Raw genomic sequence first — 226,957 nt, forward strand, 5'->3', positions numbered from 1 at the left:
CGTGGCCACCTGGGCAAGCAGCTCGGCCAGAGATTCAAGCTCGGCGAAGGCGCCGATCCGCAGCACTATGGTATCGGCATCAAGGAATTGTGGGAGATAGATCCGGCCAAGCACGAGCAGGGTCTGGTGATCCACACCTCCGGCTGGCCGCTGGACAAGGAAAATCCAGGCGGCTCCTTCCTCTATCATCTGGAAGACAACCAGGTGGTGGTCGGCCTCATCGTCGACCTGGCCTACAGCAATCCGCACCTGTCGCCCTATGACGAATTCCAGCGCTACAAGCACCACCCGGTGGTGGCCCAGTACCTGGAAGGCGGCAAGCGCGTCTCCTACGGCGCCCGCGCCCTGGTCAAGGGCGGCCTGAATTCCCTACCGAAGATGGTCTTCCCCGGTGGCGCCCTGATCGGTTGCGACTTGGGCACCCTGAACCCGGCCAAGATCAAGGGCAGCCACACCGCCATGAAGTCCGGCATGCTCGCCGCCGACGCCATCGTCACCGCCCTGGCCGCCGGCCGCGAAGGCGACGAACTCCAGGGCTACGTGGACGGCTTCAAGGGCAGTTGGCTGCAGGAAGAACTCCATGCCAGCCGCAACTTCGGCCCGGCCATGCACAAGTTCGGCCCGCTACTTGGCCCGGCCTTCGCCTTCGTCGAACACAACCTGCTGGGTGGCGCCCTGCCCTTCACCCTGCACGACCGGCGTATGGACCACACCTGCCTGAAGAAGGCCGACGAGGCCCCGCGCATCAGCTATCCCAAGCCGGACGGCAAGTTGAGTTTCGACAAGCTCTCCTCAGTGTTCCTCTCCAACACCAACCACGAAGAAGACCAGCCGGTTCACCTGAAGCTCAAGGACCCGTCGATTCCCATCGCGCAGAACCTGCCGCTGTACGACGAGCCGGCACAGCGCTATTGCCCGGCCGGGGTCTACGAGGTAGTCCGCGATGGCGGCGAGCCGCGCTTCCAGATCAATGCCCAGAACTGCGTCCACTGCAAGACCTGCGACATCAAGGACCCGGCGCAGAACATCACCTGGGTGGCGCCAGAAGGCAGCGGCGGCCCCAACTATCCCAACATGTAAGCGAATGAAGAAAGGGCCCCTCGGGGCCCTTTCTTCATTCGGCGGGAGCGACGGGAAAGAAGACGCCGCGACTCCAGACCCCGAGCCAATCCTGCCCTTCACGCTGCCCCTGCTCGACGCGCTCCATCAACTGGTAGAAGACCGCTCTATTGAGTCGGGCTTCCAGGCCACCACGCACCTGCACATAGGGCGCCGGCTGGCCATCCTGCTCGGCAAACCGCAGCGGATGCTCGGCACCTGCGGCAACCCGATCGCCCACGTTGGTCAGAAAATCCAGCTCCTGTTCTTGTCCGCTACCGCGCCACTCGACGTCCACCGCGAGAAAGGGCACGTCCTCCACCTGGATGCCCACGCACTCCACCGGCGTCACCAGCACGTAGCGTTCGGGGTCACGGCGCAGGATGGTAGAGAAGAGGCGCACCATGGCCGGACGGGTGATGGGCGTGCCCTGGTGATACCAGGTGCCGTCCCGGGCGATACGCATGTCGATGTCGCCGCAGAAGGGTGGATGCCAGAGGTGCACCGGCGGCAAGCTACCCTCCTGCACCGCCGGCAATTGCGCCAACAGATTGCGTGTCACGTCACCCTGGCTCACGTCCCGCTCCTCTACCTGGGGCCCAACCCGAGCAGACGTTGGGCGTATTGCTGCAGCGCCGGCGCCAAGAGGTTTTCCGGGCGTTCGTCGTAGAACGTCAAGAAGCCGCCGCGGCTACGAATGCGGGCGGTATCCACCAAGCGGAAGGTGGCGACCTCCACCAGCATCATCTGGACCACGCTACGATCGCGCCCGACGCGACCGATATCATCCTGATCCTCCATTTCCTCCCAGGTTCCGATGCGGTCATCCGCCGCGGCAAAGCGGGTATAGAGGAGGTAGTGGGCACCGAACTGGCGCGCCTCGGCCATGGCCTGGTCGAAGCCTTCCGGCTTGGGCGCCCGGCGCACCCGCGGGAAGTACTCGACGAAGCCATCGAAGGCCTCTTCCGCGACCACGTTGGGGCGGGCGTAGGGATAGCCCGGCGGGACGAAGGGCCCCTGGGCGATGTAGATGAAGGAATCGGCCTGCAAACGGAAGTTGTTCAGCCGCTGGGTATGGCTGTAATCCAGCAGCCCGGCGTCGCGCATCTGGTATTCCACACCCGATGCCATGTCGCTGACGCTCATGCAGCCGCCGAGGCCGAGCGCCAGCGCAGCCACTCCGAGAAAACGCAAACCCTGGATCATGAAAAGCCCCTGCCCGGCGCCAAGATGCCGTCGATGCAGAGGCTTTAGCAGCTTTCGCGCCAGCTCTGGACTCAACCGCCGATGATCTTCATCACCGTCACGCCACCGGAGAAGGCGAGGTCTTGCTTGTCGCCCAGGGCCTTGACCAGCAGTCGCTGCAAGGCGGGCAGCGCCAGGTGGCGGGGCTTGTCCAGCAGATCGCCGACATAGTGGCGATTGCTCGACGACAGGCAGCCGTGCAGCCAGCCGGTGGACGACAGCCGCAGGCGCGAGCAGGTCCGGCAGAAGGGTACGCTTTCGTTGGCGATGATGCCGAAGTGGCCGCCTCCTTCCACCCGGTAGCGCAAGGCGGTGGAATCCACCGGCGCATCGGCCTGCACATAGGCATGGCGCGAGCCGACGATCTCCAGCAACTCGGCCAAGGGCACCAACTGGTTGTTGAAGCTCACCGGGTCCTTGGCCAGATGGCCCATGCGCATGAGTTCGATGAACCTGAGTTCGAAGCCGCGCTCCAGGCAGTAGTCCAGTAGCGGCAGCACCTGGTCGAGATTCTGGCCGCGCAGGGGCACCATGTTGAGCTTGATCTTCAGCCCGGCCGCGCGCGCCTCTTCGAGACCGGCCAGCACCGTGGCCAGGTCACCACCGCGCGCCAGGCGCGGAAAGGCCTCGGCATCGAGGGTGTCGAGGGACACGTTCAGCCGACGGATGCCGTGATCGATGAGGAATTCGAGTTTGCGCGACAGCAGCTGGCCATTGGTGGTCAGGCTGATGTCCTTGAGGCCGAGCTGCGCCACGCGGGCGAGGAACGGCTCCAGCCGCGGCGTGACCAGGGGCTCGCCCCCGGTGATGCGCAGCCGCTCGATGCCGGCGGCATCGATCAGGTATTCCACCCCACGCGCCATGGTCTCGGCACTGAGTTCGTCCTGCGCAGCCACGAGTCGCTTGCCATTGGGCACACAATACGTACAGGCATAGTTGCAGGCCGCCGTGAGGCTGATCCGCAAGTTGCGAAACGCCCTACCCTGGCGGTCGACGATCATCTTGGGCACTCCACTAGAACAAGAGAAAAGGGATGGCACGGCATCCCTTGCCTCTATCGGACCCTAGGATCGGACAGGCGTTTCGACGTCCCGCTTGCGGCGATTGCCCATGCGGACGCCAATATCCATGAGGAACTGGAAGAAGCCCTCCTGATCCTCCAGCACGTCGCGCCAGAACGGCGAATGGTAAAGGGCCACGGCTCCATGCACCAGCGCCCAGGCCGCGCAGTAATGGAAATAGGGTGGCACGTCCTCGAGCTTGCCTTCGTCGATGCGGCCTTCGATCAGGCTGGTCAGCCGTTGGAAGTTGGAGGTGCGGATGCTGTGCAACTGCTCGACCAGTTCGGGCACCTGCCGCGTCTTGACCACCTTTTCCTCGAGCCGGTCGAACAGCCGGTAACGCTGCGGATCGCTCATGCGGAATTCGAAATAGGCGCGCGAGAGGGCTTCGCGGTCCCGGGCGACGTTGTCCGACTGGAACAGCTCGGCGAGATCCCTTTCGTAATCCAGCATCAGCCGCAGGTAGATCTCGGCCTTCGAATTGAAATGCTTGTAGATGGTGCCTTTGCCGATACCGACCGCCTCGGCGATCATCTCGACGGTGACGCTGTCTTCTCCTTCGGAGAGGAAGAGTTGCAGCGCGGTGTCGAGGATTTCCTGCTCACGGCGACGGAACTCGCGGACCTTGCGGGATTCTTTCTGCATGGCAGCCCACTTGTTGTTTTTGAAAAGGGATAGGGCCTCGAACTACCGGCCTCCCCTCGGCTTACCGGCACTTCGTCACACCTTGGGCGAGCTCGACCGACAGGATCGGTGAACCGCGCGGGCGCGCCCCTTATTATGCCCCATCACACCCAGATTGTACGGATCGAGTCAATGTCTTCCTGGAAGCACGAATTCCCTCAGGCCTACGCCATGCGCTATCTCAACCATGCGGCGGTAGCCCCCTGGCCCAAACGCGCCGCGCAGGCCGTCACCGAATTCGCCGCCGAGAACTGCCAGTACGGTGCGCGCAATTACCCGACCTGGCTGGGCCTGGAGCAGCGGCTGCGCGAGCGCCTGATGCGCCTGCTCAACGCCCCGGCGAGCAGCGACATCGCCCTGGTCAAGAACACCTCCGAGGCCCTGTCCTTCGTCGCCTTCGGCCTGGATTGGCAGAGCGGTGACCAGGTGGTGATCAGCGACGAGGAGTTCCCGTCCAATCGAGTGGTCTGGGAGGCACTGTCGCGTTTTGGCGTCGAGGTGGTGGAAGTGACCCTCGGGGAGACGCCCGAGGCCAATCTGCTGGCCGCCTGTGGTCCTCGTACCCGGCTGATGGCCATCAGCGCCGTGCAGTACGCCAGCGGCCTGCGTCTTGACCTGCCCACCCTAGGCCAGGGGTGCGAGAGCAAGGGCGTGCTGCTGTGCGTCGACGCCATCCAGCAACTGGGCGCCCTGCCCTTCGATGTGCAGGCCTGCAACTGCGCCTTCGCCATGGCCGACGGTCACAAGTGGCTACTCGGCCCGGAAGGCCTGGGGGTCTTCTACTGCCGCGCCGATCTGCGCGAGCAACTGAAGCTGCACGAGTACGGCTGGCATATGCTGGACAACGCCGGCGACTACAGCCAGCGTGAGTGGCAACCGGCGAAGACCGCCATGAGATTCGAATGCGGTAGCCCCAACATGCTCGGCGCCGTGGCCCTGGAGGCCAGCCTGTCGCTGCTGGAAGACGCTGGCATGACCCAGGTGGGCCAGGAGGTGTTGGCGCGGGTCGAACTGCTGGACAGCCAGATCCGCCAGCTGCCCGGTGCCGTCCTGCATTCGCCACTCGATCCGCAGCGCCGCTCCGGCATCCTCACCTTCTCCCTGGAAGGTTGGGACAACCGCCAACTGTTCGAGCGCCTCAAGACCGCCGATGTGGTCTGCGCCCAGCGCGGACCGGGCATTCGGTTGTCGCCGCACTTCTATACCAGCGAGCACGTGCTGGAACAGACCCTGGACCTGATCCGGGCGCTGGCGCGCTTCTAAGCCAAGAACCAGCCAGATAAGCCCAGTGCCAGAGCGGCGCTATTCCAAAACTGTTTAAAAAATGTCCAGCCCAGGCTGGACCTTTGCCCAGGCTGACCAATACTCAAGTGACTGGTCGCGCCGACCCCCGCGGCGAGATCCAGGCAGGCAGTCCGCCCATCCGGCGAACCGCTGGTCCGGCCCGGGTATCCGAGGATACCCGGGCCATTTTTTTGCGGGTCAAAGGACGGCGCGGGGAAACAGTCGGCGGAAGTTGGTCGTCGTCTGCTCGGCGAGGGTTTCCAGGCTGACACCACGGACATCGGCCAGGCACTGGGCGACCTCCACCACGAATTGCGGCAGGTTGGCCTTGCCTCTATGAGGCACGGGCGCGAGATAAGGCGAATCCGTTTCCACCAACAGGCGATCGGCCGGCACCTGGCGCGCCACCTCGCGCAGATCGGCGGCGTTACGGAAGGTCAGGATGCCGGAAAAGGAAATGTAGAAGCCCAGATCCAGGGCTGCCTTGGCCGTCGCCCAGTCCTCGGTGAAGCAGTGCAGCACTCCGGCGCCCGGCAGCTCGGCGGCGGCCAGCATGGCCAGGGTATCCGCCCGCGCCTCACGGGTATGGATCACCAGCGGCAACCCAGTACGCCGGGCAGCCTCCAGATGCAGGGCGAAGGAGCGCTGCTGGATCTCGGCGGTATCCGGCTGGTAGTGGTAATCCAGTCCGGTCTCGCCGATGGCCGCAACGCGGGGATGGGCCAGCCGTTCCAGCAGCCAGTCGAGATCGATGGCGCTGCCCTGGGCGGCATCCAGCGGATGGATGCCCACCGCGCAGTGAACGTCCGCATAGCGCTCGGCCAGGGCCTGCACCGTGGGCGCGTTGCCGGCATCGACGCCGATACAGAGGAACTGGCTGACGCCTCGCGCGCGCGCAGCGTCCAGCGCGGCGTCCAGGGAGCCGTCATGCAGGGAAAGATCGAGTCGATCCAGGTGACAGTGGGAGTCGACGAAATGCACGGAAAACCAGCCTTGAATCGGGAGACGCCCCGCCCCGAGCGGGACGGCGGCGCATCACATGGTATGGGTGGGACGGTCCGACTTCAGTGAGCCGGCCAGATAGGTTTCGATCTTGTTGCGGGCGGTATTGTCGCCATCGTTGAACTGCACGCCAACGCCCGCGGCACGATTGCCCTGGGCGCCCTTGGGCGTGATCCACACCACCTTGCCGGCGACCGGGATCTTGTCCGGTTCGTCCATCAGGTTCAGCAGCATGAAGACCTCGTCGCCCAGCTTGTAGGTCTTGCCCGTCGGGATGAACAGCCCGCCGTTGCGGATGAAGGGCATGTAGGCGGCGTAGAGCACCGACTTGTCCTTGATGGTGAGCGACAGGATGCCATTACGGGGGCCCAGGTTCTGCGGCAGACTCATGAGATTCTCTCGAAACAGGCGATGCGAGCGGATCGCTAGCGTCCAGGCACCAGGCCGGCCCAGCGGATCAACAGCGATTCCAGCAACAATACGCGGTTGAGGTTGGCTTTGCCCAGCACCTTCTGCCGCTCGGCATGCAGCCATTCCTGCAGGGCCAGTACCTCGTGTGGCGCGCTTTTCTCGGCCAGATAACCCAGCACCTTGGCCATGTCCGGCGCGGCTTCCCCGTCGGCGCCGCCCCACTGCTGGCGCAACACACCGTGGGTCCACTCGCAGAACCAGTCGAGCAACAGCGGCAAGGGCACGGCGTTCCAGCTCTCGGCCAGTTGGCTGGGCGCCGCCTGGCGCTTCAGCAGGCGTTTCACCCCCTCCACCACCTGGGCCCGCCGGGCGAGCACGTCTTCGCCGTGCAGGCGCAGCGCCGCCAAGGGCGAACCACCGGCCAGCACCAGCAATTGCGTACGGACCTCCTCGTCGAGCTCCGGCAGGCGCTCGCCCAGCCAGGTAAGGCTTTCCGCCCGCGTGGGCACCGGGCAGGCCTGCTGCACGCAACGACTGCGCACGGTCGGCAACAGGCGACTCGGTTGATGACTGACCAATAACAGCACGGTAGCACCCGAGGGCTCTTCCAGACTCTTGAGCAGGGCGTTGGCGGCGTTGAGGTTCATCGCCTCGACCGGCTCCAGCAGGATCAGCTTGCGCCCCCCCAATTGCGCGGTCTGGGTGACGAAGTCCACCAGCGCGCGGATCTGGTCGACGCGAATGGGCTTCTCGGCCTCTTCCGGCTGGACCACGCAGTAATCGGGATGGGTTCCCGCCTTCAGCAGCGCGCAGGCCTTGCACTGCCCACAGGCGGCTTCGCCCTGGGGCGCCTGGCACAGCAGCAGGCTGGCCAGCCGTTCGGCCAGATCGCGCTTGCCGATCCCGCGGGGACCGTGCAGCAGATAGGCATGCGGATGCTGTTGCCGGGGCCAGATCCGCGCCCAGAGCTCTGCCTGCCAAGGATAGACGTCAGCCACCGAGGCGCGACTCCAACCGGGCGACCAGCGCGCGCAGGTTCGCTTGCACCTCGGCCAGGGTGCGCGAGGCATCGATGATGCTGTAGCGCTCAGGCCTGGCCTGGGCGCGCTGCAGATAGGTCTGGCGCACCGCCTCGAAGAAGGCCCGCTGTTCCTGCTCGAAGCGGTCCAGGGCACCGCGTCGGGCGGCCCGGGCCAGGCCGATTTCCACCGGCAGATCGAACACCAGGGTCAGATCGGGTTGCAGATCGCCCAGCACGAAGGCTTCCAGGGTGGCGATGCGCTCGACCGGCACGCCGCGACCACCGCCCTGATAGGCGTAGGTGGCATCGACGAAGCGGTCGCAGAGCACCAGGGCGCCCCGCGCCAGGGCCGGCCGGACGACCTGGGCCAGGTGCTGGGCGCGCGCCGCGAACATCAACAGCAATTCGGTATCCACGGCCATGGGTTCAGCAGCCGGCGTCAGCAGGATCTCGCGGATCCGCTCCGCGAGGGGCGTGCCGCCCGGTTCACGGGTCAGCACCACCTCACGCCCGGCGCCACCCAGCAATTCGGCGAGATAGTCGCGGTTGGTGCTCTTGCCGGCGCCCTCGGGGCCTTCGAGGGTAATGAAGAGGCCGTTTCCGGTCATGGTGTGTCCTTGGTTTCGGGTGCCTGCGGCGCAGGACTCGAGCGATAGTCGGCGCGCCGCTTGAGTTGGAACTCCCGCACCGCCTGGTTGTGCGCCTCGAGATCCTTGGAGAAGACGTGGCTGCCGTCGCCGCGGGCGACGAAGTACAGGCTGTCGCCGTCCTTGGGGTGCAGGGCCGCGTGGATGGCTTCGCGTCCCGGCATGGCGATCGGCGTGGGCGGCAATCCCGGGTTGAGATAGGTGTTATAGGGCGAAGGCTCACGCAGATCCGCACGGGTAATGCGCCCGGTATAGCGCTCGCCCATGCCGTAGATCACCGTGGGATCGGTCTGCAACAGCATGCCAGCGGCCAGGCGGCGCACGAACACCCCGGCGATCTCATCACGCTCCTCGGGTACGCCGGTCTCCTTCTCCACCAGCGACGCCATGATCAGCGCCTGGTAGGGATCCTTGTAAGGGACGGTGGGATCGCGTTCCTGCCATTCCTGGTCGAGCACCGCCTGCAGGCGCTGGTTGGCCTGGCGCAGCAGCTCCGACTCGCGCTGGCCCTTCACATAGCGATAGGTATCGGGAAAGAAGCGACCCTCGGGGTACTCGCCATCCAAGCCCAGGCGCTTCATCAGGGCAGCATCGTCGAGACCTTCGGTGTCATGCTCCAGCTTGGGTTGCCGCGCCAGGGCGGCCCGGACCTGGCGGAAGTTCCAGCCTTCCACCAGGGTGAGGTTGTATTGCACCACCTCGCCCTTGCGCCAGAGCGCGAACAACTCCTGCACGGTCATCCCCGGCGTCAGGCGATATTCACCGCTGTGCAGGGTCTGCCCGGCGAGGTTGAAACGCCAATACAGCCGCAGCCAGAAGGCGCCATCCAGCACACCCTCGTCCTGCAGACGCAACAGACTGCCACCCGGAGTGGCACCCTTGTCGATCTCGAACAGTTGCTCGCCGTCGATCTTCAGCGGCTGAATCAGCGCTTGGTGCTGGCGCCAGCCAGCCAAGACCAGCAGCAGGCCGCCGGCTGCCAGCAGCGCCGTCAGCAGAGCTCTCGCCTTGCGCATCGGCTATTCCAGAATCTCGTTTATCGAACCTTGCAGTTTACGGGTCAGCGGCCCTACCGACCAGTTCGCGGCTGCGTACCGGCGCACGGGCCAGATACCGTATTGGCTATTGCAGAGGAAAACCTCATCGGCCCGCTGCAGGTCATCCAGTGTCAGCGACGACACCCGTACCCTTATGCCGTTCCGGGCGGCGATATCGAGGAGCAGACCGCGCATCACCCCCGCCACACCACAGTGATCGAGTGCCGGGGTCAGCAACTCGCCGGCGCGGATCAGAAACAGATTGCTGAATACCCCTTCGATTGGCCGACCGTCCTGGTCGAGCATCAGGCCTTCGGCGTACTCCGCAACGCTCCATTCAGCCCGGGCCAGCACCTGCTCCAGACGATTCAGGTGCTTGAGGCCGGCCAACAGGGGTTGCCGGGCCAGGCGCGTCGCGCAGGGATAGAGGGCGATACCCTCGACTCTATTGGCCTCGGGGTAGGCGGGCACTGGCGATCCCAGCAGCAGACGGCGTACCTCGGGTTCGGCCGGCGGCGCGTAACCGCGCAAGCCATCGCCGCGGGTGAGCAGCAGCTTGGCCACGCCCTCCCCCAGCAGCGCCGCATAGGCCTGGATCTCGTCACCTACCTGGGCAATATCGCAAGGGATATCCAGCCGCTGGCAACCCAGGGCCAGCCGTTGCAGATGGCGTTCCAGCAAGCACGGCTGGCCGCGGCGTACGGCGATGGTCTCGAACAGCCCATCGCCATAGGCCAGGCCCCGGTCACGTTGCAGCCCGGCGCCCAGCGGCTGGCCGTTGAGCCAGTCCTGGATCAAGCGTCGACGCGCCGGAACACCAGACTGCCGTTGGTGCCGCCGAAGCCGAACGAGTTGGACAAGGCCACCTCGATGGACCGCTGACGTGCCTCGTGGGGCACGAAATCCAGATCACAGCCGTCGCTGGGATTGTCCAGGTTGATGGTGGGCGGAGCCACCTGGTCACGCAGCGCCAACACCGTGAAGATGGCTTCCACCGCGCCGGCGGCACCCAACAGGTGACCGGTCATGGACTTGGTGGAACTGACGCTCAGGCGCTTGGCCTGATCACCGAACACCTGCTTGAGCGCGGCAACCTCAGCCAGATCGCCCGCTGGCGTGGAGGTGCCGTGGGCGTTGACATAATCCACCGCGTCGGGAGTGATGCCGGCATCCTTGAGGGTGGCGAGCATGCAACGGGCCGCGCCGGCGCCGTTTTCCGAGGGTGCGGTCATATGATAGGCATCCGCACTCATGCCAAAGCCGATCAACTCGGCATAGATGCGCGCGCCACGCGCCTTGGCGTGCTCGTACTCTTCGAGTACCAGGGCGCCAGCGCCATCGGACAGCACGAAGCCATCGCGATCGCGATCCCAGGGACGGCTGGCACGGGTCGGATCGTCATTGCGCGTCGACAGCGCACGGGCGGCACCGAAGCCGCCCAGGCCCAGACCCGAGGTCGCCATCTCCGAGCCACCGGCGACCATGACGTCGGCTTCACCGTAGGCGATGTTGCGCGCCGCCATGCCGATGCAATGCGTGGCCGTGGTGCAGGCGGTGGCGATGGCATAGTTGGGGCCCTGCAGACCCAGGTGGATCGACAGGAAACCGGACACCATGTTGATGATGGAACCCGGTACGAAAAAGGGGGAAATACGGCGCGGGCCCTGTTCGAGCAGCGATTGGCAATTCGCCTCGATATTGGTCAAGCCACCGATGCCCGACCCCATGGCGACACCAATGCGCTCACGGTTGTCATCGTTGACCTCGATACCGCTGTCGCGCATGGCCTGGAAGCTGGCAGCGAGACCGTATTGGATGAACAGATCCAGCTTGCGGGCTTCTTTCGCGGACAGATATTGCTCCACGTCGAATCCCTTGACCGATCCGCCGATCCGCGTGCTGAAGGCAGAGACGTCCATATGCTCGATCGGCGCAATGCCACTGCGGCCGGCAAGGATGCCTTCCCAGCTGCTGGCTACGTCCGCGCCAAGCGGCGATACCATGCCCATACCCGTGATCACGACACGTCTACGCGACACACCCAACTCCTCTTGTCCTTCCGGGGCGGCCACCCCACTTAAAAAAAGCCGATTTCAACGAGCTTAATACTGGACCTAAAGAAAAGCCGCACGCCCTGCAGGACGTGCGGCTTTCGATGTCCGAAACTGACGGCTACTTATTGCTGGTGGGCAACGATGTAGTCGATAGCTTCCTGGACGGTGGTGATCTTCTCAGCCTGCTCGTCCGGGATTTCGGTCTCGAATTCCTCTTCCAGAGCCATCACCAGTTCGACGGTGTCAAGGGAGTCGGCGCCCAGATCCTCGACGAAGGAAGCGCTGTTGGTAACTTCCTCTTCCTTCACGCCGAGCTGCTCAGCGACGATCTTCTTAACGCGTTCTTCGATGGTGCTCATACCGTGTTCTCACTCCTAAAGGAAAAATCCGCACAACGGATTGCGCGTAAGTGTATAGAAAGGGATTTCCGTATTTCAAGCTGACGCGACATCAAGACGTATGCGCGGCCATTGCTGGTGCGACAGTTTACCAGCTTAGCGCAATAGCCGCGCGGGGTAACGCCGGTCAGCTCATGTACATTCCGCCGTTCACGGGGATCGTGGCGCCGGTCACATAGGCCGCGCCCTCACCCGCCAGGAAGCCTACCACCTTGGCGATTTCATCGGCTTGCCCGAGGCGACCGGCCGGGATCTGGGTCAGCAGCGCTGCGCGCTGGGCTTCCGGCAGCTCACGGGTCATGTCGGTGTCGATGAAGCCGGGGGCTACCGCGTTGACGGTGATGTTGCGCGAACCCACCTCGCGGGCCAGGGCCCGGGTGAAGCCTTCGAGACCGGCCTTGGCGGCGGCGTAGTTGGCCTGCCCGGCGTTACCCATGGCGCCGACCACCGAGCCGATGCTGACGATGCGGCCCCAGCGGCCCTTGGTCATGCCCTTGAGCACGGCCTTGGACAGCCGGAACAGGCTGTTGAGGTTGGTATCGATCACGTCGAACCACTCATCGTCCTTCATCCGCAGCATCAGGTTGTCGCGGGTGATGCCGGCGTTGTTGACCAGGATCGACGGGGCGCCGAATTGCGCCTGGACCTGCTCGAGGGCGGCCGCGACGGAGGCGTTGTCGGAGACGTTGAGCACCAGGCCGGTGCCTTCGATGCCGTTGGCCTTGAGCGACTCGGCGATGCGCTGGGCGCCCGCCTCGCTGGTCGCGGTGCCGATCACGGTGGCGCCCAGCCGACCCAGTTCCAGGGCGATGGCTTGGCCAATACCACGCGTGGCGCCCGTGACCAGGGCGACCTTACCTTGCAGACTCATCTCGTGTTCCTCGATTCAAAAAGCCGCGCGGGCGGCGGCGAAGGCGTCGGGGGTGTCCAGGGACAGGGTTTCCACGCCCTTGACGCATCTCTTGTTCAGACCGGCCAGCACCTTGCCCGGGCCGCACTCCACCAAGTGGGTGACGCCCTGGGCCGCCAGGTACTGCACGGACTCGACCCAGCGTACCGGACTGTACAGCTGGGCCAGCAGATCCTGCTGCAGGCTGTCCAGATCGGTGTTCACGCCAGCATTGACGTTCTGTACCACTGGAATCGACGGCGCGCTCCAGGTGCAGCCACGGACGTCTTCGGCGAAGCGTTCGGCCGCCGGACGCATCAGCTCGCAGTGCGAAGGCACGCTCACCGGCAGGGCCACGGCGCGCTTGGCGCCCATGGCCTTGCAGGCCTCGATGGCGCGCTCCACGGCGGCGGCGGAACCGGCGATGACCACCTGGCCCGGGGCGTTGAAATTGACCGCACTCACGACGTCACCCTGGGCAGCTTCGGCGCAGGCCGCCAGCACCTGGGCATCTTCCAGACCGAGGATGGCGGCCATACCGCCCTGCCCGGCCGGTACGGCCTGCTGCATCAGCTCGCCACGGCGAGCCACCAAACGCACGGCTTCGGCGAACGGCAGGCTGCCGGCGGCCACCAGCGCCGAGTACTCGCCCAGGCTATGGCCGGCGACGTAGGCGGGCTTGGCGCCCCCTTCGGCGAGCCACAGACGCCACAGCGCGATGGACGCGGTCAGGATGGCGGGCTGAGTACGGTCGGTCTGGTTGAGCGACTCCTGCGGGCCCTGCTGGGTCAGCGCCCAGAGGTCGTAGCCGAGCACGGCGGAGGCTTCCGCGAAGGTTTCGCCGATCAGCGCATGGTGCGTGGCCAGCTCACCCAGCATGCCCAAGGCTTGGGAACCCTGGCCGGGAAAGACGAAAGCGAGAGAGGCAGACATAGGCAGGTCTCTTGTGGGTCCATTGCTGGCGAAAGCTCTGTTCCGCCACGGATAGACTGAGATGTCGGTGTCGACCGGTCGGTCACACCGCTTTCAGAGCCGCCAAGTTTAACCGGATACGCCCGGGGAGATCAGTCTCTACATCATGCAGGGCGCGCTCGATGGCCTGAACGAGACCGACTTCGCCTGCGGCGCCATGACTTTTCACCACCACCGCATTCAGGCCAAGAAAGCTCGCGCCATTGCGCAGCTCCGGGTCCCATTGGCGAAAACGCCGGGCCAGCCAGGGCTGCAACAGCCGACGTTCGAGCCAGGAGGTCGTGCCGCTGCGCTCGACCAGCAGGCGCAGCAGGGCTTCGCCAGACTTGAGCACCGCATTGCCGGTAAAGCCGTCACAGACCACTACATCCGCGACGGCGGCATAGAGATCGCTGCCCTCGACGAAGCCGGTGAAGTCGAAGGCCTGACTCTGGGCCAGGCGCCGCGCCGCCTCCTGGATCACCGGCGTCCCCTTGCCGGGCTCGCGACCGACGTTGAGCAAGGCCACCCGTGGCCGCTCCAGGCCGCGCGCCTGGGCCGCTCCCGCGCCCAGATAGGCGAATTGCACCAGCTGTTCGGCGGTGGTGTCGAGATTCGCGCCGAGATCGAGCAGCAGCGTCTGATGCTCTCCCAGCCCCGGCAGCGCCGACATCATGGCGGGTCTATCGATCTCCGGTAGCGTGCCGAGCAGCAGCCGCGCCAGTGCCATCCAGGCGCCGGTATTGCCGGCACTCAGGCACCCCTGGGCACGCCCTTGCTGGACGGCCTCCAAGGCGGCATGCATGGACGTGCGAGCGCGACTGCGCACGACGCTGGCGGGACGCTCATCGGGCCCAACGGCGGAATCGACGTAGTCGAAGTGCAGGCGAGTAGCGAGGGAAGCAGGTGGTGACCAGGCCGACAAGGCGTCGCGCTGACCACAGAGGAGAAGACTTAAGGCGGGAAAACGCTCGAGAGCGCTTATTGAAGCAGGAACAATGCAGCGGGGACCGAAGTCCCCGCCCATTGCATCGATCGCGATGACGGTTTCGATCGAGGATTACTCGTCGGAACCCTTGTCGATCACTTTGCGACCGCGGTAGAAACCGTCGGGCGACACGTGGTGGCGCAGGTGAACTTCACCGGTGCTCTTTTCCACGGACAGGGCGTTCGCTTCGAGGGCGTCGTGCGAACGACGCATGTCGCGAGCGGAACGGGACTTTTTGTTCTGCTGAACAGCCATGATTTAACTCCTAAACGTTTGGGTCACGCTTCAACTGCGCAAGTACACTGAACGGGTTGGGTCGCTTTTCCTCGTCCGCCGGCTCTTCGGGCGCCTCGAAACCTTCCGGATGCTGGCAAGCTCCTGCGGGATGCGCGGGAATGATCGGCAGCGCGAGCAACAGCTCGTCTTCGACCAGCCCATGCAGATCCAAAGGATCTTCGCCAACCTCCAGGGCATCGTAACCCTGTGGCAAGGCATCGGCCGACTGCCCTTCCCAGACCACGGCGAAATCGAATTCGCTGTGGATGGGAAGCACTGCCGGCTCCAGACAACGCTGGCAAATCATCTCGACCGCGGCATCGAGGACACCGTGGATGACGAACTGCCGCTGTTGATCACGCCCGAAGTCGAGGACGACGGCTACCGCGCCTTCGGACTTCACGAGCTGCTCGCCGACACGCCGCATGTTCGCGAGAGGCAGCTCACCCTTGAGGGTTACGCCGCGATCCGCCAATTTGCGAGGATCGACCTGAGGTGGAATTGGCCCATTCAACATAAGCGCGCCATTATAGGGACGGCCTTACGGCTGTCAAAGGAAATTAACCCCGAAGCGACTCCGACCGACCTCTGGTCGGCCTCGCCCGAGAACAAACTGATGCCCCGTATTCTACTCGCTTCCAGCTCGCCTTACCGCCGCCAATTGCTGGAAAGACTGCAGCTGCCCTTCGCCCACCAGTCGCCCGATATCGACGAAACGCCCCTGCCCGGCGAGCAGCCACGGGCGCTGGTGGAGCGCCTGGCCAGGGCCAAGGCCACAGCCCTCGGCGAGCAGCCGGAAGCCACCCTCATCATAGGTTCGGACCAGACCACCGCCATCGACGGCGAGATCATCGGCAAGCCCTTGAGTCACGAACGGGCTCATAGGCAACTGGCACGAGCCAGTGGCCGCACCCTGGTATTCCATACCGGACTGGCCGTGCTGGACAGCCGAACCGGGCAATGCCGAAGCGAGGTCGTGGATTTCCAGGTGCGCTTTCGCCAACTGGACGCTGCGACCATCGACCGCTACCTGTTGGTCGAAAGGCCCTACGATTGCGCTGGCAGCTTCAAGGCCGAGGGACTGGGCATTGCCCTGTTCGAAGCGATGCAAGGGGATGACCCGACCAGCCTGATCGGCCTCCCCCTCATCCGCCTGGCCGCACTGCTGCGCGAAACAGGCCTACAGGTGCCCTAGAGCCCTGCAGTAGTCAAACGTCAGCGCAGCGTCGGTCCCTGCCAGCCCATATAGAGAGCGAGGCGCTCGGCGACGCTGGCGCCCAGGCGCTTGGCGAAGCGATCGAAGGGCGAGTCTTGCTGGGTGTAGTCCACCATGTGCTCTTCCTTGATCACGTCCCGCGCCACGTAGCTGGCACTGCCAAAACCATCGATCAAGCCCAGCGGCAACGCCTGCTCACCAGACCAGACCAGGCCGGAGAACAGCTCGGGATGCCCCTCGACCTTGAGGCGATCGCCCCGCCCCTTCTTGACGCTGTCGATGAACTGCTGGTGAGTGACATCCAGCACCTGCTGCCAGAAGCGCGTCTCGTCGGGCTTTTGCGGCTGGAAGGGGTCGAGGAAGGTCTTGTGCTCGCCGGAGGTATAGACCCGGCGCTCCACACCCAGCTTCTCCATGGTACCGACGAAGCCGAAGGACGCCGCCGTGACGCCGATGGAGCCGACCAGGCTGGCCTTGTCGGCATAGATGGCATCGGCCGCGCTGGCCACGTAGTAGGCGCCCGAGGCCCCGAGGTCAGAGATGACCGCGTACAGCTTGATATCCGGATGCAGGCCACGCAGGCGCTTGATCTCATCATAGATATAGCCGGACTGCACCGGGCTGCCACCCGGACTGTTGATGCGCAGTATCAAACCGCGGGTATTGCTGTCGTCAAAGGCCTTGCGCAGCGCCGTCACCACGTTGTCGGCACTGGCCTTCTCGTCATCGGCGATCACGCCCTTGAGTTCGATGAGCGCGGTATGAGGCCCCGACTCGGTCACCCCACCCTTCTTGCCCAGCGATAGCAGGGGCGTGAACAGCACCAGCATGAGGATCAGGTAGGCGAAGGTCAGCAGCTTGAAAAAGATGCCCCAGCGCCGTGCCCGCCGCTGCTCCTGCACGCTGGCGAGCAGGGTCTTCTCGATCAGGGCCCAGGTCTTGTCGTCCGCCGGGCGCACACGCCCGCTGTCTTCCTTCCACTCGTCAGCCATGCCCGACCTCTCTCCTGACCACATCGTTGTCACCTAGCCATAGCGCCAGGTCCGTGAAGGCTTCGATCATCAAGCGCGGCGCGAAATCCCTGAGGACTTCCGCTGGCTGGGCACCATAGCTCGCGCCGACCGCATCGACCCCGGCGCGGCGCGCCATTTCCAGGTCGAACACCGCATCCCCCACCAGCAGCGCCCGCTCCGGCGCCACGCGGCAATGGGCGAGGATTTCCTGCACCATCTGCGGATCGGGCTTGCCGGCCGCCTCATCCGCACAGCGGGTGACATCGAAGAACTCGGTCAGACCATGCTGTTGCAGCGAACGCGCCAGCCCACGGCGACTCTTTCCGGTCGCCACGGCCAGTTGATAGCCCAGCGCGCGAAATCGCTGCAGCGCGCTCAGCACACCAGGAAACAGGGGCGAAGCCTCCTGCTCGCGACGCACGAACTCGGCACTGTAGGCGTCGCGGAAGCCTTCGATCTGCTCCTGGGTGACCAGGTGCGGATAGAGGGTCTGGATCGCGGCCACCAGCTCCAGCCCGATGATGCCCTTGATCGCCACGTCGCTGCGGGGCGGCAGACCCAGCGTCTCGGCAGCCACGTGCATCACCTCGACGATCCGGCCAATGGAGTCCGCCAGGGTGCCGTCCCAGTCGAAGATCAGCAGTTGGTAATCAGGCATCCAGCCGCTCCAGCGTCTGACTCCAGGTGCTGTCGACCGGTGCCTCGAGACGCAACTCGCCGCCTTCGGGCAGCGGAATCACCAGACTCGCCGAATGCAGGAACAGCCGCTTGCCACCCAGGTCGCGGATCTCCTGGGAGAAGTCTTCGTCGCCGTACTTGGGGTCGCCGGCGATGGCATGCCCGGCATGACGGGCATGGACGCGGATCTGATGGGTCCGCCCGGTCACCGGTCGCGCCTCGACCAGGGTGGCGAACTCGCCATAGCGACGCAGCACGCGAAACTCGGTGAGTGCTTCCTTGCCCTCATCGTTGACCTCGACCATCCGCTCACCGGACCTGAGGGTGTTCTTCAGCAGCGGCGCGCTGATCTTCTTCTTGGCCGCCGGCCAGTGGCCACGCACCAGGGCGTGATAGCGCTTGTCCACGCCGTCACCGCGCAGTGCCTCGTGCAGAAAACGCAGCATGCTGCGCTTCTTGGCGATCATCAGCAGCCCGGAGGTATCCCGATCCAGGCGATGGACCAGCTCGATATCGCGGGCTTCGGGGCGCAACTGGCGAAAGACCTCGATGACCCCGCCGGACAGGCCGCTGCCGCCGTGCACGGCGATGCCGGCCGGCTTGTTGATGACGATGAGGGCCTTGTCCTCATGGACGATGGAGGCCTCCAGGCGTTCGAGCAAGCCCTTGGCCAGGGGTGCCGGCTCGTCGGGCTCGGAGAGTCGCAGGGGCGGCACCCGCACCTGGTCACCGGCCTGCAAACGGTAGTCGGGCTTGATGCGCCCCTTGTTCACCCGCACTTCGCCCTTGCGCAGGATGCGATAGATGAGGGTCTTGGGTGCGCCCTTGAGTTGGGTACGCAGGAAGTTGTCGATGCGCTGGCCGGCATAGTCGGCTGGCACGTCGAACAGCTGAACGCCGGTGCTGGGAGAGGGAGGTTTAGTCATCGGCGAATGATACCAATTTTCCCTTATTTGAAGCACTTAAAGCTTGCTGCTATAGTCCGGAGGCGGTTATTCGTCCTGTCTGGATGGCGCCGCTCGCGAGGCCTGTCGGTTCGGTCCGCGAAACAAGAGCTGCAAACGCAATAGTTACTGGACGTCTGGCCGTCCAGCGGACCGCCGATTCGACCCAAGGGGGTGAGTGGCGATCCGCGATCCGCCTGGTAACCAAAGGCAGCGGCACCCAGGGTGTCAGCTGTAAAACGACAACCGCTCCGGACCTTGCGGGCGGCACCTGATTCCTGAAGATTGTGTGCAGGATGGAGATGCACAACCAGCGTATCGCGTAGCCTGACAGTACGCCTGCAGCCCGCTTCGCGCCAAGCTTCGGCCAAGGTGACGATCGCAGGTGGAAGCCTCATGGCCAACGGCCGATGCTCCAACCCAGCGACACCTGACACGAATCCCGCGACGACCCGGCTGCACGAGCCTTTCGGCTGTCACGCCCGCACCGTACCTGGTTGATTCCTCCTTCTGCGGAGCTGCAAAGGCAGTCGCTCAAGCGCCTGCAGGAGACGTAGTCGCGGCGTGGCTCTGACCTCGCTGCTGGACACGAAGGCCGGATCCATACCGGCTTCGATACGACCCCGTGCACCCTTCTCTTGAATCCTGTTGCCACCACGCGGGCCGAGAGCCCGGAACGTAGTGGTATTACATGAAAAGAATGCTCATCAATGCGACCCAGCCCGAGGAATTGCGGGTTGCCTTGGTCGACGGTCAACGTCTGTTCGACCTGGACATCGAGTCCGGCGCCCGCGAACAGAAGAAGGCCAACATCTATAAAGGCCGCATCACCCGCATCGAACCCAGCCTGGAAGCCGCCTTCGTCGACTTCGGCGCCGACCGCCACGGCTTCCTCCCGTTGAAGGAAATTTCCCGGGAGTACTTCAAGAAGAACCCGGAAGGTCGCGTCAACATCAAGGAAGTGCTCTCCGAAGGCCAGGAAGTAGTCGTCCAGGTCGAAAAGGAAGAGCGTGGCAACAAGGGCGCCGCCCTGACTACCTTCATCAGCCTCGCCGGCCGCTACCTGGTGCTGATGCCCAACAATCCCCGTGCCGGCGGTATCTCTCGCCGCATCGAGGGCGAAGAGCGCAACGAACTGCGTGAAGCCCTGAACGGCCTCGACGCTCCCGGCGACATGGGCCTGATCGTCCGCACCGCCGGCCTGGGTCGTAGCACCGAAGAACTGCAGTGGGACCTCGACTACCTGCTGCAACTCTGGTCCGCCATCACCGAAGCCTCGGGCGAGCGCAAGGGCCCCTTCCTGATCTATCAGGAAAGCAACGTCATCATCCGCGCCATCCGCGACTACCTGCGCCAGGACATCGGCGAGGTCTTGATCGACAGCGTCGAAGCCCAGGAAGAAGCCCTGAGCTTCATCCGCCAGGTGATGCCGCAGTACGCCAGCAAGATCAAGCTGTACCAGGACAGTGTCCCGCTGTTCAATCGCTTCCAGATCGAAAGCCAGATCGAGACCGCCTTCCAGCGCGAAGTGAAGCTGCCGTCGGGCGGCTCCATCGTCATCGACCCCACCGAAGCCCTGGTCTCCATCGACATCAACTCGGCGCGCGCCACCAAGGGCGGCGACATCGAGGAAACCGCCCTGCAGACCAACCTGGAAGCGGCCGAGGAAATCGCCCGCCAGCTGCGCCTGCGTGACATCGGCGGCCTGATCGTCATCGACTTCATCGACATGACCCCGGTGAAGAACCAGCGCGCCGTGGAAGACCGCGTCCGCGAGGCCCTGGAAGCCGACCGCGCCCGCGTGCAGATCGGCCGCATCTCGCGCTTCGGCCTGCTGGAAATGTCCCGCCAGCGCCTGCGCCCTTCCCTGCGCGAAACCAGCGGCATCGTCTGCCCGCGCTGCAACGGCCAGGGCATCATCCGCGACGTGGAATCCCTGTCGCTGGCCATCCTGCGCCTGATCGAAGAAGAAGCCCTGAAGGATCGCACCGCCGAGGTGCGTGCCCATGTGCCGATCCAGGTAGCGTCCTTCCTGCTCAACGAGAAGCGCAACAGCATCACCAAGATCGAGCTGCGCACCCGCGTCCGCATCATCATCCTGCCGGACGACCACATCGAGACCCCGCACTTCGAAGTGCAGCGCCTGCGCGATGACAACCCCGAGCTGCTCAACAGCCAGTCCAGCTACGAGATGGCCAACACCGAAGCCGAAGAGGTGCTGCCGGTCAGCTCCACCCGCACCCTGGTACGCCAGGAAGCGGCAGTGAAGGTAGCGCCCGAGCGTGCACCGGCTCCCGTGTCCACCACCGCCGAAGTCGTGACCCCGGCAGCGCCCGTGGCCGCCAAACCCGCAGCGGAACCCAACCTGTTCAAGGGCCTGGTCAAGTCCCTGGTCAGCCTGTTCGCCGGCAAGACCGAAGAGCAGCCCCTGGCCAACAAGACCGCGACCACGCCGGAAACCACCAAGAGCAGCGACGAGCAACGCCGTCAGGACGAGCGCCGTAACGGTCGCCAGCAGAATCGCCGCCGCGAAGGCCGTCGCGATGACGAGCGCAAGCCGCGCGAAGAGCGTCAGCCCCGCGCCGAACGTGGTGAGCGTAGCGAACGCCCGGCGCGTGAAGAGCGCAAGCCGCGTGAAGAGCGTCAGCCTCGCGAAGACCGTCAACCGCGTGAAGAGCGTGCCTCCCGCGAAGAGCGTCAACCTCGCGAGGAGCGCCAGCCCCGTGAAGAGCGCGCCAATCGCGAAGAACGCCAGCCGCGTGAGGAGCGTCAACCCCGCGAAGAGCGTGCTAGCCGTGAAGAGCGCCAGCCGCGCGAAGAGCGTCAACCCCGTGAGGAGCGCGCCGTTCGCGAAGAGCGTCAGCCCCGTGAAGAACGTCAACCCAGCGAAGAACGTCTGAGCGCCGAAGAGCGTCCGGCTCGCGAGGAGCGTCAGCCGCGTGAGGAGCGTAAGCCCCGCGAAGAGCGTCAGCCGCGTGAAGAGCGCAAGGCCCGCGAAGAGCGTCAGGCAGCGGCCAGCGCCGAAGAGCTGAACGAAGAAGAAGTACTGGAAGGTAACGACGAGCTGGAAGAAGGCGAAGAGCGTCCGCGTCGCCGTTCCCGCGGTCAGCGCCGTCGCAGCAACCGCCGTGAGCGTCAGCGTGATGCCAATGGCAACTTCATCGAAGGCGACGAGCAGAGCGAAGCGGGCACCGATTCCTCTGTTGCGCCAGCAGCCGTTGCCCTGGGCACCGCCGTGGTGGTCAGCGAGAGCGTGACTGCCATCGCCACCCAGGAAGAGGTACGTGAAACTCGCCACCAGGAACCGGCCCCCACTGCCGACACCCCTGCTGCCGAAGCCGCTCAGGAAACTGCCGCAGTGCAACCCGCTGGCGAAGCTCCTGCCCAACCGGAAATCCTCACGCCCAACGTGAGCCAGCTGCAGGATGAGCGCGCACCGCACCAGGAAGTCGAGATCGCCGCTCCAGCCGCCGAGCAGACCGCACCCGTTGCAGCGACTGCCGCCATCCCTGCAGCTCCGGTCGAAGCGGAAGCAGCAGAGCCGGCCGTAGGTCGTGCCTCCAACGACCCGCGCGAGCGTCGTCGTCGTGAGCGACTGGAACGTGAAGCCGAAGCCGCCCGCGCCAAGCAGGCCGAGCAGGCAGCTCAGGCACCCGCCCTGGGCGCCATCGCTGAAACCGAGGAAACCTTCGCGACCGCAGCGGTTGGCACCGTCGAGCCGCAGCCGGTAGTCGTCGAGTCCGAGCCCGCCCCGGTAGCAGAGGCAACGCCTGCGGTCGAAGCGGAATCGGCACCCATCGTGGTCGAGCAACCTGCCGAGCTCGCACAGAGCGTTGTGCAGGAAGAAGCAGCCCCTGCCGCTCCTGCCAGCACGGAGCTCGCAACCGACGAGACCCACAAGCCCGACGCAGTGAAAGAGGACGAGCTCGCTCAGTCCGAGTTCGACCGCAAGCGTGAAGAGTCGCGGGAAAACCATCCCCGCTGATTCCTGACGCGAATTAAAAAGGGCGCTTCGGCGCCCTTTTTCATACCCGGAATTCGCGGTGGCGTCTCGCCCTCAACGGCACTATCAAGCGGGCCCATGCCCTCCCCTGGCACCCCAAGCTCATTGACGCCAGGAGCCGGCGCTGAGCACAGCGAAGCAGCAGTCCCCAGTGCAGAGACTGCCCGTTGGGCTTCGGCGGTAGAGCTGCCTCAACCCAACCTACGTGACCTAGGTGCAATACCGTAGGTTGGCGCTGAGCAACGCGAAGCCCAACAGCCCCCAGTGTGGACTACCTGTTGGGCTTCGGCGGTGGAGCTGCCTCAACCCAACCTACGCGGCCCAGGTGAAACACCCTGGGTTGGTGCTGAGCGCAGCGAAGCCCAACAGCCCCAGGTGCGGACTGCCTGTTGGGCTTCGGCGGTGGAGCTGCCTCAACCCAACCTACGCGGCCCAGGTTAAACACCCTGGGTTGGCGCTGAGCGCAGCGAAGCCCAGCAGCCCCAGGCGTGAACTGCCTGTGACGATGGGGCCGCCTCGACCCAATCTATGCGGCTCGTGCTGAAAAATCACAGGCATAAAAAAACCCAGCCATTTGGCTGGGTTTTTCGAGCGTATCCCGAAGGATTAACGCTTGGAGTACTGCGGACGCTTACGCGCTTTGCGCAGACCGACTTTCTTACGCTCGACTTCACGGGCGTCACGAGTGACGTAACCGGCTTTGCGCAGGGAGCTGCGGTAGCCTTCGTCGTACTCGATCAGAGCGCGGGTGATGCCGTGACGGATGGCACCGGCCTGGCCGCTTACACCACCGCCAGCGACGGTAACGTAGACGTCGAACTTCTCCAGGGTCTCGGTCAGCTCGAGGGGCTGACGGACGACCATGCGCGCGGTTTCGCGGCCGAAGAAGGTATCCAGGGTGCGATCGTTGATGGAGATCTTGCCAGTGCCCGGACGGAGGAAGACACGAGCGGTGGCAGTCTTACGACGGCCGGTACCGTAATTTTGAGTTGCCGACATGTTCTACTATCCCGATTAAAACTTGAGTTCTTGGGGCTGCTGAGCGGTGTGCGGATGGTTCGCACCCTTGTACACCTTGAGCTTGCGATACATGTCGCGGCCCAGCGGGTTCTTCGGCAGCATACCCTTGACGGCGGTCTCGATGACGCGCTCGGGAGCACGGGCGATCAGCTTTTCGAAGTTGATCGACTTGATGCCACCCGGGAAACCGGAGTGATGGTAGTACATTTTGTCGGTAGTCTTGGCACCGGTCACCCGAACCTGCTCGGCGTTGATGACGACGATGTAGTCGCCGGTGTCAACGTGAGGGGTGTATTCGGGCTTGTGCTTGCCACGCAGGCGAGTGGCGATTTCAGTAGCCAGACGACCCAGAGTCTGGCCAGCAGCGTCGACGACGTACCAGTCGCGCTTAACGGTTTCCGGTTTTGCGGTGAAAGTTTTCATTCTCTATGGCCTCAGAGGCCGCCCTGGTAAAAAGACGGCAAATTCTACACAACAGTGCAACCCCAGACAAGTCAGGGGCAGCCGGAAACAGACGCTCTTCGGGGGCTCGGGTCGGCGTCCGCTACGGCGATCTCGGCAGGCTTAGGCATCCCCCGCCAAGAAAGCTGCGGCATGATACCCGCTCAGGACGAAAAAGCAACCGAAAACTAGAAAGAAAACAGCGCCTGGGTGGCCACCGAACCCTGGCGACGCGAGGCCAGGTGATCTGCCAGACGAGTCGGCTCAGGCAGGCGATGGCGCTTGACGCATGCCATGACCAGCCTGGGCGCGCTGACCAGGCTGACCCGGTGACCGGGCGAGACGATCAGTGGCTTCACCCTGTCCTTGCTGCGTAGCACCGTGCCGATCACCGAACCCTCACGATCCAGCAGGTCGACCTGGCTGCCACGGGTTTCGGCCAGATCGGCGTGATGACCGGTGAGTATTTTCTTGGCGACACCGATGGTCGGCAGACCGGTGACCACGCCCAGATGGGCGGCGATGCCCAGTCGCCGAGGGTGGGCGATGCCATGGCCATCGCAGAACACCAGATCGGGGGTTTCCGGCAATTCTTCCAGGGCTTGGAGCAGCGCCGGTAGTTCGCGAAAGGACAGCAGGCCCGGCACATAGGGCATCACGGTGGGGATGCGGGCGATGGCGTGGGCCAACGGCTGCAAGGTGTCGGCATCCAGCAAGACGGCCACCGCGCGGGTGATCGCGCCGCCCTCCTCGAAGCCTACGTCGACGCCGGCGTAGTGCCGTGGCGCGCCGAAGTCGTCGTCCAAGAGAACTTGCTTGGCCAGTTGCTTTTGCAGGATGCGCGCCTGGGCGGGCGAGCCGTCCCATTCGGCGAAGGGATCGGAATTCACACGTACCTCCCGAAAACCTGGGTCAAAGGATTGATCCTTCAACCCGGGCAGGGTTCAGGGCTTGTGCGGACGGGCCAGGTATTCGTGGGACTGCATTTCCAGCAGGCGGCTGAGGGTGCGCTGGAATTCGAACTCCAGGCGGCCACCGGAATAGAGATCCTTGAGCTCGACTTCGGCGGACAGGATCAGCTTGACCTGGCGATCGTAGAATTCGTCGACCAGGTTGATGAAACGTCGCGCCATGTCGTCCTTGAGCGCATCCATCCGCTCGACATTGGAAACCAGCACGGTCTGGAAGATCTTGCCCAGCTCGATGTAGTCGTTCTGGCTGCGCGGGCCGTCGCAGAGCGCGCGGAAGTCGAACCAGGCGACGTCCTCGCAGGTGCGGCGGGCGCGGATCTCGCGATTCTCGATCATCAGCGGTACGTCTTCGCACAGATCGGTGCACTCGACGGTGAGCGAGCGGAAGCTCTTGGCCATCGCCGCCTCGACTTCGTCGCTCAACGGATAGTGGTAGAGCTGCGCCTGTTCCAGGGCGCGCAGGCGATAGTCGACGCCGCTGTCGACGTTGACGATCTCGGTGTGCTCCTTGAGCAGGGCGATGGCCGGCAGGAAGCGCGCGCGCTGCAGACCGTCCTTGTAGAGGCCGTCGGGCACGATGTTGGAGGTAGCGACCAAGCTCACGCCGTTCTTGAACAGCTCTTCGAGCAGAGTCGCCAGGATCATGGCGTCGGTGATGTCGGAGACGAAGAATTCGTCGAAGCAGATCACCCGCGCCTCGTCGGCGAAGCGCCGGGCGATGATGGTCAGGGGATTCTTCTCGCCCTTGAGGGTCCGCAGCTCTTCGTGGACCCGCTTCATGAAGCGGTGGAAGTGGGTGCGCATCTTCTGCTTGAACGGCAGGGCGTCGTAGAAGGTATCGACCAGATAGGTCTTGCCACGCCCTACCCCGCCCCAGAAATACAGTCCCTTGATCGGCGTGACCGTCTTGCGCCCGAGCAGTTTGCCGAACAGGCCGCCCTTGGCGGCGGGCTCGGCGAGCAAGTCGTCATAGAGCCGCTGCAGATGGCGGACGGCCTCTTCCTGGGCGGCATCGTAGAAAAACTCCGGGCGCTTGAGGTCGGCCTGGTAACGCTCGAGGGGGGTCATGGCGGCTTCTGGTCGGGTGGAAAAAAGGGTGGTCACTGTAATGGCGGTCCCTGGCGTTGACAACGCCGGGGACCGCAGGTGCCGTCAGCCTTCGGCTAATTGCGCCAGAGCGATGCGAGTGCGCTCGATCAAGGCATCGCGCGCGGCGGGCGAGTCGCCAGGGACGCCCTCGGCGACGACCTGATCGTCCAGCAGCAGCTGGAAGCCATTGCCCTCTCCCGCCACGACACTGGCCGGCGTGGTGACCAACTGCTTGCTGGTGATACCGGCGGTCTTGGCCTCGGCGAAGGGGATCGAGAGCGCCAGTTCGGTGCCGTCGCCATCGAGCAGGCGGAAGCGGAAGCTGCCATCGTTCTCGCGGAAGCTGACGAATCGAGCGGTCTTGCTGGCCTTTTTCTTGGTGGCACCGGTAGCGACCTGGGTCTTGAGCGAGCGCAGGCCCACGGCTTCGCGCAGTTCGCCGAGGAAGGGCGTGGCGTAGCGGCGGGCCTTGGCGGCGCCGGCCAGCAGGATGTCTTCCAGGTCATCGGGACGGGCGATCAGCGCGGCATAGCGCTCGCGGGCTTCGCCCAGTTCGGCGTCGAGCAACTCGAAGAGCTGGCCCTTGGCCTCGCCCCAGGCCAGGCCGCCAAGCAGGGCTTCGCGGAAGGCCGCGCTCTGCTCGGGCGTGGCGAAGGCCTGGTAGAGGGTGAAGAGATGGGCGCTGTCCGGGTCCTTGGGCTCACCGGGCAGGCGCGAGTCGGTGACGATCCGGGCGATGGCGTCCTTGAGCTGCTTGGCACTGCCGAACAACGGGATGGTGTTGTCGTAGCTCTTGGACATCTTGCGGCCGTCGAGGCCGGGCAAGGTGGAGACGCTTTCCTCGATGACCGCCTCGGGCAGGGCGAAGTAGTCGCGGCCATTGCCGAACAGGTGGTTGAAGCGCTGGCCGATGTCGCGGGCCATTTCCACGTGCTGGATCTGGTCACGACCGACCGGCACGCGCAGGGCGTTGAACATGAGGATGTCCGCCGCCATCAGGACCGGGTAGCTGTAGAGACCCATGGTGACCCCGGCATCGGGATCCTCGCCCTGCTCGAGGTTGCGGTCGACCGCAGCCTTGTAGGCGTGGGCTCGGTTGAGCAGGCCCTTGCCGGCAACGCAGGTGAGCAGCCAGGTCAGCTCGGGAATCTCGGGGATGTCGGACTGGCGATAGAAGGTCACCCGCTCCGGATCCAGGCCGCTCGCCAGCCAGGTGGCGGCGATCTCCAGGCGCGAGCGCTGGATGCGCGCGGGGTCGTCGCACTTGATCAGGGCGTGGTAGTCGGCGAGGAAATAGAAGGAGTCGGCGTCAGGGGCCAGGCTGGCACGGATGGCGGGACGGATGGCCCCGGCGTAGTTGCCCAGGTGCGGGGTACCGGTGGTGGTGATGCCAGTGAGGATGCGAGTGGTCATGGAGGCGCTGGGAATCCGAGAGACTAACGAGGGTCAGGCCTGCAGGCGGGGCAGGACCAGATCTTTGAGTTCGACGAGTTTGCCATGAAAGAAATGGCTACACTCGGGAACGCGGAGTAGTTCGTGAGGCTGTTCGAGGGCGGCGGACCAGGCGTAGACCCGCTCGGGAGTCACCACCTCGTCGGCCTCGGGTTGGATGACAGTGAGACGCGCCTGGGTGGGCAGACGCCCATCGACCGAAAAGCGCTCCACCGGGGGCGCCAGCATGAACAGGCTCGCCACCGACACACCTTCGGCTTCGAGTCGACCACCCAGGCAGGCGGCCACGCAGGAGCCAAAGGAGAAGCCGCAGAGGATCAGCGGCAGGTCGGGATGGCGTTCGCGCAACCAGGCCACGGCCGCCGCGGCGTCGTCGATCTCGCCTTCGCCGCCGGCATGCGTACCGGTGCTGGCACCGACGCCGCGGAAGTTGAATCTGAGGGTGGCCTGACCCGCATCGCGGGCGATGCGCTGCAGGGTGGCGACCACCTTGTTCTGCATGGCGCCGCCGTGGAGCGGATGGGGATGGCAGAGCAGCACCGCGCCGGTGGGTTCGGCCGGGCTCTGGTACAGGGCTTCCAGAGTGCCCGCGGGGCCCTCCAGCAGCAGGGATTCTTCACGGGCTGACACGCTTGACTCCGTGACCCCGGACGAACAGTGCTCATCCAAGGAGTTGATTTTGATAGGGTCGATCCTGCGCGATGCCTGAGTGCGGGGTATGATGGCGTCAAGCGAATGGCAGATGACGCAACCCAGTGTACAGGCTCGCGGGTCTGCCGTTACCGTAAAGCAAAGCCGCTCATAGAGGAAGTTTCGTGGAACAGTCGCTCACTACCTGGTTGTTGCCCCTGGTCGCGCTGCTGATCGGGGTCGGGATAGGTTTTCTGCTGGCGCGCCTGGTGCCGGGTGCCGCGCCGAACAGGGTGCAGCGCCAGTTGGATGACCTACAGAAGAAGTTCGACGACTACCAGCACGAGGTCACCAGCCACTTCAGCACCACCGCCGGCCTGGTGCGCAAGCTCACCCAGACCTACCAGGACATGCAGACGCATCTGTCCGAAGGCGCCGAGCGCCTGGCCCAGGACGAGTTGACCCGCCAGCACCTGCTGGCTTCGCTGCACAGCGCCGAACAGCGCTATCCCACCAGCCGCGAGCGGATCGACGGTCCGACCGAAGCGCCGCGGGACTATGCGCCCAAGGGTGACGGCACCCCGGGCACCCTCGACGAAACCTACGGCGTGAAGAGCCGCGGTTGATCGCCAAGGCCGGGCACTGTCCCGGCCTTTTTCTTTCCTGCGTCGCCTTTCCACTCTGGGCGTGACGCCCGGCCCTTTTCCGGCCCGACATGGCATAATCCGCGGTTGTTAGAGCCTGTTCAAAGGCTCGCGAGCTAGAGCCAAACAAGGCAAGAATGGCTGAGGAAGCGGAGTTTACGAGTGGTAAATGAGCATTCCGAAGCCATTTTTAACACCGTTTGGCCGACGCGCAGCAGACTTTGAACAGGCTCCTAGTCTTTCGCAGGAGAACGCCATGCCCGCAGCGGCCAGTGGCCTGAGCCTCTACGGCATCAAGGCTTGTGACACCATGAAGAAGGCCCGCCTATGGCTCGACGAGCACGGCCAGGCCTATCACTTCCATGATTACAAGCAGAGCGGCATCGACCGCGAGCGGCTGGCCGCCTGGTGCGCGGAGCACGGCTGGGACAAGGTGCTCAATCGCGCCGGCACCACCTTCCGCAAGCTCGACGACGCCCAGAAGGCCGACCTCGATACCGCCAAGGCCATCGACCTGATGCTGGCGCAGCCTTCGATGATCAAGCGACCCGTACTCGATCTTGGCGACCGTACCCTGCTGGGCTTCAAGCCCGAGCTCTATGCCGCGGCCCTGAACTGAGCCCTGCGGCCACCGCCCTCACTACCGCACATCTTGCACCGACCGGATCGGTGCCTTTGCAAAGGAACAGTCTTATGTCGCATGCCCTCTTCAGTATCGCCTTCGGTGTCGGCACCCAGAATCGCCAGGACGCCTGGCTGGAAGTCTTCTATGCGCAGCCCCTGTTGAATCCGGCGCCCGAGCTGGTCGCGGCGGTCGCGCCCCTGCTTGGCTACGAGGGTGGCAACCAGGCCATCGCCTTCGCCCCGGCCCAGGCTCGCGGTCTGGCCGAGGCGCTCAAGGGCATCGACGCGGTGCAATCGGCGCTGCTGACCCGCCTGGCGGAAAGCACCAAGCCGCTGGTGGCGACCCTGCTGGCCGAAGATGCCGCCCCCGCCTCCACCCCCGAGGCCTACCTGAAGCTGCATCTGCTGTCCCACCGCCTGGTCAAGCCCCACGGTCTGAACCTGAGCGGCATCTTCGCCCTGCTGCCCAACGTGGCCTGGACCAACCAGGGCGCCGTGGACCTGGCCGAACTGCCGGCCGAGCAGCTGGAAGCGCGCCTGCGTGGCAAGCTGCTGGAAGTCTTCTCGGTGGACAAATTCCCCAAGATGACCGACTACGTGGTGCCGGCTGGCGTGCGCATCGCCGATACCGCCCGCGTGCGCCTAGGCGCCTACGTGGGTGAAGGCACCACGGTGATGCACGAAGGCTTCGTCAACTTCAACGCCGGCACCGCCGGCCCCGGCATGATCGAAGGCCGCGTGTCCGCGGGCGTCTTCGTCGGCAAGGGTTCGGACCTGGGCGGCGGTTGCTCCACCATGGGCACCCTGTCGGGCGGCGGCAACATCATCATCAGCGTCGGCGAAGGCTGCCTGATCGGTGCCAACGCCGGCATCGGCATCCCGCTGGGCGATCGCTGCACCGTGGAGTCCGGTCTCTATGTGACCGCCGGTAGCAAGGTCGCCGTGCTGGACGACCAGAATCAACTGGTGCGGGTGGTCAAGGCGCGCGAACTGGCCGGTCAGAGCGATCTGCTGCTGCGCCGCAATTCGGAAACCGGCGCGGTCGAATGCAAGACCAACAAGACCGCCATCGAACTCAACGAAGCGCTGCACGCGCACAACTGAGTCCACTACCGGGCAGCCCGCCACGCGCGGGCTACCCCGGAGCTGTCGCCATGTCGCTACCCTCTCCCTGGCGAGCCGAATTTCCGGCTTTCACCGCCTTCGCCGCCGACGGCATCACCTACCTCGACAGCGCCGCCACTGCGCAAAAGCCCCAGGTGGTGCTGGATGCGCTGCTGGCCAGTTATAGCCTGGGCGCGGCCAATGTGCACCGTGCCCAGCACTGGGCGGCCGAGCGCACCACCGCCGCCTACGAAGGCGCCCGGGGGCGGATCGCCGCCTGGCTGGGCGCTGCCTCGCCGCAAGAAGTGGTGCTGACCCGTGGGGCGACCGAGGCGCTCAACCTGCTGGCCTATGGCTTGGAAGAGGCCTTCAGCCCCGGCGACGAGATCCTGATCAGTGCCCTGGAGCACCATGCCAACCTGCTGCCCTGGCAGCAGCTGGCGCAACGGCGCGGTCTGCAGTTGCGGGTGATTCCCCTGACGCCCAGCGGCCATCTGGACCTGGACGCCGCCGAGGCGCTGCTGGGGCCCAGGACCCGGCTGGTCGCCGTCAGCCAGCTGTCCAACGTGCTCGGTACCTGGCAACCGCTGGCGGAGCTTGCGGCCCTCGTACGGGCCCGCTCGCCGGCCTGGCTGGTGGTGGACGGCGCCCAGGGCGCGGTCCATGGCCGGCATCGCCCGGCCGACTTCGATGCCGATTTCTATGTCTTCTCCGGTCACAAGCTCTATGCGCCCGAGGCCATCGGCGTGCTCTGGGGCAAGGCCGAGTGCCTGGCGCAGCTCAAGCCCTGGCAATTCGGTGGGGAGATGGTGCGGCACACCACCTTCGGCGAAGCCCAGTTCCATACCGCGCCCATGGGCTTCGAGGCGGGGACGCCACCCATCGGCGCCACCATCGCCCTGGGCGCGGCGGTCGACTGGCTGCAGGGACAGGACGAAAGTCTCATCCGTGGTCACGAACAGGCCCTGAGTCTCAAGCTCCTGGCCGGGCTTGCCGCCCGCGATGGCGTGCGGGTACTGGGCGAACCGCAGATCGCCCTGGCCAGTTTCCAGGTCGCCGGGGTGAATGTCGGCGATCTGTCCCATCTGCTGGGTGAACAGGGCATCGCCGTGCGCGCCGGTCAGCACTGCGCCATGCCGCTGTTCCAGACCTTGCAGCTGACCGGCGCGTTGCGGGTATCCCTGGGGCTGTACAACGACGCCGAGGATCTGCAGCGCTTCTTCACCGCGCTGGACAACGCCCTGGAGCTGCTCCGATGAATCTGCTTCCCGATGCGGCCGAAGCCCGCCGCGCCTTCGTCATCGCCAAGGGCTGGGAGGCGCGCTCGCGGCTCTTGCTGCAATGGGCCGAGCGCCTGCCCGCGGTGCTGGAGGAGCGCGACGAAGACCTGGTGCAAGGCTGCGAAAGCCGGGTACGCCTGACCCATGACGCCCAGGGCGACCGCCACTATTTCCGCGCCAGCAGCGAATCCCGGGTGCTCAAGGGGCTGCTCGCCGTGGTGCTGGTCCGCGCCAATGGGCTCACTCGCGAGGAACTGGGCCGGCTCGACATCCATGGCTGGCTCACCGAGCTTGGCCTGGAGCGGCAACTGTCGCAGTCGCGCAGCAATGGGCTGACTGCGGTGCTGGCCAGGATGCGCGAACTGGCCGGCTAGGTCTCGCCTGATGTCGGCTGGCGCCGGGCCCGGAAGAAATCGGTCAGGACCTGGCCGCAGGCGTCGGCCAGCACGCCCCCCTCCACCAGCACCCGGTGGTTGAGAAAGTCCTGCTCGAAGAAGCGTCCGCGACTCTGGGCCATGCCGGCACGGGGCTCGCTGGCGCCATAGACCAGCCGCTGGATACGACTGTGGACGATGAGACCAGCGCACATGCTGCAGGGCTCCAGGGTGACGTAGAGGGTCGCCCCCGGCAGCCGGTAGTTGGCCAGGCACGCAGACGCGGCGCGAATGGCCTCCATCTCGGCATGGGCGCTGGGATCGTGGGCACCGATGGGTCGATTGAAGCCCCGCCCGATGATCTCCCCTTCGAGTACCACCACGGCGCCGACGGGTACCTCACCCTGGGCGGCTCCTTGCTCCGCCAGCGCGAGGGCTTCGCGCATGAAGAGGTCATCCCGACTGCGGTCGATGATGGGCGGGGAACGAAAACGGGCCATGGCTGAACTCGGACAAAAGCCCATGATAACGCTGGAGAAGCGCAAGACGGGCCTGACACCGGCCAAAACATCGCTTCGTCAGAAAACGAATTGCACCAATGGTTATTGGAAAAACCAAATGAAAGAATGAGTGCGAGCGGGCGCTATAAAACGTGATCTTGATCACATTCACGGTTATTCGACGTCACAACTTCAACGGGCGAGACGGCCAGTGGTCCTATTCAAGAGTTCATCTGAGAGATTCGCATGATTGCTGCACCCTCCGGCCAGTCTCTGCAACGCTGCGAAAGCGAGCCGATCCGTATCCCCGGCTCGATCCAGGCCCATGGTTACCTGCTCGCCTTCGACGAGGCGGAGCGCCTGATCAAACACATCAGCCGCAATTTGCCGGAGCTACTGGGCCGGCCGGAGCCGGAGCTGCTGGACCGCCCGCTGGAACAGGTGCTGCCACCCGAGTTGCATGAACAGGTGCTGCAGGCACTCACTCTCGAACACCTGGAAGAAGCCAACCCTCTCGGTTGGATTCGCCCGACCCGGGACATGGACGTGATCCTGCATCGCAGCCATGGCCTGGTGTTCATGGAGTTCGAGCCGGATGACCATGGTGGCGTGGAGCCGGCCGGCCTGGCGCGGGCCCTGGCGCGTCTGCAGCAGGCCAGGAACCTGACCGAGTTGTGCGCAGGCGCGGTACGCGAGGTGCGCGCCTTGACCGGTTTCGACCGGGTAGTGGTCTATCGTTTCGACGATGGCGGCGACGGCCAGGTGGTCGCTGAAGACCGCGTCGAAGACATCGACAGCTATCTGGGCATGCATTTTCCGGCGAGCGACATTCCGGCCCAGGCGCGTGCCCTGTACCACGAGAACTGGATCCGCAGCATTCCGGATGCCGACTATGCGCCCGTGCCGCTGGTACCCGCCTACCTGCACGGTACCGCCTACGACCCCATAGATTTGACCCATGCGGTATTGCGCAGTGTCTCGCCCATCCATTGCCAGTACGTGCGCAACCAAGGCCTGCGGGCGTCCATGAGCGTGTCGCTGATCAGCGATGACAAGCTCTGGGGGCTGATCAGTTGCGGTCATCGCGAACCGCTGTTCCTGCCTTTCCGCACGCGGATGGCCTGTCGCTCGATAGGGGTGCTGGTCTCGCTGATGATCAGGGCGCTGGAAAATCGGCAAGTCCAACGCGAGATCGATGCCCGGGAAGCGCAACTCGCGGCGCTGATCCAGAGCATGTGCGATAGCCGCGGCGAGGTCTTGAGCGGTCTGTGCGAACGGGCGACGGACCTGCTGGAGCTGGTCGAGGCGCGCGGCGCGGCGGTGCTGGTGGAGGACGAGCTCTGCACCCTGGGCGAATGCCCGAGTCCGGAGGACATCCGTCTGCTCGCCGGCTGGGTCACCGCCGAGATGGATGCCTCGGGGCTGTATTCGACCCGCTGCCTGGCCGACGAGTTGCCCGATGCGCGCCGCTACAGCGACCGGGCCAGTGGCCTGCTGGCCTTGGCGCTGCCCAAGCCGGTACGCAACCTGGTGCTCTGGTTCCGCCCCGAGATCGTGACCACCGTGGTCTGGAGCGGCAATCCGACCAAGCTCGAACCCACCCCGGATTCGAATCTCAATTATCCCCATCCGCGGCGCTCTTTCGATGCCTGGAAGGAATTGGTCCGCTTGCGCTCGGAGCGCTGGCGGCATTCCGACTTGTTCGCCGCCAAGGATTTACGGCGCTCGGCCATCGAGATCGACCTGGCCCGGCAGGTGGAGCGCGAGCGCCAAGCGGTGCGACTGCGCGACGAGATCGTCGCGGCGGTGTCGCACGACCTGCGCAGTCCCATCAGCATCATCCTGCTGAAGGTGGGAATGCTGCAGCGCCTCCTGGAAAAACTGACGTTGGGCGATGAGCGGCTGACCAGTTCGCTCGAGGTGATAGAGACGGCAGCCCAGCGCATGAACGCCTTGATCAGCGATCTGCTGGATTTGTCGAAGATCGAATCCGAACGCCTGCTGCTGGATCTGAAACCCACGCGTCTGGCGGACGTCTGTGCCCAGCCCATCCTACTGTCGCGCCCGCTGGCAGAGAGCAAGGCAATAAGTCTGGAGTACGCCGCCGACCTGGATATCCAGGTGCAGGTGGAGGCCGAGCGTATCTTCCAGGTGCTGATGAACTTGCTGGGGAATGCCATCAAGTTCACCGCGCCAGGTGGTCTAGTACAGCTCAGCATGCGACGGAGCGGTGACATGGCCGAGATCAGCGTGACCGATAATGGCCGTGGCATGACCCTGGCGCAGCAGGCGCGGGTTTTCGAACGCTTCTGGCATGTGCAGGAAGACAATCCCACAGGGCATGGCCTGGGGTTGTATATCGCCAAGGGTATCGTCGAGGCCCATGGTGGCCAGTTGAGTGTCGTTAGCGGCTTGGGCCAGGGCAGTACCTTCACCTTTACCCTGCCGCTTGCGCTCAAGGGCGCGTAAAGGGGAAATCCCCGGTGGCCGACAGCGACGTTGAAACCACCGGGGGAGCGCTGGGCTCAGGGTAATGGACGCCAGCGCAGCGCTACGAATTCCCACCTTTCGTCGGCTATAAAAGGGTCATTTTCTTCAATACGCCCGGTGGGCGTCCTCGCTAGGGTGCGGGTCTCCTTCACTGACGAGACCTCGCGATGACGCTGATCCTGTCCATGGCCGCCTTTGCCCTGGTGGCCTCCCTCTCCCCCGGCCCGGTCAATCTGGTGGGCTTCAATACCGGCCTCACCCACGGCTGGCGCACGGCGCTACGGCATGTCGCCGGTGCGACCCTGGGCTTCGTCGCCCTGCTGCTGGCGGTCGGTCTCGGGCTGCACGAGGTGCTGGCGACCTGGCCGGTGCTGCTCGACGTCTTGCGGGTGGCCGGCGCCCTGTTCCTGCTCTATCTGGCGTGGAAACTGGCGCGGGCCTCGGGCGATCTGGGGACGGGCGACCTTCCGCAGTGCCCAGGCTTTCGCGACGGCGCCCTGTTGCAATGGCTCAATCCCAAGGCCTGGTTGGCCGCAGCAGCGGGCGTGGCCTTGTTCGTCGGCGAGGATCGCGGGCGTCTGGCGCTGTTCGCCGGACTCTACCTGGTGATCTGCTTCGCCTCCCTCGCCTGCTGGGCGGTGGCGGGCGAATTGTTGCGCGGGCGATCCCTTACGCCGGCGCGGCTGCGCCTGCTCAATCGCCTGCTCGCCCTGTTGCTGGTGCTCTGTGCCGTCTCATTGCTGTGGGAGAGCTGAGGCCGCCCGGTACTGGCCGGGCGTAGCCGCCACCAGGCGCTTGAAGGTGCGCTGCAGGTGGGCCTGGTCGGCGAAGCCGGTGGCTTGGGCGACCTCGGCCAGCTCTTCGCCCTGGCGCAGGCGCTGCCGCGCCAGGCGGATGCGGCAGTCGATCAGGTAGGCATGGGGGGTGAGTCCGTAGCGGCGCTTGAAGCTGCGGATCAGTTGGGTGGGCGACAGATCCGCGACCTCGCTCAGTTGGTCGAGGCTGACGCCCTCGCCACAATGGGCATCGAGAAAGTCGGCGGCGCGGCGCAGGCGGCGGTCTTCGCGGATCAGGATCGCCGCCTTAGGCGTGCGACCGAGACGCGCCAGCACCATCTCGAAATACAACAGCGTCTGGCTCTGGCGTTGCAACGTGGCACCGTCGGGATCGACCAGGCAGGCATGGAGCGCCTCCAGCCCTTGGTAGAGCTGGGCGTCCTGGGACAGTTGCACGGCCAGCGGCTGGAAGTCGTCCGCGCCCTCGCGTTGCAAACCGGCCAGCCAGCGGGCATCCACGTGCAGCATGCGATAGCGCCAGGCCTCTGCGCCCTGGGGGTTGCAGGCATGGACGTCACCGGGATTCATCAGCACCAGGGTGCCGGCTCCCACCAGTTCGCGGGTCGGGCCATTGTGATAGCGACTGCGGCCACCCAACACCGTGCCGATGGAAAAGGTCTCGTGGGAATGCGGGGCGTAGCAGAGCGCGCGGCCGTCCTGGATGGAGCGAGCTTCGAGAAAGGGCAGCGCGGGATCGCGCCAGAAATGAGGAGTGGTGCCGGTGGTGATCATACGGCAGGGACTTCCAGGACGACGGGCCAGATCAGTCTAGACGTCGTCCCGGATAGGGGGAAGCCGCGGCTCACCGGGTAGCAGCGTCCTCGGCCTCTTCCAGCAGCACATCGGCAGTGATGAGGTAGTCGGCGTCCGGATGCAGTTCGGCGCCCAGGGCCAGTTGCTGGGCGGCGGCGGCCAGGGTCGGGGCACCCTGGTAGGTGGCGTTGAGTTCGGCCAGCAAGAGGCCCATGTCCTTGTGCATCAGCGCCGCCGGGAATTGCGGGGCGAAGTCGCCGTCGCGCAGGGCCGCCAGCTTGCGCTGGTGATGGGGCGAGAGCACCGCCAGGTCGCCGAAGACCTCGAACAGCACCTCGGCATCCAAACCGGCACGGGTGGCATAGGCCAGGGCTTCGGCCAGGGCGGCGAGACCGGCGCCCATCAGGCCGTTAATGGCCAGCTTGATGGCGGCGCCCTGCCCGGTCGGGCCGACGTGGTGCACCGTCTTGCCCAGGGTTTCGAGGATCGGCCGCGCCCGCTCCACCGCCTCGGGTTCGCCACCGGCCAGCACCACTAGTTGCGCCTTTTCCGCCTCCGGCGTGCTGCCGGACACTGGCGCCTCGACCACGGCGATGCCGCGGGCACGACCGGCTTCCTCCAGACGCAGGGCCAGGGCCGGCGAGTTGGTGCTGGTGTTGATCAGCAGGCGACCGGCTTCCAGCCGGGCCAGCACGCCATCGGGCCCGAGCAAGACCTGTTCGAGGATGGCGTCGTTGGGCAGCGAGACGATCACTACCTCGGCCTGGGGCAACAGCGTCGCCAGCGGTTCCATGGGCGTGCCGTGGCGCTCGCCGTCCTGCTGATGCTCGGCATAGGCACGGACGGGATAACCAGCCTCGCGCAGATTGGCGCCCATGCGCTGGGCCATGGCACCGAAGCCGATGAAACCGATCGAGGGATGGGCGGACATGGCGAGACTCCTGGGTAAAGGATGGGTGGTATCTCGACTGTCCCCGAAGACGGGGGTTCCGCGGGCTAGATCCCGCTCAACGTCTCGCGAGCTAGAGACAGACAAGGCGCAACGACCAACGGGAGGAACAGCCAAAGGCTGTCCCGAAGGGTGAGCGCCAGCGAATCAAAGACCTGAGGAAGCGCAGTTTACGAGTGGTAAATGAGCATTCCGACCGGGCTGGCGACCCAGGGTCTTTTCAACGCAGTTTGGCCGACGCGCAGCAGACGTTGAGTGGGATCTAGATCCCGCTGAACCAGTTGTAGCCCTGGTCTTCCCAGTACCCACCGGGATAGTCGTTGGTCACGAACAGCGCCTGGATGTGCTTGGGATTCTTGAAGCCGAGCTTGGTCGGTACCCGCAGGCGCAGGGGATAGCCGTAGTCGGGCGGCAGGGCCACCTGGCCGAAGTCCAGCGCCAAGAGGGTCTGGGGATGCAGCGCCGAGGCCATGTCGATGCTGGAGTAGTAGCGGTCGGCGCACTTGAAGCCGACGTACTTGGCACTGGTGTCGGCGCCGATGCGTTCGAGGAAGGTGCGCAGCGGCACCCCACCCCATTGGCCGATGGCGCTCCAGCCTTCGATGCAGATGAAGCGGGTGATGTCGGCCCGTTGCGGCAGGCGGCGCAGGTCTTCGAGGGTCCAGGTCTGCTTGTTGGCGACCAGCCCGGAGACCTCCAGGCGATAGTCGCTGAGGTCGATTTCCGGAACGTTGTATTCGGGATAGAAGGCATTGAAGGGAAAGGGGTTGGTGATCTGGCTGGCGGCATAGGTCGGCGCCAGGCGCTCGCGGCCGAACAGCCAGGCCTGCACCCGGTCATTGAAGCGCGACATGGACCAGAGCACCTTGTCGACGCTGTCGCCGTCCTGCAGGTTGCAGCCGCTGAGCATGGCCAGGGCGCCCACGGTGAGGCCCTGCTTGAGCAGCAGGCGCCGCTGCAGGTTCTCTACCTGGCGCTGTTGCGCCGGCTCCAGGCGCAGTCGTTCACGCCGACTCATCGTTCACCTCCTCGTGCGCCCGGCCGGTGATCATCGGCGGCAGGGTGCGGGGGACCAGGATGACCAGGGCCAGGTGCACGACGACGAAGGCGCCGATGCCGGCCATGGCGAAGAAATGCACGTAGCGGGCGGTGTCGAAGCCGCCCAGCAGCGCGGCCAGCCCTTGCAGCTGTACCGGCTTCCAGATGGCCAGCCCCGAGAGCACCACCAGTACCCCGAGGGCCAGCACGCCCCAATAGAGCAGCCGCTGCACGGCGTTGTAGGTGCCCAGTTGGTGGCCAAGCCGTAGCCGTGCGGCGGCCATGAAATCCCGGCCGATGGCGCGCGGCGACAGCGGTAAAAAATCCCGCCGGAAATGCCCGCTGAACAGGCCATAGAGCAGATAGATCAGGCCATTCACCAGCAGCAGCCAGAACACCGCCAGGTGCCAGGCGATGGCGCCGCCCAGCCAACCGCCAAGGGTCGCCCAGGCGGGAAAGGTGAAGGGGAACAACGGCGAGGCGTTGTAAATCGCCCAGCCGCTCATGAACATGCAGGGCATCGCCAGGGCGTTGAGCCAGTGGGTGAGGCGCACCGGCCAGCGGTGCACCAGGCGCCGTCGCGAGGTGGTCATGGGGTTCCCCTCCATAGAAAGTTGGACGCGGTCGCCAGGCGACCGCGCAGCGGCTTACATGGGCGGCGTGAAACCGTCCTTACCGATGGCCACGCCCTTCACATGCTTGCCATCTTCGGCGGGGAACAGCACCACCTTGGCACCGGGCTTGAGCAGGCTGCGGTCGCCTTTCTCGACGTAGGCGATGGGTACGTCTTCCGGCACCACCAGCTGCTTCTCGCCGCCCTTGTATTGCACGGTCAGGGTGCGGCCGTTGGCTTTCTTGAGTTCGCCCACGGTGCCGTTGGTCATGGTGCCGGTGCTGCCGTCGGCGTTTTCCCAGCCATAGTGGCCTTCGCCGGAGCCGCGCAGGCTGGCTTCGAAGACCGTCACTTCCAGCGCCTTGAGGGTGCCGTCGGGCTGGGGCGTGGCGGCCGAACCGATGAAGCTGTTGGCCTCGATGCGGTCCAGGTTGGCCTTGGACACGGCGCGGTAGCTGGTCTTGTCGTCCAGCATCAGGGACTGATGGGCACCGCCGCGGGTGGTGACGTCCAGGGTGTCGCCCTGGACGCTGTCCACGGTGCCACGCAGCGGCTTGACGGTGGGCATGGGCGCGGCCTGGGCCAACAGGGCACTGCTGGCGAGCAGCAGGGCAAGGGAACCGCGAAGCAAGGTCTGGGTACGCATGGAGCCTCCTGGGATAGGTAATCGCCAGGCCACCTTGCGCCCCGGTGCGGGTCGCGAAGATGACCGCCGAATGACAAAAATGTCACCCCTATCCGACAACCAAAGCCCTACCATGACGCCATGCACATCCTCCTCATCGAAGACGACCAGAAGACCGGCGAGTACCTGAAGAAGGGCCTCGGCGAATCCGGCTACACGGTCGACTGGACCCAGCACGGTGCCGACGGCCTGCACCTGGCCCTCGACGGCCGCTACGACCTGGTCATCCTCGACGTCATGCTGCCCGGCATCGACGGCTGGCAGATCATGGAAGTGCTGCGCAAGAAGCTCGACGTGCCGGTGCTCTTCCTCACCGCCCGCGACGGCCTGCAGGATCGCATCCGCGGCCTGGAGCTGGGCGCCGACGACTACCTGGTCAAACCCTTCTCCTTCGTCGAGTTGCTGCTGCGCATCCGCACCCTGCTGCGCCGCGGCGTGGTGCGCGAACCCGAGCACTTCCACCTGGCCGATCTGCAACTGGACCTCCTGCGCCGGCGGGTGACCCGCGGCGACGAGCTCATCGTCCTGACCAACAAGGAATTCGCCCTGCTGCACCTGCTGCTGCGCCGCGAAGGCGAAGTGCTGTCGCGCACCCTGATCGCCGCCGAGGTCTGGGACATGAACTTCGACAGCGATACCAACGTGGTGGACGTGGCCATCAAGCGGCTGCGGGCCAAGGTCGACAACCCCTACCCGGTCAAGCTGATCCACACGGTGCGCGGTATCGGCTACGTCTGCGAGGTTCGGCCGTGAGCGCCAGGGCGCCCTCGCTGATCCTGCGCGCCACCCTGGGTTTCGCCCTGGTGGCGCTGCTGGCCGTGGGCGGTGCGGGCGCCTTTCTCTACCACAGTCTGGAACGTACCGTGCTGGAGCGCGCCGACTACGCCCTGCTCGGTCGCCTGGCGCATTTTCGCAGCCTGCTCAGTACCGATCTGTCGCTGGAGACGCTGGGCCACAGTCCGCAGCTGTTCGCCAACATGCTGGGCAACGAGCAGGACGTCTTTCTCATCGGCGCGCCGGGCGCCAAGCCGGTGATCGCCTCCAATCCGCTGCAGATCGCCCTTCCCGACCTCCCCGTCATTCCCCAGACTCGGCGGCCGACCCGCGCCGATCTGCGCGAAGGCCAACTGGCCGACGGCACCCGCTGGCGCGCCGCCCGGGTCGCGGTGAACACCCCCGAAGGCCCGGTGGAACTCACCGCCGCCCATGTGCTGCGCAACGAAGACACCACCCTGGCTGATTTCCGTCTGGGCTTGATCGGCGCCGTGACCCTGGCCTTCCTGGCTACCGCCGGGCTCGGCTATCTGCTGCTGCGTCGCGGGCTGGCACCGTTGCGGCGCATCGCCCGGCATGCCGGCGGCATCACCCCGACCCGCCTGGCCGCCCCCCTGGAGCTGGCCGATGCGCCGCGCGAGTTGCAGCCCCTGGTGGAGAACTACAACGCCATGCTGGCGCGACTGGCCGACGGCTATGGCCGGCTGGTGCAATTCTCCGCCGACCTCGCCCACGAGATTCGCACCCCGATCAATGCCCTCATGGGCCACACCGAGGTCGCCCTGCGTCAGGTGCGCGGCACCGAGGAATACCAGACGCTGCTGGAATCCAACCTGGAGGAGCTGGAACGCATCTCGCGGCTGGTGGAGAGCATCCTCTTCCTGGCCCGCGCCGACGACGCCCAGGCGGTACTCGCGCCCCAACCATTGGCGCTGGCCGAGGAACTGGCCCGCATCGCCGACTACTTCGAAGGCCCGGCCGACGAGCGCGGCCTGAGGATCGTCGTCGCCGGCAGCGGCCAGGTGGTCGCCGATCCGCTGCTCTTGCGCCGCGCCCTGAGCAACCTGGTGGCCAATGCCATCCGCTATGCCGAGCCGGACGGCGAGATCCGCCTGCAGGCGGACGGCGGGCGCATCCGCGTCAGCAATGCCGGTCCCAGCCTGGCACCGGAGCACCTGCAGCGGCTGTTCGACCGTTTCTACCGCGCCGATCCCTCGCGCCATCAGCCCCATGATTCCAACGGCCTGGGCCTGGCCATCGTCGCCGCCATCATGCGCCTGCACGGCGGCCGCGCCGAGGTCGAGCAGGACGCGCGGGGCATTCATTTCAGCCTGGTCTTCCCGACCGCGGTGGCCTGAACCGCGACCTATCGCTCAAACCACGCAACCACCCGTCACCAAAGGACTTTTTCCGCTTGCCCAGGCCGGCTATGGGCTGCATCGACAGGCCCACTACTGTACATTCATCTACCTTAGGCAATAAGCAAGGGTGGTAGGCGATGAGCGTGGATGTCGAACTGGTGCTGGCCGGCAAGATCGGTTTCGCGGCGCACCAGAACGCGGTGCCCGTGCTGCGTGAATTGCGCCTCACCCACAGTGGCGCCGACCCCCTGGCCGACCTCAGCCTGACGGTGACGGCGGAGCCCGCTTTCGTGGTGCCGCGTACCTGGCACCTGGAGCGCCTCGATCCCCAGGGCACCCTCTATCTCGATGATCGCGACCTCGAATTCGACGCCGCCCTGCTCGGCAGCCTGCAGGAAAGCCTGGTCGCCCAGCTGACCTTCACCGTGCGCCAGGGCGAGACGATCCTGCGGACGCGGCGCTATCCGGTCGAGTTGCTGGCGCGCAACCAGTGGGGCGGCGTGGACAGCATGCCGGAACTGGCGGCGGCCTTCGTCATGCCCAACGACCCGGCGGTGGATCGGCTGCTGGGCGCGGCGGCCGAGGTGCTGCGCCGCGCCGGCAAGCCCACGGCGCTGGATGGCTATGAAGGCGGTTCGCGGCGTCGCGTCTGGGAGCTGAGTTCGGCGCTCTGGTCGGCGCTGTGCGGCCTGCAGCTGACCTATGCGGTGCCGCCGGCCAGCTTCGAGCGCCAGGGCCAGAAGATCCGCACCCCCGGCGCCATTCTCGACGGCGGCCTGGCCACCTGTCTGGATCTCGCCCTGCTCGCCTGCGCGGCGCTGGAACAGGCGGGGCTCAATCCGCTGCTGGTCATCACCCGCGGCCATGCCTTCGCCGGCGTCTGGCTGCAGCCCCAGGAATTCGCCCAGCTGCTCACCGACGAGGCCGAACCGGTGCGCAAGCGGGTGGCGCTCAAGGACCTGCTGGTGTTCGAGACCACCCAGGCCACCGCCTCGCCGCCGCCCTCCTTCAGCCAGGCGGTGCAATTGGCCGAGCGCCAGTTGGACGACGAGACCTTCGTGCTGGCCCTGGACATCCGCCGCGCCCGGCTGCAACGCATCCGCCCACTGGCGGTGCCCGGCCAACTCGCTGCCACAGCGGACGGCCTGCTGCTGCCAGGCGAAGCCCTGGAAGAAGCCCCGCCGCTGCCGGCCTTCGACGTGGACGTCGAGGCGGCGCCCACCACTCCGGTCGGCCGCCTGGCGCTGTGGCAGCGCAAGCTGCTCGACCTCACCACCCGCAATCGCCTGCTGCACGTGCCGGACAATGCCCGCAGCGTGCCCCTGCTCTGCCCCGAGCCGGCCGCCTTGGAAGATCGCCTGGCCGAGGGCCGGGCGCTGCGCCTGGTGCCGCTGCCGGACCTGGCGGTGAGTGGACGCGACGCCGTACTGCACGAGGCCCGCGAACACGAGAATCTGCAGGACGAATACGCCCGCGGCGCCCTGGGCCGTGGCGAGGTGGTCGCCCCGCTGGACGCGACCAAGCTGGACGCGGCGCTGGTGGAACTCTATCGCCGCGCGCGCAGCGATCTCGACGAAGGCGGCGCCAATACCCTCTACCTGGCGCTGGGCTTCCTGCGCTGGAAGAAGGCGGCCGACGATCCCAAGCACTACCGGGCGCCGCTGATCCTGCTGCCGGTGCGTCTGGAACGCCAGAGCGCCGCCAGCGGCATCACCCTGCACCTGTTCGAGGACGAACCGCGCTTCAACCTGACCCTGCTGGAGCTCTTGCGTCACGACTTCGACCTGGACATCCCCGGACTCGACGGCCCACTGCCCGGCGATGGCAACGGCATCGACGTGAACGGGGTGTGGAATAAAGTGCGCCGTGCGGTGCGCGACTTGCCCGGTTTCGAGGTCAGCGGCGACTTGCTGCTCGGCCAGTTCTCCTTCGCCAAGTACCTGATGTGGAAGGACCTCACCGAGCGCAGCGACCAGCTCATGGAAAGCCCGCTGGTGCGCCACTTGCTGGAGCGCACCACGGAGTCCGGGGCCTATCTCAGTGGCGGCAGCTTTCCCCGCGAACGCGAGCTGGATCGCCAGGTCACCCCGGCCGAACTCTTCACCCCGCTACCGGCGGATTCCTCGCAGCTGGCCGCGGTACTAGCCTCGGCCGGTGGCCAGGACTTCGTGCTCGACGGCCCGCCCGGCACCGGCAAGTCCCAGACCATCGCCAACACGATCGCCCACAACCTGGCGCTCGGCCGCCGGGTGCTGTTCGTCGCCGAGAAGCGCGCGGCGCTGGACGTGGTCTATCGCCGCCTGGAAGCCCAGGGCCTGGGCGAATTCTGCCTGGAGCTGCATTCCAGCAAGGCGTCCAAGGCCGAGGTGCTCAAGCAACTGGAGCGCGCCTGGGACACCCGCGACGGTCTCGACGAAGAGGAATGGCTGGCCGAGGCCGCCGAGGTGGAGCGCCTGCGCGATCGCCTCAATGCCGTGGTCGAGCGCCTGCATCGCCGCTGGCCCAATGGCCTGACCCTGCAACAGAGCATCGGCCGCGTGCTGCGCGATGCCGCCCCCGACACCCCGCGCCTGGCCTGGCCCAATGCCGACGCCCATGACGCCGAAGCCCTGGCCGAGCTGCGCACTGCCGTGCGCCGCCTGGCGCTGCACGCCGAGACCGGACGCAGCCTGGCGGCGGATTTCGCCCTCTTGCCGGCGCACCCCTGGTCCAACGCCTGGCAGGATGGACTGGTCGGTACCGCCGAACGGCTGCGCGAGACCCAGCAAGCCCTGCAGCAGGCGCGACAGAACCTGCGTGACGTACTCGGCCTGCCGCTGGCCGACCAGGTGGCGCCCAGGCGCCTGCTGGATTTCGCCGAGTTGCTGCAGAGCGCCGCTGGCCAGGACCTGGGGTTCGCCTTCGGCCCCGGTGCCGGGGAGCGCCAGCGCCAGTTCGGCCGCGCCCTGGAGCTGCTGCGGGACTACCAGGCCCTGGAGCGCGAGCTGTCGGTGCCCTATGCCGCCGAAGCCTGTCGCCGCATCGCCCTCACCCAGTTGGAGGGCGCCTGGGACGCCGCCGGCCAGCGCTTCTGGATCTTCGCCACCCGCGCCCAGCGCCAGGTCACCCAGGACCTCGCCCGCCAGGGCGAAACCCAGGGCCAGCCCGACGTGGCCGCCGACCTGCCGCGGCTGCGTCGCCAGCGCACCCTGGTCACCGAACTGGACGACCTGGCGCCGACGCTCTCCGGCATCGCCGGCTGGCAGGGGGTGGGCAGCGAGCTCGACGCCCTGCTCGCCCGCCGTGCCCTGGCGGAAAAACTCAACGCGGCCCTGCCGACCCTGGCGGACACCCCGGAGCAGTTGCTGGCCCTGCGCCAGGCCGCGGCGCGCCGCTTGCAGCATCCCGAGGACCAGCCGGAAGACACCACCCTGGCCCCGGCCAGCCATGCCTTCGCCCAGGCCCTCGCGGCGGCCGAAGCCGCCCGCCAGGCCTTCGCCGAGCAGGCGGGATTGGCGGAGGACACCCCGGCTGCCGACCTGGTGCGCACCGCCGCGACCCTCTTGCGCCAGCCCGGCCGACTCAAGGCCTGGTGCGACTGGCAGCGCGTCCGCGAAGAGGCGGAGGCCCTGGGCCTCGTGCCGCTGATTTCCCGGCTCACGCTCGGCTCCACCGAGGACCTCGCGGCCGTCTTCGAGACTGCCTATGCGCGCTGGTTTGCCGCCACCGCCCTGGACGCCGAGCCCTTGCTGCGCGACTTCGTCCCCGCCGAGCATGAGAGTGACATCCAGGCCTATCGCCGACTCGACGACCGCCTGCAGCAGCTCGCCGTACGCCATATCCGCGCCCGTCTCTGCGGCGAGCTGCCGCCGAAGAACGATGCGGCCCGCCAGGGTGGCGGCTTCGCCGTGCTCAAGCACGAATTGCAGAAGCAGCGCCGGCACAAGCCACTGCGCCAGCTGGCCCTGGAAATGGGCGATGCCCTGGCGCGGTTGGCGCCCTGCATGCTGATGAGTCCGCTGTCCATCGCCCAGTACCTGCCGCCGGATGGCGGTCTGTTCGACCTGGTGATCTTCGACGAAGCCTCGCAGATCGCGCCCTGGGACGCGGTGGGCGCCATCGCCCGCGGCGTGCAGGTGGTGATCGCCGGCGACCCCCGGCAGATGCCGCCGACCCGTTTCTTCGACCGCGCCGCCGGCGAGGACGACACCGCCGAGGACCTGGAAAGCATCCTCGACGAATGCCTGGGCGCCGGCATCTACAGCCACAGCCTCAACTGGCACTACCGTAGTCGCCACGAGAGCCTGATCGCCTTCTCCAACCATCACTACTATGACGGCAAGCTGATCACCTTCCCCGCCCCGGAGATCCGTCCGAGCGCGGTGGAATGGCGGCGGGTGGAGGGCGTCTACGCCAAGGGCAAGGGGCGTCACAATGCCCTGGAGGCCCAGGCCATGGTCGCCGAGGCGGTCAAGCGCCTGCTCGATCCGGCCTTCGCCGGGCTCAGCCTGGGCATCATCACCCTCAACAGCGAACAGCAGCGGCTGGTCACCGACCTGCTCGACCGGGCGCGCCAGCAGCACCCGGAGATCGAGGCGCACTTCGCCGAGGACCTGCCCGAGCCAGTGGTGGTGAAGAACCTGGAAACGGTGCAGGGCGACGAGCGCGACCTGATCATGCTTGGCATCGGCTTCGGTCCCACCGAACCGGGTGCCAACAGCATGTCGATGAACTTCGGCCCGCTGAACAAGGACGGCGGCTGGCGCCGGCTAAACGTCGCCGTGACTCGCGCGCGGCGGGAGATGCTGGTGTTCTCCTCCTTCGATCCGGGGCTGATCGACCTCAACCGCACCAATGCCCGCGCGGTGCGCGATCTCAAGCTGTTCCTGGAATTTGCCCAGCGCGGCCCCCAGGCCCTGGCCGCCGCGGTCAAAGGCTCCCTGGGCGGCCACGATTCGCCCTTCGAGGAAGCCGTGGCCCAGGCGCTGCAGGCCAAGGGCTGGCAGGTGGTGCCGCAGATCGGCGTATCGCGTTTCCGCATCGACCTGGGCATCGTCCACCCCGACCGCCCAGGCGACTACCTGGTCGGCATCGAATGCGACGGCGCCACCTACCACAGCGCCGCCACCGCCCGCGACCGCGACAAGACCCGCAGCGCCATACTCCAGGGCCTCGGCTGGACACTGCTGCGCGTCTGGTCCACCGAGTGGTGGATTGATCGCGCGGGGGCGACCGAGCGGCTGCATGGGGAGATCGAGAAGCTGCTGGAGGCCTCGCGGGCGGAGGCCTGAGGTGAGGGGTGTTGGGCTTCGCTGCGCTCAACCCAACCTACACGGCGCCCGATCACACCGAACTGCCCCCTCTCCCCTTGGGAGAGGGTTGGGGTGAGGGCATTCCCGGATATGCCGATGGCCAATGGACTGTTGGGCTTCGCTAACGCTCAACCCAACCTACAAAGCCCAGTGGCGTAGGTTGGGTTGAGGCGGCTTTATCGCCGAAGCCCAACAAACCGGGCATGAGCTTGGCAACGTTGGGCTTCGCTACGCTCAGCCCAACCTGCCCAGCATCAGAGAATATTCAACGGATACTCGGTGATCAGCCGCGTCTCGGCCACGGTGCCGCCGGTGCTCTGGCTGCCGGAATGCCAGGCTTGGCGTAGGCGGAAGCTGAGGTTCTTGGCCGGGCCGTTCTGCAGGACGTACTTGGCTTCCAGATCAGTCTCGTGTTCCTTCTCGCCATCGCCATAGAGACCGGCGTAGGCCGAATCAGCGGGCAGATGGGTGCCGTCGATGCCGCTGCCGCGGGTATGGCGCACCATCAGGCTCAAACCCGGCACGCCGTAGCTTTCCAGGTCCAGGTCGTAGCGGGCCTGCCAGCTGCGTTCGCCCGGACCGTTGAAGTCGGAGAACTGCATGGAGTTGCCGAGCAGGATGGAATCACCGAAGGAACCCGGCACCGGCGCGCCGAAGACGGCGTAGTCGAAGGGTTCGTCGCCGTGCACGCGCTGGTGGATCAGGGTGAAGGTATGGGCACCGGTCTTGAAGGCGGCGGCCAGCGACCAGGCGGTGTTGTCGATGCTGCCGGCCTTGGCGCTGCCGGCATCCAGGGTGCGGTAGAGGTTGCCGTCGAAGGTCAGACTCTGCTCGGCGGCCAGCGGCAGCACGTAGTTGAGGTTGCCGTAGTACTGGTCCCAGACGTCTTCGAAGTGCCCGGCATAGAGCGAGGTACTGAAGTGATCGCTGAATTTGTAGACGCCCCCGGCATAGCTGGCGGAAGAGGTCTCGACCCCGGCATAGCCGGCGTAGATGCCGCCGTCCGAACCGGTCAGGCGGGGTGCCGTGCCGGCGGTGAAATGGCCGCCTTCCAGCAGCAGATGATCGACCTCCTGGCTCACCAGGCTCCAGCCGCGGGCGGTCTGGGGAAACAGCCAGTTGCCACCCGCTGCCAGCACCGGCGCGGTGGGTTGCTGGTCGCCGTACTTGAGTACGGTGTTGGAAACGCGCAGCTTGACCGCCGCTCCGCCCCGGCTGAATTCGTTACGCTGGCTGCCGTCGCTGTCCACCGGCAGGTTGGGCGTATTGGCGTGGCCATTGCCGCCGTCCAGCTTGAGCCCCAGATAGCCGAAGGCATCCACGCCGACGCCGACGGTGCCCTGGGTGAAGCCCGAGGTGTAGTTGAGCAGGAAGGCCTGGGTCCAGCTACGCGGATCACGGCTGTTGCGCGGTTCGGCACCGTGGCCGTCGCCCTCGTTCTGGCGCAGGTAATAGTAGTTGCGCAGCAGCAGGGTCAGGTCGCCGTCCTCGACGAAGCCCTTGGCGTCGGACTGCTGACTGGCCAGGGCAGCGCCGGTGAGGAGCAAACCAGGCATGGTCAGCAGCCAGGCCCGCGGGCGGGCGAACGGGGAAAACAGCGCTAGCGTCATGGGCATCTCACTCAAGGATTTTCAGGGCCAAAATCGTTAGGTAGCGAATGAGTTTGCCAGCTTTTATCCGCAACTTGAATGACGACTGTCATCATTTGGCAATGCCGCTATGCTGCGCTGAGACTTCAGGCTCACCTCCAGGGAGTGCTCATGTCCGCTCAGCCTTTCGTCGTCGATCTCGCCTATCGCCCCCGCCTCGCCGATCTGCGTCCGCTGGTGCACGACGCGGCCAGCGGACTGCGCGGCGGTCCAAGAATCACCCCCGCTGCCGACTTGGCGGATCGCCAGGGCTATGACGCCGACTTCCTTGGCGACTTCCAGGTGCCCTGGCCCACGCCAAGCGCTGCCCTCGCCAGCGACGTCTATCCCCTGCCCGGCTCCGCGGATCGCCTCGACTACACCCATTTTTCCGTGACCCTGTCGAGTAGCCGGCGGATGGCGCTCTGGGTGGGCGTCAACATCGACGGCGGCCAGGCGGTGGAGGTGCCGCGCAGCCGCGATGCCTGGGCCTACGATGGTCGGGTGCCGCTGGAGGCCCAGTTGGGCGAGGCGCTCTACGCCGACAACCTGCTCGATCGCGGCCACCTGGTGCGCCGCCAGGACCCCAACTGGGGCCCCGCCGCCGCCCAGGCCAACCGGGATACCTTCCACTTCACCAACTGTGCGCCGCAGATGGCCGCCTTCAACCAGAAGACCTGGCTGGAGCTGGAGGGCTACATCCTCGACAACACCCAGCGCTGGCAGGCGCGGGTGACCGTCTTCAGCGGACCGGTGCTGCGCGCCGACGACCTGGTCTATCGCGACGCCCGGATTCCCGAAGCCTTCTGGAAGGTGGTGGCCTTTCTCGGCGACGACGGCAAACCCTCCGCCAGCGCCTATCTGATCGATCAGCGCCGCGAGCTGGACGAGCTGTCCATCGCCTTCGGCCGCCTGCGCACCTACCAGTGCAGCGTGCTGAGCATCGAGCAACTGACCGGCATCGACTTCGGCACGCTAGCCGACTACGACGGTTTCTCCAACGAGGAACGCGCCACCGGCACGCCAGTCGAACGAGCCATTTTCGGCCCGGCCGATATCCGCCTTTAACCTGGCTGGACGCAGGCGCGGGGCTGGCTATTGCGCAGCCCCAGCAGCGCCAACAGGATCAACCCGGCCAGGTACAGCTGAGCGGCGCCCTTGAGTCCCAGCCAGGGCACCAGGGCGCTGACCGCCAGGGCCGGTACGCAAAACGCCAGGTAGCTCAGGACATAGAAGGCCGCCAGCAGGCCGGCGCGCTGATCCGGTTCGGCCAGGGGCAACAGGCTGCGGGTGGCACCTAGAAAGCCACTGCCAAAGCCGACGCCGGTCACCAGGGTGCCCAGGGCGAACAGCCCGAGTTGACCACTCACCACGGCCAGCCAGAGCAGCGCCGGGCCAAGGACCAGGGTGAACGCGCCGAGGCGCAGCAAGCGTGGCGCCGGCCAGAGCCGCAGGCCATGCAGACAGGCGGCGCCGGTCAGGGTCAGGCCGGCCACCACCCCGCCGCCGACCAGGATCGAGGAGCTGCCGGTGGCCGCCTTGATCAGTCCCGGCATCAGCGACAGATAGAAACCACCCACCGCCCAGACCGCCAGCTCCAGCGGCAACACCCGCCACAGCATGGCCCGCGCCTGGGGCGGGACCGCCAGTTGCGGACGCAAGGCGGCGAGCAATCCGGGCCGCCGCGCCAGGGTGTCGGGTAGCCGCAACAGCAACAGTCCCTGCACCACGAAGAACGCCAGGAACAACCGATAGACCAGTTGCAGTGGCGCGGGGGCGAATTCCACCAGCAGGCCACAACCCAGCGCACCGACGGCCATGCCCAGCAGTGGCGCCAAGCTGTTCAGCCAGGGCCCGCGCTCGCGATCCACGTCGAGCAAGGCGGCGCCCAAGGCACTGGTGGCGATCCCGGTCGCCAGCCCCTGTACGGCCCGGGCGACCACCAGATCCGCCAGGCCCTGCGCCTGGTGGAACAACAGCATCGACCCGGCTTCCAGCACCAAGGCCCCCAGGATCACCGGACGGCGGCCCAGGTGGTCGGACAGCCGCCCACCCACCAGCAGGGCGGCCAGTAGGGTGAAGGCATAGACCGCGAACACCCAGGTCAGCCAGAAGGTCGAGAAACCCCAGGCGTGCTGGTAGCTGGCATAGAGTGGCGTCGGCGCACTGGAGGCGGCCAGAAAGCTGAGGAGCAAGGCACCGAGCAGGGTCAGGCGTGCCCCGGAGGAGGCTGTCGCTAAAGTCATGGCCTTTACCTTAAAGCTAATTAATTGCTTTAAAGCCTGAGCCTTTCCAGCAGCAAAAGCAATGCGTTTGCGTTAACGGGCGGGTATCCTGTTGGCATGACCACCAAGCAAGCCCGTCCCGGCGGCCGTAGCGCCCGCGTCCAGCAAGCCATCCACGACGCCGTCCTGGCACTGTTGCAGGAACAGCCGCGTGACTCCCTGACCGTCCCCCTGATCGCCGCGCGCGCCGGGGTCACCCCCTCCACGCTCTACCGCCGCTGGGGCAACCTGCCCAGTCTGCTGGCCGACGTCGAGTTGCAGCGCCTGCTCCCGGACCAGCCGCCGGAGGATACCGGCAGCCTGAGAGGCGATCTCGAACGTTGGCTCGAACACTATGTCGACGACCTGGCCTCGACACCCGGCCAGGCCATGCTCAGGGACGCCCTGGCGGCCACCGATCCCGGTTGCGCGGTACGCTGCACCGAACCGACCCGGGAGCGCCTGGAACTCATGCTCGAACGCGCCCAGGCGCGCGGCGAGCCGGCGCCCAGCCTGGAGGTCTTGCTGGACGGCCTGGTCGCCCCCTTGGTCTATCGGACGCTGTTTCGCGCCCAGCGCCCCGATAGCCAACTGTGCCAGAGCCTGCTCGCGCGGGCATTGCGCCTGGACGACTAACCGGCTTCTCACAAACAACGAGGCCCGAACCTTCCGGTTCGGGCCTCGCGTCGATCTTTCAGCCTTGCTGAACAGCTCGGTTAGACGGCGACCACCTTGTTGGCCGGCTGGGTACGACGACCCAGGGCACCACCGATGGCACCGACCACACCGCCGACGATCAGGCTGATCAACAGTACCCAGCTAGCCTGGGAGACCTTGCGCGCGGCTACGTCAGCGGCTTCACGGGCCTTCTGCTCGGCCTGGGCCTTGAGCTCCTGGTACTTGGCATAGGCCTGCTGATAGGTCTGCTGAGCCTTGTCGACGATGGCATTGGCCTCGGCGTCGCTCTTGCCGGTACGGGCCTTGATCAGGTTGACCAGCGCCTGACGGTCGGCGGCGTTCCAGGCTTGGTCGCCACGCTGCTTGAGACGATCCAGCAGCGCGCTCAGCTGATCATCGGCCTGCTGCGGATTGTTGGCGCTGTTCTCGGCGGTGTTCTTGGCATCCTGCTCGGCGCCCTGGGCCTGCTGCTTCAGATTCTCCGGCTGCAGCGCGGGCTTGCCGGTCTGGCGCAGCGCGGTTTCCAGCTCGTTCTGCAGATCGCTCAGGTCGAACTGGATGCCCTGCTGACGCAGCTGGTCCTGGACCTGATTGGTCAGCGCCGGCGCGGCCTGGGAAATGCCGCTGCCGATCATCGACAGGCCACTGCCCGCCACGTTGAGACCGGTGCGCACTACGCTGCTCACGGCGCTGGATACCAGGTAAACGCTGACCAGGGTCACACTGGCCCAGACCAGGATGCCGTGCAGGGCGCCTTCGCGCTGCGCCAGGCGACCGGCGATCCAAGCACCGACGAACACCGAGATGACGGCGCTGACACCGACCCAGATACCGGTACCGGTGCCCAGACCGGACAGCGGATTGGCTTCCTGTTGCGGATCGATGGAGGCCGAGCCGATGGCGGTGCCGAGCAGGCTGAGCAGCAGCGACACGGTCAGGGCGATCACCACCCCGGCGATGATCGAACTCCAGGAAATGCGCTTGAGCAGCGGCGCGGTGGCGGTGCCAGGGGCAACGTAGGCGGCAGAGGTGTGGTTGTCGTAGGACATGGCAAGTGCTCCGTCAGGGGATTAGCGAGAACTTATTGTGGTAACGGATTGATTCCGTCTCGCTGCCCCAAGTTCCCGAATCACCATGCCAGAGCTTTGCGCCTGGTTTTTTTCAGTTACCCAGCAGGGTATCCATCAGCAGTTTCACGTTAAGCACCACGATCACTCCGGCCACGGCCCAGGCCAGGACTGCCGTGACTCGACCGATGACAAAAGAGCCCATCAGCTGGCGATCGGAGACGAAGCGCACCAGCGGAATCACCGCGAAGGGCAGTTGCATGGACAGCACCACCTGGCTCAGCACCAGCAACTTGGCCGTGCCGCTTTCGCCGTAGAAACCGGTCACCACCACCACCGGCACGACGGCGATGCCCCGGGTGATCAGTCGCCGCGCCCAGTCGGGAATGCGCAGCGACAGGAAGCCTTCCATGACGATCTGCCCGGCCAGGGTGGCGGTCACGGTGGAGTTGATGCCCGAGGCCAGCAGCGCCACGGCGAACAGCAAGGACGCGATACCCACCCCCAGCATCGGCGACAGCAGGTGGTAGGCATCCTGGATCTCGGCCACATCGGTACGCCCGGCGCTGTGGAACACCGCCGCCGCGGTGATGAGGATGGCGGCGTTGACGAACAGCGCCAGCATCAGCGCCAGGGTGCTGTCGGCCACCGCCCAGCGCAGCCCCATGCGCCGCCCTTCCTCGGTGCGGGGATAGGCGCGGGTCTGCACGATGGACGAATGCAGGTAGAGGTTATGCGGCATCACCGTGGCCCCGATGATGCCGATGGCCAGGTACAGCGCCGCCGGATTGGTGACGATCTCCGCCTTGGGCAGGAAGCCATCCAGCACGGCGGCGATGGGCGGCTGCGCCAGCACCATCTGTACCCCGAAGCAGACGAAGATCAGCGTCAACAGGGCGATGACGAAGGCTTCCAGCCAGCGGAACCCCCGATTCATCAGCAGCAGGATGAGAAAGACGTCCAGCGCGGTGAGGATGGCGCCCCACATCAAGGGGATACCGAACAGCAGGTTGAGGGCGATGGCGGTACCGATCACCTCGGCCAGATCGCAGGCGATGATCGCGATTTCGCAGGCGATCCACAGCAGAAAGCTCACCGGCCGCGAATAGCGCGCCCGGCACGCCTGGGCCAGGTCCAACCCGGTGGCGATGCCCAGCCGCGCGGCCAGTGCCTGCAGCAGGATGGCCATCAGATTCGACAGCAGGATCACCGACAACAGCAGATAGCCGAATTGCGAGCCGCCGGCCAGGTCCGTGGCCCAGTTGCCCGGGTCCATATAGCCCACCGAGATCATGTAGCCCGGCCCGAGGAAGGCCAGCAGGCGACGGAACCAGGAGCCATCCTTGGGCACCGGCACACTGGCATTCATCCGCCCCAGACTGGGCCGGACGGGGGCCGCGGGCTCCTGCCAGGCAGGCTCGACGTAGTGGGCGGATTCTTTCATGGCGGGCTCGTGCAGCTGGATAGGACTATCCTTTGGAGAATTTAGCCTAGGCTAAAATTCACACACCAGGCAATAAAAAATCTCTATCTCATCCGTCGATAACGCCCATTGGTAAAGGAAACTTTGGTATTCGCCCGTAACTCGGTCAAAATGGCGCCCGGGCGCTTCCCGTCGAAGCGCCACAGGTCTTGCGGAGAAGGTCATTCAGGTGGGCAACATGACTAAGGACGACGAACTGCTGAATCGGTTGGTCGATCCATCCATTCACATGGAAGGTTTTCAACAGGTCCGCGAGGCACATCGCCAGGAGCTGATCGAAGACTACGTCGAGCTCATCTCGGATCTCATCCGCGACGGTGGCGAAGCGCGCCAGGTCGACATCGCCGCACGCATCGGCGTGGCCCAGCCGACCGTGGCCAAGATGCTCAAGCGCCTGGCCACCGCCGGGCTGATCGTGCAACGGCCCTATCGCGGCGTCTTCCTCACGCCCGAGGGCGAGGCCCTGGCCGAAGCCAGCCGGGCGCGCCACCACGTGGTGGAAACCTTCCTGCTGTGCCTGGGCGTGGATGCCGATACCGCACGGCGCGACGCCGAAGGCATGGAGCACCACGTCAGCGAAGCCACCCTCGCCGCCTTCCGGCGTTTCATCGCCAGCCAGCAGGGCTGAATTTCCACCGAAGTCGCTGCGCTTCCCTTCAGAAAATCGCGGCACCGTCGAAGTAATGGAGGTCACACCTCTTACTTCCTGTCGGTGCCCTGCCATGTTCAATCGCCACCTGAAGACCGAACTCGCCCAGTTGCGCGCTGAGGTCGCCGAATTGCGTCAACTGCACGCCGGCTTCGAAAGCCAGGCACTCAGTCTCACCCTGGATGATCGGGGCAATGTCGCTCAGGTCAACGAGCGCTTCTGCCGAGAGATGGGCTATCGAGCGGAGTCCGTTACCGGCCGTCCACTGGATGACTTGATCCCCGACTACGTCAAACAGTTGCCCTGTTATCGGGAACTCAAGAGCGCCCTCGCCCAGGGCACCCAGACCAGTGGCATGTACCGGCTACTTCGAGCGAACGGCCAAGAAGCCTGGCTCTATGCCACCTGGCAACCGCTGCGCGATGCCCAGGGCGACATCCACAAGACCATCTGCTACGCCAACGACCGCACCGAACAGGTGGAGACCTCCACCGAGCATTCCGGCCTGATCCATGCCCTGTTGAGATCCACCGCCGTGATCGAATTCAACCTCAAGGGCGAGGTGCTCACCGCCAACGATCGCTTCCTGCAGGGCATGGGTTATTCCCTGGCGCAGATCCAGGGCAAGCACCACCGGCTGTTCTGCACCCCCGAGGAAGCCAGCTCCGCCGAGTACCAGGCGTTCTGGGCCCAGCTGAACCGTGGCGAATTCATCGCCAGCCGCTTCAAGCGCCTGGACAGCCATGGCCGCACGGTCTGGCTGGAAGCCTCCTACAACCCCGTACTCAACACCCGCGGCGAGCTGTACAAGGTGGTCAAGTTCGCCACCGTCATCACCGAGCAGGTCGAGCAGGAGCAGGCGGTGGCCGAGGCCGCCAAGGTGGCCTTCGACATCTCCCAGCAGACCGACGAGAGCGCCCGCCAGGGCGCGGCCGTGGTGCAGGACACCGTGGCGGTGATGCGCAAGATCGCCGAGGAACTGCAGGTGGCCTCCAATGGCATCGAGGCGCTGGGCGAGCAGTCGCTGGTGATCAGCACCATCGTCAAGACCATCAGCGGTATCGCCGAACAGACCAACCTGCTGGCGCTCAACGCCGCCATCGAGGCCGCGCGGGCCGGCGAGCAGGGTCGCGGCTTCGCCGTGGTGGCCGATGAGGTCCGCCAACTGGCCGGCCGCACCAGCAAGGCCACCGAGGAGATCGTCGGGGTGGTGCAGCAGAACCAGCAACTGGCGCAGACCGCCGTGGCCAACATGGCGGCGAGCAAGCACCAGGCGGAACAGGGCCTGGAACTGGCCAACGCCGCCGGCAACCGCATCACCGAGATCCAGGATGGCGCCCAACGGGTGGTCGGCGCGGTGGGTCAGTTCGCCCAACGCTTGAGCTGAGTTGCGCCCTGCAGAAGCGGTGGCGGATTCCTTGCCGTCGCCGCCTTCAGTTGTGAAATCTCTGAAGTAAGTTTTTGCCGCCGCCTATTCAATGGCGGTCCCGCCCCCCGCAAGATGGCTCTCGGCACCTGGCCAATAGAGCTGCGGCCTCCGCTTTTCCTTGCAACTGCCCTCATCCGAACCCACCCCTGGGAGGCCGTTGCCCGCATGAAACTCGAGCTCTTCCGCAGCCTCTGGGGCTACGCCGAACAGCGTGCCAACGCCTGTCGCGAGGCCCGCGGCGCCGGCTTCACCGGCATCGAGGCGCGGTTGCCGCAGACCCCGGCCGAGCGCCGCGAACTCGGCGCCCTGCTCGAAGGCGAAGGCCTGGCCTACATCGCCATCCTTTTCACCGGCGGCGCCGTGCTGCCCGACCAGGGCCTGACCCCGACCGAGCACCTGCGCGACCTGGAACGCCAGTTGGACGCCTCCGCGGAACTGGAACCGCGCTTCGTCAACGTGCTGGCCGGCAACGATCGCTGGTCCACCACGCAGCAACTGGATTTCCTCGGCCAGGCCCAGGAAATCGCCCGCCGTGGCGGCCATCTGTGCAGCTTCGAGACCCATCGCGCGCGCTGCCTGGCCACGCCCTGGGTCACCCTGGAGATCGCCCGCCAACTGCCGGAGCTGCTGTTCACCACCGATATCAGCCACTGGGTGGTGGGCTGTGAACGCCTGCTGGACGATCCCGCCGACGACCTCGGCGACTTCGTCAGCCGCGTCCATCACATCCAGGCCCGGGTGGGTTACGACCAGGGCCCCCAGGTGCCCCACCCCGCTGCCCCGGAATACGCCCGCGAACTGGCCTTCCACCAGCGCCACTGGGCCGCCGTCTGGCACAGCCAGCGCGAGCGCGGCTATCCGGTCACCACCCTCACCCCCGAATTCGGTCCCGACGGCTACACCTTCCGCCTGCCCTTCACCGGCATGCCCATCGCCGATCTCTGGGACCTCAATCGCTGGATGGCCGACACCCAGCGCGACCAGTTCCAACGCTTTCTCCAGGACCGCTAAGGAGCCCGCCATGCCAGACGTCCAAGACACCGCCTTTCAGTCCATCCCGGTGGTGGACATCGCCGGTCTGTTCAGCCCCGACCTGGCGGCGCGCCAGGCGGTGGCCGACGAGCTGGGACGTGCCGCCCGCGAGGTGGGCTTTCTCTACGTCCGCAACCATGGCCTGGACCCCGCGTTGATCGAGGGCCTGCGCCAGGCGGCGCGGGATTACTTCGCCCAGCCGCTGGCGGCCAAGATGGGCCACTACATCGGCAGCTCGGCCTCGCACAAGGGCTTCGTGCCCGAGGGCGAGGAGATCTACGGCAGCGGCAAGCCCGATCACAAGGAGGCCTTCGACGTCGGTTTCGAGGTGGCGGCGGACGATCCCCTGGTGCTCGCCGGCACCCCGCTGCTCGGCCCCAATGCCTGGCCGACCCTGCCCGGCTTTCGCGAGCGGGTGCAGGCCTATTACGCGGCGGCCTTCGCCCTCGGCCGCCAGCTGTTCCGCGGCTTCGCCCTGGCGCTGGAGCTGCCGGAAGACACCTTCGATCCCCTGGTCAGCCGGCCGCCGTCCAAGCTGCGGCTGATCCACTACCCCTTCGACGCCAGCGCCGAGGACGCCCCCGGCATCGGCGCCCACACCGACTACGAGTGCTTCACCATCCTGCTGGCCGACCAGCCGGGTCTGGAGGTGATGAACGAAGCCGGCCAGTGGATCGACGCCCCGCCGCTGGAGGGCGCCCTGGTGGTGAACATCGGCGACATGCTGGAGGTGATGACCGCCGGTGCCTTCGTCGCCACCGCCCACCGGGTGCGCAAGGTCAAGGCCGAGCGCTATTCCTTCCCTCTGTTCTACGCCTGCGACTACCACACCCTCATCGAGCCGCTGCCGCAGTTCGCCGCGGGCGCCGAAGGCTACGAGGCCCTGGCCATCGGTGAGCACATGTGGAGCCAGGCGCTGCAGACCTATCGCTATCTACGCGCCAAGGTCGCCGCCGGCGAGCTGGCGCTGCCGGAGCGGGCGCGCAAGACGTCCAGCTTCGGCCATCTGAAAAATCACGTCTGACCATAACGACAACCCCGGAGCATCCCCATGAACATCCTGCGCAAATCCCTGAGCGTCATCCTGCTGGGCAGCCTGGCCTGCGCGGCCCAGGCCGAGGTCAAGACCATCACCCCCGGCGTGCTGAAGGTCGGCATGGACATCACCTATCCGCCCTTCGAATCCTTCGACGGCGACAAGGTGGTGGGCTCCGATCCGGACTTCGCCAGCGACCTGGCCAAGCAACTGGGACTCAAGGCCGACTTCGTCAATACCGAGTTCGCCGGGCTGATCCTGGGGCTCAAATCCAACCACTTCGATACCGTGATCTCCGGCATGTACATCACCCCGGAGCGCACCGCCCAGGCCCTGGCCATCCCCTACGCCCGCACTGGCGCGGCGATCATGACCAAGGCCGGCGCGGCCAAAGAACCCAAGGTGCCGGAGGATCTCTGCGGCCTGAAGGTCGGTCTGCAGCGCGGCACCACCTGGGTCGCCAAGTTGCAGAAGCTCTCCGCCGACTACTGCGTGGCCCAGGGCAAGGGCGCCATTGCCGTCAGCGAATTCCCCTCCGCGCCCGAGGCGACCCAGGCCATGCTGGCCGGCAACGTGGATGCCCAGATGGAGATCGGCGGCGCGGCCAGCCAGATCGTCGAGCGTTCCCGCGGCCGGGTGCGCATCACCTCGCCGGAGCTGGTGTACAAGGAGACCCTCGGCATCTACCTGCGCAAGGACAACGAGGCCCTGAAGCAGGCCCTCGAAGAAGCCTTCGCCAAGGTCCGGGCCTCCGGCGACTACGCCGCCCTGCTGAAGAAGTACAACCTGGAAGACGTCCCGGCGAACTGAGCGAGGAGCCGAACCGCCGCGGCTCCGGCCGTGGCGGCGACGCCTGGTGATCCCCATGCAATTCGATTGGCCCTATTTCTTCTCGCTGTTCTCCCTGCCGGCGTTCTGGAAGGCCTGCGTCACCGTGGTCGAGCTCAGCGGCCTGGCCTGGCTGATCGGCCTGGCGCTGGGCTTCCTGGTGGCCTCGGCGCGGCTGCACGGACCGGCCTGGCTGCGCTGGCCGCTGGGCGGCTACATCTGGTTCTTTCGCAGCGTGCCCCTGCTGGTGCTGGTGGTGTTCGTCTACAACCTGCCGCAACTGCTGCCGATGAGTGGCCCGCTGCTGTCGAATCCCTTCATTTCCGGGTTGTTCGCCCTGGTGCTCACCGAAACCGCCTACATGGCCGAGATCCATCGCGGCGGCCTGCTGGCGGTGGCCAAGGGGCAGCGTGAAGCCGGGCGCGCCCTGGCCCTGGGCACCCTGAGCATCCAGCGGCTGATCGTCATTCCCCAGGCCCTGCGCATCGCCCTGCCCACCCTGATCAACGAATACATCACCGTGGTCAAGCTGACTTCCCTGATCTCGGTGATCTCCCTGACCGAGATCCTCAAGGTCGGCCAGCAACTCTATGCCGCCAACTTCCTGGTGCTGGAGACCCTGGCCGCGGTGGCCGTCTACTACGTGCTCATCGTCACCCTGTTCGGCTGGCTGCTGCAGGCGCTGGAGCGTCGACTCGACCTGAGCAGACGCCGGCCGGGCACCCTCGACGGCCCCGCCGAGGCCGCCCTCAGAGCGGACCTGCCCAAGGACGCCGGCCCGCGCTTTCCCACCCCGCGCGCGGGCGATCCGCCGGCACTGGAGCTGCGCGGCGTGCGCAAGCGCTATGGCGCCCAGGAAGTGCTCAAGGGCATCGACCTCAAGGTCGACCGGGGTGAAGTCCTGGCGCTGATCGGCCCCTCGGGCTCCGGCAAGACCTCGCTGATCCGCACCCTCAACGGCCTGGAAAGCCTGGACGCCGGCGAGATCCTGCTGTTCGGCGAGGGCTTCATCCGCGCTGGCGAGCGCACGCCACGGCGCCGGCTGCGCGAAGGACTGCGGCACCTGGGCATGGTGTTCCAGGGCTTCAACCTCTTTCCGCACCTGACCCTGCTGGGCAACGTCACCCTGGCGCCGCGCCAGCAGCGTGACGCCCAGGCCGGCGAGCTGCGCCAGCGCGCCCTGGCGCTGCTGGACAAGGTCGGCCTGCTGGCCCACGCCCACAAATATCCGCACCAGCTCTCCGGCGGTCAGCAGCAGCGGGTCGCCATCGCCCGCGCCCTGGCCATGGCGCCGGACATCATGCTGTTCGACGAACCCACCTCGGCGCTGGACCCCGAACTGGTGGGCGAGGTGCTCAAGGTGATCCGCACCCTGGCCGACGAAGGCATGACCCTGCTGATCGTCACCCACGAGATGGACTTCGCCCTGTCCATCGCCGACCGAGTGATCTTCATGGAGAACGGCGTGATCCATACCGACGCCGCACCCCAGGCGATCCGCCAGGGTCACTGCGATCCGCGCATCCGCCAGTTCATGGGTCTGACCGCCCCCGCCGCCACCCCTGTCGCCGAGGAGATCACCCCATGAGCACCGCCGATCTGCGTCCCGGTGAATGGCAGGCGCGCTGCGAGCTGGCCGCGCTGTACCGGCTGATCGCCCACTACCGCATGACCGACCTGATCGATACCCATATCACCCTGCGCCTGCCGGGCACGAGCGGGTTGTTCCTGATCAATGAGTACGGCGTGCCCTTCGAGCGCATGACCGCCAGCACCCTGGTGCTGATCGACCTGGACGGCCAACCCCAGCCCGGTCCCTTTGGCGAACAGCGGGTGAATGCCGCCGGCTTCGTCATCCACTCGGCGATCCACGCCGCCCGCCCCGACCTGCACTGTGTGATCCACACCCATACCGCCGCCGGCATGGCGGTGGCCGCCCAGCGCGACGGCCTGCTGCCCCTGACCCAGCACGCCCTGAAGTTCCATGGTCACCTGGCCTACCACACCTACGAAGGCATCGCCCTGTCGCTGGACGAGCGCGCCCGGCTGGTGGCCGACCTCGGGCCGCACAAGGCCATGATCCTGCGCAATCATGGCCTGCTGGTGGGCGGCGCCACCCCGGCGGAAGCCTTCCACGAGATCTACTTCCTGGAGCGCGCCTGCCAGGCGCAGGTCCAGGCCCTGGCGGGCGGCGTGGCGCTGCACTATCCCAGCGAAGCCGTCTGCCAGCACACCGCGGCGCAATTCCAGGCCGACGGTGCCGAGGGCCTGATCGACCTGGCCTGGCAAGCGGCCCTGTCGCTGATCGAGGCGCAGCGTCAGGACTGGTGTCGCTAGCTCGCCACCCTCGCGTGCCGCTGCCCCAACAGGCCCACCGCCGCCAGGGTTACCCCCAGGCTGACCAGCAGGCACAGGCCGAGCAGGCCGCGGTCTCCCCAGTGCTCCCGCGCCAGGGCATAGCACCAGGGCGCCGCCGCCGAGAGCAGGAAGCTCGGCGCCAGCAGCTTGCCGGTCAGCCGGGCATAGAGGGCACGGTCGAACAGCTCCAGCGGCAGGCTGGCGCGCAGCACCGCCACCAGGCCGTTGAGCGCGCCATAGAGAAAGACGAAGCCGGCGGTGAGCAGCAGATGACCTTCGCTCGCCAACGCCAGGGCGAAACTCAGGGGCAACCCCAGGCCGAGCAGCAGATTGAGCTGGCGCGCCGACAGCCGCTGTCCGGAGGCCAGCTCCGCCAGGCGCGCGCAGACCTGGCCGATGCCCCAGAGCGCGGCCACCTCCACCGGCACCCCCCGCTCGGCCAGCAGCGCCGGCAGATGCGCCGACAATCCCGCCGACAGAAAGCCGATCAACGCCATGCCGGTGGCGAACAGCACACCCGCCAGGCGCGGCGAGGCGCCGCCCGTCAGCGTCGGCAACTCGCTACTGGGCAGCCGACCCCGCACATTGGGCAACGGCAGCAGGAGCAGCAATCCAACCAGGGCGATGGCGGCATAGACCACCAGCCCCAGCCGCCAGCCGAGGAGCTCCAGCAACCAATGCCCCAGCGGCCAGAACACCGCCGAGGCCAGGCCACCGAGCAGGGTGATGCGCACCATCACCGCCCGCGATCTGTCGCCGGCCAGCCTTGCCAGGGTGGCGAAGGCGGCGTCGTACAGCGATAGGCGCATGCCCACGCCCAGGATCACCCAGGCCAGATAGAAGAAAGGCGCCGAGTGCGCGGCGGCCAGCCCCAGGCAACCCAGGGCATCCAGCACCAGGCCGAGTTGCAGGGTCCGGCACCCCCCCAGGCGCTCGATCACCGCGCCACTGAAGGGCGACACCAACCCCATGGTCAGCATCGCCAGGGAGAAACCGCCGTAGACCCAGCGCGCATCCCAGCCCAGCCCCGCGGCCATCGCCGGGCCATAGACCCCGGGCAGATAGAAGGCCAGGCCCCAGGCCAGCAACTGCATCAGGCCCAGTTGCCAGATGGCACGGTCGCTCGGCAGCGGCGTCATCAACGGCTACCGGGCGTACGGTCGCCTTCGCCGAGGCTGCGTTGCATCAATACCGAGTCCAGCCAGCGCCCATGCTTGAAACCGACCGCCTCCAGGGTGCCCACCGCGCGAAAACCCAGGCGCCCATGGAGCGCGATGGACCCGGCATTGGCGCTGTCACCGATCACCGCCACCAGTTGGCGAAAGCCCGCCGCCGTGCAGCCCTCGATCACATCCTCCAGCAGCCGCCGACCGATGCCCCGGCCACCCAGGCCGTCACGCACGTACACCGAATCTTCCGCGGTATGGCGATAGGCCGGTCGCGGCCGGTAGAGCACCGCATAGGCATAGCCCACCACCTCGCCCTCCAGCTCGGCCACTCGGTAAGGCAGCCCCGCCTGGCGCACGGCGGCGAGGCGACGCCCCAACTCAGCCACATCGGGCGGCTCCACTTCGAAGCTGGCGGAGCCGTGCAGCACATGCTGGGCATAGATGGCCTGGATGGCCGGCAGATCCTCAGGGGTGGCGTCACGCAACTGCAGGGTGGTGTTCACGGGTTCTATCCAGCCTAGGGTTCGATGGCGAGATCATGCCGGGACGGCCAGGCAAAGATAAAGCTATGCTCGGTTATCCCAGGTATAAGCGAAACCTTGGCATGGCCGACCTCAACCTCACGCAACTCCAGACCTTCGTTCAGGTGGTCGCCACCGGCAGCTTTTCCGCCGCGGCCGATCGCCTGGGGCTGAGCCAGCCGGCGGTGAGCTTGCAGATCCGCCAACTGGAACGGCGCCTGGGCCTCAAGCTGCTGGAGCGCCTCGGCCGCAGCCTCAAGCCCACCGCCGCCGGCAGCCTGCTGCTCGATCACGCCGCGCGCATCCAGTCCGAGGTGGACCTGGCGCTGCAGGCGCTGGCCAGCCACGGCGAGACGGTCACCGGGCAGGTCGCCATCGGCACCGGGGCCACCGCCTGCATCCATCTGCTACCGCCGCTGCTGGGCCAGTTGCGCCAGCGCTTTCCCCAGCTGGACGTGCGCGTCAGCACCGGCAACACCCTGGACGTGCTGCGCGCGGTGGAAGACAACCGCCTCGACCTGGGCCTGGTCACCCTGCCAGCCAGCGGGCGCAATCTGCAGGTGGAACCGCTGCTGGACGACGCCTTCGTCGCCCTGCTGCCGCCGGCCAGTCCGCTGCCGCAGCGCCCGCTCGCCCCGGCGGACCTGGCCGAGACGCCGCTGCTGGCCTTCGAGACCGGCAGCAGCACCCGGTTGCTGATCGACGACTGGTTCCGCCGCGCCGGCCAGGCCAGCCGCCCGGTGATGGAGCTGGGCAGCATCGAGGCGCTCAAGGAACTGGTGGCCGCCGGCCTCGGCTACAGCCTGGTGCCCGGCATCGCGGTAGCTACCGCCCACCATCGCCACGGCCTGCGCGTCCAACCGCTGGCCCCGCCGCTGAGCCGTACACTGGCGCTGGTGCTGCGCCGCGACAAACCCCTGAGCCGCGCCCTGCAGCAGGTGCTGGAGGCGCTGCGCCAGTTGCGCAAGTGAGCGGGACTGGACCCGGCGCCGATGACGCCTTATCATTCAATGATTCAACGATCCTTGTATTATCGAATCATGCACGAAGAAACTGCCGTATCCGCCCTCGCCGCCCTTGCCCATGCCCAGCGCCTGCGGGTCTTTCGCGCCCTGGTGGTCGTCGGTGCGGATGGCCTGATGCCCAGCCAGTTGGCCGACCAGCTCGAGGTGGCGCGCAGCAATCTCTCTTTCCACCTCAAGGAGCTGGCCACCGCCGGCCTGGTCACGGTGGAACAGCAGGGGCGCAACCTCATCTATCGCGCCGCCTACGACCAGATGAACGCCCTGCTCGGCTATCTCACCGAACACTGTTGCGCCGGCGCCGACTGCGCCGTCACCGCTCCCCCGCGCTGCGCCTGTTGATTTCCGCCCAATACCCATCCACCAACCGAACCCGCCTGAATTCGCCATGACGACCGTACCCGCCTGCCCACCGGCCGCTCCGCCCATGAACACCTTCGAGCGCTACCTGAGTCTCTGGGTCGCGCTCTGCATCCTGGCCGGGATCGGCCTCGGCCAACTGGCGCCCGAGGTCTTCCGCGTCATCGGGCGGCTCGAAGTGGCCCAGGTCAACCTGCCGGTCGGCCTGCTGATCTGGGTCATGATCGTACCCATGCTGCTCAAGGTGGATTTCGGCGCCCTCGGCCAGGTACGCCAGCATTGGCGCGGGATCGGCGTCACCCTCTTCGTCAACTGGGCGGTCAAGCCCTTCTCCATGGCGCTGCTGGCCTGGCTGTTCATCCGCCAGCTGTTCGCTCCTTGGCTCCCGACGGACCAACTGGACAGCTACATCGCCGGCCTCATCCTCCTGGCGGCGGCGCCCTGCACCGCCATGGTCTTCGTCTGGAGTCGCCTCACCCAGGGCGATCCGCTGTTCACCCTGTCCCAGGTGGCGCTGAACGACACCCTCATGGTGTTCGCCTTCGCCCCCATCGTTGGCCTGCTGTTGGGGCTGTCGTCCATCGCGGTGCCCTGGGCCACCCTGCTGCTCTCGGTGATCCTCTACCTGGTGCTGCCGGTGATCCTCGCCCAGCTCTGGCGCCGCGCCCTGCTGCGCCGCGGCCAGGCCGCCTTCGAGCTGACCCTGGCCCGCCTCGGGCCACTGTCGATGGCGGCCCTGCTGGCCACCCTGGTGCTGCTGTTCGCCTTCCAGGGCGAGGCCATCCTGGCGCAGCCGCTGGTGATCGCCCTGCTGGCCGTGCCCATCCTGCTCCAGGTGCTGTTCAATTCGGCGCTGGCCTACTGGCTGAATCGCCTGGTGGGCGAGAGCCACAACGTGGCCTGCCCCTCGGCACTGATCGGCGCCAGCAACTTCTTCGAGCTGGCCGTGGCCGCCGCCATCAGCCTATTCGGCTTCCACTCCGGCGCCGCCCTGGCTACCGTGGTGGGCGTCCTCATCGAAGTCCCGCTGATGCTACTGGTCGTGCGCCTGGTGAACGGCTCGCGCGCCTGGTACGAACGCGGTTCCCCTGCCCTCCGTCGAGACCGTCCATGAGCAGCGCCATCACCATCTATCACAACCCCGCCTGCGGCACCTCGCGCAACACCCTGGGCCTGATCCGCAACAGCGGCGTCGAACCGACGGTCATCCACTACCTGGAGACCCCGCCCGACCAGGCGCAACTGGAAGGGCTGATCGCCGCCCTGGGCCTCCCGGTGCGTGAGCTACTGCGCCAGAAGGGCACGCCCTATGCCGAGCTGGGCCTGGACGATCCGCAGCTGAGCGATGCCGAGTTGATCGCCGCCATGCTGCGCCATCCCATCCTGATCAACCGCCCCATCGTGGTGACGCCCCTGGGCACCCGGCTATGCCGGCCTTCGGAACGGGTGCTGGAGATCCTACCCGAGCCGCAGCGCGGGCCCTTCGTCAAGGAGGATGGCGAGGTGGTCGTCCCCCCGGCACCGCCGCGCACCTGAGCGAGCCGTCATGCGCGAAACCGTCCGCGGCCAGGATAGCCCCTGGCAGGTCTTCCTGATCTTCCTGCGCCTGGGCTGCACCAGCTTCGGCGGCCCCATCGCCCACCTGGGCTATTTCCGCCAGGCCTTCGTCACCCGGCGGCGCTGGCTGGACGAGTCGGCCTACGCCGAGTTGGTCGCCCTCTGCCAGTTGCTGCCCGGCCCCACCAGCAGTCAGGTCGGCATGGCCCTCGGCCTGGGTCGTGCCGGCGGTTGGGGCCTGCTGGCGGCCTGGCTGGGCTTCACCCTGCCCTCCGCGCTGCTGCTGATCCTCTGCGCCCTGGGCCTCGCCCGCTATCCGCAGCTGGCCGACTCGGCCGTCATCCACGGCCTCAAGGTGTTCGCCGTGGCGGTAGTGGCCCAGGCAGTGTGGGGCATGGGGCGGACACTGTGCCCGGACGTCCGCCGCCGTCTGCTCGCCCTCCTCGTCGCCGGCCTGGCGCTCGGGCTACCCGGTCCGGCCGGACAACTGCTGGGGCTCGGGCTGGCCGCCCTGGCCGGGTACCTCCTGCTCACGCCGCCCGCGACGCCGCCAGGCCTGAGCCTGCACCCGGGTCTGTCCCGTCGCCGCGGTGGCCTGGCGCTGGTGTGCTTCGTCCTGCCGTTGCTGCTCCTACCGCTCTGGCATGCGCTGACCAACGCGCCCGGCCTCGCCCTGGCAGCGGGCGTCTACCGCGCCGGCGCCCTGGTGTTCGGCGGCGGCCATGTGGTGCTGCCGCTGCTGCAAGGGGTCGTGGCGCCCGGCGGGCTGGTCGGCGATGCCCAGGTGCTGGCCGGCTATGGCCTCGCTCAGGCGGTGCCCGGCCCGCTGTTCACCTTCGCCGCCTATCTCGGCGCCCTGGTCCCCGGCGCGCTGCCCGCCTGGCTCAACGGCCTGCTGTGGACGGTGCTGATCTTCCTGCCCGGCGCCCTCGTCCTGCTGGCGGCCCTGCCCTTCTGGCAGGGCCTGCGCCAACACCACGGCTGGCAACGCGCCCTGAGCGGACTCAACGCCGGCGTCGTCGGCATCCTGCTCGCCGCCCTTTACGATCCGGTCTGGACGGGCGCCATCCAGGGTCTCGCCGACGTCGTGCTGGCCCTGATCGCCCTTGCCCTGCTGCTGAAAACGGCCTGGTCTCCCCTGGCGGTCGCGCTGCTCGTCGTCCTCATCCGCATTTGCCTGAACTTTTAGCGAACTACCGTTTGGCGGCGTGCCACTAGTGGCCCGATGAAATTGCGGGGTGGTTCGCGGTCCGCCTGCGAAAAGGTGGGCACTGTCTGCGCGACGTTCGGCTGCGAAGACGCCTCGCGGTGTGCGAGTCCGTCCAGCGAACGCTCGGCCTGCATGCATTAAGGATGACCGTCATGACCTACAAGAAACAGCCACTGGATTCCGACCACCCCCTCTTCACCCAAACCCTCGCTGCGCTGCCGACCTTCGCCAAGGCGCCTCTGGTAGCCACGCCGGCCAAGCCCGCCGGCACCTTCGATGGCGTGACCTACTACGCCTTCCAGAGCAAGCCCAGCCTCACCCTCGACATCAACGCCACCCCCGAATACGTCGGCTTCGCCAAGACCTTCGATGCCAAGGGACCGCACTACAGCGCCGGCTCGACGCTGACCGAACTCAATCTGACCGGCCATTACGAAGGCCAGCTGACGCGTCTCGACGGCCATACCCGCGGCGCCACCACCGGCATAGATACCCTGGATTCGAGCATCGCCAAGCTCACCGTCAGCCTCACCGACGTGCCGACCAACGAATTCCACGAAAGCGACATCATCACCCTGGACAACTTCGATAGCCTGCAGACCTTCGATGGCTCCAAGTCGACGGTCGGCCTGTCCATCGACTTCCTCCATGGCTACCGCGACGGCGTGGAATACACCTATGCCAGCCAGAGCGCCTTGCTCAAGTCCGTGATCACCGGCAGTGGTGGCGACTATATCCAAGTCAGCACCCTCACCGCCCCCGAGCTCAATGAAGTCGCCTCGCTCAGCCACTCGCGGGTCAAACCCATCACCGTGGATACCGGCGCCGGCAACGACGACATCGGCGTCCATATCCAGCAGGCCGATGTGATCATCAACGCCGGCACCGGCAACGACGACGTCGCCCTGCTGTTCACGGCCGGCGTCGCCGCCCATAACGCCACCGTGCGCGGCAACTACGGCCATGGCGCCACCGTCACCCTGGGCGAAGGTCGCGATACCCTCGACGTGCTCACCTCGACCCTGGTCAACTTCGACGGCAGCAGCACCGCCGCGGCCAATCGCTCGCTGATCGCGAACCACGTGACGGTCACCGACTACAACGCCAAGGACGACCAGATCATTTTCCAGCAAGCGTTCTTCAAGGAAGAAGCGGTCACCACCCTGGCGGATGTGACCCTCAAGGGCGCCACCAGCCTCTATGACGCCCTGCAGCAGGCAGCCCAGGTCACCACCAACAAGGTCCATGCCGCGGTCTTCCACTACGGCCAGGACACCTACATCTACTACGACATCGGTGGCGGCGGCACCGAGATCAAGAGCGCGGACTCGCTCATCCAACTGGTCGGCGTGCACGACCTGAACGACGTGGCCAGCACCGTTGCCGCTGGCGAACGCGGCGTCGGTAGCTGGGGCTGACCGCACCGCCCCCGAGTCCTGCCTGCCGCCACCGCGGGCAGGGCTCCACTACCCTCGCGCCGCCCCTGGCACGCCCAAGGTCGAGCTACCGCTGGTACAGGCCGTTGGCACTTGTCCGCTCTCCTGGGGGTCTGTCTACCGATACCCTTCCGACTTCGAGGAACGCGCGATGAAGATCCTGATGGTCCTGACCTCCCACGACCAACTCGGCGACACCGGTAAGAAAACCGGCTTCTGGCTGGAAGAATTCGCCGCGCCCTATTACGTCTTCAAGGACGCCGGCGCCCAGATCACCCTCGCCTCCCCGGCCGGCGGCCAACCGCCGCTGGATCCCAAGAGCGACGCCCCCGACGCCCAGACCGAGTCCACCGAACGCTTCAAGAACGATCCCGAGGCGCAACAGGCGCTGGCCAACACCGTCAAGCTCGCCGAGGTGCAGGCCGACGCCTACGACGGCCTCTTCTACCCCGGCGGCCACGGCCCGCTCTGGGACCTCGCCGAATCCCGCGACTCCATCGCCCTGCTCGAAGCCTTCGCCCAGGCCAACAAACCCTTCGGCCTGGTCTGCCACGCCCCCGGCGTGCTGCGCCACGTCAAGGCCGCCGACGGCACCCCGCTGGTCAGGGGCCGCACCGTCACCGGCTTCAGCAACAGCGAAGAAGCCGGCGTGCAACTCACCGACGTGGTGCCCTTCCTGGTGGAAGACGAACTGAAAAAGCTTGGCGCCCGCTACGAGAAAGGCCCGGATTGGGGCAGCTATGTGGTCGAGGACGGTAACCTGGTGACGGGCCAGAATCCGGCGAGTTCGGAAGATGCGGCGGATGCCTTGTTGATCAAGTTGGGATGAGCCTTTTCCAGCAATCGCTGGGGCGAGGACGACGGGGCCAACGGTCAACCGCCAATCCTCGTCGCTCGGCGAGAAGGGGGAGTTCCGCCGAGGTGGATGTCAGCCACGACGTACTTCCTGGTATTGCCAAGCTATCCGCTACGCCCTCCTCTATCCCTAAGGTGACGCCGTCGCCCCATGGCAACGGCATGGCACCCCACTCAAGGGCAGTTGGCCAAGACCGGAGCCGCAACGCCCGCCCCCAAACCCTCGGCAATCACCCTGGCATAGCGTTGAAAGGCCTGGCCCTCCGGCAACAGCAAGCGCGGTATCGCCAACTCACACTCCAGCAGGCGCAAGCGACCGTCCTCGGCGTGCAGGCCGTCGACCCGACCGAACCAGAGGCGCCCATAACGCCGCTCCAGAGCGGCATAGACGCCCTCGGCCCAGCGCCGCTCCTCGGCGGTCGCCTGCCAGCGAAAGTTGTGCCCTCCCAGACGCTCGTGCGCCCACCAGCCGCCCTGGCCGTCGACCGTCTTGCGTACCACATGGCTCAGCTCACCCCCGAGAAACACGAAGGACAACTCACCGAAGGCCATTACGGCGGGTTGAAAGGGCTGCACGCAGAGGTCATGGGTCTGTACCAGCGTCTTGAGCGCCGCTTCCTGGGCGAAGCCGTCGCCCGTCAGGACGAAATGGCTGTCGCTGGTGGACGGTCCCTGACGCGACACCCGAATGGTGTTCCAGGAGCCCGAAGACACCGTGGGCTTGATCACCACATCGTCCCAGCCCTGCTCCGCCATCAGCTGAGCCAGCGGCAAAGGGCTGCCCGCGGCGATCCAGCGCGTCGGAATGAGTTCGATGCCATCCTCGGCCAACTTGCGTAGATAGCGGCCCTTGTCCAGGGCATCCAGCACCAGAGGCAGTGGATTGGCCAGGGGAATGGGTCCACCGGGCGCCCTTTGCAGACGCTCATGGAAGGCTTCCACCCGTTGCTGGAAATCCGGCAGCTTGTGGTACCAGCGGCACATCCGCAGGTTGACCAGCTCGATGTCCGTTAGATCGAGGGTGGCCCACTCGTCGAGATGCACCATCCGGGCTTCCACGCCCTCGGCACGCAGAGCCGCCTCCACCAGGGGATACTCCAGATGCGGTGCTCCAAGGCTCAGATAGATGACTTTACGCATGATGATCCCCAGGGCTCAGAGCGAAGAGGTGCCGGAAGACGGCGTCCGGGTGTTACGGGGCTTGCCCCGCAGCGCAACCTTCAGCCGTAGCCGGGCGGTATCCACGACATCGAAGGCATAGCCACAGGCGAAAGCCAGCAGCAAGCCCAGGGGACGTAGCCGGATGACCCAGTCCATCTTGGTATTGATGGCCAGCGGCAGCCGATCGAACCAGTTGGCCGTCCCCGCCGGACGGAGGGCGGCGGGCTGCACCAGATCACGGGCGGTGAGATCGGTTTGCTGCCCACGCCGGGCAGAGAGCAGCCGCCAGAAACGTGGCAGGGGCGCCGTGACGCTCAGCACGCTGATCAGGGGCGCTGGCTGTACGCCCTGTTCGAGCCGCCAGCGCGCCCGGGCCGCCAGCTTGCCCTGCAGGTAGCGCTGCAGCCGCTGCACCCGCTCCGGCGACAGGCCCAGCCAATAGGGCGAGCGTGAATAGAAGAGTTGCCGGCTGACCCGCTCGCGGGCCTTGCGCAGTTCCGGGGTTTCGCGGTCGGTGTAGCCCTCGGTCTGCACCAGCCAATGGGTCAGCTGCGCCCGGGTGCTGCCCATGCACCAGAAGATGGCCATATCGAGAATGTGCGAGAGCAGGAAGAAGCGTGAATCCTCGATGGCTTCCGTGTACTTCTCACGCACCATGTTGCGCAGCATGTGCCAGTCCTGGCGCGTCGCCTCGTTGATCCGCGCGATATAGGCCTGATCCAGCCCCTCGCCCCGCACATCCTTTTCCATCACGTTGGCCAGGTGCCAACTGGTCACCAGGGCCAGGGCGATGCCCTGGCTGTAATAGGCGTCGATGATGCTCGCCGAGTCGCCGACCATGGCGTAGCGGCGCGGATGGACGAAGGTGTCGGTCCAGTGCTGCACGTTACGGAAGGACTGGAACTCCAGCAGCTTGTCCTCGCTGACCACCCCCTCGAGCGGGGGATAGCGGCGGATCAGATTCCAGAATTGCTCGCGGGGCTTGCTGCCAGGCGGTGCCAGGCGCTGATCGAAGGTCGCGCCTAGGCTGATCCGGTTCTGCGACAGCCGTATCACCCAGATCCAGTAACCATGGCCCCAGAGATGGACCGTGTAGAGATCCCGCGCCATCGTCTGGCCGGTGCTGAGCAGGACCTTCCAGCGTTCGTCGAAGCAGGCATCATCGACCTCGCCGAATTGCGCCCAGACGGCGGTAGTCTGGAAGCCATCGGTATTCTCCCGTTGCTCGGCGGCGTGACCGAGCTGGCGCGCCAGCAGGCGATTGCGCCCGGAACAGTCCAGTATCCAGCGCGCGGCCAAGGCCCGCTCCCCCTCGCCCGCTCCTTCGACCTCGCTCAGCAGCAGGTTATGGGGCGACTCACCCTCGCCCAGCTGGATGTCCTTCACCCGCTGGTTGTCGATGAAGCGGATATTCGGCTGGGCACGCACGGCGTCGCGCAGTACCGCTTCCGCATCCGGCCGCACGATCTGCATATCGAGGAACATGCAGCGAAACCACTTCTTGTCCGGCGCCACGTCATAGAGGTAATGCGGCGGATGGGGATCGGCGTTGACTGCCCACTCGGTGGTCCCGGAGAAATCTTCACGCCGCTCGGCGCCGACCGTGAACCAAACCCCGAGCTTGATGAAGGACTCTTCACTGATGAAGCGATCCAGCTCGCCGATGGTACGCAGGAAGGCACTGGTGAAGACCAGGAACGACTCCCCCACCTTATAGCTGGCGCGGCGCTCACGCACCCGGTCGACCAGCGTGACCCGCAGGCCACGCTTGGCGAGTTGCAGGGCATTGGTCAACCCAACGATCCCCGCGCCCACTACGACCACATCGCTGACTGGTACTACGTTGTCTTCATTCATCGAACGAATCCTCAGAAGTTACAGATAGCTAAAGACGCTCTATCGCCTGGCAACAACGAAAAAACGAACTTAGAACCGCTTTGCATATTCAAGAAAGTTGAACACAGCCCGCCTACGATTAACTTTTAATGGGCAGCCCAGAAACTTATCCGGACTAAAAAAGCCATATCAGCTAAAGCCCGATCAACCTTGGGCACACTAGAGAACTCACGACCCAGGATAGTGAGCATAGGCGCACCCAAGCCGCGAAATCCCCTGCCTAGACGCTCCAACCCAAAAGCACCCTGCATTAGATATTCGTCGACTTAAAAACTTTTCAATAAACGAACAGACAAAAGTAGGCATCCCCACAACCTCCACATATCGGTGAAGAATATTGCGGACAATTAGATAGCCAGGTCACGGTTATTTTTTAATCCAGGAAAAAAGCCGAGTCAACACATAAGGCCAAAATAATAAACATCAAATATAGGGAATTAAGAAATGAACCCTATTCAACTTTTAATATATAGACTAAATAAATTCAATCCTTCTAAATCATTAAAACCTACCAAATACCGTGATCTTGGTGATCGACTGCAGCCGTCTAACGGCGCGAAGACCTACCTTTCACTCCAGGGCCCAGAGGTGACGGCATGAACTCCAGCACGTGTGGCCTTGCCTCCAGACTCATCGCGCCTGTCCTGTACTTGCATGGCGCAAGAGATCCGCGGGGTGGCGGGTATTCCCACCGTCGGCACCCAGACATGAAAAAGCCCGCCTATTGGCGTCATGCTGTTCACTTAAGCATTTGAGCTCTGACAGGAGTCCTTCAAAAATAGCTGCCAGCCCCCAGGCGGCGATTTTTGTATGCTTTTGTCCCTTGAGTGGGGCTCCGACGCCTAAGTCACCCCGCAAAGGATAGAAATCAGGCCACGAAAAACGCCACGGCTCTCATGGAGTCCGTGGCGTTTTTCTTAAGTGAACAGCATTACACCGATTGGCAGGCTTTCTAGGTTCTGTACGAAAAGTCGCCGAGCGACGGTCAGGCGAGGCCTAGGCGGCCCCGCGAAAAAGGCTGAGGAAGCGGACCGGGCTCGCGAACGAGTTTACGAGCGGTAAATGAGCATTGCGACGGGGCCGCCTAGGCCGGGCTGGCGACCCAGGCATTTTTCGTACAGAACCTAGAGGATCCGCGTCAGGTGCCACATGGAATCACTCCCGCTCGGGGTCGTGCCCGACGCGCCACAGAGGCCAACTACCATAGCTCGACGCTGCTCGCCTTCCTCAGCCCTATTACGAGCGGCCCAGCCAAAGAAAGCAAAGTGCCAGCAGTCGTAAAGATTGCAGAAATCTGAAGATCAGCCGACACCGTGCCATAAGCGCAGCGTCTAGCCACTGCTCCACCCAGGCTGGATGGACAAGCCGTTCGGTGATCTACCTCGTCGTATTTTCAGAGCATCGCCTGATGAAAAAAACCTTGCTCGGCGTGCGAGCCTTGCTATCCGTGCCCCAGGACAATCCCGGCCTGGTCAAGGCGCAGTACATCGCGCTGGCTCGCCAGTTGCCCATGATGTACTTCATCCTGCTGATCAACACCCTGATGCTGGCGGGCACCCACTATGAAGTCGCACCGCGCTGGCTAGTGGTCTATTGCCCCTTGCTCATGACGCTGTTCGGCGTGATCCGGGCAACGCTATGGATACGCACACGCGGACAGCCGCGCACTCCGGCACAGATGCTGACGGCGCTGAAGCGCACCAATAGGCTCGCGCCCATCGTGGCCGTGGCTTTCACCGCCTGGTCGCTGGCGCTGTTTCCCTATGGCGACAGCTATAGCCAGGCGCATGTCGCCTTCTACATGGCGATCACCGTCATCGGCTGCATTTTCTGCATGATGCATCTGCTGCCCGCGGCCCTGGCTACCGCTGCCGTGGTCAACACGGCGTTCGTGGTGTTCTTCGCCTCCACCACCATCGTCACCTTCGTGGCCACGGCGATCGACGTCCTGCTGGTGTCCATCGCCATGCTCGTCATCCTCAAGGCGCAGTACGCCGACTTCACCCGGCTGGTGAACATGCAGGCGCAGACGGCGAAGCTCAGCGAGGAAAATCTCAAGCTGGCCAACCAGGACAGCCTGACCGGGCTGGCCAATCGGCGGCAATTCTTCTCCCGCCTCGATACGCTGCTGGCCCGTGCCCGCGAGCAGGAGACTCGCCTGGCCGTGGGGCTGATCGACCTGGATGGCTTCAAGCCGGTCAACGACCTCTATGGCCATAGCGTGGGCGACCGGTTGCTCTATCAGGTAGGCCAGCGCCTGACCGGGCTGCTGGACGACGAGGTGCACCTGGCCCGACTGGGCGGCGACGAATTCAGCCTGATCATCACCAAGGCCCTGGACGATGACCAACTGCAGGCGTTCGGCGAAAAAATCTGCGCCAGCCTGCGCGAGCCCTTCCTGCTGGTGGACATTCCCATTCAGATCAGCGGATCTCTGGGCATCGCCACCTTCCCGGACCAGGCATCCTCCGCCACGGACGTCTATGAATACGCCGACTACGCCCTGTACCAGAGCAAGCGCCACCGTCCCGGCACGGCTTGCCTGTTCAGTGCCAGCCACCGCCAGCAGCTCAGTCGCGCAGGACTGACCGAACAGGCCCTGCGCCGGGCCGATCTTGAGCGTGAGTTCTACATGGTGTTCCAGCCCATCGTGGACATTCACAGCAAGAGAACCGTGGCCTTCGAAGCCCTGGCCCGCTGGGAAAGCCCGGAGTTGGGCCACGTCTCGCCGGCTGATTTCATCCCCATTGCCGAGCGCATCGGCATGGTCAATCGCCTCACCCTCCCCTTGCTGAACAAGGCCCTGAACGCCGCCGCGCGCTGGCCCAAGGGCATCCGCCTGGCCTTCAACCTGTCCGCCCACGACTGTGGCTCGGAAGACGCCGCCCAGCAGATCGTCGAACTCATCAAGCGCAGCCCTTTCGACCCCGCCTGCCTCGACCTGGAAATCACCGAAACCGCCGCCATCCAGGACCTGCCCCAGACCCAACGCGCCATCAGTCGCTTCCGCGAACTGGGCTGCGGCATCTCCCTCGACGACTTCGGCACTGGCTACTCCAGCCTGAGCCAGATCCACGCGCTCTCGCTAACTAAACTCAAGGTAGACCGCACCTTCGTCACCAACCTCCACCTCGACCCGGCCAGCGTGAAGATCGTCAGATCCCTGATCGCCCTGTGCCAAGACATGGAGTTGGAATGCATCGTGGAGGGAGTGGAGACCGCAGCAGAACTGGGTGCTTTGAAGAGTCTTGGTTGTACCAGGGCGCAGGGTTATCTGTTCGCCAAGCCCATGCGGGCGAGTGAAATTAGGGGGTGGTTGGAGGGGGAGCATTTGGCTGAGGTGTTGGCGGTTTGAGCTGTCGAGGGGGCGAGGTGCAATTTGCACTTATGTCTCGTCGACAAACCCTGATTCAACCCTGTCTCCTCGCGACTGCAATCCCGAAACACCTTGCCCCACTCGGGCCTGAGCAGGTCTTCCCGGCGCTCCATCGAGAATTTTCGAGTAACTCAGGTCAACCCGATGAATACGGGGCTTATGGTGTGTTGAAAAGTCGCCGAGCGAAGGGAAAGCAAGGCGAAAAAGACCGAGGAAGCGGAGTTTACGAATGGTAAACGAGCATTCCGAGATGATTTTTAACGCAGCCTCACCGAGGCGCAGGCTGTTTTCAGACAAAGCGTAGGCCTTACGCCAAGGGCTCCACGCTATGGCCTTGTTCAGCATCGTCCCACTTGAAACGCTCCTTTAGCCGCTCGACGGTCCAGCGCCATTTGGGCGTCGTGGGACGGCAAATGGTGTTCTGATTGCCGAAGAGGCCAATCTCCTTCACCGCCTCGTTGAGTGGCAGGCTATAGAGCCATTCAACCGAGACGAAGTACTCGCAGCGCTCGGGATCATCCACCAACTCGCGATGATAATCAGCCTGCAATACCTCCAGGCCCGGGCGTTCCTCGCCGTTGTGCAGCACGCGGAAATCAGCCGCAGGTGTGGCATGGCCTACCACTCTGGCAACCCCAACGTAGCCTGCGCCCGGCACGTTGACCCACAACCGGTATCCGGGCGCCACCATCTTGAGGCTGTTGCTGTACCAGCTGCCACCACCACCACAGACGAAACCGTATTGCCGCGCCTCGGACCAGGAGCGACTTTGGCCATGCCCGAAGGAACAATAGAACTCGCCATTCCACGGCTCGGCGGGCGTACCCGGCTTGGTGGCACTGCTCGCCTGGGGCGCGTCGACGGGATCGAACAGCCAGGCGCGGCTGATCAGTTGCTGCTCACCCAACTGGAACACCTGGAAGCACAACACATTGATGGCGATATCCCGCTCGCTCAGATAGCCGACGATACGCTCGCTACTGGCATCCAGCTCGGCGGCGACGATGACGATCTGATGGTTCTGGTTCAAGGCTTCGGCATCCAGAGGAGCGCCGAAGTGGGCCTGGAAGTCCGCAGCCAGATTGGCGTCAGGCTTGAAGCGTTGGTAGATGGCCTCGATCTCGTTGGCCTGCAGCCGCTCCACCCACACGGCATAGTCCAATGCCTGGGCCACCACCTCACGCGGGGTACGCTCACGTTTGAGTTCGATCAGCACCAGCGAGGCATCCGGCGCCAAGGCCAGGAGGTCGATGCGCCCACCCTGCCCGGTGCTTTCCTGCCGACCGATCAGCAGCCAATCCTCGGATAGCAACGCCGGGGCGCTGACGATCATGTTTTCGAGAAACTGCTCGCTGGGCAGTATCGCGCTCTTGAGCGGGGCGGGTTGCGCGCCGACGGTCCAGATTTGGGTACGGATAGGCATCCTTGCATTCCTTTTTAGGCTTTGTACGAAAAGTCGCCGAGCGAAGGTCAGGCGAGGCGAAAAAGGCTGAGGAAGCGGAGCTTACGAGTGGTAAATGAGCATTCCGAAGCCTTTTTCAACGAAGCATCACCGAGCGCAGGCATTTTTCGTACAGAGCCTAGGCTACGGCTTGCTCGACCAAGGCATCAGCCAACTGCTCTTGTACCTGACGGGCTTGGTTGAAGCGAGCTTTGAGTTGGTCGCATAGGGCCATCAGTTGATCGACTTTAGCAACGATGCGATGTTGTTCGGCAAGTGGGGGTATTGGAACGGGTATTTCCTTGAGGCGAGAAGATTTGATACCAGTTGCAGTCATACCTGTGGCAGCACCTGAAAGCTGCGTTTGAAAGCCACAGGACATCATTACCAATCTCAAAAATGGACCAATTTTCAATTCATGAAGCTGAAAACAAATTACGCGCTGAGCCAATGCAAATTGCTCTACGATATCAATTATTGCAACATTCCCCATCGGAGCTTCAGTTGTGAAGAGCATGTCACCAACCCGAGGAATCCCCCTTGTCATCCAAGATAAGTATTCCTCGTTAGCAATGAATTCCTGAGGCTCTCTACCGATAAACCCTTGGCGCACATTTTTGGCAGTGATGAGTGGAATGCCAGATGAAGTTTTTGTAGGCGTTCTGCCTCGATAGTCAATGAAACGAGCAAGGTTACCAAGCCGGCAGCACCGCCAGCCGGGACGTAGCGGGAAGTATTGCTCAGCCTCTGGAACGTCCTCTCTCGCAGTCGTCCTTAAGCCTTCTCTAGAGATAAGTCGCGCTTTTTCTTCTGCAATCCGCTTAAGCAACTTATTCGCCGGCTCATCATTAGGGTCTTGGGGCACCAATTTTCCCATCACCGCCAGTTGCAATAAGGTTCGCTTCAGGATATCAATACTGGATTCGGTGATGAACAGGGTATGGAAGTGCTCGGCCAGGCGCTGCCAGCTTTGCGCAAAGTCTTCGGCATCGCGGGCCTGGGTCAGGCTGTCCAGCAGCGCCTGCACCAGTTGGGCATGGGCGCTGTCGGCATCGGTCTGCCGGGCTTCTAGCCGGTCGCATAGGGCCATCAGCTCATCGACTTTGGCGACGATGCGGTGTTGCTCGGCGAGTGGGGGAAGTGCCAACGGCAAGTTGAGGATTTGCTCGCGTGAGACATTCTTCATGGAGCTGCTAGTGCCACCAGCAACTTGGCTGTAATAGGCCCTGGCCAATGGAGCGCTGTTTACCAAGTTCACGTAACGTCGTTCACAGAGAAAAGTTAGCTTTAGTCGAACGATCTTGTCGCTAAGCATCAAATTCGACGGAGCGGCCTCGACTACCACACTTCTAGCAACAAGCTCTGCCGTATTTGCACGAGATACCAGAAAGTCACCTTCTCTTACTTCGTGCTCAGGCCGGGCATCCAGATTGGCTGGTAGCGCTTTGTTTTCTTCTGGTCGGAAAACGCCCCATGAAACAGCGCTGACTTTGAGCACCCCCCACTCACTGCCTGATCTTGGACTCGACTCACAGCTAGGACTCCAGCCTGCGCCACTTTCCAGTACTTGGCTGCCAAGCCGAGCCCATGCCCAGTTGGCAGGAAGGTCAAAGTGTTTTGAAGCGTCGCAAACCTCGGGCAACGGCTTCTGCTTCTTAATCTTCCCCTCAGCCACCAACCGCGCCTTTTCCTCGGCAATCCGCTTGAGCAACTCAATGGCCGGCTCGTCATTCGGATCTTGCGGCACCAGTTTGCCGCGCACCGCCAGTTCCAGAATCAGCTCACGCAGTTTCTTGATGCCATTGGGCGCGCCGGCCAGCAGCGGCAGGTTATCGGTGAGCAAGGCGGTCATGGGCGGGGTTCCGGGGCGAGCATGTTCATGATCAGGCGAATCAAAGTGTCTTTCTGCGCCGGGGCGGATTCGGCAACCAGCAGGGTCAGCGCGGCCAGGCCGGTGTCGTTGATCAGCGGGTTGCCCTGGGCATCGAGCAGGCGACCGTTACGGTGCAGGAAATCGACGAACAGGTAGGCGCCGCTGCGTTTGTTGCCATCGGCGAAGGGGTGGTTCTTGACCACGAAATACAGCAGATGCGCGGCCTTGCTTTCCAGGCTGGGGTAGGCCGGCTCGCCGAATACACTCTGCTGCAGGTTGCCGAGCAGCGCGGCCAGGCCTTCGCCGCGTTCGCGGGCGAACAGTTCGCTGGCTTCGCCACGGGCCATCAACTGGGCTTTCAGCTCCTGCAGGTGCTGGCGCGCACTGGCCAGGCTGGGCAACTCGCCACCGGGGCTGCCGGCGGGTTCGCTAAGCAGGCCTTCATCATAGCGTTGCAACCAGAGAAAGGTCTGGGTGTAGCGGCTGACGATTTCCACCAGCCCACGGCCACCCTCGCTATCTAGCTCGGGGGCGCGTGCCGTCTTGCGCACCAGCTCCAGCGCCGCTTCCAGCTCGCGGGCGTTGGCCTCGAAGCGTTCGCGGTTGAGGGTGTAGCCTTGGGTCAGGTGTTGCTTGAGTACCTGGCTGGCCCATTGGCGGAAGCGCGTGCCTTGCTTGGAGTTGACCCGATAGCCCACCGACAGCACGGCATCGAGGTTGAAGAACTCGACCTGATAGGTTTTGCCATCGGCGGCAGTTGTTGCATTTTTTGCAACCACTGCGGCGCGCTCCAATTCCCCTTCGGCGAATACGTTGCGCAGGTGGCGGGAAATCACGGATTTGTCCCTGGCGAAGAGCTCGGCCATCTGTTGCAGGCTGAGCCAGACGGTTTCTCGCTCCAGCTTGACGCTGATGCTACCGCTGTCGCTTTGGTAAATCACGATCTCACTGTTCATGGTCTTCCTCCGTGAAGGCTAAGCCCGAGTCAGCGCTTCGTTCAGCACGGCCTTGAGCTGGTCACGCAACTCACCGATTTCGCCTAGCAGCGTGGCGTAATTACGCAGCAGCTCGTCCGGGTCGTGGCTGATCTGCTCACCGACGTACGGGTTCTTGCAGTCCAGATTCCAGTTGCGGGCTTTTAGCTCTTCAAAGCCGACCTTCCAGGCGAACTCATTCTCCACCCGCGCGGCAAAGCCATCGGCTTCACTGCCCCACCAAGTCTCCTCGACGGCGAACTCCTCGATGCGCATGGGCTTGGTCTTGGAGTAGCTCTTATAGCCCGCCGGATATTGGTGTTCGTAGAACCAGACGTCCTTTGTAGGCGTGCCCTTGGTGAAGAACAGCAGATTGGTCTTGATGCCGGTGTAAGGGTTGAACACGCCATTGGGCAGGCGAACGATGCTGTGCAGGTTGCATTCGGTGAGCAGCTTTTCCTTGATACGGCTCTTGATGCCTTCACCGAAGAGGAAGCCATCCGGCAGCACCACGGCGGCGCGGCCACCGTCTTTGAGCAGGTGCATGATCAGCACCAGAAACAAATCGGCAGTTTCGCGGGTGCGGAAGGCTGCGGGGAAATTGCTTTCGATGCCGTCCTCTTCCATGCCACCGAATGGCGGGTTGGCGACGATGCAGTCGACCCGTTCGCTCGGCCCCCAACTGATCAGTGGGCGGCTCAGGGTGTTGTCATGCTTGATCTGGCTGGGCACTTCGATGCCGTGCAGGATCATATTGGTGGTGGCCAGCAGGTGCGGCAGCGGCTTTTTCTCAACACCGAAGATGCTGGCCTGCAGTGCGCGTTCATCCTCGGCGGTTTTCACATAGCGGCTGCGCTTGTGCTCGATGGTGCAGGTAAGGAAGCCACCGGTGCCACAGGCCGGATCCATGACCTTCTCGTGCAGCTTGGGATCGACCATACGCACCATGAACTCGGTGACCGGGCGCGGCGTGTAGAACTCGCCCGCATTTCCAGCGTTCTGCAGATCCCGCAGTAGCTGCTCGTACATGTCGCCAAAGGCATGCCGTTCCTGCGCCTTGTTGAAATCCACACCCTCCTGGATCTTGTTGATCACTTGGCGGATGAGGTGGCCGGACTTCATGTAGTTGTAGGCGTCCTCGAAGACGCCACGCACCACGAACGCGGCCGGGCTGGTGCTGTACTCATGAAGATTCTGCAGCTGCGGGAACAGGTTGTTGTCGATGAAGCCTTTGAGGTCCTCACCCGTCATGCCCTCAGGATCGGCCGCCCAGGTTCGCCAACGGCAGCTGGCCGGCAGTGGCGAGCGATAGCTGTCGTCGAGCAGTTCCCACTCCTGCTCGCGGTCGTCGAAGATCTTGAGAAAGAGCATCCAAACGAGCTGGCCGATGCGCTGGGCGTCGCCGTCGACACCCACGTCCTTGCGCATGATGTCCTGGATGGATTTGATGGTGCTGCTGATGGACATGCGTATTTCCTGAACGGATATCAATGCCGCGCCAGACCACTGCGGCGACACCGCTCGGCCAGGATTAGGCGTAATGCTGGATCTAGGGGCACCCGAGCGATGAGATCAGGGTCTAGCGACAGGCTTGGGTACTACCCGCTGGCCGATCAACTCCCGTTCAAACGGGAGCCTGCCGCCAGACCAGGTAACTGCCTTACAGGATACCAGCCCCTTGGGCGGATTTAGCCGTAAAGCTCCTGCTCCAACTCCTTGATCGCCTGCTGATAGCCCGGCTTGCCACCGAAGGCCTTGACCAGCTCCACAGGTGCGCCGATCCGATTGAAAGGATCGAGCTGCAGGATCTTGATGTCTTCGATGTGCTCGATACCGGTGTCTGCGTACTTGTCGAGCAGAGCCTCCAGGACCTGCCGTGCAGCACCCGAATACTTGGCGAAGTAGTTGCGCTTCTTCACCTGTTCGGCCCGCTCCTTGCGGGTCAAGGGTGGCTGATCGAAGGCGATATGGCAGACCAGGTCGAAAGGATCGAGCGTCTGCCCGCGCTTGGCTTCGATCTCTTCCGCCAATGCCTCCCACATCACGCCTTGGGCAGCCATCTCGTCGATGATGGCTTTCTTCTGCTGCGTAGCGCTCCAGCGCTTGAGGAAGTCGTCCAGCGACGCGAACTGCTTCTGCACGCAGGTACGGGTGTAGTCACGCAAGGATTCGGTGATCAGCTTGCCATCCGGCCCATAGTACTGCACTCGTTCGGCGATGACGGAGATGGGCAGGTTGTCGATAACATATCTGATACGCCTTCTACTACCCTGCTGGCCCTCGCCTTCTTCCTCCTCGTCGGGTAGCCACCCGTCACCATCGATGATGCCGTCTTCCTCCGCTGATGGATTGTCCGGCGGTACGGGAGATTCGCCACCTTCCGGTGCATAGATCACCACGGGCTCACCGTCGAATGCGGGATCAGCGAAGAGCTCGGTAGCTTTCTTGAAGTCCAGGATGGTGAACCAGTACTTGCCATACTCTTCGTTGATGCGCGTGCCCCGACCGATGATCTGCTTGAACTCGGTCATGGACTTGATGTGCTGATCGAGCACCACGAGTTTGCAGGTTTGGGCATCGACGCCGGTAGTCATCAACTTGCTGGTGGTGGCAATGACCGGATAACGCTGTTCTGGATTGATGAAATTATCCAGTTCGGCCTTACCCTCCTTGTCATCTCCCGTGATTCGCATGACGTACTTACGGCTTTGCGCTACGTGGTCCTTGTTGAGATTGACCAGCGCCTGCCGCATGCGCTCGGCATGATCGATGTCGTCGCAGAAGACGATGGTCTTCTGGTACGGATCGGTTGCCCGGAGAAACTCGGTCACCTTCTGGGCAACCAATTGCGTACGCGCCTCGATCACCAACTGGCGATCCATATCCTTGAGGTTGTAGATCCGGTCTTCGATCAGTTCGCCATTCTTGTCGCGCATGCCCTTGGGCGGACGCCAACCCTGCAGGTCCTTGTCGAAGTCGATGCGCACCACCTTGTAGGGCGCGAGGAAGCCGTCTTCGATACCTTGCTTCAAGGTGTAGCTATAAACCGGCTCACCAAAGTAGGTGATGCTTGATATCTCTCGGGTTTCCTTAGGTGTCGCCGTTAGGCCGATATGGGTAGCCCCCGAAAAATATTCGAGAATTTCACGCCAGGCGGAGTCTTCGGCTGCGCTGCCGCGGTGGCACTCGTCGATCACGATCAGATCGAAAAAGTCGCGGGAAAACTGTTTGTAGACGTTCCGCTCCTCTTCGGAGCCCGTCACCGCCTGGTAGAGCGAAAGATAGATCTCGTAGGACGTATCGATCTGGCGCTTGGCGATCTTGGTCATCGCCTGGCCAAAGGGTTTGAAGTCGTTATTCTTGGTCTGATCGACCAGGATATTGCGGTCAGCCAAGAAGAGGATTCGTTTCTTCTGCTTCGATTTCCAGAGTCGCCAGATGATTTGGAAGGCCGTATAGGTCTTACCCGTTCCTGTCGCCATTACCAACAAGACGCGATCCTGGCCTCTGGCTACCGCCTCTACCGTCCGATTGATAGCGTTGGTTTGGTAGTAACGCGGCATCCGCCCGGAGCCATCGTCGTAATAGGGCGCTGCAATCTTCTGTTGAGCCTCGCCGCTCAATCCCTTCCATTGGCAATAGCGCTGCCAGAGCTCTTGAGGGCTAGGAAACTGGTCTAGACTCAACTCGGTTTCCACTTGAGCTCCGGTCCCACTGCGGTCGTGGAACAGAAAGCCATCGCCATTACTGGAGAATACGAAGGGAACATCCAGCGCCTCGGCGTAACCGAGTGCCTGCTGCATACCGGAGCCCAGCGAGTGTTTGTTGTCCTTGGCTTCGATGACTGCGATGGGCAGGTTCGGCTGGTGGTAGAGGATGTAGTCGGCCCGTCGCGACTCACCCCGACTGTGCAGCTTACCGCGGACGATGATGCGCCCCTTGGTGAAGGTGACTTCCTCTCGAACCTGTCTGTGCAGATCCCAGCCGGCCTTGCCAATAGCGGGGGAAATGAACTTGCTGCAGATATCCCTTTCGGAAAGCGCTTTCTTATCCATGCTTCAGCCTTACGCGAAATCGAACGACCGTCCTTTGCCAGACCGGACAGCGAAAGTAACAGGTGCGGGGATCATTTCTGCGGGCGATTCGACACCACACCTAATGCGATGCCGATCACAATATCTATCTAGTCGCCGTCTGGTAAAGGATCGAAAGACTATCGGTCTAGCGGGAAGAACCTCGAGCTCTAGACCAATTTTCGACCTAGCCAGCCGCGAGCATGCTAAAGAGCGCTGACAACCTCAAAACAATAAGGCCCGGATGCGATCCGGGCCTTATTGTTTTACCGCACAAGCTAGAGCCAGGGATTATTGGCTCTAGCCATCACTCCCACTCAATCGTCGCCGGCGGCTTGCTCGAGACGTCGTAGGTGACGCGGGAGATGCCGTCGATTTCGTTGATGATGCGGTTGGAGACCTTTTCCAGCAGCTCGTAGGGCAGATGGGCCCAGCGGGCGGTCATGAAGTCGATGGTTTCCACGGCGCGCAGGGCGACGACCCAGGCGTAGCGGCGGCCGTCGCCGACCACGCCGACGGATTTCACCGGCTGGAAGACGACGAAGGCCTGGCTGACCTTGTGATACCAGTCGGCCTTGCGCAGTTCGGTGATGAAGATGTCGTCAGCACGGCGCAGCAGGTCGGCGTATTCCTTCTTCACTTCGCCGAGGATGCGCACGCCCAGGCCAGGGCCGGGGAAGGGATGGCGGTAGACCATGTCGTAGGGCAGGCCCAGTTCCAGGCCGATCTTGCGCACCTCGTCCTTGAACAGTTCGCGCAGCGGCTCGACCAGCTTGAGGTTCATCTCCTCGGGCAGGCCGCCGACGTTGTGGTGGGACTTGATGACATGGGCCTTGCCGGTCTTGGCGCCAGCCGACTCGATGACGTCGGGGTAGATGGTGCCCTGGGCCAGGAACTTGATGTTGTCGAGCTTGCTGGCTTCGGCGTCGAAGACGTCGATGAAGGTGCGGCCGATGATCTTGCGCTTCTTCTCCGGGTCGGCTTCGCCTTCCAGGTTGGTCAGGAAGCGCTGTTCGGCGTTGGCGCGGATCACCTTGACGCCCATGTTCTCGGCGAACATGGCCATCACCTGGTCACCCTCGTGCAGGCGCAAGAGGCCGTTGTCGACGAAGACGCAGGTCAGTTGCTCGCCGATGGCCTTGTGCAGCAAGGCTGCGACCACTGAGGAGTCGACGCCGCCGGAGAGGCCCAGCAGCACGTTGGCACCGCCGACCTGGGCGCGCACCTGGGCAATGGCGTCCTCGACGATGTTGGCCGGGGTCCAGAGGGCTTCGCAGCCGCAAATGTCCTTGAGGAAACGCGAGAGGATGCGGCCGCCCTGCTTGGTGTGGGTCACCTCGGGGTGGAACTGCACGCCGTACCAGGCGCGCTCGTCGTCGCCCATGGCGGCGATGGCGCAGCTGGGGGTGCTAGCGACGATGTGGAAGCCTTCCGGGAGCTTGCCGACCTTGTCGCCGTGGCTCATCCAGACGTCCAGGCCGAGTACGCCGTCGTCGTCGATGTGGTCTTCGATGCCTTCGAGCAAGCGGCTCTTGCCGACCACGTCGACCTTGGCGTAGCCGAATTCACGGACATTGGAGCCTTCGACCTTGCCGCCGAGCTGCTCGGCCATGGTCTGCATGCCGTAGCAGATGCCCAGCAGCGGGACGCCCAGGTCGAACACGGCCTTGGGTGCGCGGGGGCTGCCGACCTCGTGGACCGACTCGGGACCACCGGCGAGGATGATGCCGCGCGGAGCGAAGGCGCGGATGTCGGCGTCGTCCATGTCGAAAGGGTGCAGTTCGCAGTAGACGCCCAGCTCGCGCACGCGGCGGGCGATGAGCTGGGTGTACTGGGAACCGAAGTCGAGGATGAGGATGCGGTGGGCGTGGATGTCTTGGGACATGGCCAGGTCTCGGTGAGCGCTAGGTTCAGACGATTCGGGGCTGTCTAGACAGCCCCGAATCGCAACGTAGAAGTACAAACAGTTTAGGAATCAGCCCACGCGGTAGTTGGGCGCTTCCTTGGTGATCTGCACGTCGTGGACGTGGGATTCGGCCATGCCGGCGCCGGTGATGCGCACGAATTGCGGCTTGGTGCGCATCTGCTCGACGGTGGCGCAACCGGTGTAGCCCATGGAGGCACGCAGGCCGCCCATCAGCTGGTGGATGATCGCCGCCAGCGGGCCCTTGTAGGGAACGCGGCCTTCGATGCCTTCGGGGACCAGTTTCTCGGCGCCGGAGGCGGAGTCCTGAAAGTAGCGGTCGCTGGAGCCCTGGGTCTGGGCCATGGCGCCGAGGGAGCCCATGCCACGGTAGGACTTGTAGGAGCGGCCCTGGAACAGCTCGACCTCGCCAGGAGCCTCTTCGGTACCGGCGAACATGGAGCCCATCATCACGCAGTAGCCACCGGCGACGATGGCCTTGGACAGGTCACCGGAGAAGCGGATGCCACCGTCGGCGATCAGGGGAACGCCGGTGCCTTCGAGGGCGGCGGCGACGTTGGCGATGGCGGAGATCTGCGGCACGCCGACACCGGCGACGATGCGGGTGGTGCAGATGGAGCCCGGGCCGATGCCGACCTTGACCGCATCGGCGCCGGCGTCGGCCAGGGCCTTGGCGGCTTCGGCGGTGGCGATGTTGCCGCCGATCACCTGGACCTGGGGATAGGTTTCCTTGACCCAGCGTACGCGGTCGATCACACCCTTGGAGTGACCGTGGGCGGTATCGACCACGATGACGTCGACGCCGGCGGCGACCAGGGCGGCGACGCGCTCGGGAGTCTCGGCGCCGGTACCGACGGCCGCGCCGACGCGCAGGCTACCGGCGTCGTCCTTGCTGGCGTTGGGGTAAGCCTTGGCCTTTTCGATGTCCTTGACGGTCATCATGCCCTTGAGGGCGAAGGCGGCGTCGACGATCAGCACCTTCTCGATGCGGTGCTTGTGCAGCAGCTCGCGGACTTCCTGCTTGTCGGCGCCTTCGCGCACGGTCACCAGGCGATCCTTGGGAGTCATGACGTCGCGCACCGGGATGTCCAGGCGGGTCTCGAAGCGCACGTCGCGGGAGGTGACGATGCCCACCAGGTCACGGCCGGAGAGTACCGGTACACCGGAGATGTTGTGCTGGCGGGTCAGGTCGAACAGGTCACGCACGCTGGCGTCGGCGTCGATGGTGATGGGGTCCTTCACCACGCCGGCCTCGAAGCGCTTGACCTTGCGGACTTCCGCGGCCTGCTGCTCGACGGTCATGTTCTTGTGGATGATGCCGATGCCGCCTTCCTGGGCCATGGCGATGGCCAGACGGGATTCGGTCACGGTGTCCATGGCGGCGGACACCAGGGGAATGTTCAGCTCGATGCCACGGGTCAGGCGGGTCTTGAGACTGACGTCTTTCGGCAGGACATCCGAATAGCCGGGGATGAGGAGAACATCGTCGAACGTCAGGGCTTCTTGGCTGATGCGCAGCATGGCGGGCGCTCCCGGGCGGGAAAATTTAGGAGCGCGACATTATACCTGCGCTTTGTGATGGGCGGCAACGCGCCAGGACACCAACGGTTCGGGAATCGATTTACTTGAGAATGGCTATCAACTTAGAATCGCCGACCCTCCCCTTCCCAGCCACCGAGACCGCCCTTGAACACCCAGCCCAGAGCCCTTCGTCGCTTCGCTCCTTTCGCCCTCAGCACCCTGGCCCTGGCGACCAGTTCCGGCCTGCTGGCGGCGGAGAGCACCACCCTCGCCCCGATGGACATCTCCACCACGGCCAGTGACGCGGACACGGGCTATCGGGCGAGCAAGGCGTCCACTGCGAGCAAGAGCGAGGTGCCGGTCAAGGAGGAAGCCCAGTCGGTGCAGGTGGTGACGCCGCAAACCCTCAGCGATTTCGAGGTGCGCAGCCTGGACGACGCCATGCAGTTCGTCAGCGGCGTCAGCCAGGGCAATACCCTGGCCGGCACCAAGGATGCCTTCGTCAAACGCGGCTTCGGCAGCAACAACGACGGCTCCATCTTCCGCGATGGGGTGCGTTCGAGTCTGTCGCACAACTTCGATGCCACCGTCGAGCGTGTCGAGGTGCTCAAGGGCCCGGCCTCGCTGCTATATGGCGCCCTGGAGCCGGGCGGGTTGATCAACGTGGTCAGCAAGCAGCCGCAATACCAGCAGCGCACCACCCTGAGCGGCTCGGCCTACAGCGAGGGCGGCGGCAACCTGGGTCTGGACACTACCGGCCCCCTGGGCGACAGCGGCTTCGCCTATCGACTCATCGCCGAGCGCCAGAGCGAGGACTACTGGCGCAACTATGGCGTGGACCAGCACACCCTGGTGGCGCCGTCGCTGTCCTGGACCGGCGAGCGCGCCAGCCTGACCCTGGCCTATTCCTACAACGACTACACCGGCCCGGTGGATCGCGGGACGGTGTTCGTCAATGGGCATCCGAGCAGCGCCAGCTACGGCAAGCGTCTCGACGAGAAGTGGGCGAAGAGCGAAGGCATCACCGAAACCGCCAGCGCCCGTTTCGAGTACCAGCTCAGCGACGACTGGAAGACGCGCCTGACCTATGCCTGGAACAACGACCGCTACAGCCTGGACTTCGCCCAGCCGGTGTCCCTGGCGGCGAATGGCAATCTGCTGCGGGTCGCCAACGGCGCCGACTACGACTATGAGACGACGTACGCGAGCTGGGACTTCATCGGTCGCCAGGAGCTCTTCGGCCAACGCCATGACCTGCTGGTAGGCCTCGATCACGAGGACAACGACCAATTCCGCGGCAACACCTACCGCAACAACAATGCCTCGCGCCGTAACATCAACATCAATGCGCCGGTGTACGGCAACCTGGCGCCGCCGAGTCTGCTGAGCGCGACCCAGAGCGACCAGGACAGCAACCTGAAGTCCACCTCGCTGTACATCAAGGACAACTGGCATCTCGACGACCGCTGGATTCTGGTGCTCGGCGGCCGCTACCAGTCCTTCGATCAATACGCTGACCAGGGTCTGGGCAGAAACCACGTGGTCAATCTGGACAAGCGCGATCATGCCGCCGTGCCGCTGGCGGGCGTGGTGTTCCAGGCCACCGACAGCCTGTCGCTGTACGGCAACTACAGTCGCTCCTTCGTGCCGAACACCACCGTGGACGACCGCGGCAACACCTTCGATCCCGAAGAGGGCCGCAGCTTCGAGGTGGGCGCCAAGTACGACCTGACGCCAGGGCTGAATCTGAACGTGGCGCTCTACGACATCGAGAAGAAGAACGTGGTGACCACCAGCAGCGTTGGCGGTGTGAGCATCAGCCAGGCGGCCGGCAAGGTCGGTTCTCAGGGGCTGGAAGTCGACCTCACCGGTCGCCTGGCCGAGCGCTGGGACGTGATCGCCACCTATGCCTACGATCACACCGAGGTGCTCGACGACCCGGCCAACGAGGGCAAGCGCCTGCCCCAGGCGCCCAAGCACAGCGGCAGCCTCTACCTGACCCATCACCTGCTGGTGCCTTCCAACCTAGGCAGCTGGCACGTCGGCGGTGGCGCCCGCTACGTGGGCGAACGCGCCGGCGATCCGGCCAATAGCTTCTATATGGACAGCTACACCGTAGCCGACGCCTTCCTGCGCTGGGACCTGCCGGTGACCGGCTACCAGGCGCGACTGCAGCTGAACGTGGATAACCTGTTCGACAAGGAGTACTACCCGTCGAGCGCCAACAGTCCGCTGCAGGTGGCGGTGGGTGAGCCGCGGACGGCGCGGCTGAGTGCCAGCGTGAGCTTCTGAGCAAGGCAGCCAGCCCTCACCCCAGCCCTCTCCCAAGGGGAGAGGGGGCGAACGGTGCCGAGCGGAGGGCGCGACGCTCGGCCTGATACCGCTTTGCGGATGCCAGCCCAACGGAGATGCTCTATCCTAGCCGCCCCGTCGCGGGGCCTTGGCCCGCCTGGCGGGCCTCTTTCCTTCCCCAGTCAGTCCCCGCCATGCTCGATCGCCGCGCCCTTTTGCAATTCGCCGCTGGTACCGCCCTGCTCGCCGGGCTGCCGGGTCGGGTGTGCGCACGTGCCTCGGCTGCGGATGGCGAATTCCCACGGCAGGTGGAGCATGTGGCGGGTAGCACCACCCTGCTGCGGGAGCCCCGGCGTGTGGCGGTGATTTCCACCGGTCAGTTGGACGCGGCCCTGTGCCTGGGCATCATCCCGGCCGGTACCACCCGGGTGGACAATCGCGAACTGGCGCCGCCCTACCTGCGCGCGGCCTATGCCGATCGCGCCGGTGAGTTGGCGGCCATGGTCGACCTGGGCAGTCGCCAGGCGCCCGACCTGGAGGCCCTGGCGCGGCTGGCGCCGGATCTCATCGTGCTCAATCGTACCGTCCTGCGTGGCGGGGGCTTCGAGCTGTTCTCACGCATCGCGCCGACCGTCGTGGCCCGCGGTACCGGCGGCAACTGGCGGCCGGACTTCCTGCTGCTGGCCGGAGCCCTGGGGCGACGCCAACAGGCGGAGGGGCAGCTCGCGGCGCTGGACCGGGACATCGCCGGTATCGCCCAACGTCTCGGCGCCCAACCGCCCTCCGCCTCCCTGCTGTTTTCCAGCGGTGCCCGCCTGCGGCTGATGGGGGTGGACTCCTTTGCCGGCGGCCTGCTGCAGGCCATGGGCATGACCCGCCCGGCTGCGCAGCGTTTCAAGGGCACCTCGCGGGATGTCAGCGCCGAGTTGCTGGACCTGGCCGACGCCGACTGGCTGTTCTATGCCGAGCAGGGCACCGCCCTGGCCAGCCTGGCGCGGCAGCCGTTGTGGCCTCGGCTGGAGGCCGTGAACCAAGCCAGGGCCATCCGTGTAGATACCGACGCCTTCTATCTCAACGCCGGCCCCGTGGCCGCGCGTCAGGTGGTGACCAGCGTGGCCAGCGCCCTGGGGGTGGCATGACCCCGCCGGCCTGCTCCGCGCCCGTCATCCGCCGCACCTCCTTCGCCCGAGGCGGGCTGGTGCTGGTCCTGCTGCTGATCGCCCTGGCGCTGGCGGTGATGGCGAGTCTCGGCATCGGCGCCCGGCCGCTGTCGGCGGCGCGCATCCTCCAGTTGCTGTTCGCCCCCGATGGCTCGACGGAAGCCGTGGTGCTCTGGGATCTGCGCCTACCGCGCACCCTGCTCGGGGTGCTGGTGGGCGCCGCCCTGGGCCTCGCCGGTGCGCTGATGCAGGCGCTGACGCGCAATCCCCTGGCCGACCCCGGTCTGCTGGGAATCAATGCCGGCGCGGCCTTCGCGGTGGTGGCCGGGCTATCGTTGGTGGGGCTGGACAGCGCGCCGACGCGGTTGGCCTGTGCCCTGCTGGGCGCGACCCTGGCTGCTGGTCTGGTCTATCTGCTGGGCGGCAGCGCCCCGGCGCGGGGGCAGCCGCTGCGGTTGATCCTTGCCGGTATCGCCCTGAGCGCCAGCCTGCACGCCGGCACCGGCATCATCACCCTGTTCGACAGCGCCGTGTTCGACAGCTACCGCTTCTGGGCGGTGGGCGCCCTGAGTGGGCAGACCCCGGGCGGCGCCCTGGCCATCCTGCCGTTGCTGCTGATCGGCCTGCTGCTGGGCCTGCCACTGGGTGGCCGGCTCAATGCCTTGGCCCTGGGCGACGACCTCGGTCGCGCCCTCGGCGCACAGCCGGGACAGGTCCGGCTGCTGGCCTTCGTCGCCATCGTGCTGCTATGCGGCGCCGCCACCGCGGTGGCTGGCCCCATCGGCTTCCTCGGCCTGGTGGTACCCCATGCCCTGCGCCTGCTGGTAGGCGCGGACTGGCGCTGGATTCTGGCGCTGGCCCCCCTGGCTGGCGCCGACCTGCTGTTGCTCGCCGATACCCTGGGGCGCCGCGTGGCCCTGCCAGGCGAGCTGGAGGCCGGGATCGTCTGCGCCCTGCTCGGTACCCCGGTGTTGCTGATATTGGTCATCCGCTCCGCTCGCCGGGTGCGCTCGTGAGCCGTCATCGCTTCGCGCCACGCCGCTCGGCGCGCTTCAAGGCCTGCCTGCTGCTGCTCATGCTGGCCGCCATCGGCCTCTGCGCCCTCACCCTCAGCGGCGGTGCCTTCGCCCCGGCGCCCCATCGCGTGCTGACCACCCTGCTCGGTCAGGGCGATCCGCTGGCCAGCCTGATCATCCTGGACCTGCGCCTGCCACGCCTGCTGGCGGCCTTTGGGGTTGGCGCGGCGCTGGGTGCCAGTGGCGCCATCTTCCAACGGCTGGCACGCAATCCCCTGGCCAGCCCGGACCTGGTGGGCTTCACCGTCGGCTCGGCCAGTGGCGCCCTCATCACCCTGCTCTGGCTGCAACTGGGCGGCGCGGCCTTGATGCTTGGCGCCCTCACCGGGGGCCTGCTGGCCGCCGTGCTGGTGGCCGGGCTCGCCGCCCTGGCCGGCATTCGCGGCGAGCGGCTGATCCTGCTCGGCATCGCCATCAGCGCCCTGCTCGCCTCGCTCAATGAATACCTGCTGACCCGCGCCGAGCTGGACCAGGCCCAGGAAGCTCGGCTCTGGCTGTTCGGCAGTCTGGACCTGATGACCTGGAGCCGTACCCTCACCCTGCTCGCCGGCTGCCTGCTGCTTCTGCCGCTGGCCGCCCTCCTGGCCCGGCGCCTGCGCCTGCTGGAGCTGGGCGACGACCTGGCCCGCGCCCTGGGCCTGCCGGTGCTGCGCAGCCAGAATCTGCTGCTGGCGGTGGCGGTGGCCCTGGCGGCCCTGGCCATCGCTACCGCCGGCCCCATCGGTTTCGTCGCCCTGGCGGCGCCGCAACTGGCGCGACGCCTGACCCGCAGCGCCGATCTCGGCATCCTGGCGCCCGCCCTGCTCGGCGCCTGCCTCACTGCCCTGGCCGATCTGCTGGCCCAGCGGCTGCTCGCGCCCTTCCAGATTCCGGTCGGGCTGCTCACCGGTGCCCTGGGTGGCTTCTATCTGATCTTCCTGCTGAGCCGCGAATGGCGGCGGACCTCATGAGCCAAGACGCTTCCTCCAGCCGCCTCGCCGCTCGCGGCCTGACCGTGGGCTACGGCGGCCAGCCGATCTGCAGCGACCTCGACGTGCAACTGCCCGATGGCCGCTTCACCGTCATCATCGGCCCCAACGGCTGCGGCAAGTCGACCCTGCTGCGCAGCCTGGCGCGGCTGATCCGCCCCAGTGCCGGCGAGGTGCGCCTGGACGGCCGGTTGATCCAGGAGTTGCCCACCCGCGAGGTGGCGCGCCGCATCGGCCTGCTACCGCAGAGCGCCGTGGCGCCGGACGACATCCTGGTCAGCGATCTGGTGGCGCGCGGGCGCCACCCCCATCGGCAGGCCTTCGCCGGCTGGACCGATGCCGACGAGCGCGCGGTGCTGCACGCCCTGGAAGCCACCAATACCCTGGACCTCGCCGAGCGGGCGGTGGACAGCCTGTCCGGCGGCCAGCGCCAGCGGGTATGGATCGCCCTGGCGCTGGCCCAGGAGACCCCGCTGCTGCTGCTCGACGAACCCACCACCTACCTCGACATCGCCCACCAGGTGGAACTGATGGAGCTGCTCTGCCGGCTCAATCGCGAGGGCGGTCGGACCTTGGTGGCGGTGCTGCACGACCTCAACCAGGCCTGTCGCTACGCCGACCACATCATCGCCCTGCGCGCCGGACGCATCCTCGCCGAAGGACCGCCGGCGGAGATCGTCACCCCCGAACTGATCGAGGCGCTGTACGGCCTCAAATGTGCGGTGATCGAGAATCCGCTGGCGGGTACGCCGCTGGTGATTCCCTACTAGCGCTCGTCCTGGAAAACGCTGCGCGGTTTTCCAGGCTACGGGTGGGGTGGACAACGGCGCGGCCTGGTCCACCGCTGCGCTGGCCATCTTGTCGGACGACCCGGCAAGTGCTCCACTGGTTGTAGAGAACAACAACGGAGCCCGCCATGCACATCGTCATCCCCGACGACTACCAGCACGTCGTCGAAACCCTGGACTGCTATCCCCTGCTCCAGCGCGCCGGGCACCAGGTGACGCTCTATCACGATGCCGAGCGCGATCCCAAGGTGCTGGTGGAGCGCTTCCGAGACGCCGACGCCCTGGTGCTGACCCGCGAGCGCACCCGCGTCGACGCTGACCTGCTGGCGCACCTGCCACAGCTCAAGCTGATTAGCCAAACCGGCAAGGCCACCGCCCACCTCGACGTGGCGGCCTGTACCCACCGCGGGGTGGCGGTTTGCGAAGGCAGCGGTTCGCCGGTCTCCACCGCCGAGCTGACCTGGACGCTGATCCTCATGGCGCGCCGCCGCCTCAAGCCAGCCATCGACGCCCTCTATGCCGGACGCTGGCAGGTCAACCTCGGTGAGCGGCTGGATGGCCAGATCCTCGGCATCTGGGGTTACGGCAAGATCGGCCAGCGCCTGGCCAGCTACGGTCACGCCTTCGGCATGCCGGTGCTGGTCTGGGGCAGCGAGGCGTCGCGCGCTCGCGCCGAGGCCGACGGTCATCGCGCCGCGGTCAGCCAGGAATCCTTCTTCGCCGAGGCGGACGTCATTAGCCTGCATCTGAGATACAGCGAGCGCAGCCGCGGCTGCGTGCGCGCCGAGGACCTGGCGCGGATGAAGAAGAGCGCCCTGCTGGTCAACACCGCCCGCGCCGGCCTGATCGAACCCGGCGCCCTGCTCACGGCGCTGGAGCTGGGTCATCCCGGCCAGGCGGCGCTGGACGTCTTCGAGCAGGAACCCGTGGCGCCGGACGATCCCCTGCTCGCCCACCCGCAGGTGCTCTGCACGCCACACCTGGGTTACGTGGAAAAGCACAGCTACGAACTCTATTTCGGCGAGGCCTTCGCCAATCTGGTGAATTTCTTCAGCGGCGAACCGACCGGGCTGGCCAATCCGGAAGTGTTGGGCAAGGGTTAAGCCCAACGTTGCCCTCACCCCAACCCTCTCCCTAAGGGAGAGGGGGCTGGTGCGGTAGGTTGGGTTGAGCGCGCGAAGCCCAACACAGAGCGTCCGGCCTCACTGGCTATCCCGCCAGATACCGCCCGATCAGCGTGACGCCCGACACCAACACCAACCAGGTCACCAGCCGGGTAAAACGTTCGCGGGACAGGCGGCGCTGTAGGTGGCGGCCGATCCAGCCGCCGAGCAGCATGGCCGGTAGCAGGCAGACGGCGAGCAGCAAGAGGCTGCCGTCGCTGTAGGCGCCAGCGATCAACAGCAGGGTGATGCGGATGGCGGCGCTGCAGCCGATGAGAAAGCTCTGGGTGCCGCGGATGGCGTTCTTGTCCTGCAGGCGACCGTTCAGATAGAGCGCATAGAGAAAGCCACCGCTGCCGAACAGGGCTCCGCACAGACCGCCGACGCTACCCGCGGGAATCGACCAGGCCGGTGCCAGTTGGCGGAAGCCCTTGGGCGACAGCAGGCTGTAGGTGGAATAGGCCACCACGAACAGCCCGAGCCACAGCATCAGCAACCGGGCATCGGTACGCAGCAGCAGATAGGTACCCAAAGCCGCGCCGAGCAGCAGCATGGGCAGCAGGCGCTGGAGTTCGCGCCCAGCGATGGCGCGACGATCCGGCAGCCAGTTGTGGAAGGAGGCGAGGAAATCCAGCAGCACCAGCAAGGGCACGATACGCGACAGCGGCAGCCAACTGGTGAGCAAGGGGCCCGCGACCAGGGCGCTGCCGAAACCCGCGACGCCGAAGATCAGATAGGCCAGCACCAGGATGGCTTCGACGCACAGCCAGTCGAGCGGGCTGAAGGCGGGAAGGAAGGTGGCGAGGGTTTCGAGCATGGGGCGCATCCTGCGACGAGATGCCGCATTCTGCGCCCCGAGTGCAGGACTGAAAACCGCCCGTTGCCTGGATTCAAGCAAACGGGCGGACCAGAGCGGCTCAGGGAATCAGGCGTTGCGCCCGCAGCCGGGTGAAGAGGTCGAGGAAGCTCGCCCGGGTGTCGCGATAGCCGAAGAAGCCCAGGTCGCGGCTCTTGGTCATGTCGTTGAGGCACTCGATTTCGCGGCCCAGGTCGGCGTCGCTGTGCCACCAGGAGGCGAGCTTGTCGACGTCGTGCTCCACCAGGCCGTGTTCCTCGGCCAGTTTGCGCCATTGCGCCGGCGCGACGTCCTTCATCCGCGCTTCCAGCGGCATGGGCTGCTCGGGATAGGGCGCCGGCTCCAGCTCGAAGAAGGCGGCGATCTCGCCCCACAGCCAGCGCCAGCGGAAGACGTCGCCATTGACGGTATTGAACGCCTGGTTGCGCGCCGCCGGTGCCAGGGCCGCCCATTCCAACTGCTCGGCGAGCAGGCCGGCGTCGGTGACGTCGGTGAGGCCATCCCACTGGGTACGGGAACCGGGGAAGACGAAAGGCTGGCCGGTGGCCTTGCACAGCGAGGCATAGACCGCCAGGGTCAGGCCCATGTTCATGGCGTTGGTGCCCTTGGCCTGGCCGATCATGCTGTGCGAGCGGTGCACGCTCCAGCCGAAGCCATGGCGCTCGGCGGCGGCGAAGAGGAGGTCTTCCAGGGTGTAGTAGAAGTTGGCGCCGGCCTGGCGCGGCTCGCTTTCACGGAAGGGCGTCTCGGCCTTGCCGCTGCCGTATTCCTCGAAGGAACCCAGGTAGTGCTTGGTGCCGGTGACCAGGGCCATATGCTGGAGCGGCGCGCCGTCCAGGGCCTGACAGAGGTTGTCCATCATGGCGCCGTTGGCCTCGACGTTTTCCTTCTCGGTGGCGCGCCGGGTCCAGGTGCAGAAGAACACATGGCTGATCGGCAGACCGGCCAGCGCCTGGCGGGTGGCGTCGGCGTCCAGCAGATCGGCGGCGACCGGGATGACGCCCTCTTGCTCCACCGGTTTGCGCGCCAGGCCGTAGACGGTCCAGCCGGAGGCGACCAGGGTGAGGGCCAGGTTGTAGCCGGAAATGCCGGTCACGCCGACGATGAGAGCGGTGCCTTTACGCATGAAGCCTCCAAGAGAAATGGGCGACGGCCCGCAGGAAGTGCGGGCGTATGAATAAGGGAGTGTCGCGAGGGATGGATGACTCCAGCCTATTGAAGAATTAACGGCGTATCCTGGGTAAAAATTCCCCTCTGACGGGAATTAAATTCTTTAATCAGGAGCCCGTCTTGTATTCCTCCGAACGCCTCAAGGGACTCGACGTCTTCGTCACCGTGGCCGATCTCGGCAGCTTCACCGCCGCCGGTGAGCGACTCAATCTCACCGGCTCGGCCATCGGCAAGAGCGTGGCCCGGCTGGAGGAACGCCTCGGCGTACGGCTGTTCCAGCGCACCACCCGCCGGCTGACGCTGACCGAGGCCGGGGCGAGCTTCTATCGCACCTGCACGGCGGTGCTGGCCGAACTGGAACAGGCCGAGCTGGGCCTGACCACCCAGGACGGCGAGCCCCATGGCCGGGTCCGCATCGACCTGCCCGCCTCCTACGGCCGCCTGCACGTGCTGCCGGTGCTGCTGGAGGCGCTGCATCGTTATCCCCTGCTGCAACCGGATCTGTCCTTCTCGGATCGCTTCGTCGATCCCGTCCACGAGGGCATCGATATCCTGGTGCGCATCGGCGGTTCCGACGCCTGGCCGGCCAGCCTGGGGCATCGCTATTTAGGCACCCAGCGTCAGGTGTTCTGCGCCGCCCCGGCCTATCTGGCTCGCCGGGGTCGTCCACAGCGCGCCGCTGACCTCTCCGAGCACCAGTGCATCGGCTTCCGGCAAGCCGACGGCCTAGTCAGCCCCTGGCACCTGCGCGGCGAGCAGCCGGGCGATCTCGAACGCTGGGTGTTCAGTCCACGCCTGGCGGTGGGCGACGGCGAAGGTGAGGTGCTGGCGGCCCTGGCCGGCCATGGCATCGCCCAGTTGCCGACCTGGCTGATCGCCGAGCACCTGGCCAGTGGCGCCTTGGTGGATGTCTTGCCGGAGCTCGCCGTCGACGGGCTGCCGATCAATCTGGTGTGGCCGCGCAGTCGCGAGACGCTGCCGCGGGTTCGCGTGCTGCTCGACCACCTGGCCACCCGGCTGCTGTCCACGGTGGCGCCACGGCTGGCGCGCTGAGAGCGACGGATGCCCAGAGGCAGACGGATCGGTGCGGGAACATCGCCAGGGGAACCCTAGTCGTAAAACGTCGTACTCCTGCCGCCCGAGTTCCATCGATGGGCGGCATGACGAATATCGAGACGATCGATTGGTGCCGCAGACCTGCGCTGCGCAGGATCGACGGTTTGTCATTCGGCCAGGCCAACCTGGCCGCCCCGTTCCACCCATCTGAATGAGGTATTTCATGAGCCAAGCCCAAGGCTACGCTGCCCAGTCCGCCGACCAACCCCTGGCGCCCTACTCTTTCGAGCGGCGCGAACCGGGTGCCCACGACGTGCAGATCGACATCCTCTTCTGCGGCGTCTGCCATTCGGACCTGCACACCGCCCGCAACGAGTGGAACAACACCCTCTATCCTTCGGTACCGGGCCACGAGATCGTCGGCACCGTGACCGCGGTCGGTGCCCACGTGAAGAACTTCAAGGTCGGCGACACCGTCGGCGTCGGCTGCATGGTCGACAGCTGCCAGCACTGCGCCCCCTGTGACGCCGGCGAAGAGTCCTACTGCGAGAACGGCTTCATTGGTACCTACAACGGCAACCTCTACGGTGGTAGCGAAAACACCCAGGGTGGCTACTCCGACCACATCGTGGTCAACGAGAAGTTCGTGCTCAAGGTGAGCCACACCGAGAACCTGGCCGCCGTGGCGCCGCTGCTGTGCGCCGGCATCACCACCTATTCGCCGCTGGCCCACTGGAAGGTCAGCCCGGGCAAGAAGGTCGGCATCGTCGGCCTGGGTGGCCTCGGCCACATGGGCGTGAAGATCGCCCATGCCATGGGTGCCCACGTGGTGCTCTTCACCACCAGCGCGGGCAAGAAGGACGACGCCCTGCGCCTGGGCGCCGACGAGGTGGTGGTGTCGAAGAACGAAGACGAGATGGCCGCCCACGTAGGCAGCTTCGACTTCATCCTCAACACCGTGGCCGCGCCGCACAACCTGGACGCCTTCCTCACCCTGCTCAAGTGGGACGGCACCATGACCCTGGTCGGCGTACCCGCCGAGCCGCACCCGGCGCCCAGCGTGTTCAACCTGGTGATGAAGCGCCGCCAACTGGCCGGCTCGCTCATCGGCGGCATCCGCGAGACCCAGGAGATGCTGGACTTCTGCGCCAAGCACGGCATCGTCTCGGACATCGAACAGATCGCCATCCAGGACATCAACCAGGCCTATGAGCGCATGCTCAAGAGCGACGTGAAATACCGCTTCGTGATCGACATGCAGAGCCTCAAGCAGGGCCAGACCGCGGCCTGATCCGCGTTCGTCGCCTACTTCACAACGCCCGCGCCCGTCGCGGGCGTTGTCATTTCCGGTAATGCATTTTCGCGGTGCTGCGCGGTCCTAGCGATGACGACAATTCAAGAGATAGCCGCCATGCAATGGGACAAGGGACAACGTAGCGACAACGTGGAACAGGCCAGCGGCGGACGCGGGCTGAAGATCGGTGGCGGCCTGGGCCTGGGTGGCGTGGCGCTGGTGGTGGTGTTCGGCCTGCTCAGCGGCCAGAGCCCGACGCAGATCCTCGGCAACCTGATCAGCCTCAGTGGCCAGGGCGCGCCGACCCAGCAGCAGACCACCGCGCCAGCGGACAACCGCCAGGTGGACTTCGTCCGGGTGGTGCTGGGCGAGACCGAGAATACCTGGACACGCATCTTCCAGGCCCACGGCGAGCAGTATCAGCCGCCCAAGCTGGTGCTGTTCAATGGCCAGGTGCAATCCGGCTGCGGCGGCGCCACCGCGGCCACCGGCCCCTTCTATTGCCCGGTGGACGGCAAGGTCTACCTGGACCTCTCCTTCTTCCAGGAATTGCAGCAGCGCTTCGGCGCCGACGGCGACTTCGCCCGTGCCTACGTCATCGCCCACGAGGTCGGCCATCACGTGCAGAATCTCACCGGCACCACCAGCAAGATGGAGGCGGCGCGCCGCCGCGGCATCCCCACCGAGGGTGCCACGGGCCTTTCGGTCCGGCTGGAACTGCAGGCCGACTGCTATGCCGGGGTCTGGGCCAACGACGCCCAGAAACGCCTGAACTGGCTGGAACCGGGGGATCTGGAAAAGGCCTTGAACGCGGCCAACGCCATCGGCGACGATCGCCTGCAACGCCAGGCCCAGGGTCGCGTGGTGCCGGACTCCTTCACCCATGGCAGCTCGGCGCAGCGGGTGAAGTGGTTCCGCACCGGCTTCGACAGTGGCAAGGTGGAGAGCTGCAATACCTTCGCCACGCAGGCGCTCTGACCTGCCGGGAGTCCGTCGATGCCTCCGCTGCTCGCGCTGTGCCTGTCCCTGGTCTTCGGCTCGGCACTGGCGGCGCCACACGAGGGCGTCGCCCGCATCGTCGACGACCGCTTGCCGATCGGCGCGGCCCAGGCCGCGCTGCAGCTCTCCACCGACTGGAATCAGCCACATCCGGAAATCCGTCGCGCCCTGGTGATCGTCCACGGCCGCTTGCGCAACGCCGCCACCTATTTCCGCTCCGGCGAGACCGCCACCCAGGCGGCGGGCGCCAGCGCCGACACCCTGGTGATCGCGCCGCAATTCCTCAACGAACAGGACGTCGAACGCCATCACCTGCCGGATGACCTGCTGCGTTGGCAGGGCAATGCCTGGATGGGCGGCGAGCCGGCGTTGGGGCCGCGCCCGCTGAGCAGCTTCGCGGTGTTCGACGCCCTCCTCGCCCATCTGGCGGATCGGCGCCTGTTGCCCAATCTGCAAGAGGTGGTGATCGCCGGCCATTCCGGCGGCGGCCAGGTGGTGCAGCGCTACGCCGTACTCGGTCGGGGCGAGGGCCCGTTGGCGGGCAGCGGCATCCGCTTGAGATTCGTGGTGGCCAATCCCTCGTCCTATGTCTATTTCGACGCCAGTCGGCCCGATACCCAGGGCCGTTTCGGGCCCTTCGCCGGCGCCGCGACCTGCCCGGACTTCAATACCTGGAAATACGGTCTGCAAGGCCTGCCGGCCTACGCAGAGGGCCGCGACGCCGCCACGCTGGAGCGGCACTACGCAGGTCTCGCCATCACCTATCTGTTGGGTGCCCAGGACACCGACCCCAACCATCCGGCGCTGGACAAGAGCTGCGCCGCCGAGGCCCAGGGCCCCTATCGCCTGGCGCGTGGGCTGAACTACTACCAATACCTGCAGGGCCGTCACCCCGGATTGACCCAGCAACTGGTCGAGGTACCAGGGGTGGGGCACAACGGCGATGCGATCTTCACCTCGCTCCAAGGCCGGCAGGCCCTGTTCGGCGCGGGCCGCTAAGGAGTCAAAGGCTGAGCGCCGGGTGCGTCCCCAGTAGCCCCTGGACCTTGGCGACGAAGGTATCCAGGGTGAAGGGCTTGGCCAGTACCTGCATACCCTCGGCCACCAGCCAGGATTGCGGCTCGGCGTCGTTCACGTAGCCGGTGATGAACAGCACCGGCAGACTGGGCCGCAGGGCGCGGGCGGCGTTGGCCAGCAGGCGACCGTTCAAGCCGGGCAGGCCGACATCGGTGATCAGCAGGTCGAAGCCCTCACCCTCGCGCAGGGCCGCCAGCGCCGCCTCGGCATCGCTGGCATCGCGATAGCGCCAGCCCAATTCGTCGAACAGTTGCACCAACAGACTGCGGACCACCGTATCGTCTTCCACCAGCAGCACCCGGGCGCTGGGTAGCTCGCGCGCCGCCTTGGCAGCAACGACGCTCACCGGCGCCAGGACCGGCGTACCAGGATGGCGTGGCAGGTACAGACTGACGCGGCAGCCCTGGCCGGGTGCGCTGGTCACCGTCACCTGGCCGCGGGACTGCTGGACGAAGCCATAGATCATCGACAGGCCCAGGCCCGATCCCTGGCCCACCGGCTTGGTGGTGAAGAAGGGTTCGAAGACGCGCTCCAGGACCTCCGGCGCCATACCGACGCCATCGTCGCCCACTTCGATCAGCAGATAGTCGCCCACCGGCAGCGCCGACCCAACACTGTGCTGCCCCCAGTTACGGGCGCTGATGGTGAGGGTGCCGCCCGCGGGCATGGCATCGCGACTGTTGATCGCCAGGTTCAGCAGCGCGTTCTCCAGTTGGTGGGGATCGGCGTCCACCTGCCAGAGTCCCTCCTCCAGCTCCAGCCGGCAGTGAATCTGCGGCCCCAGGCTGTGCAGGAGGATTTCCTGGAAATCGCCGATCAAGTTGGCCACGTCGACGGCCTGGGGCAGTAGCGTTTGCCGGCGGGAAAAGGCCAGCAGGCGATGGGTGAGACTGGCGCCGCGGTTCACTGACTGGGTCGCGGTGTCCAGCAGACCGGCGACCGCCGCGAGGCCGTCCGGGGCGAGCCGACGGCGCAAGAGGTCCAGGCTGGCCTGGATGCCGGCCAGCAGGTTGTTGAAATCGTGGGCGATGCCGCCGGTGAGCTGACCGACCGCTTCCATCTTCTGCGCCTGGCGCAGCAGGTCCTCGGTCTGCGCCCGACTCTGCATCTCTTCGCGCAGTTGCCGATTGGCCGCCTCCAGTTCGGCGGTGCGCGCCTGCACCTGGACTTCCAGGGTGGCACGCTCGCGACGCAGGGCCTCCTCGGCTTCATGGCGATCGTCGATGTCTTCGGTGGTGCCATACCAGCGGATCACCGCGCCGCGTTCGTCGCGGCGGGGATAGGCGCGGGTGCGCATCCAGCAATGACTGCCGTCCGCCACCCGCACGCGATGTTCCTGGTCATAGGCCTGGCCAGTGCCAAGGGCCGCCGCCCACGTCTGCCGGGTCAGCACGCGATCGTCCGGATGCAGGAGCGTCCAGAAGGTCTCGGCATCCAGCTCAACTCGGCCGGTCAGCTGCTGCCAGCGCGGCGACAAGACCAGATCGCCACCGGCAGGATCGCAGGTCCAGGTGTATTGCGGATTGAGCTCCACCAGGTGCCGATAGTGGTCTTCGCTCTCGCGCAACTGGCGATCCGCCTGATGGCGCTCGATGGCCAGGGCGGCGGTCTCGGTGACCAGACGGAAGGCATCACGCTCGGCGGCCGAGGGGCGCCGCGGTTCCCGGTAGTAGTTGGCGAAGGTGCCCAGCAGCCGGCCATCGAGGGCCAGGATCGGCATCGACCAGCAGGCGCGCAGGCCGTATTTCAAGGCCAGCTCGCGCGCGTTGTCCCACAGCGGATCGGTCGCGATGTCCTCGACGTAGACCGGCTCGCGCCGATAGGCGGCGGTACCGCAGGAACCGGCCTGAGGACCTATCTCCAGTCGGCCCAGCGCCTGGCTGTAAGCCTCCGGCAGACTCGGCGCGATACCATTCTCCAGAAAGCGGCCATCGTCGCTGAGCAACAGGATGCAGGCATGCAGCCGCACCTGTGCCAGGCGCTCCACCCGCTGCATCAGGGACTGCAGCACCCGGGCCAGCGGCAGGCCGGTGGCGAGACTTTCCAGCGCCTGCCGCTCGTACTGGCGCAGGTCGCCTGAAGGCGGCCGATCACTGGCGGAAGCAAGGCTCATACGACTGGCCCCAGGCTGATCCAAAACCTGCATATTAGCCATCCCGCCAGCGAACGACATACTCCCTGGAGCCCAAAGGACGTTTTTATAGCGTCAAAGAGCCGACAGGAGCTCCTGGCAGTCCTCGAAGCGCTGGTCACGCGCCGCTGGCCAGGGATCGCCGGGCTGGTTGACCTGCAAGGTGCGGCACCCGGCCGCCCGTCCGCACTCCAGGTCATAGCGGTGATCGCCGACCATCACCAGACTCCCAGGCGCCACCTGCCAGAGGTCGGCGAGATGCAGCAGACCACCCGGATCGGGCTTGGGCGCCGCTTCGTCCCGCCCGAGCACGGCGGCCGGCTCGAAGCAGTCTTCCAGTCCGATGGCTGCCAGGGTCAGCAGCGCCAGGTCGCGGGCATTGCGGGTCAGGATGCCCAGGTGCCGGCCCTGCTCATGCAGGGTACGCACCAGGGCCACCGCCCCCGGCGCCGGACGGGCCGCCACGGCCAGTTCGCGTTCGTGTTCGAACAGCCAGGCATGCTTGGCCTCGCGCTCGGTGGCCGGCAGGTCGGCCAGGTGATGCAGGATGTCCGCCTGCTCGGGAATGTCCAGGTGCCGGCGAATGGCGGCGAAGTCGTGGACGGCCAGGGTCAGGGTGCCGTCCAGGTCGAACACCCAATGGGTGAGGTGGCGCAACGTCATGGCAAGATCCTGTGGGGATGAAGGACGACCTCCGGACGCGCGGGGGGAACCCTGGTCCCGCGCGCTCCGTCTGGTGGAAATACCTATCTTGTGGAGTCTACCCATGACGACGACCGTGCGGGCGCTGCTTTTCGATGTCTTCGGCACCGTGGTGGACTGGCGCGGCAGCCTGGTCGAGCAACTTCAGGGGCTGTCCGCCAAGCACGGCGTGCAGGCCGACTGGGGCGCCCTGGCCGATGCCTGGCGGGCCGAGGCCTACGAGGCCATCCTGCCGCAGATCGCGGCCCGCACCCTGCCCTGGCTGCCCCTCGATGAGGTACACCGCCTGGCGTTGGACGAATTGCTGCCGCGCCACGGCCTGGTCGGACTGACCGAGGCCGAGGTGACTTGGATCAACCGTCGTTGGCACCAGCTGCAGCCCTGGCCCGATGCCGTGCCCGGCCTGCACCGCCTGCGTCAGGGCTACCCGGTGTGCGCCCTGTCCAATGGCAATGTCAGCCTGCTGCTGGCGATGGCGCGTCACGCCGGGCTGCCCTGGGACATGCTGTTCGGCGCCGATCTCTTCCAGCGCTACAAGCCGGCAGCGGAGGTCTACCTGGGCGCCTGCGCCCTGCTCGATCTGCAACCCGAACAGGTGATGCTCTGCGCCGCCCACAACGGTGACCTGCAGGCCGCCCAGGAACTGGGCCTGGCCACCGCCTTCATCCAACGGCCACGGGAAAAGGGGCCTGCGGGGGGCGAGGTGTCGAACGGTGGCTGGGATCTGGAGGCCAGCGATCTGCAGGACCTGGCCGACCAGTTGGGAATGTCTTCCATGGCCGCTGAAGACGCCACGCGCGACCGAGCCACCGATTGAGAGGTGTCCGGGCGCTTCTGTATCCTGCCGGATACTTTTCGTCAGGGCACTGCCATGGGTTTTCTCGACAAGCTGCGTAAGAAACGTGAACGCCAGGCGCTGGCCGCCCTGCCGCGCCTGCACCAGCGTACCGCTCGCCTGCGCCGCGAGCTGCCCGACTACGAGATCGGCGCCGGTACCTATGGTGCCCCGCGGGTATTCGATCTCAAGGAAGGCGCCACCCTACGCCTGGGGCGCTATACCTCCATCGCCGAAGGGGTACGCATCCTGCTCGGCGGCCTGCACCGCCTGGATTGGGTGACCACCTATCCCTTTCCCGCCTTCGTCGACGACCTGGCCCATATCACCGACTACGGCGGTACCCGCGGCGACGTGGTGATCGGCAGCGATTGCTGGATCTGCACCGATGCGCTGATTCTTTCCGGGGTCACCGTCGGCCATGGCGCCGTGGTGGCCGCCGGTGCCGTGGTCACCCGCGACGTGCCGCCCTATGCAGTGGTCGGCGGCAACCCGGCGCGTTTCATCAGGTGGCGTTTTCCCGAAGCCATCTGCCAGGCGCTGCTCGACATCGCCTGGTGGGACTGGCCCGAAGCGGACATCCTCGCCGCCGGCGAACGCCTGTGCAGTGCCGATATCGACGGCTTCATCGCCTACGCCCGGGCACGCCATCCGGCGTCCTGAATCCCGCGCTCGGAACTCGGAGCCCAGGATCAGGCTCACCTTCATTAGTCATTCTATTGAAGGTTATTCATGGAAGTCCTCGATCTGCTGCAATGGCCGGCCATGGCCATCACCCTGCTCGCCGCCTGGCTAGTGGCCTCCCAGCGCCAGGGCCGGCGCAACCTGGGCTTCTGGGTGTTTCTCCTGAGCAACGCCCTGTGGATCGCCTGGGGCCTGCAGGCCGAGGCCTATGCGCTGATCGTGCTGCAACTGGGCCTGGCGGCGATGAATCTGCGCGGCGTGCGGCGCAACGCGAACGACGCGGCGACGCTACCCGAGGGCTCCGGCCAGGCATAATGGCCGACCCCACGTCCGACAGCCCAGCGCCATGCAGCACAGCGTCACCCCCATCGGCCATGTCCGCTCCTGCTTCAAGGAGAAATTCGCCATCCCCCGGCAGCCCGCCCTGGCGCCGGCCGCCCGCGGCGTGCTGGAACTCTTGCCGCCCTTCGACCGACCCGAAGCCGTCCAGGGCCTGGAGCAGGTCAGCCATGTCTGGCTGCTGTTCCTCTTCCACCAGGCGCTGGAGAGCGAACCCCGTCTGCGGGTGCGGCCACCAAGACTGGGCGGCAATCGCTACCTGGGCGTGTTCGCCACGCGCGCGACCCACAGACCCAACGGCATCGGCCAATCGGTGGTCCGGCTGGACGGAATCGAACCAGGGCGCTTGCTGCTCTCGGGCCTCGACCTGCTGGACGGCACCCCGGTGCTGGACATCAAACCCTATGTCCCCTATGCCGACAGCCCCCTGGGCGCCCACAACGCCATCGCCGAGGCACCGCCGCCGGCCCTGCCGGTGAGCTGGGAGGCCGCCGCCCGGCAGCAGGCCGCAGCCCATGGCCAGCGCCTGGGCGAGCCGCTGGTCGAGCTGATCGAGCAATGCCTGGCCCAGGATCCGCGTCCGGCCTACCAGCAACCGGCCCCCGAGCGTCGCTATGGCGTTCGCCTGTGGGACGTGGAGGTGCAGTGGCATTATCCGACCGTCGAATGCATCCGTGTCCTGGACGTGACCGTCGCGCCCTGACACCGACCCGTTTGCAATCCGTATCGCCAGACCCCGACAATGGAGCTGCCGCGGCTCGCACCTGGCGAGTCGCACCTGGCTACGGTCGCCGTTCGACCGTATCACCGATAGGGAAGCAGCTATGGCTCCAAGCAGACAGGTCATCAACGCTCAGGTCAGCCCCAAGGGCAGTCTGGAGACCCTCTCCCAGCGCGAAGTGCAGCAGCTCAGCGCCGCCGGCTCCGGCAACCTCTACCAGCTCTTTCGCCAGTGCGCCCTGGCCATCCTCAACACCGGCGCCCACAGCGACAACGCCAAGACCATCCTCGAGGCCTACCAGGACTTCGAGATCCTCATCCACCAGCAGGATCGCGGCGTCCGCCTGGAACTGATCAACGCCCCGGCCGATGCCTTCGTCGACGGCGAGATGATCGCCAGCACCCGCGAGATGCTGTTCAGCGCCCTGCGCGACATCGTCTACACCGAGAGCGAGCAGAGCAGCCTGCGCATCGACCTGGAGAGCTCCGAAGGCATCACCGACTACGTCTTCCACCTCCTGCGCAACGCCCGCACCCTGCGCGCTGGCATGGAGCCCAAGATGGTGGTCTGCTGGGGCGGCCACTCCATCAGCACCGAGGAATACAAGTACACCAAGAAGGTCGGCCACGAACTGGGCCTGCGCAGCCTGGACATCTGCACCGGCTGCGGTCCGGGCGTGATGAAGGGCCCGATGAAGGGCGCCACCATCGCCCACGCCAAGCAACGTATCCAGCACGGTCGCTACCTGGGCCTCACCGAGCCGGGCATCATCGCCGCCGAGGCGCCCAACCCCATCGTCAACGAACTGGTGATCCTGCCGGACATCGAGAAGCGCCTGGAGGCCTTCGTCCGCGTCGGCCACGGCATCATCATCTTCCCAGGCGGCGCCGGCACGGCGGAGGAATTCCTCTACCTGCTGGGCATCCTCATGCACCCGGATAACAAGGACATCCCCTTCCCGGTGATCCTCACCGGTCCGCAGAGCGCCGCGCCCTACCTCGAGCAGTTGCACGCCTTCATCGGCGCCACCCTGGGCGAAGCCGCCCAGCGTCACTACCAGATCGTGGTCAACGATCCGGTCGAGGTGGCCCGGCAGATGGCCCAGGGCCTCAAGGCGGTCAAGCAGTTCCGCCGCGAGCGCCACGACGCCTTCCACTTCAACTGGCTGCTGCGCATCGAGGAAGGCTTCCAGCGGCCCTTCGATCCCACCCACGCCAACATGGCCGCGCTCCAGCTGACCCATGCCGTGCCGCCCCATGAACTGGCCGCCAATCTGCGCCGGGCCTTCTCCGGCATCGTCGCCGGTAACGTCAAGGCCAAGGGCATCCAGTTGATCGAAGAGCACGGCCCCTACGAGATCCATGGCGATCCCGACATCATGCGCCCGCTGGATCGGCTGCTGCAGGCCTTCGTCGAGCAGCACCGCATGAAGCTGCCCGGTGGCGCGGCCTATGAGCCCTGCTATCGCGTCGTGAGCTGAAACCTAGTCAATCGGCCTCCGGGGGCCGATTGTTCCTGCCGCTGACCGTTCGTTCCGAGTCTTGCTCGACGAACGGTCATACTCATAGCAAGGCGCCATCATAAGGTCGCTAGCTAGCTATCTAGAGCGCCTCGCTTACCATCTTGTTCGGTGAACTTTCTGTCTCTATTCTGTTGTCTAAAAGCCTCGCGCGCTAAGTGCTCAGGTCCGTGCTAAAGCCCCCCTTCACGTCGCCGATAGGGCAAGGCAAGCTAAACCAAGAGCGCAGACTGCAGTCGTGAAAGCCACCAGGGCCGAAGACCCCGCCGGGCATTTCACCAGCCGCGCCGGACTTCCTGCCGAGGCCACGGAATGAACAATTGGCTGGAACTCGACTTTTTCGTCGACTCCGTTTCCCACAACCAGGTGCACCTGCACGGTCAGCACGATAGTTGGCTGGTGGCGCTCGCCTACCTGGTCGCCGTGAGTGCCTGCTACGTCACCCTGGTCTTCGCCGAGCGCATCGGCCAGACCCGTACCCTGGCGCGGCGGCGGGCCTGGAGTCTGATGGGCGCCCTGAGCTTCGGCTTCGGCGTCTGGGGCATGCACTTCATCGCCATGCTGGCCTATACCGTGCCCGCGCGGATGCACTACGACCTCCTTATCACCCTGGCCTCGCTGCTCATCGTGGTGCTGGCCGGCCTCATGGCCATGCCGGCACTGAGCCAACCCGACCTCACCCTGGGGCAGCGGCTCAAGGCCGGCCTGGTGCTCAGCGTCGGCATCGTGCTCATGCACTACACCGGCATGGCTGCGGTGCATACCGAAGCCGTGGTGCGCTATCTTCCGGCACCCTTCCTGCTGTCCATCGTCATCGCCGTGGTGGCGAGCTTCGCCGCCCTGCAACTGATCCAGATCTTTCGCCGCCATTACACTGGCATCTATCGCTGGCTGCGCATGGCCACCGCTCTGGTGATGGGGCTGGCCATCGCCGCCATGCACTTCACCGGCATGTGGGCCATGGTGCTGATCGCGCCAGCCCAATCCGCCCCGGCGCTGCAGGGCGCCAGCAACGCCTGGCAACTCGGCGTGGGCATCGCCATCATCGCGCTGCTGCTGGTGCTGGGCGGCCTGGGTGCGGCCTGGGCGGATCGTCAACTGCAGCGCAAGGAAAACGACCTGGAACGGGTCAATTCCCTGGTCGGCCAGCTCGACGAAGCCCGCGCCTCGCTGCAGCAGGCGGCGCATTACGATCCGCTGACCAACCTGCACAACCGCCGCGCCTTCAACCAGGCCTTCGCCGACATCCTGGCCCGGCATGCCCACCAGGGACTCAACCTGGCGGTGATGTTCCTCGACATCGATCACTTCAAGCGCATCAACGACAGCCTCGGCCACGATGCCGGCGACCAGTTGCTGGTTGCCATCGCCAAGACCATCCGCGAAGCGGTACGCGAAGGCGATCTGGTATCACGCTTCGGCGGCGATGAATTCTGCATCCTGGCCAGCCTCGCCGGTCCCGACGAGGCGCGTCACCTGGCCCAGCGTATCCTTGAGCGGGTGCGCAATCCGATCACCATCGGCAACCGCACCCTGATGATGACCACCAGCATCGGCATCAGCCTCTATCCCCGCGACGGCGGCTGCTGCGAAGAACTGCTCAAGAGCGCCGACCTCGCGCTCTATCTATCCAAGGGCAATGGCCGCAACACCTTCAGTTTCTTCGACGAGACCCTGCGCGAGAAGATTTCGCTGCAGCTGGAGCTGGAAGCGGAACTGCGCGAGGCCCTGGTCGAGGAGCGCGGCCTGCAGCTCTACTACCAACCGATCCTCGACGTGGCCAGCGGTAAGCTGGACAAGGCCGAGGCGCTGATCCGCTGGGACCATCCACGGCTCGGCCTGCTCGCACCCAACTTCTTCCTCGGCGTCGCCGAGGCCAATGGTTTCATCGAAGAACTGGATGCCTGGGTGCTCAAGCGGGCCTGTCGCGATCTCGCCGAAATGACCGCCGCTGGCCTTGCGGACCTGCGCGTGGCCGTCAACTGCTCGGCCCTGAGCCTGAGCAACGAGGCCCTGCCGAGCCAGATCGCCTGGCGCCTGGACGATCACCAACTGTCGCCGCGGCGGCTGGAACTGGAGGTCACCGAGAACGCCCTGGTCAAGAACGTGCAGCCCACCGCCGAATTGCTGCAGCGTATCCGCGACCTGGGGGTGACCGTCTCCATCGACGACTTCGGCACCGGCTATTCGTCGCTGGCCTATCTCAAGCGCCTGCCCATCGATACGGTGAAGATCGACCGCTCCTTTGTCACCGGCTTGGCCGAGGGCAATGCCGACCACCAGATCGTCCAGGCCATCATCGGCATGGCCCGGCCGCTCAAGCTCAAGGTCACCGCCGAGGGCGTCGAGCACCTGGAACAGCTGCGCCTGCTGTGCGACCTGGGATGCGACTTCATCCAGGGCTATCACATCAGCCGGCCGGTGCCGCTGTCCCAGGTGCCCGAGGTGATCGCCCGCTATGCCAGTGGAGTCTGTCCGCTGCAGGCCCAGGCAAAGCTCGACGCCAATGCCCTGGCCATGGCCAAGGCGCTCGGTTAGCGGCGGCGATAACGCAGCCAGACGCTGCCGTCATCCTGGGCGTCGGCCGAATCCAGCGTAAGATAGAGCGGCTGCTGCCAGGCCTGTTCGGCGATCTCGAAGGACGCCGGATGAGCACCGCGACCATCCACCAAGGGGATGATCAGGACACTGATCTCGTCCACCAGCCCGGCGGCGACGAAGGAGCCGCTGACGTGGGGACCACCCTCCACCACCAGCCGCTCGATGCCCAGTTCGGCATTCAGCAGTTCCAGCACCGCGGCCAAATCCAGTTCCTGCTGGCCACCGAAGACATAGGACGCGCCGATGTTCTGCAGGTGGGCCAGGTAGTCGTCGCTCACGCCCTCGGTCAACACGGCGACCACATGGGAATCCAGCGCCTCGTTCTTCTTCCAGGCCACCTTGCCCTGGGGGTCGATGGCGATGGCGTACTTGGCGGCGTCGCGTTGGGCGAAGTGATGAGTACGGGGGATTGGCGCCTGGGCCACACCGGTGGGATAGCCCTCGCCATGGGCGATCTCTTCCATGGTCACCCGGCCGCAGGCCCAGGCGTCGAACTCGAAGCGCTCGGCCAGGCGCTCGTAGGTGGCGTCGGCCTGTTTCTTGACGGCACGATCCCAGCCATCGGTGAGGGCATGGCCGTCGACCGACGACATCATATGGCAGATCACATAGGGCTTCATGGGGGCTCCCGGCTATGGCGCGTCGCCATGACACGCCTTGCAGGAACCGACCGGTCAGAAGCGCTGGGAGTTCAGTGAGATCGACCAGTACGTTGGTTCTGCGAGGTTCTCAGCTGAGCCAAGGCAGTCTTGCCGAGTAGCCAAAGACTGAGAGGCAAGGCGAGGTACAACAGGGGAATGACCAGGAACAAGCCAAAACCCACCCAGGCTGTAACGTCGATACCCGCCCACTGGCAACCTTGCAGGCCCTTACTCCCGATGAATATACAACCGAGCGGATTGAAAACCGCTCGAGCAAGTAAATAGCCTGTTAGGGTCAATCCGAACGGGCACAAAGCCAGTCCGTAGCGGCACGACCAAGTCAGTTCAGCAGGCCGACGTAGCAACAGCGACGGTCCGCATAGAGCAACTAAGAGAAGTCCGAACAGCACTACGTTTTGCATGAGCCACCCATAAAAAATGGCCGAGGCTGCAATGAGCCTCGGCCATCTCTCGCACGGCAGAGAATATCTTCCGCGCGCGTACCAGCCTTACTTCTCGACGAAGGCGCGCTCGATCAGGTAGTCGCCCGGATCGCCCATGCGCGGGGAGATGGTCAGGCCGAATTCGTTCAGCACGGCGCTGGTCTCGTCCAGCATGCTCGGGCTGCCGCAGATCATGGCGCGGTCGTCCTGCGGATTGATCGGCGGCAGGCCGATGTCCTCGAACAGCTTGCCGCTGCGCATCAGGTCGGTCTGACGACCCTGGTTGCGGAATTCCTCGCGGGTGACCAGGGGGTAGTAGATCAGCTTCTCGCGCACCAGATCGCCGATGAACTCGTGCTCCGGCAGGGTCTTGGTGATGAAGTCGGCATAGGCCAGCTCGTTCACGTAGCGCACGCCGTGGACCAGGATGACCTTCTCGAAGCGTTCGTAGGTCTCCGGGTCCTGGATGGTGCTCAGGAAGGGCGCCATGCCGGTGCCGGTGCTCAGCAGATAGAGGTGCTTGGCGGGCTTCAGGTCGCTGAGGATCAGGGTGCCGGTGGGCTTGCGGCTGACCATCAGGTTGTCGCCTTCCTTGAGGTGCTGCAGGCGCGAGGTCAGGGGGCCGTCCGGCACCTTGATGCTGAAGAACTCCAGGTGTTCTTCGTAGTTCGGGCTGGCGATGCTGTAGGCGCGCATCAGCGGGCGACCGCCCTCGGTTTCCAGGCCGATCATCACGAACTGACCGTTCTCGAAACGCAGGCCCGGATTACGGGTGGTCTTGAAGCTGAACAGGGTGTCGTTCCAGTGATGAACGCTCAGGACGCGCTCGGTGTACAGGTTGCTCATCGATGACTCCAGGAAAAATCGGTACAGCCCGGGGCTGGATAGAAATTGCGCGACAGTTTATAGAGGAGGAAAATATCCGTGAAATGAATAATTCGAATATCGGTTATCCAAAAGGCAGATATGAGATTCACGTTGCGTCAACTCGAGGTGTTCGTCGCCGTGGCGCGCCAGGAAAGCGTTTCCCGGGCCGCCGAGGCGCTCAATCTGTCGCAGTCGGCCACCAGTACCGCCCTGGGCGAACTGGAACGGCAATTCGACTGCCGGGTATTCGACCGCGCGGGCAAGCGTTTGACGCTCAACGCCCTCGGCCGGCAACTGCTGCCCAAGGCGGTGGCCCTGCTCGACCGTAGCGCCGAGGTGGAAAACCTGCTGCGCGGCAAGACCGGCTTCGGCTCGCTGGAGGTGGGCGCCACCCTCACCATCGGCAACTACCTGGCCACCCTGCTGCTGGGCGACTTCATGCAGCGCCATCCCGATTGCCGGGTGCGGCTGCATGTGCACAACACCGCCAGCGTGGTGCAGCGTATCGCCAACCATGACATCGACCTCGGCCTGATCGAAGGTGACTGCCAGCATCCGGATCTGGAGGTGCAGCCCTGGATCGAGGACGAACTGGTGGTGTTCTGCGCCCCCGGACATCCCCTCGCGAGGGTCACGGCGGACCAGGCCGAGCTGGAAGCCCAGGCCTGGATCCTGCGCGAACAGGGCTCGGGCACCCGCCTGACCTTCGACCAGGCCATGCGGCATCACGCCCAACCGCTGGATGTGCGGCTGGAGCTGGAGCACACCGAGGCCATCCTGCGGGCGGTGGAGTCGGGACTGGGCATCGGCTGCCTGTCGCGCCTGGCCCTGCGCGACGCCTTCGCCCGCGGCACCCTGGTGCCCATCGACACCCCGACCCTGGATCTGCGCCGCCAGTTCTGCTTCATCTGGCACAAGCAGAAGTACCAGACCGGCGCCATGGTCGAATTCCTCGAACTTTGCCGCCAGCTCACCCTGGGCCTCGCCCGCAGCGATCAGATCGACACCGCGCGGCCGCTACCCGCCCGGTGATCACTGGCCGTCGTAGACCCGCTGGTTCTCCAGCACCCGCTGCTCATGGCGGCGGTGGGCGCGCAGCGCCAGCAGGGCGAGGACGCCGATCAGCAGGCGATAGCCCTGGGAGTAGAGATCCAGCTCGGCGGTGGCCGACTCGCCCAGCACGCCGCTGATCAGCCGCACCACGAACAGGGTCAGTTGCACGAAGGCCACCAGCAGCAAACCGGCCGACAACCATTCCGCCCGGCGGAAGGCCAACACGGCGAACAGCGCCAGGGCGAATTGCATGCCGCCATACCAGACCCGCGCCTCGGCGACCGACGCCGAATCCATCAGCACCATGCCGCGGGCGTTGGCCATCTCGTAGGGATAGAACCAGTGCGCCAGGGCGAGTCCAAACCAGACCAGGGCCTGCAGACCCAACACCAGACGTGCGAAGCGAAGCTCGGACATTCCCCGTTTCTCCTTGGGGTCGTGGGTGGATGACAGCCGCTCCAGTGTAGCCAGGCAGAGCACCCGGCGCAGGTAGCGATCCGCATTGCCGATGCAGACCGCCCCAGCGGGGTAGGGTTCGCCCGGAGGGCTGGGTTAAGCTGCAGGAATCAGCCCTTTCGGCTCCCGACCAGGAGCCCGCCGCCCGAGAGATCGCCATGCCCGCCGCCCTGCCCATCCAACCGCCGCTGGTGCTGTCCATCCAGTCCCATGTCGCCTATGGCCACGTCGGCAATGCCGCCGCCACCCTGCCGCTGCAACTGCTCGGCCTGCAGCCGGTGGTGGTCAACACGGTGCAGTTTTCCAATCACACCGGCTACGGCGAATTCAAGGGCCAGGTCTTTCCGCCCGAGCATATCCACGACGTGCTCGACGGCCTGCGCGCCCGCGGTGTGCTGGAGCGCTGCGTGGCGGTGCTGTCCGGCTACCTGGGCGACGCCGCCATCGGCGAGGTGATCCTTGGCGTGGTGCAGGAGATCCGCCGCCAACGCGGTGACCTGCAGTATCTCTGCGACCCGGTGATGGGCGACGTCGGCCGCGGCATCTTCGTCCGTCCCGGCATCCCCGACTTCCTGCGCCGCCGAGCCATCGAGCAGGCCAGCCTGATCACCCCCAACCAGTACGAATTCGAACTGCTGCACGGCCAGCCGCTGACCGACACCGCCGATGCCGTGGCCGCCGCCCGCCTGCTGCTCGGTCGTCCCTGCCAACCGGGTCCTAAGACCATCGTCATCACCAGCCTGCGCACCCCGGACCTGCCGGCCGACGTCCTCAGCACCCTGGTGGTGGAGACGAACGATGCCTGGCTGGTGCAGACGCCCTATCTGGATCTGCAGCCGCTGCCCAACGGCATGGGCGACGTCTTCTCCGCCGTGCTGCTCGGCAAGTTGCTCAACGGCCAGTCCACCCCCGCTGCCGCCTCCCATGCGGTCAGCGCCCTCTACGCCCTGGTCGCCCGCACCGCCCCCGGCAGCCGCGACCTGCCGCTGATCGCGGCCCGCGAGCAGATCGTGCGGCCGGGTGAGCTGTTCGAGGCGCAGCGGCTGGCGTAGGTTGGGTTGAGCGTAGCGAAGCCCAACGGTGCCCCGCCCTGTTGGGCTTCGACGATGGAGCCGTCTCAGCCCAACCTACGGGTCCGCTGCCTATGGCGAAGGGGTCGAGGCGCAGCGGCTGGCGTAGGTTGGGTTGAGCGTAGCGAAGCCCAACGGTGCCACGCCCTGCTGGGCTTCGACGATGGAGCCGTCTCAGCCCAACTTACGAATCAGCATCTTTCAGGTGGAAAACGCTACGCGGCTTTCCACCCTACGCCTGCTCCAGAGTCCCCTCTCGCACCGCTTCGCCCCCTCTCCCTCAGGGAGAGGGCTGGGGTGAGGGAAATCCAATCACCCATCTATCACGACGACTGCATATGCCGTTCACGCTGCTCCTGGCGCTCCTTGGCTTCCACGCTCAGGGTCGCGGTGGGCCTTAGCAACAGGCGCGCCAGGCCTATGGGCTCGCCGGTCTCCGCGCACCAGCCGTAGTCATCACGAGCCAGGCGCTCCAAGGCCTCGTCGATCTTGTCCAGCAGCTTCTTCTCGCGCTCCAGCTGGCGCAGTTGCCATTGGCGCTGCTGTTCGGCATTGCCGATGTCGGCCGGATCGCCATGGGCATCCATGCCGCGCAGATCCTCCACCTGCTCATCGATCAGCCGCTGCAGATCACCGCGCTGGGCCAGCAGCAAGTCGCGAAAGAAACCGCGCTGGGCCTCGTTCATGTAGTCCGTAGCGGGTTGGGCCAGGAGCTCTTCAGGGGTCATGGGACGGCTCTCCATTGCTAAATGTTATATTATAACACCCGACAATGGCTCTGGCTTGCGCCTGCTACCCGTAGAACCCGTCACGAAAAATTCCGTAGTGCTCCAGCCAAAACCACTACACAAAGCCAAAAGCCTATGCGAAAGTAACGTCACAACCTGTATGACAACCTTACAACCACATAAGCAGGTCCCTATGTTCGCCAAGGTCCCCGCCAATGTCCTGAGCGACAACGTCGCTCAGCAGCTGCTGGACAAGATCGAAGCCGGTGTCTTCGCCCCCGGCACCAAGATCCCCAGCGAAGCCCTGCTCTCCGAAGCCTTCGGCGTCAGCCGTACCGTGGTGCGCGAAGCCATTTCGCGGCTGAAGAACGAAGGCGTGCTGCAGCCCCAGCAAGGCCGCGGCATCTTCGTCACCGCCCACGCCACCATCCGCCCGCTGCGCATCGATGCCGACGAAGCCAGCCTGCCCGGCAGCGTCTTCCACCTGTTGGCCCTGCGTCGCGCCATCGAGGCGGAGATCGCCTCCGAGGCGGCCATCAACCGCAGCGAAGCCGATCTGGTCGCCATCGACGAAGCCCTGGCCGCCATCGACGAAGACGTGGCCGACGGCCGTGACGGTGTCCGTGCCGACGTCGCCTTCCACCGCACCATCGCCCAGGCCACCGGCAATCCCTACTTCATCAAGACCCTGGAATTCATCAGCCAGTATCTGGAGACGGCCACGCGCATCACCCGCACCAACGAGGCGCAGCGCGAGGACTTCTCCCGGCAGGTGCATGAAGAACACCAGGCCATCGTCGCCGCCATTCGCCTGGGCGATCCCCTGGCCGCCGCCAACGCCGCCCGCCAGCACATCTACAACGCCGCCCGCCGCCTGCGGCAGTCCGGCTTCGCCTGACCTTTTCGGAGAACAACAAGATGCAAGACAACGTCGGTGTCATCGGCCTCGGGGCCATGGGTCTGGGCGTCGCCCGGTCGCTGCTGCGCGCGGGTTTCGCCGTGCATGCCTGCGACGTGCGCGCCAGCGTGCTGGAGTCCTTCGCCAGCGAAGGCGGGGTGGCCTGTACCTCGCCCGCCGCCCTGGCCGATAGCTGCGACATCCTCATCACCGTGGTGGTGAACGCCGAGCAGACCGAAGCCGTGTTGTTCGGTGAGGGTGGCGCGGTCGCCGCCCTGCGTCCGGGCAGCCTGGTGATCGCCTGCGCCACCGTGGCCCCGGCCTATGCCGTGGAGCTGGGCGAACGCCTGGCCGAGCGCGGCATCCTGCTGCTGGACGCCCCGCTCTCCGGCGGTGCGGCCAAGGCCGCCAGCGGCGAGATGACCATGATGACCTCCGGCAGCGCGGAAGCCTATGCCAAGGGCGAGGCGGTATTGGCCGCCATGGCCGGCAAGGTCTATCGCCTGGGCGATGCCCCCGGCCAGGGTTCCAAGGTCAAGATCATCAACCAGCTCTTGGCCGGGGTGCACATCGCCGCCTCTGCCGAGGCCATGGCCCTGGGCCTGCGCGAGGGGGTCGACCCGGAGGCGCTGTACGAGGTGATCACCCACAGCGCCGGCAATTCCTGGATGTTCGAGAACCGCGTGCCGCACATCCTCAAGGCCGACTACACCCCGCTGTCCGCCGTGGACATCTTCGTCAAGGACCTGGGCCTGGTGCTGGATACCGCGCGCACCTCGAAATTCCCGCTGCCGCTGTCGGCCACCGCCCACCAGATGTTCATGCAGGCCTCCACCGCCGGCTACGGTCGTGAAGACGACTCGGCGGTGATCAAGATCTTCCCGGGCATCGAGCTGCCCAAGGCCACGGAGTGAGCCCGATGAGCCCGACCGAGACCCGCCCGCTGCTGGGCTGCATCGCCGACGACTTCACCGGCGCCACCGATCTCGCCAACATGCTGGTGCGCGGCGGCATGCGTACCGTGCAGGTGATCGGCGTGCCCGCCGCCGACGCCGAACTGGACGCCGCCGACGCCGTGGTAGTGGCGCTGAAATCCCGCACCACGCCGGCTGCCGAGGCGGTGAGCGAATCCCTGGCCGCCCTCGCCTGGCTACGCCAGCGCGGCTGCCGGCAGTTCTTCTTCAAGTACTGCTCCACCTTCGACTCCACCGCGGAAGGCAACATCGGTCCGGTGGCCGAAGCCCTGCAAGAGGCGCTGGACTGCGACTTCACCCTGGCCTGCCCGGCTTTCCCGGAGACCGGCCGCACCCTGTTCCGCGGCCATTTGTTCGTGCAGGACCAGTTGCTCAGTGAATCCGGCATGCAGCACCACCCGCTGACGCCCATGGGCGATGCCAACCTGGTGCGGGTGCTGCAGGCCCAGAGCCGCGGCAAGGTCGGCCTAGTCCGCTATGACCAAGTCGCCCAGGGCTCCGCAGCCGTGCGCCAGGCCATCGCCAAGCTGCGCGAGTCGGGTCACCGCCTGGCCATCGCCGATGCCCTGTCCGATGCCGACCTGCACACCCTGGGCGCGGCCTGTGCCGAGCTGCCGCTGGTCACCGGTGGTTCGGGCATCGCCCAGGGCCTGCCGGAGAATTTCCGCCGCGCCGGCCTGCTGGACAAGCACGACGCCGCAGCCCTCGACCTGCCCGCCGGTGGCGAGGCGGTACTGGCCGGCAGCGCGTCCCAGGCCACCAACGGCCAGGTCGCCGCCTGGCTGGAAAGCGGCCGCCCGGCCCTGCGCCTGGATCCGCTGGCGCTGGCCCAGGGTGACGACACCATCGATGCCGCCCTCGTTTGGGCGCGCGAGCAGGGCCAGGCCGTACTGATCTACGCCACCAGCCCCGCCGACGAGGTCAAGGCCATCCAGCGCGAGCTGGGCGTGGCGCGCGCCGGTGAGCTGGTGGAACGTGCCCTGGGCCTGATCGCCCGTGGCCTGTTCGACAGCGGCGTGCGCCGCCTGGTGGTGGCCGGTGGCGAGACCTCCGGCGCCGTGGTCCAGGCCCTGGGCGTGCGGACCCTGCGCATCGGCGCCCAGATCGATCCGGGCGTACCGGCCACCCTCGGCCAGGTGCAGGGCGAACCCCTGGCCCTGGCGCTCAAGTCCGGCAACTTCGGCAGTCGCGACTTCTTCGCCAAGGCCCTGCGCCAGCTGGCAGGAGCAAAAGCATGAGCAACGAAGCCCGGCTACGCGAAGAGATCTGCACCGTCGGCGCCAGCCTCTATGCCCGCGGCTACACCGTGGGCAGCGCCGGCAACATCAGCGCCCGCCTGGAAGACGGCTGGCTGATCACCCCCACCGATGCCTGCCTGGGTCGCCTGGATCCGGCGGCCATCGCCAAGGTCGGTCTGGACGGCGACTGGGTCTCCGGTGACAAGCCGTCCAAGACGCTGGCCTTGCATCGCCAGGTCTATGACCGTAATCCCGGTGTGGGCGGCGTGGTACACACCCACTCCACCCACCTGGTGGCCCTGACCCTGGCCGGCGTCTGGCGCTCGGACGACATCCTCCCGCCGATCACGCCCTACCAGGTGATGAAGGTCGGTCATATCCCGCTGATTCCCTACGCCCGCCCCGGCGCCGCCAGCGTCGCCGAGCAGGTGGCGCAACTGGCCAACCGGGTGCGCGGGGTAATGCTCGAACGCCTCGGCCCGGTGGTCTGGGAAAGCAGCGTGAGCAAGGCCAGCTTCGCCCTGGAGGAGCTGGAAGAAACCGCGCGGCTGTGGCTGCTGACCGAGCCGCGCCCGGCGCCGCTCGATGCCGCCGCCCTGGCCGAACTGGCGGAGACCTTCGGCGCCGTCTGGTGACCTGAAGCCCGCACCAACGCAATACCCCCCACGATGGCCCTTGTCGGCCGTCGCAAGATCGGCTTGCCCTGAAAAAAACAATAGCGAGGAAAGTGCCATGCCCTACGTCGTCAGCCCCATCCGCTCGGAGCGTCGCTCATGAGTCCGTTGCTGCTGGTCCTCATCGCCGCGGCGGGCATCGCCCTGCTGCTGTTCCTGGTGTTGAAGTACAAGTTCCAGCCCTTCGTGGCGCTGATGCTGGTGAGCATCCTGGTGGCCCTGGCCGCCGGGGTGGAGCCGTCCAAGCTGGTGGCCACCATCGAGGGCGGCATGGGCAAGATACTCGGCCACATCGCCATCATCATCGCCCTGGGCGCCATGATCGGTCGCATCATCGAGCTGTCCGGGGGCGCCGAGGCCCTGGCCAAGACCTTGATCGAGCGTTTCGGTAATCGCCGTACGCCGCTAGCCCTGACCCTGGCCGGCTTCCTGGTCGGTATCCCGGTGTTCTTCGAGGTCGGCGTGATCGTGCTGATGCCGCTGGCCTATGGCATCGCCCGTACCGCGCGCAAGCCGCTGATCGTCTTCGCCCTGCCCATGTGCGCCACCATGCTCACCGTGCACGCCATGCTGCCGCCCCACCCGGGCGCCGTGGCCGCCGCCGGCCAACTGGGCGCCGACCTCGGTCGGGTGCTGCTATTCGGCCTGCCGATCACCGGCGTGCTGGCGCTGATCGGCTGGTGGGTGGCCGGGCGCATGACCCGTCGTCACTACCCCATGACCGACGACATCCGCAGCGATGTCTACGGCGCTCAGATCACCGATACCCATCTGCAACAGTGGGGCCGCGGCCAGGACATGGCTCCCGGCCTGCCCAGCCTCGGCGCCGCCGCGGTCAAGATGGACGAGACCCCGGCCGGCCTCGCCGCCGGTCTGCCGCCCGCCCCGGCCCCCGGCTTCGGCCTGGTGGTGACCCTGATCCTGCTGCCCATCGTGCTGATCCTGCTGGGCACCCTGGCCACCAGTTGGCTGCCGGCCGGTAACCTGTTGCGCGACATTCTCACCGTGGTCGGCGCGCCCCTGGTGGCCCTGCTGATCGACACCCTGCTCTGCGCCTATGTGCTGGGCTTCCGCCGCGGCTGGTCGCGCGAACAGGTGTCGGAGGTCATCGGCTCGGCACTGCCCGGCGTCGCCATGGTAATCCTCATCGCCGGTGCCGGCGGGGTCTTTGGCAAGGTGCTGGTGGACACCGGCATTGGTGCGGTGGTCTCGGAACTGCTGCGTGCCACCGGCCTGCCGGTGCTGGCGCTGGGCTTCGTGCTGACCCTGCTGCTGCGCGCGGTCCAGGGCTCCACCACCGTGGCCCTGGTCACCACCGCCGGCATCCTCGGCCCGCTGATCGCCACCCTGGACCTCTCGGCCAACCACATGGCTCTGCTGTGCCTGGCCATGGGTGCTGGAGGCCTGGCCGTGTCGCACATCAACGACGCCGGCTACTGGATCTTCACCAAGCTGGTCGGCCTGAGCGTCGCCGATGGCTTGCGTACCTGGACCGTCTTGACCACGCTGTTGGGTGTCCTGGGCTTCGCCATCACCCTGCTGCTCTGGCCCTTCGTCTGACTTAGGAAATCGCCATGCCCCGTTTCGCCGCCAACCTCAGCATGCTCTATCCCGAGCATGCCTTCCTCGACCGCTTCGCCGCTGCCGCGGCGGACGGCTTCCAAGCCGTGGAATACCTCTTTCCCTACGAGCACTCCGCCGCCGAGATCAAGGCCCGCCTGGACGGTGCCGGCCTGACCCAGGTGCTGTTCAACGCGCCGCCCGGTGACTGGGCGGCCGGCGAACGCGGCCTGGCCGCCCTGCCCGGCCGCGAGGCCGAATGCCGCGCCGGCATCGACCGCGCCCTGGACTACGCCGCGGTGCTGGGCAATCGCCTGGTCCACGTCATGGCCGGCTTGCTGCCGGCCGGGGTCGACCGGGCCCGCGCCCGCGACACCTACCTGGGCAACCTGGCCCATGCCGCCGAGCAGGCGGCCAAGGCCGGGGTGACCATCCTCATCGAGCCGATCAACCCGCGCGACATGCCCGGCTACTTCCTCAACCGCCAGGACGACGCCCAGGCCATCCGCCAGGCCATAGGCGCTGACAATCTCAAGGTGCAGTTCGACTGCTACCACTGCCAGATCGTCGAGGGTGACGTCAGCAAGACCTTCGAGCGCGACTTCGCCGGCATCGGCCACGTGCAGATCGCCGGCGTCCCCGACCGCCACGAACCGGACCTGGGCGAGCTCCATTACCCCTACCTGTTCGAGCGCTTCGACGCCCTGGGCTACGACGGCTGGATCGGCTGCGAGTACCGCCCGCGGGGCGATACCTCGGCCGGGTTGGAGTGGTTGCGTAAGCTGCAGGCGTAAACCCGCGAATTCGTAGGTTGGGCTGAGCAACGCGAAGCCCAACACCGCACCCTTCCCGCCGCGTCCCCCCTGTTGGGCTTCGACGATGAAGCCGTCTCAACCCAACCTACGATCAGACTTGTAGGGTGGACAACGGCGTAGCCTTGTCCACCGCCAGGCACCTAGGCCCAGTGGAAAACGCTGCGCGGTTTTCCACGCTACGTATCTATCGCGGACCGCCATGACCGCGCTAAAAACGTCTACACCTCCACCACCGCCAACGGCTGCCCCAGCCGCCTCCGGAATTCCTCCAGGAAGGCCGGGGCGAAGGCTCGCGCCGGCCAGTGGTTGAAGATGAAGCCCAGGTCGGAAAAGGCGCAGGGCTGAGGGAAGTCGAAGCCGTTGATGTCGTCTTCGTGATCGCATTCCGGGCAGGTGAAGTTATCGGTCTCTGCCGGCATCCACACCTCCAGGTGCTCGAACAGCGCCTCGCCGATCTCGCGGCGACAGGCGGGGCAGCGGGCGCGCCCTGCGAAGCCGTCCAGCGGGGTGAAGATGCAGCGTTCGGTGACGATCTCCAGGCCGCCGTCGGCATAGTCGCGTGGGTCGTCCATGCCTGGCGTCAGGCGCAGCACCTCGGTCAGCCGCGGCCCCGGCGCATGGCCGCGTCGGCCGCGGCTGGGCAGGCAGGGCGAGGCCTCGGCCGCGACCACGCCGGAGGCGGCCAGCCAGCCAAGGATTTCCACCGCCGTACGCTCCACCCGCGGATGGCTGGAGATGCGGGGTGCGAGGATGGTCTGGCGCAGGGTCATGGAACGCGGGTCTCGAAGAATGGGGCGCGCAGCTTAATCCGCTGCTCGCCCCGCGCCCATAGCTGCTAAGGTGAGGCCGACGAAAGCCACAGAAAGCGCCCCATGTTCAAGGACCCCTTCGCCCGCCTCGGTCTCGACCGCGAGGTGCTCAGCGTCAGCCAGCTCAATAGCCGCGCCCGGGTGCTGTTGGAGGACGTCTTCGCCCAGGTCTGGGTCGAGGGCGAGATCTCCAACCTGGCCAAGCCCGCCTCGGGCCACCTCTATTTCACCCTCAAGGACGGCCAGGCCCAGGTGCGTTGCGCGCTGTTCCGCCAACATGCCAGCCGGGTGCGCCAGGCGCTGCGTGACGGCCTGGCGGTCAAGGTGCGCGGCAAGGTCTCGCTGTTCGAAGGCCGTGGCGACTACCAGTTGATCCTCGACAGCGTCGAACCGGCCGGCGACGGCGCCCTGCGCCTGGCCTTCGAGGCGCTCAAGGAACGGCTGGCCGCCGAGGGCCTGTTCGCCGCCGAGCGCAAGCGACCGCTGCCCGCCCATCCCCAACGCATCGGCATCGTCTCCTCGCCCACCGGCGCGGTGATCCGCGACATCGTCAGCGTGTTCAAGAGACGCGCGCCCCAGGTGGAGCTGACGCTGATCCCCACCGCCGTCCAGGGTCGCGAGGCGACCGCCCAGATCGTCCGCGCCCTGCAGTTGGCCGATCGCCAGGGTTTCGATGCGCTGATCCTGGCCCGGGGCGGCGGCTCCCTGGAAGATCTCTGGTGCTTCAACGAAGAACCCGTGGCCCGCGCCCTGGCCGCCTGCCAGACCCCGGTGGTGAGCGCCGTGGGCCATGAGACCGACGTTTCCATCGCCGACTTCGTCGCCGATGTCCGCGCACCGACCCCGTCGGCGGCGGCGGAATTGCTGGCGCCCCACAGCGCCGATCTGCGCCAGCGCCTGGACGGCCTGCACCGCCAGCTACTCCTGCGCATGAGAGAGCGCCTGGCCCGCGAGCGCCTGCGCCTGGAAGCCTGCAGCCGCCGCCTGCGTCATCCCGGCGAGCGGCTACGCCAGCAGGCCCAGCGCCTGGACGACCTGGACCTGCGTCTGCGGCGTGCCTATGTCATCGCCCAGAATCGCCGCCGTGATCGCCTGGCCCACCTAGACACCCGCCTGGCCGGCCAGCATCCCGGACGCCAACTGGCCCAGTTGCGCCAACGCCTGGAGCTCCTGGCCGAGCAACTGCCACGGGTCATGCAGCGACAGTTGAAGGAGCGCCAGCAACGCCTGGCCGGCACGGTGCAGACCCTGCAGATCGTCAGCCCCCTGGCCACCCTGGGTCGCGGCTACAGCATCCTGCTCGACGAGCGCGGTCACGCCGTGCGCTCCGCCGCCGAGGTCGCCAATGGGCAGAAGCTCACCGCCCGGCTCGCCCAGGGTGAATTGGCGGTGCGGGTACTGGACAATCATCAGGAACCAACCACTCTGTCTTTGTTGGACTAATTGGTCCAACCCGGACCGATGGTGGCACGCATCTTGAACCCTCGGTCAGGATTTCCCCCTACCGAGGCCCCTCATGCACGCCCTTCTACGCGCTTCCCTGTTGCCCCTCGCCGCCACCCTGCTGGCCGGTACCGCCCACGCCGCCACCGCGCCTGCACCGCTGCAACCCAAGGTCATGATCGTGGCGATGTTCGGTCCCGAGGCCCAGACCTGGATCGATCGCCTCAAGCTCACCCGCAAGGTCGCCGTCGATGGCCTTTCCGCCGACTACCCCAATGTGCTCTGCAATGAAGCACGGGTGTGCCTGATGACCACCGGAATGGGGCATGCCAACGCCGCCGCCTCGACCCTGGCGCTGACCCTGTCGCCCAAGTTCGACCTCAAACAGACCTACTTCCTGATCGCCGGCATCGCCGGAATCAGCCCCAAGGAAGGCACCCTGGGCACCACCGCCTGGGCCCGTTACCTGGTGGACTTCGGTATCCAGTGGGAAATCGATTCGCGTGACGTCCCCAAGGATTGGCCAACCGGCTACCTGGGCATCAACACCCGCGGTCCTGGCGAGAAGCCGCCGCTGGACTACAAGACCGAGGTGTTCGAACTCAATGTGCGCCTGAGAGACAAGGCCTATGCCCTGTCGCGCCAGGCCCAGCTAACCGAGAGCGCGGAATCCAAGGCCTGGCGCCAACGCTACGACTACGCGCCGGCCAACCAGCCGCCGGTGGTGACCCGTTGCGACACCCTGGCCGGCGACACCTGGTATTCGGGCACCCGCCTCTCCGAGCGGGCCGAAGAATGGACCCGCCTGCTCACCGATGGCCAGGGCCGCTACTGCACCACCCAGCAGGAAGACAACGCCACCTACGAAGCGCTGCTGCGCGCCAGCCGCCTGGGCAAGGTCGACCTGCAACGCCTGGCGGTGGTCCGCGCCGGTTCGGACTTCGACCGCCCGGCCAAGGGCGCCTCCGAGGTGGACAACCTGCTCGACTACGCCAAGCAGGGCGGTTTCGTCCCGGCGCTGGAGAATCTCTATCGCACCGGCAATCCGCTGGTGCAGGAGATCGTCGAGCACTGGGATGTCTGGCAGAAGGGCGTTCCGGCCACCTAAGCCTTACTGAGCCCGCTCCGTCCCCTGCGGCGTCGCCTGGGACGGATTGGCGGTGTCCGGCGCCCGTGGCGCCAGCATCTCCTTGTTGGTCTGTTCCACGGTGCGCCCGGGCGATTGGGTAGCGGGATCGCTGCCCGGCGCGCTCTTCTGCACCACCTCGCTGCGCTGGGGTGGCGGGGTTTCCGGTGGCTTGTCGCAGCCGGCGAGCAGGGCGCCCAAGGTCAGCAGGGTCAGGCTACGGGTAACGAAACGGGGCATGGTCTTCTCCTCTGGGTTTCAAGGAGGACTGTCGGATTCCCAGTCGCGTTCCCCGCCAAGGCCCGCCCGGCCGGTCGTCGGCCCTGGCGATCTTCGCCGCGCGCGGCGCAGTCGTACCTGTAGCACCGGAGTTGTCCGGTGACCCGACAAGGACACTGCCATGCCTAATCTCGCCCTCAATCGCCTCGCCTTGGCCACCCTGCTGGCCGCCCTCCCCCTGGCGCCCAGCGCCTTCGCCGCCGAACCCAGTGCCAAACTGGAAAAGGTCGCCAGCTTCGATCACCAGGTGACCGGCGTCACCGTCAGCGAGAGCGGGCGGATCTTCGTCAACTTCCCGCGCTGGACTGAAGACAGCGAGGTCTCGGTCGCCGAGCTCAAGCCCGATGGCAGTCTGGTGCCCTATCCCAACGCCGCTTGGAACGGCTGGCGCAATGCCAAGCGCGACGAGCTGACGCCGGGCGACCGCTGGGTGTGCGTGCAATCGGTAGTAGCCGATGGCCGGGGTAGCCTCTGGGTGATCGACCCGGGCGCCCCCGCCCAGGCGCTGGTGGTGCCCGGCGCGCCCAAGCTGGTGAAGATCGACCTGGCCAGCAACCAGGTCAGCAAGGTCTATGCGCTGGACGAGAGCGTGGCGCCCCAGGGTAGCTATCTCAACGACGTGAGATTCAGCCCGGACGGCCGCCATGCCTACATCACCGACTCCGGCGCCCGAGGCGCCCTGGTGGTACTGGATCTTGAGAGCGGCAAGGCCCGCCGTGCCCTGGATGGCGACCCCAGCACCCAGGCCGAGAAGGGCGTCAAGGTCAAGGCCGATGGCAAGCCACTGATGCGTCCCGACGGCCGTGGCGTGGAATTCGCCGCCGACGGTATCGCCCTCTCCCCGACCGGCGACTACCTCTACTGGCAGGCGGTCAAGGGCAACACCCTCTACCGCATTGCCACCGCCGCCCTGCAGAGCGACGACCTCGCCAGCCTGCCGGCCAAGGTGGAAAAGGTCGGCGAGAACGGCCCGGCTGATGGTCTGCTGATGGACCCGCAAGGGCGCCTCTATGTCAGCGCGGTGGAAGAGCATGCGGTCAAGGTCCGGGAGAACGGCCAGCTCACCACCCTGGTCCAGGACAAGAAATTGAGCTGGCCCGACACCTTCGGCCGCGGTCCGGACGGTACCGTCTATGTCACGGATTCGCGCATTCCCGAGATGAGTTTCTTCGATCCCAAGCAGGGGCCAGCCCTGGAAACCGTGCTCTACAAGATCGTACCCAATTGACGAAGCGGACGGCGGGCGCCTTGCCCTGCGGCCTCCGCCTGCCCCAGCATGAGCGTTTTCGCCACCGGAAGCGCCCATGTCCCGCCTGTTCGCCCTGCTCTGCTGCCTGCTGCTGACCCTTCCCGCCCACGCCGGTACCTATCTGCAACGCCTGCTGGACAAGCCCGTGCCGGGTGGCGTGGCCGTGGTGCCGGTTCCCGGCGACCAGGCGCCGCGGGTGAGCTACCAGGGCAAGCCGGTGCTGGTGGTCAAGGACGGCAACGGCTGGGTGGCCATCGTCGGCATCCCCTTGGGTACGGCAACCGGCCGCCAGCAGCTGCAAGTCGCCGGCGCTGCGCCCCTGGCGTTCAACGTTGGTAGCCGGCATTACGCCGAACAGCGCATCACCCTGAAGAACCAGCGCCAGGTCACCCCCAATCCCGAAGACCTCAAGAGGTTCGAGCGCGAGCTGGCCGAGCAGCAGGCCGCCTACCGACTGTTCTCGCCGAACCAGCCAAGCAATCTGCTGTTGGACAAGCCGGTGGACGGTCCGCTCTCCAGCCCCTTCGGCCTGCGCCGCTTCTTCAATGGCCAGGAGCGCAATCCCCACTCGGGCCTGGACTTCGCCGTACCCGCGGGCACCCCGGTCAAGGCGCCCGCCGCCGGCAAGGTGGTGTTGGTGGGCGACTACTTCTTCAACGGCAAGACGGTGTTCGTCGACCACGGCCAGGGCTTCATCAGCATGTTCTGCCACCTCTCGCGGATCGACGTCCAGGTCGGTCAGCAAGTGCCCCGCGGCGGCGTGGTCGGCCGCGTCGGCAGCACCGGGCGCGCCACCGGTCCGCACCTGCACTGGAACGTCAGCCTCAACGACGTGCGGGTGGACCCCAGCATCTTCATCGGCGCCTTCAAGCCCTGAGCGGGCGGCTCATACTTGGTTGCAGTTCGGGGCATTGCCAGGCGGCGCGCTTCGGCTTAAAAGGAACGCCCCATCCGCCCAGCCCTGGAATGATCCGCCATGACGCCAAAACCCCGCCTCGGTAGCGCCCTCGGCAGCATCCTGCTGGTCGCCGCGGCCTGTTATCTGCTGGTGGGCTTTTCCCAGGGCTTCGTGCTGTCGGCCTGGTCCTGGCGCACCTGGGTGGTCTATGCCGTGTTGGTGACGGTTTACCCGGTCGGCCTGTTCGCCGGCTGGTGGAAGAAGCGCGAACCGGTCGAGCGCTAGCCCCAGCCATGGCGGGAATAGGCCCGCCCCAACCGCTCCTCCCGCGAACTGAACAGATCGCCATCCGCCAGGCCGCTCTCGGCCAGGAGTCGGTCTTCCAATTCGGCCTGGCTTTCCAGGCGACCGTCCGGATGGATATGCATCACCGCCAAGCCCCGTCGCACCAGGCAAGGCGCTACCAACAGGCCGCGATGACAGGTCAGGGGATCGCGCTCAGCGCACAGCAGGGCGATGCGCCAACGGGCCTGGCCCTGCTCCAGGCGCATCAGCCCCTGCTGGAATAGCTCACTGGCGGCCAGACGGTCGTAACGAAGTCGACCGTCCTGGTAATGCGCCGGGTCGGGGCTGCGCGCGCCCAGCTCTGCCCCGAGGAAGACATAGGCGATCCCGGCAGCCGCCAGCCCTTCGCGCAAGGCCTCGCGGCAAAACTGCGGCACATGGCGGCTATAGGGCTGGGAGCGCACATCGGCCACGGCCGTCACGTCCTGGGCCTGGAGCAGCTCGACATAGCGTGCCAATGGGTGGTTGGAATGCCCGAGGGTCAGGATCATGGCGGCTCAACGCAGCGGATCAAGGCGGTACAGGCCGCCAATGGGGCAGTCCAGCCGACTGCCCCGGGCATCGGTGGAGACCAGGAAATCGCCCGGTCGCAATCCAGCGGCGCGCGAGCGATAGCCCAGGCGATTGCCTGCGGCGAGGTTACCGCAGGGCACGGCAAAGTCCACCAGATAGGCCCGGCCCAGGCCGGTTCCCAACGCCAGGTGGCGGCTATCCAGGTAGCTCCAACCAGACAGATCGAAGCCGAGGATGGTGTCCACTGGCGCGCCCTGGCGATAACCCAACTCGGCCAGCCGGTCATCCAGGGTCGCTGGCCCGAAGGGACGCGCCGCGCAGCCGGCGAGCAACACGGCGGCGGCCAGGAGTAGCCAGGTAGAAAGGACACGCATGAGAATTTTCCTGAAGGGGCTGAACCTTGGACCAGCCGCTGGCGACCAATACGGCAACCAGGGCGCAGCTTTGCTAGTGTGGTGTTTCAGAAGTTCGCGCAAGAATTGGCGAGTGATTTTTGTTCATGGGCCAGGCGCCGGGACGAGTCATAGCAGGGCTATGGCGAGGAGTGGCAACGCCGCCCAGGGACGAAAAGCGCCGCCAAAATTGTGTAGATAACTTCTGAAACACCACACTAGCGTGGCGCCCGTAGTATCCCGCCAAGAGACCTCATATGCCCACGGCCCTGACCAACCTCATCGCCGAACTCGACACCCACCCGCAACTCACCACCCTCCTCGCCTGCCTGGGTCTGCTACTAGGCGCCTGGCTGCTGAACTGGATCGTCAAGCGCATCCTGGTGCGTGGCTTCTATCGCCTGCTGCGCAGCACCTCCTTCGGCCAGGACCAGGAATTGCACCATCACCGGGTCATCGGCCGGTTGGCCAATATCGTCCCGGCGCTGGTGCTGGCGGGCGGCGTGGGGCTGATCCCCGGCTTGCCCAAGGCCCTGGTCACCGTGGTGCAGAACGTCTGCAGCGCCTTCATCGTGCTGACCATCGCCCTGGCCCTGGGCAGCGCCCTCAACGTGATCAACGTGCTCTACTCCCGGCGGCCCTCGGCGCGGCTCAAGCCGATCAAGGGCTATGTCCAGGTCAGCAAGATCGTCATCTACGCCATCGCGGTCATCCTGATGATCGCCACCCTGATCGACCGTTCGCCGCTGATCCTGCTCTCCGGCCTGGGAGCCATGGCCGCGGTGCTGCTGTTGATCTTCCAGGATACCCTGCTCTCCCTGGTGGCCAGCGTGCAGATCTCCAGCAACGACATCATTCGCGTCGGCGACTGGATCGAGATGCCCCAGCTCAACGCCGACGGCGACGTCATCGACATCGCCCTGCACACGGTGAAGGTGCAGAATTTCGACAAGACCATCACCACCATTCCCACCAAGAGATTCATCACCGACTCCTTCCGCAACTACCGCGGCATGCAGGAAGCCGGCGGCCGACGGATCAAGCGCTCACTGAACATCGACCAGAACAGCGTGCACTTCCTCAGCGACGCCGAGCGCGAGCACCTGCACCGCTTCAACCTGCTGGACGACTACCTCACCGCCAAGGAAGAGGAACTGGCCGACTGGAATCTCAAGCTGGAAAAGCGCGGCCAGGAACCGGTCAATACCCGGCGGGTGACCAACCTGGGAACCTTCCGCGCCTACGTGGAACGCTACCTGCGCGCCCATCCCGGCGTGCGCCAGGACATGACCCTGCTGGTGCGGCAGATGCCGCTCTCCGCCGAGGGCCTGCCCATCGAGGTCTATTGCTTCACCAACACCACGGTGTGGGGGCAATATGAAGGCATCCAGGGGGACATCTTCGACCACCTGCTCGCCATCCTCCCGGAATTCGGTCTCCACGTGTTCCAGCATCCGAGCGGACATGACTTCCGCGGGCGGCTCGACGCGCGGGACGCCATGACCTCCCTGGGCGAACAGGGCAACCCGGCGCCCTGACCCCCGCCCCATGCTCAAGGAAAGACCATGATCATCGTCCACCACCTGAACAACTCCCGCTCCCAGCGGGTGCTCTGGCTGCTCGAAGAGCTTGGCATCGATTATCGGGTGCAGCGCTACGAGCGCGCCGCCGGCGGTCTGTTCGCGCCGCCGGAATTGCGCAAGGTGCATCCCCTGGGCAAGTCGCCGGTGATCGTCGACGGCGACCTGACCCTGGCAGAGTCCGGCGCCATCGTCGACTATCTGGCGCGGCGCTACGGCCAGCAGTTGCTGCCGGCACAGGACAGCCCGGAGTTCGTCCGCTACACCTACTGGCTGCACTACGCCGAGGGCTCGGCCATGACGCCGCTGCTGCTCAAGCTGGTGTTCGACCGCATCGCCACCTCGCCGATGCCCTTCTTCGCCAAACCCATCGCCAAGGGCATAGCAGCCAAGGCCACGGCCAGCTTCATCCAGCCGCAGCTGGACCTGCACCTGGACTACTTGGAAAGCCAGTTGGGCGCCAGCGGCTGGTTCGTCGGTGATAGCTTCAGCGCGGCCGACATCCAGCTCAGCTTCCCCCTGGAAGCCGCCAATGCCCGCGCCGGCCTGGACAACGGCAAGCGGCCCAAGCTGGTGGACTTCCTCCAGCGCATACACGCCCGCCCGGCCTACCAGCGGGCGCTGCAGCAGGGCGGGCCCTACGTGTACGCCTGAGGGCCTGTTGGGCTTCGCTGCGCTCAACCCAACCTACGTCGCGTCAGAGTACCTTGGGGTGAGGGCAAGCGCACTGTAGCGTGGAAAACCGCGCAGCGTTTTCCACTGGTGATCCTGCACCGACCCGCGCGGACAAGGCTACGCCGTTGTCCGCCCTACGAAGCTCGATCCAACCTACGCACCGAACCCCCCGACTATCCGGCTACCTCGACCGGCCCCCTCTCCCCCTGGGAGAAGGCTGGGGTGAGGGCAAAGCCGCTACCGCCGCATCGGCATCCTGTCGATGGTGCCGAACAGCGCCTTGAGCGACCACCCCTGCTCTTCGCGCACCTTGACCCCACCGTCCTTGCCCACCAGATAGAGCGTGGTCGGCTGCCCGGCGCGGGCGTCGAGCGCCTTGAGCAGCGCGCGGGTCTGCTCCGGCCGCAGTGGCTCGTCGTTGCGGCTGCCGGCATCGCCCACCACGGTATAGAGCACCATTTCCCGCTCGACGAAGGCTTCGCGATTGGCCGGCTGCGCCAGTTCGGCGCGCAGCTGCGTCACCTGGGGATCGTTCGCCGTGGGCGCGACCAGGATCAAGGGACGGGTCTTCCAGCGCTCGGCGTCGAGGGGGTTGTCAGCGGCCTGGGCCGTGGCTACCAGACAGGCGAGCAAGGTGGTCGCCACCCCGACCAGGGACAGGATCTTCATGGCTGCTTTCCTCCAGGACACTTGAGTCCCACTCTCTAGCCTTGACCTCAGACAAGGGATACGGATCGCCCCGGCGACTTCCCGTTACAGAAAGAAGATCGCCCGACCTTTTCAGGAATCACCAAAATCCTCCGCGAACACGCAATAAATCACCAATAAAGAATGCCAAGCGTCCAAGTCTGCCAATTTTAAAAAGAACATTGCGAGCCCTACCCTGGGCGACTAACGTAGCGCCATGCACAACGCCCAGACCCTCATCCTCCTCCGGCAGCACCGCTGCCTGCGATTGGTCAGTCCACGACTGCGACGCTCGACCGCGTTCGCCTCGTAAGTCCCGACCACGCCCAAGGAAAGAATTGCCATGACCATGCTCAAAGATCCCTCGAATAAATACCGTCCCTTCACCCCCGTCGCCCTGCCCGACCGCACCTGGCCGGACAAGATCATCGACAAGGCGCCGATCTGGCTGTCCACCGATCTGCGCGACGGCAACCAGTCGCTGATCGAGCCGATGGACGCGGAGAAGAAGATGGCCTTCTTCAAGTGCCTGGTCGCCGTGGGCCTGAAAGAGATCGAAGTGGGCTTCCCCTCCGCCTCCCAGACCGACTTCGACTTCGTCCGCGAGTTGATCGAAGGCGGTCATATCCCTGACGACGTCACCATCCAGGTGCTGACCCAGGCCCGCGACGACCTCATCGAGCGCACCTTCGAATCGCTCAAGGGTGCCAAGCGCGCCATCGTTCACTACTACAACGCCTGCGCGCCGAGCTTCCGCCGCATCGTCTTCAACCAGGACAAGGCTGGCGTGAAAGCCATCGCCGTGGCCGCCGGCCAGACCATCGTGCGCCTGGCCGCCGAGCGCCCGGAGACCCAGTGGGGCTTCGAGTATTCCCCCGAGGTGTTCAGCTCCACCGAGACCGACTTCGCCGTCGAGGTGTGCAACGCGGTGATCGAGGTGTTCGCGCCGACCCCGGCCAACAAGTTGATCCTCAACCTGCCAGCCACCATCGAGTGCGCCACGCCGAACAACTACGCCGACCAGATCGAGTGGTTCGGCCGCCACATCGACCGCCGCGACAGCGTGCTGATCAGCGTCCACACCCATAACGACCGCGGCACCGGCGTGGCTGCCTCGGAACTGGCGGTGATGGCCGGCGCTGATCGCGTCGAAGGCTGCCTGTTCGGCAACGGCGAGCGCACCGGCAACGTCTGCCTGGTGACCCTGGCCCTCAACCTCTACACCCAGGGCGTCGACCCCGAGCTGGACTTCTCCGACATCGATGCCGTGCGCAAGACCGTCGAGGAATGCAACCAGTTGCCGGTGCATCCGCGTCATCCCTATGTCGGCGACCTGGTCCACACCGCCTTCTCCGGCTCCCACCAGGACGCCATCCGCAAGGGCTTCGCTCAGCAAAAGCCGGACGCCCTCTGGGAGGTGCCCTACCTGCCCATCGACCCAGCCGACATCGGTCGCGACTACGAGGCGGTCATCCGCGTCAACAGCCAGTCGGGCAAGGGTGGTATCACCTTCCTGCTGGAGCAGGAGTACGGCATCAGCCTGCCGCGCCGCATGCAGATCGAATTCAGCCAGGTGGTGCAGCGCGAGACCGACCGCCTGGGCCTGGAGATGACCGCCGCCCAGATCCACGGGCTGCTCGAACAGGAATACCTGCAGGCCAAGAGCCCCTACGCCCTGGTCAGCCACAAGCTGCGCGAGGAAGACGGCACCTCCACCGTCGACATCCAGGTGGCCGTCGAAGGCCGTACTGAGCACTGGCACGGTACCGGTAAGGGGCCGCTGGAAGCCCTGGTGGCCAGCCTGCCCGAGGCGGTGGAAATCATGGACTACCATGAGCACTCCATCGGCGCCGGCACCAACGCCAAGGCCGCCTCCTACATCGAGATCCGCCTGGAAGGCCAGCGTCCGCTGCACGGCATCGGCATCGATGAGAACATCACTACCGCCAGCTTCCGCGCGCTGCTCAGCGCCCTGAACCGCGCGGTCACCCAGGCGCAGGCCAAGGCCGCCTGATACTGACATTCGTCAAACGAAAGGGAATGCCCGTCGGCGTTCCCTTTTTTTATGGTCGAGCAGCGCCGATACTTCCAGCTTCTTCGGGACCGTCTCGTTTGCCCGGCACAGGTGTCCGCCGGCCGAGCAGCTTGTCTGGATAGGCAATGACTTCCACTCTGTCGAGAAACGCTACGCCGCTACGCGACGCCATCGGTCTGTTCCTCTTATTCCTGCTCAGTTCGGTACTGTGCATCCTTCTTACCCGGCAGGCTTCCAGTTCCATCGCCACGCTCTGGCTACCCAATGGGCTGGCAATCGCCTGGATGCTACGGTCGTCCAAGACCCGTTGGCCTTCGCACCTCCTGGTCATCTGGCTAGCCGGCATCCTGGCGGAGTTGCCATTTAGCGGTGACTGGCACATCGGGGCGCTCTACTCCCTGCCCAACCTGGCGGAAATCCTCTTCGGCGCTTGGCTGTTGCACGGACGAATCGTACATCCCGAGCGCAACGTGGCAGCCATGGGACGACTGCTGCTCTACGGCGTGCTGACCACGCCCCTGGCCGGTGCCGCCCTCGGCACCCTGATAGCCGCGTACCAGAACAGCCCCGACCTTCTGCTAGTGGTTCTGCACTGGTACCTGGGAGATGCCCTCGGCCTGCTGATCGTGATGCCACTGGCCTTCGTGCGCCTCCCCCTGCAATGGGAACAGTTCAGTCGCAAGGGCGCCCAGGAATTTCTCTTCCTGGCCCTGATCAATCCCTTGCTGGTACTCGCGCTACTGATCTACGTGCACTATCCCTTCGTCTACGTCTCCACCCTGCTGTTGCTGATGACCCTGCGGCTGACCGCCCTGGGCACAGCGGTGGTGGGCGGCCTGAACGTGCTGATCTTCGCCTACCTGGTGGCCCACGGCGATCTGCTTACCGCCCAGGGCGATTCCCTACTAAAAGGTGCCCTGACCTACATTCCCGTCGCCCTGATGCAGATACCACCGTTGCTACTGGCCGCCGCGGTGCAGCAGAGTCGTCACCACACCCAGCGGCTGGCGCGCAACGAAGCACGTTTTCGCCATACCTTGAGTGCCGCGCCCTATGGCATGGCGTTGGTGACGATCCAGGGTCGCCTGAGCCAGGTGAATCCGGCGCTGGAGGCCATGCTCGGCTATCCACGGCATGCCTTGGACGGCCGCTTACTCAAGGAGTTGATTGCCGATCCCGAAGAGCAGTTGACGCTGCAGGAAGGCGAGCAGACCCGGCGACTGCTGCACTACGGAGGGCAGGCGCTGTGGATCCAACTCGCCCTGTCGCCGGATCACGACGACCAGGACCTGCTCACCGGTTATCTGCTGCAGGCACGCGACATCGACGCCCAGCGACGTGCCGAGGAAACCAACGCACGCCTGCGCGAACGGCTACAACTGGCCGTCCGCGCCAGTAACCTGGGCATCTGGGAATGGGACACCCGTACGCCGGGTTTCCAAGCCGACGCCCGGCTGCGCGACCTCTACGGCATAGATCCCCGCAACCAGAGCCGGGACATGGATTTCTGGCTCACCTTCATCCATCCCGACGACAAGGCGCGCTCGCTGGAGGTCTTCGACAAGGTCGCCAGCGAATCGATGTTCTATACCTTCAATTTCCGCATCACTCGCGGTGGTCCGGGTGGCGAAGTGCGCCACATCCGCTCCGAGCTGATCTCGGAGGTCGAAGCCGACGGCAACGTCCGCCTCGTCGGCAGCAATCGCGACGTCACCGAGCATCACCAGCTGACCACGGCGCTGTACGAGGAAAAGGAGCGGCTGCAGGTCACCCTCGCCTCCATCGCCGACGCCGTACTGACCACCGATGTCGAGGGTCGCATCCTCTTCCTCAACCCGGTCGCCGAGCAGTTGACCGGCTGGACGCTGGCGGACGCCCAGGGCCGGCCCCACGAAGAAGTCTTCCGCATCCACGATAGCCAGAGCGACGCCAAGCTACCCAGTCCGGTGACCCGCTGCCTGCAGGAGCAGACCATCACCTCGCTGGACGAAGGGGCGGTGCTGCTCAGTCGCCAGGGCGAACGTCACGAAGTCCAGGATTCCGCCGCCCCGGTGCGCACGGTCGATGGCCGCATCATCGGTGCGGTGCTGGTGTTCCAGAACGTCACCCACGCCCGCAATCTGCAGCGCGAGCTGAGCTACAACGCCTCCCACGATGCCCTGACTGGGCTCTACAACCGCCTCAAGTTCGAACAGGAGCTCGAGGATGCCTGGCAGCAGGTCCAGGCCGGCACCACGCAACATGCACTGTGCTTCATCGACCTGGATCGCTTCAAGGTGGTCAACGACTCCGCCGGCCACGCCGCGGGCGATCTACTGCTGCGCGAACTGGGCACCCTGCTGCGCGATTCGCTGCGCGGCTCCGACGCCGTGGCGCGGATCGGCGGCGACGAATTCGCCCTGCTACTGCGCGACTGCGACCTGGTGCAGGCCGAGGCCGTGGCCGAAAAACTCATCGCCAGCATCGGTGCGGTGCGCTTCAACTGGCAAGACCGGGTCTATGACGTCGGTGCCAGTGCCGGGATCGTCGCCATCACCGCCGAGACCCTCAGCCCGGCCGAATTGATGAGCCAGGCCGACGTCGCCTGCTACACCGCCAAGCACGCCGGGCGCAATCGCGCGGCCCTTTATCGGGCGGGCAGCGAGGACGTCGAGCGCCAGCATCGGGAGATCCTCATGGCCAGCGGCCTGCGCGAGGCTCTGGAGCAGCATCGTTTCGAACTGCACGCCCAGCCCATCGTCGCCACCCGCGACAGCGGCAGCGATGAGCAGCACGTCGAACTGCTGCTGCGGCTGCGCGATGTCCAGGGCCAGTTGATCTCGCCGGCGACCTTCATCCCGGCCGCCGAACGCTTCGGCCTGATGAGCAGCATCGACCGTTGGGTGGTACGCCAGGTACTGGTCGAGCTGGTGCCCTGGCTGCAAGAAAGACCCCAGTTGCGGGTGGGTATCAATCTTTCGGGCAACAGCCTGAGCGATCCGGAATTCCTGCCCGAATTGCTGGAACTGATCGCCGCCTCGCCGCTGGACCCGCAGCGCCTGCTCTTCGAACTGACCGAGACCGCAGTGATCAACAAGCTGTCGGTGGCTTCCCAGCTCATCAGCCAGGTCCGCGAACGTGGCTGCCGCATCGCCCTGGACGACTTCGGCGCCGGCCTCAGCTCCTTCACCTACCTGAAGAACTTCCGCGTCGACTACGTGAAGATCGACGGCAGCTTCGTCCGCAACCTCGATCAGGACCCGCTGGATCGCGCCATCGTCGAGTCCATCAACCAGGTCGCCCACCACCTGGGCGCCGAGACCATCGCCGAATTCGTCGAATCCCGCGCCACCTTCGAGCTACTCGGCAGCATTGGCGTGGACTACGCCCAGGGCTACGCCCTTGGCAAGCCGATCCCGCTGAAGGACTGGCAGGGGATGCCACACCGCGAACCTTGAGCCCTGGCCGCCGGTCGTAACCTGGATATCTCCACCTATCTGGATGAGGATCCCATGCAAAAACGTCCCCTTGGCCATTCCGAGCTACAGATCCCGCCGCTCTGCTTCGGTGGCAACGTCTTCGGCTGGACCCTCGACGAAGCCCAGTCCTTTCGCATGCTGGACGCCCTGCTCGACGCCGGACTCGACTTCATCGACACCGCCGACGTCTATTCACGCTGGGCACCCGGCAACCAGGGCGGCGAATCCGAAATCCTGCTCGGCAAGTGGTTCGCCAAGAGCGGCAAGCGTGACCGGGTGATCCTGGCCACCAAACTGGGCATGGACATGGGCGAAGGCCGCAAGGGCCTCAAGGCCAGCTATGTGCAGCAGGCGGTGGAAGCCTCGCTCAAGCGCCTGCAGACCGACCGTATCGATCTCTACCAGGCGCACTGCGACGACGAGCACACCCCACTGGAAGAAACCCTGGGCGCCTTCGCCAAGTTGGTCGAACAGGGCAAGGTGCGGGTGATCGGTGCCTCCAACTACGGCGGCCAGCGCCTGCGCGAAGCGGCCCAGGTCGCCGAACGCCTGGGCGTGCCGACGTACCAGAGCCTGCAACCGCACTACAACCTGCATGCCCGCAAGGACTACGAGACCGATCTGGAACCGGTGGTCCAGGAACTCGGCCTGGGCGTGATCAGCTATTTCTCCCTGGCCAGCGGCTTCCTCACCGGCAAGTACCGCACCAAGGACGACCTCAAGGGTTCACGCGCGGAAATGGCCAAGCGCTACATGGACGAACGCGGCATGGCCATCCTGGCCGGCCTCGACGAGATCGCCGAAAAGCACGACGCCACCCCGGGCCAGGTCGCCCTGGCCTGGCTGATCGCCCGACCCAGCATCACCGCACCCATCGTCAGCGCCACCTCCCAAGCCCAACTCGACGACCTGGTCGCCGCTACCCGGCTGCAACTACCGGCCGACGACATCACCCTGCTGGATCAGGTCAGCGCCTATCACTGAGGCATCGCGGTCCGCCGATGCGGCCGCGATCAGGCCTGAGCTTATGGAAACGCCCCTGTGCTCGGCCCCCCCTCTCCCTTCGGGAGAGGGCCGGGGTGAGGGCACGCCTCACAGCGGATTCCCAAGTGGAAAAGGCTGCGCCGTTTTCCACGCTACGTCAGGCATGGCCCTTGGTAGCTGATAAAACCGAGCGCTCGCTCGGACAGCTCCCTCTCCCTCCGGGAGAGGGTTGGGGTGAGGGCACGCCTCACAGCGGATTCCCAAGTGGAAAAGGCTGCGCCGTTTTCCACGCTACGTCAGGCATGGCCCTCGGTAGCTGATAAAACCGAGCGCTCGCTCGGACAGCTCCCTCTCCCTCCGGGAGAGGGTTGGGGTGAGGGCACGCCTCACAGCGGATTCCCAAGTGGAACAGGCTGCGCCGTTTTCCACGCTACGTCAGGCATGGCCCTTGGTAGCTGATAAAACCGAGCGCTCGCTCGGACAGCTCCCTCTCCCTTCGGGAGAGGGCCGGGGTGAGGGCACGCCTCACAGCGGATTCCCAAGTGGAAAAGGCTGCGCCGTTTTCCACGCTACGTCAGGCATGGCCCTCAGTAGCTGATAAAGCCGAGCGCTCGCTCAGACAGCTCCCTCTCCCTCCGGGAGAGGGTTGGGGTGAGGGCACGCCTCACAGCGGATTCCCAAGTGGAAAAGGCTGCGTCGTTTTCCACGCTACGTCAGGCATGGCCCTTGGTAGCTGATAAAACCGAGCGCTCGCTCGGACAGCTCCCTCTCCCTCCGGGAGAGGGTTGGGGTGAGGGTGCTCCTCACCGCACATAATCCAACGGCAAGGCCGTGCTGTACTTGATCTGCTCCATGGCGAAGCTGGAGCTGACGTCCAACAGCCCCGGCACCTGGATCAGTCGCTTGTACACGCCGTCATAGGCGGCGATGTCCGGGACGACGATGCGCATCAGGTAGTCGGTGTTGCCGGCCATGCGATAGAGCTCCACCACTTCCGGGATGGCCGCTACCGCCGCATGGAAGCGCTGCAACCAGTCCAGTGCATGCTGGTTGGTGCGCACCGAGACGAACACCGTCACCCCGACATTGAGCTGGCGAGGATCGAGCAGCGCGACCCGCGCGCGGATGACCCCCTGCTCTTCCAGCTTCTGGATACGCCGCCAACAGGCGGTGGTGCCCAGGCCGATACGCTCGGCAATATCGGCCACCGGTTGGGTGCTGTCCTGCTGCAAGAGGTCGAGAATGGCGCGGTCGAAACGGTCCACGGGAAAATTTTCTCTTTAATTGCCTATTGGCAGAATCATATTCGAATTCAATCGCAGCCTAGCGAGTAAAAAGCAAATTCCTTCACCGGCGACGGCGTTAACCTGATGCCATCCAAACGCCTGAGGCCCCGCCATGGACGCTCTTCCGCTGTATTTCGATTACGCCGCCACCACTCCGGTCGATGACGCCGTCATCGAAGCCATGCTCGGCTGCCTGGGGCGCCAGAGCGTGTTCGGTAATCCCGCCTCGCGCGGCCATGCTTTCGGCAACGATGCCCAGCGCGCCGTGGATAAGGCCCGCCAAGAGGTCGCCAAGCTGGTCGGCGCCCAGCCTGGGCAACTGATCTGGACCTCGGGCGCCACCGAATCCAACAACCTCGCCCTGCTCGGCGTGGCCCGCCGTCGCGGCAAAGGCCATCTCATCACCAGTTGCCTGGAGCACCGCGCGATTCTGGATACCGCCGCGCAGCTGGAGGCCGAGGGCTTCGCCGTCACCTACCTGACGCCGAACGAGCAGGGTCTCATCACCGCGGACGCCGTGGCGCAGGCCTGGCGCGACGACACCTTCCTGGTCTCGCTGATGCGGGTGAACAACGAGCTGGGCACCCTGACCGACATCGCCGAAATTGGTACCCTGGTCCGCGCCCGCGGCGCGCTGTTCCACGTGGACGCCGCCCAGGCCACCGGCAAGGTCGCCATCGATCTCGCCCGGCTGGACGTCGACCTCATGTCCTTTTCCGCGCACAAGACCTATGGGCCCAAGGGCATCGGCGCGCTCTATGTCGGCCCGCACGCGGAAGGAGCGCTCCAGGCGCAGATCCATGGCGGCGGCCATGAGCGCGGGCTGCGCTCGGGAACCCTCGCCACCCACCAGATCGTCGGCATGGGCACGGCCTTCGTCCTCGCCGGCCAGGCCATGGTGCGGGAAAACGCAAGACTCACGGCCCTGCGCGATCGCTTTCTGGCCGGCGTGCAAGGCCTGCCCGGTACGCGCCTGAACGGCTGCGCCCAGCAGCGAATTCCCCACACCCTGAACCTGACCTTCGCCACCGCGCTGGACACCGTCGCCCTGCAACGCCAGCTGGCCTTCTCCACCACCTCGGCCTGCAGCTCGGCCAAGGCGGCGCCCTCCCATGTCCTGTTGGGGCTGGGTCTGGACGCAGACCAGGCGGCGCGCAGCTACAGATTCAGCCTGGGACGCTACACCACCGAGCAGGACGTGGATCAGGCTATCGCCTTGATCCAGACCCATACCGCCCAACCGAAGCCCTTCTGGGCCTGATCAGCTCAGGCTGAAGGCATCGGCATCGCGCTGCGCCGGGAAGCGCTGGCGATAGGCGGCCAGTTCCGTGGCCGACAGGGTGACCCGGAAGATACCGGCCGCCGCGCCGGCCTCGACCAGGGGTTCGCCCTGGAAGTCCAGCACCTGGCTGTCGCCGGCGTAAGGATGGCCATTGCCGTCGCTGCCGATCCGATTCACGGCGGCGACGTAGCAGAGATTCTCGATGGCCCGCGCCGGCAGCAGGCGATTCCAATGGCCACGCCGGGGCGCTGGCCAGTTGGCCACATAGAGCAGCAGATCGGTGTCGTCCTGCGCCCGGCTCCACACCGGGAATCTCAGGTCGTAGCAGACCAGCGGACGGATGCGCCAGCCCTTGAGGGTGACCAGTCGCCGCTCCGTGCCGGGGGCGTAGTGCTGGTGCTCGCCGGCCATGCGAAACAGATGGCGCTTGTCGTAGTGCAGCAATTCGCCGTCCGGCGTCGCCCACAGCAGGCGATTGCGATACTGGCCGTGCTCGTCCTGCACGATCAGGCTGCCGCTCACCACGGCGCCGCTGCGCTGCGCCTGGGCGCGCATCCAGGCCGAGGTGGGGCCGTCGGTAGGTTCGGCGAGGGTTGCCGAATCCATGGAGAAGCCGGTGGTGAACATCTCCGGCAGGATGATCAGGTCGACCGCTCCCACCTCCGCCAACTGACGCTCGAAATGAGCGCGATTGGCCGCCGGGTCATGCCAGGCCAAGTCACTCTGCAACAAGGCCAGGTGCAGGTCCTGGGTGGGGCTCAGATCGCGCATAGCCGCTCCGCTGCCTGGCGCAGGGTCTCCTCGCGCTTGGCGAAGCAGAAGCGCACCAGGCGCAGCTCTGCAGGAGGCTGCTGATAGAACACCGACAGCGGGATGGCCGCGACGCCGTGCTCGCGGGTCAGCCATTCAGCCATGGCCACGTCGTCCAGATCCGGGCGGATGGCGGAGTAATCCACCACCTGGAAATAGGTACCGGCGGCGCGCTGGAAGGTGAAGCGCGAATTGCCCAGCAGATCGCAGAAGAGATCGCGCTTGGCCTGATAGAAGGCGGGCAACTCACTCAGATGCTCGGGATGGGCGGCCATGAAATCGGCCAGGGCGCACTGGATCGGCGTCACTCCGCAGAAGCTGACGTACTGGTGCACCTTGCGCAACTCGGCGGTGAGCGCCGGCGGCGCCACCACGTAGCCGGTCTTCCAACCGGTGACGTGATAGGTCTTGCCGAAGGAGCTGACCACGAAGGCGCGGGCATAGAGTTCGTCATGGGCGATGACGCTGGCATGGCGCTGGCCGTCGTAGACCAGGTGCTCATAGACCTCGTCACTGACCAGATAGAGATCACGCCCGCGGATCAAGGCGGCCAGGCGCTCCAGCTCGGCGGCACCGATCAGGGCACCACTGGGGTTGTGCGGGGTATTGAGCACGATGGCGCGGGTACGCGGGCTCAGCGCCGCTTCCAGTGCCGTCCAGTCGATGCCGAAACCCGGCAGCGCCAGGGGCACGTGCACACAGCGCCCACCGGCCAGCTGTACCGAAGGCTCGTAGCTGTCGTAGCAGGGGTCGAAGACGATCACCTCGTCACCCGGCCGCACCAGCGTCTGGATCGCGCAGAACAGGCCCTGGGTGGCGCCGGGTACGATGGTGACCTCGGTATCGGCGCTCACCTCCCGGCCATAGAAGGCCGCGACCTTGGCCGCCACCTGCTGGCGCAGCGCCGGCAGGCCGGTCATGGGCGCGTACTGGTTATGGCCGGCCGCCACATGCCGACCGACCGCCGCCAACAGCTCGGCGGGACCGTCGAAATCGGGAAAGCCCTGGGAGAGATTCAGCGCCCCGGTTTCGGCGGCGAGCTGGGACATGCGGGTGAAGATGGTGACGGCGAGGTCGGGAAGCTTGCTCTGGATCATCGCGCGGGCACAGGTCTGGCTGGAAGGAGATCGGCAGACTGCGATTTTTTGTGGCTAAGGGCAAGTCTTGCCGGGCCAACGCCTGGACGCAGCGGTCAATTCAGGCATCTCCTCTCCCCGTGGGAGGGGACCAGGGTTAGGGTAAGCGCGTGGTCTGCTCCTTGAGGAACCGGCGCAGGGATCACCCTCACCCCAACCCTCTCCCGGAGGGAGAGGGAGTGGTTCGGTGTACCGCTTCGGCCGCGAGGCAGGCAACCACCGTAGCGTGGAAAACGGCGCAGCCTTTTCCACTGGAGAGCATGCTGCAAAGAAAATTTTCCAAAAAAAGGGGCTCTTCTGAGCCCCTTCCCTGCACAACGCCCGACCGGCTTACCGGCGCTTGTCCTTGCGCTTCTTCTCGGCCTTCTTGTGGTGGCTCATCAACCGGCGCTTCTTGTTGACCTGGCGCTCGGTGAGGGTGTTCTTCTTGCCCTCGAAGGGGTTTTCGCCACCGCGGTATTCGATGCGGATCGGCGTCCCCACCAGCTTGAGCACCCGGCGATAGGTCTTTTCCAGGTAGCGGGTATAGGACTTGGGCACCGCTTCCGTTTGGTTGCCGTGGATGACGATCAGCGGCGGGTTGGCACCGCCCAGGTGGGCATAGCGCAGCTTGATGCGGCGGCCACTGATCATCGGCGGCTGGTGCTCCTGCACCGCGTCCTCGAGGATCTGGGTCAGGCGGCTGGTCGGCCAGCGGGTGGTGGCCGAGGCGAAGGACTGCTGCACCGACTTGTACAGGTGGCCCACGCCGGTGCCATGCAGCGCCGAGATGAAGTGGATGTCGGCGAAGTCGACGAACAGCAGGCGGCGTTCCAGCTCGGTCTTGACGTAGTCGCGCTCGCCGGACTCCATGCCGTCCCACTTGTTCAGGGCGATCACCAGGGCGCGACCGGTCTCCAGCACGAAACCGAGCAGGTTGAGGTCGTGCTCGACCACCCCCTCGCGGGCGTCCATGACGAAGATCACCACGTTGGCGTCCTGGATCGCCTGCAGCGTCTTGACCACCGAGAATTTCTCGACCGCCTCGAAGATCTTGCCGCGGCGGCGCACCCCGGCCGTATCGATCAGGGTGTAGCGTTCTTCGTTGCGCTCGAAGGGGATGTAGATGCTGTCGCGCGTGGTGCCGGCCTGGTCATAGACGATGACCCGCTCCTCGCCGAGCATGCGGTTGACCAGGGTCGACTTGCCGACATTGGGCCGGCCGATGACGGCGATCTTGATGCCGGTGGTCTCGTCGATGCCCTGCACCCGGCGGAAGACGTCACCGCCCTCCTCCGCAGCAGCCCGGACCTCGTCCTCGGTGAGCTCTTCCTCGACCGGTGCCTCGTCCTTGGGAAAGACACCCAGGGCGGCTTCCAGCAGGTTGTTCACGCCACGACCGTGGGCCGCGGCGATGGGATAGGCGTCGCCGATGGCCAGCGGGCTGAACTCCGCCCGGGCGATGTCCGGATCGACGGTATCGACCTTGTTGGCCACCAGGAAGGTGCGCTTGTTTCGCTTGCGCAGGTGCTCGGCGATCATCTGGTCGGCCACGGTCAGGCCGTCGCGCGAGTCCACCAGGAACAGCACGGCATCGGATTCTTCGATGGCCTGCAGCGACTGCTCGGCCATCTTCAGGTCGATGCCTTCCTCGTCACCGGAGATACCGCCGGTATCCACCACGATATAGGTCCGTCCCTGCCACTTGGCCTCGCCGTACTTACGATCGCGGGTCAGGCCGGCGAAGTCGGCGACGATGGCGTCGCGCGTCTTGGTCAGACGGTTGAAAAGCGTGGATTTGCCGACGTTCGGCCGCCCCACCAGGGCAATTACGGGAACCATGCGGCTCTCCCAGAGCAGAAAACACGATGGCCGCTACCGAGCTTCACGGTAGCGGCCATCGGTTGAGGATAAAAGTTCTAGCGCAGGCGATAGGCGGCGAGTGTACCGCCATTGCCGTAAACGTAGAGCATGTCGCCGACGACCAGCGGTCTTACCCGGATACCGTCGCCATCGACCTTGGTCCGACCGACGAAACGGCCATCGACCTGACTCAGCAGGTGGATGTAGCCGGCGTAGTCGCCCACCACCACGTTGCTCGACCAGACCACCGGACCGGAGAGCTGGCGGCGGGCCAGATCGGCGTTGCTCCACAGCGTGGAGGTGGAGGATTCCTCGACCGCCTCGACGGTACCGTTGTCCAGGCTCAGGTAGACGTTGCCGAAGCCTTCGGTCACGCCGTCGTAGCTGGACGCATCGCGCTGCCAGAGGATCTGGCCGTTGGCCGGATTGAGTGCCGCCACCCGACCGTTGTAGCTGACCACATAGAGGGTATCGCCCGACAGCGACAGACCACCGTCGACGTCGACGATGCGCTCCAGCTCGGAGCGGCCCTTGGGCACGGCGATCTGTTGCTCCCACAGCGGCAGGCCGCGCTGCACGTCCACGGCGACGACCTTGCCATTGGCGAAACCGGCCATGGCCACCTGGTCGGTGACCAGCGGAGCACCGGTGCCGCGCAGGCTCAACACGGGCAGGCTGTCTTCGTAGACCCAGCGACGCGAACCGCTGCCCGCTTCGAAGGCATACAGCTTGGCATCCTGGGACTGCACCACCACCACGTCGTTATGAACGACCGGCGCCGACAGCACCTCGCTGGACACCTGGGCGCGCCACTTCTCGCTACCGTCGCTGGCATCCAGGGCGATCACCTGCCCACGCAGGGTACCGACCACCACCAGCCCTGCGCCGACCCCGACACCACCGGAAACCGGCAGGTCCAGGTCCTTCTTCCAGAGTACCGCGCCGGTCTCGCGATTCATCGCCATGACCCGGCCATCGGCATCGGCGGCGAAGATCGTCTGACCCTCTACCGCCGGTACCAGGCGGTTGTATTCCTTGCCCTGGCCGTCGCCGATGGAGCGACTCCAGACTTCATCCAGCCGGACTTCCGCCTTGATGTCCTTCAGCTCGGCCGGGGGCAGCTCTTTCTTGCCGGTGCTGCTGCAACCGACGACCGCAAGGGCGAGGCCCAGTACCGCGATAGGCTTCCAGCGCAACATCAGGCGTCTCCTTTGGCGAGATCATCGAGTTTCATCTGCAGCACGCCTTCGGCTGCATCGTTGGGCAGCGCGGCACGCGCCTTCTCATAGGCCAGCCGCGCCTCGGCCGGCTTCTTCAGCGCGACCAGCAGGTCACCACGCAATTCCTCACGATTGGCGACATAGGCCTTGGGCGCCTGGCCGTCGAGTAGCTTCAAGCCCTCTTCGACCTTGCCCTGGGCCGCCAGCACCCGGGCCAGACGCTCACGCGCCAGCTCGCCGAGCTCTTCGTCATAAGGCTTGGCCAGCACCGTCTTCAATTCGTTGGCCGCATCGTCCAGGCGATTGCTGTCCGCCGCCACCTTGGCGACGAAGAGGCTACCGTACTGCGCATAGGCGGTACCGGAATAATCCTGCTTGAGCTTGCCGAAGGTGTCGGTGACGCGGGCCGTGTCCACCTTGCCGCCGGGGGCGAGAGCCGCTTCCACCAGTTGCTGATAGAGCACCGAGGCGCCTTGCGCCTGGTTGTTCTGGTAACGCTGCCAGCCCTGCCAGCCGAGTACCGCTACCAGGGCGATGACACCACCGGCTACCAGCGGCTTGCCATTACGCTGCCACCAGGCCTTGGCGACCACCAGATTGTCGTCGTCGATGGAACTCAAATCCGTTCTCCTCAATTCCCGCGACCGGCAGCGGCCGGGGGCAAAATCTCGTCCAGACGTGCGGCCAGCGCCGCGAAATCGACCTTTTCCTGGGGCGCATCGCCACGCAGCGGCTTGAGCGCCACCTGTTGCGCGGCCAGTTCGTCCTCGCCCAGGATCATGGCCCAGAGCGCACCGCTCTTGTCGGCCTTCTTGAACTGGCTCTTGAAGCTGCCGCCGCCGGCATTGACCAGCAGGCGCAGGTCGGGGCGCGCGTCACGCAGCTTTTCCGCCAGGCTCAGGCCGGCCAGCTCGGCCGCCTCGCCAAAGGCGCAGAGGTAGAGATCGGCCGGGCGCATGAGATCGCTCGGCAGGCGCTCCAGGGTTTCCAGCAGCAATACCAGGCGCTCGACGCCCATGGCGAAACCGACACCAGGGGTGGGCTTGCCGCCGAATTGGGTGATCAGGCCGTCGTAGCGGCCACCGGCGCACACGGTGCCCTGGGCGCCAAGCTTGTCGGTGACCCACTCGAACACGGTGCGGCCATAGTAATCCAGGCCACGCACCAGCTTGGGATTGATCTCGTAGCGGATCCCGGCGGCATCCAGGCGCGCCTTGAGGCCGTCGAAATGGGCCCGGGACTCGTCGTCCAGATAGTCGGCCAGGGTCGGAGCCCCGACCAGCAGCGCCTGGGTCTGGGCGTTCTTGCTGTCGAGGATGCGCAGCGGATTGGTGGTCAGGCGGCGCTGGCTGTCTTCGTCGAGCTGCGTGAAGCGCTCCTGCAGATAGGCCACCAGGGCCTCGCGATAACGCCCGCGATCGGCACTGGAGCCCAGGCTGTTGAGCTGCAGGGTGACGGCGTCGGTCAGGCCCAGACGCTGCCAGAGGCGTGCGGTGAGCACGATCAGCTCGGCATCGATGTCCGGCCCGGGCAGGTTGAACACCTCCACGCCGATCTGATGGAACTGCCGATAACGACCCTTCTGCGGCTTCTCGTAGCGGAACATCGGGCCGGCGTACCAGAGCTTCTGCACCTGGCCACCGCCGGTCATGCCGTGTTCGAGTACGGCCCGCACGCAACCCGCGGTGCCTTCGGGTCTCAGGGTCAGGGATTCCTCGTTACGGTCGAGGAAGGTGTACATCTCCTTGTCCACCACGTCGGTGCCCTCGCCGATACCACGGGCGAAGAGTTCGGTGAACTCCATGATGGGCAGGCGGATCTCGTGGTAGCCATAGCCGTCGAGCAACGTCGCGAAGGTACGTTCCAGGTAGCGCCAGGCCGGAGTCTGCTCCGGCAGGATATCGTTCATGCCACGGATGGCTTGCAGGGACTTGCTCACGAAAGGGCCTTATTCCTTGATCTTTCAGCTGCGCGCGATGAGCGCGGCATCCGCTTCGGCCTTTTCGGCCGCCTTGCGGCGAATGAGCCCTTCAAGCTCGTCCACCAGATTGTCGTTGTTCAGCTTGGAGGCCGGCTTGCCGTCGATGTACACCAGGTTGTTCGGCGTACCCCCGGTCAGGCCCACGTGGGCTTCCTTGGCTTCGCCGGGACCATTGACCACGCAGCCGATCACCGCGACGTCCAGGGGGACCAGCAGGTCTTCCAGGCGCCCTTCCAGCTCGTTCATGGTCTTGACCACATCGAAGTTCTGCCGCGAACAGCTCGGGCAGGCGATGAAGTTGATGCCACGGGATCTCAGGCGCAGGGACTTGAGGATATCGAAACCGACCTTGATCTCCTCGACCGGATCGGCCGCCAGCGAGATACGGATGGTATCGCCGATGCCCTCGGCCAACAGCATGCCCAGACCGACCGCGGACTTCACCGTACCCGAGCGCAGACCGCCGGCTTCGGTGATACCCAGGTGCAGCGGCTGCTCGATACGGGTCGCCAGCTGGCGGTAGGCCGCCACGGCCATGAAGACGTCGCTGGCCTTCACGCTGACCTTGAAGTCCGGATAGTCCAGCTTCTCCAGGTGATCGACGTGGCGCATGGCCGATTCCACCAGGGCTTCCGGGGTGGGCTCGCCGTACTTCTTCTGCAAGTCCTTTTCCAGGGAGCCGGCGTTGACGCCGATGCGGATCGGGATGCCACGCTCGCGGGCGGCGTCGACCACCGCCTTCACGCGGTCTTCACGCCCGATGTTGCCGGGGTTGATGCGCAGGCAATCCACGCCCAGTTCGGCGACGCGCAGGGCGATCTTGTAGTCGAAGTGGATGTCGGCCACCAGCGGCAGGCTGACCCGCTGCTTGATGCGACCGAAGGCCTCGGCGGCATCCATGTCGGGCACGGAGACGCGCACGATGTCGGCACCGGCGTCCTGCAGACGCTGGATCTGCGCCACGGTGGCATCGACATCGCAGGTTTCGGTATTGGTCATGCTCTGCACGGCGATGGGGGCATCGCCGCCGACCGGCACCGAGCCAACCCAGATCTTGCGGGATAGCCGACGTTTGATGGGCGATTCGCTATGCATGCTGGTTTCCCATGGGGTCGCCGGACGTCATTGTCCGGCCTGACCGAGTTTGATACGGGCGGTTTCGCCCTTGGTGAACGGCGCGAGATCGACGATCTGGCCGTTGTAGGTGATCTGCGCCCCGCGGGCGTAGCCGAGCCGGATATTGACCGGCGCCTTGATCGAGGCGTAGTCGAGGCTCTCGCCGCCCTTCTTCAGGCCGCTGAACAGGATCTTGCCGGTACCGTCGCTGACCTGCACCCAGCAGTTGGCGGAGAAACGGATAGCCAGGCTGTCGGCACCGGTAGCGGCTGGCGCCGCCGGCGCGCTCGGCGTAATGGTAGGTGCCGCCGTAGTGGCGGTAGCAGGTGCGGCAGTGCTCGGCGTACCCGGGACGGATGCGGCGGCGGGCGGCGCTGGCGTAGCGGCCGGCGCGGGCATGTTGGCCACGGTGTTGGCGTCGGGCACGGGCGTTCCCACCGGTGACGGCAGGCTGGCCGCCGGGCTCTGGGCCCCGGCTGGAGGCTGCTGCTCTTCGGGTTCGTCGATGGGGTGGATTTCGGTCTTGCCGTCGGCCCCCTCCACCTCGACGTGCTCCATGCTCACGGCGCTGCCGACGGAGGCCTGGCGGCTGCGCTCCTGCCACCAGAACAGGCCCATGGCGATGATCAGTACCACCAGGATGAAACTGACGAATCTCAGGATGTTGCGCGACAGCCGTACCGGCTCGTCGAGCCGCCCCAGGCTGTGCACGGTACTGCCCTTGGCATCGGTACCGGTGTAGCTATCGAAGGCGCGCACCAGCTCCACCTGGTCCAGGCCGAGCAGCTTGCCATAGGCCTTGATGTAACCCCGGGTGAAGGTATGCCCCGGCATCTGCTGATAGTTGCCCGCTTCGAGCTGATCGATGATGCGCGCGCTGAGATTGAGACTCTGGGCAACCTGGGCCTGGCTCCAGCCAAGCTCAAGACGCTTCTGCCGCAAGATCTCACCGGGATTGCCCCGTCCGGCGTGTACCGCTTCGGATTGCACTGCGGTCATTTCTGCTCCGACTGAAGTTGACGATATTCAGGTGAGTTCGGGTACAGGCGCTTCAGCTGCAAGGCATAGCTCGCCGCGGTGTTGCGATCATTGAACACCTCGGCGAGACGGATCCCGAGCAACAGGCTCCGGGCATCCTGGGGACTGAGCTGGCTGAAGGCCTGGTAATAGCTACGAGACGGCACGTAATCGCGCGACTGGTAGGCCAGTTGAGCCAATTCGAACAATGCCCTGGGCTGGTTACGATCCAGCCGCAGGGATTTTTCCAGATTTTCCTTGCCCAAGTCGACCTGATTGAGTCGCAGGGCGGTCAGGCCAAGATTCTCGAACACCCGGGCGCGCTCGGGATAGAGGGTATCTTCGGCGGCCTGGGTGAAGCGTTCGTAGGCATCCTTGTAGCGCCCCTGCTCATAGAGGAAGCTGCCGTAATTGTTGAGGATACGGGCATCCTTGGGGCGCTCGCGCAGGGCCAGGCGATATTCCTGGTCCGCCAGCTGCGCCTCCCCTTGAGCCTGGAACACCAGCGCCAGGGCGGCATGGGCATCGGCGCTGGAGGAATCCAGCTCCAGGGCCTTTTTCAGCGGCACCTTGGCCTGTTCGGTATTGCCCTGCTGGACATAGCCGAGGCCGAGCTGGATGTAGGCATCACGCGCCTGCATCCGTCCCTCGCGGGTATCCATGGGGTTGCGATCACCCTCGGTCACGCAGCCGGCCAGGCCGCTGACCACCAGGGCGAGCGCGACAGCCGCAAAGCGCGTGATCGCCATGGTCGCGCCCTCAGCCCTGGAGCGGCGTTACGGTTTCGGCACCGTCGAGCTGGCGAACGGCGATGTAACGCTGGCTGCGGCGAGTGCGGTCCATGACCTGGCCGACCAACTGGCCGCAGGCAGCGTCGATGTCGTCGCCACGGGTGGTACGCACGGTGACGTTGAAACCGGCCTGCTGCAGCAGCTCCTGGAAGCGGCGCGTGGCGTTCTTGCTCGGCCGCTCGTAGCCGGAGTGCGGGAAGGGATTGAAGGGAATCAGGTTGATCTTGCAGGGCACGTTGCGCAGCAACTCGATCATCTGATGGGCATGCTCGGGCAGGTCGTTGACGTCCTTGAGCAGGGTGTACTCGATGGTCAGGACGCGCTTCTCGCCCAGTTGCCCGATGTATCTCTGGCAGGCGTCGAGCAGCATGGCCAGCGGATACTTGCGGTTGATCGGCACCAGCTCGTTGCGCAGCTCGTCGTTGGGCGCGTGCAGCGACAACGCCAGGGAGACGTCGACGTGCTTGGCCAGCTCTTCGATCATCGGCACCACGCCCGAGGTGGACAGGGTGACCTTGCGCTTGGAAATGCCATAGCCCAGGTCGTCCATCATGATGCGCATGGCGGAGACGACGTTGTCGAAGTTCAGCAGCGGCTCGCCCATGCCCATCATCACCACGTTGGTGATGGCGCGGTCGATCTTGGCCGGCACGGTGCCAAAGGACTTGTTGGCGATCCACACCTGGCCGATCACCTCGGCGGCGGTGAGGTTGCTGTTGAAGCCCTGCTTGCCGGTGGAGCAGAAGCTGCAATCCAGGGCGCAACCGGCCTGGGACGACACGCACAGGGTGCCGCGGCCGTTCTGCGGGATGTAGACGGTCTCGACGCAGCTGCCGGAGGCGACGCGGATCACCCACTTGCGGGTGCCGTCACGGGAGATGTCTTCGCTGACGATCTCGGGTCCGCGGATTTCCGCGGTGGCCTTGAGCTTTTCCTTGAGCGCCTTGCCCAGGTTGCTCATGGCGTCGAAATCGTCGATGCCGAAGTGATGGATCCACTTCATGACCTGGCCGGCGCGAAAGCGCTTCTCCCCGATGGACTCGAAGAACGACTCGAGTTGCGGCTGGGTCAGGCCCAGCAGATTGACCTTATCGGTGGCTGTGGTCATGGGATCACCTCGACGAAATCTGTTTGAAGCCCGCGCAGGGCGCGGGCGATGCCAGGAAGGCGGGCTGGCCGCTTCCCTGGCCGGCGCTCATCCTTAGCGGATGCGCTCGCAGACTTCGGTAGCTGCGAAGAAGTAGGAGATCTCGCGAGCGGCGGACGCTTCGGAGTCCGAGCCATGGACGGCGTTTTCGTCGATGGACACGGCGAAATCGGCGCGGATGGTACCGGCGTCGGCTTTCTTGGGATCGGTGGCGCCCATCAGCTCACGGTTCTTGGCGATGGCGTTCTCGCCTTCCAGCACCTGGACGACGACCGGACCGGAGGTCATGAAGGAGACCAGGTCCTTGAAGAAGGGGCGCTCTTTGTGTTCGGCGTAGAAGCCACCGGCTTCGCGCTCGGACAGCTGGACCATCTTGGCAGCGACGACGCGCAGGCCAGCTTTCTCGAAGCGGGTGACGATCTCACCGACGACATTCTTGGATACGGCATCGGGCTTGATGATCGACAGGGTACGTTGAACGGACATGTGAACTCCAAAGGTGGGTATAGAGCAAAAACGAAACCCGCGGATTATACGCGGGTCCCGGTGAAAAGCGTAGCGCGGTACGGGCGAGGCGTCAGGCGGACTCTTCGATCCAGGCAGCCTGGATGGCCTCGAGCACCTTCTCGCCACCACGCTGGGGATCGTCGTCGAAGTCGGGTAGCTCGACGACCCAGTTGCGCAGCTTGACGAAGTTCACGTAGCGCGGATCCACGTCGGGATGGGCATCGTTGAGTTCGATGGCGATATCCAGCACATCGGTCCATTTCAGTGCCATGACAGCTGTCCTCAGTGACCTTCGGAAACCTGGTTGATGGTATAGCGCGGAATTTCCACCACCAGGTCTTCGCTGCCGACGACCGCCTGGCAGGACAGGCGCGAACGCATTTCCAGGCCCCAGGCCTTGTCCAGCATGTCGTCCTCGAGCTCGTCGGAAGGTTCGAGGGAATCGAAGCCTTCCTGGATGACTACGTGGCAGGTGGTGCAGGCACAGGACATCTCGCAGGCGTGCTCGATGTCGATGCCGTTGCGCAGGGCGGCGGCGATGATGGTTTCGCCTTCGCTGGCTTCGAAGACCGCGCCCTCGGGGCAGTGCTCGGCGTGGGGCAGCAGGGTGATCTGCGGCATGATGGAACTACTCCTCGATATCGTTGAGACGGCGACCCGCCAGGGCCGCCTTGACCGAGGCGTTCATCCGCCGGGCGGCGAAGGCATCGGTCACCTGAGAAAGACGCTTGGTCTGCTCTTCGAGCGCCTGGACGTCGGTGGCTTCCAGCAGCTCGGCCAAGCGACCGATTTCCAGCTCGATCACCTGGCGCTCGTCGGCGTCCAGCAGGCGGTCGCCATCGGCGGCGACGGCAGCGGTGACCGCTTCGATCAACCGGCGGGCCTCGACCTGCTGCTCGCGCAGGGCGCGGGCCTGCATGTCGTCGCCGGCGTGGCGGAAAGAATCCTGCAGCATGTTGGCGATCTCGCCGTCGGTCAGGCCATAGGAGGGCTTGACCTGGACACTGGCTTCCACGCCGCTGGACAGCTCGCGGGCGCTGACGCCGAGCAGGCCGTCGGCATCGACCTGGAAGGTGACGCGGATCTTGGCCGCCCCGGCGACCATGGGCGGAAAACCGCGCAGCTCGAAGCGGGCCAGGGAGCGAGCGTCCTTGACCAGTTCGCGCTCGCCCTGCAGCACGTGCACCAGCATGGCGGTCTGGCCGTCGCGATAGGTGGTGAAGTCCTGGGCGCGGGCCACCGGAATGGTGGTGTTGCGCGGGATGATCTTCTCCATCAACCCGCCCATGGTCTCGAGACCCAGGGACAGCGGGATGACGTCCAGCAGCAGCAACTCTTCGCCACCGCGATTGCCGGCCAAGGAGTCGGCCTGCAGGGCGGCGCCGATGGCGACCACGCGATCCGGGTCGATGTCGGTGAGCGGCGTGCAGTCGAATAATTCGCCCACGGCTTCGCGGACATAGGGGACGCGGGTGGAACCGCCGACCATGACCACGGCGGCGATGTCCGCCGGCTCCACCTCGGCGTCGCGCAGGGCGCGGCGGCAGGCCTTGAGGCTGCGCGCGACCAGCGGGGCGATGAGTTCCTGGAAGGCGCTGCGTTCGAGCATGCCCGACCAGTCGCCATGGCTGACCTCGACGCGCTCGGCGGCAGAGAGGGCCTCCTTGGCGGCACAGGCACTTTGCAGCAGACGCCGCTGAGTGCCAGGATCCAGGTCACTGGACAACCCGGCCTGCTGGACGATCCAGCCGGCGATGGCATGGTCGAAGTCGTCACCGCCCAAGGCGCTGTCGCCCCCGGTGGCCATGACTTCGAAGACGCCACGGGTCAGGCGCAGGATGGAAATGTCGAAGGTACCGCCGCCCAGGTCGTAGATGGCGACCACGCCCTCCTCGCCCCGGTCCAGGCCGTAGGCCACGGCCGCGGCGGTGGGCTCGTTGAGCAGGCGCAGCACGTTCAGCCCGGCGAAGCGCGCGGCATCCTTGGTGGCCTGGCGCTGGGCATCGTCGAAATAGGCCGGCACGGTGATGACGGCGCCGACCAGTTCACCGCCGAGGGTCGCCTCGGCGCGCTCGCGCAAGACGCGCAGGATGTCGGCAGACACCTCTACCGGGCTCTTGCGCCCGGCAGCGGTATCGATGAAAGGCATTTCCGACTCACCGGCGACGAAGCGATAGGGCAACTGCTCGCCCAGCTGCTTGACGTCGGCGATGCCACGCCCCATGAGGCGCTTGACGGAGAGGATGGTATTGAAGGGATCCTGGGCGGCGGCGGCCTTGGCGTTCGCACCCACTTCCACGCCGTCGGCGGCATAGCGCACGGCGGAAGGCAGGATCACCTCGCCCTGCAGGTCCGGCAGGGTCTCGGCCACGCCACTGCGCACGGCGGCCACGAGGGAATTGGTGGTGCCCAGGTCAATACCTACCGCCAGCTTGCGCTGATGCGGCTTAGGCGCCATCCCGGGTTCGGCTATCTGCAATAGAGCCATTGGCTAGTCGGCTTATGGTTGTCGGTGCCTGAGCGACACCTGTGATTAATCGTCCAGACGCTCTTCGAGCTGGCGGATCTCGCTGGCCAGCTTGTCGAGAAACTGCATGCGACGGACCAGGCGTTCGGCGTGCTCGCGCTGGGCGGGATCCTTCCAGATCGCCGCGAAGGCCTGCTCGATGTCGCGCTGCGCATCCTTGAGCCGCTGGCGGAAGGCGGGAATGCCCGCGCTGTCGCCGGCGTCTTGCAGGTCTTCCAACTCCTCACGCCACTGCAATTGCTGCATGAGGAAGTCGGTGTCCTGGATGGTCGCCTCGAGCGGCATCTCGTGCCCTTCGAGCTCCAACAGGTAGCGTGCCCGGCGCGAGGGCGCCCGCAGCACGTGGTAGGCCTCGTTGAGTTCGGCCGACCGCTCCAGCGCCTGGCGTCTTTCGCGCTCGGGCGCATCGGCGAAGCGATCCGGATGGACCGTACGGGCCAGATCGCGGTAGCGCGACGCCAGGCCCGCCTGGTCGATCTCGAAGGCAGGCACGAGCTCGAACAGGGCGAAGTGACAGGGCTTACCCATGCAAGGCCTCAGATGTTGAAGCTTTCGCCGCAGCCGCACTCGCCACGCACGTTGGGATTGTTGAACTTGAAGCCCTCGTTGAGGCCTTCACGCACGAAATCCAGCTCGGTGCCGTCCAGGTAAACCAGGCTCTTGGGGTCGATGATGACCTTGACGCCATGGCTTTCGAACACCTGATCCTCGGCCGCGAGTTCGTCAACGAATTCGAGTACGTAGGCCAGTCCCGAGCAACCCGTGGTACGAACGCCCAGGCGGATACCGGCACCCTTGCCGCGCCCGTCGATGGAGCGCTGCACGTGACGGGCGGCGGACTCGGTCATGCTGATCGCCATGGTTCCTCCTTAGAGCAGGCCTTTCTTCTGCTTGTAGTCGTTCACCGCCGCCTTGATGGCGTCTTCGGCGAGGACCGAGCAGTGGATCTTCACCGGCGGCAGGGCCAGTTCTTCGGCGATCATGCTGTTCTTGATCGACGCCGCTTCCTCGATGCTCTTGCCCTTCATCCACTCGGTGGCCAGGGAGCTGGAAGCGATGGCGGAACCGCAGCCGTAGGTCTTGAACTTGGCGTCTTCGATGATGCCCTGCTCGTTGACCTTGATCTGCAGACGCATGACGTCGCCGCAGGCCGGGGCGCCGACCATGCCGGTGCCGACATCCGGATCGGCCGCGTCGAACTTGCCGACGTTGCGCGGGTTTTCGTAGTGGTCGATGACCTTTTCACTGTATGCCATGGTTCAATCCTCGCTCATCAGGGGGTGGTCAGTGGGCTTGCCACTCGACCTGACTCAGGTCTACGCCTTCTTTAAACATATCCCACAGCGGAGACAGCTCGCGTAGCTTGGTTACGGCCTCGGCGACCTTGCTCGCGGCATAGTCGACATCTTCTTCGGTGGTGAAGCGACCGAAGGTGAAGCGGATGGAGCTGTGCGCCAGTTCGTCGTTGCGGCCCAGGGCGCGCAGGACGTAGGACGGCTCCAGGGAGGCCGAGGTACAGGCCGAACCGGAGGAAACCGCCAGGTCCTTGAGTGCCATGATCAGCGACTCGCCTTCGACATAGTTGAAGCTCAGGTTCAGGTTGTGCGGTACGCGGTGCACCAGGCTGCCGTTCAGGTAGACCTCTTCCAGGCCTTCGAACTGGCGGTAGAAACGGTCGCTCAGTGCCTTGATGCGAGCATTTTCCTGGGCCATCTCTTCCTTGGCGATGCGGAAGGCTTCGCCCATGCCGACGATCTGGTGGGTCGCCAGGGTGCCGGACCTCATGCCGCGCTCATGGCCACCGCCATGGGTCTGGGCTTCGATACGCACGCGCGGCTTGCGGCGGACGTAAAGGGCGCCGATGCCCTTGGGACCGTAGGTCTTGTGCGCCGAAAAGGACATCATGTCGACCTTGAGCTTTTCCAGGTCGATCTCGACCTTGCCGGTGGACTGGGCGGCGTCGACGTGGAAGAGCACGCCGCGGGAGCGGGTCAGCTCACCGATGGCGGCGATGTCGTTGATGGTGCCGATCTCGTTGTTGACGTGCATGACGGACACCAGGATGGTGTCTTCACGCAGGGCCGCCTCGACCATCTCGGGAGTGATCAGGCCGTCTTCGCCCGGCTCGAGGTAGGTCACCTCGAAGCCTTCGCGCTCGAGCTGACGGGTGGTATCCAACACCGCCTTGTGCTCGATCTTGGAGGTGATGAGGTGCTTGCCCTTGTTCTGGTAGAAGTGCGCGGCACCCTTGATGGCCAGGTTGTCGGACTCGGTGGCACCGGAGGTCCAGACGATCTCGCGCGGATCGGCATTGACCAGCTCGGCGACCTGGCGACGGGCGTTTTCCACGGCTTCCTCGGCCTTCCAGCCGAACAGGTGGGAGCGCGATGCGGGGTTGCCAAAGTTGCCGTCCACCAGCAGGCACTCGCTCATCTTCTGAGCGACGCGCGGATCGACGGGCGTGGTGGCGGAATAGTCTAGGTAGATCGGCAATTTCATCGGTTACTCCTAATCAGACGGGCGTCTCTGCTCAGTCGATGGTGGACGCTTCGATTTTTTCGACCGCAAGGGGCGATTGCTTGCTGGCACAAACCTTGTTGTCCTGACGCTTGGCAACCTGCTGGATCTCGTTGCGGGCGACCAGATCGGCCAGGGTGATGCCGCTCAGGAAGGTGTGGATCTGATCGCTCAGATCGCACCAGAGGTGGTGGGTCAGGCAGGTATCGCCCTGGTGACAGCCGCCGCTGCCCTGGCAGCGGGTGGCGTCCACGGATTCGTTGACGGCGTCGATCACCTGGGCCACATGGATACCGCCCATGTCACGCGCCAGCTGATAGCCGCCGCCCGGGCCGCGCACGCTGTTGACCAGCGAGCCGCGGCGCAGCCGGGCGAACAGCTGTTCCAGATAGGACAGCGAGATGCCCTGCCGCTCGGAAATGTCGGCCAGCGACACCGGGCCCCGCTGGGCATGCAGCGCCAGGTCGAGCATGGCGGTTACGGCATAGCGGCCTTTGGTGGTCAGTCTCATGACGAACTCGAGCGGGTTGCAGCGGATGAGCTCGATTATCGGATTCCCGACAAAAAAGGTCAACTTTAAAACCGAGCAAATCACTCAGGCATTATCTATCGGGGGGATAGTCCGCGGATGGGATTCGCCACGAGCGGCCTTCTGGGTTTCGGTCAGGATGCCGCGCAGGATGTTCATCTCCAGCTTGCTGATGCCGGCGCGCCCATAGAGCCGGCGCAAGCGACTCATCAGGTGGCGCGGCTTGGCCGGATCGAGGAAGCCGATCTCCACCAGGGTCTCTTCCAGGTGCTGGTAGTAGAGCTCCAGTTCTTCCACCGTCACCGGCTGGGTGTTGAGCATGGCGGTGGCTTCGACCTTGTTCATCTTGGTCGGCTGGTTCTGTGCGGCGAGCCAGGCCATGCGCACCTCGTACACCAGCACCTGGACCGCCGCGGCGAGGTTGAGCGAACCGAAGGCCGGATCCGAGGGGATGTGCACGTGATAGTGGCAGCGCTGCAGCTCTTCGTTGGTGAGGCCGGCGTATTCGCGACCGAACACCAGGGCCACTTCGCCGCCCTGCTCCACCTGGGCCAGCGAGGTGGTGGCGCATTCGCGCGGATCGAGCAGCGGCCAGGGAATCCGCCGGTCGCGAGCGCTGGTGCCCAGCACCAGGCTGCAGCCGGTCAGGGCTTCTTCCAAGGTACCGACGACGATGGCGGCGTCGAGCACGTCATTGGCACCGGAGGCGCGGGCGTTGGCCTCGCCGCTGGGAAAGTCCTCGGGATCGACCAGATAGAGGCGCGACAGGCCCATGTTCTTCATGGCCCGGGCGGCACCGCCGATGTTGCCGGGGTGGCTGGTGTTGACCAGAACGACGCGGATGTTGTGCAGCACGTGACTATCCTCGAGCGGACGCGGGAAATCGGCGCCGTATACTACGCCCACCGGCGTCCGCTGACCACGAATACCCCTTCCAGTGCCGCGAAGTCTGCTATCATTGCCGGCTTTCCTTATACAACCCAGGTGATCTATCCATGCAGCCCATGCTGAACATCGCCCTGCGCGCGGCCCGCAGCGCCGGTGAACTGATTTTCCGTTCGATTGAGCGCCTGGACGTGATCACAGTCGACGAAAAAGGCGCCAACGACTTCGTCTCCGAAGTGGACCGTGCCGCCGAGCAGACCATTCTCGCCACCCTGCGCAAGGCCTACCCCACCCATGGTTTCTACGGTGAGGAATCCGGCTACCTGGCCGGTGAAGGCGAAGGCGCCGATTACGTCTGGATCGTCGACCCGCTGGATGGCACCACCAATTTCCTCCGTGGCGTCCCGCACTTCTCGGTGAGCATCGCCTGCAAGTACAAGGGCCGCCTGGAGCACGCCGTGGTTCTGGATCCGGTGCGCCAGGAAGAATTCACCGCCAGCCGTGGTCGTGGCGCCGCGGTGAACGGTCGCCGTATCCGCGTCACCAACCGCCGCAGCCTGGACGGCGCCCTGCTGGGCACTGGCTTCCCCTTCCGCGCCAACGACGTCGACCATCTGGACAACTACCTGGGCATGTTCCGCAGCCTGATCGGCCAGACCGCCGGCATCCGCCGCGCCGGTTCCGCCGCCCTGGACCTGGCCTACGTGGCCGCCGGCCGCTTCGACGGCTTCTGGGAAATGGGCCTGTCGGAGTGGGACATGGCCGCAGGCGCCCTGCTGGTACAGGAAGCCGGCGGCCTGGTGGGCGATTTCAACGGTGGCCATGACTTCCTCGAGAAGGGCCATATCGTCGCCGGCAACCCCAAGTGCTTCCGCGGCCTGCTGACCCAGATCCAACCGCACCTGCCGGCCTCGCTCAAGCGCTGAGTCCATCCCGGTAACGCAAAAGCCCCTGTCGGTGCTGCCGACAGGGGCTTTTTCATGCCTGCTGCAGAAGCCTCCGCAGCAGGTTCAGCAGGGTTACTTGACCACTTTCAGGCTCGGCCGCGCCGGCGCCGGCTTGGCTGCCTCGGGCTTGCTGCCGCCGGTATCCGGCCCCTGGCCATCCGGCGGGCTGGGCTCGCTGTCGAAGACCATGCCCTGGCCGTTCTCCCGGGCATAGATCGCCAGGATGGCGCCCACTGGAATGTAGAGGTTGTAGGCCACGCCGCCGAAGCGCCCGTTGAAGCTCACGGCTTCGTTGTCCATGTGCAGGTCACGCACGGCGCTGGGCGAGGCATTGAGCACGATCTGGCCATCGTTGGCATAGCCCGGCGGTACGCGCACCTCGGCGTAGTCGGCGTTGACCAGCAGATGGGGGGTACAGTCGTTGTCCACGATCCACTCGTAGAGTGCGCGGACCAGGTAGGGGCGACTGGAATTCATGGGGTTCTCCTCTAGCGCATCTCACGCTCGGTGACCGAAAGACTGGATCGGAAACTGTCGCGGGCGAACATACGATCCATGTAGTCCTGCAACGGCTTGGCCGCCCGGGGCAGTTCGATGCCCAGGCGCGGCAGTCGCCACAGGAGGGGAAGCAGGCAACAGTCCACCAGGGAAAAGTCGTCGCTCAGGAAGAAGGGCTTCTCCGCGAAGATCGGCGCGACGCCGGTCAGGCTTTCCCGCAGTTCCTTGCGCGCAACCGCCAGGTCGGCGCCCGGTGCCGCCTGCAGGATGCTGTCTGCCAGGGTGCACCAGTCGCGCCCGATGCGGTGCATCAGCAGCCGTGATTGGCCGCGACTGACCGGATAGGCCGGCAACAGCGGCGGATGCGGATAGCGCTCTTCCAGGTACTCCATGAGCACCTCGGTACCATAGAGCACCAGATCGCGATCCATCAGCGTCGGCACGGTGCCATAGGGATTGTGCTCGGCCAGTTGCCGCGGGCACTCGCCACGGCGCACGGCGACCAGGTCGCACTCGACGCTCTTTTCCGCCAGGATCAGACGGATTCTGTGGCTGTAGTGATCCTCTGGATCATGGAAACAGGTCAGGCGGGTTATGGCGCCCATGGGTCCCTCCCCCGGCGGGGGCGAAGCTGTAAAAGGGGATTATCTCGCACCTTGCCATCCGACACCTAGGCTTTGTCTGAAAACTGCCTGCGCATCGGTGATGCTGCGTTAAAAATCAGCTGGATCGCCAGTCCGATCGGAATGCTCATTTACAATTTGTAAACTCGCTCGCGAGCCCGGTCCGCTTCCTCGCTGATTTGATTCGCTGGCGCTCACCCTTCGGCTGTTACTCCCGTGGGTCGTTGCGCCTTGCCTCACCTTCGCTCGGCGACTTTTCAGACAAGCCTTCGCCTCATTGCTCATCGTCGGGCAATCGCCGCCAGAATTCGCGCTTGAGCCAGAAGGCCAGGCCGGCGAACAGCACCAGATAGCCCAGCACCCAAGGCGCGAGACGCCAGGCCAGGCTACGCTCGGGGGCGGCCGAATAGTTCAGATAGGCCACCAGATCGTCAACCGTGCGGGCGAATTGCTCGGCGGTCTGGATGCCGCTGCCCGGCTCCAGCCGCAGCACGCAGCGCCCCTGGCTGCAGTCGCGCAGTTGGCGCCCGCGCAGGGCAGCCAGGACGTCCGGCATGCGGGTACCGGGTGCCATGAGGTTATCCACGCCGAGGGGACGGCCAGGCGCCACATAGAAGTCCTGCAGGAAGGCACGCAGCCAGGCGTCGCCCCGCACCGCGGCGATGAGGGTGAGGTCGGGCGGCACGCTGCCGAAGGCGCGGCGGGCATCCTCGGCCTTGAGCAGGCTGAGCATGGGCGCGCTGGGGGTGCGTCCGGGCGCCCAGCGCGCGAGATCCAGGTGGAGATCCCGGGCGACGCGGTCGAAACGTTGGTACTCCTGGCCATGACAGGCCAGGCAGTAGCGGCCGAAGGTGATGGCGCCCGCCTGGGGATCGCCCCGCTCGGCCGCGACGGCCAGGCCGGCGCAGAGCAGCAGGAGGCTCGCCAGCCACCAGCGCCTCAAAACCGGGACTCCGGCAGCGTTCGCGGGCGACCGAGGCGGCTGTACCAGGGCATGCCCAGCAGGCTGGCGAAATACACGCCAGCGGCCAGCCGGGCCAGCAGCAGACGTTCATCGGTAAGGGCCACCACACCCAGTACCCCCAGGGCGGCAAAGGCCAGGCAACCAGCGTACAGCCCCAGCCGCGCCGGCCAGGCCTTGTGACGCACCGAGCGGACCGCGCTGCGATCCAGCCAGGGCAACACGAACAACAGGGCGATGGCCAGGGCCGCCAGGCCCAGCCCACCGGCCTTGCTCGGTACCGCGCGCAGCAAGGCATAGAAGGGCGCCAGGTACCAGGGCGGGGCGATGTGCGCGGGGGTGACCAGCGGATTGGCCACCTGCTGATTGGCCGGCTCCAGCACCAGACCGCCCAGGGACGGTGCCAGCAGCACCACACCGACAAAGACCAGCAGGAAGACGGCCAGGCCGCAGAGATCCTTGACGGTCAGGTAGGGATGGAAAGGCACCCCGGCCGCGCCACTCAGATCACAATCATCGCCCTCGGGATTGTTCGAGCCGGTCTGGCGCAGGGCAATGACATGCAGGGTCACCAGCATGAGCAGCAACAGGGGCAGCCCGACCACATGCAGGGCCTGGAAGCGGCGCAGGCTGGCATCGGACAGCACCACCCCGCCGCGCAGCAGGTCGGCCAGGGTCGGGCCGATCAGGGGCACGGCCTCGACGGCGCTGAGGGACACCTGGGCGCCCCAGTAGGACAGTTGTCCCCAGGGCAGCAGATAGCCGAAGAAGGCCTGGGCCAGCAGCAATACGTAGAGCAGCACGCCGAAGCTCCAGACCAGCTCGCGCGGGGCGCGGTAGGAGCCGTACAGCAGGCCCCGCAGCATATGCAGATAGAGGCAGACGAACAGCGCCGAAGCACCCACGGCGTGCAGATAGCGGATCAGCCAGCCGAAGGGCACCTCGCGCATGAACAACTGCACCGAGGCAAAGGCGCCCTCGACGGTCGGCTCGTAACCGAACAGCAGCCAGAGCCCGGTCAGTACCTGCAGCGCCAGGATAAAGAGCAGCAGGGAGCCGAACAGATAGAAGCCGTTGAGATTGCGGGGCACCCGGTAGTCGCTGATGTGCCGGCGCCAGAAGGCGCGCAGTGGCAGGCGGCGCTCCAGCCAGTCGCGCTCGCGGTCTTTCACGCCGCCCCCTCCCCGTCACTGCCGATTACCAGCAGGTTCTCGCCTTTGAAGTGATAGGGAGGCACGGCCAGATTCAGGGGTGCTGGCTGATCGCGATAGACGCGCCCGGCGAGATCGAAATGGGAGCCATGGCAGGGGCAGAGATAGCCTTTGTTCGTCGCGGCGGTGTCCAGCGAGGGAATACAGCCCAGGTGGGTGCAGATGGCGGTGACCACGAAGATGTCCGGCCGCCGCGATCTCAGCCGTGGATCGACATAGGGCGGCTGGCTGGATTCCTTGGAGTCTGGATCGGCGAGGCCGGCCTGGTCGGCCAGCAGGTGCGCCTGATCCGCCGCGCTGCGCCGCAGCACGCAGACCGGCTGTCCCCGCCACTGCACCGTGAGCTGTTCGTCTTCGCGCAAGGCGGAGAGATCGACCTGCACCGGTTCCGCCGCCACCTGCGCCGAGCGACTGGGCCGCAGGGCGCAGACGAAGGGCACGCTGCCCGCCACCAAGCCCAGGCCGCCAACGGCGGAGGTGGTGGCGATCAGCAGGCGGCGGCGCTGGGCATCGGGCGCATCGTCGGTCACGTCAGGGTTCCCGGCTCCATCTCCAGCATCACGCCGAAGCGCTCCCGCACCGAGGCGCGGATGCGTTCCGCCAGGGCCAGGACATCTCGGCTGCTGGCGCCGCCGAAGTTGACCAGCACCAGCGCCTGGTCGGCATGCACCCCGACGGCGCCTTCGCGATAACCGCGCCAACCGGCCTGGTCGATCAGCCAGCCGGCGGCCAGCTTGACCGAGCCATCGGCCTGAGGATAGGTCGGCAGCCCCGGATGGCCTTCCTTGAGTGCGGCAGCGGCGGCGGCGGTGACCACCGGATTCTTGAAAAAGCTGCCGGCATTGCCCAGTACCGCGGGATCGGGCAGCTTGCTGCGGCGGATGGCGCAGATCGCCGCGCTGACGGCCGCGGGTGTCGGTTGCGCGACGCCGGCCTCGGCCAGCGCCTGGCGCACCGGACCGTAGTCCAGCACCAGGTGCGGCTGGCGACTCAGATGAAAGCGCACCCGCAGCACGATCCAGCGCCCGGCTTCGGCCTTGAAGCGGCTCTCACGATAGGCGAAGGCGCAGTCCTCCGGCGCGAGGTCCTGGAGCTCGCCGCTGTGGCGGTCGAGCACCGTCACCCCGGCGCACCTGTCCTTCAGCTCGACGCCATAGGCGCCGATGTTCTGGATCGGCGAGGCGCCCACGGTGCCCGGGATCAGGCTGAGGTTTTCCAGCCCGTACCAGCCGTTGGCCAGGGTGGTCATGACGAAGGGATGCCAGGGTTCGCCGGCTTCGGCTTCCACCAGCAGGGCGTCGCCCTCTTCCGCCAGCAGGCGGATGCCGCGCGAGGTTAGCCGCAGCACCAGGCCCTCGACCCGTTCGGGCAGGACCAGGTTGCTGCCGCCACCCAGTACCCGTAGCGGCACGCTCAGCTCACGGGCCAACGCCAAGGCCTCCTGGACCTCGGCGTCGCTGGCGGCTTCCAGGTAACGATCGGCTTCGGCGACCAGGCCGAAGGTGTTGAGTCCTTGTAGCGGGACCCGCTGTTGCAGCTCAGCGACCATGACGGGCAGCCACCTCGGCGACCAGGCCGTCACAGGCGCTTTCGAGCAGGTCGAGCACCCGCTCGAAACCGGCCGCGCCGCCGTAATAGGGATCGGGCACCTCGTCCACCGCCAGGCCCTGACGGGCCAGGAACAGCTCCGGTGCCGCGCCCTCGGCAGGACGCAACTGCTCCAGCCAGCCGAGGTTTTCGTGATCCATGGCCAGGATCAGGTCGAAGCGCTGGAAGTCCTCGGCCGTGACCTGGCGTGCGCGCAGGCCACTGATGTCATAACCGCGTCCAGCGGCGGCCTGGATGGCACGGGAATCCGGCGCCTTGCCGCGGTGCCAGTCACCGGTGCCAGCCGAATCCAGCTCTACCGCCTCGGCCAAACCAGCGGCTTCGAGCTTGTGTCTCAGGATGCCTTCGGCGGTGGGCGAGCGGCAGATGTTGCCCATGCAGACGAACAGGATGCGCAGGGTCATCTAGGCTCCTAGCAGGCGCCGCACGCGCTCGAGGTCTTCGGCGGTGTCCACCCCAGCCTGGGGCGCTTCCAGGGCGTCGGCGACATGGATGCGCACACCGTGCCAGAGGGCGCGCAACTGCTCCAGGGCCTCGGTCTCTTCCAGGGCACAGGGGCCCCAGCCGACGAAATCGGCGAGAAAGCCCGCGCGATAGGCGTAGATGCCGATGTGGCGACGATAGGGAAAGCCCTGGGGCAGTTGCGAGCGGTCGCCGGCAAAGGCATTGCGCGCCCAGGGCAGCGGTGCCCGGCTGAAGGTCAGCGCCAGGCCGTTCACGTCGGTGGTCACCTTGACCACGTTGGGATTGAACAGGCTGTCGACCTCGTGGATGGGCTCGGCCAGGGTGGCCACGCCCGCCTCGGGGTGGGCGGCGAGATTGGTCGCCACCTGATCGATCACCGCCGGTGGAATCAGGGGTTCGTCGCCCTGCACATTGACCACCAGGGCGTCGTCGGCCAGGCCGAGCAGCTCGGCCACCTCGGCCAGGCGATCGGTACCCGACGCATGGTCGGCGCGGGTCAGCAACACCTGGGCGCCAAAGCCTTCGCAGGCGCGCAGGATGTCGTCGTGGTCGGTCGCCACCACTACCCGCTCGGCGCCACTGCGCCGGGCCTGCTCCCAGACGTGCTGGATCATCGGCTTGCCGGCGATGTCGAGCAGCGGCTTGTTGGGCAGCCGGGTACTGGCGAGTCGCGCCGGGATGACGACGGTGAAGGCGGTGCTCATTTATCCAGGCGCTCGTCCGTGGTGATGATGCGCGCCTCGCTTTCCAGCATCACCGGGATGCCATCGCGAATCGGAAAGGCCAGACCGGCGGCCTTGCTGATGAGCTCGGTCTTGTCGTCGCTCAGGATCAGCGGGCTCTTGGTCAGGGGGCAGGCGAGGATGTCCAGCAGCTTGAGGTCCATGGGCGAGGGTTCCGTCAGTGAGAATGTTCGGGCAGGAGGCGGTCGAGACGCCCATCCAGCCAGGCGACGAAGGCGGCCGAGGGCTGGGCGTCCACCGCCAGGTACCACCAGTCGGCGGCGGCGAAGGGCCGGCACTTGACCGCGTCCTTCTCGGTCATCACCAGCGGCAGGTCGGGCGTGAAGGCCAGGTCCGCGGCGCTGTAGGCGGCATGATCGGCGAAGGCATGGGGCAACGGCTGCCAGTGTAGTCCTTCGAGGGTGGCGAAGAAACGCCCGGGGTTGCCGATGCCGGCCAAGGCATGCAGGCGCTGCCCGGGCGGGAAGAAATCCAGGGGCTGGGCTTCGCCGCTGCGCAGGTTGATCAGGGCACTGGGGCTCAGGGTCAGGCCATAGCCACTGGGGGGGTCTTGGGTGGCGCCGTTATGGATCACGGCATCTACCTCAGCCAGGCGTTCCAGGGGTTCACGCAGGGGGCCCGCCGGCAGGCAGCGGCCATTGCCGAAGCCACGCGTCGCATCGACCATGACCAGTTCCAGATCCCGCGCCAGGCGGTAGTGCTGCAGGCCGTCGTCGCTGAGAACCACATCGATCTGTTCCTCGGCGAGCAGGCGCTCGACGGCGCGGCCGCGGTCGGGATCTATCACCAAAGGAACGCCGGTGCGCTGCACGATGAGCAGCGGCTCGTCCCCGGCGCTGGCCGCGCTGTCGCTGGCCCGCACCCGCCAGGGCAGGCTCGGCGGCTGAGCGCCATAGCCGCGGCTGACCACGCCGACGGTGAGGCCACGGGCGCGCAGATGGCCGATCAGCCAGAGGATCATGGGCGTCTTGCCGGTGCCGCCGACGGTGAGATTACCCACCACGATGACCGGGACCGGCGCGCGATGGATGCTGCCCTGCCCCGCCAGGAAGCGTTGGCGCTTGCGCCGGGCGACCCGGCGATAGAGGGCTTCCAGCGGCGCCAGCAGGCGCAGGGCGGGATGGCCCTGATACCAGGCGCGGACCAGGCGGTCGCCCAGGCTCACGGGCGTTTCGCCTGGGCCTCGAGGGTGGTGATGCGCAGCTGGCTGAAGCCCAGCTTGCCGGCGGCGTCCATGGCCATGACCACCGATTGGTGGGTGGCGCGGCCATCGGCGGTGATCACCAGCGGCAGGCTGTTGTCGCCACCGGATTCACGCTGCAGGGCAGTGGTCAGGCCGGTCAGGTCGTTGCGCGCCAGGGTCTGGCCGTTCAGCGCCATCTGGCCATCGGCGGTGATGCTGATTTCCAGGGTCTTGCCCTGGTTGGCCGCCGCGGCGGCGCTGTCGGCCTCGGGCAATTCGATCTTCAGTTGGCTGGGCCGGCTGAAGGTGGCGGTCACCACGAAGAACAGCAGCAGGACGAAGATGACGTCGATGAAGGACGCCAGGTTGATGTATACCTCTTCGCGAGCGGCGCCCCCGGCGCGACGACGGAATTTCACGCGGCGGCTCCTTCGCGGAATTCCACCTCGCGATCGCCGTGGATGATGTCCACCAGCTTGACCGCTTCCTGCTCCATGCTCACCACCAACTCGTCCACCCGGCGCAGCAGGTAGCGATGGAAGAACACCGCGGGAATCGCCACCAGCAGGCCAGTGGCGGTGGTGACCAGCGCCTTGGAGATGCCGCCGGCGAGGATGGGCGCATTGGCCATGCCGTCGTTCATGAAGGCGCTGAAGATGTCGATCATGCCGAACACCGTACCCAGCAGCCCCATCAGCGGTGCCAGGGCGGCGATGCTGCCCAGGGTATTGAGATAGCGCTCGAGGTCGTGCACCACCCGGCTACCGGCCTCCTCGATGGCCTCTTTCATGATGTCGCGGCCATGGCGGGAATTGGTCAGCCCTGCGGCGAGGATATCGCCCAGCGGCGAACCGGCGCGCAGCTCGCGCAGGCGTTCATTATTGAGCTGCTTGTCCTGGATCCAGCGCCAGACCTGGGCGAGCAGGTCGGACGGCGCGACCCGGCTGCGTCTGAGGGTCCACAGCCGCTCGGCGATGATGGCCGTGGCCAGGATGGAACTGAGGATGATCGGCAGCATCATCCAGCCGCCTGCTTTGACCATTTCGAACACGAGACCGTTACCCCCGCCGCAAAATGCCGCCACTCTAGCACGAACGCTTCAGGGTGTTGGCGGAGGTGTCCGCCACCAACGCGCTACCTCACGTTGACCGCGCGGTGCCTCCCACTTACCAAGGGTCCAGGTCAGCGCGCCGAGCTCGGCCGTATCGTAGGCCAGCACCCCGCGCTCGCGATAGCGCTCAACCACTAGCGGATGCGGATGCCCATAGCGATTGTGCTGGCCGCGGGAGATCAGCACGCCACGTGGCTGCACGGCGTCGATGAAGCAGGCGCTGGAGCCGCTGCGACTGCCATGGTGCGGAGCGCTGAGCCATTCCGCCGCGAGCGGCAAGCCGCTGGCCACCAATTCGGCTTCGCGGCGCTCGTCGATGTCGCCGGTCAGCAGCAGGCGCTCGCCCTGGGCTTCGACCCTGAGCACGCATGAGGAGGCATTGGAATCCGCGCTGGCGTGCCACCAGGTGGTGAAGCTGACCTCGTTCCAGCGCCAGTTGGCGCCATCCTCGCAGTCCCGTGCCCCTAAGCCCGGTTGCAGGCGATCTGCCTCGCCGCTGAGTACCTGACCCGGAGGCAACCCCTTGGCCACGGTCGGCGCACCGCCGGCATGGTCGGCATCGGCATGGCTGAGCAGCAAGACGTCAAGCGCCTGAACACCGGCGCCGCGCAGATTGGGCAAGACCACGCGGGCCCCGCTGTCGTAGCTGCCCTGGCGCGGACCGGCGTCGTAGAGCAGGGTGTGATCCCGGGTGCGTACCAGCACGGCCAGACCCTGCCCCACGTCCAGCACGGTGATCCGCGCCTGGCCCGGCGCGGGCAACGGGATCGGCGGAAACAGCGCCGGCAGCATGAGCAGCACCCCGCAACCACGCAGCGGCACACCCGCGGGTAACAGGGCGAGCAAGGCACCCAGGCCCGCCAGCCAGAGCGCCCACGTCGGCGCAATCGCCGGCTGCCAGGCTGTAGCGAGCTGCGCCAGCCACGCCAGTAGCCAGAGCAGGACATGCAGCAAGCCGCCAGCCAGCAGCAGCGCGGGCTCGCCCAGTGGCGACCACAGCAGGGACAGCAAGGTACCCACCAGCGCCAGCGGCACGATGGCCATATCCATCAGCGGTACGGCGATGGCGTTGGCCAGGGGACCACTGATACTCAGTGGCAGTCCCAGCGCCAGCAGCAGGGGCGCCAGGCCCACGGCCATGCACCACTGGGCGCGCCCCAGGGTGATCCACCAGGGCAGCCGCCCCAGACGCCCGGCGAAGCTCCACAGCAGCAACAGCACGGCGCCGAAGGACAGCCAGAAGCCGGGCAGCAGACTGACCAGCGGATTGGCCGCGAGGATCAATACCAAGGCCAGCAGCACGGCATCGCCCAGCCGGACCTGCTGGCGACCCAGTTGCCAGAGCAGCCCCAGGGTGACCATGACGCAGGCGCGCTGGACCGGCACCTCGAAGCCGGCCAGCAGGCCATAGCCCAGGGCGGTGGCGATAGTCAGGACGACTGCGGATAGTCGCCACGGCAGCCGATTCGGCCAGTGGCCGCGCCGTACCAGGGTGACCACCAAGGCATAGACACCCAGGGCGACCAGGCCGATGTGCTGCCCGGAAATCACCATCAGGTGCACGGTGCCGGTGTCCTGGAACAACTGCCACTGGGCGTCGGTGATGCCCGAGGCATCGCCCACCACCAGGGCCGCGAGCAGCCCGCCCTGCCCGACCGGATCGCGGGTGTGCAGGTATTGCCGAATGCCGTCGCGCCAGGTGGCAAAACCACTGGCGGCGCTGAGTCGCTGGCCGTCCTTGACGCTGCCGGTGGCGCCGATGCCCTGGGCCAGCAGCCAGGCTTCGCGATCCTGCCCCAGAGCATTGCTCAGGCCGGCCGGACTGCGCAACTCCACGGCCAGTCGCCAGCGCTCGCCAGCCAGGGGTCGCGGGCCGCCATACCAATTCAGGCGTAGCCGCGCCGGGAGTTTCAGCTCACGACGGCTGGTCGGCTGGCTGAGCACGAAGCCGACCGAATCGGCCCCCACCACCGGCAGGCCGCTCACCTGGCCTTCGATCCACAGCACCCGCTGTTCCAAAGCGGGATCGAGGCGATCTTGCAGGGCCCAGTGGCCATTGAGCACCGCCCAGGCCAGGCCAAGGCCAAAGGCACCCAGCACGAACAGGCGCGTCCAGATCAGCACGGCGGCGACCGCGCCGAGGGCGGCCAGTAAGGGCAGCGAAGGCAACGCCGGCAAGGCGCGTAGGACCAGCACACCCAGGGCGAATGCGAGCAGAGCGGCGCGCATCAGGACTCCATCCTTGGAGAACCATAAAGGTCTTGAATGCGCGGATTAGAGCAGTTCGGCAGCAGGAGAGCCAGGGCTACCGGCGTGAACGCCGCTGTAGCCCGGCAAGGGGATCAATCGTAGCGCAGGGCTTCGGCGGGCGAGGTCCGCGAGGCGCGCCAGGCGGGATAGAGGGTCGCCAGGAAGCTCATGCCCAGGGCCGCCACGGCGATGAGCACCACGTCTTCCAGCTCCAGCCGCGATGGCAGGTTGCTGATGAAGTACATGTCGCCGCCGAACAGCTTGTGGCCGACCAGGCGCTCCAGGGCGGCGATCCAGTCGCTGACGTTGAGCGCCGCGATGATGCCCAGGATGCCGCCGATCAGGGTGCCGACCAGGCCGATCACCGTCCCCTGCACCATGAACACCGCCATGATCTGCCCAGGGGTGGCGCCGAGGGTGCGCAGGATGGCGATGTCGGCCTTCTTGTCGGCCACCACCATGATCAGAGTGGCGATGATGTTGAAGGCGGCCACGGCGACGATCAGCAAGAGCAGCAAGCCGATCATGGTCTTCTCCATCTGCATGGCCTGGAACAGGCTGCCCTGGGTGATCGTCCAGTCGCGCGCCTGGTAGCCCGGGCCCAGCGCCTTGGCCACCTCACGGGAGATCTGCGGTGCCTGGAACAGATCGTCCAGCCCCAGCCGCACGCTTTCCACCTGGTTCGGCTGCCAGCCCTTGAGCACTGCGGCATCGGCCACGTCGATCAGGGCCAGGGAAGCGTCCAGGTCGGCGCCGACGCGGAAGATGCCCACCACGGTGAAACGTCTCAGTCGCGGGGTGATGCTGCCGGTGTCCGAGGTCACCTCGGGGATGATCAGGGTCACCTCGCTGCCCAGCTCCAGGTTGAAGCGACGGGCGGCGATCTCGCCGAGCACTATGCCGAAGCTACCAGGCTTAAGGGCTGCCAGGTTGCCCTGGACCATATGTTGACCGACGCTGGACACCCGCTCTTCCTGGGTCGGATCGATGCCGTCCACCAGCAGTGGCTGCATGCGCCCGCGCACCGAGAGCATGCCCTGCAACTGGGTGTAGGGTACCGCCGCCAACACATGGGGCTGTTGCTCGGCCTTGGCCGCCACGGGGTGCCAGTCGTCCAGCGGCTGAGCGGCGCTGATGAAGGCATGGGGCACCATGCCTAGGATGCGACTACGCATTTCCGCCTGGAAGCCGTTCATCACCGACAGCACCAGGATCATGGCCAGCACGCCCAGGGCCAGGCCGCACATGGAGACCAGCGAGAAGAAGGAGATGAACGACTTGCGCCGCTTGGCGCGGGTGTATCTCAGGCCGATGAAGAGGGAGAGCGGTCTGAACATAACGACCTCAGAACTGCCGGGCTGGGGTGGCGTCGACCAGATGGCCTTCGTCCAGGCGCAGCATCCGGTCCATCTGGCCGGCCAGGGTCTGGTCGTGGGTCACCACCAGGAAGGCCGTGCGCAGCGAAGTGGAGAGCTCCAGCATCAACTCCTTGATGCCATGGGCGGTGTGCTGGTCGAGGTTGCCGGTGGGCTCGTCGAGCAGCACCAGCTTGGGCTGGTTGACCAGGGCGCGGGCGATGGCCACGCGCTGGCGCTCACCACCGGACAGCTCAGCCGGCTTGTGCCCCAGGCGATGACCGAGGCCGACCCGCTCCAGCAGCTTGGCGGCCCGCTCGCGGGCCTCGCCGATGGAGGCCTTGCCGATCAGCAAGGGCATGCAGACGTTTTCCAGGGCGCTGAATTCGGGCAGCAGGTGGTGGAACTGATAGACGAAGCCCATGGCGCGGTTGCGCAAGAGGCCGCGGGCCTTCTCGTTCAGCGCCGAGAGCTCTTCGCCGTCGAGCCAGACACTGCCACTGCTGGGGGTATCGAGGCCGCCCAGCAGGTTCAACAGGGTGGTCTTGCCCGACCCCGAACTGCCGACGATGGAGACGCGCTCGCCCGGTTGCAGGGCCAGTTGCACGTTGCTCAGCACCTCGACGGTCTGGGGGCCTTCCTCGTAGCGCTTGCCCAGGTCCTGGCAACGCAAAACGGCTCGATCATTCATAACGCAGGGCCTCGGCGGGTTGGGTACGGGCGGCGCTCCAGGAGGGATAGAGCGTGGCCAGGAAGCTCAGGGCGAAGGAAGCGCCACAGACCAGCAGGACGTCGTGCAGCTGCAATTGCGCCGGCAGGTAGTCGATGAAGTACACCTCGGCATTGAGGAACTGGTGACCGGTCACCTGCTGCACCCAGGCCAGCACGGCGCTGACGTTGAGCGCGGCGATCACGCCCAGCACACAGCCGATGGCGGTGCCGATGACGCCGATGAAGGTCCCCTGGACCATGAACACCGCCATGATCTGCTTGGGCGTGGCGCCCAGGGTGCGCAGGATGGCGATGTCGGATTTCTTGTCGGTCACCACCATCACCAGGGTGGAGACGATGTTGAAGGCGGCCACGGCGACGATCAGCAGCAGCAGCAGGCCGATCATGGTCTTTTCCATGCCGATGGCCTGGTAGAGATTGCCGTGGGTGCGCGTCCAGTCGCGGGCGTACCAGTCGTTGCCGGGCAGTTGGCGGGCGATACTCCAGGACACGTCGGGCGCCTGGAATAGGTCGTGCAGCTTCAGGCGCACGCCCTGTACCGCGCCAGTCGGCCAACGTTGCAGCCGCGCGGCGTCCTCGATGTTGATGAGACCCACCGAACCGTCCAGTTCGCCGGCGCCGACGCTGAAGATGCCCACCACGGTGAATCTCTTCATGCGCGGGAACACCCCGGCGGGGGTCACGGCCACTTCGGGGGCGATATAGGTGACCTTGTCGCCCACCTTGACCCCGAGTTTCTCGGCCGCCAGCGAACCGATGATAATGCCGAACTCGCCCGGCTTGAGGTCGTCGAGCTGACCCTGGCGCATGAAGCCGCCGATGATCGAGACCTTGGGTTCCTCGGTTGGATCTATGGCGTTGAGCAGCACGGACTGCACCGCCTTGCCGCGGGCCAGCATGCCCTGTAACTGGGTAAAGGGCGCCACCGCGGCGACCTGGCTGTTCTGCAATGCCTTGTCGCGGACACTGCGCCAATCGAGCACCGGCTGGTAGGACTCGACGGTGGCGTGGGGAATCATGCCCAGGACGCGCTCGCGCATCTCGCGGTCGAATCCATTCATGACCGATAGCACCACGATCATGACGATGACGCCGAGGGCCAGGCCGATCATGGAGGTGAGCGAGATGAAGGAGACGAAATGATTGCGGCGCTTGGCGCGGACGTAACGCAGGCCAAGGTAGATCGGCAGGGGTCTGAACATAGGCTCGCTTGCACGGCGGAAAGACGTAGGCGCCCTGCGGGTTGGACGGCGACACCGTGCCGGCTCGCCGGCTACACTCGGGGCCATCACCCACGGAGCGGCCCACATGACCACCCCAGACGCGCGTGAACGGCGGGAATACTATCGCATCACCGACCGCATCGCACTGCAAATCAGCCCTGCCGACGGCGTCCCCGGCGAGACCGCCCCCCTGTTCGCACTCTTGAGCGAATTGCACCAGCTGGAATTCGAATCCCGTCACCTGCTGCGCAATCTGGATGACCGCGACCGCGACCGCGCCGTCACCGCCTGCCTGCGGCTGGTACACAAGCGCCTCGACCTGCTTGGCCAGGCCTTCACCTGGAATCTGCTGCACGACAGCGGCGCCACCCGCGAGGTGGTGCTCTCCGAAGGCGGCCTGGCGTTCGTCGATGCCGAGCCCTATGCCCTGGGCACCCGGCTCGATCTGCGCATGGCCCTGCCGCCGCAGGGACTGGGACTCCAGGTGCTGGCCGAGGTGACCAGTTGCCAGGCGGTGGCCGGCGGCCATGAAATCGGCACCAGCTTCATCGCGTTGGAAGACGCCCAGCGCCAACTGCTGGCGCGCCACGTCTTGCGCCAGCAGGCACGGGTACGCCGCGCCGACCGCGGAGACGAGGCGTGAAAGGTCCCTGGCTGGCGTTCCTGCTGCTCGGCGCCGCCCTCCCCGGCTGGGCCGAGACCCTGAGGATTCCGCTCGGCCAACAGGGCGATTCGAGCATACCCGTGCCCGCTCGCGGCGAGACCCGCAGCCAGGTCCTGGAGCGCTTCGGCCTGCCCGACGAAGAGCATCCTCCGGTTGGTCACCAGCCCATTCGCCGCTGGGACTATCGTGACTTCAGTGTCTATTTCGACAACGATCGGGTTCTGGATACGGTCCGCGAACCGCGTCGCCCGTCCCCCTCACCCTAGGAGCCTTCATGACCCTTATCTACGGACACCGCGGCGCCCGCGGCGAAGCCCCGGAAAACACCCTGGCTGGCTTCGAGCTGTGCCTGGAACTGGGCGTCCACCGTTGCGAGCTGGACCTGCATCTGTCGCGGGATGGTGAGCTGGTGGTGATCCACGACCCGACCCTGAAGCGCACCACGGGTCGCGGCGGCAAGGTCAGCGAGAAGCTCGTCGCCGACCTGGTGGCCCTGGACGCCCGCCAGGGTGGCCCGGTCTGGCCGCGCCCCTGCCCCATCCCGACCTTGCGCGAACTCTTCGAGAAGTGCCGCTTCGAGCATTGGCAACTGGAGGTGAAGAGCGCCTCGCGGGTCCGGGCGGCGCAGACCGTCAAAGCCATCGCCCACCTGGTCGAGGAATTCGGCCTGCAGGACAAGGTGACCGTCACCAGCTCCTCGCGCGAAGTCCTGCGCGCCCTGCAGCGGGATACACCGCACCTGGCGCGCGGGCTGGTAGCGGAATACGCCTGGCTGGATCCGCTCAAGGTCGCGGCCCACTATGGTTGCCACCTGCTGGCGCTGAATTGGACGCTGTGCACCCCGGAGCGGCTGCTCAAGGCCCAGCGCCAGGGCCTGCACGTCTCGGTGTGGACGGTGAACGACGCCAACCTGATGCGCCGCCTGGCCGATTTCGGCGCGGATAGCCTGATCACCGATTTTCCGAGTTTGGCGCGGCGGACGTTGGGGTAGGCGCTGGCGCAGGTCAAAGCCCGGGACGTGTAGGGCTTCGCTGCGCTCAACCCAACCTACCTGACATCGCGGCCATGGCGGTCCGCCGATGCGGTCGCGAAAACCGTAGCGTGGAAAACGGCGGAGCCTTTTCCACTGAAAGGCTGCTGCAGGGACACCCTCACCCCAGCCCTCTCCCAGAGGGAGAGGGGGCTATCCGAGCGGGCGCTCATCGCCGTGCGCCCGACACAGGCCGACTCAGAACAACCGATTCAAACCATCGAACGCCGCTACCCGGTAGGCTTCGGCCATTGTCGGGTAGTTGAAGGTGGTGTTGACGAAGTAGCGGATGCTGTTCGCCTCGCCTTCCTGGTTCATGATCGCCTGGCCGATGTGCAGGATCTCCGAGGCCTGGTCGCCGAAGCAGTGCACGCCGAGCACCTGCAGGGTTTCGCGGTGGAAGAGGATCTTCAGCATGCCCACCGGTTCGCCGGAAATCTGCGCCCGAGCCATGCTCTTGAAGAAGGCCTTGCCCACCTCGTAGGGCACCTTTTCCTGGGTCAGCTCGCGCTCGGTCTTGCCCAGCGAGCTGATCTCCGGAATGGTGTAGATGCCGGTGGGGATGTCGTTAACTACCCGCCCGTTGTTGTCGTGCAGGATGTTGTCCGAGGCCGAACGACCCTGGTCGTAGGCGGCGCTGGCCAGGCTCGGCCAGCCGATGACGTCGCCCGCGGCGTAGATGTTGGGCACCGAGGTCCGGTAGTTCTCGTCGACGCTGACCTGGCCGCGGCTGTTCACCGAGATACCCACGTTGGTCAGCCCCAGGTGATCGGTATTGCCGGTCCGGCCGTTACACCAGAGCAGGGCATCGGCGCGCAGCTTCTTGCCCGACTTCAGGTGCAGGACCACGCCATGTTCCTGGCCTTCGATGCGCTCGTACTCTTCGTTGTGGCGAATGAGCACATTGTTGTTCTGCAAGTGGTAGCTCAGGGCGTCGGAGATCTCGTCGTCGAGGAAGCTGAGCAACTGGTCGCGGTTGTCGATCAGGTCCACCAGCACGCCGAGGCCGCTGAAGATGGAGGCGTATTCGCTGCCGATCACCCCGGCACCGTAGATGATCAACCGGCGCGGGGTATGGGTCAGGGACAGGATGGTGTCGCTGTCGTAGATGCGCGGATGGCTGAAGTCCACGTCCACCGGGCGATAGGGACGCGAGCCGGTGGCGATGATGACCTGCTTGGCCACCAGGCGCTCCAGGTCGCCGCGCAGGTTGACGATCTCGATGGTGTTCTCGTCGGCGAAGCTGGCGGTGCCGAAGAACAGGTCGACGCGGTTACGCGCGTAATAGCTGGTGCGCGAGGACACCTGACGGGCGATCACCCGCTCGGCGCTGCGCAGCACGTCGGGAAAGGAGAACCAGCGCGGCTCGCCAATGGAGCGGAACATCTCGTTGGTGTTGAACTGGATGATCTGCTTGACCGAATGGCGCAGCGCCTTGGACGGAATGGTGCCCAGGTGGGTGCAGTTGCCGCCGACCACCTGGCGATTGTCCACCACCGCCACCCGCCGACCATTCTTGGCGGCGTTCATCGCCGCGCCCTCGCCTGCCGGTCCCGAACCCAGTACCACCACATCGTAGCTATAGACCGCCATGCTTTCTCCTCAGAAGGTTAGCCGTCCGCAGGCGACGGCTGGAGCCGGGCAGCCTCGCGAGGCCGTCCGACGTGAGACGCAAGCCCAGGGCTGCGACCTCTTGTCACGGGTGGCTATTGTGGCGCAAAACCCATACAAAACGAAAACGGGAGCCGTGTGGGCTCCCGTTTTTTCTCGCAAGTCAGCCTTGCTTAGGACGCAAGACTCAGGCCGGGAAGGCCGGCGGATTCACGCCCGCGATTTCTTCCAGCACCCGGACGACCTGGCAGCTGTAGCCGAATTCGTTGTCGTACCAGACATAGAGCACGACCCGGTTGTCGCTGACGATGGTGGCCCCGGCATCGACCACGCCCGCATGGCGGGAGCCGACGAAGTCGCTGGACACCACTTCCGGCGAATTCACGAAATCGATCTGCTTGTGCAGCGGCGAATGCAGCGCCATGTTGCGCAGGTACTCGTTGATCTCGTCCTTGCTGGTAGCGTTCTCCAGGTTCAGGTTGAGGATCGCCATGGAGACGTTGGGCGTCGGTACGCGGATGGCGTTGCCGGTCAGCTTGCCAGCCAGTTCCGGCAGCGCCTTGGCCACGGCCTTGGCGGCGCCGGTCTCAGTGATCACCATGTTCAGCGCGGCGCTGCGGCCACGGCGATCGCCCTTGTGGAAGTTGTCGATCAGGTTCTGGTCGTTGGTGTACGAGTGCACGGTCTCGACGTGACCGTTGACGATGCCGTACTTGTCGTTGACCGCCTTGAGGATCGGCACGATGGCGTTGGTGGTGCAGGACGCCGCGGTGACGATGGTGTCTTCGGCGGTGATGGTGTCATGGTTGATGCCATGCACGATGTTCTTCAGGTTGCCCTTGCCCGGCGCGGTCAGCACCACGCGGGAAACACCCTTGCACTTGAGGTGCTGGCCCAGGCCTTCGGCATCGCGCCATTTGCCGGTGTTGTCGACCACGATGGCATCCTGGATGCCGTACTGGGTGTAGTCGACGCTGGTGGGATCGTTGGAGTAGATCACCTTGATCAGGGTACCGTTGGCACACAGGGTGCTGTTGGCCTCGTCGACGGTGATGGTGCCGTCGAAGGAACCGTGCACGGAATCGCGACGCAGCAGGCTGGCACGCTTGACCAGGTCGTTGTCGGCGCCCTTGCGCACGACGATGGCGCGCAGGCGCAGGCCGTCGCCGCTACCCTGGTGCTCGATGAGGATGCGGGCCAGCAGGCGACCGATGCGACCGAAACCGTACAGGACGACGTCGGTACCCTTACGCTGCTCGACACCCTGCTTGCCGACCACGGCGGACAGCTCGCTACGCAGGAAGTCCTTGAGGTCGCGACCGGCACCCTCGGCCTTGAATTTCAGGCTCAGGCGGGCCAGGTCGATGGAGGCGGCACCCAGTTCCAGCTCGCTCAGGGCCTTCACCAGCGGGAAGGTGTCCTGCACCGACAGCTCGACGTTGTCGATCTGGCGCGCGAAACGATGGGCCTTGAGAATGGAGATCACCGAACGGTTGACCAAACCGCGACCGTAAATGGAGGTCACAACATTGTTGTTACGGTACAGCTGACCAATCAGGGGAATCATGGCCTCGGCGAGCGCTTCGCGATCGATCCATTCTTCAAGGCACTGCTCAGGCTTCTGACTCACGACAAATCCTTCCCTATGTAGGAGCTGAAAAAAGGAACTACATTATGACCGCGCCGCCTCTCCCAGGCAATCAACGCGCGTCGCTGCACTGACAGCGTGAAAGGCCGGTCGTTACAATCCCAACCCTCCCGAAATCCACCGGAGTTCCGCCCGCGTGTCAGTTTTGCGTACCCCGTCAATTCCTGAAACCGCCGGCCGCCAGCAGTGGGGCAATTTGCCCGGCGCCGCGCTAGCCCTTGCCATCGCTGAAGCCGCCAAGGCCGCGACGCGCCGCTTTACCCTGCTGATCACCCAGGACAGTCAGACCGCCGACCGCCTGGAGCAGGAATTGCGCTTCTTCGCCCCGGAACTGCCGGTGCTGAATTTTCCCGATTGGGAGACGCTGCCCTACGATGTCTTCTCCCCTCACCAAGACATCATTTCCCAGCGCGTCGCCACCCTTTATCGCTTGCCGGAGCTGTCCCACGGCATTTTGGTAGTCCCTCTGGCGACCGCCCTACACCGCTTGGCGCCGACCCGTTTCCTGCTCGGCAGCAGCCTGGTGCTGGACGTCGGCCAGCGGCTGGACGTGGACGCCACCCGCTCGCGCCTGGAAGCGGCCGGCTATCGATATGTGGATACGGTGTACGAACACGGCGAGTTCGCCGTACGCGGCGCCCTGATCGATCTCTTCCCCATGGGCAGCAGCCTGCCCTACCGGATCGATCTGTTCGACGACGAGATCGAGACGCTGCGCACCTTCGATCCGGAGACGCAGAGGTCCATCGACAAGGTCGACAGCATCCGCCTGTTGCCCGCGCGGGAGTTCCCGCTGCACAAGGAGGCCGTGACCGGCTTCCGGGCGCGCTTTCGCGAGAGGTTCGACGTGGACTATCGCCGTTGCCCTATCTACCAGGATCTGGCCAGCGGCATCACCCCGGCGGGCATCGAGTACTATCTGCCGCTGTTCTTCGAGGAGACCTCCACCCTCTTCGACTACCTGCCGGCCAACACCCAGGTGTTTTCCCTGCCGGGCATCGAGCAGGCGGCCGAGCAATTCTGGACCGACGTCCGTGCCCGCTACGAGGACCGGCGGGTCGATCCGGAGCGCCCACTGCTGCCGCCGGCCGAAGTCTTTCTGCCGGTGGAAGACTGCTTCGCCCGGCTGAAGAATTGGCCACGGGTGGTGATAGGCGCGGAGGATCTGGAGTCCGGTGTGGGCCGCGAGCGCTTCCAGGCGCGGGCGCTGCCGGACCTGGCCATCGACGCCAAGGCCAGCCAGCCATTGGCGGCCCTGGAACACTTCATCACCGACTTCCCCGGTCGCGTGCTGTTCACCGCCGAGAGCGCCGGCCGCCGTGAGGTGCTGCTGGAATTGCTGGCCCGCCTGAATCTGCGCCCCGGCCAGGTCGAGGGCTGGGCGGCCTTCCAGGCCAGTGGCGAGCGCATCGCCATCGCCTTGGCGCCGCTGGACGAAGGCCTGGTACTGGATGACGCCGGCGTCGCCCTGATCCCGGAAAATCCGCTGTTCGGCCAGCGCATCATGCAGCGCCGCCGGCGCGAGAAAGGCCGCGACGCCGGCGATAACGTCATCAAGAACCTCACCGAGCTGCGCGAAGGTGCGCCGGTGGTGCACATCGATCACGGCGTCGGCCGCTACATGGGCCTGATCACCCTGGAGTTGGACGACCAGCCCCAGGAATTCCTGCTGCTCGAATACGCCGACGACGCCAAGCTCTATGTGCCGGTGGCCAACCTGCACCTGATCGCCCGCTACTCGGGTACCGACGACGCCCTGGCGCCGCTGCACAAGCTGGGTTCGGAAGCCTGGCAGAAGGCCAAGCGCAAGGCCGCCGAGCAGGTCCGCGACGTCGCCGCCGAACTGCTCGACATCTATGCCCGTCGCGCCGCGCGCAAGGGCTATGCCTTCAAGGACCCGGCGGTCGACTACGCCACCTTCTCCGCCGGCTTCCCCTTCGAGGAGACCCCGGACCAGCAGGCCGCCATCGAGGCGGTACGCAAGGACATGCTGGCCGGCACGCCCATGGATCGCCTGGTCTGCGGCGACGTCGGCTTCGGCAAGACCGAGGTAGCCATGCGCGCGGCCTTCATCGCCGTGCACGGTGGACGCCAGGTGGCGGTGCTGGTGCCCACCACCCTGCTCGCCCAGCAGCACTACAACAGCTTCCGCGACCGCTTCGCCGACTGGCCGGTGCGCGTCGAGGTGATGAGCCGCTTCAAGTCGACCCAGGAGGTCGCTGCCGCGGCGCGCGAGCTGGCCGAAGGCAAGATCGACATCATCATCGGCACCCACAAGCTGTTGCAGGGTGATGTGAAGTTCAAGGACCTGGGCCTGGCCATCATCGACGAGGAACACCGCTTCGGGGTGCGCCAGAAGGAACAGCTCAAGTCGCTGCGCAGCGAGGTGGACATCCTCACCCTCACCGCCACGCCGATTCCGCGCACCCTTAACATGGCCGTGTCGGGCATGCGCGACCTGTCCATCATCGCCACGCCGCCGGCGCGGCGCCTGTCGGTGCGCACCTTCGTCATGGAGGAGCAGAACGCGGTGATCAAGGAAGCCCTGCTGCGCGAACTCCTGCGCGGCGGCCAGGTGTACTTCCTGCACAACGAGGTCAAGACCATCGAGAAGCGCGCCCGCGAGCTGGCGGAACTGGTGCCCGAGGCGCGCATCGGCATCGGCCACGGGCAGATGCGTGAGCGCGAACTCGAACAGGTGATGAGCGACTTCTACCACAAGAGATTCAACGTGCTGGTGGCCTCGACCATCATCGAGACCGGCATCGACGTGCCCAATGCCAACACCATCATCATCGAGCGCGCCGACAAGTTCGGCCTGGCCCAGCTGCACCAGTTGCGCGGCCGGGTCGGCCGTAGCCACCACCAGGCCTACGCCTACCTGCTCACCCCGCCGCGCAAGGGCATGACCCCGGACGCCGAGAAGCGCCTGGAGGCCATCGCTGGCGCCCAGGACCTGGGGGCAGGCTTCATCCTGGCCACCCACGATTTGGAGATCCGTGGTGCCGGCGAACTGCTCGGCGAAGGCCAGAGCGGCCAGATCCAGGCAGTCGGCTTCACCCTCTACATGGAAATGCTCGAGCGCGCGGTCAAGGCCATCCGCAAGGGCGAGCAGCCCAACCTGGAGCAACCCCTGGGCGGTGGGCCGGACATCAATCTGCGTGTCCCCGCGCTGATTCCGGAGGACTACCTGCCCGACGTCCATGCGCGACTGATCCTCTACAAGCGCATCGCCTCGGCGGCGGACGAGGAAGCTCTCAAGGAACTACAGGTGGAAATGATCGACCGCTTCGGCCTGCTACCCGAGCCAACCAAGAACCTGGTACGGCTGACGCTGCTCAAGCTGCGTGCGGAAGGCCTGGGCATCGTCAAGGTGGATGCCGGGCCTCAGGGCGGACGGCTGGAATTCGCCGCCGACACCCAGGTGGATCCGCTGGTGCTGGTGAAGATGATCCAGGCGCAGCCGAAGAAGTACCGGCTGGAAGGTGCCACGATGTTCAAGTTCCAGGTGCCGATGGAGCGCGCCGAGGAACGCTTCAACGTGCTGGAAGCCCTGTTCGATCGCCTGACGCCGGCTGCGACCTGAAGCCCGTGTCGCTCCCGAGATCCGCTCGGGAGCGGCGCAGGAGCCGATCAGTCCGCTATCAGCACCTCGGCCAGCACCTGGCGCACCTGGTCGATACCGCTGGCCAGGACGGCCTCGATCTCGGCCATGGTGATCTCCCGCTGCACCTTGCCGGCCGCCGGATTCACCACCAGCGCCAGGCAGGCATAGGGCAGGCCCAGCTCGCGGGCCAGGGCCGCTTCCGGCATCCCGGTCATGCCGACGATGTCGCAGCCATCGCGTTCCAGGCGGACGATCTCCCCGGCCGTCTCCAGCCGCGGCCCCTGGGTGGCGGCATAGACGCCATGGTCGCTGTGCGGCAGCTGCAGCGTGCGTAGTGCGCCGAGCAGTCGTTGCCGCAAGGGCTCGTCGTAGGGAAAGCTGAAGTCGATATGGGTGACATGCTCGAGGTCCGCCCCTTCGAAGAAGGTGTGGCCGCGACCCCAGGTGTAGTCCACCAGTTGATGGGGCACGCACAGGTGGCCGCTGCCCATGGCGGCGTGGATGCCACCCACGGCGTTCACCGCGAGGATGGCCTCGGCCCCGGCTTCCTTTAATGCCCAGAGGTTGGCGCGGTAGTTCACCTGGTGCGGCGGCAGACGATGGGGATGGCCATGGCGGGCCAGGAACAGCACGGGGCGCCCGGCATACTGGCCGCGCTGCACCGGCGCCGAGGGTTCGCCCCAGGGAGTGTCGAAGGTCTGGGCCTGGTCCAGCTCCAGACCGGCGAGCGCGGTGAGGCCGGTGCCGCCGATGATGGCGTAGGTAGTCATGGGAAGGTCCTTAGAGCCTGTTCAAAGGCTCGCGAGCTAGAGACAAACAAGGCGAAAATGCCTGAGGAAGAGGATCGGACTCGCGCTCGAGTTTACGTGTGGTAAATGAGCATTCCGAAGGCATTTTTAACGCGGTTTGGCCGACGCGCAGCAGGCTTTGAATAGACTCTTAGATGAGTTCAGCCTGGCGCAACCGTTGCAGAGCCTGGCTCCACTGCGGCTGCTGCCGGTAATCGAGATCCACGTGGCGCCGGGCCCTCATGCTGGCCAGCCGTGGCGCAGGCGCGATGCCCAGCTGCTGGACCCGGGTCAGGGCCAGCTCGGCCGCGGCGCGGTCATTGCAGACCAGACCCATGTCGCAGCCGGCGGTGAGCGCCGCCTCGACACGCTGACCGGCATCGCCGGCGACGTGGGCGCCGGCCATCGACAGGTCATCGCTGAAGATGACGCCCTGGTAACCCAGCTCGCCACGCAGTATGTCCTGCAGCCAACGCCGGGAGAAACCGGCCGGCTGGGGATCCACCGCCGGGTAGATGACATGGGCGGGCATGACCCCGCCCAGCCTGGGCAGCAGCGCCTGGAACGGGCGCAGGTCGGTGCGCTGCAGGGTGTCCAGATCGCGCTCGTCGGTGGGAATGGCGTAGTGGGAATCGGCTTCGGCCCAGCCATGCCCGGGGAAGTGCTTGCCAGTGGCGGCCATGCCGGCCTCGTTCATGCCGGCGATGAAGGCGCCGCCCAGTTCGATCACCTGCTCGGCGCTGCCGAAGGAACGCAGGCCTATGACCTGGCTGCGTTTATGGTCGACGTCCAGCACCGGGGCGAAGCTGAAATCCAGTCCTACCGCCAGGATCTCGGTCGCCATCAGCCAACCGCATAGGCGCGCCAGCTCGACGCTGTCCGCGCGCCCGGCCAACTGCCCCATGGCCGGCAGGCGTACCACGTCGCGCCGCAGGCGCTGGACACGGCCGCCCTCCTGATCCACTGCCAGCAGCAGCTCCGGCCGCACCGCGCGAATCGCCCGACAGAGTTCGCGGACCTGTCCCGGGGTTTCGATGTTGCGGGCGAACAGGATCAGTCCACCCACCTCCGGCTGGCGCAGCAACTGCCGATCCTCGGCGGTGAGCCAGGTGCCAGCGATATCGACCATCAGGGAGCCTTGCATGGGTACCTCGTCCGAATGCTCCGGCGCACGGCGCCGTGAAAGGGACGCAAGCTTAACCCAGGCGCCGCCGGCCCCGCAGCCTAGTAGGTCTCGGCGACTTCAACCGCGACCGGACGCCGCGGCCGATACTGGGCCTGCACCAGTTCCGGCTCGTGCATGGCACTGGGTGCACGCATGCCAGTGGCCAGGAAGGGCACCATCAGGCGCAGCACCTGATCGGTGTGGGTATCCACGCCGAAATCGTTCTCGCCGATGGCCCGCAATGCCTTGATGCCGGACATGCTGAACACCGCGGCGCCCAGCATGAAATGCGCCCGCCAGAACAGCTCCAGGGGCGGGATCTCGGGCACGGCGCGATTCACCAGCAGCAGGAAGCGGCGGAACGCCCGCCCGTAGGTCTGCTCGAGGTACTTGCGCAAATGCCCCTGGCTCTGGCTGAAGGCCAGGCCGAGTAGGCGCATGAACACCGAAAGGTCGTTGCCGTGGCGTGGTTTGATGGCCAGGGAGTGATCCACCAGTAGATTCAGCAGCGCCTCAAGGCTCACCTCCTCCCCGGTCTTGGGCTGCCACTGATCCAGATCTCGCTCCAGATTGAAGCAGAAGGGATCGAGAAAGCGCGAGAACACTGCCTGGATCAGCGCCTTCTTGGAGCCGAAGTGGTAATTGACCGCTGCCAGGTTCACCCCGGCCCGGGTGGTGATGAGCCGCAACGAGGTTTCGGCGAACCCACGCTCGGCGAACAGCTGCTCGGCCGCATCCAGAATGCGCTCTACGGTATCCGACTGCGCCATGACCTTCCTCGATAGACGTTTTCTGTTTGAAACATATGTTTCAAACGCTATCCGCGTCAATCGCGCTCCTGCAGATGAGATGAAAGAGTGGCAAGCCGAGCGGGCTCCATCAGTCGAATGATCTGGGCAGTGGTGGATGGAACCTATCATCCGCTGCCGGTCGCGACAGCCTTGCCTGCCACCCAAAGTTACTGTATATAATCACAGCATCATTAGACGACGCGACGTGCATCATGCTGAAACTGACACCGCGACAAGCCGAGATCCTGGCCTTCATCAAGCGTTGCCTAGAAGCCAATGGCTTTCCGCCTACCCGCGCCGAGATCGCGCAGGAGCTTGGTTTCAAATCGCCGAACGCAGCCGAGGAGCATTTGAAGGCCCTGGCGCGCAAGGGCGCTATCGAGATGACGCCGGGCGCTTCCCGGGGCATCCGTATTCCGGGCCTGGATACCACGCGCAAGGCCGACGAAAGCCTGCCGGTCATCGGGCGGGTCGCCGCAGGCGCGCCCATCCTGGCGGAGCAGAACGTCGAAGAGAACTGCGCCATCAATCCGGCCTTCTTCCAGCCCCGTGCCGACTACCTACTCAAGGTCAAGGGCATGAGCATGAAGGACGTCGGTATCCTCGATGGCGACCTCCTGGCTGTGCACGTCACCCGCGAGGTACACAACGGCCAGATCGTCGTGGCCCGGGTCGGCGATGAAGTCACCGTTAAGAGATTCAAGCGTTCGGGCAATCAGGTCACCCTGCTGGCCGAGAACCCCGAGTTCGCCCCTATCGAGGTCGATCTTTCCAGTCAGGAATTCGCCATCGAAGGGTTAAGCGTCGGCGTCATCCGCCGCTAACCTCTAGGGCTGACCATGTCAGCCCTCGCTACCAACACACACTAACGCCGAAGTCTTGATCGGGGGGATAGGTTCGCGCTCCAGAAAGCGCTCAAGACCAGGCCGGAGAACAGTGACGTCCCGTATCGGTTACGGACGTCGAGTGGATTGATCGAGTCGCCTCCAGGAGGTCACCATGCAATTTCCCCTGATGTTCGATGCACCGCGCTCGTCCGTTCAAGAGCTGGATCTGGCACCCACGGTCCTGCTGCAGGAACTGACCGCCTTGCTACCCAAGCCCGGCAAGCCTGCGCGAGAGCTGCCGGCCGCTCCACTGCCGGATACCTTCAGCGAGATGTCCCTGCATGGCAGCCAGGAGCAGTGCCTGCAACTGCTGGCCCCTATCCTGCGGCAGCTCAGCGAGAAGGACGATGCCCGCTGGCTGACCCTGGTCACCCCGCCTTCGCTGCTGAGCAACGCCTGGCTGCGCAGTACCCATCTGAACAAGGAGCGGGTGTTGCTACTGCAGACACCGAGTTCCGCCAAGACCCTGCAACTGGCCTGCGAAGTGCTACGCAAAGGACAAAGTCATACGGTGATCAGTTGGCTGCACGACCTGAGCGATGCCGGCAAGCAGCAACTGGCGCGTGCGGCAGCGCAAGGCAACAGCCAGAGTCTGAACGTCAGATTCGCGTGATAGAGCGCGGGCGGGACGAAGAGTAGGGCGGCATTCCAGGACAGAATGCCGGACTTTCAGAGGATCAGTGCAGGACGCGCGGTTGATCGTCGCGCTGGAGGCTATCGCCTTCGGCCAGTCGGCCAGCCATCTGCACGCCCAGGTTGAACATGGCCTTGGCCACTTCTATCTGCTGTCCGTGCAGGAAATCCTTGGCATCGTTGGAGAACTCCAGGGTGACGAGGGCTTCCTCGTCGTCCGCGCGGCGCAATACGATGCGACCATCGGAGAGTTCAACGATTTCCAGGTAGGCAGTAGTCATTCAGTATCTCCACAGCTAAGCGGATAGTGTAACAGCGTGGGGTCTGAGAGGCTGACTTGCCTTGACCTTTTTCGACGGTCTGCAGGGCTGTCTTCCCTGACGGCCATTCAACGACTGCTTCGGGGTTGCTCGCGCTACCACTCCGTCATGGCACCGCGAAATCTGAGTGCCGTCTGCTTGAGGCTTTCTCGCCAGGCTTCCACCTCTTCGAGGCTCAATTCCGGCTCCGCGGGCTCCAGGCTCACCGCTTCGATCAGCGGCAGCGTCGGGTCCTGCTTGGGCCGCCGCGGCGCCTGGGGCGGCTGCAGCAGACGCTGGTACTCGGCGATCAGTCGCGCCAGCCAGGTCTCCGGATTGCCGGCCAGTTCGGCCAACTCGCCCATTTCCGGGCTGGGTGCCTCATCCAGGGCGGCGGGCGCGAGCAGCACCGCCAGCGAGGTGGCCTCCATGGTGGGGTGCCGGTAGAAACCCGCCACTTCCTGGCAGAGACCGAGCAGCGCGCCGTGCAAATGGAACAGGCAGGCTTCGCGTTCGGCCATGATGCGTCCCTGGCTTTGCGCCGAGGGCGCGGCCAGGGCCGAGCGCCAGCTTTCCAGCGCCAGGCCGGCGAAATAGAGCTTCTGGTTGGTCCGGGTGTAACGCTCGTTGGCCATGCCCTTCTCCTGCGACCGGCGCACCGGTCGGCTTGTCTCCCGCTAGCGCCGATCAGGCCCTAGCGCTTTTCTTCCACCTGCCACTTCTTGCCGTCGTAGAAGGCCTTCCAGCCGGTGGGCTTGCCCTCGACCTCGGTCTGTACGTACTGCTCCTTGGTCTTGCGACTGAAGCGGATCACTGCCGGGCGACCTTCGGAATCTTTCACCGGAGCGCTGAGCAGATAATGGTACTTGGGATCGATCTCGTCGCGATGGGGCAGCAGTTCGCTGACCAACGGTGCACGGGTCTCGCGATTCTTCGGGAAACCGCTGGCGGCCAGGAACAGCCCCGAGGCGCCGTCGCGCAGCACATAGGTGTCATCGACCTTCTCGCAGCGCAGCTCCGGCATCGGCACGGCGTCCATCTTCGGCGGAGCCGGCTCGCCATTCTTGAGCAGCTTGCGGGTGTTCTTGCAGGCCGGATTGGTACAGCCGAAGAACTTGCCGAAGCGACCGGTCTTGAGCTGCATCTCGCTGCCGCACTTGTCGCATTCCAGCGAGGGGCCTTCGTAGCCCTTGATGCGATAGCTGCCCTCTTCGATCTCGTAGCCCGGGCAGTCCGGGTTGTTGCCACAGACGTGCAGCTTGCGGTGCTCGTCGATCAGGTAGGCGTCCATCGCCGTGCTGCAGATGGGGCAACGATGCTTGCCGCGCAGCACCAGGGATTCCGACTCGCCCTCGTCGTCTTCGGCGATCTCGTCGCCCGGCACCAGGTTAATGGTGGCCTTGCAGCGCTCCTTGGGCGGCAGGGCATAGCCGGAGCAGCCGAGGAAGACGCCAGTGGAGGCGGTACGGATCATCATCGGCCGGCCGCAGACCTGGCAGGGAATGTCGGTCAGGGTCGGCTGGTTGGCTCGCATGCCCTTTTCGCCGGCCTCGGCGGTTTCCAGCTTCTGCTTGAAGTCGCCGTAGAATTCGTCGAGCAGATTCTTCCAGTCCCGCTCGCCCTGGGCAACGTCGTCCAGGTTGCCTTCCATGCTGGCGGTGAAGCCGAAGTCCATCAGGTTGGCAAAGCTTTCGTTGAGTCTGTCGGTGACGATGTCGCCCATCTTCTCGGCATAGAAACGGCGATTGTGCACCGTCACGTAGCCGCGATCCTGGATGGTGGAGATGATGGCGGCATAGGTGGACGGCCGACCGATGCCGCGCTTCTCCAATTCCTTGACCAGGCTGGCTTCGGAAAAGCGCGCCGGCGGCTTGGTGAAGTGCTGGCTCGGATCGAGCTTGATCAGGCCAAGGTCTTCACCCTGCTTCATCTCGGGCAGGACATCGTCGTCACCCGGCTTGCTCTGCTGCGGCAGGACGCGGGTGTAGCCATCGAACTTGAGGATGCGGCCACGGGCACGCAGCTCGAAGTCACCGGCCACGGCGGTCACCGTGGTGGACAGGTATTCGGCCGGCGGCATCTGGCAGGCCAGGAACTGACGCCAGATCAGCTCGTACAGGCGCTCGGCGTCGCGCTCCATGCCCGACAGGCTGTTGGGCTTGACGTTGACGTCGGACGGGCGGATGGCCTCGTGGGCTTCCTGGGCGCCTTCGCGGCTGCCGTAGACGTTGGCCTTTTCCGGCAGATATTTCTTGCCGAACTCGCTCTCGATGTAGCCGCGGGCCATGGCGATGGCATCGCCCGAGAGGTTGGTCGAGTCGGTACGCATGTAGGTGATGTAGCCGGCCTCGTAGAGACGCTGGGCCATCATCATGGTCTTCTTCACTCCGAAGCCCAGGCGATTGCTCGCCGCCTGCTGCAGGGTGGAGGTGATGAAGGGCGCCGAAGGCTTGCTGCTGGTCGGCTTGTCCTCGCGCTTGGCGATGCGATAGCCGGCTTTCTCCAGCTTGGCCAGGGCCGCCTTGGCCTGGGCTTCGTTGAGCGGCTTGAAGGCTTCACCCTTCTCGCGCACCACCTCGAAACGCACCTGGTCCTTTTTCGGCGTGGCCAGGTCGGCGTGGATTTCCCAGTATTCCTCGGGGACGAAGGCGCGGATCTCGCGCTCGCGCTCCACCACCAGCTTGACCGCAACGGACTGTACCCGACCAGCGGACAGGCCACGGGCGATCTTCGCCCACAGCAGCGGCGAGACCATGTAGCCGACCACACGGTCGAGGAAGCGACGGGCCTGCTGGGCATTGACGCGATTGATGTCCAGCTCGCCGGGCTGGGAGAAGGCATCCTGGATGGCCTTCTTGGTGATTTCGTTGAAGACCACGCGCTTGTAGCGCGAGTCGTCGCCACCGATGGCTTCCCGCAGGTGCCAGGCGATGGCCTCCCCTTCGCGGTCCAAGTCGGTTGCGAGATAGACGGTGTCGGCGTCCTTGGCCAGGCGGCGCAGTTCCTCGATCACCTTTTCCTTGCCGGGCAGGATCTCATAGTGCGCCTTCCAGCCGTGCTCGGGATCGACGCCCATGCGGGCGAACAGCTGGCGCCGGGCCTTTTCCTTGGGTGACAGCGCAGGCGCCTCGGCGGCGGTCTTGCGCGTCTTGGCGGCGGGCTCCTTGGCGGTGCCGGCGCCGCTGGTGGGAAGGTCGCGGATGTGGCCGATGCTCGACTTCACCACGTACTGGTTGCCCAGGTACTTGTTGATGGTCTTGGCCTTGGCCGGGGATTCCACGATGACCAGCGATTTACCCATGGGAGAGTCAGATTCCTGCTTGAAAGCGATGAGCGAGCGGAGAGCGAGCGCCGTAGCGGCGGATGAAGGACCAGCACGTCTTCGTCTGGTGCGCCGGGGCGGTCGGCCTACGCGGCACCGCTATATATAGTGGCGATGTCGGCAAGGTCAAGGCTGGGTCTTGGCATCCAGCCCCAAGGGATCGACTTCGGCGCTGATCAGCGCGAAGCGCGGCACCTGCTCGCCGTCCACCTGGACGCTCTCGCGAAACATGCTCAAGGGCCGGGCCCAGAGACCATATTCACCGTACAGCGCCTGATAGATGACCAGCTCTTCCTCGGTCTCCGAATGCCGGGCAAGGCCCAGTACCCGATACTGCTGACCCTTGTAGTGCCGGTAGAGTCCCGTCTGCAATGCCATGTTCCACCTCGAAAAAAGAAAACCGGGGCAGCCCTGGGGGCGCCCCGGTCGGATGACGCACGCCGCGGATCAGCGCAGGCGTTCGAACACCGTGGTGATGCCCTGGCCGAGACCCACGCACATGGTGGCCAGGCCGAAGGTGCCGTCATTCTGTTTCATGACATTTAACAGCGTGCCTGAAATCCGGGCGCCAGAGCAACCGAAGGGGTGACCCAGGGCGATGGCGCCGCCGTGCAGGTTGACCTTCTCGTCCATCTTGTCGAGCACCTTGAGGTCCTTCAGCACCGGCAGGGCCTGAGCGGCGAAGGCTTCGTTGAGCTCGATGAAGTCGATGTCGGCGATGGTCAGGCCGGCGCGCTTGAGCGCCTTCTGCGACGCCGGTACCGGACCGTAGCCCATGATCGCCGGGTCGACGCCGGCAACCGCCATGGAGCGGATCTTGGCCAGCGGCTGCAGGCCGAGGTCCTGGGCGCGCTGGGCGGACATGACCAGCATGCAGGAGGCGCCGTCGGTGATCTGCGAAGAGGTGCCCGCGGTCACGGTACCGCCCTTGGGGTTGAACGCCGGCTTCAGCGCGGCCAGGCCCTCGAGGGTGGTTTCCGGGCGAATGGTCTCGTCGAAATCGAAGACCTTGAGGAAGCCGTTTTCGTCGTGACCTTCCAGGGGAATGATCTCGTCCTTGAACTTGCCTTCCTGGGTGGCCTTCCAGGCCAGCTGGTGCGAGCGATAGCCGAACTGGTCCTGGGCCTCGCGGGTGATGCCGTGCATCTTGCCCAGCATCTCGGCGGTCAGGCCCATCATGCCGGAGGCCTTGGCGGCGTGCAGCGACAGCTGGGGATTCGGGTCGACGCCGTGCATCATGCCGACGTGGCCCATGTGCTCCACCCCGCCGACGACGAAGACGTCACCGTTACCGGTCTGGATCGCCTGGGCGGCGGTATGCAGGGCGCTCATGGAGGAACCGCACAGGCGACTGACCGTCTGGGCACCGCTGGTATGGGGGATACGGGTCAGCAGCGACGCCATGCGGGCGATGTTCCAGCCCTGCTCCAGGGTCTGGTTGACGCAGCCCCAGATCACGTCTTCCACCTCGGCCGGATTGACCTGGGGATTGCGGTCGAGGACCGCGTCGATCAGCCGCGCGGACAGGGTCTCGGCGCGGGTGTTGCGGTGCATGCCGCCCTTGGAACGGCCCATGGGCGTGCGGGCGAAGTCGACGATGACGACGTCTCTCGGATTAAGGCTCATCTTGTTCTGGCTCCTGGCTCAACCGAAGAAGCGTTGGCCGGCGGCGGCCATTTCGCGGAGTTTGGGGGTCGGGTGGTACAGCGGCCCGAGATCGGCATACTTGTCGGCCATGGCGACGAATTCGGCCACACCGAGGCTGTCGATGTAGCGCAGCGCGCCGCCACGGAAGGGTGGGAAGCCGATGCCGTAGATCAGGCCCATGTCGGCTTCGGCGGCGCTGTCGACGATACCGTCTTCCAGGCAGCGCACGGCCTCCAGGCACAGCGGCGCCATCATCCGCTCGACGATCTCCTCATCGGTGAATTCACGCTGTTCGTAGGTGACCGGTGCCAGCACCTCGGCCACGGCCGGATCGGCGACCTTCTTCGGCTTACCCTTTTTGTCGGTCTCGTAGACATAGAAGCCCTTGCCGTTCTTCTGGCCGAAGCGCTGGGCTTCGTAGAGGGCATCCACCGCGGTCTTGCGGCTTTCCTTCATGCGCTCGGGGAAGCCCTCGGCCATGACGTCACGGGCGTGGTGGGCGGTGTCCATGCCGACCACGTCCATCAGGTAGGCCGGGCCCATGGGCCAGCCGAATTTCTCCATCAGCTTATCGACACGCTGGAAATCGGCCCCCTGGGCCAGCAGCGCGGCGAAGCCGCCGAAGTAGGGGAAGAGGATACGGTTGACCAGGAAGCCGGGGCAGTCGTTGACCACGATGGGGTTCTTGCCCATCTGCCGGGCATAGGCCACGGTGGTGGCGATGGCCTTCTCGCTGGTCTTCTCGCCGCGGATCACCTCGACCAGGGGCATCATGTGCACCGGGTTGAAGAAGTGCATGCCGCAGAAGTTTTCCGGGCGCTTGAGCGCCTGGGCCAGCAGGCTGATGGAGATGGTGGAGGTATTGGAGGTGAGGATGGCGTCTTCGCGCACCTGGCCTTCGACTTCGGCCAGCACGGCCTGCTTGACCTTGGGATTCTCAACCACGGCCTCGACCACCAGGTCGACGCTCTTGAAGTCGCCATAGGACAGGGTCGGGCGAATGCGATTGAGCGCTTCGGCCATCTTCACCGGCTCCAGGCGGCCCTTCTCGACGCGCTTGTTGAGCAGCTTGCTGGCTTCGCTCAGGCCCAGCTCCAGGGCTTCGTCGCGGATGTCCTTCATCAGGATCGGCGTGCCCTTGAGCGCGGACTGGTAGGCGATACCGCCACCCATGATGCCGGCGCCCAGCACGCTGGCCAGCTTGACCGGCGCGGCCAGCTTCTCCAGCCCCTTGGCCTTGCGCTTGAGCGCCTGGTCGTTGAGGAACAGCCCCACCAGGCTGGCGGAGACCGAGGTCTGGGCCATCTTGGCGAAGCCGGCGCCTTCCACTTCCAGGGCCTTGTCGCGGCCGTAGTTGGCGGATTTCTGGATGGCCTTGATGGCCTCCAGCGGCGCCGGGTAATGCGGACCGGCTTGGCTGGCGACGAAGCCCTTGGCCGATTCGAAGGCCATCATGGCTTCGATGGCGTTGAGCTGCAGTTTCTCCAGCTTGGGCTTGCGCTTGGCGCGGTAATCCAGCTCGCCGGCGGCGGCGCGACGGACCAGGTCCAGCGCGGCGTCGAACAGGTGCTCAGGAGCCACCACGGCATCGGCCACGCCGACCTTGAGGGCGGTGGCGGCGTCGTTTTCCTTGCCGGAGGCGATCCACTCGATGGCGTTGTCGCTGCCGATCAGGCGCGGCAGGCGGACGGTACCACCCCAGCCGGGATAGATGCCCAGCTTGACTTCCGGCAGGCCGATGCGCGCGGCGGTGCTCAGCACCCGGTAGTCGGCGGCCAGGGTCATCTCGCAACCGCCACCCAGGGCGATGCCACCCACGGCGGCCACGGTGGGGACCGGCAGGTCTTCGAAGTCGTTGAAGATACGGTTGATCTCGGCGATGCCGGCCTGCAGCTCTTCGGTCGGCCGGCTGAACATCTCGACGAATTCGGTGATGTCGGCGCCGACGATGAAGACGTCCTTGCCGCTGGTGACGATGACGCCGCGCAGGCCGGCGTGGGCTTTCAGGGCATCCACGGCCTGGCGGAATTCGCGCAGGGTGATGGCGCTGAACTTGTTGACCGATTCGCCTTGGAGGTCGAAGCGAAGTTCGGCGATGCCGTCCTCCACGTCGCGCACCGAAAGGGCTTTGCCTTCGAAAATCATCAGCGGGTCTCCCTTGAGTCCTGGTCGCGAAGCGGGCGGCGGCTTCAGGTGGAAGCCGAGAATCGCCAGCCCCGATATTGTTCTGTGGAGGGCACCGGCCGGGCCGGGGCGAAAATTCATACAACCGTTTGAACGGCTCGCACAACCTTCTGGCAAAAGCGGGCGCTTGTCAATTGGGACGCACGGGGAAAGCGCGGCCGAGGGTTCCAACGGCCGACGCTTGAGCTTGTCGCGCTTCTGTGCAAGATAGCCGTGGAGCTATCCCCGACTCCTGGAGTCGAAACTACAAGTGGGCGAGCGTCTGCCTGAACAGTTGAGCGCAAGCCGGTGCTATTCAGTCAGTGCCTGAAGCCTGCGAATCGAGCGCCAGCCACGGTACGGCCTGGCGCCCCATCATGAAGGAGAGATGTGTATGGCCTACCAACACATATTGGTCGCCGTCGACCTGACCGACGATTGCCAGCCGGTGATCCGCCGCGCGGTTGCCCTGGGTCAGTGCTGCGGCAGCAAGGTGTCGCTGGTGCATGTCGTCGAGCCCATGGCCATGGCCTTTGGCGGCGACGTGCCCATGGATCTGTCGTCGCTGCAGCAGCAGCAGATCGAGCAGGCCCGCGAGCGACTGGACGGTTTCACCACCCAGTATGCGGAGCTGGCGGGTAATTGCGTGCTGGCCTATGGGCAGCCGCGCCAGGAAATCCACCGCATGGCCAAGGAGCAGGGCTGCGACCTCATCGTGGTCGGCAGCCATGGTCGTCACGGCCTGGCGCTGCTGCTGGGCTCGACGTCCAACGATCTGCTGCACGGCGCGCCCTGCGATACCCTGGCGGTAGCCCTGAAGAAAGACAAAGCCTGATCCCGCAAGCCAGGCTGGCTTACTCCAGCTCGGCCCAGCGCTCGATAAGGCGATCCAGCTCGGCCTGCAGTTCATCCATGCGGGCCAGCTTGGCGCGGGTGACCTCGGCCGGCAGTTGATAGAAATCCGGCGCGGCGATGGCGGTCTGCAAGGCTTCCAGCTCGATTTCCGCGGTTTCGATGGCGGCCGGCATGGCGTCGAGTTCGCGCTGCTCCTTGTAGCTGAGCTTGCGCTTGGCCGGTGCCACTGCCGCAGCCACGGGCGCCGCGACCGGGGCAGGGTCGACCTTGGCGGCAGGCGCTGCCGGCTTGTCTTCACGGGTCGCCACACCGAGCAGGCGCGGCGAGCCGCCCTGGCGCAGCCAGTCCTGGTAGCCGCCGACGTATTCCTGGACCCGCCCTTCCCCCTCGAACACCAGGGTGCTTGTCACCACGTTGTCGAGGAAGGCCCGGTCGTGGCTGACCATCAGCACGGTGCCCTCGAAACTCAGCAGCACCTCTTCCAGCAGCTCCAGGGTCTCGACGTCGAGGTCGTTGGTGGGTTCGTCCAGCACCAGCAGGTTGGCCGGCTTGCTGAACAGCTTGGCCAGCAGCAGGCGCGCGCGTTCACCGCCGGACAGCGCCTTGACCGGAGTACGGGCGCGCTGGGGGCTGAATAGGAAATCGCCGAGGTAGCTCAGCACATGGCGATCCTGGCCGTTGATGGTGATGAATTCGCGGCCTTCGGCGAGGTTGTCGATCACCGTCTTCTCCGGCTCCAGTTGCAGGCGCAATTGGTCGAAATAAGCGATCTCCAGCTTGGTGCCGTACTGGATGGTGCCGGTAGTGGGTTGCAGGTCGCCCAGCAGCAGCTTGAGCAGGGTGGTCTTGCCGGAGCCGTTGGGGCCGAGCAGGCCGATGCGGTCGCCGCGCTGGATCAGCAGGGTCAGGTCGCGGATCAGCGGCTCGCCGCCGGGATGGGCATAGCTCATGTGCTCGGCGAGGATCACCTGCTTGCCGGACTTGTCCGCCGTCTCCAGTGTGAGGTTGGCCTTGCCCTGGCGTTCACGCCGCTCGCTGCGTTCGTTGCGCATGGCCTTGAGGGCGCGGACGCGGCCTTCGTTGCGGGTGCGCCGGGCCTTGATGCCCTGGCGGATCCACACCTCTTCCTGGGCCAGGCGCTTGTCGAACAGAGCGTTGGCGGTCTCTTCCGCTGCCAGCTGCTGCTCCTTGTGCACCAGGAAGCTGGCGTAGTCGCCCTGCCAGTCGATCAGGTTGCCGCGATCCAGTTCGAGGATGCGGGTGGCCAGGGCCTGCAGGAAGGCGCGGTCGTGGGTGATGAACAGCACGGCGCCGGGATAGCCACGCAAGGCCTCTTCCAGCCAGGCGATGGCGCCGATGTCCAGGTGGTTGGTGGGTTCGTCGAGCAACAGCAGATCGGGCTCGGCCACCAGCGCCTGGGCCAGCAGCACGCGGCGACGCCAGCCACCGGAGAGTTCGGCCAGGGTCTTCTCGGCCGGCAACTGCAGGCGGCTCAGGGTGCTTTCCACCAGTTGCTGCAGGCGCCAGCCATCGCGGGCTTCCAGCTCCTGCTGGACGCGCATGAGGTGGTCCATGTCCAGCTCGCCGCTGGTGTCCTGGGTCAGGTGGTGGTACTCGGCGAGCAGTTCGCCGACGCCGGCCAGGCCCGCGGCCACCACGTCGAACACCGTGCGGTCGTCGGCGCGCGGCAATTCCTGCGGCAGTTCGCCGATCTTCAGCGCCGGGGCGCGCCAGACTTCGCCATCGTCGGCCTGCTGCTCACCCTTGACGATACGCAGCAGGCTGGATTTGCCGGTGCCGTTGCGGCCAATGATGCATACCCGCTCGCCCCGTTCGATCTGCCAGGACACCCCGTCCAGCAAGGGGGTGACGCCAAAGGCCAGGGATACGTTGGTGAACTTGAGCAGCGCCATGGGTTTCTCCGCGAAAAATGGCGACCAGTCTAGCAGAGACAGCCACCTACCCGGCGTTCGTCGCCGGCCGGCGAAACATCCACGCCGCCCGACGGCAGGCCATATCCGCCGCTTTCGCCGGCTGGCGCCGACACGTAAGCTAGACTGCCCCGTGACGGTCGGCCGCTGGCCTTGCGCTTTGCACGCCGCCCCCTCCGCATCCAGCTTTTACGGAATTCCCATGCGCGGTCGCCTGCTCTGTCTCCTGCCCCTGCTGCTCGCTCCTCTGATCGCCTCCACCACCTCGCAGGCCGCTCCCCTGGAGCAGCAGCGGCAACTCTACGACCAGGCCAAGGCGGCGCTGGACAAGGGTGACGCCAGCGTCTACCTGGCCAATCGCGGCGAATTGCGCACCTATCCGCTGGAGCCCTACCTGGCCTATGACGAGCTGATCAAGCGCGTCCCTGGCGCCAGCGACGCCGAGATCGAGACCTTTCTCGCCGAGCACGGCGACCTGCCGCAATCCAACTGGCTGCGCCTGCGTTGGCTGCGCAGCCTGGCCGACCGCGGCGACTGGACACGCTTCGAGAAGTACTATTCGCCCGACTACAACTTCACCGAATTGGATTGCCTGCACGGCCAGTACCTGATCGCCCAGGGCAATGCCAGCGAGGGCTTCAAGCTGGCGGAAAAGCTCTGGCTGGCGGGCAAGCCCCAACCGACCACCTGCGATGGTCTGTTCCAGGCCTGGGCGGCTCGTGGGCAGCTCACCGAGGAGCGGGTGTGGGAACGCGCCAAGCGGGCCGCCGACAAGGGCGAGTACGGTCTGGTGCGCGCCCTGATGCCGCAGTTGCCCACCCTCGCCAGCCAGGCCCAGCGCCTGATCGAGGTGGCGCAGAAGCCGCAGCTGATCACCAATGTCCAGGCCTTCACTCCGGCCAGCGAAAGCCTCGCCGACGTGGTCGGCCTGGGCCTGCGCAAGCTGGCGCGCCAGGACCCGGAGCAGGCCATGCCCTTGCTCGAGATCTACAGCCAGCGCATGCCCTTCACCCGCGACGAGAAGGTCGCCATCGCCCGGCAGATCGGCCTGACCCTGGCGAAGAATTTCGATCCGCGTGCCCTGCCGCTGATGGAGCGCTACGACCCCGAACTGCGTGACGACGACGTCAGCGAATGGCGCGCCCGGTTGCTGCTGCGCCTGGGTCGCTGGAGCGATGCCCATGCGCTGATCGAGCGCTTTCCGCCGAGTCTGGCCAAGGCCAACCGCTGGGAATACTGGCGTGCCCGTACCCTGGAGCTGATGCAGCCGCAAAGCCCCACGGCGTTGCACGAATACGCCGAGGTCAGTCGCGAGCGCGACTACTACGGCTTCCTCGCCGCCGACCGCAGCAAGGCGCCCTACCAGCTCAACAACCGGCCGCTGGTGCTGAGCGAAGCGCTCAAGCGCAAGGTACGCAACACCCCCGGCGTGCAGCGCGCCCTGGAATTCATCGCCCGCGGCGAGCCGATCAATGCCCGCCGCGAGTGGTTCTACGTCAGCCGGCATTTCAATCGCGACGAGTTGGTCGCCCAGGCGCGCCTGGCCTATGACATGCAGTGGTACTTCCCGGCGATCCGCACCATCAGCCTGGCCAAGTACTGGGATGACCTGGACGTGCGCTTCCCCATCGCCTACCGCGAAAGCTTCCTGCGCGAAGCCCAGGCCCGCGGCCTGCACAGCAGCTGGGTGTTCGCCATCACCCGACAGGAGAGCGGCTTCATGGCCGATGCGCGCTCCGGGGTGGGGGCCATGGGCCTGATGCAGCTGATGCCGGCCACCGCCAGCCACACCGCCAGCAAGTTCGCCATTCCCCTGGCTTCGCCGCAACAGGCGCTGGCCCCGGAGAAGAACATCGAGCTGGGTACCGCCTACCTGTCCATGGTCAACGCCCAGTTCAACGGCAATCGGGTACTGGCCTCGGCGGCCTATAACGCCGGCCCCGGCCGGGTGAAGCGCTGGCTGACCGGCGCGCGTCATCTGGCCTTCGATGTCTGGGTGGAGACCATCCCCTTCGACGAAACGCGGCAATACGTGCAGAACGTGCTGGCCTATGCGGTGATCTATGGCCAGAAGCTCAATGCGCCGCAGCCGCTGGTGGAGTGGAACGAGCGCTTCTTCGACGAGACCTGAGCCCCTGCCGGCCGATGCCGGCGCACCGCCGCGGATTCGAACGCCGGGGCGAGTCCGCTGCGCCAGAAGCGGCGTTTCCCTGCGGAGCCGCACCGCAGAGCGCCTTGCCCCTGCTGCCTGACCTCCAGCTGCCACGCGACCCGCGTGACGGGCTGCGCAAAGCCCCGTCACCCCCTATACTGCAGCCCCTTTTTTTCCGCTATTGAACCGGAGAAACCATGCTCAAGCGCTCGCTGGCCCTGGCAGCAGGCCTGGCCCTGTCCCTCACTTCCCTGCTCTCCCATGCCACCGACGAGCTGCGCGTCTCGGCCATTCCCGACGAGGCGCCCACCGAGCTGATCCGCAAGTTCAAGCCACTGGGTGAATACCTGGAACAGCGCCTGGGCATGCCGGTGAAATTCATTCCGGTGTCCGACTATGCCGGCGTGGTGGAAGCCATGGCCGCGGATCGCCTGGACCTGGCCTGGTTCGGCGGTTTCACCTTCGTCCAGGCGCAGCGCAAGGCACCGATGATCCCCCTGGTGCAGCGCGAGGAAGATCAGAAGTTCACCAGCAAATTCATCACCGCCGACCCGGCCGTGAAGACCCTGCAGGATCTCAAGGGCAAGACCTTCGCCTTCGGTTCGGTCTCGTCCACCTCGGGCAGCCTGATGCCGCGCTATTTCCTGCAGCAGGACGGCATCGTCCCTGAGCAATTCTTCTCACGGGTGGCCTATTCCGGCGCCCATGACGCCACCGTCGCCTGGGTCGCCGCCGGCAAGGCCGACGCCGGGGTGCTCAACGCCTCGGTGTGGCAGAAGCTGGTCGATGCCGGCAAGGTCGACACCAGCAAGGTACGGGTGATCGCCACCACCCCGCCCTACTACGACTACAACTGGACGGTGCGCGGCAACCTGGACCCGCAGCTGGCGGCCAAGATCAAGCAGGCCTTCCTCGACCTGGACCCGGCCAAGCCGGCGGACAAGGCCATTCTCGATCTGCAGGCGGCCACGCGCTTCGTGCCGACCTCGCCGGACAACTACAAGGGCATCGAGGCTTCCGCCGTGGCGGCCGGCCTGCTCAAGTGAGTCTCGCCCTCAGGGGCGTGACGCTGGTCCACGCCGACGGCTCGCCCGCCCTGGCCGATGTCGACCTGCACCTGGAACAGGGTGAACAGGTCGCCCTGATCGGTCCCTCCGGCGCGGGCAAGACCAGCCTGCTGCGGCTGCTGGCCACCGGGCTGCGTCCGGCTGCCGGGCAGTTGCAGGTGCTCGGCCAGGAGCCCTGGGGCCTGGGCAACGGGGCGCGGCGCCAGTTGCGCGCGCGCATCGGCCTGATCCACCAGGCCCCGCCACTGCCGGCGCGCCAGAGAGTCATCACCGCGGTGCTTGCCGGGCGCCTCGGCCAGTGGTCGCTGGCGCGCAGCCTGGTCAGCCTGGTGCATCCGCTGGACGCAGCCGGCGCCGCCGCGGTCCTGGCACCGCTGGATCTGGCCGATCGGCTCTACGCCTCGTGCGACCAGCTCTCCGGTGGCCAATTGCAGCGCATCGGCATTGCCCGGGCGCTCTATCAGCAACCGCAGCTGCTGCTCGCCGACGAACCCGTCTCGGCGATGGACCCGGTGCTGGCCGGCCATACCCTGGACGTCTTGCGCGACGCCGCGACACGCCAGGGCACCACCCTGGTCACCAGCCTGCACAATGTCGAGCTGGCGCTGCAGCGCTTTCCGCGCATCCTCGGCCTGCGCGCCGGCCGGCTGCTGTGGGACAAGCCCGCCAGTGCGGTGAGCGCCGCCGATCTCGCCGAGCTCTATGCCAACGAGGGGCTCAGCACCGCCCTGCCGCAGGCGACAGCCGCTGCGGCCGAGACACCCCTCGACCTGCCGCGATGCTGAATCCGCGCTATCGGGACCCCGCCGCCCGGCCCCGCCTGCTGCTGACCCTGCTGGCACTGCTGTTGGCCTGGCCGACCCTGCACCTGGCGGAATTCGATCTGCTCGGCCTTTTCAGCGGCGACAATGCCCGCACCATGGGCCACTTCCTCGCCGGCTTCTGGCCACCCGCCCACGACGCCGACTTTCTCGCCGTGCTGGGCCGCGCCACCTTGGAGACCCTGGCCATCGCCACCCTGGGCATGGCCCTGGCCGCGCTCATCGCCTTGCCCGCCGCCCTGCTCGCCACCCGCGCCCTGTCGATCTCCGCCCTGCCCCGCGCCGGTCGGCCGGGGCGGCTGCCGCGGCTACTGCGCGGCCTGATCCGCGGCGTGCTGATCGTCTTGCGCAGCGTGCCGGAGATCGTCTGGGCGCTGCTGTTCGTCCGCGCCGTGGGCCTGGGCCCCACCGCCGGGGTACTGGCCATCGCCATCACCTATGGCGGCATGCTCGGCAAGGTCTATGCGGAGATCTTCGAATCGGTCGATCCGCGCCCGGCGCGCGCCCTGCTGCTGCAAGGCGCGGGGCGCCTACAAGCCTTCGTCTATGGCGTGCTGCCCAATGCCGCCAGCGAGATGATTTCCTACAGCGTCTACCGCTGGGAATGCGCCATCCGCGCCTCGGTGGTGATGGGCTTCGTCGGCGCCGGCGGCCTCGGCCAGCAGGTCGACCTGTCGTTGCGCATGTTCGCCGGCGGCGAAGTGGCCAGCCTGCTGCTGACCTTCCTGATGCTGGTGCTGCTGGCCGATGTGCTGAGCCGCCTGCTGCGCCAGGTGGAGCGCGGGCAGAGCCGGGGTCGGGGCGCGCTGACGGTACTGGCGCTGGGCGCCGCCCTGGTGGCGTCCGCCGGCTACCTGGGCACCGCCTTCGGTGAGTTGCTGAGCGCCCGCGCCCTGGGCCAGATGGGCAGCTTCCTCGCCGATTTCCTGAGGCCCGACTTTTCCCTTGGCCAACTGACTGCCGTGGCCCGCGGCGCCGTGGAGACCCTGGCGATGTCGGCCCTGGGCACCCTGCTCGCCGGGTTGCTGGGCTTGCTGCTGGCGCTGCCGGCGGCTGGTCGCTGCGGTCTGGCCGCCCTGGCGCTGGCGCGCCTGCTACTCAACGCCCTGCGCGCCGTGCCCGAGTTGGTCTGGGCGGCGCTGATGGTGCTGGCGGCAGGACTGGGGCCCAACGCCGGGACCCTGGCGCTCGCCCTGCATACCGCCGGGGTGCTCGGGCGATTGTTCGCCGAGGCCCTGGAAAACACCCCCAAGGCACCGGCCGAGGCCATCCGCCTGGCCGGGGGCGGAGCGCTGGCAGCCTTTCTCTACGGCACCCTGCCGGCGGTCTGGCCGCAGTTGCTGGCCTATCTGCTCTATCGCTGGGAAAACAACATCCGCATGGCCAGCATCCTCGGCTTCGTCGGTGCTGGCGGCCTGGGGCAGCAGCTGTATTTCAGCCTGAGCCTGTTCCAGCAGGCCCAGGCCGCCACCGTGATCCTCGGCATGCTGGTATTGGTGCTAGGCGTGGATGGGCTGAGCAACTGGGCCCGGCAGCGTTGGGTCGTCCGTTAGACGCCTGGCGAGCGGATCTCCGGCAGCAGCAACTCCGGCAACTGGGCCAGGAAGGCGGCTTCGTCGTCGAGTTGGCGCAGGTCCAGCCAGAGGGCATCGGCGTCGATGCGGCCTACCACCGGAATGGGGAGCTTGCGCAGGCCCTCTTCCAACTGGCGCAGGGCACGCCCACGCAGGCGCTTGCTGACCTGGGGGCGACAGCACAGGGCCGCGCCGGGCAGGCGCGCCACCGGCTGGGCGCCGCTGCCGATCATGCCCAGCACCGGCTCCACGCTGACCCTATAGGTCTCGCCCAGCACGGCGGCGAAGGTCGGCAACAGCCGCTGGGCCTGGGCGGTGATGTCGTCCGCCGGGCGCGACAGCAGGCGCAGGCTGGGCAGTCGCTCGGCTAGCCGATCCGGGTCGCGATAGAGCGCCAGGGTCGCCTCCAGGGCGGCCAGGGTCAGCTTGTCCACCCGCAGGGCGCGCTTGAGCGGATTCTTCTTGATGCGCTCGATGAGGTCGCGGCGGCCGACGATGAGGCCGCACTGGGGCCCGCCGAGCAGCTTGTCGCCACTGAAGGTGACCAGGTCCGCACCGTCGCGCAGGGCCTGCTGCACCGTGGGTTCGGCGGGCAGGCCCCAACGGGTCAGGTCCACCAGAGTGCCACTGCCCAGGTCTTCCAGCAGGGGTACCTGGTGGGCGCGGGCAATGGCGGCCAGTTCGGGGGTGGCGACGCTGGCGGTGAAGCCCTGGACGCTGTAGTTGCTGGTGTGCACCCGCATCAGCAGCGCGGTACGCGGGCCGATGGCCGCTTCGTAGTCGCGGGCATGGGTGCGATTGGTGGTGCCCACCTCGACCAGCTTGACCCCGGCGCGGGCCATGATGTCGGGGATGCGGAAGGCACCGCCGATCTCGATCAGCTCGCCGCGGGACAGCACCCCTTCCTTGCGCGCGCCGATGGCGTGCAGCGCCAGCAGCACGGCGGCGGCGTTGTTGTTGACCACGGTCACCGCTTCGGCACCGGTGAGTTCGCGCACCAGCTCGGCCACCAGGTCGTCGCGATCACCGCGCTTGCCGGTGGCCAGGTCGAATTCCAGATTCATCGGCTGGCGCGCCGCTTCGCTTACCGCGGCGATGGCCTCTTCCGCCAATAGCGCCCGGCCCAGGTTGGTGTGCAATACCGTCCCGGTCAGGTTGAACACCCGGCGCACCCGCGGCCGGCTGCTCAGGGCCAGGCGCTCGCCCAGCCGCCCGGCCAGTACGCCCTCCTCCACTTCCACGGCGGTGAGGGTGCCGGCTCTCAGGGCTTCGCGCAGATCGTCCAGCAGCGAGCGATAGCCACCGAGTACCCGCTCGCGGCCATGGCGCTCCTCCAGCGGACGCGAAGCGGGATGGCGCAGCAGGCGGTCGATGGAGGGCAGGCGGATGGCGGTCATGAAGGCCTCTTGGGTCGAGTCGATCCCCAGTGTAGCCCGAACCCGCGGCGGGTCGACCCGGCCTCCCGTCGCCCGCCCGCCTTGGCCGAAACGGCGCGGCGCCAGACCTCCCACGTCTGGAAATGACCCCCGGGTTCCCGGTTTGCCGCGCGCCAGAGCCCGTCCTAGGATGGATTTTCAAGCCTCTCACGCCCCCGGCAGTCGAAGGCTTGGCAACGCCATGCCCACCGTCCACGACAACAACAAAGGTGCCGTCATGTCCAAGAAAGCCTCCCTCTGGGCGAGCGATACCCTGTTCGACAACAGCGACATCGTCAGCCTTGGCAACTTCACCTATCTGCACGCGCTGAAGGCCTCCGCCGCGCAACCGACCCAGCAGACTGCCCTGGCCGCCACGCCAACGGTGAGCGAATTCCTCAACGGTGCCATCAGCGAATACGTGCTGGGTGGCACCCCGGACGGCATGCGGCCGTTCCTGGTCGATGGCCACCAGATGACGCTGCACAACTCGCTCAACGGCGCGGTGGCCCATACCTGGATCACCGCCGAAAACCAGATCCTCATCACCTACGCCGGTACCACGAGAGGCGAGAATCTGCTGATCGATCCCCTGGCCACCGCGGGTGGCCTGCTCAGCGACCTGCAGATCCTCAGCCAGCACGTCTCCAGCGCGCAGCGGCAGTCGCTCGACTTCGCTCATCAGGTGATCGAAGCGGCGGCCAAGCAGGGCTACGGTACCCAGGACATCTTCGTCACCGGTCATTCCCTGGGCGGCATCTCGGCGGAATACGTTGCCCAGCAGACCGGGCTCGGCGGCATCAGCTTCGAGGCCTCGGGCATTCCCCGCGATGCCCAGGCGGCGGGCCACGGCGGCAACTTCGTCAATGTGGTCACCCTCGGTGATCCGGTGGCCAACTACAGCTCCGACATCCGGGGCGAACAGCCTTTCGCCCCTACCTTCGTCAGCCAGGCCGAGGGCGGTGGCAGCCTGCCACACTATGGCTCGCTGTTTTTGATCGGTGCCCAGTCCGATCAGCAGGATCTGGCCCAGGCGGCGGCCAAGGTGGGCCATCTGTTCAACGGCAACAACGGCGGCCAGGTCGATCCGCTAGGCGCCGCCTTGCATCCGGTAAGCGTCGCCGCCGGGCTGGCCGAGGCGGCGCGACTGATCGCCGAATTCCACCTGCCAGCCGCCGAATACACCAACCTGGGGGTGACGCCCACCGGCGGCTTCCTCGACACCCTGCCGGCCCATATCGGCACGGCCCATGGGCCGGTGCTGATGGTCGGCAACTACAGCGTGGCGGAACTGCAGGCCTACGCCGAGACCCACGCGACCTTCGGCTGAGAGCGACTAACAAAACTACTGCGCGTCTGCCATGCGGGCGCGTGCAGTGCTCTGAATCCTCATGTACCACTTGTACACTGCGGTTCCTGCGCGCCGCGCGCACCCGCCTGACAGCCGCTCGCTACGTTTTGTTAACCGCTCTGAGCTCCGGCGGAAGGAAACTTCCGGCGTATCGCTCGGGTCTGCCTCCCTATCGCCCGGGGCCCTCAGGGCCCTGCTGCCCGTATCGATGAGGAGAGAGCCATGACCGACAACGGCCCCCAGCGCATGACCGATGAAGAAGCCCAGGAATTCGCCACCGAGGTGTTCAACCTCGCCCGTACCGGCAATGCCGAGGTACTGGCCCTGGTGCTGGAAAAAGGGCTGACGCCTAACCTGCGCAATCACAAGGGCGACAGCCTGCTGATGCTGGCCAGCTACCACGGTCATCTGGAGGCCAGTCGCGTGCTGCTGGAGCACCAGGCCGACCCGAACCTGGCCAACGACATGGGCCAATCGCCGCTGGCCGGGGCGGCCTTCAAGAACAACCTGGCCATGGCCGAATTGCTGCTGGACCAGGGCGCTGCCGTGGAAGGCGCCATGCCAGACGGCAAGACCGCGCTGATGATGGCGGCCATGTTCAATCATGTGCAGATGGTGGAGCTGCTGGTCGCCCGCGGCGCCGATCCACAGGCACGTGACGCCTCTGGCAACACGGCGCTGAGCGTGGCCCGGGCCATGGGCGCCCAGGACACGCCGGCGGTGTTGGAACGCCTCGGCGGCGCCTGATCAGTGCTTTTCGTAGCGATAAAAGAGATTGGGTTCACTGACCACATAGAGGTTGCCCGCGGTATCCAGGGTGACCCCTTCGGGTTGGCGGATGCGCCGCGACAGGCCGCCGAAGGGCGCCAGCAGGGAGCGGGTATCCAGGGTACGGCCTTCATCGTCGAGTTCGATCAGCATGCGCGATTCGTCGCTGAGCAGCAGCAGGTGGCCGGTACGGCGATCGACATGGATGGCGGACAGATCGCCGGTGGTTGGCGCCTGGTCCAGCCAGGCCTGGCGATCGATGATGCGCAGGGCGAAGTCGCCATCGAAGCTCTTGAGCAGGCCGCGGATTTCATAGAGCTTGCGTGGTGAATGCTCCTTGACCACGTAAAGACGATCCCGGGCCGCGTCGTAGTCCAGCCCTTCGAAACCCTGGTTGCCGCGGGGGAAGAGATCCAGGGTCAGGCTGCGATAGTCGCTGCGGTGCAGGACGTCGTCACCTTCGGGGATGTTCACCAGGGTCAGGGCATTGGCGCCCTCTTCCGCCAGCAGCAGGCGATCATCGCCGAGATAGGTCACGCCCTCGACGTCGTCGAAGCCTTCCAGGCGATGACGCTCCAGCAGATTGCCGTCGCGACTCAGGGCCAGCAGTTCCGGCGGATTGTTGACTACCGCCCAGAGCCGATCGCGCACCGGGTCGTAGCTGACATCGGAGAGATTCTCCGTGACGCCGGCCACCGGCTTGGCCTCCACCGCCACCCGGTAGCGGCCGAGTTCCAATGAAGTACGGGGCTGGCTCTGCCATTGCTGGCCGAGCCAGAACAGCAGTTGACTATCCAGGTGGCTGCTGCGCAGCCCTTGGGTGAGCCCCAGCGCCAGCAGCAGGGCCAGGCCCAGTAGCCAACCCGCTCGACCAATCCTGATCCGCCTTCCCCATGCCGTCATCGCCTAAGCCCCGTCATTGTTGTACGGGGCGGAGTATCCAGGGCTGTCTTTATAGTTGTATGACAGCTACCGGGGCTTGAGTGATCGGACGACGCCTAGCGCCGTGGCTGGACCGGGTTACCCTCCCAGCGCGACCGCGCCGGCAGGGTTTCGCCCTTCATCACCAGCGACAGCGGACCCAGCTCCACGTTGTCGCCGACCTGGGCGCCATAGAGCACCACGCTGCGCGGCGCCAGGTTGACGCCAGCCCCCAGCTCCACTTCGCCGACCTTCATCACCCGGTCTTCGAACAGGTGGGTCTGGGGACCGGCCAGGGCGTTGAGTTCGCCATGGTCGCCGAGGCGCACGCAGTCGAACTCGGTAAGGTCGGTGGTATCCAGATAGGTGCCGCGGCCCAGGCGCGCGCCGAGCAGGCGCAGGGCCAGCGGCAGCCAGGGCGTACCGCGCAGGGTACCGAGCAGGTTGGGCACCGCCAGGGTTTCGTAGAGGCTGGTGATGGCCTCGCTGCGCCAGACGAAGAAGGTCCACATGGGCGCCGAGCGCGGACGATAGCGCCCCACCACCAGCCACTTGAGCGCCAGCACCACCCCGAAGCTGGCCAGGGCGAAGAGACTACCAGCCACCAGGGTCTCGCCCAGCAGACTCAGCCAATCGCCCTGCTGCCACAGGGGTACCAGGGCTTCGGCAATGGCGCAGCCGGCGGCCACGGTGAAACCGGTGGGCAGCACGATCCGCAGGGCCTCGATCAGGCCGCGGACCAGGCGGCGCCAGGGCGCCGGGCGGAAGGTCAGGCTTTCCGGGTAGCCGGTGAGGGTTTCCCGCGCCGGCAGCCGCACCGCCGGCGAGCCGAGCCAGGTCTCACCCTGGCGCAGGGGCACGCCTTCGTCGAGGCGTCCCAGCACACCGACCAGGGCATCCTCGGGGATATGGCAGCCATCGGCCACGTAGGCGCCATTGCCGACGAAGCTACGGCGGGCGACGGAGGTTCTCTTGAGGGTGATCCAGCCCTGGGCGATCTGCTCGTCCCCCAGCATCACGGCGTCGGCGATGAAGGTCTCGTCACCCAGCTCCAGCAGCGAGGACACCGGCCCTGCGGCGGTGGAAATCTCCGCGTCACGCCCTACCCGTGCGCCCAGCAGGCGGTACCAGAGCGCCGAATACACCGTGGCATAGAGCCCTTGCAGACTCTGCAACGCCGACTCCTGGATCAGGTTGGCCAGCCACTTGCGCCAGTAGAAGAGACTGTCGACCGACCACTGGCCTTCTTCCAGGCGCGGCATGATCAGCCGGCGGGCCAGGGCGCAGCCGAGCAGGGTCAGGGCAACGCTGACCACGCCCAGTGGCAGGGCCAGCACGCCGTACTGCAGGGCATCGAGCACCAGCGAAGAGGTGTGCCACCAGGGCAGGCCGCCGAGGCTTTCCAGCTCGTCGATCAGCAGCGCCAGGGGGAATAGCGGCATGAAGAACAGCACGGACACCGCCAGGCCGCTCACCGCATAGAGCCCGTTCAGCAGACTGCGCTTGGCGCGGGAGCTGGGCGCTGGCGGGACGATGCGCGTGCCTACTGCACCTTGGTCGTGGGCCGGGGCACCGCCCCAGTTGCGCCCCGCCGGGACACGCTGCCCGGCGCGTAGCGCCGACTGGGCCTGCAGGCGACCACTGGCACCGATGGCGGTGTCGCCTTCGAGGATGGCATAGGAGCCGACCTGGGCTTCCTCGCCGAGGGTCACGGCGCCGAGCAGCAGCTCGCCGCGCAGCACCCGGGCGTTCTCGAAGTTGACGCCGTTGCCCAGGCTGACGCCCTGCCCCAGGGTCAGCAACTCGGGCACGCGCAGGGTGATGGTACCGATGAACGCCTGGTCGCCGACGCGGGCGCCCAGCAAGCGCAGCCAGCCACGCGCCAATGGCGAGCCGCTGAGCAGATAGGCCGGCGCCATGGCCAGGAAGCGTTCCCCGAGCCACCAGCGGTAGTAGGTCAGGCCCCACAGCGGATAACGCCCGGCCTCCAGGCGACCGGTCAGGCGCTTGCCGACCAGGGCCACGGCGAATTCCAGGCCGATGGCCAGGATGAACAGACTCAGGGCGGTCAGCATGGCCAGCGGCAGCGTCGTACCCGCATGGATCAACAACGGGAAGGCCAGGAAAGGGGCTAGCCAGCGGCCCAGGCGCAGGGTCAGAAGCGGCGGCAGGGCCACCGCCTGGGCCAGCCCGCAACGCCAGCGGCGCCAGCGACTGGGCGGTGCCCAGGCCTCGGTGGCGGTGGCCTGGCCGGCCGCGGCGGCGTCCGCCTCCAGGGCCTCGGCGATGGCGCCCAGGGTGCGGCCGGCATAGACCGCCTTGACCGTGGCGCTGGCATAGCGCGGGTCCTGGCGCAGCCGCGAGACCAGGCGGGCGGCGAACAGCGAGTGGCCACCCAGGTCATCGAAGAAGTCCAGTTCGGCCTGCAGGGGCTGGCCGGGAAACAGCTCGGCGGTGGCCGCCAGGACCGCGCCCAGCGCGCCGCTGGCCGCGGCAACCGGGGCCACGGCGGCGATGGTCAGCGGACGAGCACGCAACTGCTTGCGGTCGATCTTGCCGGAATTCAGCCGCGGCATCTCGCTGAGCCACTCGAAGCGGCTGGGCACCATGTACAGCGGCAGGCAGCCGGCCAGCTCGGTCCGCAAGAGATCGCTGCGCGGTACCGCACCGCCATCGCCGACCATGAAGGCCACCAGTTGCTCCACGCCGGCCTCTTCGCGGAGCACCACGGCCACGGTGCCGACGCCGGGTTGCCGCGCCAGGGTGGCTTCGATCTCGCCCAGCTCGACGCGATAGCCGCGGATCTTCACCTGGTCGTCGACCCGACCCAGGCAGTGCACCTGGCCGTGTTCGTCGACCCGCGCCAGGTCGCCGGTGCGATAGAGCGTGAGATCGTGACTGCCGGTGCTCCAGGGGTTGGGCAGGAATTTCTCGGCGGTCAGTTCTGGGCGGCCCAGGTAGCCGTCGGCCACGCCCGGCCCGGTGATGCAGAGTTCGCCCACCTGCTCGCGCGGCAGCAGCGCCAGGGGCTTACTGGCATCGGCAGGCACCACCAGCAGGCTGTAGTTGGGCAAGGGACGACCGATGGTCACCGGCTCGCCCGGCTGCAATTGCGCCAGGCTCGCCGAGACGGTGGCCTCGCTCGGCCCATAGGTGTTGAACAGCCGTCGCTGGGGTCGGCTCCAGCGCGCCACCAGCGGCTCGGGACACATCTCGCCGCCGAGGTTGATCAGGCGCAGGCTGGGCACGTCTTCCGGCAGCAGCGCCAGCAGGGTCGGCACCACGTGCAGCACGCTGATGCGATTGGCGGTCAACGCCTGGGCCAGGGCCTCGGGATCGGCGGTGATTTCCCGCGGGGCCAGCCAGAGGGTGGCGCCCACCAGGTAGCTGATCCAGATCTCTTCGAAGGACATGTCGAAGGCCACCGAGAAGCCCTGGTAAACCCGGTCGCCGGCCTCGATGCCAAGCAGCGAATTCTCGCTGCGCAGGAAGTGGCAGATGCTGTCCTGGCGGATACCGATGCCCTTGGGCTTGCCGGTGGAGCCGGAGGTGTAGATGAGGTAGGCCAGATTGTCCGGCGAGACCTGACCGCGACGGCGCAGGGTCTCGTCGGGCGCCAGGGGGGCGCCCAGCCCGTCGGGGGTCCAGCACTGCAGCCCCGGGCGCGCCAGCAGGTCGGCGAAGGTCGCCCCGGTGATCACGCCCACCGCCTGGGCGTCCTCCAGGCAGAGGGCCACGCGGTCGGCCGGGGTCTCGGCATCGCAGGGCAACCAGGCCGCGCCGGTCTTGGCGATGGCCAGTTGCATCACCAGCAGCTCCATCCCGCGTGGCAACCAGAGGCCGATCACCCGACCGGGTCCGGCACCGGCCGCCAGCAGTCGCGAGGCGGCGCGGTCGGCCCAGGCGTCCAGCTCGCCGTAGCTCAGACTGCGCTCGCCTTCGAGCAGGGCGGGCCGTTCCGGCGACCGCGCCGCGGTGGCCTCGAACAGATCGGCGAGGACTTCATCGCGGCACAGGTCGGGACGGGCAGCGCCCTCGACCAGACTGAGGGAGAGTTCGGCAAGCGCTTCCATGGGGACAGCCTCTGGTTGTTTAGCGCAGTGTGTATTTCTCCGGTTACGCGCTCCTTAAGGTGGCATTAGGGTTTGCTTAAGGCTGCTGCCACTCAGGAATAAACCCTTCTGGAATGCGACTTTCACTGGACCCACCATTGATCGCCGATGAACGGAGGGGCGGTGGTACGGCGCAAAAAAAAACGCCTCCCGAAGGAGGCGTTTTGACTACCGCGCGATGATCAACGCAGATCGAAGCGATCCAGTTCCATCACCTTGGTCCAGACCTTGACGAAGTCCTTGACGAACTTCTCCTGGGCGTCGGCACTGCCGTAGACCTCGCTCAGCGCCCGCAGTTGGGCGTGGGAGCCGAACACCAGGTCGACCCGGGTACCCGTCCACTTCACGGCACCGGTCTTGCGATCGCGGCCTTCGAAGGTGGTCTTGTCCGGACCGGTGGCCTTCCACTCGGTGCCCATGTCCAGCAGGTTGACGAAGAAGTCGTTGGTCAGGGTCTGCGGCCGCTGGGTGAAGACGCCGTGCTTGGCGCCGCCCACGTTGATGTCCAGCACGCGCAGGCCGCCCAGCAGCACCGTCAACTCCGGCGCGGTCAGGTTCAGCAGATGCGCCTTGTCCACCAGCAGGAACTCGGACTTCACCTTGAACTGATCGCCGACGTAGTTGCGGAAGCCATCGGCCCAGGGTTCCAGATGCCCGAAGGACTCGACGTCGGTCTGCTCCTGGGAGGCGTCCACGCGGCCCGGGGTGAAGGGTACGGTGATCGAGTGACCGGCTGCCTGGGCGGCCTTTTCCACCCCGACGCTACCGGCCAACACGATCAGGTCGGCGATGGAGACCTTTTTGCCCTGACCTTCGAAGTCACGCTGAATGCCTTCCAGCACGCCCAGCACCTTGGCCAGTTGCGCCGGCTGATTCACTTCCCAGTCCTTTTGCGGCGCCAGGCGCAGACGGCCGCCGTTGGCCCCGCCGCGCTTGTCGGAGCCGCGGAAGCTGGAGGCGGCCGCCCAAGCGGTACCGACCAGTTCGGACACGCTCAGACCGGAGGCGGCCAGCTTGTCCTTGAGTGCCTTGACCTCGGCTTCGCCCAGCGGCGCGCCTTCGGCCTTCGGCAGTGGGTCTTGCCACAGCAGTTCCTCGGCCGGGGTTTCCGGGCCCAGGTAGCGGGCCAGCGGGCCCATGTCGCGGTGGGTCAGCTTGAACCAGGCGCGGGCGAAGGCGTCGGCCAGTTGGTCCGGGTTCTCCAGGAAGCGCCGGGAGATCTTCTCGTAGGCCGGATCGAAGCGCAGCGCTAGGTCAGACGTCAGCATGGTCGGCTGGTGACGCTTGCTCGGATCGTGGGCATCGGGCACGGCGCCGGCGCCGGCACCGTCCTTCGGCCGCCATTGGTGGGCACCGGCCGGGCTCTTGAACAGCTCCCACTCGAACTTGAACATGTTCTCGAAGTATTCATTGCTCCAGCGGGTCGGCGTGGAGGTCCAGGTCACTTCGAGGCCGCTGGTGATGGTGTCGGCGCCCTTACCGGTGCCGTAGCTGTTCTGCCAGCCGAAACCCTGCTGTTCCAGGTCGGCGGCTTCCGGCTCGGCGCCCACGTTGGTGGCCGGACCGGCGCCGTGGGTCTTGCCGAAGGCATGACCGCCGGCGATCAGGGCGACGGTTTCTTCGTCGTTCATGGCCATGCGGCCGAAGGTTTCGCGGATGTCGTGGGCCGAGGCCACCGGATCGGGGTTACCGTTCGGACCCTCGGGGTTCACGTAGATCAAGCCCATCTGCACGGCAGCCAGCGGGTTCTCCAGCACGCGGCTGGAACCCAGGTTGCGGCTCTGCTCGACCGGATGCTGTTCAGGCTGCGCGGTCAGCACGCCATCGCCGGGCTGCTCCATCTGCTTGTGCTCGCCGTAGCGGACATCACCACCCAGCCAGACGGTTTCCGAACCCCAGAACACGGCATCATCCGGCTCCCAGACGTCCTGACGACCGCCGGAGAAGCCGAAGGTCTTGAAGCCCATGGATTCCAGGGCGACGTTACCGGTGAGGACGATCAGGTCGGCCCAGGAAATCTTGCGGCCGTACTTTTGCTTGATCGGCCAGATCAACCGCCGCGCCTTGTCCAGGCTGACGTTGTCCGGCCAGCTGTTGAGCGGGGCGAAGCGCTGCTGACCCTGGCCGGCGCCGCCGCGGCCGTCAGCGACGCGATAGGTACCGGCACTGTGCCAGGCCATGCGCACGAACAGCGGACCGTAGTGGCCGAAGTCGGCGGGCCACCAGTCCTGGGAGTCGGTCATCACGGCGCGCAGGTCGGCTTTCACCGCTTCCAGGTCAAGACTCTTGAATTCCTTGGCGTAGTCGAACTCCTCGCCCATGGGATCGGACAGCGACGAGTGCTGGTGCAGGAAGTTGAGATTTAGCTGGTTGGGCCACCAATCCTTGTTGGTGGTACCACCGCCGGCGGCGTGATTGAACGGGCACTTGGATTCGGTCGACATCTTCTTGGCTACCTTAGGTCTTGTTCATCCGGTTGGTCAGCCGCGACGGCGCGCGGCGCTCTGGAGTCGTGGTTCCGGCTGGATCGCTCTAGCGAACCGGCAGACACGGGCGCCGGATTCGAGCCGGCTTCAGTGAGAGCCCCACCACGGGCAAAGCGGACGTTGCGTTCATTGTTATCCCCTCATCACGATGGGTACGCCGACGAAGCGACGTGATGACCATACTAGACGGCTTATCGAGCGCGTGTGATAGAAGGTTTTTCGCTGCTCGATAGACTCACTCTGCAAGATGACCTCTTGGTGACAGGCCCTCGCCGCCTCATCCTTTGCGCGATAACGATAGATGGCGACGGCTTCGCCGAGATTCGTGCAGCTTGGCCTCAAGAAATGGGAGGCGGTTGAGATCGCGCGGGTGTTGGCACCCCGAAAACGCTCACATGCGGAAACAGAAGAGGATGGGATGACAGGCGACCGCCCTGCATCGGGCGGGCGGTCGCTAGCCTTCAGCCCGGGGCGAACAGCAGATTGGGGGCGTGGCGCTCATAGCCCTCTTCCGCCAGGCGCACGTCCAGCGCCAGGCTGGCGAGGTCGGCGGACAGCGGCTCGCTACGGGCATCGTGGTCGCGATAGAGGTGCTTGAGGTAGGTCTTGCAGTGGGCGCAGGTCTCGGCGCGCAGCGGCGCCTGTTGGGCGTTGGCGTCGTCGGTGCCCAGGGAGTAGTAGCCGAGGCCCTTGCCGGTCTCGCAGTGGCTGCACTTGACCCGTACGAAGTGCCATTCGCAGGCGCATAGCGAGCAGGTGAGGTACCTCAGGCCATTGGCCTTGCCCAGGTGATGGATGACGCCGGCCATGGGCGGCGCACCGCAGCAGGGGCAGGCCGTCTGGCTGCCCTGTTCGCGCAGGGCGCTGAAGTCACTGCGCTGCAGCCAGTGGGTCCAGGCCAGTTGCAGGGCGCCGCCGAGGAAGGGCACCACGGCGGCCGGCACCAGCTCGTAGCTGCCGGCCAGCAGGGCGATGGCCCAGGCCTTGCGCTGGCCGACATCGGCAGCGCGCAGCTCGTCCAGGGCGGACTGGACCGGTGCCGGACCGCCCTTGAAGATCTCCAGCAGGGCGTCCAGCGCCGGCAACCAGGCGCCTTCGCGGACCAGGGTGTCGTAGCCGAGCGGCGGCAGGCCGTGCTGCAGGCTCTGGGCACTGCGTGATTCGTTCAGCGCTAGCGGCGCGAGGGTAGCGAAGACCTGCTGCTGGGCCTCGCAGAGGTCGGCCATCAGCAGCAGGTAGTCGCCCAGGGCATTGCCGGCGGCCAGCAGCCGCAGGCGGTCGGCGCGATAGCCGAACAGCTCGCCACCGGGCAGCAGGATGAAATCGGGATTGACGGCCGCGGCTTCGATTTCGCCGGGTTCGAGGATCTGGCCCGCCATGGCAGGGCTCCTTAGCAAAGCGGTGGGAGAGAAAGGATTCAGGATAGCGGGTGGGTTGGGTGGTCGGACTCCGCTACCCTCACCCCAACCCTCTCCCAGAGGGAGAGGGGGTTGAATCGGCACGCACGGAGATCACCGCGCACCTCATTCGGTAATGGACTCACTCCTTCTCGCGGGTGACCTTCTCGTACCACAGCGAGTGGTGCTTCTTGGCCCAGGCGCGGCTCACCCAGCCGGTCAGCATCGCGCTCACCGAGCCCTTGATCCAGATTCCCGCATAGATGTGCACGATGATCGACAGCACCAGCACGAAGGCCGCGAAGGCATGGGCCAGGGCGCCCAGGCGGATCACCGGGATGGGGAACAGGTGAGCGAAGTATTGCCGCCAGATGATCACCCCGCTGACCAGCAGGATCAGCATGCAGGCCAGGAGCACCCAGAACAGGATCTTCTGCCCAGGGTTGTACTTGTCGATCGGCGGGAGCTTCTCCTCGCGGTTGTTCAGCACATCGTTGATCTGCTTGAGCCACTGGGCGTCTTCGCGACCTATCTTGTTGTGCCGCCAGAAGCGGATCACCAGAAAGGCGAAGAAGACGAACATCGCCACACCCATGAAGGGATGCAGGATGCGCGTCCAGGTGCCGCCGCCGAACAGGTTGGACAGCCAGAACAGCGCGGGGTGGAACAGCGCCAGCCCCGACAGCCCGGCCATGAAGAACAGGATCGCCACGATCCAGTGGTTGGTCCGCTCATTGGCGTTGTAACGCTGGATTTCAGGTTTCATCTCGATCTCCCAGGACGCCCCCGGCAGGACCGGGGGCGTACGCCTGCTAGGGCTGCTTGTCGTGCGGATCGAAGATCTGCACGGACGGACTCAGCTGCTTGACCTCGCCCTTGGGCGCATCGCCCGGGGTGGAGGGCGGCGCCTCGACCACCTCGTCGTCGTCATCGGTCCGGTTGGGGCCGACGCGCACGTAGTGGAAGAAGCCGGCCAGCACCGCCGCGCCCATGGCGAACAGCGCCAGGGGCTTGGTGATGCCCTTCCACAGGCCCACGCTGGGGCTGATGGTCGGGTCCTTGGGCAGGTGGTTGTACAGCTGCGGCTGGTCGGCATGGTGCAGCACGTACATGACGTGGGTGCCCCCTACCCCGGCCGGGTCGTACAGACCGGCGTTCTCGTAGCCACGGCTCTTGAGATCGACGATACGCTCGGCGGCGTGCTCCTTCATGGCGTCCTTGGTGCCGAAGGTGATGGCGCCGGTCGGGCAGGTCTTCACGCAGGCGGGTTCCAGGCCCACGCCGACCCGATCCGAACACAGCGAGCACTTGTAGGCCTTGTTGTCCTTCTTCGAGATCCGCGGGATATCGAAGGGGCAACCGGCGATGCAGTAGCCGCAGCCGATGCAGTGGTCCTGGTTGAAGTCGACGATGCCGTTGGCGTACTTGACGATGGCCCCCGGACTCGGACAGGCCTTCAGGCAGCCCGGCTCGGCGCAGTGCATGCAGCCATCCTTGCGGATCAGCCACTCCAGCTTGCCGGCCTCGTCCTCGTATTCCGTGAACCTCATGAGGGTCCAGGAATCCGCGGTGAGGTCCGCCGGGTTGTCGTAGGTGCCGTGGGTGTGGCCCACCTCGTCGCGCAGCTCGTTCCATTCCGAGCAGGCGACCTGGCAGGCCTTGCAGCCGATGCACTTGGACACGTCGATCAGCTTGGCCACTTCCGCCTGGGTGCGCACCGACGAGTAGGCCGTGGTGGTCGCGGAGCGGGCATAGATATCTTGGCTTGCCATCACGCTTTCTCCACGTTGACCAGGAAGGACTTGAACTCGGGCGTCTGGGTGTTCCCGTCACCCACGAAGGGGGTCAGGGTGTTGGCCAGATAACCCATGCGCGCCACGCCGGAGAAGCCCCAGTGGATGGGGATACCAACGTGGTGCACCGTCTCGCCATTGACCTGCAACGGGCGAATCCGCTTGGTCACCACCGCCTTGCAGACGATGTGGCCACGCTTGGAGGTGACGCGCACCAGATCCCCGGCGGCGATGCCCTTCTGCTTGGCCAGCACCTCACCGATCTCGACGAATTGCTCCGGCTGGATGATGGCGTTGAGACGACAGTGCTTGCTCCAGTAGTGGAAGTGCTCGGTCAGGCGGTAGGTGGTGGCCGCATAGGGGAAGTCCTTGCGATCGCCGAAATCCGCCCAGTCGTCCTTGAGCACCCGCGCCGCCGGACTGTTCAGCGCCTTGCGGTTGTTCGGGTGCAGCGGGTTGACGCCGATGGGCGTCTCGAACGGCTCGTAGTGCTCCGGGAAGGGCCCTTCGGCCAGCTTGTCCAGGGCGAAGAAGCGCGCCACCCCTTCCGGGTTCATGATGAAGGGACTCATGCCGTCGGCGGGCTTGGCGTCGATCTTGAAGTCGGGCACGTCGGTGCCGCCCCACTTCTGCGCCTTGTCGTTCCACCACACCAGCTTCTTGGTCGGGCCCCAGGGTTTGCCCTGCAGATCCGCGGAAGCGCGGTTGTAGAGGATGCGTCTGTTGTTCGGCCACGACCAGGCCCAGCCCAGGGTCTGCCCCATGTGGAAGGGATCGCTGTTGTCGCGCCGCGCCATCTGGTTGCCCTGCTCGGTCCAGGAGCCGCAGAAAATCCAGCAACCCGAGGCGGTACTGCCGTCGTCCATCAGCTGACCGAAACCGGCGAGCTGCTGGCCGGCCTTGGCCGAGACGTTGCCCTTGGCATCCAGGACGTCGGTGATGGCGTAGCCGTTGAACTCCTTGGCGAGCTCCTCGGGCGCCGGTTCCTCGGGCTTGGCGTAGGGCCAGGACAGCCCCAGGATCGGATCGGGGAAGGCCCCGCCCTCCTTGGCGTAGGCCTCGCGCAGCTTGAGGAACAACTCGGACATGATGGCGATGTCGCTGCGCCCTTCGCCGGGTGCCTCGGCGCCCTTGTAGTGCCACTGCAGCCAGCGGCTGGAGTTGACCAGGGAGCCGTCTTCCTCGGCGAAGCAGGTGGTGGGCAGGCGGAACACCTCGGTCTGGATTTGCGCGGTGTTCACCTCGTTGTGATCGCCGTGGTTGCGCCAGAACTCGGAGGTCTCGGTGGCCAGCGGGTCCATGATCACCAGCCACTTGAGCTTGGACAGCCCACGCAGGATCTTGCCCTTGTTGGGGAAGGCGGCGATGGGGTTGAAGCCCTGGCAGACGTAGCCGTTGACCTGGCCCTTGCCCATCATGTCGAAGTAACGCAGCACGTCGTAGCCGGCGCCGGTGACATCGACCTTGGGCAACCAGTGGTAGCACCAGTCGTTGTCCTTGGTGGCCTTGTCGCCGTACCAGGCCTTCATCAGGCTGACGTGGAACTTGCCGTAGTTCTGCCAGTAGCTCAGTTGCCCCGGGCGCAGCGGCTTGCTGGCGCGCTTGGTGATGAAGGCGTTGTAGTCCTGCTCGCCGTCGCCGCCGATGGTCAGGTAGCCGGGCAACTGGATCGACAGCAGACCCAGGTCGGTGAGGCCCTGGATGTTGGAGTGACCGCGCAAGGCGTTCATCCCGCCACCGGGCATGCCGATGTTGCCCAGCAGCAACTGCACCATGGCCCCGCAGCGGATGATCTGCGCGCCAATGGAATGCTGGGTCCAGCCCAGGGCGTAGAGGATGGTCATGGTCCGGCCGGGCGCCGCGGTCTCGGCGATTTCCGCCCAGACTTTCTGGATCGCCTCGGGCGGCGTGCCGCAGGTCTGGCTGGCCACCTCCAGGGTGTAGCGGCTGTAGTGCTGCTTCATCAGCTGGAAGACGCAGCGCGGGTCCTGCAGGGTCGGGTCGACCTTGACGAAGCCGTCCTCGCCGATCTGGTAGCCCCAGTTCACCTTGTCGGTGTAGACGCGCTTCTCGGCGTCATAGCCGTTGTAGAGGCCATCCTCGAAGGTGAAGCCTTCCTTCACCAGGAAACTGGCGTCGGTGTAGTTGCGGACGTACTCCTGCTGGATCTTGTCGCTGCTGATCAGGTAGTTGATCAAGCCGCCCAGGAAGGCGATGTCGCTACCGGTCCGGATCGGTGCGTAGTAGTCGGCGACCGAGGCGGAACGAGTGAAGCGCGGATCGACCACGATCAGCCGGGCGTTGTTGTGCGCCTTGGCCTCGGTGACCCACTTGAAGCCGCACGGATGCGCTTCGGCGGCATTGCCGCCCATGATGAGGACGAGATTGGCGTTCTTGATGTCACTCCAATGGTTGGTCATGGCACCACGGCCAAACGTCGGGGCAAGACCTGCCACCGTCGGGCCGTGTCAGACGCGCGCTTGGTTGTCGAAGGCCAGCAGGCCCAGACTCCGCGCGATCTTGTGCGTCAGATAACCGGTTTCATTGGAGGACGCCGAAGCGGCCAAAAAGCCCGTGGTCAACCAGCGATTGACCGTCTGGCCCTTGTCGTTGGTGGCGATGAAGTTGGCGTCGCGGTCTTCCTTCATCAGGGTGGCGATGCGCCCGAGCGCCTCGTCCCAACTGATGCGGGTCCATTCGTTGCTGCCGGGCTTGCGGACTTCGGGGTACTTGAGGCGATTGGGGCTGTGGATGAAATCCAGCAGGCCGGCGCCTTTCGGGCAGAGGGTGCCGCGGTTGACCGGATGGTCGGCGTCGCCCTCGATGTGAATGATGTTCTGGGCCACGTTCTTGGCCCGGTCGCCCATGCTGTACATGATCAGGCCGCAGCCGACCGAGCAGTAGGGGCAGGTGTTGCGGGTTTCCACGGTGTGCGCCAGTTTGAAATGGCGCACCTGATCGGCGAAGGCAGCTGTGGGAGCCATGCCTAGCGCCGCCAGGCTGGATCCCGCAAGGCCGACTCCAGCGACCTTGAAGAATTGCCGACGGTTCATGTCCACGTTCTTATCCTCGTTTCAGGCTGGACCCGGTACATAGCCGGGTCCTGAGGCAAGAGTAACCCAACCGTCTGGCTTATCGAGCGCTGCGCTCAGGTCGCCGATCAATGGAAGGCCACCTTCCGTCCCCTGACCCGACGACGCCTGCCGATCGCCTCATGCGCCAACCCAACCAGCGCGCCCTCCGCCGGCCGCGCCTTCTCGCCCTGCCACCCGCCACACGCCGACCAGGCGCGAACGGCTGATGGACGCGTAAGGCTTTCGATAGAGCGGTCCGTCGATCCTGTCGATTCGGCAGCGCCGGAAAGTCATGTTAATCTCGCCAACTTTCCTCGCGATGCCCTCGGACCCCTTCACCATGTCCAAGCGCCTGCTGACGCCGCCATAGCACTACCCTTCCTCCGCTAATCGCCCCTGCGGCGTGTGCTTACGTCGTACTACCCTGTCGTCTCTCCGCGATCGCGCCGTGCCGCGCCATCGCCTGTTTTGGATACGCCATGAAAAACGTTTCGCCCCGCGCCGACATCCTGGCCGGCCTCACCACGTCCTTCGCCCTGGTGCCCGAGTGCATCGCCTTCGCCCTGGTCGCCCATCTCAATCCGCTGATGGGGCTCTATGGCGCCTTCTTCATCTGTACCCTCACCGCCCTCTTCGGTGGCCGCCCGGGCATGATCTCCGGCGCCGCCGGCTCCATGGCGGTGGTCATCGTCGCCCTGGTGGTGCAGCACGGCGTGCAGTACCTGCTGGCCACGGTGGTGCTCGGCGGGCTGCTGATGATCGCCTTCGGCCTGTTGCGCCTGGGCAAGTTGATCCGCATGGTGCCGCACCCGGTGATGCTCGGTTTCGTCAACGGCCTGGCCATCGTCATCGCCCTGGCCCAGCTGGAACATTTCAAACAGGGCGAGGCCTGGCTCAGCGGCACGCCGCTGTACCTGATGCTCGGCCTGACCCTGGCGACCATGCTCATCATCTGGCTCTTGCCACGGCTGACCCGCGCCGTGCCGCCGGCCCTGGCCGCCATCCTCGGCGTGGGCCTGGCGGTCTACTGCCTCGACCTGCCGACCCGTACCCTGGGCGACATGGCCCATATCGCCGGCGGCCTGCCGCAGCTGGCGCTGCCCGACATCCCCTGGAACCTCGACACTCTGCAGATCATCCTGCCCTATGCGGTGCTGATGGCCATGGTCGGCCTGCTGGAAACCCTGCTGACGCTGAATCTCACCGACGAGATCACCGAGAGCCGCGGCTATCCCAACCGCGAATGCGTGGCCCTCGGCGCGGCCAACCTGGCCTCGGGACTGTTCGGTGGCATGGGTGGCTGCGCCATGATCGGCCAGACCATGATCAACCTGAGTTCGGGTGGGCGCGGGCGGCTATCCGGCCTGGTCGCCGGGGTGCTGATGCTGCTCTTCGTGCTGTTCCTCTCGCCGCTGATCGAACGTATCCCGCTGGCCGCATTGGTGGGCACCATGTTCGTGGTCGCCCAGCAGACCTTCGCCTGGGCCTCGCTGCGGGTGCTGCACCGGGTACCGCGCAGCGACATGCTGATGATCGTCGCGGTCACCGTCATCACCGTGTTCGCCGACCTCGCCACCGCGGTGCTCTGCGGCATCGTCCTGGCAGCGCTCAACTTCGCCTGGCAGCACGCCCGCCGGCTCTATGCCGACAGCCACCTGGAGGCCGATGGCAGCAAGAGGTACCAGGTGCACGGCACCCTGTTCTTCGCCTCCACCGCCACCTTTCTCAACCAGTTCGATCCGGCCGGCGACCCCGCCAAGGTGGTGGTGGACTGTAGCCATTTGAGTTTCGTCGACTACTCCGCCGTGGCGGCGTTGCGCACCCTGCACGAGCGCTACGCCAAGGCCGGCAAGCGGGTACGGGTGCTGCACCTGTCCGCTCGATGCAAGCAGCTCTTGCGCCGGGGCGGTATGGCGGACGACCTCGCCCTCGGCGATTGAACCCAGGGCGTCGCCGTCGGGTCTGTCGCAGCAACGCCTTGCTCTCGGAGACCCGCGGCCATGTCCAAGATCCTCGCCTGCCTCGACGGCTCGGCCGTCAGCGCCGCCGTCTGCGACTTCGGCGCCTGGGCCGGCACCGCCCTGGATGCCCCGCTGACCTTGCTGCACGTGCTGGACCAGCGGCGCTTTCCCCGCCCCGGTCACGGCACCCCGCCGCCCCTGCTGGTCAACCGCGAACACCTGCTCACCGAGCTGGCGGCGCTGGACGCCCGCCGTGGCAGCCTCGCGGAAGACCAGGGCCGGCTGCTGCTGGATGCGGCGCAATTGCGGGTCGAGGAACAGCAGGCCCGTTGCGCCGGCGCCGTGCTGCAACATGGCGACCTGATGGACTCCCTGGAAAGCCTGCAGGAGGATTTCGATCTGATCGTGCTGGGGCGTCAGGGCGAGGACAGCCCGCCCAAGCGGCTGATCGGTCGCCATCTGGAAAGCGCCATCCGCCTCTTGCAGCGACCCCTGCTGGTGGCCGGCCACACCTTCGTCAAACCCCAGGGCGTGCTGCTGGCCTATGACGACAGCAGCAGTGCGCGCAAGGCAGTGACCTGGGTGGCCAACTGCCGGCTGTTCGATGGCCTGGCCTGCCATCTGGTGACCGTCGGCCGCGAGCGCGAAGAACGCCGCGTGGCCCTCGCCCGCGCCGCCGACGAACTCCGCGCCGGCGGTCGCCAGGTCACTACCGCCCTCACCGACGGCGACGTGGAACTGGGGCTGGAACGCTATCGCAAGCAGCATGGCCTGGAACTGGTGGTGATGGGCGCCTTCGGCCATTCCCGGCTGCGCCACTTCTTCATGGGCAGCAACACCCGCAACATGCTGGAAACGGCCGGCAGTGCGCTGATCGTGGTGCGCTAGGAGAGGATCGATCGCGCTCTAGAAATCCACCCGCCCACGACTGGCCTTGAGCCCGCTGCGACGGGACTTGCCTTCCAGGCGGCGCTGCTTGGAACCGTAGGTCGGCTTGGTGGGGCGCCGGGGCTTTTCCGGGACGTTGGCAGCGGCGATCAGCGCGGCCAGGCGCTCCAGGGCGTCGGCGCGATTCTGTTCCTGGGTGCGGTACTGCTGCGCCTTGATCACCACCACGCCATCACGGCTGATGCGCTGGTCGCGTAGCGCCAACAGGCGCTCCTTGAGCGCCTCCGGAAGCGAGGACGCGGCGATGTCGAAACGCAGATGGACGGCGCTGGAGACCTTGTTGACGTTCTGGCCGCCGGCGCCCTGGGCGCGCACCGCGGTGAGCTGGATCTCCTGCTCGGGCAGCGTCAGGCGTTCGTCGATGACCAGGGTCACGCCGGTTGCGCGCCGCGGCTCAGCCAGGCGTCCAGCAGCGGCTCCAGTTCATCCAGCGGTTGGTAGCCGTTGGTGATCAGGGCCAGTTGGCCGTCGCGTTCGGCCAGCAGGGTCGGGAACCCGGCGATGCCCAGATTCAGCGCCCAGTCGAAGTCCGCCTGGGTGGCCTGGTGCGCGGCTTCGCCATCGAACAGCGGGGCGAATTCGATGCGCGGCAGGCCGCTGGCCTCGGCCAGCTCCACCAGCAGCGCCGGCTGAGTGACATCGCGCGCCTCGACATAGAAGGCCTGCTGGATACGCTTGGCCAGCCCCCAGACCGCGTCTTCGTCGAGTTGGCGCGCGGCGACCAGGGCGCGACAGGCCGGCTCGGTGTCATACACCAGGCCTTCCGGCGGTCCCACATCCAGGGCGAAGGGCTGGCCGGTGGTTTCCTGTACCGCCTGCCAATAGGCCAGGGTACGCACCCGGCTGGCGGTGTCCTGGGCGACCCGCTCGCGGCGCAGGCCACCGACCACCAGGCGCAGGGCAATGCCCTGGGCGGCCGCCCGCTCGGCCAGGCGATCCACCACCGGGGCGAAGCCCCAGCACCAGGAGCACATGGGGTCCATCACATAGAGCAGGCGACCGGGCATCCTAAACCTCCTCGGGGTGGGGTGTAGCGCTCAGCCGCGGATCGCGGCCGATGGGATGGGGCTCGTTACGCAGCCGGGCGAGTTCGATCTGCTTCTGTCGCTCGCGCGCTCCGGCGCGGGTCTTCTCCGACAGCGAATCCCAGCAGTGCGGGCAACTGATACCGGGGCTGTAGTGCGGCGACTGCATGTCCTGCGGCGAGACCGGGTTACGGCAGGCGTGGCACTGGTCATAGGCGCCTTCAGCCAATTCATGGGTCACGGTCACCCGGTTGTCGAAGACGAAGCACTCACCTTCCCAACGCGACTCGGCCGCCGGCACCTCTTCCAAGTATTTGAGAATGCCACCCTTGAGGTGGAACACCTCGGGGAAGCCTTCCTGCAGCATGAAACTGGAGGCCTTCTCGCAGCGGATGCCGCCGGTGCAGAACATGGCGACCTTCTTGTGCCGGGCGGGATCGAAATGCTCGCGGATGTAGGCGGGAAAATCCCGGAAGCTCTTGGTCTTGGGATCGATGGCGCCCTTGAAGCTGCCGATGCCCACCTCGTAGTCGTTGCGGGTATCGATCACCAGCACCTCGGGGTCGTCCACCAGGGCATTCCAGTCCTGCGGCTCGACATAGGTGCCGACGCGCTGGTTGGGATCGACGCCCGGCACGCCCAGGGTGACGATCTCCTTCTTCAGCTTCACCTTGGTGCGATAGAACGGCTGTTCGGCGCAGTAGGATTCCTTGTGGTCGATATCGACCAGGCGCGGATCGGCGCGCAGCCAGGCGAGCACCGCATCGATGCCTGCACGGCTGCCGGAGACGGTGCCATTGATGCCTTCCTCGGCCAGCAGCAGGGTGCCCTTGACGTCGTTCGCCAGCAGGGTCTGCAACAGGGGTTCACGTAATTGGACGTAGTCGTCCAGGGTGACGAACTTGTACAAGGCCGCCACGACGATAGTGTCGCTCATCTTCGATTTCCCAGGGGTCGCCCGCGCAAAGGGCGGACCGGTTAGACGAAAACGCCGGCAAGAATGCCGGCGCCGGTCAAATTTTAACCAAATGGCTGGGCGCCGAACAATGGCGCCTTGAGATCAGCCCGCCAGGTCGTGCTTGCTGCCGCCCCGGCAGGTGGGCGAATCCGGCGCCTGGCCCTGGCTCGCCCACTCCTCCGGCGTATAGGTGTGCAGCGCCAGGGCATGGAACTGGCCCATGAGTTCGCCCAGGGTGCCGTAGACCTTCTGGTGGCGCTTCACCGCGTTGAGTCCGGCGAAATGCTCGCTGACCACCACCGCCTTATAGTGGGTCTCCTGGCCGCGGCTGTGCATGTGGCTTTCGTCCAGCACCTCCAGGTGCTCGGGTTGCAACAGGCCCAGGCTGGACTGGATACGTTCGCGCATGCTCATGGGGATACCTCGACTGTAAGAGCCGTCATTCTAACGAGCGCGGCCACCGGCCGGAATCGCCGCCGTCGGCCAGGAAACGAAGAAGCCCGGAACAGGTCCGGGCTTCGCGTAGAACTGGTTACTCAGCGCTTGGCGGGCGGAGCCTCGCCAGCCGGCGGCTTGACACCCAGCTGCTTGTCCATCTCGGCGAGAATGGCGTTGACCTTGGGCACCGC

205 protein-coding genes, 1 other RNA gene and 1 pseudogene (2 of these 207 only partly in view) are annotated in these 226,957 nt (G+C 65.9%); 85 read left to right on the forward strand and 122 right to left on the reverse strand.

The genetic code is table 11. The features are described from left to right. A protein-coding gene (locus FAZ11_RS05380; RefSeq protein ID WP_058764577.1) for an electron transfer flavoprotein-ubiquinone oxidoreductase crosses the window boundary here: on the forward strand, positions 1–1,080 show its 3' portion. 570 nt of this gene lie to the left of the window's left edge; the window shows 1,080 of its 1,650 coding nt (coding positions 571–1,650); the start codon falls outside the window, past its left edge; it ends in the stop codon at positions 1,078–1,080. A gap of 34 nt (positions 1,081–1,114) precedes the next feature. On the opposite strand, the gene FAZ11_RS05385 is transcribed toward FAZ11_RS05380, so the two are convergent. From FAZ11_RS05385 to FAZ11_RS05400, 4 genes are all read right to left on the reverse strand, one after another. Then, a complete protein-coding gene (locus FAZ11_RS05385) occupies positions 1,115–1,675 on the reverse strand; it encodes a DUF1285 domain-containing protein (RefSeq protein ID WP_058773575.1) in 561 nt (186 codons plus the stop codon). 11 nt (positions 1,676–1,686) lie between these two features. Continuing rightward, positions 1,687–2,304: a DUF4823 domain-containing protein gene (locus FAZ11_RS05390; protein ID WP_137279168.1), complete on the reverse strand. Its 618-nt coding sequence runs from the start codon at positions 2,302–2,304 to the stop codon at positions 1,687–1,689. Positions 2,305–2,375: 71 nt separating this feature from the next. Next, on the reverse strand, positions 2,376–3,344 hold the full coding sequence (locus tag FAZ11_RS05395; RefSeq protein WP_058773574.1) for a GTP 3',8-cyclase MoaA: 969 nt from the start codon (positions 3,342–3,344) through the stop codon (positions 2,376–2,378). A gap of 63 nt (positions 3,345–3,407) precedes the next feature. Beyond that, complete coding sequence (locus FAZ11_RS05400) at positions 3,408–4,049, reverse strand: TetR/AcrR family transcriptional regulator (RefSeq protein ID WP_058764584.1); 642 nt, start codon at positions 4,047–4,049, stop codon at positions 3,408–3,410. Positions 4,050–4,220: 171 nt separating this feature from the next. Between FAZ11_RS05400 and FAZ11_RS05405 the strand changes: the two genes are divergently transcribed. Continuing rightward, a complete protein-coding gene (locus tag FAZ11_RS05405) occupies positions 4,221–5,351 on the forward strand; it encodes an aminotransferase class V-fold PLP-dependent enzyme (protein ID WP_058773573.1) in 1,131 nt (376 codons plus the stop codon). 219 nt (positions 5,352–5,570) lie between these two features. On the opposite strand, the gene FAZ11_RS05410 is transcribed toward FAZ11_RS05405, so the two are convergent. The 13 genes from FAZ11_RS05410 to FAZ11_RS05470 form a co-directional block, all read right to left on the reverse strand. Continuing rightward, positions 5,571–6,353: a TatD family hydrolase gene (locus tag FAZ11_RS05410; RefSeq protein WP_058773572.1), complete on the reverse strand. Its 783-nt coding sequence runs from the start codon at positions 6,351–6,353 to the stop codon at positions 5,571–5,573. 54 nt (positions 6,354–6,407) lie between these two features. Beyond that, the gene (locus FAZ11_RS05415; RefSeq protein WP_058764591.1) at positions 6,408–6,764 is read right to left on the reverse strand and encodes a PilZ domain-containing protein; all 357 of its coding nucleotides are present in this window, start codon (positions 6,762–6,764) and stop codon (positions 6,408–6,410) included. A gap of 35 nt (positions 6,765–6,799) precedes the next feature. Beyond that, a complete protein-coding gene (locus FAZ11_RS05420; protein ID WP_058773571.1) occupies positions 6,800–7,783 on the reverse strand; it encodes a DNA polymerase III subunit delta' in 984 nt (327 codons plus the stop codon). Continuing rightward, positions 7,776–8,414 carry a dTMP kinase gene (gene tmk, locus FAZ11_RS05425; RefSeq protein ID WP_058773570.1) on the reverse strand — a complete coding sequence of 213 codons (639 nt, stop codon included), beginning with the start codon at positions 8,412–8,414 and terminating at the stop codon, positions 7,776–7,778. The genes FAZ11_RS05420 and tmk overlap by 8 nt, the downstream gene beginning before the upstream one ends. Continuing rightward, positions 8,411–9,469, reverse strand: a complete 1,059-nt coding sequence (gene mltG / locus FAZ11_RS05430; RefSeq protein WP_058773569.1) for an endolytic transglycosylase MltG — start codon at positions 9,467–9,469, stop codon at positions 8,411–8,413. Before mltG ends, tmk begins: the two co-directional genes overlap by 4 nt. Positions 9,470–9,472: 3 nt before the next feature. Further along, positions 9,473–10,285, reverse strand: coding sequence for an aminodeoxychorismate lyase (gene pabC / locus FAZ11_RS05435; RefSeq protein ID WP_193557140.1), 813 nt, complete (start codon positions 10,283–10,285; stop codon positions 9,473–9,475). Then, positions 10,285–11,529: a beta-ketoacyl-ACP synthase II gene (gene fabF / locus FAZ11_RS05440; protein WP_058764599.1), complete on the reverse strand. Its 1,245-nt coding sequence runs from the start codon at positions 11,527–11,529 to the stop codon at positions 10,285–10,287. Before fabF ends, pabC begins: the two co-directional genes overlap by 1 nt. Before the next feature lie 137 nt (positions 11,530–11,666). Beyond that, on the reverse strand, positions 11,667–11,903 hold the full coding sequence (gene acpP / locus FAZ11_RS05445; protein WP_007160597.1) for an acyl carrier protein: 237 nt from the start codon (positions 11,901–11,903) through the stop codon (positions 11,667–11,669). A 166-nt stretch (positions 11,904–12,069) separates the two neighbouring features. Continuing rightward, entirely contained in the window at positions 12,070–12,813 is a 744-nt protein-coding gene (gene fabG / locus FAZ11_RS05450) for a 3-oxoacyl-ACP reductase FabG (protein WP_058764601.1), read from the reverse strand. Positions 12,814–12,828: 15 nt separating this feature from the next. Continuing rightward, positions 12,829–13,764, reverse strand: coding sequence for an ACP S-malonyltransferase (gene fabD, locus FAZ11_RS05455; RefSeq protein WP_058783137.1), 936 nt, complete (start codon positions 13,762–13,764; stop codon positions 12,829–12,831). Positions 13,765–13,846: 82 nt separating this feature from the next. Next, on the reverse strand, positions 13,847–14,836 hold the full coding sequence (plsX, locus tag FAZ11_RS05460) for a phosphate acyltransferase PlsX (protein ID WP_338325304.1): 990 nt from the start codon (positions 14,834–14,836) through the stop codon (positions 13,847–13,849). Between the two features lie 6 nt (positions 14,837–14,842). After that, the gene (gene rpmF, locus FAZ11_RS05465; protein ID WP_007160601.1) at positions 14,843–15,025 is read right to left on the reverse strand and encodes a 50S ribosomal protein L32; all 183 of its coding nucleotides are present in this window, start codon (positions 15,023–15,025) and stop codon (positions 14,843–14,845) included. A 10-nt stretch (positions 15,026–15,035) separates the two neighbouring features. After that, complete coding sequence (locus FAZ11_RS05470) at positions 15,036–15,563, reverse strand: YceD family protein (RefSeq protein WP_058773567.1); 528 nt, start codon at positions 15,561–15,563, stop codon at positions 15,036–15,038. A 99-nt stretch (positions 15,564–15,662) separates the two neighbouring features. Between FAZ11_RS05470 and FAZ11_RS05475 the strand changes: the two genes are divergently transcribed. Beyond that, the gene (locus FAZ11_RS05475) at positions 15,663–16,241 is read left to right on the forward strand and encodes a Maf family protein (RefSeq protein WP_058783135.1); all 579 of its coding nucleotides are present in this window, start codon (positions 15,663–15,665) and stop codon (positions 16,239–16,241) included. Between the two features lie 20 nt (positions 16,242–16,261). On the opposite strand, the gene FAZ11_RS05480 is transcribed toward FAZ11_RS05475, so the two are convergent. Genes FAZ11_RS05480 through rluC form a run of 3 tightly spaced genes read right to left on the reverse strand, consistent with a single transcriptional unit; the run spans position 16,262 to position 18,879 of the window. Next, positions 16,262–17,254 (reverse strand): S49 family peptidase, encoded by a 993-nt coding sequence (locus FAZ11_RS05480; protein ID WP_058783134.1) that lies wholly within the window; start codon positions 17,252–17,254, stop codon positions 16,262–16,264. Further along, entirely contained in the window at positions 17,247–17,933 is a 687-nt protein-coding gene (locus tag FAZ11_RS05485; protein WP_058783133.1) for an HAD-IA family hydrolase, read from the reverse strand. The genes FAZ11_RS05480 and FAZ11_RS05485 overlap by 8 nt, the downstream gene beginning before the upstream one ends. Then, positions 17,926–18,879 carry a 23S rRNA pseudouridine(955/2504/2580) synthase RluC gene (rluC, locus tag FAZ11_RS05490; RefSeq protein WP_058783132.1) on the reverse strand — a complete coding sequence of 318 codons (954 nt, stop codon included), beginning with the start codon at positions 18,877–18,879 and terminating at the stop codon, positions 17,926–17,928. The genes FAZ11_RS05485 and rluC overlap by 8 nt, the downstream gene beginning before the upstream one ends. Positions 18,880–19,588: 709 nt before the next feature. Here rluC and rne point away from each other — a divergent pair. Next, positions 19,589–22,882 carry a ribonuclease E gene (rne, locus tag FAZ11_RS05495; protein ID WP_137279167.1) on the forward strand — a complete coding sequence of 1,098 codons (3,294 nt, stop codon included), beginning with the start codon at positions 19,589–19,591 and terminating at the stop codon, positions 22,880–22,882. 624 nt (positions 22,883–23,506) lie between these two features. On the opposite strand, the gene rpsI is transcribed toward rne, so the two are convergent. The 6 genes from rpsI to FAZ11_RS05525 all read right to left on the reverse strand — a co-directional run bounded on the left by rpsI (position 23,507) and on the right by FAZ11_RS05525 (position 28,503). Continuing rightward, on the reverse strand, positions 23,507–23,899 hold the full coding sequence (gene rpsI / locus FAZ11_RS05500) for a 30S ribosomal protein S9 (protein ID WP_058764621.1): 393 nt from the start codon (positions 23,897–23,899) through the stop codon (positions 23,507–23,509). 15 nt (positions 23,900–23,914) lie between these two features. Beyond that, the gene (gene rplM / locus FAZ11_RS05505; protein WP_007160609.1) at positions 23,915–24,343 is read right to left on the reverse strand and encodes a 50S ribosomal protein L13; all 429 of its coding nucleotides are present in this window, start codon (positions 24,341–24,343) and stop codon (positions 23,915–23,917) included. Positions 24,344–24,549: 206 nt separating this feature from the next. Next, a complete protein-coding gene (gene nfi / locus FAZ11_RS05510; protein ID WP_058773564.1) occupies positions 24,550–25,251 on the reverse strand; it encodes a deoxyribonuclease V in 702 nt (233 codons plus the stop codon). A 54-nt stretch (positions 25,252–25,305) separates the two neighbouring features. After that, a complete protein-coding gene (gene zapE / locus FAZ11_RS05515; protein ID WP_058768616.1) occupies positions 25,306–26,400 on the reverse strand; it encodes a cell division protein ZapE in 1,095 nt (364 codons plus the stop codon). 84 nt (positions 26,401–26,484) lie between these two features. Next, on the reverse strand, positions 26,485–27,834 hold the full coding sequence (locus tag FAZ11_RS05520) for a tryptophan--tRNA ligase (protein ID WP_058777514.1): 1,350 nt from the start codon (positions 27,832–27,834) through the stop codon (positions 26,485–26,487). A 33-nt stretch (positions 27,835–27,867) separates the two neighbouring features. After that, on the reverse strand, positions 27,868–28,503 hold the full coding sequence (locus FAZ11_RS05525) for an alpha/beta hydrolase (RefSeq protein WP_058777515.1): 636 nt from the start codon (positions 28,501–28,503) through the stop codon (positions 27,868–27,870). Positions 28,504–28,688: 185 nt separating this feature from the next. On the opposite strand from FAZ11_RS05525, the gene FAZ11_RS05530 reads away from it, so the two are divergent. From FAZ11_RS05530 to FAZ11_RS05550, 5 genes are all read left to right on the forward strand, one after another. Further along, a complete protein-coding gene (locus FAZ11_RS05530; RefSeq protein WP_058764633.1) occupies positions 28,689–29,129 on the forward strand; it encodes a Z-ring associated ZapG family protein in 441 nt (146 codons plus the stop codon). 274 nt (positions 29,130–29,403) lie between these two features. Next, on the forward strand, positions 29,404–29,766 hold the full coding sequence (locus FAZ11_RS05535; RefSeq protein WP_007160615.1) for an ArsC family reductase: 363 nt from the start codon (positions 29,404–29,406) through the stop codon (positions 29,764–29,766). A 74-nt stretch (positions 29,767–29,840) separates the two neighbouring features. Further along, positions 29,841–30,875, forward strand: coding sequence for a 2,3,4,5-tetrahydropyridine-2,6-dicarboxylate N-succinyltransferase (gene dapD / locus FAZ11_RS05540; RefSeq protein WP_058777516.1), 1,035 nt, complete (start codon positions 29,841–29,843; stop codon positions 30,873–30,875). 50 nt (positions 30,876–30,925) lie between these two features. Continuing rightward, entirely contained in the window at positions 30,926–32,134 is a 1,209-nt protein-coding gene (locus FAZ11_RS05545; protein WP_058777517.1) for an aminotransferase class V-fold PLP-dependent enzyme, read from the forward strand. Then, positions 32,131–32,529, forward strand: a complete 399-nt coding sequence (locus FAZ11_RS05550; RefSeq protein ID WP_058764640.1) for a SufE family protein — start codon at positions 32,131–32,133, stop codon at positions 32,527–32,529. The genes FAZ11_RS05545 and FAZ11_RS05550 overlap by 4 nt, the downstream gene beginning before the upstream one ends. Here FAZ11_RS05550 and tadA read toward each other — a convergent pair. Continuing rightward, complete coding sequence (tadA, locus tag FAZ11_RS05555; RefSeq protein ID WP_058768622.1) at positions 32,526–33,029, reverse strand: tRNA adenosine(34) deaminase TadA; 504 nt, start codon at positions 33,027–33,029, stop codon at positions 32,526–32,528. The genes FAZ11_RS05550 and tadA overlap by 4 nt on opposite strands. Here tadA and FAZ11_RS25145 point away from each other — a divergent pair. The 3 genes from FAZ11_RS25145 to FAZ11_RS05565 all read left to right on the forward strand — a co-directional run bounded on the left by FAZ11_RS25145 (position 33,028) and on the right by FAZ11_RS05565 (position 36,274). Then, positions 33,028–33,159 carry a hypothetical protein gene (locus FAZ11_RS25145; protein WP_257787179.1) on the forward strand — a complete coding sequence of 44 codons (132 nt, stop codon included), beginning with the start codon at positions 33,028–33,030 and terminating at the stop codon, positions 33,157–33,159. The genes tadA and FAZ11_RS25145 overlap by 2 nt on opposite strands. A gap of 116 nt (positions 33,160–33,275) precedes the next feature. Continuing rightward, the gene (locus FAZ11_RS05560; RefSeq protein WP_058768623.1) at positions 33,276–35,498 is read left to right on the forward strand and encodes an ATP-binding protein; all 2,223 of its coding nucleotides are present in this window, start codon (positions 33,276–33,278) and stop codon (positions 35,496–35,498) included. A 188-nt stretch (positions 35,499–35,686) separates the two neighbouring features. Next, a complete protein-coding gene (locus tag FAZ11_RS05565) occupies positions 35,687–36,274 on the forward strand; it encodes a LysE family translocator (RefSeq protein WP_058773556.1) in 588 nt (195 codons plus the stop codon). Here the strand turns inward: FAZ11_RS05565 and FAZ11_RS05570 are convergent. The 5 genes from FAZ11_RS05570 to FAZ11_RS05590 all read right to left on the reverse strand — a co-directional run bounded on the left by FAZ11_RS05570 (position 36,254) and on the right by FAZ11_RS05590 (position 40,354). Then, on the reverse strand, positions 36,254–37,087 hold the full coding sequence (locus tag FAZ11_RS05570) for an AraC family transcriptional regulator (protein ID WP_058773555.1): 834 nt from the start codon (positions 37,085–37,087) through the stop codon (positions 36,254–36,256). The two genes, FAZ11_RS05565 and FAZ11_RS05570, sit on opposite strands and share 21 nt — an antisense overlap. Before the next feature lie 70 nt (positions 37,088–37,157). Continuing rightward, entirely contained in the window at positions 37,158–38,039 is an 882-nt protein-coding gene (locus FAZ11_RS05575; protein WP_058764651.1) for an NAD(P)-dependent oxidoreductase, read from the reverse strand. A 280-nt stretch (positions 38,040–38,319) separates the two neighbouring features. Then, positions 38,320–39,075 (reverse strand): molybdopterin-dependent oxidoreductase, encoded by a 756-nt coding sequence (locus FAZ11_RS05580; protein ID WP_058764653.1) that lies wholly within the window; start codon positions 39,073–39,075, stop codon positions 38,320–38,322. Next, positions 39,062–39,688 (reverse strand): cytochrome b/b6 domain-containing protein, encoded by a 627-nt coding sequence (locus FAZ11_RS05585; protein WP_058764655.1) that lies wholly within the window; start codon positions 39,686–39,688, stop codon positions 39,062–39,064. Before FAZ11_RS05585 ends, FAZ11_RS05580 begins: the two co-directional genes overlap by 14 nt. A 54-nt stretch (positions 39,689–39,742) precedes the next feature. After that, positions 39,743–40,354, reverse strand: coding sequence for a hypothetical protein (locus FAZ11_RS05590; protein WP_058768627.1), 612 nt, complete (start codon positions 40,352–40,354; stop codon positions 39,743–39,745). A gap of 120 nt (positions 40,355–40,474) precedes the next feature. On the opposite strand from FAZ11_RS05590, the gene FAZ11_RS05595 reads away from it, so the two are divergent. From FAZ11_RS05595 to FAZ11_RS05605, 3 genes are all read left to right on the forward strand, one after another. Further along, complete coding sequence (locus FAZ11_RS05595; RefSeq protein ID WP_058768628.1) at positions 40,475–41,146, forward strand: heavy metal response regulator transcription factor; 672 nt, start codon at positions 40,475–40,477, stop codon at positions 41,144–41,146. Continuing rightward, positions 41,143–42,525: a heavy metal sensor histidine kinase gene (locus FAZ11_RS05600; protein WP_137279166.1), complete on the forward strand. Its 1,383-nt coding sequence runs from the start codon at positions 41,143–41,145 to the stop codon at positions 42,523–42,525. Before FAZ11_RS05595 ends, FAZ11_RS05600 begins: the two co-directional genes overlap by 4 nt. Positions 42,526–42,665: 140 nt before the next feature. After that, positions 42,666–47,798, forward strand: a complete 5,133-nt coding sequence (locus FAZ11_RS05605) for a DUF4011 domain-containing protein (protein WP_137279165.1) — start codon at positions 42,666–42,668, stop codon at positions 47,796–47,798. Positions 47,799–48,073: 275 nt separating this feature from the next. Here the strand turns inward: FAZ11_RS05605 and FAZ11_RS05610 are convergent, their stop codons facing one another. Next, on the reverse strand, positions 48,074–49,429 hold the full coding sequence (locus FAZ11_RS05610) for an OprD family porin (RefSeq protein ID WP_137279164.1): 1,356 nt from the start codon (positions 49,427–49,429) through the stop codon (positions 48,074–48,076). A gap of 150 nt (positions 49,430–49,579) precedes the next feature. Here FAZ11_RS05610 and FAZ11_RS05615 point away from each other — a divergent pair, with 150 nt between their 5' ends. After that, complete coding sequence (locus FAZ11_RS05615; protein WP_058777520.1) at positions 49,580–50,515, forward strand: DNA/RNA non-specific endonuclease; 936 nt, start codon at positions 49,580–49,582, stop codon at positions 50,513–50,515. Here FAZ11_RS05615 and FAZ11_RS05620 read toward each other — a convergent pair. After that, on the reverse strand, positions 50,512–51,693 hold the full coding sequence (locus FAZ11_RS05620) for an MFS transporter (RefSeq protein ID WP_058777521.1): 1,182 nt from the start codon (positions 51,691–51,693) through the stop codon (positions 50,512–50,514). The two genes, FAZ11_RS05615 and FAZ11_RS05620, sit on opposite strands and share 4 nt — an antisense overlap. A 96-nt stretch (positions 51,694–51,789) precedes the next feature. On the opposite strand from FAZ11_RS05620, the gene FAZ11_RS05625 reads away from it, so the two are divergent. Then, positions 51,790–52,347, forward strand: coding sequence for a TetR/AcrR family transcriptional regulator (locus FAZ11_RS05625; RefSeq protein WP_058761828.1), 558 nt, complete (start codon positions 51,790–51,792; stop codon positions 52,345–52,347). A gap of 80 nt (positions 52,348–52,427) precedes the next feature. On the opposite strand, the gene FAZ11_RS05630 is transcribed toward FAZ11_RS05625, so the two are convergent. Both FAZ11_RS05630 and FAZ11_RS05635 read right to left on the reverse strand, forming a co-directional pair. Continuing rightward, the gene (locus FAZ11_RS05630) at positions 52,428–53,438 is read right to left on the reverse strand and encodes a hypothetical protein (RefSeq protein WP_058761829.1); all 1,011 of its coding nucleotides are present in this window, start codon (positions 53,436–53,438) and stop codon (positions 52,428–52,430) included. Positions 53,439–53,550: 112 nt separating this feature from the next. Beyond that, the gene (locus FAZ11_RS05635; RefSeq protein WP_058777522.1) at positions 53,551–54,900 is read right to left on the reverse strand and encodes an Nramp family divalent metal transporter; all 1,350 of its coding nucleotides are present in this window, start codon (positions 54,898–54,900) and stop codon (positions 53,551–53,553) included. Between the two features lie 217 nt (positions 54,901–55,117). On the opposite strand from FAZ11_RS05635, the gene mntR reads away from it, so the two are divergent. The 7 genes from mntR to FAZ11_RS05670 all read left to right on the forward strand — a co-directional run bounded on the left by mntR (position 55,118) and on the right by FAZ11_RS05670 (position 62,250). Further along, positions 55,118–55,567 carry a manganese-binding transcriptional regulator MntR gene (gene mntR / locus FAZ11_RS05640; protein WP_058768657.1) on the forward strand — a complete coding sequence of 150 codons (450 nt, stop codon included), beginning with the start codon at positions 55,118–55,120 and terminating at the stop codon, positions 55,565–55,567. A 94-nt stretch (positions 55,568–55,661) separates the two neighbouring features. Further along, a complete protein-coding gene (locus FAZ11_RS05645) occupies positions 55,662–56,975 on the forward strand; it encodes a methyl-accepting chemotaxis protein (RefSeq protein ID WP_058761832.1) in 1,314 nt (437 codons plus the stop codon). Between the two features lie 207 nt (positions 56,976–57,182). After that, positions 57,183–58,028 carry a sugar phosphate isomerase/epimerase family protein gene (locus tag FAZ11_RS05650; RefSeq protein WP_058773548.1) on the forward strand — a complete coding sequence of 282 codons (846 nt, stop codon included), beginning with the start codon at positions 57,183–57,185 and terminating at the stop codon, positions 58,026–58,028. A gap of 10 nt (positions 58,029–58,038) precedes the next feature. Then, complete coding sequence (locus FAZ11_RS05655; protein WP_058773547.1) at positions 58,039–59,073, forward strand: isopenicillin N synthase family dioxygenase; 1,035 nt, start codon at positions 58,039–58,041, stop codon at positions 59,071–59,073. Positions 59,074–59,100: 27 nt separating this feature from the next. Next, positions 59,101–59,895: an ABC transporter substrate-binding protein gene (locus tag FAZ11_RS05660; RefSeq protein WP_058773546.1), complete on the forward strand. Its 795-nt coding sequence runs from the start codon at positions 59,101–59,103 to the stop codon at positions 59,893–59,895. Between the two features lie 55 nt (positions 59,896–59,950). Continuing rightward, positions 59,951–61,501, forward strand: a complete 1,551-nt coding sequence (locus tag FAZ11_RS05665) for an amino acid ABC transporter permease/ATP-binding protein (protein WP_058761836.1) — start codon at positions 59,951–59,953, stop codon at positions 61,499–61,501. After that, the gene (locus FAZ11_RS05670; protein WP_137279163.1) at positions 61,498–62,250 is read left to right on the forward strand and encodes a class II aldolase/adducin family protein; all 753 of its coding nucleotides are present in this window, start codon (positions 61,498–61,500) and stop codon (positions 62,248–62,250) included. The genes FAZ11_RS05665 and FAZ11_RS05670 overlap by 4 nt, the downstream gene beginning before the upstream one ends. On the opposite strand, the gene FAZ11_RS05675 is transcribed toward FAZ11_RS05670, so the two are convergent. Together FAZ11_RS05675 and FAZ11_RS05680 are read right to left on the reverse strand one after the other, a co-directional pair. Beyond that, positions 62,247–63,410 (reverse strand): MFS transporter, encoded by a 1,164-nt coding sequence (locus FAZ11_RS05675; RefSeq protein ID WP_137279162.1) that lies wholly within the window; start codon positions 63,408–63,410, stop codon positions 62,247–62,249. The two genes, FAZ11_RS05670 and FAZ11_RS05675, sit on opposite strands and share 4 nt — an antisense overlap. Next, positions 63,410–63,943 (reverse strand): GNAT family N-acetyltransferase, encoded by a 534-nt coding sequence (locus FAZ11_RS05680; protein ID WP_137279161.1) that lies wholly within the window; start codon positions 63,941–63,943, stop codon positions 63,410–63,412. Before FAZ11_RS05680 ends, FAZ11_RS05675 begins: the two co-directional genes overlap by 1 nt. A gap of 65 nt (positions 63,944–64,008) precedes the next feature. Between FAZ11_RS05680 and FAZ11_RS05685 the strand changes: the two genes are divergently transcribed. The 7 genes from FAZ11_RS05685 to FAZ11_RS05715 all read left to right on the forward strand — a co-directional run bounded on the left by FAZ11_RS05685 (position 64,009) and on the right by FAZ11_RS05715 (position 70,375). Continuing rightward, the gene (locus tag FAZ11_RS05685) at positions 64,009–64,932 is read left to right on the forward strand and encodes a LysR family transcriptional regulator (protein WP_137279160.1); all 924 of its coding nucleotides are present in this window, start codon (positions 64,009–64,011) and stop codon (positions 64,930–64,932) included. Positions 64,933–65,001: 69 nt separating this feature from the next. Continuing rightward, positions 65,002–65,325 carry an ArsR/SmtB family transcription factor gene (locus FAZ11_RS05690; RefSeq protein WP_137279159.1) on the forward strand — a complete coding sequence of 108 codons (324 nt, stop codon included), beginning with the start codon at positions 65,002–65,004 and terminating at the stop codon, positions 65,323–65,325. An 85-nt stretch (positions 65,326–65,410) separates the two neighbouring features. Beyond that, the gene (arsB, locus tag FAZ11_RS05695; protein ID WP_137279174.1) at positions 65,411–66,457 is read left to right on the forward strand and encodes an ACR3 family arsenite efflux transporter; all 1,047 of its coding nucleotides are present in this window, start codon (positions 65,411–65,413) and stop codon (positions 66,455–66,457) included. Beyond that, complete coding sequence (gene arsC, locus FAZ11_RS05700; protein WP_137279158.1) at positions 66,454–66,879, forward strand: arsenate reductase (glutaredoxin); 426 nt, start codon at positions 66,454–66,456, stop codon at positions 66,877–66,879. The genes arsB and arsC overlap by 4 nt, the downstream gene beginning before the upstream one ends. A gap of 10 nt (positions 66,880–66,889) precedes the next feature. Continuing rightward, positions 66,890–68,089, forward strand: a complete 1,200-nt coding sequence (gene chrA / locus FAZ11_RS05705) for a chromate efflux transporter (protein ID WP_137279157.1) — start codon at positions 66,890–66,892, stop codon at positions 68,087–68,089. A gap of 173 nt (positions 68,090–68,262) precedes the next feature. Then, complete coding sequence (locus tag FAZ11_RS05710) at positions 68,263–69,528, forward strand: hypothetical protein (RefSeq protein WP_058773539.1); 1,266 nt, start codon at positions 68,263–68,265, stop codon at positions 69,526–69,528. A 169-nt stretch (positions 69,529–69,697) separates the two neighbouring features. Continuing rightward, complete coding sequence (locus FAZ11_RS05715) at positions 69,698–70,375, forward strand: type 1 glutamine amidotransferase domain-containing protein (RefSeq protein WP_058773538.1); 678 nt, start codon at positions 69,698–69,700, stop codon at positions 70,373–70,375. Positions 70,376–70,575: 200 nt separating this feature from the next. Here FAZ11_RS05715 and FAZ11_RS05720 read toward each other — a convergent pair whose 3' ends face one another. After that, positions 70,576–71,541, reverse strand: coding sequence for an ATP-grasp domain-containing protein (locus tag FAZ11_RS05720; protein WP_058773537.1), 966 nt, complete (start codon positions 71,539–71,541; stop codon positions 70,576–70,578). 15 nt (positions 71,542–71,556) lie between these two features. Further along, positions 71,557–73,419 carry an NAD(P)/FAD-dependent oxidoreductase gene (locus FAZ11_RS05725; protein ID WP_081320040.1) on the reverse strand — a complete coding sequence of 621 codons (1,863 nt, stop codon included), beginning with the start codon at positions 73,417–73,419 and terminating at the stop codon, positions 71,557–71,559. A gap of 1,447 nt (positions 73,420–74,866) precedes the next feature. Here FAZ11_RS05725 and FAZ11_RS05730 point away from each other — a divergent pair. Further along, positions 74,867–76,813, forward strand: coding sequence for a putative bifunctional diguanylate cyclase/phosphodiesterase (locus FAZ11_RS05730; RefSeq protein ID WP_058761864.1), 1,947 nt, complete (start codon positions 74,867–74,869; stop codon positions 76,811–76,813). A 328-nt stretch (positions 76,814–77,141) separates the two neighbouring features. On the opposite strand, the gene FAZ11_RS05735 is transcribed toward FAZ11_RS05730, so the two are convergent. From FAZ11_RS05735 to guaB, 7 genes are all read right to left on the reverse strand, one after another. Further along, positions 77,142–78,257 carry a PDDEXK family nuclease gene (locus FAZ11_RS05735; protein WP_058761848.1) on the reverse strand — a complete coding sequence of 372 codons (1,116 nt, stop codon included), beginning with the start codon at positions 78,255–78,257 and terminating at the stop codon, positions 77,142–77,144. A 157-nt stretch (positions 78,258–78,414) separates the two neighbouring features. After that, a complete protein-coding gene (locus tag FAZ11_RS05740; RefSeq protein WP_081320079.1) occupies positions 78,415–80,127 on the reverse strand; it encodes a restriction endonuclease subunit S in 1,713 nt (570 codons plus the stop codon). Beyond that, the gene (locus tag FAZ11_RS05745; RefSeq protein WP_058761853.1) at positions 80,124–81,104 is read right to left on the reverse strand and encodes a virulence RhuM family protein/type II toxin-antitoxin system death-on-curing family toxin; all 981 of its coding nucleotides are present in this window, start codon (positions 81,102–81,104) and stop codon (positions 80,124–80,126) included. The genes FAZ11_RS05740 and FAZ11_RS05745 overlap by 4 nt, the downstream gene beginning before the upstream one ends. Positions 81,105–81,122: 18 nt before the next feature. Beyond that, complete coding sequence (locus FAZ11_RS05750) at positions 81,123–82,589, reverse strand: type I restriction-modification system subunit M (RefSeq protein WP_058761854.1); 1,467 nt, start codon at positions 82,587–82,589, stop codon at positions 81,123–81,125. A gap of 221 nt (positions 82,590–82,810) precedes the next feature. Beyond that, complete coding sequence (gene hsdR / locus FAZ11_RS05755) at positions 82,811–85,177, reverse strand: EcoAI/FtnUII family type I restriction enzme subunit R (protein ID WP_058774140.1); 2,367 nt, start codon at positions 85,175–85,177, stop codon at positions 82,811–82,813. A 325-nt stretch (positions 85,178–85,502) separates the two neighbouring features. Beyond that, entirely contained in the window at positions 85,503–87,080 is a 1,578-nt protein-coding gene (guaA, locus tag FAZ11_RS05760; protein WP_058774139.1) for a glutamine-hydrolyzing GMP synthase, read from the reverse strand. 90 nt (positions 87,081–87,170) lie between these two features. Beyond that, positions 87,171–88,640 (reverse strand): IMP dehydrogenase, encoded by a 1,470-nt coding sequence (gene guaB, locus FAZ11_RS05765; RefSeq protein ID WP_058761857.1) that lies wholly within the window; start codon positions 88,638–88,640, stop codon positions 87,171–87,173. 165 nt (positions 88,641–88,805) lie between these two features. Here guaB and FAZ11_RS05770 point away from each other — a divergent pair, with 165 nt between their 5' ends. The 6 genes from FAZ11_RS05770 to FAZ11_RS05795 all read left to right on the forward strand — a co-directional run bounded on the left by FAZ11_RS05770 (position 88,806) and on the right by FAZ11_RS05795 (position 96,027). Then, on the forward strand, positions 88,806–90,932 hold the full coding sequence (locus FAZ11_RS05770) for a TonB-dependent siderophore receptor (protein WP_058774138.1): 2,127 nt from the start codon (positions 88,806–88,808) through the stop codon (positions 90,930–90,932). 194 nt (positions 90,933–91,126) lie between these two features. After that, positions 91,127–92,071: an ABC transporter substrate-binding protein gene (locus tag FAZ11_RS05775; protein ID WP_058774137.1), complete on the forward strand. Its 945-nt coding sequence runs from the start codon at positions 91,127–91,129 to the stop codon at positions 92,069–92,071. A gap of 59 nt (positions 92,072–92,130) precedes the next feature. Continuing rightward, positions 92,131–93,108 carry a FecCD family ABC transporter permease gene (locus FAZ11_RS05780; protein ID WP_058769057.1) on the forward strand — a complete coding sequence of 326 codons (978 nt, stop codon included), beginning with the start codon at positions 92,131–92,133 and terminating at the stop codon, positions 93,106–93,108. Continuing rightward, positions 93,105–94,118, forward strand: a complete 1,014-nt coding sequence (locus FAZ11_RS05785) for a FecCD family ABC transporter permease (protein WP_058769039.1) — start codon at positions 93,105–93,107, stop codon at positions 94,116–94,118. Before FAZ11_RS05780 ends, FAZ11_RS05785 begins: the two co-directional genes overlap by 4 nt. Then, positions 94,100–94,906: an ABC transporter ATP-binding protein gene (locus tag FAZ11_RS05790; RefSeq protein WP_058769038.1), complete on the forward strand. Its 807-nt coding sequence runs from the start codon at positions 94,100–94,102 to the stop codon at positions 94,904–94,906. Before FAZ11_RS05785 ends, FAZ11_RS05790 begins: the two co-directional genes overlap by 19 nt. A 146-nt stretch (positions 94,907–95,052) precedes the next feature. Continuing rightward, entirely contained in the window at positions 95,053–96,027 is a 975-nt protein-coding gene (locus FAZ11_RS05795; protein WP_058769037.1) for a D-2-hydroxyacid dehydrogenase family protein, read from the forward strand. A gap of 106 nt (positions 96,028–96,133) precedes the next feature. Here the strand turns inward: FAZ11_RS05795 and FAZ11_RS05800 are convergent, their stop codons facing one another. Beyond that, the gene (locus tag FAZ11_RS05800; RefSeq protein WP_058769036.1) at positions 96,134–96,904 is read right to left on the reverse strand and encodes a sulfite exporter TauE/SafE family protein; all 771 of its coding nucleotides are present in this window, start codon (positions 96,902–96,904) and stop codon (positions 96,134–96,136) included. A gap of 100 nt (positions 96,905–97,004) precedes the next feature. Then, positions 97,005–98,069: an SDR family oxidoreductase gene (locus FAZ11_RS05805; protein WP_058769035.1), complete on the reverse strand. Its 1,065-nt coding sequence runs from the start codon at positions 98,067–98,069 to the stop codon at positions 97,005–97,007. A 164-nt stretch (positions 98,070–98,233) separates the two neighbouring features. Between FAZ11_RS05805 and FAZ11_RS05810 the strand changes: the two genes are divergently transcribed. The 4 genes from FAZ11_RS05810 (at position 98,234) to FAZ11_RS05825 (ending at position 102,461) form a co-directional block, all read left to right on the forward strand. Beyond that, on the forward strand, positions 98,234–99,166 hold the full coding sequence (locus FAZ11_RS05810; protein WP_058760044.1) for a LysR family transcriptional regulator: 933 nt from the start codon (positions 98,234–98,236) through the stop codon (positions 99,164–99,166). 226 nt (positions 99,167–99,392) lie between these two features. Beyond that, complete coding sequence (locus tag FAZ11_RS05815) at positions 99,393–100,460, forward strand: NAD(P)-dependent alcohol dehydrogenase (RefSeq protein WP_058774136.1); 1,068 nt, start codon at positions 99,393–99,395, stop codon at positions 100,458–100,460. A 120-nt stretch (positions 100,461–100,580) separates the two neighbouring features. Then, positions 100,581–101,441: a KPN_02809 family neutral zinc metallopeptidase gene (gene ypfJ / locus FAZ11_RS05820; RefSeq protein ID WP_058760042.1), complete on the forward strand. Its 861-nt coding sequence runs from the start codon at positions 100,581–100,583 to the stop codon at positions 101,439–101,441. An 18-nt stretch (positions 101,442–101,459) separates the two neighbouring features. Further along, on the forward strand, positions 101,460–102,461 hold the full coding sequence (locus FAZ11_RS05825) for a hypothetical protein (protein WP_058769033.1): 1,002 nt from the start codon (positions 101,460–101,462) through the stop codon (positions 102,459–102,461). A gap of 4 nt (positions 102,462–102,465) precedes the next feature. On the opposite strand, the gene FAZ11_RS05830 is transcribed toward FAZ11_RS05825, so the two are convergent. After that, positions 102,466–104,652, reverse strand: a complete 2,187-nt coding sequence (locus FAZ11_RS05830) for an ATP-binding protein (RefSeq protein ID WP_058769032.1) — start codon at positions 104,650–104,652, stop codon at positions 102,466–102,468. 93 nt (positions 104,653–104,745) lie between these two features. After that, a complete protein-coding gene (locus FAZ11_RS05835; RefSeq protein WP_058769031.1) occupies positions 104,746–105,333 on the reverse strand; it encodes an HAD family hydrolase in 588 nt (195 codons plus the stop codon). A 103-nt stretch (positions 105,334–105,436) separates the two neighbouring features. Here FAZ11_RS05835 and FAZ11_RS05840 point away from each other — a divergent pair, with 103 nt between their 5' ends. The 6 genes from FAZ11_RS05840 (at position 105,437) to FAZ11_RS05865 (ending at position 112,008) form a co-directional block, all read left to right on the forward strand. Continuing rightward, positions 105,437–106,189 carry a haloacid dehalogenase type II gene (locus FAZ11_RS05840; protein WP_058769030.1) on the forward strand — a complete coding sequence of 251 codons (753 nt, stop codon included), beginning with the start codon at positions 105,437–105,439 and terminating at the stop codon, positions 106,187–106,189. A 54-nt stretch (positions 106,190–106,243) separates the two neighbouring features. Then, on the forward strand, positions 106,244–106,870 hold the full coding sequence (locus FAZ11_RS05845) for a CatB-related O-acetyltransferase (protein WP_058769029.1): 627 nt from the start codon (positions 106,244–106,246) through the stop codon (positions 106,868–106,870). 69 nt (positions 106,871–106,939) lie between these two features. Further along, the gene (locus FAZ11_RS05850; protein WP_058769028.1) at positions 106,940–107,206 is read left to right on the forward strand and encodes a hypothetical protein; all 267 of its coding nucleotides are present in this window, start codon (positions 106,940–106,942) and stop codon (positions 107,204–107,206) included. 31 nt (positions 107,207–107,237) lie between these two features. Then, positions 107,238–107,933 (forward strand): tRNA (N6-threonylcarbamoyladenosine(37)-N6)-methyltransferase TrmO, encoded by a 696-nt coding sequence (gene tsaA / locus FAZ11_RS05855; protein WP_058769027.1) that lies wholly within the window; start codon positions 107,238–107,240, stop codon positions 107,931–107,933. 121 nt (positions 107,934–108,054) lie between these two features. Beyond that, positions 108,055–109,431, forward strand: a complete 1,377-nt coding sequence (gene ppnN / locus FAZ11_RS05860; RefSeq protein WP_058760035.1) for a nucleotide 5'-monophosphate nucleosidase PpnN — start codon at positions 108,055–108,057, stop codon at positions 109,429–109,431. Between the two features lie 351 nt (positions 109,432–109,782). Beyond that, a complete protein-coding gene (locus tag FAZ11_RS05865; RefSeq protein WP_058774135.1) occupies positions 109,783–112,008 on the forward strand; it encodes a putative bifunctional diguanylate cyclase/phosphodiesterase in 2,226 nt (741 codons plus the stop codon). Here FAZ11_RS05865 and FAZ11_RS05870 read toward each other — a convergent pair. After that, positions 112,005–112,691, reverse strand: coding sequence for a dihydrofolate reductase family protein (locus FAZ11_RS05870; protein WP_058774134.1), 687 nt, complete (start codon positions 112,689–112,691; stop codon positions 112,005–112,007). The genes FAZ11_RS05865 and FAZ11_RS05870 overlap by 4 nt on opposite strands. Before the next feature lie 530 nt (positions 112,692–113,221). Then, positions 113,222–114,001, reverse strand: a complete 780-nt coding sequence (gene fpr, locus FAZ11_RS05875) for a ferredoxin-NADP reductase (RefSeq protein WP_058760032.1) — start codon at positions 113,999–114,001, stop codon at positions 113,222–113,224. 120 nt (positions 114,002–114,121) lie between these two features. On the opposite strand from fpr, the gene FAZ11_RS05880 reads away from it, so the two are divergent. Continuing rightward, positions 114,122–115,054: a LysR family transcriptional regulator gene (locus tag FAZ11_RS05880; protein ID WP_058774133.1), complete on the forward strand. Its 933-nt coding sequence runs from the start codon at positions 114,122–114,124 to the stop codon at positions 115,052–115,054. Here the strand turns inward: FAZ11_RS05880 and FAZ11_RS05885 are convergent, their stop codons facing one another. Continuing rightward, positions 115,055–115,492, reverse strand: coding sequence for a DUF4345 family protein (locus tag FAZ11_RS05885; protein ID WP_058774132.1), 438 nt, complete (start codon positions 115,490–115,492; stop codon positions 115,055–115,057). Positions 115,493–115,689: 197 nt separating this feature from the next. Here FAZ11_RS05885 and pdxY point away from each other — a divergent pair, with 197 nt between their 5' ends. Next, the gene (gene pdxY / locus FAZ11_RS05890; RefSeq protein WP_058774131.1) at positions 115,690–116,583 is read left to right on the forward strand and encodes a pyridoxal kinase PdxY; all 894 of its coding nucleotides are present in this window, start codon (positions 115,690–115,692) and stop codon (positions 116,581–116,583) included. A 341-nt stretch (positions 116,584–116,924) separates the two neighbouring features. Here pdxY and dksA read toward each other — a convergent pair whose 3' ends face one another. Continuing rightward, positions 116,925–117,329 (reverse strand): RNA polymerase-binding protein DksA, encoded by a 405-nt coding sequence (dksA, locus tag FAZ11_RS05895; RefSeq protein WP_058769115.1) that lies wholly within the window; start codon positions 117,327–117,329, stop codon positions 116,925–116,927. 193 nt (positions 117,330–117,522) lie between these two features. On the opposite strand from dksA, the gene FAZ11_RS05900 reads away from it, so the two are divergent. From FAZ11_RS05900 to otnI, 6 genes are all read left to right on the forward strand, one after another. Next, on the forward strand, positions 117,523–118,227 hold the full coding sequence (locus tag FAZ11_RS05900; protein ID WP_058760027.1) for a FadR/GntR family transcriptional regulator: 705 nt from the start codon (positions 117,523–117,525) through the stop codon (positions 118,225–118,227). Between the two features lie 20 nt (positions 118,228–118,247). Further along, entirely contained in the window at positions 118,248–119,141 is an 894-nt protein-coding gene (ltnD, locus tag FAZ11_RS05905; RefSeq protein ID WP_058769114.1) for an L-threonate dehydrogenase, read from the forward strand. Between the two features lie 5 nt (positions 119,142–119,146). After that, positions 119,147–120,439 (forward strand): 3-oxo-tetronate kinase, encoded by a 1,293-nt coding sequence (otnK, locus tag FAZ11_RS05910; RefSeq protein ID WP_058769113.1) that lies wholly within the window; start codon positions 119,147–119,149, stop codon positions 120,437–120,439. Continuing rightward, complete coding sequence (gene otnC, locus FAZ11_RS05915) at positions 120,436–121,074, forward strand: 3-oxo-tetronate 4-phosphate decarboxylase (RefSeq protein ID WP_058769112.1); 639 nt, start codon at positions 120,436–120,438, stop codon at positions 121,072–121,074. The genes otnK and otnC overlap by 4 nt, the downstream gene beginning before the upstream one ends. A gap of 138 nt (positions 121,075–121,212) precedes the next feature. Next, positions 121,213–122,673: a GntT/GntP/DsdX family permease gene (locus FAZ11_RS05920; RefSeq protein WP_058760023.1), complete on the forward strand. Its 1,461-nt coding sequence runs from the start codon at positions 121,213–121,215 to the stop codon at positions 122,671–122,673. A gap of 14 nt (positions 122,674–122,687) precedes the next feature. Further along, the gene (otnI, locus tag FAZ11_RS05925; RefSeq protein WP_058769111.1) at positions 122,688–123,467 is read left to right on the forward strand and encodes a 2-oxo-tetronate isomerase; all 780 of its coding nucleotides are present in this window, start codon (positions 122,688–122,690) and stop codon (positions 123,465–123,467) included. A gap of 239 nt (positions 123,468–123,706) precedes the next feature. On the opposite strand, the gene FAZ11_RS05930 is transcribed toward otnI, so the two are convergent. Continuing rightward, entirely contained in the window at positions 123,707–124,258 is a 552-nt protein-coding gene (locus FAZ11_RS05930) for a hypothetical protein (protein WP_058774130.1), read from the reverse strand. Positions 124,259–124,360: 102 nt separating this feature from the next. Between FAZ11_RS05930 and xseA the strand changes: the two genes are divergently transcribed. Together xseA and FAZ11_RS05940 are read left to right on the forward strand one after the other, a co-directional pair. Further along, complete coding sequence (gene xseA / locus FAZ11_RS05935; protein ID WP_058769109.1) at positions 124,361–125,740, forward strand: exodeoxyribonuclease VII large subunit; 1,380 nt, start codon at positions 124,361–124,363, stop codon at positions 125,738–125,740. A gap of 73 nt (positions 125,741–125,813) precedes the next feature. Beyond that, positions 125,814–126,848, forward strand: coding sequence for a purine-nucleoside phosphorylase (locus FAZ11_RS05940; RefSeq protein WP_058769108.1), 1,035 nt, complete (start codon positions 125,814–125,816; stop codon positions 126,846–126,848). A 3-nt stretch (positions 126,849–126,851) separates the two neighbouring features. On the opposite strand, the gene FAZ11_RS05945 is transcribed toward FAZ11_RS05940, so the two are convergent. Continuing rightward, positions 126,852–127,106, reverse strand: coding sequence for a hypothetical protein (locus tag FAZ11_RS05945; RefSeq protein ID WP_058774129.1), 255 nt, complete (start codon positions 127,104–127,106; stop codon positions 126,852–126,854). A gap of 160 nt (positions 127,107–127,266) precedes the next feature. On the opposite strand from FAZ11_RS05945, the gene FAZ11_RS05950 reads away from it, so the two are divergent. The 3 genes from FAZ11_RS05950 (at position 127,267) to FAZ11_RS05960 (ending at position 129,577) form a co-directional block, all read left to right on the forward strand. Further along, positions 127,267–128,373 (forward strand): L-dopachrome tautomerase-related protein, encoded by a 1,107-nt coding sequence (locus FAZ11_RS05950; RefSeq protein WP_058774128.1) that lies wholly within the window; start codon positions 127,267–127,269, stop codon positions 128,371–128,373. 76 nt (positions 128,374–128,449) lie between these two features. Beyond that, complete coding sequence (locus tag FAZ11_RS05955) at positions 128,450–129,271, forward strand: M23 family metallopeptidase (RefSeq protein WP_058774127.1); 822 nt, start codon at positions 128,450–128,452, stop codon at positions 129,269–129,271. A gap of 99 nt (positions 129,272–129,370) precedes the next feature. Then, entirely contained in the window at positions 129,371–129,577 is a 207-nt protein-coding gene (locus tag FAZ11_RS05960; RefSeq protein WP_058760015.1) for a hypothetical protein, read from the forward strand. Here the strand turns inward: FAZ11_RS05960 and FAZ11_RS05965 are convergent. Continuing rightward, on the reverse strand, positions 129,574–130,128 hold the full coding sequence (locus tag FAZ11_RS05965) for a DUF488 domain-containing protein (RefSeq protein ID WP_058774126.1): 555 nt from the start codon (positions 130,126–130,128) through the stop codon (positions 129,574–129,576). The two genes, FAZ11_RS05960 and FAZ11_RS05965, sit on opposite strands and share 4 nt — an antisense overlap. Before the next feature lie 6 nt (positions 130,129–130,134). After that, complete coding sequence (locus FAZ11_RS05970) at positions 130,135–130,524, reverse strand: DUF6491 family protein (RefSeq protein ID WP_058774125.1); 390 nt, start codon at positions 130,522–130,524, stop codon at positions 130,135–130,137. A gap of 275 nt (positions 130,525–130,799) precedes the next feature. Here FAZ11_RS05970 and FAZ11_RS05975 point away from each other — a divergent pair, with 275 nt between their 5' ends. Both FAZ11_RS05975 and FAZ11_RS05980 read left to right on the forward strand, forming a co-directional pair. Beyond that, complete coding sequence (locus tag FAZ11_RS05975; RefSeq protein ID WP_058760012.1) at positions 130,800–132,080, forward strand: mechanosensitive ion channel family protein; 1,281 nt, start codon at positions 130,800–130,802, stop codon at positions 132,078–132,080. Between the two features lie 27 nt (positions 132,081–132,107). After that, positions 132,108–132,776, forward strand: a complete 669-nt coding sequence (locus tag FAZ11_RS05980) for a glutathione S-transferase family protein (protein ID WP_058760011.1) — start codon at positions 132,108–132,110, stop codon at positions 132,774–132,776. 258 nt (positions 132,777–133,034) lie between these two features. Here the strand turns inward: FAZ11_RS05980 and FAZ11_RS05985 are convergent, their stop codons facing one another. Continuing rightward, a complete protein-coding gene (locus tag FAZ11_RS05985; protein ID WP_058774124.1) occupies positions 133,035–133,466 on the reverse strand; it encodes a DUF4174 domain-containing protein in 432 nt (143 codons plus the stop codon). A 361-nt stretch (positions 133,467–133,827) separates the two neighbouring features. Here FAZ11_RS05985 and leuA point away from each other — a divergent pair, with 361 nt between their 5' ends. The 3 genes from leuA to FAZ11_RS06000 all read left to right on the forward strand — a co-directional run bounded on the left by leuA (position 133,828) and on the right by FAZ11_RS06000 (position 139,961). Further along, positions 133,828–135,498, forward strand: coding sequence for a 2-isopropylmalate synthase (gene leuA, locus FAZ11_RS05990; RefSeq protein WP_058774123.1), 1,671 nt, complete (start codon positions 133,828–133,830; stop codon positions 135,496–135,498). A 146-nt stretch (positions 135,499–135,644) separates the two neighbouring features. Beyond that, on the forward strand, positions 135,645–138,956 hold the full coding sequence (locus FAZ11_RS05995; protein WP_058774122.1) for an EAL domain-containing protein: 3,312 nt from the start codon (positions 135,645–135,647) through the stop codon (positions 138,954–138,956). Positions 138,957–139,010: 54 nt separating this feature from the next. Continuing rightward, entirely contained in the window at positions 139,011–139,961 is a 951-nt protein-coding gene (locus FAZ11_RS06000) for an aldo/keto reductase (RefSeq protein WP_058774121.1), read from the forward strand. A gap of 803 nt (positions 139,962–140,764) precedes the next feature. On the opposite strand, the gene FAZ11_RS06005 is transcribed toward FAZ11_RS06000, so the two are convergent. After that, positions 140,765–141,226, reverse strand: a complete 462-nt coding sequence (locus FAZ11_RS06005) for an Lrp/AsnC family transcriptional regulator (protein ID WP_058760006.1) — start codon at positions 141,224–141,226, stop codon at positions 140,765–140,767. A 133-nt stretch (positions 141,227–141,359) separates the two neighbouring features. On the opposite strand from FAZ11_RS06005, the gene FAZ11_RS06010 reads away from it, so the two are divergent. Then, complete coding sequence (locus FAZ11_RS06010; protein ID WP_058774182.1) at positions 141,360–142,508, forward strand: aminotransferase class V-fold PLP-dependent enzyme; 1,149 nt, start codon at positions 141,360–141,362, stop codon at positions 142,506–142,508. Here FAZ11_RS06010 and FAZ11_RS06015 read toward each other — a convergent pair whose 3' ends face one another. From FAZ11_RS06015 to trmJ, 20 genes are all read right to left on the reverse strand, one after another. After that, complete coding sequence (locus FAZ11_RS06015) at positions 142,509–143,300, reverse strand: amidohydrolase (RefSeq protein WP_058774181.1); 792 nt, start codon at positions 143,298–143,300, stop codon at positions 142,509–142,511. Beyond that, the gene (locus tag FAZ11_RS06020) at positions 143,288–144,436 is read right to left on the reverse strand and encodes a pyridoxal phosphate-dependent aminotransferase (protein WP_058774180.1); all 1,149 of its coding nucleotides are present in this window, start codon (positions 144,434–144,436) and stop codon (positions 143,288–143,290) included. The genes FAZ11_RS06015 and FAZ11_RS06020 overlap by 13 nt, the downstream gene beginning before the upstream one ends. Before the next feature lie 369 nt (positions 144,437–144,805). Continuing rightward, positions 144,806–146,296: a ribosome biogenesis GTPase Der gene (gene der, locus FAZ11_RS06025; protein ID WP_058774179.1), complete on the reverse strand. Its 1,491-nt coding sequence runs from the start codon at positions 146,294–146,296 to the stop codon at positions 144,806–144,808. A 77-nt stretch (positions 146,297–146,373) separates the two neighbouring features. After that, positions 146,374–147,516 carry an outer membrane protein assembly factor BamB gene (bamB, locus tag FAZ11_RS06030; protein ID WP_058774178.1) on the reverse strand — a complete coding sequence of 381 codons (1,143 nt, stop codon included), beginning with the start codon at positions 147,514–147,516 and terminating at the stop codon, positions 146,374–146,376. Continuing rightward, entirely contained in the window at positions 147,516–148,157 is a 642-nt protein-coding gene (locus tag FAZ11_RS06035) for a tetratricopeptide repeat protein (RefSeq protein WP_058760000.1), read from the reverse strand. Before FAZ11_RS06035 ends, bamB begins: the two co-directional genes overlap by 1 nt. Before the next feature lie 11 nt (positions 148,158–148,168). Continuing rightward, complete coding sequence (gene hisS / locus FAZ11_RS06040) at positions 148,169–149,476, reverse strand: histidine--tRNA ligase (protein WP_058766703.1); 1,308 nt, start codon at positions 149,474–149,476, stop codon at positions 148,169–148,171. A 24-nt stretch (positions 149,477–149,500) separates the two neighbouring features. Then, positions 149,501–150,613: a flavodoxin-dependent (E)-4-hydroxy-3-methylbut-2-enyl-diphosphate synthase gene (ispG, locus tag FAZ11_RS06045; RefSeq protein WP_058759998.1), complete on the reverse strand. Its 1,113-nt coding sequence runs from the start codon at positions 150,611–150,613 to the stop codon at positions 149,501–149,503. A gap of 27 nt (positions 150,614–150,640) precedes the next feature. Then, positions 150,641–151,633: a RodZ domain-containing protein gene (locus FAZ11_RS06050; RefSeq protein WP_058766702.1), complete on the reverse strand. Its 993-nt coding sequence runs from the start codon at positions 151,631–151,633 to the stop codon at positions 150,641–150,643. Then, positions 151,630–152,400, reverse strand: coding sequence for a type IV pilus biogenesis/stability protein PilW (gene pilW / locus FAZ11_RS06055; protein WP_058759996.1), 771 nt, complete (start codon positions 152,398–152,400; stop codon positions 151,630–151,632). Before pilW ends, FAZ11_RS06050 begins: the two co-directional genes overlap by 4 nt. Positions 152,401–152,410: 10 nt before the next feature. After that, positions 152,411–153,550 (reverse strand): dual-specificity RNA methyltransferase RlmN, encoded by a 1,140-nt coding sequence (gene rlmN, locus FAZ11_RS06060; RefSeq protein WP_058759995.1) that lies wholly within the window; start codon positions 153,548–153,550, stop codon positions 152,411–152,413. A gap of 93 nt (positions 153,551–153,643) precedes the next feature. Continuing rightward, the gene (gene ndk, locus FAZ11_RS06065) at positions 153,644–154,075 is read right to left on the reverse strand and encodes a nucleoside-diphosphate kinase (protein ID WP_058759994.1); all 432 of its coding nucleotides are present in this window, start codon (positions 154,073–154,075) and stop codon (positions 153,644–153,646) included. 91 nt (positions 154,076–154,166) lie between these two features. Next, positions 154,167–154,367, reverse strand: a complete 201-nt coding sequence (gene iscX / locus FAZ11_RS06070) for a Fe-S cluster assembly protein IscX (RefSeq protein ID WP_058759993.1) — start codon at positions 154,365–154,367, stop codon at positions 154,167–154,169. A gap of 11 nt (positions 154,368–154,378) precedes the next feature. Further along, on the reverse strand, positions 154,379–154,717 hold the full coding sequence (gene fdx, locus FAZ11_RS06075; RefSeq protein WP_007162423.1) for an ISC system 2Fe-2S type ferredoxin: 339 nt from the start codon (positions 154,715–154,717) through the stop codon (positions 154,379–154,381). Positions 154,718–154,724: 7 nt separating this feature from the next. Further along, positions 154,725–156,584 (reverse strand): Fe-S protein assembly chaperone HscA, encoded by a 1,860-nt coding sequence (hscA, locus tag FAZ11_RS06080; RefSeq protein WP_058766701.1) that lies wholly within the window; start codon positions 156,582–156,584, stop codon positions 154,725–154,727. A 45-nt stretch (positions 156,585–156,629) separates the two neighbouring features. After that, entirely contained in the window at positions 156,630–157,151 is a 522-nt protein-coding gene (gene hscB, locus FAZ11_RS06085) for a co-chaperone HscB (protein WP_058766700.1), read from the reverse strand. A gap of 8 nt (positions 157,152–157,159) precedes the next feature. Then, positions 157,160–157,483 carry an iron-sulfur cluster assembly protein IscA gene (gene iscA / locus FAZ11_RS06090; protein ID WP_058759989.1) on the reverse strand — a complete coding sequence of 108 codons (324 nt, stop codon included), beginning with the start codon at positions 157,481–157,483 and terminating at the stop codon, positions 157,160–157,162. 9 nt (positions 157,484–157,492) lie between these two features. Beyond that, entirely contained in the window at positions 157,493–157,879 is a 387-nt protein-coding gene (gene iscU, locus FAZ11_RS06095) for a Fe-S cluster assembly scaffold IscU (protein WP_058759988.1), read from the reverse strand. Positions 157,880–157,907: 28 nt separating this feature from the next. After that, complete coding sequence (locus FAZ11_RS06100; protein ID WP_058759987.1) at positions 157,908–159,122, reverse strand: IscS subfamily cysteine desulfurase; 1,215 nt, start codon at positions 159,120–159,122, stop codon at positions 157,908–157,910. Positions 159,123–159,153: 31 nt separating this feature from the next. After that, positions 159,154–159,651 carry a Fe-S cluster assembly transcriptional regulator IscR gene (iscR, locus tag FAZ11_RS06105; protein WP_058759986.1) on the reverse strand — a complete coding sequence of 166 codons (498 nt, stop codon included), beginning with the start codon at positions 159,649–159,651 and terminating at the stop codon, positions 159,154–159,156. Positions 159,652–159,735: 84 nt separating this feature from the next. Further along, entirely contained in the window at positions 159,736–160,524 is a 789-nt protein-coding gene (gene trmJ, locus FAZ11_RS06110; protein WP_058774175.1) for a tRNA (cytosine(32)/uridine(32)-2'-O)-methyltransferase TrmJ, read from the reverse strand. 140 nt (positions 160,525–160,664) lie between these two features. On the opposite strand from trmJ, the gene suhB reads away from it, so the two are divergent. Further along, on the forward strand, positions 160,665–161,480 hold the full coding sequence (gene suhB / locus FAZ11_RS06115; protein ID WP_058759984.1) for an inositol-1-monophosphatase: 816 nt from the start codon (positions 160,665–160,667) through the stop codon (positions 161,478–161,480). Positions 161,481–161,573: 93 nt separating this feature from the next. Here suhB and FAZ11_RS06120 read toward each other — a convergent pair whose 3' ends face one another. The 16 genes from FAZ11_RS06120 to FAZ11_RS06195 form a co-directional block, all read right to left on the reverse strand. Continuing rightward, the gene (locus FAZ11_RS06120) at positions 161,574–161,978 is read right to left on the reverse strand and encodes a ClpXP protease specificity-enhancing factor (protein WP_058759983.1); all 405 of its coding nucleotides are present in this window, start codon (positions 161,976–161,978) and stop codon (positions 161,574–161,576) included. An 11-nt stretch (positions 161,979–161,989) separates the two neighbouring features. Continuing rightward, complete coding sequence (locus FAZ11_RS06125) at positions 161,990–162,604, reverse strand: glutathione S-transferase N-terminal domain-containing protein (RefSeq protein ID WP_058759982.1); 615 nt, start codon at positions 162,602–162,604, stop codon at positions 161,990–161,992. A 292-nt stretch (positions 162,605–162,896) separates the two neighbouring features. Then, complete coding sequence (locus tag FAZ11_RS06130) at positions 162,897–163,565, reverse strand: cytochrome c1 (protein ID WP_058774174.1); 669 nt, start codon at positions 163,563–163,565, stop codon at positions 162,897–162,899. Next, entirely contained in the window at positions 163,562–164,755 is a 1,194-nt protein-coding gene (locus FAZ11_RS06135; RefSeq protein ID WP_058774173.1) for a cytochrome b, read from the reverse strand. Before FAZ11_RS06135 ends, FAZ11_RS06130 begins: the two co-directional genes overlap by 4 nt. Next, positions 164,752–165,324: a ubiquinol-cytochrome c reductase iron-sulfur subunit gene (gene petA / locus FAZ11_RS06140; protein ID WP_058774172.1), complete on the reverse strand. Its 573-nt coding sequence runs from the start codon at positions 165,322–165,324 to the stop codon at positions 164,752–164,754. The genes FAZ11_RS06135 and petA overlap by 4 nt, the downstream gene beginning before the upstream one ends. Beyond that, entirely contained in the window at positions 165,321–166,343 is a 1,023-nt protein-coding gene (gene murB, locus FAZ11_RS06145; protein ID WP_058774171.1) for a UDP-N-acetylmuramate dehydrogenase, read from the reverse strand. Before murB ends, petA begins: the two co-directional genes overlap by 4 nt. Next, positions 166,333–166,800, reverse strand: a complete 468-nt coding sequence (locus FAZ11_RS06150) for a low molecular weight protein-tyrosine-phosphatase (RefSeq protein WP_193557139.1) — start codon at positions 166,798–166,800, stop codon at positions 166,333–166,335. Before FAZ11_RS06150 ends, murB begins: the two co-directional genes overlap by 11 nt. 6 nt (positions 166,801–166,806) lie before the next feature. Then, on the reverse strand, positions 166,807–167,571 hold the full coding sequence (kdsB, locus tag FAZ11_RS06155; RefSeq protein ID WP_058774169.1) for a 3-deoxy-manno-octulosonate cytidylyltransferase: 765 nt from the start codon (positions 167,569–167,571) through the stop codon (positions 166,807–166,809). Beyond that, entirely contained in the window at positions 167,568–167,753 is a 186-nt protein-coding gene (locus FAZ11_RS06160; protein WP_007162406.1) for a Trm112 family protein, read from the reverse strand. The genes kdsB and FAZ11_RS06160 overlap by 4 nt, the downstream gene beginning before the upstream one ends. A gap of 14 nt (positions 167,754–167,767) precedes the next feature. Next, the gene (gene lpxK, locus FAZ11_RS06165; protein WP_058774168.1) at positions 167,768–168,775 is read right to left on the reverse strand and encodes a tetraacyldisaccharide 4'-kinase; all 1,008 of its coding nucleotides are present in this window, start codon (positions 168,773–168,775) and stop codon (positions 167,768–167,770) included. Next, entirely contained in the window at positions 168,772–169,212 is a 441-nt protein-coding gene (locus FAZ11_RS06170; RefSeq protein WP_058759974.1) for an ExbD/TolR family protein, read from the reverse strand. Before FAZ11_RS06170 ends, lpxK begins: the two co-directional genes overlap by 4 nt. Then, positions 169,209–169,844, reverse strand: a complete 636-nt coding sequence (locus FAZ11_RS06175; protein ID WP_058759973.1) for a MotA/TolQ/ExbB proton channel family protein — start codon at positions 169,842–169,844, stop codon at positions 169,209–169,211. Before FAZ11_RS06175 ends, FAZ11_RS06170 begins: the two co-directional genes overlap by 4 nt. A 48-nt stretch (positions 169,845–169,892) precedes the next feature. Next, positions 169,893–172,133, reverse strand: a complete 2,241-nt coding sequence (locus tag FAZ11_RS06180; protein ID WP_058774167.1) for a DNA internalization-related competence protein ComEC/Rec2 — start codon at positions 172,131–172,133, stop codon at positions 169,893–169,895. Between the two features lie 113 nt (positions 172,134–172,246). Beyond that, positions 172,247–173,491, reverse strand: a complete 1,245-nt coding sequence (locus tag FAZ11_RS06185; RefSeq protein ID WP_058774166.1) for a lipoprotein-releasing ABC transporter permease subunit — start codon at positions 173,489–173,491, stop codon at positions 172,247–172,249. Between the two features lie 7 nt (positions 173,492–173,498). Then, complete coding sequence (lolD, locus tag FAZ11_RS06190; RefSeq protein ID WP_058774165.1) at positions 173,499–174,200, reverse strand: lipoprotein-releasing ABC transporter ATP-binding protein LolD; 702 nt, start codon at positions 174,198–174,200, stop codon at positions 173,499–173,501. Further along, on the reverse strand, positions 174,193–175,443 hold the full coding sequence (locus tag FAZ11_RS06195) for a lipoprotein-releasing ABC transporter permease subunit (protein ID WP_058774164.1): 1,251 nt from the start codon (positions 175,441–175,443) through the stop codon (positions 174,193–174,195). Before FAZ11_RS06195 ends, lolD begins: the two co-directional genes overlap by 8 nt. Positions 175,444–175,549: 106 nt before the next feature. On the opposite strand from FAZ11_RS06195, the gene FAZ11_RS06200 reads away from it, so the two are divergent. From FAZ11_RS06200 to FAZ11_RS06210, 3 genes are read left to right on the forward strand one after another with little or no spacing between them, the layout of a single operon-like run. After that, positions 175,550–176,107 (forward strand): PilZ domain-containing protein, encoded by a 558-nt coding sequence (locus tag FAZ11_RS06200; RefSeq protein ID WP_058774163.1) that lies wholly within the window; start codon positions 175,550–175,552, stop codon positions 176,105–176,107. Then, positions 176,104–176,394 carry a hypothetical protein gene (locus FAZ11_RS06205; protein ID WP_058774162.1) on the forward strand — a complete coding sequence of 97 codons (291 nt, stop codon included), beginning with the start codon at positions 176,104–176,106 and terminating at the stop codon, positions 176,392–176,394. Before FAZ11_RS06200 ends, FAZ11_RS06205 begins: the two co-directional genes overlap by 4 nt. 8 nt (positions 176,395–176,402) lie before the next feature. After that, a complete protein-coding gene (locus tag FAZ11_RS06210; RefSeq protein WP_058774161.1) occupies positions 176,403–177,119 on the forward strand; it encodes a glycerophosphodiester phosphodiesterase in 717 nt (238 codons plus the stop codon). Positions 177,120–177,356: 237 nt separating this feature from the next. Here FAZ11_RS06210 and sthA read toward each other — a convergent pair whose 3' ends face one another. Further along, the gene (sthA, locus tag FAZ11_RS06215; protein ID WP_058759965.1) at positions 177,357–178,751 is read right to left on the reverse strand and encodes a Si-specific NAD(P)(+) transhydrogenase; all 1,395 of its coding nucleotides are present in this window, start codon (positions 178,749–178,751) and stop codon (positions 177,357–177,359) included. Positions 178,752–178,956: 205 nt separating this feature from the next. Continuing rightward, positions 178,957–180,399, reverse strand: coding sequence for a glyceraldehyde-3-phosphate dehydrogenase (locus FAZ11_RS06220; RefSeq protein WP_058766685.1), 1,443 nt, complete (start codon positions 180,397–180,399; stop codon positions 178,957–178,959). 154 nt (positions 180,400–180,553) lie between these two features. Here FAZ11_RS06220 and mfd point away from each other — a divergent pair, with 154 nt between their 5' ends. Continuing rightward, on the forward strand, positions 180,554–184,003 hold the full coding sequence (gene mfd / locus FAZ11_RS06225; RefSeq protein WP_058774160.1) for a transcription-repair coupling factor: 3,450 nt from the start codon (positions 180,554–180,556) through the stop codon (positions 184,001–184,003). 47 nt (positions 184,004–184,050) lie between these two features. On the opposite strand, the gene FAZ11_RS06230 is transcribed toward mfd, so the two are convergent. The 3 genes from FAZ11_RS06230 to FAZ11_RS06240 all read right to left on the reverse strand — a co-directional run bounded on the left by FAZ11_RS06230 (position 184,051) and on the right by FAZ11_RS06240 (position 186,747). After that, the gene (locus FAZ11_RS06230) at positions 184,051–184,794 is read right to left on the reverse strand and encodes an S-methyl-5'-thioinosine phosphorylase (protein WP_058774159.1); all 744 of its coding nucleotides are present in this window, start codon (positions 184,792–184,794) and stop codon (positions 184,051–184,053) included. A 169-nt stretch (positions 184,795–184,963) separates the two neighbouring features. Beyond that, positions 184,964–185,956, reverse strand: coding sequence for a beta-N-acetylhexosaminidase (gene nagZ, locus FAZ11_RS06235; protein ID WP_058774158.1), 993 nt, complete (start codon positions 185,954–185,956; stop codon positions 184,964–184,966). A gap of 80 nt (positions 185,957–186,036) precedes the next feature. Next, entirely contained in the window at positions 186,037–186,747 is a 711-nt protein-coding gene (locus FAZ11_RS06240) for a TetR/AcrR family transcriptional regulator (protein ID WP_058759961.1), read from the reverse strand. A 233-nt stretch (positions 186,748–186,980) separates the two neighbouring features. Between FAZ11_RS06240 and lexA the strand changes: the two genes are divergently transcribed. Both lexA and sulA read left to right on the forward strand, forming a co-directional pair. Then, on the forward strand, positions 186,981–187,592 hold the full coding sequence (lexA, locus tag FAZ11_RS06245) for a transcriptional repressor LexA (protein ID WP_058759960.1): 612 nt from the start codon (positions 186,981–186,983) through the stop codon (positions 187,590–187,592). Between the two features lie 175 nt (positions 187,593–187,767). Further along, positions 187,768–188,268, forward strand: coding sequence for an SOS-induced cell division inhibitor SulA (gene sulA, locus FAZ11_RS06250; protein WP_058766681.1), 501 nt, complete (start codon positions 187,768–187,770; stop codon positions 188,266–188,268). 64 nt (positions 188,269–188,332) lie between these two features. Here sulA and FAZ11_RS06255 read toward each other — a convergent pair whose 3' ends face one another. The 6 genes from FAZ11_RS06255 to fadB form a co-directional block, all read right to left on the reverse strand. Further along, a complete protein-coding gene (locus FAZ11_RS06255) occupies positions 188,333–188,569 on the reverse strand; it encodes a hypothetical protein (protein ID WP_058766680.1) in 237 nt (78 codons plus the stop codon). A 134-nt stretch (positions 188,570–188,703) separates the two neighbouring features. Beyond that, positions 188,704–189,222, reverse strand: a complete 519-nt coding sequence (locus FAZ11_RS06260) for a DUF6586 family protein (protein WP_058774157.1) — start codon at positions 189,220–189,222, stop codon at positions 188,704–188,706. A gap of 59 nt (positions 189,223–189,281) precedes the next feature. Further along, the gene (gene topA / locus FAZ11_RS06265) at positions 189,282–191,888 is read right to left on the reverse strand and encodes a type I DNA topoisomerase (RefSeq protein ID WP_058774156.1); all 2,607 of its coding nucleotides are present in this window, start codon (positions 191,886–191,888) and stop codon (positions 189,282–189,284) included. Between the two features lie 147 nt (positions 191,889–192,035). Beyond that, positions 192,036–192,287, reverse strand: coding sequence for a DUF1653 domain-containing protein (locus FAZ11_RS06270; RefSeq protein ID WP_058759956.1), 252 nt, complete (start codon positions 192,285–192,287; stop codon positions 192,036–192,038). A 69-nt stretch (positions 192,288–192,356) separates the two neighbouring features. Continuing rightward, positions 192,357–193,535, reverse strand: a complete 1,179-nt coding sequence (fadA, locus tag FAZ11_RS06275; protein ID WP_058759955.1) for an acetyl-CoA C-acyltransferase FadA — start codon at positions 193,533–193,535, stop codon at positions 192,357–192,359. A gap of 18 nt (positions 193,536–193,553) precedes the next feature. Next, on the reverse strand, positions 193,554–195,701 hold the full coding sequence (gene fadB, locus FAZ11_RS06280) for a fatty acid oxidation complex subunit alpha FadB (RefSeq protein WP_137279156.1): 2,148 nt from the start codon (positions 195,699–195,701) through the stop codon (positions 193,554–193,556). 412 nt (positions 195,702–196,113) lie between these two features. On the opposite strand from fadB, the gene FAZ11_RS06285 reads away from it, so the two are divergent. Continuing rightward, a complete protein-coding gene (locus tag FAZ11_RS06285) occupies positions 196,114–196,554 on the forward strand; it encodes a universal stress protein (RefSeq protein WP_058759953.1) in 441 nt (146 codons plus the stop codon). A 19-nt stretch (positions 196,555–196,573) separates the two neighbouring features. Here the strand turns inward: FAZ11_RS06285 and FAZ11_RS06290 are convergent, their stop codons facing one another. After that, complete coding sequence (locus FAZ11_RS06290) at positions 196,574–198,487, reverse strand: ATP-binding cassette domain-containing protein (RefSeq protein ID WP_137279155.1); 1,914 nt, start codon at positions 198,485–198,487, stop codon at positions 196,574–196,576. 220 nt (positions 198,488–198,707) lie between these two features. Between FAZ11_RS06290 and FAZ11_RS06295 the strand changes: the two genes are divergently transcribed. From FAZ11_RS06295 to phnE, 5 genes and pseudogenes are all read left to right on the forward strand, one after another. After that, complete coding sequence (locus tag FAZ11_RS06295) at positions 198,708–200,636, forward strand: transglycosylase SLT domain-containing protein (protein ID WP_058759951.1); 1,929 nt, start codon at positions 198,708–198,710, stop codon at positions 200,634–200,636. A 218-nt stretch (positions 200,637–200,854) separates the two neighbouring features. Next, entirely contained in the window at positions 200,855–201,703 is an 849-nt protein-coding gene (locus FAZ11_RS06300; RefSeq protein ID WP_058773794.1) for a putative selenate ABC transporter substrate-binding protein, read from the forward strand. Then, positions 201,700–202,509, forward strand: coding sequence for a phosphonate ABC transporter ATP-binding protein (locus FAZ11_RS06305; RefSeq protein ID WP_058773795.1), 810 nt, complete (start codon positions 201,700–201,702; stop codon positions 202,507–202,509). Before FAZ11_RS06300 ends, FAZ11_RS06305 begins: the two co-directional genes overlap by 4 nt. Next, positions 202,503–203,315: pseudogene (locus FAZ11_RS24930) on the forward strand (PhnE/PtxC family ABC transporter permease); the annotation flags it as partial. The gene FAZ11_RS06305 and the pseudogene FAZ11_RS24930, both read left to right, overlap by 7 nt. 36 nt (positions 203,316–203,351) lie before the next feature. Continuing rightward, positions 203,352–204,098 carry a phosphonate ABC transporter, permease protein PhnE gene (phnE, locus tag FAZ11_RS24935; RefSeq protein ID WP_237141961.1) on the forward strand — a complete coding sequence of 249 codons (747 nt, stop codon included), beginning with the start codon at positions 203,352–203,354 and terminating at the stop codon, positions 204,096–204,098. Here the strand turns inward: phnE and selA are convergent. Next, positions 204,095–205,516 carry an L-seryl-tRNA(Sec) selenium transferase gene (gene selA / locus FAZ11_RS06315; protein ID WP_058773797.1) on the reverse strand — a complete coding sequence of 474 codons (1,422 nt, stop codon included), beginning with the start codon at positions 205,514–205,516 and terminating at the stop codon, positions 204,095–204,097. The genes phnE and selA overlap by 4 nt on opposite strands. 256 nt (positions 205,517–205,772) lie before the next feature. On the opposite strand from selA, the gene FAZ11_RS06320 reads away from it, so the two are divergent. The 3 genes from FAZ11_RS06320 (at position 205,773) to FAZ11_RS06330 (ending at position 207,632) form a co-directional block, all read left to right on the forward strand. After that, complete coding sequence (locus FAZ11_RS06320) at positions 205,773–206,864, forward strand: hypothetical protein (RefSeq protein ID WP_058760048.1); 1,092 nt, start codon at positions 205,773–205,775, stop codon at positions 206,862–206,864. 61 nt (positions 206,865–206,925) lie between these two features. Continuing rightward, positions 206,926–207,001, forward strand: a non-coding RNA gene (locus FAZ11_RS06325) — sX9 sRNA. Between the two features lie 106 nt (positions 207,002–207,107). After that, positions 207,108–207,632, forward strand: coding sequence for an ankyrin repeat domain-containing protein (locus FAZ11_RS06330; protein WP_058759946.1), 525 nt, complete (start codon positions 207,108–207,110; stop codon positions 207,630–207,632). Here the strand turns inward: FAZ11_RS06330 and FAZ11_RS06335 are convergent, their stop codons facing one another. The 7 genes from FAZ11_RS06335 to fdnG form a co-directional block, all read right to left on the reverse strand. After that, the gene (locus FAZ11_RS06335) at positions 207,633–208,556 is read right to left on the reverse strand and encodes an SdiA-regulated domain-containing protein (protein WP_058773798.1); all 924 of its coding nucleotides are present in this window, start codon (positions 208,554–208,556) and stop codon (positions 207,633–207,635) included. 95 nt (positions 208,557–208,651) lie between these two features. After that, positions 208,652–212,647, reverse strand: a complete 3,996-nt coding sequence (locus FAZ11_RS06340; protein WP_058773799.1) for a Pls/PosA family non-ribosomal peptide synthetase — start codon at positions 212,645–212,647, stop codon at positions 208,652–208,654. Positions 212,648–212,868: 221 nt separating this feature from the next. Next, positions 212,869–215,130 (reverse strand): catalase/peroxidase HPI, encoded by a 2,262-nt coding sequence (gene katG, locus FAZ11_RS06345; protein WP_058773800.1) that lies wholly within the window; start codon positions 215,128–215,130, stop codon positions 212,869–212,871. A 503-nt stretch (positions 215,131–215,633) separates the two neighbouring features. Beyond that, on the reverse strand, positions 215,634–216,551 hold the full coding sequence (gene fdhE / locus FAZ11_RS06350; RefSeq protein ID WP_058773801.1) for a formate dehydrogenase accessory protein FdhE: 918 nt from the start codon (positions 216,549–216,551) through the stop codon (positions 215,634–215,636). A 160-nt stretch (positions 216,552–216,711) separates the two neighbouring features. Continuing rightward, positions 216,712–217,335, reverse strand: coding sequence for a formate dehydrogenase subunit gamma (locus FAZ11_RS06355; protein WP_058759941.1), 624 nt, complete (start codon positions 217,333–217,335; stop codon positions 216,712–216,714). Between the two features lie 46 nt (positions 217,336–217,381). Continuing rightward, the gene (gene fdxH, locus FAZ11_RS06360) at positions 217,382–218,341 is read right to left on the reverse strand and encodes a formate dehydrogenase subunit beta (protein ID WP_058773802.1); all 960 of its coding nucleotides are present in this window, start codon (positions 218,339–218,341) and stop codon (positions 217,382–217,384) included. Further along, entirely contained in the window at positions 218,341–221,421 is a 3,081-nt protein-coding gene (gene fdnG, locus FAZ11_RS06365) for a formate dehydrogenase-N subunit alpha (RefSeq protein ID WP_137279154.1), read from the reverse strand. The genes fdxH and fdnG overlap by 1 nt, the downstream gene beginning before the upstream one ends. A gap of 494 nt (positions 221,422–221,915) precedes the next feature. On the opposite strand from fdnG, the gene FAZ11_RS06370 reads away from it, so the two are divergent. Then, a complete protein-coding gene (locus FAZ11_RS06370; RefSeq protein ID WP_058773804.1) occupies positions 221,916–223,376 on the forward strand; it encodes a SulP family inorganic anion transporter in 1,461 nt (486 codons plus the stop codon). A 60-nt stretch (positions 223,377–223,436) separates the two neighbouring features. Further along, positions 223,437–224,285, forward strand: a complete 849-nt coding sequence (locus FAZ11_RS06375) for a universal stress protein (protein WP_058773805.1) — start codon at positions 223,437–223,439, stop codon at positions 224,283–224,285. A gap of 18 nt (positions 224,286–224,303) precedes the next feature. Here FAZ11_RS06375 and arfB read toward each other — a convergent pair whose 3' ends face one another. The 5 genes from arfB to FAZ11_RS06400 form a co-directional block, all read right to left on the reverse strand. Continuing rightward, the gene (arfB, locus tag FAZ11_RS06380; protein WP_058760047.1) at positions 224,304–224,714 is read right to left on the reverse strand and encodes an alternative ribosome rescue aminoacyl-tRNA hydrolase ArfB; all 411 of its coding nucleotides are present in this window, start codon (positions 224,712–224,714) and stop codon (positions 224,304–224,306) included. A 2-nt stretch (positions 224,715–224,716) separates the two neighbouring features. Next, positions 224,717–225,352 (reverse strand): DsbA family protein, encoded by a 636-nt coding sequence (locus FAZ11_RS06385; protein WP_058773806.1) that lies wholly within the window; start codon positions 225,350–225,352, stop codon positions 224,717–224,719. Position 225,353: 1 nt separating this feature from the next. Continuing rightward, on the reverse strand, positions 225,354–226,307 hold the full coding sequence (gene trhO, locus FAZ11_RS06390; RefSeq protein ID WP_058773807.1) for an oxygen-dependent tRNA uridine(34) hydroxylase TrhO: 954 nt from the start codon (positions 226,305–226,307) through the stop codon (positions 225,354–225,356). Positions 226,308–226,430: 123 nt separating this feature from the next. Continuing rightward, positions 226,431–226,742 (reverse strand): BolA family protein, encoded by a 312-nt coding sequence (locus tag FAZ11_RS06395; RefSeq protein WP_058759932.1) that lies wholly within the window; start codon positions 226,740–226,742, stop codon positions 226,431–226,433. Positions 226,743–226,864: 122 nt separating this feature from the next. After that, a protein-coding gene (locus FAZ11_RS06400) for a DUF2059 domain-containing protein (RefSeq protein ID WP_058759931.1) crosses the window boundary here: on the reverse strand, positions 226,865–226,957 show its 3' portion. 435 nt of this gene lie beyond the right edge of the window; 93 of the gene's 528 nt are visible here — the last part of the coding sequence; its start codon lies beyond the right edge, outside the window; it ends in the stop codon at positions 226,865–226,867.

Origin of the sequence: Pseudomonas rhizoryzae (assembly GCF_005250615.1) — a bacterium.
GTDB lineage: Bacteria > Pseudomonadota > Gammaproteobacteria > Pseudomonadales > Pseudomonadaceae > Chryseomonas > Chryseomonas rhizoryzae.

Excerpts from the sequence above, each read along its gene's own strand:
- FAZ11_RS05390 (WP_137279168.1), bottom strand. The coding sequence starts at position 2,304 with ATGATCCAGGGTTTGCGTTTTCTCGGAGTGGCTGCGCTGGCGCTCGGC.
- FAZ11_RS05395 (WP_058773574.1), bottom strand. The coding sequence starts at position 3,344 with ATGATCGTCGACCGCCAGGGTAGGGCGTTTCGCAACTTGCGGATCAGC.
- FAZ11_RS05400 (WP_058764584.1), bottom strand. The coding sequence starts at position 4,049 with ATGCAGAAAGAATCCCGCAAGGTCCGCGAGTTCCGTCGCCGTGAGCAG.
- FAZ11_RS05405 (WP_058773573.1), top strand. The coding sequence starts at position 4,221 with ATGTCTTCCTGGAAGCACGAATTCCCTCAGGCCTACGCCATGCGCTAT.
- FAZ11_RS05415 (WP_058764591.1), bottom strand. The coding sequence starts at position 6,764 with ATGAGTCTGCCGCAGAACCTGGGCCCCCGTAATGGCATCCTGTCGCTC.
- tmk (WP_058773570.1), bottom strand. The coding sequence starts at position 8,414 with ATGACCGGAAACGGCCTCTTCATTACCCTCGAAGGCCCCGAGGGCGCC.
- mltG (WP_058773569.1), bottom strand. The coding sequence starts at position 9,469 with ATGCGCAAGGCGAGAGCTCTGCTGACGGCGCTGCTGGCAGCCGGCGGC.
- acpP (WP_007160597.1), bottom strand. The coding sequence starts at position 11,903 with ATGAGCACCATCGAAGAACGCGTTAAGAAGATCGTCGCTGAGCAGCTC.
- fabG (WP_058764601.1), bottom strand. The coding sequence starts at position 12,813 with ATGAGTCTGCAAGGTAAGGTCGCCCTGGTCACGGGCGCCACGCGTGGT.
- fabD (WP_058783137.1), bottom strand. The coding sequence starts at position 13,764 with ATGTCTGCCTCTCTCGCTTTCGTCTTTCCCGGCCAGGGTTCCCAAGCC.
- rpmF (WP_007160601.1), bottom strand. The coding sequence starts at position 15,025 with ATGGCTGTTCAGCAGAACAAAAAGTCCCGTTCCGCTCGCGACATGCGT.
- FAZ11_RS05470 (WP_058773567.1), bottom strand. The coding sequence starts at position 15,563 with ATGTTGAATGGGCCAATTCCACCTCAGGTCGATCCTCGCAAATTGGCG.
- FAZ11_RS05475 (WP_058783135.1), top strand. The coding sequence starts at position 15,663 with ATGCCCCGTATTCTACTCGCTTCCAGCTCGCCTTACCGCCGCCAATTG.
- FAZ11_RS05480 (WP_058783134.1), bottom strand. The coding sequence starts at position 17,254 with ATGGCTGACGAGTGGAAGGAAGACAGCGGGCGTGTGCGCCCGGCGGAC.
- FAZ11_RS05485 (WP_058783133.1), bottom strand. The coding sequence starts at position 17,933 with ATGCCTGATTACCAACTGCTGATCTTCGACTGGGACGGCACCCTGGCG.
- rluC (WP_058783132.1), bottom strand. The coding sequence starts at position 18,879 with ATGACTAAACCTCCCTCTCCCAGCACCGGCGTTCAGCTGTTCGACGTG.
- rne (WP_137279167.1), top strand. The coding sequence starts at position 19,589 with ATGAAAAGAATGCTCATCAATGCGACCCAGCCCGAGGAATTGCGGGTT.
- rpsI (WP_058764621.1), bottom strand. The coding sequence starts at position 23,899 with ATGTCGGCAACTCAAAATTACGGTACCGGCCGTCGTAAGACTGCCACC.
- rplM (WP_007160609.1), bottom strand. The coding sequence starts at position 24,343 with ATGAAAACTTTCACCGCAAAACCGGAAACCGTTAAGCGCGACTGGTAC.
- zapE (WP_058768616.1), bottom strand. The coding sequence starts at position 26,400 with ATGACCCCCCTCGAGCGTTACCAGGCCGACCTCAAGCGCCCGGAGTTT.
- FAZ11_RS05520 (WP_058777514.1), bottom strand. The coding sequence starts at position 27,834 with ATGACCACTCGCATCCTCACTGGCATCACCACCACCGGTACCCCGCAC.
- FAZ11_RS05535 (WP_007160615.1), top strand. The coding sequence starts at position 29,404 with ATGCCCGCAGCGGCCAGTGGCCTGAGCCTCTACGGCATCAAGGCTTGT.
- dapD (WP_058777516.1), top strand. The coding sequence starts at position 29,841 with ATGTCGCATGCCCTCTTCAGTATCGCCTTCGGTGTCGGCACCCAGAAT.
- FAZ11_RS05545 (WP_058777517.1), top strand. The coding sequence starts at position 30,926 with ATGTCGCTACCCTCTCCCTGGCGAGCCGAATTTCCGGCTTTCACCGCC.
- FAZ11_RS05550 (WP_058764640.1), top strand. The coding sequence starts at position 32,131 with ATGAATCTGCTTCCCGATGCGGCCGAAGCCCGCCGCGCCTTCGTCATC.
- FAZ11_RS25145 (WP_257787179.1), top strand. The coding sequence starts at position 33,028 with ATGGCTGAACTCGGACAAAAGCCCATGATAACGCTGGAGAAGCGCAAG.
- tadA (WP_058768622.1), bottom strand. The coding sequence starts at position 33,029 with ATGGCCCGTTTTCGTTCCCCGCCCATCATCGACCGCAGTCGGGATGAC.
- FAZ11_RS05560 (WP_058768623.1), top strand. The coding sequence starts at position 33,276 with ATGATTGCTGCACCCTCCGGCCAGTCTCTGCAACGCTGCGAAAGCGAG.
- FAZ11_RS05565 (WP_058773556.1), top strand. The coding sequence starts at position 35,687 with ATGACGCTGATCCTGTCCATGGCCGCCTTTGCCCTGGTGGCCTCCCTC.
- FAZ11_RS05570 (WP_058773555.1), bottom strand. The coding sequence starts at position 37,087 with ATGATCACCACCGGCACCACTCCTCATTTCTGGCGCGATCCCGCGCTG.
- FAZ11_RS05575 (WP_058764651.1), bottom strand. The coding sequence starts at position 38,039 with ATGTCCGCCCATCCCTCGATCGGTTTCATCGGCTTCGGTGCCATGGCC.
- FAZ11_RS05580 (WP_058764653.1), bottom strand. The coding sequence starts at position 39,075 with ATGAGTCGGCGTGAACGACTGCGCCTGGAGCCGGCGCAACAGCGCCAG.
- FAZ11_RS05585 (WP_058764655.1), bottom strand. The coding sequence starts at position 39,688 with ATGACCACCTCGCGACGGCGCCTGGTGCACCGCTGGCCGGTGCGCCTC.
- FAZ11_RS05590 (WP_058768627.1), bottom strand. The coding sequence starts at position 40,354 with ATGCGTACCCAGACCTTGCTTCGCGGTTCCCTTGCCCTGCTGCTCGCC.
- FAZ11_RS05595 (WP_058768628.1), top strand. The coding sequence starts at position 40,475 with ATGCACATCCTCCTCATCGAAGACGACCAGAAGACCGGCGAGTACCTG.
- FAZ11_RS05605 (WP_137279165.1), top strand. The coding sequence starts at position 42,666 with ATGAGCGTGGATGTCGAACTGGTGCTGGCCGGCAAGATCGGTTTCGCG.
- FAZ11_RS05610 (WP_137279164.1), bottom strand. The coding sequence starts at position 49,429 with ATGACGCTAGCGCTGTTTTCCCCGTTCGCCCGCCCGCGGGCCTGGCTG.
- FAZ11_RS05615 (WP_058777520.1), top strand. The coding sequence starts at position 49,580 with ATGTCCGCTCAGCCTTTCGTCGTCGATCTCGCCTATCGCCCCCGCCTC.
- FAZ11_RS05620 (WP_058777521.1), bottom strand. The coding sequence starts at position 51,693 with ATGACTTTAGCGACAGCCTCCTCCGGGGCACGCCTGACCCTGCTCGGT.
- FAZ11_RS05625 (WP_058761828.1), top strand. The coding sequence starts at position 51,790 with ATGACCACCAAGCAAGCCCGTCCCGGCGGCCGTAGCGCCCGCGTCCAG.
- FAZ11_RS05630 (WP_058761829.1), bottom strand. The coding sequence starts at position 53,438 with ATGTCCTACGACAACCACACCTCTGCCGCCTACGTTGCCCCTGGCACC.
- FAZ11_RS05635 (WP_058777522.1), bottom strand. The coding sequence starts at position 54,900 with ATGAAAGAATCCGCCCACTACGTCGAGCCTGCCTGGCAGGAGCCCGCG.
- mntR (WP_058768657.1), top strand. The coding sequence starts at position 55,118 with ATGACTAAGGACGACGAACTGCTGAATCGGTTGGTCGATCCATCCATT.
- FAZ11_RS05645 (WP_058761832.1), top strand. The coding sequence starts at position 55,662 with ATGTTCAATCGCCACCTGAAGACCGAACTCGCCCAGTTGCGCGCTGAG.
- FAZ11_RS05650 (WP_058773548.1), top strand. The coding sequence starts at position 57,183 with ATGAAACTCGAGCTCTTCCGCAGCCTCTGGGGCTACGCCGAACAGCGT.
- FAZ11_RS05655 (WP_058773547.1), top strand. The coding sequence starts at position 58,039 with ATGCCAGACGTCCAAGACACCGCCTTTCAGTCCATCCCGGTGGTGGAC.
- FAZ11_RS05660 (WP_058773546.1), top strand. The coding sequence starts at position 59,101 with ATGAACATCCTGCGCAAATCCCTGAGCGTCATCCTGCTGGGCAGCCTG.
- FAZ11_RS05665 (WP_058761836.1), top strand. The coding sequence starts at position 59,951 with ATGCAATTCGATTGGCCCTATTTCTTCTCGCTGTTCTCCCTGCCGGCG.
- FAZ11_RS05670 (WP_137279163.1), top strand. The coding sequence starts at position 61,498 with ATGAGCACCGCCGATCTGCGTCCCGGTGAATGGCAGGCGCGCTGCGAG.
- FAZ11_RS05675 (WP_137279162.1), bottom strand. The coding sequence starts at position 63,410 with ATGACGCCGCTGCCGAGCGACCGTGCCATCTGGCAACTGGGCCTGATG.
- FAZ11_RS05685 (WP_137279160.1), top strand. The coding sequence starts at position 64,009 with ATGCTCGGTTATCCCAGGTATAAGCGAAACCTTGGCATGGCCGACCTC.
- FAZ11_RS05690 (WP_137279159.1), top strand. The coding sequence starts at position 65,002 with ATGCACGAAGAAACTGCCGTATCCGCCCTCGCCGCCCTTGCCCATGCC.
- arsB (WP_137279174.1), top strand. The coding sequence starts at position 65,411 with ATGAACACCTTCGAGCGCTACCTGAGTCTCTGGGTCGCGCTCTGCATC.
- arsC (WP_137279158.1), top strand. The coding sequence starts at position 66,454 with ATGAGCAGCGCCATCACCATCTATCACAACCCCGCCTGCGGCACCTCG.
- chrA (WP_137279157.1), top strand. The coding sequence starts at position 66,890 with ATGCGCGAAACCGTCCGCGGCCAGGATAGCCCCTGGCAGGTCTTCCTG.
- FAZ11_RS05710 (WP_058773539.1), top strand. The coding sequence starts at position 68,263 with ATGACCTACAAGAAACAGCCACTGGATTCCGACCACCCCCTCTTCACC.
- FAZ11_RS05715 (WP_058773538.1), top strand. The coding sequence starts at position 69,698 with ATGAAGATCCTGATGGTCCTGACCTCCCACGACCAACTCGGCGACACC.
- FAZ11_RS05720 (WP_058773537.1), bottom strand. The coding sequence starts at position 71,541 with ATGCGTAAAGTCATCTATCTGAGCCTTGGAGCACCGCATCTGGAGTAT.
- FAZ11_RS05725 (WP_081320040.1), bottom strand. The coding sequence starts at position 73,419 with ATGAATGAAGACAACGTAGTACCAGTCAGCGATGTGGTCGTAGTGGGC.
- FAZ11_RS05730 (WP_058761864.1), top strand. The coding sequence starts at position 74,867 with ATGAAAAAAACCTTGCTCGGCGTGCGAGCCTTGCTATCCGTGCCCCAG.
- FAZ11_RS05735 (WP_058761848.1), bottom strand. The coding sequence starts at position 78,257 with ATGCCTATCCGTACCCAAATCTGGACCGTCGGCGCGCAACCCGCCCCG.
- FAZ11_RS05740 (WP_081320079.1), bottom strand. The coding sequence starts at position 80,127 with ATGACCGCCTTGCTCACCGATAACCTGCCGCTGCTGGCCGGCGCGCCC.
- FAZ11_RS05745 (WP_058761853.1), bottom strand. The coding sequence starts at position 81,104 with ATGAACAGTGAGATCGTGATTTACCAAAGCGACAGCGGTAGCATCAGC.
- FAZ11_RS05750 (WP_058761854.1), bottom strand. The coding sequence starts at position 82,589 with ATGTCCATCAGCAGCACCATCAAATCCATCCAGGACATCATGCGCAAG.
- hsdR (WP_058774140.1), bottom strand. The coding sequence starts at position 85,177 with ATGGATAAGAAAGCGCTTTCCGAAAGGGATATCTGCAGCAAGTTCATT.
- guaA (WP_058774139.1), bottom strand. The coding sequence starts at position 87,080 with ATGTCCCAAGACATCCACGCCCACCGCATCCTCATCCTCGACTTCGGT.
- guaB (WP_058761857.1), bottom strand. The coding sequence starts at position 88,640 with ATGCTGCGCATCAGCCAAGAAGCCCTGACGTTCGACGATGTTCTCCTC.
- FAZ11_RS05775 (WP_058774137.1), top strand. The coding sequence starts at position 91,127 with ATGCTCGATCGCCGCGCCCTTTTGCAATTCGCCGCTGGTACCGCCCTG.
- FAZ11_RS05790 (WP_058769038.1), top strand. The coding sequence starts at position 94,100 with ATGGCGGCGGACCTCATGAGCCAAGACGCTTCCTCCAGCCGCCTCGCC.
- FAZ11_RS05795 (WP_058769037.1), top strand. The coding sequence starts at position 95,053 with ATGCACATCGTCATCCCCGACGACTACCAGCACGTCGTCGAAACCCTG.
- FAZ11_RS05800 (WP_058769036.1), bottom strand. The coding sequence starts at position 96,904 with ATGCTCGAAACCCTCGCCACCTTCCTTCCCGCCTTCAGCCCGCTCGAC.
- FAZ11_RS05805 (WP_058769035.1), bottom strand. The coding sequence starts at position 98,069 with ATGCGTAAAGGCACCGCTCTCATCGTCGGCGTGACCGGCATTTCCGGC.
- FAZ11_RS05815 (WP_058774136.1), top strand. The coding sequence starts at position 99,393 with ATGAGCCAAGCCCAAGGCTACGCTGCCCAGTCCGCCGACCAACCCCTG.
- ypfJ (WP_058760042.1), top strand. The coding sequence starts at position 100,581 with ATGCAATGGGACAAGGGACAACGTAGCGACAACGTGGAACAGGCCAGC.
- FAZ11_RS05825 (WP_058769033.1), top strand. The coding sequence starts at position 101,460 with ATGCCTCCGCTGCTCGCGCTGTGCCTGTCCCTGGTCTTCGGCTCGGCA.
- FAZ11_RS05830 (WP_058769032.1), bottom strand. The coding sequence starts at position 104,652 with ATGAGCCTTGCTTCCGCCAGTGATCGGCCGCCTTCAGGCGACCTGCGC.
- FAZ11_RS05835 (WP_058769031.1), bottom strand. The coding sequence starts at position 105,333 with ATGACGTTGCGCCACCTCACCCATTGGGTGTTCGACCTGGACGGCACC.
- FAZ11_RS05840 (WP_058769030.1), top strand. The coding sequence starts at position 105,437 with ATGACGACGACCGTGCGGGCGCTGCTTTTCGATGTCTTCGGCACCGTG.
- FAZ11_RS05845 (WP_058769029.1), top strand. The coding sequence starts at position 106,244 with ATGGGTTTTCTCGACAAGCTGCGTAAGAAACGTGAACGCCAGGCGCTG.
- FAZ11_RS05850 (WP_058769028.1), top strand. The coding sequence starts at position 106,940 with ATGGAAGTCCTCGATCTGCTGCAATGGCCGGCCATGGCCATCACCCTG.
- tsaA (WP_058769027.1), top strand. The coding sequence starts at position 107,238 with ATGCAGCACAGCGTCACCCCCATCGGCCATGTCCGCTCCTGCTTCAAG.
- ppnN (WP_058760035.1), top strand. The coding sequence starts at position 108,055 with ATGGCTCCAAGCAGACAGGTCATCAACGCTCAGGTCAGCCCCAAGGGC.
- FAZ11_RS05865 (WP_058774135.1), top strand. The coding sequence starts at position 109,783 with ATGAACAATTGGCTGGAACTCGACTTTTTCGTCGACTCCGTTTCCCAC.
- FAZ11_RS05870 (WP_058774134.1), bottom strand. The coding sequence starts at position 112,691 with ATGAAGCCCTATGTGATCTGCCATATGATGTCGTCGGTCGACGGCCAT.
- fpr (WP_058760032.1), bottom strand. The coding sequence starts at position 114,001 with ATGAGCAACCTGTACACCGAGCGCGTCCTGAGCGTTCATCACTGGAAC.
- FAZ11_RS05880 (WP_058774133.1), top strand. The coding sequence starts at position 114,122 with ATGAGATTCACGTTGCGTCAACTCGAGGTGTTCGTCGCCGTGGCGCGC.
- FAZ11_RS05885 (WP_058774132.1), bottom strand. The coding sequence starts at position 115,492 with ATGTCCGAGCTTCGCTTCGCACGTCTGGTGTTGGGTCTGCAGGCCCTG.
- pdxY (WP_058774131.1), top strand. The coding sequence starts at position 115,690 with ATGCCCGCCGCCCTGCCCATCCAACCGCCGCTGGTGCTGTCCATCCAG.
- dksA (WP_058769115.1), bottom strand. The coding sequence starts at position 117,329 with ATGACCCCTGAAGAGCTCCTGGCCCAACCCGCTACGGACTACATGAAC.
- FAZ11_RS05900 (WP_058760027.1), top strand. The coding sequence starts at position 117,523 with ATGTTCGCCAAGGTCCCCGCCAATGTCCTGAGCGACAACGTCGCTCAG.
- ltnD (WP_058769114.1), top strand. The coding sequence starts at position 118,248 with ATGCAAGACAACGTCGGTGTCATCGGCCTCGGGGCCATGGGTCTGGGC.
- otnK (WP_058769113.1), top strand. The coding sequence starts at position 119,147 with ATGAGCCCGACCGAGACCCGCCCGCTGCTGGGCTGCATCGCCGACGAC.
- otnC (WP_058769112.1), top strand. The coding sequence starts at position 120,436 with ATGAGCAACGAAGCCCGGCTACGCGAAGAGATCTGCACCGTCGGCGCC.
- FAZ11_RS05920 (WP_058760023.1), top strand. The coding sequence starts at position 121,213 with ATGAGTCCGTTGCTGCTGGTCCTCATCGCCGCGGCGGGCATCGCCCTG.
- otnI (WP_058769111.1), top strand. The coding sequence starts at position 122,688 with ATGCCCCGTTTCGCCGCCAACCTCAGCATGCTCTATCCCGAGCATGCC.
- FAZ11_RS05930 (WP_058774130.1), bottom strand. The coding sequence starts at position 124,258 with ATGACCCTGCGCCAGACCATCCTCGCACCCCGCATCTCCAGCCATCCG.
- xseA (WP_058769109.1), top strand. The coding sequence starts at position 124,361 with ATGTTCAAGGACCCCTTCGCCCGCCTCGGTCTCGACCGCGAGGTGCTC.
- FAZ11_RS05940 (WP_058769108.1), top strand. The coding sequence starts at position 125,814 with ATGCACGCCCTTCTACGCGCTTCCCTGTTGCCCCTCGCCGCCACCCTG.
- FAZ11_RS05945 (WP_058774129.1), bottom strand. The coding sequence starts at position 127,106 with ATGCCCCGTTTCGTTACCCGTAGCCTGACCCTGCTGACCTTGGGCGCC.
- FAZ11_RS05950 (WP_058774128.1), top strand. The coding sequence starts at position 127,267 with ATGCCTAATCTCGCCCTCAATCGCCTCGCCTTGGCCACCCTGCTGGCC.
- FAZ11_RS05955 (WP_058774127.1), top strand. The coding sequence starts at position 128,450 with ATGTCCCGCCTGTTCGCCCTGCTCTGCTGCCTGCTGCTGACCCTTCCC.
- FAZ11_RS05960 (WP_058760015.1), top strand. The coding sequence starts at position 129,371 with ATGACGCCAAAACCCCGCCTCGGTAGCGCCCTCGGCAGCATCCTGCTG.
- FAZ11_RS05965 (WP_058774126.1), bottom strand. The coding sequence starts at position 130,128 with ATGATCCTGACCCTCGGGCATTCCAACCACCCATTGGCACGCTATGTC.
- FAZ11_RS05970 (WP_058774125.1), bottom strand. The coding sequence starts at position 130,524 with ATGCGTGTCCTTTCTACCTGGCTACTCCTGGCCGCCGCCGTGTTGCTC.
- FAZ11_RS05975 (WP_058760012.1), top strand. The coding sequence starts at position 130,800 with ATGCCCACGGCCCTGACCAACCTCATCGCCGAACTCGACACCCACCCG.
- FAZ11_RS05980 (WP_058760011.1), top strand. The coding sequence starts at position 132,108 with ATGATCATCGTCCACCACCTGAACAACTCCCGCTCCCAGCGGGTGCTC.
- FAZ11_RS05985 (WP_058774124.1), bottom strand. The coding sequence starts at position 133,466 with ATGAAGATCCTGTCCCTGGTCGGGGTGGCGACCACCTTGCTCGCCTGT.
- leuA (WP_058774123.1), top strand. The coding sequence starts at position 133,828 with ATGACCATGCTCAAAGATCCCTCGAATAAATACCGTCCCTTCACCCCC.
- FAZ11_RS05995 (WP_058774122.1), top strand. The coding sequence starts at position 135,645 with ATGACTTCCACTCTGTCGAGAAACGCTACGCCGCTACGCGACGCCATC.
- FAZ11_RS06000 (WP_058774121.1), top strand. The coding sequence starts at position 139,011 with ATGCAAAAACGTCCCCTTGGCCATTCCGAGCTACAGATCCCGCCGCTC.
- FAZ11_RS06010 (WP_058774182.1), top strand. The coding sequence starts at position 141,360 with ATGGACGCTCTTCCGCTGTATTTCGATTACGCCGCCACCACTCCGGTC.
- FAZ11_RS06015 (WP_058774181.1), bottom strand. The coding sequence starts at position 143,300 with ATGCGCGATCTGAGCCCCACCCAGGACCTGCACCTGGCCTTGTTGCAG.
- FAZ11_RS06020 (WP_058774180.1), bottom strand. The coding sequence starts at position 144,436 with ATGATCCAGAGCAAGCTTCCCGACCTCGCCGTCACCATCTTCACCCGC.
- der (WP_058774179.1), bottom strand. The coding sequence starts at position 146,296 with ATGGTTCCCGTAATTGCCCTGGTGGGGCGGCCGAACGTCGGCAAATCC.
- bamB (WP_058774178.1), bottom strand. The coding sequence starts at position 147,516 with ATGTTGCGCTGGAAGCCTATCGCGGTACTGGGCCTCGCCCTTGCGGTC.
- ispG (WP_058759998.1), bottom strand. The coding sequence starts at position 150,613 with ATGCATAGCGAATCGCCCATCAAACGTCGGCTATCCCGCAAGATCTGG.
- FAZ11_RS06050 (WP_058766702.1), bottom strand. The coding sequence starts at position 151,633 with ATGACCGCAGTGCAATCCGAAGCGGTACACGCCGGACGGGGCAATCCC.
- pilW (WP_058759996.1), bottom strand. The coding sequence starts at position 152,400 with ATGGCGATCACGCGCTTTGCGGCTGTCGCGCTCGCCCTGGTGGTCAGC.
- rlmN (WP_058759995.1), bottom strand. The coding sequence starts at position 153,550 with ATGACCACAGCCACCGATAAGGTCAATCTGCTGGGCCTGACCCAGCCG.
- ndk (WP_058759994.1), bottom strand. The coding sequence starts at position 154,075 with ATGTCCGTTCAACGTACCCTGTCGATCATCAAGCCCGATGCCGTATCC.
- iscX (WP_058759993.1), bottom strand. The coding sequence starts at position 154,367 with ATGGCACTGAAATGGACCGATGTGCTGGATATCGCCATCGAACTCAAC.
- fdx (WP_007162423.1), bottom strand. The coding sequence starts at position 154,717 with ATGCCGCAGATCACCCTGCTGCCCCACGCCGAGCACTGCCCCGAGGGC.
- hscA (WP_058766701.1), bottom strand. The coding sequence starts at position 156,584 with ATGGCTCTATTGCAGATAGCCGAACCCGGGATGGCGCCTAAGCCGCAT.
- hscB (WP_058766700.1), bottom strand. The coding sequence starts at position 157,151 with ATGGGTAAGCCCTGTCACTTCGCCCTGTTCGAGCTCGTGCCTGCCTTC.
- iscA (WP_058759989.1), bottom strand. The coding sequence starts at position 157,483 with ATGGCGATCAGCATGACCGAGTCCGCCGCCCGTCACGTGCAGCGCTCC.
- iscU (WP_058759988.1), bottom strand. The coding sequence starts at position 157,879 with ATGGCATACAGTGAAAAGGTCATCGACCACTACGAAAACCCGCGCAAC.
- FAZ11_RS06100 (WP_058759987.1), bottom strand. The coding sequence starts at position 159,122 with ATGAAATTGCCGATCTACCTAGACTATTCCGCCACCACGCCCGTCGAT.
- iscR (WP_058759986.1), bottom strand. The coding sequence starts at position 159,651 with ATGAGACTGACCACCAAAGGCCGCTATGCCGTAACCGCCATGCTCGAC.
- suhB (WP_058759984.1), top strand. The coding sequence starts at position 160,665 with ATGCAGCCCATGCTGAACATCGCCCTGCGCGCGGCCCGCAGCGCCGGT.
- FAZ11_RS06120 (WP_058759983.1), bottom strand. The coding sequence starts at position 161,978 with ATGAATTCCAGTCGCCCCTACCTGGTCCGCGCACTCTACGAGTGGATC.
- FAZ11_RS06125 (WP_058759982.1), bottom strand. The coding sequence starts at position 162,604 with ATGGGCGCCATAACCCGCCTGACCTGTTTCCATGATCCAGAGGATCAC.
- murB (WP_058774171.1), bottom strand. The coding sequence starts at position 166,343 with ATGGTCGCTGAGCTGCAACAGCGGGTCCCGCTACAAGGACTCAACACC.
- kdsB (WP_058774169.1), bottom strand. The coding sequence starts at position 167,571 with ATGAGCACCGCCTTCACCGTCGTCATCCCGGCGCGACTCGCCAGTACC.
- FAZ11_RS06160 (WP_007162406.1), bottom strand. The coding sequence starts at position 167,753 with ATGGACCTCAAGCTGCTGGACATCCTCGCCTGCCCCCTGACCAAGAGC.
- FAZ11_RS06180 (WP_058774167.1), bottom strand. The coding sequence starts at position 172,133 with ATGCGCGCCGCTCTGCTCGCATTCGCCCTGGGTGTGCTGGTCCTACGC.
- FAZ11_RS06185 (WP_058774166.1), bottom strand. The coding sequence starts at position 173,491 with ATGTTCAGACCGCTCTCCCTCTTCATCGGCCTGAGATACACCCGCGCC.
- lolD (WP_058774165.1), bottom strand. The coding sequence starts at position 174,200 with ATGAATGATCGAGCCGTTTTGCGTTGCCAGGACCTGGGCAAGCGCTAC.
- FAZ11_RS06195 (WP_058774164.1), bottom strand. The coding sequence starts at position 175,443 with ATGTTCAGACCCCTGCCGATCTACCTTGGCCTGCGTTACGTCCGCGCC.
- FAZ11_RS06200 (WP_058774163.1), top strand. The coding sequence starts at position 175,550 with ATGACCACCCCAGACGCGCGTGAACGGCGGGAATACTATCGCATCACC.
- FAZ11_RS06210 (WP_058774161.1), top strand. The coding sequence starts at position 176,403 with ATGACCCTTATCTACGGACACCGCGGCGCCCGCGGCGAAGCCCCGGAA.
- sthA (WP_058759965.1), bottom strand. The coding sequence starts at position 178,751 with ATGGCGGTCTATAGCTACGATGTGGTGGTACTGGGTTCGGGACCGGCA.
- FAZ11_RS06230 (WP_058774159.1), bottom strand. The coding sequence starts at position 184,794 with ATGACTACCTACGCCATCATCGGCGGCACCGGCCTCACCGCGCTCGCC.
- nagZ (WP_058774158.1), bottom strand. The coding sequence starts at position 185,956 with ATGCAAGGCTCCCTGATGGTCGATATCGCTGGCACCTGGCTCACCGCC.
- FAZ11_RS06240 (WP_058759961.1), bottom strand. The coding sequence starts at position 186,747 with ATGGCGCAGTCGGATACCGTAGAGCGCATTCTGGATGCGGCCGAGCAG.
- lexA (WP_058759960.1), top strand. The coding sequence starts at position 186,981 with ATGCTGAAACTGACACCGCGACAAGCCGAGATCCTGGCCTTCATCAAG.
- sulA (WP_058766681.1), top strand. The coding sequence starts at position 187,768 with ATGCAATTTCCCCTGATGTTCGATGCACCGCGCTCGTCCGTTCAAGAG.
- FAZ11_RS06255 (WP_058766680.1), bottom strand. The coding sequence starts at position 188,569 with ATGACTACTGCCTACCTGGAAATCGTTGAACTCTCCGATGGTCGCATC.
- FAZ11_RS06260 (WP_058774157.1), bottom strand. The coding sequence starts at position 189,222 with ATGGCCAACGAGCGTTACACCCGGACCAACCAGAAGCTCTATTTCGCC.
- topA (WP_058774156.1), bottom strand. The coding sequence starts at position 191,888 with ATGGGTAAATCGCTGGTCATCGTGGAATCCCCGGCCAAGGCCAAGACC.
- FAZ11_RS06270 (WP_058759956.1), bottom strand. The coding sequence starts at position 192,287 with ATGGCATTGCAGACGGGACTCTACCGGCACTACAAGGGTCAGCAGTAT.
- fadA (WP_058759955.1), bottom strand. The coding sequence starts at position 193,535 with ATGAGCCTTAATCCGAGAGACGTCGTCATCGTCGACTTCGCCCGCACG.
- fadB (WP_137279156.1), bottom strand. The coding sequence starts at position 195,701 with ATGATTTTCGAAGGCAAAGCCCTTTCGGTGCGCGACGTGGAGGACGGC.
- FAZ11_RS06285 (WP_058759953.1), top strand. The coding sequence starts at position 196,114 with ATGGCCTACCAACACATATTGGTCGCCGTCGACCTGACCGACGATTGC.
- FAZ11_RS06290 (WP_137279155.1), bottom strand. The coding sequence starts at position 198,487 with ATGGCGCTGCTCAAGTTCACCAACGTATCCCTGGCCTTTGGCGTCACC.
- FAZ11_RS06295 (WP_058759951.1), top strand. The coding sequence starts at position 198,708 with ATGCGCGGTCGCCTGCTCTGTCTCCTGCCCCTGCTGCTCGCTCCTCTG.
- FAZ11_RS06300 (WP_058773794.1), top strand. The coding sequence starts at position 200,855 with ATGCTCAAGCGCTCGCTGGCCCTGGCAGCAGGCCTGGCCCTGTCCCTC.
- selA (WP_058773797.1), bottom strand. The coding sequence starts at position 205,516 with ATGACCGCCATCCGCCTGCCCTCCATCGACCGCCTGCTGCGCCATCCC.
- FAZ11_RS06320 (WP_058760048.1), top strand. The coding sequence starts at position 205,773 with ATGTCCAAGAAAGCCTCCCTCTGGGCGAGCGATACCCTGTTCGACAAC.
- FAZ11_RS06330 (WP_058759946.1), top strand. The coding sequence starts at position 207,108 with ATGACCGACAACGGCCCCCAGCGCATGACCGATGAAGAAGCCCAGGAA.
- FAZ11_RS06335 (WP_058773798.1), bottom strand. The coding sequence starts at position 208,556 with ATGACGGCATGGGGAAGGCGGATCAGGATTGGTCGAGCGGGTTGGCTA.
- FAZ11_RS06340 (WP_058773799.1), bottom strand. The coding sequence starts at position 212,647 with ATGGAAGCGCTTGCCGAACTCTCCCTCAGTCTGGTCGAGGGCGCTGCC.
- katG (WP_058773800.1), bottom strand. The coding sequence starts at position 215,130 with ATGTCGACCGAATCCAAGTGCCCGTTCAATCACGCCGCCGGCGGTGGT.
- fdhE (WP_058773801.1), bottom strand. The coding sequence starts at position 216,551 with ATGGCGGGCCAGATCCTCGAACCCGGCGAAATCGAAGCCGCGGCCGTC.
- FAZ11_RS06355 (WP_058759941.1), bottom strand. The coding sequence starts at position 217,335 with ATGAAACCTGAAATCCAGCGTTACAACGCCAATGAGCGGACCAACCAC.
- fdxH (WP_058773802.1), bottom strand. The coding sequence starts at position 218,341 with ATGGCAAGCCAAGATATCTATGCCCGCTCCGCGACCACCACGGCCTAC.
- FAZ11_RS06370 (WP_058773804.1), top strand. The coding sequence starts at position 221,916 with ATGAAAAACGTTTCGCCCCGCGCCGACATCCTGGCCGGCCTCACCACG.
- FAZ11_RS06375 (WP_058773805.1), top strand. The coding sequence starts at position 223,437 with ATGTCCAAGATCCTCGCCTGCCTCGACGGCTCGGCCGTCAGCGCCGCC.
- FAZ11_RS06385 (WP_058773806.1), bottom strand. The coding sequence starts at position 225,352 with ATGCCCGGTCGCCTGCTCTATGTGATGGACCCCATGTGCTCCTGGTGC.
- trhO (WP_058773807.1), bottom strand. The coding sequence starts at position 226,307 with ATGAGCGACACTATCGTCGTGGCGGCCTTGTACAAGTTCGTCACCCTG.
- FAZ11_RS06395 (WP_058759932.1), bottom strand. The coding sequence starts at position 226,742 with ATGAGCATGCGCGAACGTATCCAGTCCAGCCTGGGCCTGTTGCAACCC.